The 194647-nt window shown below is 69.7% G+C and carries 208 protein-coding genes, 4 tRNA genes and 4 pseudogenes (1 of these 216 only partly in view); 130 read left to right on the top strand and 86 right to left on the bottom strand.

What is annotated here, in order from left to right:
- Positions 1 to 411 precede the first annotated feature (411 nt).
- The 3 genes and pseudogenes from ACIHAD_RS30305 to ACIHAD_RS30295 all read right to left on the bottom strand — a co-directional run.
- Positions 412 to 1443 (bottom strand): annotated as a pseudogene (locus tag ACIHAD_RS30305) (ATP-binding protein); the annotation flags it as partial.
- A gap of 525 nt (positions 1444 to 1968) precedes the next feature.
- Positions 1969 to 2220, bottom strand: a complete 252-nt coding sequence (locus ACIHAD_RS30300; RefSeq protein WP_397358039.1) for a hypothetical protein — start codon at positions 2218 to 2220, stop codon at positions 1969 to 1971.
- Between the two features lie 504 nt (positions 2221 to 2724).
- Positions 2725 to 3321 carry a hypothetical protein gene (locus ACIHAD_RS30295; protein ID WP_397358038.1) on the bottom strand — a complete coding sequence of 199 codons (597 nt, stop codon included), beginning with the start codon at positions 3319 to 3321 and terminating at the stop codon, positions 2725 to 2727.
- Between the two features lie 870 nt (positions 3322 to 4191).
- On the opposite strand from ACIHAD_RS30295, the gene ACIHAD_RS30290 reads away from it, so the two are divergent.
- Together ACIHAD_RS30290 and ACIHAD_RS30285 are read left to right on the top strand one after the other, a co-directional pair.
- Positions 4192 to 4362, top strand: coding sequence for a hypothetical protein (locus ACIHAD_RS30290; protein ID WP_397358037.1), 171 nt, complete (start codon positions 4192 to 4194; stop codon positions 4360 to 4362).
- 270 nt (positions 4363 to 4632) lie between these two features.
- Entirely contained in the window at positions 4633 to 5208 is a 576-nt protein-coding gene (locus ACIHAD_RS30285; protein ID WP_397358036.1) for a GNAT family N-acetyltransferase, read from the top strand.
- Positions 5209 to 5473: 265 nt separating this feature from the next.
- On the opposite strand, the gene ACIHAD_RS30280 is transcribed toward ACIHAD_RS30285, so the two are convergent.
- A complete protein-coding gene (locus ACIHAD_RS30280; RefSeq protein ID WP_397358035.1) occupies positions 5474 to 5896 on the bottom strand; it encodes a MarR family winged helix-turn-helix transcriptional regulator in 423 nt (140 codons plus the stop codon).
- 70 nt (positions 5897 to 5966) lie between these two features.
- Here ACIHAD_RS30280 and ACIHAD_RS30275 point away from each other — a divergent pair, with 70 nt between their 5' ends.
- Positions 5967 to 6356 (top strand): PPOX class F420-dependent oxidoreductase, encoded by a 390-nt coding sequence (locus ACIHAD_RS30275; protein WP_397358034.1) that lies wholly within the window; start codon positions 5967 to 5969, stop codon positions 6354 to 6356.
- Between the two features lie 10 nt (positions 6357 to 6366).
- Here ACIHAD_RS30275 and ACIHAD_RS30270 read toward each other — a convergent pair whose 3' ends face one another.
- Entirely contained in the window at positions 6367 to 6960 is a 594-nt protein-coding gene (locus tag ACIHAD_RS30270; RefSeq protein ID WP_397358033.1) for a helix-turn-helix domain-containing protein, read from the bottom strand.
- A 92-nt stretch (positions 6961 to 7052) separates the two neighbouring features.
- Here ACIHAD_RS30270 and ACIHAD_RS30265 point away from each other — a divergent pair, with 92 nt between their 5' ends.
- The 3 genes from ACIHAD_RS30265 (at position 7053) to ACIHAD_RS30255 (ending at position 12756) form a co-directional block, all read left to right on the top strand.
- Positions 7053 to 8360 (top strand): MFS transporter, encoded by a 1308-nt coding sequence (locus ACIHAD_RS30265; RefSeq protein WP_397358032.1) that lies wholly within the window; start codon positions 7053 to 7055, stop codon positions 8358 to 8360.
- 171 nt (positions 8361 to 8531) lie between these two features.
- On the top strand, positions 8532 to 8867 hold the full coding sequence (locus ACIHAD_RS30260; RefSeq protein ID WP_397358031.1) for a hypothetical protein: 336 nt from the start codon (positions 8532 to 8534) through the stop codon (positions 8865 to 8867).
- Positions 8868 to 9012: 145 nt separating this feature from the next.
- On the top strand, positions 9013 to 12756 hold the full coding sequence (locus tag ACIHAD_RS30255; RefSeq protein WP_397358030.1) for a S8 family serine peptidase: 3744 nt from the start codon (positions 9013 to 9015) through the stop codon (positions 12754 to 12756).
- A 35-nt stretch (positions 12757 to 12791) separates the two neighbouring features.
- Here the strand turns inward: ACIHAD_RS30255 and ACIHAD_RS30250 are convergent, their stop codons facing one another.
- Genes ACIHAD_RS30250 through ACIHAD_RS30240 form a run of 3 tightly spaced genes read right to left on the bottom strand, consistent with a single transcriptional unit; the run spans position 12792 to position 15059 of the window.
- On the bottom strand, positions 12792 to 13745 hold the full coding sequence (locus ACIHAD_RS30250) for a helix-turn-helix domain-containing protein (protein WP_397358029.1): 954 nt from the start codon (positions 13743 to 13745) through the stop codon (positions 12792 to 12794).
- Positions 13746 to 13775: 30 nt separating this feature from the next.
- Entirely contained in the window at positions 13776 to 14603 is an 828-nt protein-coding gene (locus ACIHAD_RS30245; RefSeq protein WP_397358028.1) for a hypothetical protein, read from the bottom strand.
- A 6-nt stretch (positions 14604 to 14609) separates the two neighbouring features.
- A complete protein-coding gene (locus ACIHAD_RS30240) occupies positions 14610 to 15059 on the bottom strand; it encodes a hypothetical protein (RefSeq protein ID WP_397358027.1) in 450 nt (149 codons plus the stop codon).
- A 155-nt stretch (positions 15060 to 15214) separates the two neighbouring features.
- Here ACIHAD_RS30240 and ACIHAD_RS30235 point away from each other — a divergent pair, with 155 nt between their 5' ends.
- The 15 genes from ACIHAD_RS30235 to ACIHAD_RS30165 all read left to right on the top strand — a co-directional run bounded on the left by ACIHAD_RS30235 (position 15215) and on the right by ACIHAD_RS30165 (position 30301).
- On the top strand, positions 15215 to 15634 hold the full coding sequence (locus tag ACIHAD_RS30235) for a VOC family protein (RefSeq protein WP_397358026.1): 420 nt from the start codon (positions 15215 to 15217) through the stop codon (positions 15632 to 15634).
- Between the two features lie 39 nt (positions 15635 to 15673).
- A complete protein-coding gene (locus tag ACIHAD_RS30230; RefSeq protein WP_397358025.1) occupies positions 15674 to 16033 on the top strand; it encodes an MmcQ/YjbR family DNA-binding protein in 360 nt (119 codons plus the stop codon).
- A gap of 22 nt (positions 16034 to 16055) precedes the next feature.
- Positions 16056 to 16550: a GNAT family N-acetyltransferase gene (locus tag ACIHAD_RS30225; protein WP_397358024.1), complete on the top strand. Its 495-nt coding sequence runs from the start codon at positions 16056 to 16058 to the stop codon at positions 16548 to 16550.
- A gap of 71 nt (positions 16551 to 16621) precedes the next feature.
- Positions 16622 to 16999 carry a hypothetical protein gene (locus tag ACIHAD_RS30220; RefSeq protein ID WP_397358023.1) on the top strand — a complete coding sequence of 126 codons (378 nt, stop codon included), beginning with the start codon at positions 16622 to 16624 and terminating at the stop codon, positions 16997 to 16999.
- 18 nt (positions 17000 to 17017) lie between these two features.
- A complete protein-coding gene (locus tag ACIHAD_RS30215; RefSeq protein ID WP_397358022.1) occupies positions 17018 to 17902 on the top strand; it encodes a DMT family transporter in 885 nt (294 codons plus the stop codon).
- Positions 17902 to 18531: a GntR family transcriptional regulator gene (locus ACIHAD_RS30210; protein ID WP_397358050.1), complete on the top strand. Its 630-nt coding sequence runs from the start codon at positions 17902 to 17904 to the stop codon at positions 18529 to 18531. The genes ACIHAD_RS30215 and ACIHAD_RS30210 overlap by 1 nt, the downstream gene beginning before the upstream one ends.
- A gap of 72 nt (positions 18532 to 18603) precedes the next feature.
- Positions 18604 to 18954 (top strand): hypothetical protein, encoded by a 351-nt coding sequence (locus ACIHAD_RS30205; RefSeq protein ID WP_397358021.1) that lies wholly within the window; start codon positions 18604 to 18606, stop codon positions 18952 to 18954.
- A 270-nt stretch (positions 18955 to 19224) separates the two neighbouring features.
- Positions 19225 to 20679: a sugar transferase gene (locus ACIHAD_RS30200; RefSeq protein WP_397358020.1), complete on the top strand. Its 1455-nt coding sequence runs from the start codon at positions 19225 to 19227 to the stop codon at positions 20677 to 20679.
- A 2-nt stretch (positions 20680 to 20681) separates the two neighbouring features.
- The gene (locus tag ACIHAD_RS30195) at positions 20682 to 21749 is read left to right on the top strand and encodes a glucose-1-phosphate thymidylyltransferase (protein WP_397358019.1); all 1068 of its coding nucleotides are present in this window, start codon (positions 20682 to 20684) and stop codon (positions 21747 to 21749) included.
- Entirely contained in the window at positions 21746 to 22675 is a 930-nt protein-coding gene (gene rfbB / locus ACIHAD_RS30190) for a dTDP-glucose 4,6-dehydratase (RefSeq protein ID WP_397358018.1), read from the top strand. The genes ACIHAD_RS30195 and rfbB overlap by 4 nt, the downstream gene beginning before the upstream one ends.
- 13 nt (positions 22676 to 22688) lie before the next feature.
- Positions 22689 to 23540 (top strand): dTDP-4-dehydrorhamnose reductase, encoded by an 852-nt coding sequence (gene rfbD, locus ACIHAD_RS30185; RefSeq protein ID WP_397358017.1) that lies wholly within the window; start codon positions 22689 to 22691, stop codon positions 23538 to 23540.
- Complete coding sequence (locus ACIHAD_RS30180; RefSeq protein WP_397358016.1) at positions 23525 to 24484, top strand: endonuclease/exonuclease/phosphatase family protein; 960 nt, start codon at positions 23525 to 23527, stop codon at positions 24482 to 24484. Before rfbD ends, ACIHAD_RS30180 begins: the two co-directional genes overlap by 16 nt.
- A 52-nt stretch (positions 24485 to 24536) precedes the next feature.
- The gene (locus ACIHAD_RS30175; RefSeq protein ID WP_397358015.1) at positions 24537 to 25307 is read left to right on the top strand and encodes a WecB/TagA/CpsF family glycosyltransferase; all 771 of its coding nucleotides are present in this window, start codon (positions 24537 to 24539) and stop codon (positions 25305 to 25307) included.
- Entirely contained in the window at positions 25304 to 26419 is a 1116-nt protein-coding gene (locus ACIHAD_RS30170) for a hypothetical protein (protein WP_397358014.1), read from the top strand. The genes ACIHAD_RS30175 and ACIHAD_RS30170 overlap by 4 nt, the downstream gene beginning before the upstream one ends.
- 69 nt (positions 26420 to 26488) lie before the next feature.
- A complete protein-coding gene (locus tag ACIHAD_RS30165) occupies positions 26489 to 30301 on the top strand; it encodes a LamG-like jellyroll fold domain-containing protein (RefSeq protein WP_397358013.1) in 3813 nt (1270 codons plus the stop codon).
- Positions 30302 to 30325: 24 nt separating this feature from the next.
- Here ACIHAD_RS30165 and ACIHAD_RS30160 read toward each other — a convergent pair whose 3' ends face one another.
- Together ACIHAD_RS30160 and rfbC are read right to left on the bottom strand one after the other, a co-directional pair.
- Positions 30326 to 31156: a glycosyltransferase gene (locus ACIHAD_RS30160; protein WP_397358012.1), complete on the bottom strand. Its 831-nt coding sequence runs from the start codon at positions 31154 to 31156 to the stop codon at positions 30326 to 30328.
- Entirely contained in the window at positions 31150 to 31707 is a 558-nt protein-coding gene (rfbC, locus tag ACIHAD_RS30155) for a dTDP-4-dehydrorhamnose 3,5-epimerase (protein WP_397358011.1), read from the bottom strand. Before rfbC ends, ACIHAD_RS30160 begins: the two co-directional genes overlap by 7 nt.
- 96 nt (positions 31708 to 31803) lie before the next feature.
- On the opposite strand from rfbC, the gene ACIHAD_RS30150 reads away from it, so the two are divergent.
- The 10 genes from ACIHAD_RS30150 (at position 31804) to ACIHAD_RS30105 (ending at position 41867) form a co-directional block, all read left to right on the top strand.
- On the top strand, positions 31804 to 33009 hold the full coding sequence (locus ACIHAD_RS30150; protein ID WP_397358049.1) for a class I SAM-dependent methyltransferase: 1206 nt from the start codon (positions 31804 to 31806) through the stop codon (positions 33007 to 33009).
- 35 nt (positions 33010 to 33044) lie between these two features.
- Positions 33045 to 33785, top strand: a complete 741-nt coding sequence (locus ACIHAD_RS30145; protein WP_397358010.1) for a glucose-1-phosphate cytidylyltransferase — start codon at positions 33045 to 33047, stop codon at positions 33783 to 33785.
- 20 nt (positions 33786 to 33805) lie between these two features.
- Complete coding sequence (locus tag ACIHAD_RS30140; RefSeq protein ID WP_397358009.1) at positions 33806 to 34429, top strand: PIG-L deacetylase family protein; 624 nt, start codon at positions 33806 to 33808, stop codon at positions 34427 to 34429.
- Positions 34429 to 35445 carry an NAD-dependent epimerase/dehydratase family protein gene (locus ACIHAD_RS30135; RefSeq protein ID WP_397358008.1) on the top strand — a complete coding sequence of 339 codons (1017 nt, stop codon included), beginning with the start codon at positions 34429 to 34431 and terminating at the stop codon, positions 35443 to 35445. The genes ACIHAD_RS30140 and ACIHAD_RS30135 overlap by 1 nt, the downstream gene beginning before the upstream one ends.
- Positions 35442 to 36716 (top strand): DUF4910 domain-containing protein, encoded by a 1275-nt coding sequence (locus tag ACIHAD_RS30130; protein ID WP_397358007.1) that lies wholly within the window; start codon positions 35442 to 35444, stop codon positions 36714 to 36716. Before ACIHAD_RS30135 ends, ACIHAD_RS30130 begins: the two co-directional genes overlap by 4 nt.
- Positions 36704 to 37693: a hypothetical protein gene (locus ACIHAD_RS30125; RefSeq protein WP_397358006.1), complete on the top strand. Its 990-nt coding sequence runs from the start codon at positions 36704 to 36706 to the stop codon at positions 37691 to 37693. The genes ACIHAD_RS30130 and ACIHAD_RS30125 overlap by 13 nt, the downstream gene beginning before the upstream one ends.
- Before the next feature lie 8 nt (positions 37694 to 37701).
- Positions 37702 to 39177: an oligosaccharide flippase family protein gene (locus tag ACIHAD_RS30120; protein ID WP_397358005.1), complete on the top strand. Its 1476-nt coding sequence runs from the start codon at positions 37702 to 37704 to the stop codon at positions 39175 to 39177.
- Positions 39178 to 39192: 15 nt separating this feature from the next.
- Complete coding sequence (locus tag ACIHAD_RS30115; RefSeq protein ID WP_397358004.1) at positions 39193 to 40071, top strand: glycosyltransferase family 2 protein; 879 nt, start codon at positions 39193 to 39195, stop codon at positions 40069 to 40071.
- A gap of 7 nt (positions 40072 to 40078) precedes the next feature.
- Positions 40079 to 40900 carry a hypothetical protein gene (locus ACIHAD_RS30110; RefSeq protein WP_397358003.1) on the top strand — a complete coding sequence of 274 codons (822 nt, stop codon included), beginning with the start codon at positions 40079 to 40081 and terminating at the stop codon, positions 40898 to 40900.
- A 121-nt stretch (positions 40901 to 41021) separates the two neighbouring features.
- The gene (locus tag ACIHAD_RS30105) at positions 41022 to 41867 is read left to right on the top strand and encodes a hypothetical protein (protein ID WP_397358002.1); all 846 of its coding nucleotides are present in this window, start codon (positions 41022 to 41024) and stop codon (positions 41865 to 41867) included.
- A 6-nt stretch (positions 41868 to 41873) separates the two neighbouring features.
- Here the strand turns inward: ACIHAD_RS30105 and ACIHAD_RS30100 are convergent, their stop codons facing one another.
- Positions 41874 to 43001: an acyltransferase family protein gene (locus ACIHAD_RS30100; protein WP_397358001.1), complete on the bottom strand. Its 1128-nt coding sequence runs from the start codon at positions 42999 to 43001 to the stop codon at positions 41874 to 41876.
- Positions 43002 to 43143: 142 nt separating this feature from the next.
- Here ACIHAD_RS30100 and ACIHAD_RS30095 point away from each other — a divergent pair, with 142 nt between their 5' ends.
- From ACIHAD_RS30095 to ACIHAD_RS30085, 3 genes are read left to right on the top strand one after another with little or no spacing between them, the layout of a single operon-like run.
- The gene (locus tag ACIHAD_RS30095; protein ID WP_397358000.1) at positions 43144 to 44016 is read left to right on the top strand and encodes a hypothetical protein; all 873 of its coding nucleotides are present in this window, start codon (positions 43144 to 43146) and stop codon (positions 44014 to 44016) included.
- A 9-nt stretch (positions 44017 to 44025) separates the two neighbouring features.
- Positions 44026 to 44757: a hypothetical protein gene (locus tag ACIHAD_RS30090; protein ID WP_397357999.1), complete on the top strand. Its 732-nt coding sequence runs from the start codon at positions 44026 to 44028 to the stop codon at positions 44755 to 44757.
- On the top strand, positions 44754 to 46148 hold the full coding sequence (locus tag ACIHAD_RS30085; RefSeq protein WP_397357998.1) for an O-antigen ligase family protein: 1395 nt from the start codon (positions 44754 to 44756) through the stop codon (positions 46146 to 46148). The genes ACIHAD_RS30090 and ACIHAD_RS30085 overlap by 4 nt, the downstream gene beginning before the upstream one ends.
- Here the strand turns inward: ACIHAD_RS30085 and ACIHAD_RS30080 are convergent.
- Both ACIHAD_RS30080 and ACIHAD_RS30075 read right to left on the bottom strand, forming a co-directional pair.
- On the bottom strand, positions 46037 to 46585 hold the full coding sequence (locus ACIHAD_RS30080; RefSeq protein WP_397357997.1) for a dTDP-4-dehydrorhamnose 3,5-epimerase family protein: 549 nt from the start codon (positions 46583 to 46585) through the stop codon (positions 46037 to 46039). The two genes, ACIHAD_RS30085 and ACIHAD_RS30080, sit on opposite strands and share 112 nt — an antisense overlap.
- A 31-nt stretch (positions 46586 to 46616) precedes the next feature.
- Entirely contained in the window at positions 46617 to 47540 is a 924-nt protein-coding gene (locus ACIHAD_RS30075; protein ID WP_397357996.1) for a glycosyltransferase family 2 protein, read from the bottom strand.
- Positions 47541 to 47646: 106 nt separating this feature from the next.
- Between ACIHAD_RS30075 and ACIHAD_RS30070 the strand changes: the two genes are divergently transcribed.
- The 3 genes from ACIHAD_RS30070 to ACIHAD_RS30060 all read left to right on the top strand — a co-directional run bounded on the left by ACIHAD_RS30070 (position 47647) and on the right by ACIHAD_RS30060 (position 50976).
- Positions 47647 to 48462 (top strand): 2OG-Fe(II) oxygenase, encoded by an 816-nt coding sequence (locus ACIHAD_RS30070; protein ID WP_397357995.1) that lies wholly within the window; start codon positions 47647 to 47649, stop codon positions 48460 to 48462.
- The gene (locus tag ACIHAD_RS30065; RefSeq protein ID WP_397357994.1) at positions 48459 to 49379 is read left to right on the top strand and encodes a hypothetical protein; all 921 of its coding nucleotides are present in this window, start codon (positions 48459 to 48461) and stop codon (positions 49377 to 49379) included. The genes ACIHAD_RS30070 and ACIHAD_RS30065 overlap by 4 nt, the downstream gene beginning before the upstream one ends.
- A gap of 202 nt (positions 49380 to 49581) precedes the next feature.
- Positions 49582 to 50976, top strand: coding sequence for a hypothetical protein (locus ACIHAD_RS30060; protein WP_397357993.1), 1395 nt, complete (start codon positions 49582 to 49584; stop codon positions 50974 to 50976).
- A 3-nt stretch (positions 50977 to 50979) separates the two neighbouring features.
- On the opposite strand, the gene ACIHAD_RS30055 is transcribed toward ACIHAD_RS30060, so the two are convergent.
- The 6 genes from ACIHAD_RS30055 to ACIHAD_RS30030 form a co-directional block, all read right to left on the bottom strand.
- The gene (locus ACIHAD_RS30055) at positions 50980 to 51636 is read right to left on the bottom strand and encodes a hypothetical protein (RefSeq protein ID WP_397357992.1); all 657 of its coding nucleotides are present in this window, start codon (positions 51634 to 51636) and stop codon (positions 50980 to 50982) included.
- A gap of 59 nt (positions 51637 to 51695) precedes the next feature.
- Positions 51696 to 52619: an NAD-dependent epimerase/dehydratase family protein gene (locus ACIHAD_RS30050; RefSeq protein WP_397357991.1), complete on the bottom strand. Its 924-nt coding sequence runs from the start codon at positions 52617 to 52619 to the stop codon at positions 51696 to 51698.
- Positions 52620 to 52680: 61 nt separating this feature from the next.
- On the bottom strand, positions 52681 to 53727 hold the full coding sequence (locus ACIHAD_RS30045) for a 2-oxoacid:ferredoxin oxidoreductase subunit beta (RefSeq protein WP_397173030.1): 1047 nt from the start codon (positions 53725 to 53727) through the stop codon (positions 52681 to 52683).
- Positions 53720 to 55564, bottom strand: coding sequence for a 2-oxoacid:acceptor oxidoreductase subunit alpha (locus ACIHAD_RS30040; protein WP_397357990.1), 1845 nt, complete (start codon positions 55562 to 55564; stop codon positions 53720 to 53722). The genes ACIHAD_RS30045 and ACIHAD_RS30040 overlap by 8 nt, the downstream gene beginning before the upstream one ends.
- A 120-nt stretch (positions 55565 to 55684) precedes the next feature.
- Complete coding sequence (locus ACIHAD_RS30035) at positions 55685 to 55774, bottom strand: putative leader peptide (RefSeq protein ID WP_397357989.1); 90 nt, start codon at positions 55772 to 55774, stop codon at positions 55685 to 55687.
- Between the two features lie 33 nt (positions 55775 to 55807).
- The gene (locus tag ACIHAD_RS30030) at positions 55808 to 57262 is read right to left on the bottom strand and encodes a polysaccharide deacetylase family protein (RefSeq protein WP_397357988.1); all 1455 of its coding nucleotides are present in this window, start codon (positions 57260 to 57262) and stop codon (positions 55808 to 55810) included.
- Positions 57263 to 57365: 103 nt separating this feature from the next.
- On the opposite strand from ACIHAD_RS30030, the gene ACIHAD_RS30025 reads away from it, so the two are divergent.
- The 6 genes from ACIHAD_RS30025 to ACIHAD_RS30000 all read left to right on the top strand — a co-directional run bounded on the left by ACIHAD_RS30025 (position 57366) and on the right by ACIHAD_RS30000 (position 62124).
- Positions 57366 to 57737, top strand: coding sequence for an NADH-quinone oxidoreductase subunit A (locus ACIHAD_RS30025; protein WP_397357986.1), 372 nt, complete (start codon positions 57366 to 57368; stop codon positions 57735 to 57737).
- A gap of 44 nt (positions 57738 to 57781) precedes the next feature.
- Entirely contained in the window at positions 57782 to 58927 is a 1146-nt protein-coding gene (locus tag ACIHAD_RS30020) for a M48 family metallopeptidase (protein ID WP_397357984.1), read from the top strand.
- 72 nt (positions 58928 to 58999) lie between these two features.
- Complete coding sequence (locus ACIHAD_RS30015; RefSeq protein ID WP_397358048.1) at positions 59000 to 59515, top strand: NADH-quinone oxidoreductase subunit B; 516 nt, start codon at positions 59000 to 59002, stop codon at positions 59513 to 59515.
- Positions 59512 to 60054 carry an NADH-quinone oxidoreductase subunit C gene (locus ACIHAD_RS30010; protein WP_397357983.1) on the top strand — a complete coding sequence of 181 codons (543 nt, stop codon included), beginning with the start codon at positions 59512 to 59514 and terminating at the stop codon, positions 60052 to 60054. Before ACIHAD_RS30015 ends, ACIHAD_RS30010 begins: the two co-directional genes overlap by 4 nt.
- Positions 60047 to 60988, top strand: coding sequence for an NADH-quinone oxidoreductase subunit NuoH (gene nuoH / locus ACIHAD_RS30005; RefSeq protein WP_397357982.1), 942 nt, complete (start codon positions 60047 to 60049; stop codon positions 60986 to 60988). The genes ACIHAD_RS30010 and nuoH overlap by 8 nt, the downstream gene beginning before the upstream one ends.
- 191 nt (positions 60989 to 61179) lie before the next feature.
- Entirely contained in the window at positions 61180 to 62124 is a 945-nt protein-coding gene (locus ACIHAD_RS30000) for a hypothetical protein (RefSeq protein WP_397357981.1), read from the top strand.
- Between the two features lie 187 nt (positions 62125 to 62311).
- On the opposite strand, the gene ACIHAD_RS29995 is transcribed toward ACIHAD_RS30000, so the two are convergent.
- Positions 62312 to 63505: a serine/threonine-protein kinase gene (locus tag ACIHAD_RS29995; RefSeq protein ID WP_397357980.1), complete on the bottom strand. Its 1194-nt coding sequence runs from the start codon at positions 63503 to 63505 to the stop codon at positions 62312 to 62314.
- 153 nt (positions 63506 to 63658) lie between these two features.
- Between ACIHAD_RS29995 and ACIHAD_RS29990 the strand changes: the two genes are divergently transcribed.
- From ACIHAD_RS29990 to htpX, 7 genes and pseudogenes are all read left to right on the top strand, one after another.
- A complete protein-coding gene (locus tag ACIHAD_RS29990) occupies positions 63659 to 65224 on the top strand; it encodes a 4Fe-4S binding protein (protein WP_397357979.1) in 1566 nt (521 codons plus the stop codon).
- Positions 65221 to 65781, top strand: coding sequence for an NADH-quinone oxidoreductase subunit J (locus tag ACIHAD_RS29985; RefSeq protein WP_397357977.1), 561 nt, complete (start codon positions 65221 to 65223; stop codon positions 65779 to 65781). Before ACIHAD_RS29990 ends, ACIHAD_RS29985 begins: the two co-directional genes overlap by 4 nt.
- A pseudogene (nuoK, locus tag ACIHAD_RS29980) lies at positions 65781 to 66062 on the top strand (NADH-quinone oxidoreductase subunit NuoK); the annotation flags it as partial. The gene ACIHAD_RS29985 and the pseudogene nuoK, both read left to right, overlap by 1 nt.
- Positions 66063 to 66208: 146 nt before the next feature.
- Positions 66209 to 68146: an NADH-quinone oxidoreductase subunit L gene (locus ACIHAD_RS29975; RefSeq protein ID WP_397357976.1), complete on the top strand. Its 1938-nt coding sequence runs from the start codon at positions 66209 to 66211 to the stop codon at positions 68144 to 68146.
- A gap of 88 nt (positions 68147 to 68234) precedes the next feature.
- Positions 68235 to 69878 carry a NuoM family protein gene (locus ACIHAD_RS29970; RefSeq protein ID WP_397357975.1) on the top strand — a complete coding sequence of 548 codons (1644 nt, stop codon included), beginning with the start codon at positions 68235 to 68237 and terminating at the stop codon, positions 69876 to 69878.
- Positions 69875 to 71425 carry an NADH-quinone oxidoreductase subunit N gene (locus ACIHAD_RS29965; protein WP_397357974.1) on the top strand — a complete coding sequence of 517 codons (1551 nt, stop codon included), beginning with the start codon at positions 69875 to 69877 and terminating at the stop codon, positions 71423 to 71425. Before ACIHAD_RS29970 ends, ACIHAD_RS29965 begins: the two co-directional genes overlap by 4 nt.
- Positions 71426 to 71599: 174 nt before the next feature.
- Entirely contained in the window at positions 71600 to 72451 is an 852-nt protein-coding gene (gene htpX, locus ACIHAD_RS29960; RefSeq protein WP_397357973.1) for a zinc metalloprotease HtpX, read from the top strand.
- Positions 72452 to 72730: 279 nt separating this feature from the next.
- On the opposite strand, the gene ACIHAD_RS29955 is transcribed toward htpX, so the two are convergent.
- Entirely contained in the window at positions 72731 to 73201 is a 471-nt protein-coding gene (locus ACIHAD_RS29955; RefSeq protein WP_397357972.1) for an NUDIX hydrolase, read from the bottom strand.
- Positions 73202 to 73303: 102 nt separating this feature from the next.
- Positions 73304 to 73804, bottom strand: a complete 501-nt coding sequence (locus ACIHAD_RS29950; RefSeq protein ID WP_397357971.1) for a YajQ family cyclic di-GMP-binding protein — start codon at positions 73802 to 73804, stop codon at positions 73304 to 73306.
- Positions 73805 to 74023: 219 nt separating this feature from the next.
- Here ACIHAD_RS29950 and ACIHAD_RS29945 point away from each other — a divergent pair, with 219 nt between their 5' ends.
- Together ACIHAD_RS29945 and ACIHAD_RS29940 are read left to right on the top strand one after the other, a co-directional pair.
- Positions 74024 to 74704: a sulfotransferase family protein gene (locus tag ACIHAD_RS29945; RefSeq protein WP_397357970.1), complete on the top strand. Its 681-nt coding sequence runs from the start codon at positions 74024 to 74026 to the stop codon at positions 74702 to 74704.
- Between the two features lie 87 nt (positions 74705 to 74791).
- A tRNA-Tyr gene (locus tag ACIHAD_RS29940) sits at positions 74792 to 74876 on the top strand.
- Between the two features lie 236 nt (positions 74877 to 75112).
- On the opposite strand, the gene ACIHAD_RS29935 is transcribed toward ACIHAD_RS29940, so the two are convergent.
- The 11 genes from ACIHAD_RS29935 to ACIHAD_RS29885 all read right to left on the bottom strand — a co-directional run bounded on the left by ACIHAD_RS29935 (position 75113) and on the right by ACIHAD_RS29885 (position 82651).
- Positions 75113 to 76492 carry a tyrosine-type recombinase/integrase gene (locus tag ACIHAD_RS29935; protein WP_397357969.1) on the bottom strand — a complete coding sequence of 460 codons (1380 nt, stop codon included), beginning with the start codon at positions 76490 to 76492 and terminating at the stop codon, positions 75113 to 75115.
- Positions 76489 to 76680 (bottom strand): helix-turn-helix domain-containing protein, encoded by a 192-nt coding sequence (locus tag ACIHAD_RS29930; protein WP_364326961.1) that lies wholly within the window; start codon positions 76678 to 76680, stop codon positions 76489 to 76491. The genes ACIHAD_RS29935 and ACIHAD_RS29930 overlap by 4 nt, the downstream gene beginning before the upstream one ends.
- Positions 76677 to 78290, bottom strand: a complete 1614-nt coding sequence (locus tag ACIHAD_RS29925) for a replication initiator (RefSeq protein WP_397357968.1) — start codon at positions 78288 to 78290, stop codon at positions 76677 to 76679. The genes ACIHAD_RS29930 and ACIHAD_RS29925 overlap by 4 nt, the downstream gene beginning before the upstream one ends.
- Positions 78287 to 78490 (bottom strand): hypothetical protein, encoded by a 204-nt coding sequence (locus tag ACIHAD_RS29920; protein ID WP_397357967.1) that lies wholly within the window; start codon positions 78488 to 78490, stop codon positions 78287 to 78289. The genes ACIHAD_RS29925 and ACIHAD_RS29920 overlap by 4 nt, the downstream gene beginning before the upstream one ends.
- Positions 78487 to 79914, bottom strand: a complete 1428-nt coding sequence (locus ACIHAD_RS29915; RefSeq protein WP_397357966.1) for an FtsK/SpoIIIE domain-containing protein — start codon at positions 79912 to 79914, stop codon at positions 78487 to 78489. The genes ACIHAD_RS29920 and ACIHAD_RS29915 overlap by 4 nt, the downstream gene beginning before the upstream one ends.
- Before the next feature lie 84 nt (positions 79915 to 79998).
- Positions 79999 to 80328 carry a hypothetical protein gene (locus ACIHAD_RS29910; protein WP_397357965.1) on the bottom strand — a complete coding sequence of 110 codons (330 nt, stop codon included), beginning with the start codon at positions 80326 to 80328 and terminating at the stop codon, positions 79999 to 80001.
- Positions 80325 to 80591 (bottom strand): hypothetical protein, encoded by a 267-nt coding sequence (locus ACIHAD_RS29905; protein ID WP_397357964.1) that lies wholly within the window; start codon positions 80589 to 80591, stop codon positions 80325 to 80327. The genes ACIHAD_RS29910 and ACIHAD_RS29905 overlap by 4 nt, the downstream gene beginning before the upstream one ends.
- Complete coding sequence (locus ACIHAD_RS29900) at positions 80591 to 81016, bottom strand: plasmid replication, integration and excision activator (RefSeq protein WP_397357963.1); 426 nt, start codon at positions 81014 to 81016, stop codon at positions 80591 to 80593. Before ACIHAD_RS29900 ends, ACIHAD_RS29905 begins: the two co-directional genes overlap by 1 nt.
- A 122-nt stretch (positions 81017 to 81138) precedes the next feature.
- On the bottom strand, positions 81139 to 81855 hold the full coding sequence (locus tag ACIHAD_RS29895) for a GntR family transcriptional regulator (RefSeq protein ID WP_397357962.1): 717 nt from the start codon (positions 81853 to 81855) through the stop codon (positions 81139 to 81141).
- Positions 81856 to 82142: 287 nt separating this feature from the next.
- Positions 82143 to 82463 carry a hypothetical protein gene (locus ACIHAD_RS29890; RefSeq protein ID WP_397357961.1) on the bottom strand — a complete coding sequence of 107 codons (321 nt, stop codon included), beginning with the start codon at positions 82461 to 82463 and terminating at the stop codon, positions 82143 to 82145.
- Between the two features lie 8 nt (positions 82464 to 82471).
- Positions 82472 to 82651 carry a hypothetical protein gene (locus tag ACIHAD_RS29885; protein ID WP_397357960.1) on the bottom strand — a complete coding sequence of 60 codons (180 nt, stop codon included), beginning with the start codon at positions 82649 to 82651 and terminating at the stop codon, positions 82472 to 82474.
- Positions 82652 to 83013: 362 nt separating this feature from the next.
- Here ACIHAD_RS29885 and ACIHAD_RS29880 point away from each other — a divergent pair, with 362 nt between their 5' ends.
- Positions 83014 to 84237, top strand: coding sequence for an XRE family transcriptional regulator (locus tag ACIHAD_RS29880; protein ID WP_397357959.1), 1224 nt, complete (start codon positions 83014 to 83016; stop codon positions 84235 to 84237).
- Here ACIHAD_RS29880 and ACIHAD_RS29875 read toward each other — a convergent pair.
- Together ACIHAD_RS29875 and ACIHAD_RS29870 are read right to left on the bottom strand one after the other, a co-directional pair.
- Positions 84215 to 84778 (bottom strand): NUDIX hydrolase, encoded by a 564-nt coding sequence (locus tag ACIHAD_RS29875; protein WP_397357958.1) that lies wholly within the window; start codon positions 84776 to 84778, stop codon positions 84215 to 84217. The two genes, ACIHAD_RS29880 and ACIHAD_RS29875, sit on opposite strands and share 23 nt — an antisense overlap.
- 203 nt (positions 84779 to 84981) lie before the next feature.
- Entirely contained in the window at positions 84982 to 87204 is a 2223-nt protein-coding gene (locus ACIHAD_RS29870) for a caspase family protein (RefSeq protein WP_397357957.1), read from the bottom strand.
- A gap of 413 nt (positions 87205 to 87617) precedes the next feature.
- Between ACIHAD_RS29870 and ACIHAD_RS29865 the strand changes: the two genes are divergently transcribed.
- From ACIHAD_RS29865 to ACIHAD_RS29850, 4 genes are all read left to right on the top strand, one after another.
- Entirely contained in the window at positions 87618 to 87752 is a 135-nt protein-coding gene (locus ACIHAD_RS29865) for a hypothetical protein (RefSeq protein WP_397357956.1), read from the top strand.
- Positions 87753 to 88685: 933 nt separating this feature from the next.
- Positions 88686 to 89150: a hypothetical protein gene (locus ACIHAD_RS29860; RefSeq protein ID WP_397357955.1), complete on the top strand. Its 465-nt coding sequence runs from the start codon at positions 88686 to 88688 to the stop codon at positions 89148 to 89150.
- A 315-nt stretch (positions 89151 to 89465) separates the two neighbouring features.
- The gene (locus ACIHAD_RS29855) at positions 89466 to 89933 is read left to right on the top strand and encodes a hypothetical protein (RefSeq protein ID WP_397357954.1); all 468 of its coding nucleotides are present in this window, start codon (positions 89466 to 89468) and stop codon (positions 89931 to 89933) included.
- 625 nt (positions 89934 to 90558) lie between these two features.
- Positions 90559 to 91152, top strand: coding sequence for a hypothetical protein (locus ACIHAD_RS29850; RefSeq protein WP_397357953.1), 594 nt, complete (start codon positions 90559 to 90561; stop codon positions 91150 to 91152).
- Between the two features lie 176 nt (positions 91153 to 91328).
- Here the strand turns inward: ACIHAD_RS29850 and ACIHAD_RS29845 are convergent, their stop codons facing one another.
- On the bottom strand, positions 91329 to 92180 hold the full coding sequence (locus ACIHAD_RS29845; protein WP_397357952.1) for a HEAT repeat domain-containing protein: 852 nt from the start codon (positions 92178 to 92180) through the stop codon (positions 91329 to 91331).
- Positions 92181 to 92476: 296 nt separating this feature from the next.
- Here ACIHAD_RS29845 and ACIHAD_RS29840 point away from each other — a divergent pair, with 296 nt between their 5' ends.
- Both ACIHAD_RS29840 and ACIHAD_RS29835 read left to right on the top strand, forming a co-directional pair.
- Positions 92477 to 92740, top strand: coding sequence for a hypothetical protein (locus ACIHAD_RS29840; protein WP_397357951.1), 264 nt, complete (start codon positions 92477 to 92479; stop codon positions 92738 to 92740).
- 17 nt (positions 92741 to 92757) lie between these two features.
- A complete protein-coding gene (locus ACIHAD_RS29835) occupies positions 92758 to 93054 on the top strand; it encodes a hypothetical protein (protein WP_397357950.1) in 297 nt (98 codons plus the stop codon).
- 584 nt (positions 93055 to 93638) lie between these two features.
- Here the strand turns inward: ACIHAD_RS29835 and ACIHAD_RS29830 are convergent.
- On the bottom strand, positions 93639 to 94187 hold the full coding sequence (locus ACIHAD_RS29830) for a PASTA domain-containing protein (RefSeq protein WP_397358047.1): 549 nt from the start codon (positions 94185 to 94187) through the stop codon (positions 93639 to 93641).
- Positions 94171 to 94944 (bottom strand): RCC1 domain-containing protein, encoded by a 774-nt coding sequence (locus ACIHAD_RS29825; protein WP_397357949.1) that lies wholly within the window; start codon positions 94942 to 94944, stop codon positions 94171 to 94173. Before ACIHAD_RS29825 ends, ACIHAD_RS29830 begins: the two co-directional genes overlap by 17 nt.
- A gap of 297 nt (positions 94945 to 95241) precedes the next feature.
- Here ACIHAD_RS29825 and ACIHAD_RS29820 point away from each other — a divergent pair, with 297 nt between their 5' ends.
- Together ACIHAD_RS29820 and ACIHAD_RS29815 are read left to right on the top strand one after the other, a co-directional pair.
- Entirely contained in the window at positions 95242 to 96465 is a 1224-nt protein-coding gene (locus ACIHAD_RS29820) for an MFS transporter (RefSeq protein WP_397357947.1), read from the top strand.
- A 325-nt stretch (positions 96466 to 96790) separates the two neighbouring features.
- A complete protein-coding gene (locus ACIHAD_RS29815; protein ID WP_397357946.1) occupies positions 96791 to 97249 on the top strand; it encodes a GNAT family N-acetyltransferase in 459 nt (152 codons plus the stop codon).
- Between the two features lie 376 nt (positions 97250 to 97625).
- Here ACIHAD_RS29815 and ACIHAD_RS29810 read toward each other — a convergent pair whose 3' ends face one another.
- Positions 97626 to 98081, bottom strand: a complete 456-nt coding sequence (locus tag ACIHAD_RS29810; protein ID WP_397357944.1) for a hypothetical protein — start codon at positions 98079 to 98081, stop codon at positions 97626 to 97628.
- A gap of 269 nt (positions 98082 to 98350) precedes the next feature.
- On the opposite strand from ACIHAD_RS29810, the gene ACIHAD_RS29805 reads away from it, so the two are divergent.
- Together ACIHAD_RS29805 and ACIHAD_RS29800 are read left to right on the top strand one after the other, a co-directional pair.
- Complete coding sequence (locus ACIHAD_RS29805; RefSeq protein ID WP_397357943.1) at positions 98351 to 99145, top strand: hypothetical protein; 795 nt, start codon at positions 98351 to 98353, stop codon at positions 99143 to 99145.
- Positions 99146 to 99486: 341 nt separating this feature from the next.
- Entirely contained in the window at positions 99487 to 100149 is a 663-nt protein-coding gene (locus tag ACIHAD_RS29800) for a DUF4097 family beta strand repeat-containing protein (RefSeq protein WP_397358046.1), read from the top strand.
- A gap of 270 nt (positions 100150 to 100419) precedes the next feature.
- Here ACIHAD_RS29800 and ACIHAD_RS29795 read toward each other — a convergent pair whose 3' ends face one another.
- The 3 genes from ACIHAD_RS29795 to ACIHAD_RS29785 form a co-directional block, all read right to left on the bottom strand.
- On the bottom strand, positions 100420 to 100782 hold the full coding sequence (locus tag ACIHAD_RS29795) for a nuclear transport factor 2 family protein (RefSeq protein ID WP_397357941.1): 363 nt from the start codon (positions 100780 to 100782) through the stop codon (positions 100420 to 100422).
- A complete protein-coding gene (locus ACIHAD_RS29790; protein WP_397357940.1) occupies positions 100779 to 101216 on the bottom strand; it encodes a MarR family winged helix-turn-helix transcriptional regulator in 438 nt (145 codons plus the stop codon). Before ACIHAD_RS29790 ends, ACIHAD_RS29795 begins: the two co-directional genes overlap by 4 nt.
- 95 nt (positions 101217 to 101311) lie before the next feature.
- Entirely contained in the window at positions 101312 to 102709 is a 1398-nt protein-coding gene (locus tag ACIHAD_RS29785) for a glutamate decarboxylase (RefSeq protein WP_397357939.1), read from the bottom strand.
- Between the two features lie 359 nt (positions 102710 to 103068).
- Here ACIHAD_RS29785 and ACIHAD_RS29780 point away from each other — a divergent pair, with 359 nt between their 5' ends.
- The 10 genes and pseudogenes from ACIHAD_RS29780 to ACIHAD_RS29735 all read left to right on the top strand — a co-directional run bounded on the left by ACIHAD_RS29780 (position 103069) and on the right by ACIHAD_RS29735 (position 108592).
- Entirely contained in the window at positions 103069 to 103596 is a 528-nt protein-coding gene (locus tag ACIHAD_RS29780; protein WP_397357938.1) for a hypothetical protein, read from the top strand.
- Between the two features lie 5 nt (positions 103597 to 103601).
- The gene (locus ACIHAD_RS29775) at positions 103602 to 104927 is read left to right on the top strand and encodes an SRPBCC family protein (protein ID WP_397357937.1); all 1326 of its coding nucleotides are present in this window, start codon (positions 103602 to 103604) and stop codon (positions 104925 to 104927) included.
- Between the two features lie 56 nt (positions 104928 to 104983).
- Positions 104984 to 105190, top strand: a pseudogene (gvpJ, locus tag ACIHAD_RS29770) (gas vesicle protein GvpJ); the annotation flags it as partial.
- Between the two features lie 238 nt (positions 105191 to 105428).
- Positions 105429 to 106223 (top strand): GvpL/GvpF family gas vesicle protein, encoded by a 795-nt coding sequence (locus ACIHAD_RS29765; RefSeq protein WP_397357936.1) that lies wholly within the window; start codon positions 105429 to 105431, stop codon positions 106221 to 106223.
- Between the two features lie 43 nt (positions 106224 to 106266).
- Complete coding sequence (locus ACIHAD_RS29760; protein WP_397357935.1) at positions 106267 to 106491, top strand: gas vesicle protein GvpG; 225 nt, start codon at positions 106267 to 106269, stop codon at positions 106489 to 106491.
- Positions 106492 to 106535: 44 nt separating this feature from the next.
- Positions 106536 to 106898 carry a gas vesicle protein gene (locus ACIHAD_RS29755; protein WP_397357934.1) on the top strand — a complete coding sequence of 121 codons (363 nt, stop codon included), beginning with the start codon at positions 106536 to 106538 and terminating at the stop codon, positions 106896 to 106898.
- Entirely contained in the window at positions 106895 to 107293 is a 399-nt protein-coding gene (locus ACIHAD_RS29750; RefSeq protein WP_397357933.1) for a gas vesicle protein, read from the top strand. The genes ACIHAD_RS29755 and ACIHAD_RS29750 overlap by 4 nt, the downstream gene beginning before the upstream one ends.
- Entirely contained in the window at positions 107283 to 108077 is a 795-nt protein-coding gene (locus ACIHAD_RS29745) for a GvpL/GvpF family gas vesicle protein (RefSeq protein WP_397357932.1), read from the top strand. Before ACIHAD_RS29750 ends, ACIHAD_RS29745 begins: the two co-directional genes overlap by 11 nt.
- Positions 108064 to 108303 (top strand): gas vesicle protein, encoded by a 240-nt coding sequence (locus ACIHAD_RS29740; protein ID WP_397357931.1) that lies wholly within the window; start codon positions 108064 to 108066, stop codon positions 108301 to 108303. The genes ACIHAD_RS29745 and ACIHAD_RS29740 overlap by 14 nt, the downstream gene beginning before the upstream one ends.
- Positions 108287 to 108592 (top strand): gas vesicle protein K, encoded by a 306-nt coding sequence (locus tag ACIHAD_RS29735; protein ID WP_397357930.1) that lies wholly within the window; start codon positions 108287 to 108289, stop codon positions 108590 to 108592. Before ACIHAD_RS29740 ends, ACIHAD_RS29735 begins: the two co-directional genes overlap by 17 nt.
- Positions 108593 to 108615: 23 nt before the next feature.
- Here ACIHAD_RS29735 and ACIHAD_RS29730 read toward each other — a convergent pair whose 3' ends face one another.
- Both ACIHAD_RS29730 and ACIHAD_RS29725 read right to left on the bottom strand, forming a co-directional pair.
- Complete coding sequence (locus tag ACIHAD_RS29730; RefSeq protein WP_397357929.1) at positions 108616 to 109119, bottom strand: hypothetical protein; 504 nt, start codon at positions 109117 to 109119, stop codon at positions 108616 to 108618.
- Positions 109120 to 109148: 29 nt separating this feature from the next.
- Positions 109149 to 109724: a DinB family protein gene (locus tag ACIHAD_RS29725; protein WP_397357928.1), complete on the bottom strand. Its 576-nt coding sequence runs from the start codon at positions 109722 to 109724 to the stop codon at positions 109149 to 109151.
- Positions 109725 to 109783: 59 nt separating this feature from the next.
- Between ACIHAD_RS29725 and ACIHAD_RS29720 the strand changes: the two genes are divergently transcribed.
- Positions 109784 to 110752 (top strand): helix-turn-helix transcriptional regulator, encoded by a 969-nt coding sequence (locus ACIHAD_RS29720; RefSeq protein WP_397357927.1) that lies wholly within the window; start codon positions 109784 to 109786, stop codon positions 110750 to 110752.
- Here ACIHAD_RS29720 and ACIHAD_RS29715 read toward each other — a convergent pair.
- Entirely contained in the window at positions 110749 to 113241 is a 2493-nt protein-coding gene (locus ACIHAD_RS29715; RefSeq protein WP_397357926.1) for a bifunctional copper resistance protein CopD/cytochrome c oxidase assembly protein, read from the bottom strand. The two genes, ACIHAD_RS29720 and ACIHAD_RS29715, sit on opposite strands and share 4 nt — an antisense overlap.
- A gap of 178 nt (positions 113242 to 113419) precedes the next feature.
- Positions 113420 to 115036: an AMP-binding protein gene (locus tag ACIHAD_RS29710; RefSeq protein ID WP_397357925.1), complete on the bottom strand. Its 1617-nt coding sequence runs from the start codon at positions 115034 to 115036 to the stop codon at positions 113420 to 113422.
- Positions 115037 to 115122: 86 nt separating this feature from the next.
- On the opposite strand from ACIHAD_RS29710, the gene ACIHAD_RS29705 reads away from it, so the two are divergent.
- The 3 genes from ACIHAD_RS29705 (at position 115123) to ACIHAD_RS29695 (ending at position 117182) form a co-directional block, all read left to right on the top strand.
- Positions 115123 to 115998, top strand: coding sequence for a LuxR C-terminal-related transcriptional regulator (locus ACIHAD_RS29705; RefSeq protein WP_397357924.1), 876 nt, complete (start codon positions 115123 to 115125; stop codon positions 115996 to 115998).
- A 72-nt stretch (positions 115999 to 116070) separates the two neighbouring features.
- On the top strand, positions 116071 to 116448 hold the full coding sequence (locus ACIHAD_RS29700) for a DUF2255 family protein (protein ID WP_358289818.1): 378 nt from the start codon (positions 116071 to 116073) through the stop codon (positions 116446 to 116448).
- Between the two features lie 68 nt (positions 116449 to 116516).
- Entirely contained in the window at positions 116517 to 117182 is a 666-nt protein-coding gene (locus tag ACIHAD_RS29695; protein ID WP_397357922.1) for a flavin reductase family protein, read from the top strand.
- Here ACIHAD_RS29695 and ACIHAD_RS29690 read toward each other — a convergent pair.
- Genes ACIHAD_RS29690 through ACIHAD_RS29680 form a run of 3 tightly spaced genes read right to left on the bottom strand, consistent with a single transcriptional unit; the run spans position 117179 to position 119360 of the window.
- Positions 117179 to 117685: an NUDIX hydrolase gene (locus ACIHAD_RS29690; RefSeq protein ID WP_397357920.1), complete on the bottom strand. Its 507-nt coding sequence runs from the start codon at positions 117683 to 117685 to the stop codon at positions 117179 to 117181. The two genes, ACIHAD_RS29695 and ACIHAD_RS29690, sit on opposite strands and share 4 nt — an antisense overlap.
- Before the next feature lie 9 nt (positions 117686 to 117694).
- The gene (locus ACIHAD_RS29685; protein WP_397357919.1) at positions 117695 to 118438 is read right to left on the bottom strand and encodes an ABC transporter permease; all 744 of its coding nucleotides are present in this window, start codon (positions 118436 to 118438) and stop codon (positions 117695 to 117697) included.
- Positions 118419 to 119360, bottom strand: a complete 942-nt coding sequence (locus ACIHAD_RS29680) for an ATP-binding cassette domain-containing protein (RefSeq protein ID WP_397357918.1) — start codon at positions 119358 to 119360, stop codon at positions 118419 to 118421. The genes ACIHAD_RS29685 and ACIHAD_RS29680 overlap by 20 nt, the downstream gene beginning before the upstream one ends.
- Positions 119361 to 119612: 252 nt before the next feature.
- Here ACIHAD_RS29680 and ACIHAD_RS29675 point away from each other — a divergent pair, with 252 nt between their 5' ends.
- Genes ACIHAD_RS29675 through ACIHAD_RS29665 form a run of 3 tightly spaced genes read left to right on the top strand, consistent with a single transcriptional unit; the run spans position 119613 to position 124431 of the window.
- The gene (locus tag ACIHAD_RS29675) at positions 119613 to 120623 is read left to right on the top strand and encodes a lysozyme (protein ID WP_397357917.1); all 1011 of its coding nucleotides are present in this window, start codon (positions 119613 to 119615) and stop codon (positions 120621 to 120623) included.
- A gap of 53 nt (positions 120624 to 120676) precedes the next feature.
- Positions 120677 to 121210, top strand: coding sequence for a C40 family peptidase (locus ACIHAD_RS29670; protein WP_397357916.1), 534 nt, complete (start codon positions 120677 to 120679; stop codon positions 121208 to 121210).
- An 11-nt stretch (positions 121211 to 121221) separates the two neighbouring features.
- The gene (locus tag ACIHAD_RS29665; protein WP_397357915.1) at positions 121222 to 124431 is read left to right on the top strand and encodes a BTAD domain-containing putative transcriptional regulator; all 3210 of its coding nucleotides are present in this window, start codon (positions 121222 to 121224) and stop codon (positions 124429 to 124431) included.
- A 14-nt stretch (positions 124432 to 124445) separates the two neighbouring features.
- Here ACIHAD_RS29665 and ACIHAD_RS29660 read toward each other — a convergent pair whose 3' ends face one another.
- Entirely contained in the window at positions 124446 to 125081 is a 636-nt protein-coding gene (locus ACIHAD_RS29660; RefSeq protein WP_397357914.1) for a hemerythrin domain-containing protein, read from the bottom strand.
- A gap of 144 nt (positions 125082 to 125225) precedes the next feature.
- Here ACIHAD_RS29660 and ACIHAD_RS29655 point away from each other — a divergent pair, with 144 nt between their 5' ends.
- From ACIHAD_RS29655 to ACIHAD_RS29640, 4 genes are all read left to right on the top strand, one after another.
- Entirely contained in the window at positions 125226 to 125456 is a 231-nt protein-coding gene (locus ACIHAD_RS29655; RefSeq protein ID WP_397357913.1) for a transposase, read from the top strand.
- A 40-nt stretch (positions 125457 to 125496) separates the two neighbouring features.
- Positions 125497 to 125569 (top strand) — tRNA-Thr (locus tag ACIHAD_RS29650).
- 146 nt (positions 125570 to 125715) lie between these two features.
- Positions 125716 to 125895, top strand: a complete 180-nt coding sequence (locus tag ACIHAD_RS29645) for a hypothetical protein (RefSeq protein ID WP_397357912.1) — start codon at positions 125716 to 125718, stop codon at positions 125893 to 125895.
- Between the two features lie 90 nt (positions 125896 to 125985).
- Positions 125986 to 126108 carry a hypothetical protein gene (locus ACIHAD_RS29640; RefSeq protein ID WP_397357911.1) on the top strand — a complete coding sequence of 41 codons (123 nt, stop codon included), beginning with the start codon at positions 125986 to 125988 and terminating at the stop codon, positions 126106 to 126108.
- A gap of 374 nt (positions 126109 to 126482) precedes the next feature.
- On the opposite strand, the gene ACIHAD_RS29635 is transcribed toward ACIHAD_RS29640, so the two are convergent.
- Positions 126483 to 127091, bottom strand: coding sequence for a hypothetical protein (locus ACIHAD_RS29635; RefSeq protein ID WP_397357910.1), 609 nt, complete (start codon positions 127089 to 127091; stop codon positions 126483 to 126485).
- Between the two features lie 714 nt (positions 127092 to 127805).
- On the opposite strand from ACIHAD_RS29635, the gene ACIHAD_RS29630 reads away from it, so the two are divergent.
- From ACIHAD_RS29630 to ACIHAD_RS29600, 7 genes are all read left to right on the top strand, one after another.
- A tRNA-Met gene (locus ACIHAD_RS29630) sits at positions 127806 to 127879 on the top strand.
- Between the two features lie 71 nt (positions 127880 to 127950).
- Positions 127951 to 128115, top strand: a complete 165-nt coding sequence (rpmG, locus tag ACIHAD_RS29625) for a 50S ribosomal protein L33 (protein WP_019632658.1) — start codon at positions 127951 to 127953, stop codon at positions 128113 to 128115.
- 200 nt (positions 128116 to 128315) lie between these two features.
- Positions 128316 to 128765 carry a MaoC family dehydratase N-terminal domain-containing protein gene (locus tag ACIHAD_RS29620; protein WP_397357909.1) on the top strand — a complete coding sequence of 150 codons (450 nt, stop codon included), beginning with the start codon at positions 128316 to 128318 and terminating at the stop codon, positions 128763 to 128765.
- Position 128766: 1 nt separating this feature from the next.
- Entirely contained in the window at positions 128767 to 129195 is a 429-nt protein-coding gene (locus tag ACIHAD_RS29615) for a MaoC family dehydratase (protein ID WP_397357908.1), read from the top strand.
- A 150-nt stretch (positions 129196 to 129345) separates the two neighbouring features.
- Positions 129346 to 130200 (top strand): hypothetical protein, encoded by an 855-nt coding sequence (locus tag ACIHAD_RS29610; protein ID WP_397357907.1) that lies wholly within the window; start codon positions 129346 to 129348, stop codon positions 130198 to 130200.
- 226 nt (positions 130201 to 130426) lie between these two features.
- On the top strand, positions 130427 to 131491 hold the full coding sequence (locus ACIHAD_RS29605) for a UDP-N-acetylmuramate dehydrogenase (RefSeq protein WP_397357906.1): 1065 nt from the start codon (positions 130427 to 130429) through the stop codon (positions 131489 to 131491).
- Between the two features lie 225 nt (positions 131492 to 131716).
- Positions 131717 to 132283, top strand: a complete 567-nt coding sequence (locus tag ACIHAD_RS29600) for a TMEM165/GDT1 family protein (RefSeq protein WP_397357905.1) — start codon at positions 131717 to 131719, stop codon at positions 132281 to 132283.
- On the opposite strand, the gene ACIHAD_RS29595 is transcribed toward ACIHAD_RS29600, so the two are convergent.
- Both ACIHAD_RS29595 and deoC read right to left on the bottom strand, forming a co-directional pair.
- Positions 132280 to 132468 (bottom strand): hypothetical protein, encoded by a 189-nt coding sequence (locus ACIHAD_RS29595; protein WP_397357904.1) that lies wholly within the window; start codon positions 132466 to 132468, stop codon positions 132280 to 132282. The two genes, ACIHAD_RS29600 and ACIHAD_RS29595, sit on opposite strands and share 4 nt — an antisense overlap.
- 29 nt (positions 132469 to 132497) lie before the next feature.
- Positions 132498 to 133427 (bottom strand): deoxyribose-phosphate aldolase, encoded by a 930-nt coding sequence (deoC, locus tag ACIHAD_RS29590; RefSeq protein ID WP_397357903.1) that lies wholly within the window; start codon positions 133425 to 133427, stop codon positions 132498 to 132500.
- A 209-nt stretch (positions 133428 to 133636) separates the two neighbouring features.
- On the opposite strand from deoC, the gene ACIHAD_RS29585 reads away from it, so the two are divergent.
- The 4 genes from ACIHAD_RS29585 (at position 133637) to ACIHAD_RS29570 (ending at position 139271) form a co-directional block, all read left to right on the top strand.
- The gene (locus ACIHAD_RS29585; RefSeq protein ID WP_397357902.1) at positions 133637 to 133783 is read left to right on the top strand and encodes a hypothetical protein; all 147 of its coding nucleotides are present in this window, start codon (positions 133637 to 133639) and stop codon (positions 133781 to 133783) included.
- Positions 133784 to 133887: 104 nt separating this feature from the next.
- On the top strand, positions 133888 to 136743 hold the full coding sequence (locus ACIHAD_RS29580; protein WP_397357901.1) for a helix-turn-helix transcriptional regulator: 2856 nt from the start codon (positions 133888 to 133890) through the stop codon (positions 136741 to 136743).
- An 84-nt stretch (positions 136744 to 136827) separates the two neighbouring features.
- Positions 136828 to 138246, top strand: a complete 1419-nt coding sequence (locus ACIHAD_RS29575) for an aldehyde dehydrogenase family protein (RefSeq protein ID WP_397357900.1) — start codon at positions 136828 to 136830, stop codon at positions 138244 to 138246.
- A gap of 179 nt (positions 138247 to 138425) precedes the next feature.
- Positions 138426 to 139271, top strand: a complete 846-nt coding sequence (locus tag ACIHAD_RS29570; RefSeq protein WP_397357899.1) for an aldehyde dehydrogenase family protein — start codon at positions 138426 to 138428, stop codon at positions 139269 to 139271.
- Here ACIHAD_RS29570 and ACIHAD_RS29565 read toward each other — a convergent pair.
- Genes ACIHAD_RS29565 through ACIHAD_RS29555 form a run of 3 tightly spaced genes read right to left on the bottom strand, consistent with a single transcriptional unit; the run spans position 139268 to position 141723 of the window.
- On the bottom strand, positions 139268 to 140707 hold the full coding sequence (locus tag ACIHAD_RS29565; RefSeq protein WP_397357898.1) for an amidase: 1440 nt from the start codon (positions 140705 to 140707) through the stop codon (positions 139268 to 139270). The two genes, ACIHAD_RS29570 and ACIHAD_RS29565, sit on opposite strands and share 4 nt — an antisense overlap.
- Positions 140708 to 140726: 19 nt before the next feature.
- On the bottom strand, positions 140727 to 140900 hold the full coding sequence (locus ACIHAD_RS29560) for a hypothetical protein (protein WP_397357897.1): 174 nt from the start codon (positions 140898 to 140900) through the stop codon (positions 140727 to 140729).
- The gene (locus ACIHAD_RS29555) at positions 140893 to 141723 is read right to left on the bottom strand and encodes an SPFH domain-containing protein (RefSeq protein WP_397357896.1); all 831 of its coding nucleotides are present in this window, start codon (positions 141721 to 141723) and stop codon (positions 140893 to 140895) included. The genes ACIHAD_RS29560 and ACIHAD_RS29555 overlap by 8 nt, the downstream gene beginning before the upstream one ends.
- Before the next feature lie 57 nt (positions 141724 to 141780).
- On the opposite strand from ACIHAD_RS29555, the gene ACIHAD_RS29550 reads away from it, so the two are divergent.
- Entirely contained in the window at positions 141781 to 142959 is a 1179-nt protein-coding gene (locus tag ACIHAD_RS29550) for a pyridoxal-phosphate dependent enzyme (RefSeq protein WP_397357895.1), read from the top strand.
- Positions 142960 to 142991: 32 nt separating this feature from the next.
- On the opposite strand, the gene ACIHAD_RS29545 is transcribed toward ACIHAD_RS29550, so the two are convergent.
- The 3 genes from ACIHAD_RS29545 to ACIHAD_RS29535 are packed head-to-tail and all read right to left on the bottom strand — an operon-like array spanning position 142992 to position 146414.
- Entirely contained in the window at positions 142992 to 143681 is a 690-nt protein-coding gene (locus tag ACIHAD_RS29545; RefSeq protein ID WP_397357894.1) for a hypothetical protein, read from the bottom strand.
- Positions 143678 to 146110 carry an ATP-dependent helicase HrpB gene (gene hrpB / locus ACIHAD_RS29540; RefSeq protein WP_397357893.1) on the bottom strand — a complete coding sequence of 811 codons (2433 nt, stop codon included), beginning with the start codon at positions 146108 to 146110 and terminating at the stop codon, positions 143678 to 143680. The genes ACIHAD_RS29545 and hrpB overlap by 4 nt, the downstream gene beginning before the upstream one ends.
- Positions 146097 to 146414 (bottom strand): ArsR/SmtB family transcription factor, encoded by a 318-nt coding sequence (locus tag ACIHAD_RS29535; RefSeq protein WP_397357892.1) that lies wholly within the window; start codon positions 146412 to 146414, stop codon positions 146097 to 146099. Before ACIHAD_RS29535 ends, hrpB begins: the two co-directional genes overlap by 14 nt.
- Before the next feature lie 119 nt (positions 146415 to 146533).
- On the opposite strand from ACIHAD_RS29535, the gene ACIHAD_RS29530 reads away from it, so the two are divergent.
- Positions 146534 to 146947, top strand: coding sequence for an MFS transporter (locus tag ACIHAD_RS29530; protein WP_397357891.1), 414 nt, complete (start codon positions 146534 to 146536; stop codon positions 146945 to 146947).
- On the opposite strand, the gene ACIHAD_RS29525 is transcribed toward ACIHAD_RS29530, so the two are convergent.
- Complete coding sequence (locus tag ACIHAD_RS29525) at positions 146896 to 147510, bottom strand: TetR family transcriptional regulator (RefSeq protein ID WP_397357890.1); 615 nt, start codon at positions 147508 to 147510, stop codon at positions 146896 to 146898. The genes ACIHAD_RS29530 and ACIHAD_RS29525 overlap by 52 nt on opposite strands.
- A 71-nt stretch (positions 147511 to 147581) precedes the next feature.
- Here ACIHAD_RS29525 and ACIHAD_RS29520 point away from each other — a divergent pair, with 71 nt between their 5' ends.
- Positions 147582 to 148547, top strand: coding sequence for a hypothetical protein (locus tag ACIHAD_RS29520; RefSeq protein ID WP_397357889.1), 966 nt, complete (start codon positions 147582 to 147584; stop codon positions 148545 to 148547).
- An 80-nt stretch (positions 148548 to 148627) separates the two neighbouring features.
- Positions 148628 to 149314 carry a hypothetical protein gene (locus ACIHAD_RS29515; protein ID WP_397357888.1) on the top strand — a complete coding sequence of 229 codons (687 nt, stop codon included), beginning with the start codon at positions 148628 to 148630 and terminating at the stop codon, positions 149312 to 149314.
- On the opposite strand, the gene ACIHAD_RS29510 is transcribed toward ACIHAD_RS29515, so the two are convergent.
- Together ACIHAD_RS29510 and ACIHAD_RS29505 are read right to left on the bottom strand one after the other, a co-directional pair.
- On the bottom strand, positions 149311 to 150135 hold the full coding sequence (locus ACIHAD_RS29510; RefSeq protein WP_357706357.1) for an undecaprenyl-diphosphate phosphatase: 825 nt from the start codon (positions 150133 to 150135) through the stop codon (positions 149311 to 149313). The two genes, ACIHAD_RS29515 and ACIHAD_RS29510, sit on opposite strands and share 4 nt — an antisense overlap.
- 119 nt (positions 150136 to 150254) lie before the next feature.
- Positions 150255 to 151067, bottom strand: a complete 813-nt coding sequence (locus tag ACIHAD_RS29505; protein WP_397357887.1) for an NmrA family NAD(P)-binding protein — start codon at positions 151065 to 151067, stop codon at positions 150255 to 150257.
- A 75-nt stretch (positions 151068 to 151142) separates the two neighbouring features.
- Here ACIHAD_RS29505 and ACIHAD_RS29500 point away from each other — a divergent pair, with 75 nt between their 5' ends.
- From ACIHAD_RS29500 to ACIHAD_RS29490, 3 genes are all read left to right on the top strand, one after another.
- A complete protein-coding gene (locus ACIHAD_RS29500) occupies positions 151143 to 152063 on the top strand; it encodes an AraC family transcriptional regulator (RefSeq protein ID WP_397357886.1) in 921 nt (306 codons plus the stop codon).
- Entirely contained in the window at positions 152060 to 152569 is a 510-nt protein-coding gene (locus ACIHAD_RS29495) for an HAD domain-containing protein (RefSeq protein WP_397357885.1), read from the top strand. The genes ACIHAD_RS29500 and ACIHAD_RS29495 overlap by 4 nt, the downstream gene beginning before the upstream one ends.
- Before the next feature lie 62 nt (positions 152570 to 152631).
- On the top strand, positions 152632 to 152820 hold the full coding sequence (locus tag ACIHAD_RS29490) for a PspC domain-containing protein (RefSeq protein ID WP_352355709.1): 189 nt from the start codon (positions 152632 to 152634) through the stop codon (positions 152818 to 152820).
- Here ACIHAD_RS29490 and ACIHAD_RS29485 read toward each other — a convergent pair.
- Positions 152808 to 153194: pseudogene (locus ACIHAD_RS29485) on the bottom strand (FAD-dependent monooxygenase); the annotation flags it as partial. The gene ACIHAD_RS29490 and the pseudogene ACIHAD_RS29485 overlap by 13 nt on opposite strands.
- Before the next feature lie 118 nt (positions 153195 to 153312).
- Here ACIHAD_RS29485 and lipB point away from each other — a divergent pair.
- Positions 153313 to 153948 (top strand): lipoyl(octanoyl) transferase LipB, encoded by a 636-nt coding sequence (lipB, locus tag ACIHAD_RS29480; protein ID WP_397357884.1) that lies wholly within the window; start codon positions 153313 to 153315, stop codon positions 153946 to 153948.
- Positions 153949 to 153952: 4 nt separating this feature from the next.
- On the opposite strand, the gene ACIHAD_RS29475 is transcribed toward lipB, so the two are convergent.
- From ACIHAD_RS29475 to ACIHAD_RS29460, 4 genes are all read right to left on the bottom strand, one after another.
- Entirely contained in the window at positions 153953 to 154507 is a 555-nt protein-coding gene (locus ACIHAD_RS29475) for a TetR/AcrR family transcriptional regulator (protein ID WP_397357883.1), read from the bottom strand.
- On the bottom strand, positions 154500 to 155336 hold the full coding sequence (locus ACIHAD_RS29470) for an alpha/beta fold hydrolase (protein WP_397357882.1): 837 nt from the start codon (positions 155334 to 155336) through the stop codon (positions 154500 to 154502). The genes ACIHAD_RS29475 and ACIHAD_RS29470 overlap by 8 nt, the downstream gene beginning before the upstream one ends.
- Positions 155337 to 155452: 116 nt before the next feature.
- Positions 155453 to 156982, bottom strand: a complete 1530-nt coding sequence (locus ACIHAD_RS29465) for an amino acid permease (protein ID WP_397357881.1) — start codon at positions 156980 to 156982, stop codon at positions 155453 to 155455.
- Positions 156983 to 157079: 97 nt separating this feature from the next.
- On the bottom strand, positions 157080 to 158000 hold the full coding sequence (locus tag ACIHAD_RS29460; RefSeq protein WP_397357880.1) for a zinc-binding dehydrogenase: 921 nt from the start codon (positions 157998 to 158000) through the stop codon (positions 157080 to 157082).
- A gap of 90 nt (positions 158001 to 158090) precedes the next feature.
- Between ACIHAD_RS29460 and ACIHAD_RS29455 the strand changes: the two genes are divergently transcribed.
- Positions 158091 to 158648 carry a TetR/AcrR family transcriptional regulator gene (locus ACIHAD_RS29455; protein ID WP_397357879.1) on the top strand — a complete coding sequence of 186 codons (558 nt, stop codon included), beginning with the start codon at positions 158091 to 158093 and terminating at the stop codon, positions 158646 to 158648.
- Positions 158649 to 158723: 75 nt separating this feature from the next.
- Here ACIHAD_RS29455 and ACIHAD_RS29450 read toward each other — a convergent pair whose 3' ends face one another.
- Positions 158724 to 159269 (bottom strand): type 1 glutamine amidotransferase domain-containing protein, encoded by a 546-nt coding sequence (locus ACIHAD_RS29450; RefSeq protein WP_397357878.1) that lies wholly within the window; start codon positions 159267 to 159269, stop codon positions 158724 to 158726.
- 111 nt (positions 159270 to 159380) lie between these two features.
- Here ACIHAD_RS29450 and ACIHAD_RS29445 point away from each other — a divergent pair, with 111 nt between their 5' ends.
- Entirely contained in the window at positions 159381 to 159641 is a 261-nt protein-coding gene (locus tag ACIHAD_RS29445; RefSeq protein ID WP_397357877.1) for a heavy-metal-associated domain-containing protein, read from the top strand.
- 25 nt (positions 159642 to 159666) lie between these two features.
- Here the strand turns inward: ACIHAD_RS29445 and ACIHAD_RS29440 are convergent, their stop codons facing one another.
- Complete coding sequence (locus ACIHAD_RS29440) at positions 159667 to 160020, bottom strand: DUF2809 domain-containing protein (protein WP_397357876.1); 354 nt, start codon at positions 160018 to 160020, stop codon at positions 159667 to 159669.
- A gap of 147 nt (positions 160021 to 160167) precedes the next feature.
- On the opposite strand from ACIHAD_RS29440, the gene ACIHAD_RS29435 reads away from it, so the two are divergent.
- The 5 genes from ACIHAD_RS29435 to ACIHAD_RS29415 are packed head-to-tail and all read left to right on the top strand — an operon-like array spanning position 160168 to position 165896.
- Entirely contained in the window at positions 160168 to 161988 is a 1821-nt protein-coding gene (locus tag ACIHAD_RS29435; protein WP_397357875.1) for an ABC transporter substrate-binding protein, read from the top strand.
- Positions 161985 to 163040, top strand: a complete 1056-nt coding sequence (locus tag ACIHAD_RS29430; RefSeq protein ID WP_397357874.1) for an ABC transporter permease — start codon at positions 161985 to 161987, stop codon at positions 163038 to 163040. Before ACIHAD_RS29435 ends, ACIHAD_RS29430 begins: the two co-directional genes overlap by 4 nt.
- The gene (locus tag ACIHAD_RS29425; protein WP_397357873.1) at positions 163037 to 163918 is read left to right on the top strand and encodes an ABC transporter permease; all 882 of its coding nucleotides are present in this window, start codon (positions 163037 to 163039) and stop codon (positions 163916 to 163918) included. The genes ACIHAD_RS29430 and ACIHAD_RS29425 overlap by 4 nt, the downstream gene beginning before the upstream one ends.
- Positions 163915 to 164895 carry an ABC transporter ATP-binding protein gene (locus ACIHAD_RS29420; protein WP_397357872.1) on the top strand — a complete coding sequence of 327 codons (981 nt, stop codon included), beginning with the start codon at positions 163915 to 163917 and terminating at the stop codon, positions 164893 to 164895. Before ACIHAD_RS29425 ends, ACIHAD_RS29420 begins: the two co-directional genes overlap by 4 nt.
- Entirely contained in the window at positions 164892 to 165896 is a 1005-nt protein-coding gene (locus tag ACIHAD_RS29415; RefSeq protein ID WP_397357871.1) for an ABC transporter ATP-binding protein, read from the top strand. Before ACIHAD_RS29420 ends, ACIHAD_RS29415 begins: the two co-directional genes overlap by 4 nt.
- Before the next feature lies 1 nt (position 165897).
- On the opposite strand, the gene ACIHAD_RS29410 is transcribed toward ACIHAD_RS29415, so the two are convergent.
- Entirely contained in the window at positions 165898 to 166722 is an 825-nt protein-coding gene (locus ACIHAD_RS29410) for an NAD(P)H-binding protein (RefSeq protein ID WP_397357870.1), read from the bottom strand.
- Between the two features lie 60 nt (positions 166723 to 166782).
- Complete coding sequence (locus ACIHAD_RS29405) at positions 166783 to 167958, bottom strand: FAD-dependent monooxygenase (protein ID WP_397357869.1); 1176 nt, start codon at positions 167956 to 167958, stop codon at positions 166783 to 166785.
- Between the two features lie 73 nt (positions 167959 to 168031).
- On the opposite strand from ACIHAD_RS29405, the gene ACIHAD_RS29400 reads away from it, so the two are divergent.
- Positions 168032 to 168604 carry a TetR/AcrR family transcriptional regulator gene (locus ACIHAD_RS29400; RefSeq protein ID WP_397357868.1) on the top strand — a complete coding sequence of 191 codons (573 nt, stop codon included), beginning with the start codon at positions 168032 to 168034 and terminating at the stop codon, positions 168602 to 168604.
- A 28-nt stretch (positions 168605 to 168632) separates the two neighbouring features.
- On the opposite strand, the gene ACIHAD_RS29395 is transcribed toward ACIHAD_RS29400, so the two are convergent.
- The 5 genes from ACIHAD_RS29395 to ACIHAD_RS29375 all read right to left on the bottom strand — a co-directional run bounded on the left by ACIHAD_RS29395 (position 168633) and on the right by ACIHAD_RS29375 (position 172241).
- On the bottom strand, positions 168633 to 169271 hold the full coding sequence (locus tag ACIHAD_RS29395) for a maleylpyruvate isomerase N-terminal domain-containing protein (RefSeq protein ID WP_397357866.1): 639 nt from the start codon (positions 169269 to 169271) through the stop codon (positions 168633 to 168635).
- 101 nt (positions 169272 to 169372) lie between these two features.
- Entirely contained in the window at positions 169373 to 170119 is a 747-nt protein-coding gene (locus tag ACIHAD_RS29390; protein ID WP_397357865.1) for a nucleotidyltransferase domain-containing protein, read from the bottom strand.
- 53 nt (positions 170120 to 170172) lie between these two features.
- Complete coding sequence (locus ACIHAD_RS29385; protein ID WP_397357864.1) at positions 170173 to 171111, bottom strand: ribose-phosphate diphosphokinase; 939 nt, start codon at positions 171109 to 171111, stop codon at positions 170173 to 170175.
- A gap of 18 nt (positions 171112 to 171129) precedes the next feature.
- Positions 171130 to 171573, bottom strand: coding sequence for a GNAT family N-acetyltransferase (locus ACIHAD_RS29380; RefSeq protein ID WP_397357863.1), 444 nt, complete (start codon positions 171571 to 171573; stop codon positions 171130 to 171132).
- Positions 171574 to 171602: 29 nt separating this feature from the next.
- Positions 171603 to 172241, bottom strand: a complete 639-nt coding sequence (locus ACIHAD_RS29375) for an HAD family hydrolase (protein WP_397357862.1) — start codon at positions 172239 to 172241, stop codon at positions 171603 to 171605.
- Between the two features lie 147 nt (positions 172242 to 172388).
- Between ACIHAD_RS29375 and ACIHAD_RS29370 the strand changes: the two genes are divergently transcribed.
- A complete protein-coding gene (locus tag ACIHAD_RS29370; RefSeq protein ID WP_397357861.1) occupies positions 172389 to 174188 on the top strand; it encodes an alkyl/aryl-sulfatase in 1800 nt (599 codons plus the stop codon).
- Here ACIHAD_RS29370 and ACIHAD_RS29365 read toward each other — a convergent pair.
- From ACIHAD_RS29365 to ACIHAD_RS29355, 3 genes are read right to left on the bottom strand one after another with little or no spacing between them, the layout of a single operon-like run.
- The gene (locus ACIHAD_RS29365; RefSeq protein WP_397357860.1) at positions 174118 to 174456 is read right to left on the bottom strand and encodes a hypothetical protein; all 339 of its coding nucleotides are present in this window, start codon (positions 174454 to 174456) and stop codon (positions 174118 to 174120) included. The genes ACIHAD_RS29370 and ACIHAD_RS29365 overlap by 71 nt on opposite strands.
- 36 nt (positions 174457 to 174492) lie before the next feature.
- On the bottom strand, positions 174493 to 174720 hold the full coding sequence (locus tag ACIHAD_RS29360) for a hypothetical protein (protein ID WP_397357859.1): 228 nt from the start codon (positions 174718 to 174720) through the stop codon (positions 174493 to 174495).
- 41 nt (positions 174721 to 174761) lie between these two features.
- A complete protein-coding gene (locus ACIHAD_RS29355; RefSeq protein ID WP_397357858.1) occupies positions 174762 to 175649 on the bottom strand; it encodes a maleylpyruvate isomerase N-terminal domain-containing protein in 888 nt (295 codons plus the stop codon).
- 187 nt (positions 175650 to 175836) lie between these two features.
- On the opposite strand from ACIHAD_RS29355, the gene ACIHAD_RS29350 reads away from it, so the two are divergent.
- From ACIHAD_RS29350 to ACIHAD_RS29340, 3 genes are all read left to right on the top strand, one after another.
- Positions 175837 to 176595, top strand: a complete 759-nt coding sequence (locus ACIHAD_RS29350) for an NAD(P)H-binding protein (RefSeq protein ID WP_397357857.1) — start codon at positions 175837 to 175839, stop codon at positions 176593 to 176595.
- Between the two features lie 324 nt (positions 176596 to 176919).
- A complete protein-coding gene (locus ACIHAD_RS29345) occupies positions 176920 to 177966 on the top strand; it encodes a trypsin-like serine peptidase (RefSeq protein WP_397357856.1) in 1047 nt (348 codons plus the stop codon).
- A gap of 104 nt (positions 177967 to 178070) precedes the next feature.
- Positions 178071 to 178574 (top strand): diadenosine tetraphosphate hydrolase, encoded by a 504-nt coding sequence (locus ACIHAD_RS29340; protein WP_397357855.1) that lies wholly within the window; start codon positions 178071 to 178073, stop codon positions 178572 to 178574.
- A gap of 111 nt (positions 178575 to 178685) precedes the next feature.
- Here the strand turns inward: ACIHAD_RS29340 and ACIHAD_RS29335 are convergent, their stop codons facing one another.
- Together ACIHAD_RS29335 and ACIHAD_RS29330 are read right to left on the bottom strand one after the other, a co-directional pair.
- Positions 178686 to 179498 carry an inositol monophosphatase family protein gene (locus ACIHAD_RS29335; protein ID WP_397357854.1) on the bottom strand — a complete coding sequence of 271 codons (813 nt, stop codon included), beginning with the start codon at positions 179496 to 179498 and terminating at the stop codon, positions 178686 to 178688.
- 38 nt (positions 179499 to 179536) lie between these two features.
- Positions 179537 to 179872 (bottom strand): hypothetical protein, encoded by a 336-nt coding sequence (locus ACIHAD_RS29330; protein WP_397357853.1) that lies wholly within the window; start codon positions 179870 to 179872, stop codon positions 179537 to 179539.
- Positions 179873 to 180455: 583 nt separating this feature from the next.
- On the opposite strand from ACIHAD_RS29330, the gene ACIHAD_RS29325 reads away from it, so the two are divergent.
- The 6 genes from ACIHAD_RS29325 to ACIHAD_RS29300 all read left to right on the top strand — a co-directional run bounded on the left by ACIHAD_RS29325 (position 180456) and on the right by ACIHAD_RS29300 (position 184981).
- Positions 180456 to 180764 carry an SCO4225 family membrane protein gene (locus tag ACIHAD_RS29325; RefSeq protein WP_397357852.1) on the top strand — a complete coding sequence of 103 codons (309 nt, stop codon included), beginning with the start codon at positions 180456 to 180458 and terminating at the stop codon, positions 180762 to 180764.
- A 162-nt stretch (positions 180765 to 180926) separates the two neighbouring features.
- On the top strand, positions 180927 to 182012 hold the full coding sequence (locus tag ACIHAD_RS29320) for a hypothetical protein (RefSeq protein WP_397357851.1): 1086 nt from the start codon (positions 180927 to 180929) through the stop codon (positions 182010 to 182012).
- Positions 182013 to 182127: 115 nt separating this feature from the next.
- Positions 182128 to 182589 (top strand): NUDIX hydrolase, encoded by a 462-nt coding sequence (locus tag ACIHAD_RS29315; RefSeq protein ID WP_397357850.1) that lies wholly within the window; start codon positions 182128 to 182130, stop codon positions 182587 to 182589.
- A gap of 90 nt (positions 182590 to 182679) precedes the next feature.
- Positions 182680 to 183159 (top strand): GNAT family N-acetyltransferase, encoded by a 480-nt coding sequence (locus tag ACIHAD_RS29310; protein ID WP_397357849.1) that lies wholly within the window; start codon positions 182680 to 182682, stop codon positions 183157 to 183159.
- Positions 183160 to 183792: 633 nt separating this feature from the next.
- On the top strand, positions 183793 to 184317 hold the full coding sequence (locus tag ACIHAD_RS29305) for a hypothetical protein (protein ID WP_397357848.1): 525 nt from the start codon (positions 183793 to 183795) through the stop codon (positions 184315 to 184317).
- Between the two features lie 367 nt (positions 184318 to 184684).
- Positions 184685 to 184981, top strand: a complete 297-nt coding sequence (locus ACIHAD_RS29300) for a hypothetical protein (RefSeq protein WP_397357847.1) — start codon at positions 184685 to 184687, stop codon at positions 184979 to 184981.
- A 784-nt stretch (positions 184982 to 185765) separates the two neighbouring features.
- Here the strand turns inward: ACIHAD_RS29300 and ACIHAD_RS29295 are convergent.
- The gene (locus ACIHAD_RS29295; protein WP_397357846.1) at positions 185766 to 186602 is read right to left on the bottom strand and encodes a transposase family protein; all 837 of its coding nucleotides are present in this window, start codon (positions 186600 to 186602) and stop codon (positions 185766 to 185768) included.
- A 232-nt stretch (positions 186603 to 186834) separates the two neighbouring features.
- On the opposite strand from ACIHAD_RS29295, the gene ACIHAD_RS29290 reads away from it, so the two are divergent.
- The 4 genes from ACIHAD_RS29290 to ACIHAD_RS29275 all read left to right on the top strand — a co-directional run bounded on the left by ACIHAD_RS29290 (position 186835) and on the right by ACIHAD_RS29275 (position 189133).
- Positions 186835 to 187566: a class I SAM-dependent methyltransferase gene (locus ACIHAD_RS29290; RefSeq protein WP_397357845.1), complete on the top strand. Its 732-nt coding sequence runs from the start codon at positions 186835 to 186837 to the stop codon at positions 187564 to 187566.
- 318 nt (positions 187567 to 187884) lie between these two features.
- Positions 187885 to 188403 carry a tyrosine-type recombinase/integrase gene (locus ACIHAD_RS29285; RefSeq protein ID WP_397357844.1) on the top strand — a complete coding sequence of 173 codons (519 nt, stop codon included), beginning with the start codon at positions 187885 to 187887 and terminating at the stop codon, positions 188401 to 188403.
- Between the two features lie 239 nt (positions 188404 to 188642).
- Positions 188643 to 188804, top strand: coding sequence for a hypothetical protein (locus ACIHAD_RS29280; protein WP_397357843.1), 162 nt, complete (start codon positions 188643 to 188645; stop codon positions 188802 to 188804).
- Complete coding sequence (locus ACIHAD_RS29275; protein ID WP_397357842.1) at positions 188801 to 189133, top strand: helix-turn-helix domain-containing protein; 333 nt, start codon at positions 188801 to 188803, stop codon at positions 189131 to 189133. Before ACIHAD_RS29280 ends, ACIHAD_RS29275 begins: the two co-directional genes overlap by 4 nt.
- A gap of 313 nt (positions 189134 to 189446) precedes the next feature.
- Here ACIHAD_RS29275 and ACIHAD_RS29270 read toward each other — a convergent pair whose 3' ends face one another.
- The gene (locus tag ACIHAD_RS29270) at positions 189447 to 190055 is read right to left on the bottom strand and encodes a chloramphenicol phosphotransferase CPT family protein (protein WP_397357841.1); all 609 of its coding nucleotides are present in this window, start codon (positions 190053 to 190055) and stop codon (positions 189447 to 189449) included.
- Between the two features lie 124 nt (positions 190056 to 190179).
- On the opposite strand from ACIHAD_RS29270, the gene ACIHAD_RS29265 reads away from it, so the two are divergent.
- Entirely contained in the window at positions 190180 to 190641 is a 462-nt protein-coding gene (locus ACIHAD_RS29265) for a tyrosine-type recombinase/integrase (protein ID WP_397357840.1), read from the top strand.
- Positions 190642 to 190846: 205 nt separating this feature from the next.
- Here the strand turns inward: ACIHAD_RS29265 and ACIHAD_RS29260 are convergent, their stop codons facing one another.
- The gene (locus ACIHAD_RS29260) at positions 190847 to 190999 is read right to left on the bottom strand and encodes a GNAT family N-acetyltransferase (RefSeq protein WP_397357839.1); all 153 of its coding nucleotides are present in this window, start codon (positions 190997 to 190999) and stop codon (positions 190847 to 190849) included.
- A 144-nt stretch (positions 191000 to 191143) separates the two neighbouring features.
- On the opposite strand from ACIHAD_RS29260, the gene ACIHAD_RS29255 reads away from it, so the two are divergent.
- Positions 191144 to 191569 carry a spore-associated protein A gene (locus tag ACIHAD_RS29255; protein WP_397357838.1) on the top strand — a complete coding sequence of 142 codons (426 nt, stop codon included), beginning with the start codon at positions 191144 to 191146 and terminating at the stop codon, positions 191567 to 191569.
- Between the two features lie 246 nt (positions 191570 to 191815).
- On the opposite strand, the gene ACIHAD_RS29250 is transcribed toward ACIHAD_RS29255, so the two are convergent.
- Positions 191816 to 191886: transfer RNA gene (locus ACIHAD_RS29250), tRNA-Gly, on the bottom strand.
- Between the two features lie 100 nt (positions 191887 to 191986).
- Here ACIHAD_RS29250 and dcd point away from each other — a divergent pair.
- The 3 genes from dcd (at position 191987) to ACIHAD_RS29235 (ending at position 194426) form a co-directional block, all read left to right on the top strand.
- Positions 191987 to 192562, top strand: a complete 576-nt coding sequence (gene dcd / locus ACIHAD_RS29245; RefSeq protein ID WP_397357837.1) for a dCTP deaminase — start codon at positions 191987 to 191989, stop codon at positions 192560 to 192562.
- Positions 192563 to 192798: 236 nt separating this feature from the next.
- On the top strand, positions 192799 to 193416 hold the full coding sequence (locus ACIHAD_RS29240; RefSeq protein ID WP_106243913.1) for a DUF47 domain-containing protein: 618 nt from the start codon (positions 192799 to 192801) through the stop codon (positions 193414 to 193416).
- A 5-nt stretch (positions 193417 to 193421) separates the two neighbouring features.
- Complete coding sequence (locus ACIHAD_RS29235; protein WP_397357836.1) at positions 193422 to 194426, top strand: anion permease; 1005 nt, start codon at positions 193422 to 193424, stop codon at positions 194424 to 194426.
- A gap of 116 nt (positions 194427 to 194542) precedes the next feature.
- Here the strand turns inward: ACIHAD_RS29235 and mshD are convergent, their stop codons facing one another.
- On the bottom strand, positions 194543 to 194647 hold the 3' end of the coding sequence (gene mshD, locus ACIHAD_RS29230; protein WP_397357835.1) for a mycothiol synthase. 804 nt of this gene lie beyond the right edge of the window; 105 of the gene's 909 nt are visible here — the last part of the coding sequence; the start codon falls outside the window, past its right edge; the stop codon is at positions 194543 to 194545.

Below are 194647 nucleotides of genomic sequence, written 5' to 3'. Positions count from 1 at the left end.
CCCAGCCCGGAACTCCGGATCAAAGCGCCGCCGCGTGACTGCTGCCACGACCAAACCTCTCCCGGTTCGGTCTCCACGCTACGGGGGGATGCACACGGGTGCTGCGGGATCGGTGGCACCGGCGTGTCCTGCCCCGTCGGTCTGACCTCCGGCGAAAGCTTGACCTGCCGGGCGCGGGCCGTGCCGCCGGGGCGGCCCGCGTTCGGGGACACATGAGCCCGTCCATCAGGTCGTGGAAGACGCGGTCCACAATGCGGATAGTGGAAGAGCGCGCATGCGGTCCCCGAAAGGAAGCGTTTCCTGGCCCGCGTACAGGACGTACCCGGCAATGAGTCGGTCGCCCAGTTTGCGGGCCAGATGCTGCAGGCCTCTGAAGTCATCGGCGCGTACGGTTTCGGTGGCCTTGACTTCGATGCCGATGATCTCGCCAGAGGCTCGTTCGAGTATGCCGTCGACTTCGACCCCATCTCGATCTCGGTAGTGATAGAGCTGTACAGGCTCCTCGGACCACGTGAGCTGGCGGGCCAGCTCGCCAAGGGCGAAGTTCTCCATCAGCGGACCCACGGGTGCCGTTATGTCGGACACGCGGGATGGGGTCAGGCCTGCCAGATGGGCGCCAAGTCCGGAGTCGACCAGCAGCAGTTTGGGTGTCGCGATCGCGCGTGTGGTCGCGTTGGACGACCAGGCCGGAATCCGTCTGATGACGTACACCAGGTCGAGCAGGTCGATATAGCGCTTCACGGTGTTGCGAGGCAGCCCGAGATCGCGGCTGATGTTGTCGATCACAGTCAAGCCACCCATCCGTCCGGAGAGGATGTTGAGCAGACGGCGCATCTCGGCGGGTCGCTCGATATCGGACATCTGCTTGACGTCTCGGTTGATCAGATCGGAGATGTAGGACTCGAGGAAACGGGCTCTTCTGCGATGGGACGGGCGGTGGACGGCCTCCGGATAGCCCCCGCGTAGCGCGCGATGCAAGTAGTCAGGACGACGAAGTCCGGCAGCCGCGACCTTGAGATCAGGACCTTTCCCGAATGCCTCGTCCACGAAGCTGTCGTCGCTCCGTTCGATCTCCCCCTGGGAGAGCGGCCAGAGTTCGATTGTCTCGGATCTGCCGGGAAGCGCGTCCGGCAAGTCCCGGAGGCCCAGAAGCCGGGCGGATCCCGTCAGCAGGAAGCGCCCTGGCCGCGGATCGGCGTCTACTTCCCGCTTGATGGAGAGAAGGAGATCCGGTACGCGCTGGATCTCATCGATGAGAAGGAGTCCGTCATGATGCACGACCCCATCGGGATCCTGTCGCGCCGCCGCGCGTACGGCTGCCTGATCCAAGTAGATCTCGCCGGCTCCTGCCGTCTGACGCACGATCGCCTGGGCCAGAGTGCTCTTGCCGACCTGCCGGGCGCCATTGATCACCACTACACGGGTGTCGGTGAGGGCTTCCATCGCCATGGCCTCCGCGCGACGAGGGAAGAGCGTGAGTTCATCCGTGTCCTCGGTGCGGAGAATACTCCGCACCGACATGCAGTGATGGCAGATTTGCCGTACAGGTCTTGGCGGATCTGCCGCATCTGTAGTGGCTGATCTGCCGAGCAGCGGCCCGGCCTCTCGGTCAGGAGTGCGGGGAGGAGACGCCGAACAAGATTGCGAGATGTTCGCCTCAACCTCCAAGAGGCACTGTCAAGGGTGCCGTCCGCTTCAGCCTTACGCCACAGGACATGCCGAAGCCGTCCAGAGGGCGGTCCCCGTCGTGAGTGCCTGAGTGGGAGGCATTTGATGCCTGAACTGAAGCCACCAGCAGTACCTGTACGAAGTCCCCAAAGGCTACTGCGGCATCGGCGGAACGGGCGTGGCCTGTCCGGTGGGTTTGACCTCCGGCGAGGCGTAGACCTGCGGAGATAGCTAGATCCTGGCCCGTGGTCGCCCGGTATGGTCCGGCGTAGATCATGGGCCAGAGCCGTTTGTCAACCTTCAGTTGATGCTTGACGGTTTGGCATCGGCTGATGCTTTACACCATGCCTGGATCTCGTAGTCGATGTGGCCGCCGGCTCGCAGCCGGTTGACCTCCTTGACGACGGTGCGCGGGTGGACCGACAGCAGCTCGCCCTCGAACAGCACCCGTAGTTGCGTCTCCTCCAGGACCTCGGTGACGACCTTGCCCCGGTGCACCTGGCCGACCTGAACCTTGCGGCCGGCCACCTTCAGGCTGCCGTTGCTGGACACCACCCGCTCCACCCGCGGCTGGGAAGAGCTGTGCCGCCACGCCTTGGCCGATACCCGTCGATGCTTCGAGACCCTGCGGTTTGATCCTCGCGCAGGCGCTGGTCCTGATCGACAGCATCGTCTGTGTGGCGATCTCGCCTCCCATCGTCACAACGGCAAGGATCTGGAGCAGTAGGAGTTCGAGATCACCAGCGGTGGACGTGTGCGGTATGTCATCGATGACACCACTCGTCCCGTCTGGGTGATCTACGCATCCCCTCGCCACCCGAAGGAGACGGAGTAGGTGGTCATCACTTCGTGAAGCTGGGTGCTTACCCCCAGATCAGGACGAGTGGACGGCGCGCCGCCGCCCCCCCGTCCTCCGGCCGCGCACCGAAGCCCCGGCTCCTCGAAGGAGGTGAGACCTCCTGGGCGCATGCCAGATCTGTGCGGGACGGGCGGGGGCGGTCACTCACGGCTGGTCGCGAGGGTGATCGTCACCCGGTTGATCGCTTGTGGCGGGGGTCAGAACTTGCCCGACTGTACCTCGATGCGGTGACCCAGTTGCTTGCTCAATTCCGTGTGGAAGCTGACGCTGAGAGGTGGCCATCCCCAGAAGTCGAATGCGAGCGCCCCGAGGTCGAAACCGGACCCGAACTGCCACTCGGTGACCGGGACGGAGGCTCCGCACGAGGAGCAGGTGATACTTCCTTCGCCGGTCTCCTTCCAGGTGTCGATGCCGTCGCTGAACGGCTGCCAGGCCTTCTGGTCCGCTTCCCACGCATTCGGGTAGTCGATGATTACGGTTGTCGTGTCACATCGCGGGCAGGTCGCCGAGTCCGCCTCGCTCATCCCCTGGCCCCCGACGTGGTAATCCCGTCCGACGATGACCGCCACCGGGCCCGGTATCCACGACGGGTCAGAGGAATCAGCCACTGCCCGTTCCCAATTGGGGCCGGCCTCGTACCCGTCGTCCACTTGCAGGCTGTACATCCCGTCGCTGGACCTTTCGCGCGTGATCAGCCCCTCGGCGACCATCCAGTCGACCACACGTTCTGCAAGGGACTCAGCCTTTTCGCCGGTCACCTCGACATCGACGATCCGCTCGAAAAAGTCACCCATAGTCCTTCAACTCCTCCTCGGTCACTGATGCCCACTGTGCCACCCCTCTGGGACAGAGACGCTGTTCCCGCGATCGCCCGCGACCGCTACGTGCCGCGGCACAGGTGGTTGAGTTTGCCTGTTTCTGGAGGAGCAGCGCTGCAGACGACCGGAATGACCTTCATGGGCCTGGACTGGGCCAACCGAGACGCGACCTGCTTCGTCTGTACCACTTGTCGGCGGATTCACTGGTTCCACCTGTAAGGGGTGGAACTGGCTGCCGGTGCGCGAACGTCTTGATGGCGTCCTGCTCCGGAGGTGATCATGGTGCGCATCGCGGTGTCCGGGCACAGGAGCTTGCCGGAAGAAGCTGCTGTGCTGGTCGATCGGGCGATACGTGCGGCTCTTGTGGAGTGCCTTCCCGGCTTCAGTGGGTTGTCTGTCCGGCGGACGGGGCCGATCAGATCTTCGCTCGCGCGGTACTCGACCTCGGCGGTGTGCTGAAGGTCGTGATCCCGGCCGAGCGGTATCGGGACGGGCTGCCGGGCGAGTGCCGTGCTGCGGGCGATCTGGCCCGATGGGGCCCGGCGCGGTTGGGGTGCCTTCGAGGCTTGGTCGGGATGGCGGCACCGCCCTTGATGCCGCAGTGGCGGACTCACTTGCTGTCCGGCCCCCTTACGCCGCTTTCGATTTGGTCGGCTGCGTTTTGTGTGAAGGGGGCTGGTGAGAAACCACATTCCCGGGAGGAAAGACGTCTGGTGGTAGGAGAAAGAACTACACCTCGGGTCTGACCGCGGCTCGGTTTCTTGGCCGTCCACCTGTCACTGTGCTCACGTCAGGGCACGCGCCGGGCCACCGGCGCGGCATCTTCTTCCCGCGGACGACATCACCATGATCAGCATCGTTCTGATGATGACCGAACTCGCTGCCTTCCAGGCCGAGCTGAGACGAGATCACGAGGCCCTGGTCGACGAGATCGCCGGGCTACGGCACCACATCAACGGCCATGGCTGCAACCTCCTGCGCCATCCGGACCTGCGGCAACGACCGGAGAGCAACTAGCGGGCCGGCGCTGATGGGGAGGACCTCCTGTTGTGGTGGAGACGCTGTCTTCACCACAACAGGAGGTCTTCATGTCCCACGGTGCCTGTTCGTCCGGCATTGTGAGGGATGTGGCGCTGTTTGGGATCATTGAGTGTGGTGCGGAATGTGGCGGGGCGGTTGTGGGCGGACCTGGCTCGGGTTCCTGTCGGGTTTCCCGGGCGGGGAGAGGTCGCGGTGGTCGTCTCCTCCGGGTCGGGGTTGTGCCCGCCTGGGTGGGCGGGGATCGTCGTGCTGAACGGCGGGGCGCTGGTCACGGTGCCTGATGCCGGGTTGGCAGAGCCGTTGCGTCAGGCCCTGCGCGGCGGTCTCGGCGAGGATGGCGTCGATCTTTCGCGGCTTTCCGAGCGGCTGGAGGTCCGCGAGGTTCTGGGGCCGGCGACGCTCGCGTACGTCGATGCCGAGGAGTTCGTTCCCTGCCATGTCGGGGCGGATGTCGAACGACTGGCGGCGGGGGATCGGGACGTCGGCGGGCTCGTGGCGGCGGTGAGTGAGCAGGACGCCGACGAGAGCGGGCTGGCGGAGGTCGGTTCGGCGGTCTGGGTGGTTCGTGAAGGCGGTGATGTGGTCGCCGCCGCCGGATATCGGACGTGGTCGGATACGGCGGCGCATCTGTCCGTACTGACTGCCGAGGGGTTTCGGGGGCGGGGGCTGGCTCGGGTGGTGGCGTCGGCGGCGGTGGCCGACGCGCTCGGTGCGGGGCTGCTGCCGCAGTGGAGGGCGCGTCCGGCGGCGTCGCGGCGAGTGGCCCGAGCTCTCGGATTCCGCGAGCTGGGGTCGCAGGTGAGCCTTCGCATAGAGCGCTGACCGTATCTGCGGCGCGTGGGCAAGGTGTCGCCAGAGGTGTTCGACGAAGTGTTGGTGCTTTGGGAAGGGCATCAGGGATGGCCGGCCTGATCCTCGGCAGGGCCGCTGCGGACGAGCGCCACGCTCCGCCGGCTGGATGAGGAGCTTGCCGGGCCTGCGGACGCCTGGCCGGTCAATGCCGCCCTGGCCAGGCTGGGGGCCGCGCTGATCAGGAGAGGGGCGATCTGTTCGCGGCAGGTCGTCGGCGTCAGTCCCCAACGACCAGTCAGATCGCGTTGGTGAAGCGGGTGAGGAGGGTGCGGAGGGTGGTGCGTTCCTCGGGGGTGAAGGCGGTGGAGATGCGGCGTTCGATGATCACGGCTGCCTCGTCCGCCACCCGCAGGGCCTCGCGGCCGGCGTCCGTGAGGTGGGTTTCGAGCATGGTGCGGTGCCACTGGTGCGGGGAACGTTCGATCAGGCCGTGTTCCAGCAGGTTCTTCAGTACGACGTTCATGGCCTGCGGCGTGACCAGGCACTCCCTGGCCAGGGCGGCGGCGGAGATGCCCGGGTTGGCGTCGAGGGCGAGCAGGGCGGCGTACTGGGGCACGGTCAGCCCGGCGGTCTTGACCGCGGCGTGCTTGGCCGCCATGAGTCGCTGCTCGGCGCGCTTGACGTCGAGGCCGAGCCGCTCCTCCGGGGGCATGTCCATGCAGGGAGCCTACAAGTCGGCAGGCACTAAAAGCTCTTATAGATATAAAGGCTTTGATAGTGTTCGAGGCATGTCTGTGATTCCGGAGAGCCACCTCGACCTGCTGACCCGCCCCCTGTACGTCCATCTGGCGACGTTGATGCCCGACGGCACCCCGCAGGTGACGCCCGTGTGGACCGTCTGGGACGGCGAGTTCCTGCGCTTCACCACCACGAGCGACCGGCAGAAGGGGCGCAACGCGAGCGCCCGCCCGCATGTGGCGATCTCGGTCAACGATCCCGAGCAGCCGTACCGCTACCTGGAGGTGCGGGGCACGGTCGAGCGGGTCGAACCCGACCCCCAGGGTGACTTCTTCGACGTGCTGGCCAGGCGGTACGGCCTCGACTACGAACGGCCCGTCGGCGACGCCGAGCGCAGGGTGGTCATCGTCGTGCGGCCCACCCGCTGCACCAGCCAGTGATCGAACACCCCTAGGACGGCTGCCGGGGGCGGGGCTGGGCGCGCATGTGCATGCGTTCCCCCTGCCGTCCGAACAGGTTGAGCACCTCCACCGGGTGATCGCCCGCGGGGCCGAACCAGTGGGGCAGGTGGGTGTCGAACTCGGCGGCCTCGCCGGGCCCCATGACGAGGTCGTGGTCGCCCACGATCAGGCGGACGCGCCCTGAGAGCACGTACATCCACTCATAACCCTCGTGCGTGACCGGCTGCGGCTGGTTCTGGTCGGCGGGGATGACCGATTTCCAGGCTTGCAGAGGGCCGGGCTGGGTGGTCAGGGGCAGCACGGTCCGGCCGTTGCGGACCAGCGGTTTGAGGCGGACGCGCGGGTCGCCGACCTCCGGCGCGCCGACCAACTCGTCCAGCGGTACCTGGTGCGCCCCCGCGATCGGCAGCAGCAGTTCCAGGCTGGGACGGCGCTGCCCCGACTCCAGCCGCGAGAGCGTGCTCTTGGAGATGCCGGTGGCCTCGGCCAGGGCCGACAGGGTCACGCCGCGCTGGGTGCGGAGGTGTCTGAGCCGGGCGCCGACCTGGGCCAGCGTGGCGTCGATCCGGGATTGCTGCTCCATGGGCCCATTCCACCTTCGCCGTCCCGGAAATGGCAACAGAAGTTGTCATCTCCGCGTGCCGGATCGCACCATCGGGGCCGGAGGTGATCGTCATGACCAAGGCGATTAACAGCAAGGACACCGAGCATGACGTGGTGGTGGTCGGCGCGGGGGCGGCCGGACTGAGCGCGGCCCTGCTCCTCGGGCGCGCGCGGCGCAAGGTGGTCGTGGTCGACGCGGGCGCGCCGCGCAACGCCCCCGCCGCGCACATGCACGGCTACCTGTCCCGCGACGGCCTGCCGCCGTCGACCCTGCTGGAGCTCGGACGGGCCGAGATCGCCCGGTACGGCGTGCGGCTCGTCCGGGGGGCGCGTGGAGGAGGTCGAGCCCGGCTTCTCCGTACGGCTGGAGGGCGAGCCGGGGCCCGCGGCAGGCTTCCGCTGGGGATCTACCTGCTGTCCTTCGGCCTGTTCTCGATGGGCAGCGCGGAGTTCCTGCTCGCCGGGGTCCTGCCGGCCGTCGCCGAGGACCTGCGGATCACGCTGTCCTCCGCCGGCGGGCTGATCTCGGCGTTCGCCGCGGGCGTCGTGATCGGCGGGCCGCCGCTGGCCATCATGACCCTCCGCTGGCCGCGCCGGACGACGCTGGTGGTCGCCCAGGCGGCCTTCGCCGCCTGCGTGGCGATCGGCATCCTCACCGACAGCTATCCGGTGCTGCTGGTCACGCGGTTCCTCTGTGGTCTCGCGTACGCGGGGTTCTGGGCGGTGGTTGCCTTCACCGTCGCCGGCGCCGTCCTGACGCTCGTCGCGCTGCCGGCCACCAGCGGGCACGGGCAGGCGGGCGTCCGCAGCGAGCTCCGTACGATGCGGCGGCCCCAGCTCTGGATCGTGTACGCCGTCACCCTGCTGAGCACCGCGGCCTACATGATCTCCTACAACTACCTGGCGGCGTTCCTGACCGAGGTCACGGGTGTGCCGGGGGTCTGGGTGCCGGCGATCCTGACGCTGTTCGGCGTGGGTGCCTTCGCCGGGTTGTCGGTCGGCGGCCGCATCGCCGACCGGTTGCCCACGCACGCGCTCCTGGCCGGGGCGCTCGGGATCGCCGCCTGTTCCGTGCTGCTCGCCGTGCTCGGACGGCACGTCCCGGCCGTCGTACCGCTGGTGCTGCTGCTCGGCGTCGCCGGGTTCGTGCTGAACCCGGCGGTCTACGGGCGCGTGTTCGCCATCGCGTCGGGGGCGCCGACGCTCGCCGGGGCCACCACCGTCTCGGCCTTCCAACTGGGCATCAGCCTCGTGCCGGTGTCGGCCGCCGCCGCGCTGGACGCCGGGGCGGGGCTCACCGCCGTCCCGTGGATCGGCGCGGGCCTGGCCGTGATCACGATCGTCCCCATCCTGCTGGACCGCCTGCTGTCACGCCGGTGACCTTCCAGCAGACGCCCCCGGCGTCGTCCGGGCGCGGGGACAGGGCGAATCGCGAAGATCGAAAGAGGCGTACAGGCCCGGCGGCCGCGCTTCGCGGCGGACCGGACGCGGCAGCGGGACGTCACGCGGCGCTTCCTGGCCGCCGCGACCGGCGGCGACATCAACACGCTCATGGAACTGCTGTCCCCCGATGTCACCCTGTGGACCGACGGCGGCGGCAAGGTGCGCCAGGCGCTGCGTCCGGTCGTGGGGGCGCGGACGGTGGCCTCGTGGTTCGCCGCGATCGGCACGGTCACCTACCAGGGTGTCGAGCCGGGCGACATGAGGGCCGAGCCGGCCGAGATCAACGGCGGCCCCGGCATGGTGTTCAGCGGCCACGGGCGGGTCGTCGCCACCGTGACCTTCGACTTCGACGCCGACGGGCGCATCACCGCCGTGCACAACGTCGCGAACCCGGACAAGCTCCGGGCCGTCGCCGCCGGAACCGCCCGCGACCTCACGCCTTGACAGTCGGCGCTGACCCGGCCGGTGGCGACGATCTGACATGTCGGTTGTCCGCCATGCCCTAGTCATGGCGTATACGTCCCGTTCTGGCAAAACTTTCTTCTGCCGGTTGCGCAACCCCCCAACCGGTAGAAAGCGAGCCACCGCCATGCCATTCAGTCGTAGAGCGGCGCTGCTCAGCGCCGCCCTCGCCGCCACGCTCGTCGCGGCCGGCACCGGAAGCGCGCACGGTGACGCGACGGCCCCCGCCGCCGGCGTCACCGGCGTGCCGGCGTCGTCGGTCACCACCGCGCGGGTCACCCTCATCACCGGGGACGAGGTCACCGTGGCCAGCCAGGCCGGCCGTCCCGTCTCGGTCACCGTCAGCCCCGGCGACCGGTCGGCCGGCGACCTGCGCACCTACACGGTCGGCTCCGACGTGTACGTGCTGCCGACCGAGGCCGCGCCCCTGGTCGCCTCGGGCCAGGTGGACAAGCGGCTGTTCAACGTCACCCAGCTCATCGCCCAGGGGTACGACGACGCGCACAGCGAGTCGACCCCGACCATCGTGCGGTACTCCGGCAAGGGCCTGGCCAAGGCCGGTCCGCCCGACGGCGGCCGGGTCACCCGGTCCCTGCCCGGCATCCGGGGAGCGGCCGTCGCCGCGGGCAAGAAGCGAGGCGGCACGTTCTGGGAGGCCGTCGACGACGACACCGCCAAGGCGGGAACGCCCAAGGCCCGGCTCTCCGGCGGCATCGAGAAGCTCTGGCTGGACGGCAAGGTCAAGACGCTGCTCGACAAGAGCGTGCCGCAGATCGGCGCCCCCGAGGCGTGGGCCGCCGGTTACGACGGAACCGGCGTCAAGGTCGCCGTCCTGGACACCGGCGTGGACGCGGCCCACCCCGACCTGGCCGACAGGATCGCGGAGAGTCGCAGCTTCGTCCCCGGCCAGACGGCGAAGGACGGCCACGGGCACGGCACGCACGTCGCCTCCACGATCGCGGGCAGCGGCGCGGCCTCGGGCGGCAGGTACAAGGGCGTGGCGCCAGGCGCCCGGCTGATCGTGGGCAAGGTGCTGGCCGACGAGGGCGCCGGCATGGAGTCGTGGATCCTCGACGGGATGAGCTGGGCGGCCCACTCGGGCGCGAAGGTCGTCTCGATGAGCCTGGGCGGCCAGGAGGGCGCCGACGGCACCGACCCGCTGGCCGTGGCGGTCAACGAGCTGACCGCCGAGACGGGCGTGCTGTTCACCGTCGCCGCGGGCAACAGCGGCCCGGGGGCGACCACGGTGGGCTCGCCCGGCGCGGCCGAGGCGGCGCTCACCGTCGGCGCGGTCGACTCGGCGGACGCGGTCACCGACTTCTCCAGCCGCGGTCCCCGTGGCGGGGACGGGGCGCTCAAGCCGGAGATCACCGCGCCCGGCTTCAAGATCGTGGCCGCCCGTGCCGCGGGCACCTCGATGGGCACGCCGGTGGACGGCACGTACACCACGGCGAGCGGCACGTCCATGGCCACCCCGCACGTGGCGGGCGCCGCGGCGATCCTCGCGCAGCGGCACCCCGACTGGACCGCCGCGAGGCTGAAGAGCCAGCTCGTCAGCACGGCGAGGACGACGGCCGGCACCCCCGTGCACAGCCAGGGCGCCGGCCGCGTGGACGTGAGCCGCGCCGTACGGCAGCCCGTCTCGGGCTCCGGCGTGCTCGACTTCAGGCTCACCGACTGGGACGCCGGAGAGCCGGCCACCAAGGAGATCGAGTACGTCAACGACGGCGACCAGCCCGTCACCCTCACGCTCAGCGCCAAGGGCGCGGGCGAGGACCTGCCGGCCGCGGCGCTGACCGTGGGCGCGCAGACGGTGACCGTCCCGGCGCACGGCACCGCGTCGGCGGCCGTCACCGTGGACGCCTCGGCCGTGACGGCGGGGGCGCACGGCGCGCACGTCACCGCGACCACCGCCGACGGCCAGACGGTCGTGACCACGGCCGTCGGCTTCGTCCGGGACGTGGAGCGCTTCGACGTCACGCTCAAGGTGCTCGACCGGGACGGCAGGCCGACCACCGGCGTCGCCGTCGTGCACGACATCAATCTCGACAAGCTGACCCTTCCGGACAGCTACCTGATCGGCGCGGACGGCACCGCCAAGGTCCGGCTGCCCCGAGGCGAGCACGCCTTCATGGCGGAGATCTTCCACTACGCCGCCGACGGGAACCGGGTCTGGGAGTACACCTACGGCGCCGAGCCGGGCGCGGTCATCGACTCCGACCGGACCGTCACCTTCGACGGCGCCAAGGCCGGCCCGGTCACCATGGACACCCCGAAGCCGAACCAGACGAACCGGATCCGGCTCGGCCTGGCGATCCAGAGCTCGGCCGGCACCAACGCCTACGGCCTCGAACAGTGGATGAACGGCGAGACGAAGGTGTACTCCGTCCCGTCCCAGGGCACGAGCAGCCGCTTCGAGGCCCGTGTCGGCTGGTCGCTCACCGCGCCGGAGCTGAAGGCGCAGGCCCTCGGCGCCGGGGCCGGGCCGATCGAGCCGGCGTACTTCCGGGGCCGGGCCGGCTCCGCGCGCATCGACGGCACCCAGGTCATGCGGGCCACGGACGCCGGGACCGGACGTCCCGAGGACTACGCGGGGCAGGCGGTCCGGGGACGGCTCGCGCTGGTCGAGCGCAGCGACGAGCTCACGCCGCAGCAGCAGGTCGACAACGCCGCCGCCGCGGGCGCGGGCGCGGTCATCGTCTACAACGACAAGCCCGGCAACCTGGGCGCCGACAACTGGAGCACGACGCCGACCAAGATCCCGGCGATGACGCTGGCGGGCGAGCAGGGCGCCCGGCTGGCCGCGTCGGCGGCCAAGGGCGGGCTTCAGGTCCGGTTCACGGGCACGGCGGTGAGCCCGTACGCCTACGAGCTGGTCAAGTACCGCAACGGCGGCGTCCCGGCGGACCAGCGGTACAAGGTGCGCGACGGCGAGCTGGCCACGGTGCAGTCGTCGTTCCACGCGTCGGCGCCGGCCACGGAGGCCGGGTACGCCCGGGCGCTGGTCTCGCCGATGCAGACCATGGCCTACCAGGTCTTCACCCGGCTGACCATCCCGCGGCCCCTCACCGAGTACGTCACGGCCGACCTGCGGACCTGGGAGTCGATGCAGGTGGGATCGGTCTGGGAGGGCGGCCAGGCGTGGCAGCAGACCGCGCCGTCCGCGCTCAGGGCCGGTCAGCGGGTGTCGCGCGACTGGAACAAGGCGGTGGTCCGCACGGCGCTGCCGAACACGATGGACAAGTCGGCGGTCCGGGACGGCGCGATCGGTGTGGTGTTCGCGGGCGGGCTGTTCGACACCGCGCCCGGCCAGGTGTACCTGTTCCGCGCCCTCACCGACAAGGAGCAGGCGACGGTCTACCGCGACGGCGAGCTGCTGGGCTCCGCGCCGTCGTCGGCCGTCGCCTTCCCGATGGTGCCCGAACGCGCCCAGTACCGGGTGGTGACCGACGTGCAGCGGGACCAGCCCTTCTGGACCACCTCCACCAAGGTGCGCACCGACTGGACGTTCCGCTCGGAGCAGGCCGCCACCCCGGCCCTGCTGCCGGTCCTGTCGATCGACTACGACCTCGACGTGGACGAGGCCAACAGCGCCCGCGCGAACGCCGCCACCCGCGTCGGCCTCGGCCTGCGCTACCCGAAGGGCCTGGCGGGGCCGCGCATCACCAGGGCCGCCCTGTGGACCTCCACCGACGACGGCGCCACCTGGCAGCCGGTACGGCTCGCCGCCGCCGGTGAGCGGGCCTTCACCGGCACGATCAGGAACCCCGCGACCCCCGGCGGGTTCGTGTCGCTGCGCGTGCAGGCCACCGACGCCGACGGCGACACCGTCGAGCAGACCGTGACCCGCGCGTACCGGCTACGCCGATAGTTCCGGGTGAGGGGCGTCCCCGCCGGGGGCGCCCCTCACAGCGGGATCATGCCGGACCGGGCCGCGTACCAGGCGAGCTGCATGCGGCTGTCGGTCCCGGCCAGCTCCATCAGCCGCCGGATCCGGCGCTGGACGGTGCGCTCGCTGGTGCCGAGCCGGCTGGCGACCGTCTTGTCCGGCATCCCGGACAGCAGGTACGTCATCAGCGCGACATCGGTGTCGTCCCAGGCCGCGACCCCCTCGGCCACGCTCGTGGCGGTGAGCCGCAGCGGGGTCGCCGCCTGCCACACCCGCTCGAACAGCGCGACCAGCAGATGGACCAGGGACTGCCCTCTGACCAGGAGGAAGCCCGGCTCCACGCTCGTCTGGTCGGGCAGGATGGGCAGGAGCACGACCTCCCGGTCCACGATGATCATCTTGCTGGGCAGCTCGACGGCGATCCTGATCTCGTAGCCGCCCTTCAGGAACCTGCCGATCTCGGCCGGGGCCCTGGGGTCGTCCAGTGCGGCACGTTCGTACACGTAGCGGTAGGTGGCCAGGGTGTTGGTGGAGTCGTCGAGGTTGACGTCGAGCACGTAGGGGGGCCGGAAGAAGGCCAGCACCTCCCGCCGGGCGCCGCGTTCCAGGTTGCCGAGCCAGGTGGCCAGCTGTTCGGGCGTGGTGAGCGCCTCGATCTCGCCCGCGGGCGAGGCCGCGCCCGTGCGGTACACCTCCACCAGCTCGGCCAGCCTGCCCTGCACCTGTTGCAGCGCGGCCTGGCGCTCGGCGATCAGCGTGCCGAGGCCCACGTCGGGGGGCACGGCCATGTACAACCCGGTGTTGTCGCGGCTGGCCAGGCCGAGCGCGACGAGCCGCGTCACGGCCGCCGTCACGGCCGCCACCGGCAGGTCCAGCGCCTCGCCCACGTCGGGGATCGTCACCCGGCGGCGGCGCAGGAGCTCGATGTAGACGACCTCCTCCTCGTCGCTGAAACCCAGCCTATCCAGCATCTTTCATCACTTTCCGACTGCCTTGCAGCGTCACTGTCGCTCGTACGCGGGCGCGGCCAGTTCCCAGAGGCCGACCGGCCGCAGGGTGTCCGCGGCGGCGAGCAACCGCTTCTCGTGCACGTCCTCGCTGGAGAGCCGCACCAGGGTGTCCTCGTGGGCGGTGAACACGGTGCTGCCGTAGTCACCCCTCAGTATCCAGAGGTCCGGCGCCGCCTCCACGCAGGTCATGTCCTCGCGGGGAATCACTTCGTCATCGCAGGCCTGCTCCGGGGACATGGTCTCCGGCGAGACGTCGACCAGGACGGTGGCGGTGGCGCGCTCGTACCTGAGGGAGAGCTCCGGGCCGAAGACGTCCACCTCGACCAGCCGGAAACCCGGCAGGTCGGGCACGACGTTCGCGGTGTCCCGGCCGGCCATGGCCTGCGACTGGGCGGCGAGTGCGATCACCTCCTGGTTCGACCACGCCGCCAGGAACAGGGACGCGGCCACGCCGACCGCGGAGACGCGTACGGGCGCGGCGACCGGCAGGGCGATCCCGGCTCCCAGCGCGTAGCCGCACGCCCCGGCGGCCATGGCGATCAGGCCGACGCGCCAGCCGCCGAAGCCGACGAGGACGGAGACGGGGACGGTCATGGTCAGGCCGACGTACAGCGCGATGAGGGCGAACTGCCCCAGCAGCGAGGCGAGCCACCAGTTCCGCAACATGCCGTACCAGGACAGCAGCATCCCGAGCGGAAGGGTCGCGAACAGCATCAGCAGCAGGTTGCCCACGGCGTCCCCAGGGCCGTGGAAGGCGATGATCGCCTGTGCCAGGCCCACCACGGTTCCCACGAGCGCCGCCCGGATCAACGCATTCATGCTCGATCATGGACGATCTTCGCCCGCTCCTGTCAAGAGGGGACGGTCCGCCCGCTCCCGCCGGGAGAACCAGCGCCAGGACGGCGGCAGGAGCAGCAGCACGACGACGGGCAGCGGCCCCGCGGCGTTCTCGGGCAGCAATCCCACCAGGTCGAGACGGCCGGAGTCGGTCACGTCGATCACGACGGACCCGCCGACCTGGAGCAGTTCCAGGGCGACGACCGCCCAGAGCACCCACGTCCTGCGGCTGCCGAAGCGTCCCATCAGCCACCCGACCAGCCAGAGGAACGCCGCCTGCCACCCGAACAGCAGGAGTATGGCGGGCGCGAAGACGGACAACGCCGCGCCGCCCAGGAAGACCAGCCCCACGAGGCCGAACGCCACCTGAAGCGTCATGACGAACCTGGCGGCCCGTACGACGAAGGGCATCGGCTCGCCCCCGACCGTGTCCGTCATAGGGCAAATGATGACGGACCGGCCACCCGCCGGGACAGAGGAACCACGCGTGAATCCCACCTTTCGATCAGGAGACGATCGTCCGCGGCAGGGGCCCTCAATTGGACAGCGGCATGCGCGCAACGGATATTGGACGGGAATGGAGGATCTATTACATGGATGCGCGTCTGGACCATCTCGTTCTCTGGGTCTCCGACCAGCTCGCCGCCCTGCGCTTCTACGAGCAGGTGGTGGGCCTGCCGGGGGTCCGGGGGGAGGAGTTCCGCGAAGGCAAGGCGGGGTTCCCGAGCGTACGGATCGCCGATGAGACGATCATCGACCTGATGGCGCAGGACGTGTCGAAGGGTGTGGAGGAGGGCACGGGGGTGACGGGCAGCGCCGGGCACCAGATCAACCACTTCTGCCTGTCGGTGAGCCGGGAGGATTTCGACGCGCTCCAGGTGCGGCTGAAGGACCACGGGGTCGAGGTCACCGGCACCGGCTCCAACTCCTTCGGCGCCCAGGGCATCGCCCCCGAGACCATTTTCTTCCCCGACCCCGACCGCAACGTCATCGAGGTCCGCTACTACCGCTGAGCCGGCGGGGTTGTCGGTGGGGTTTGGTAGACAGCCGGCATGGGTGTGAGCGTCGACGAGTTCCTTGATCTGGTGCGGGGGTTGCCGGAGGTGACCGAGCATCCCAGTGCGGAGTGGGTCGGTTTCAAGGTCAACGGCAAGGGCTTCGGCTACCTGTGGGAGAAGACCGAGACCGTCGGGGTCAAGGCCACGATCGAGGAGCAGCTCGCGCTGGTGGCCGAGCGGCCCGAGGTGTTCGAGGTGCAGTTCACCGCCGGGCGCTTCGGGTGGGTCGTGGTCCACCTCGACAGGATCGACGCCGACGAGCTGTTCGAGCTGATGGCCGAGGCGTGGTGCCTGACCGCGCCCCGGCCGCTGGTCAGCGCGTTCGAGGCGGCGCACCAGATCGGCCCGTCGTGAGCCGGAGGTAGTCTCGGGCAGCGTGACCCCCATCGACATCCGGCTGCGCGAGTGGCGTGCGGACGACGCCCCGGTGGTGCTGAGCGCGTTCGAGACGCCCGATCTGCGCCGCCAGTCGCCCTTCCCCGTCATCACGCTCAAGGACGCGATGGGCTGGATCACGTCCTGGACGGGCGTCGGGCACGCGTTCGCCGTGACCGTCGGGGGCGGCACGGTGGTCGGGAACGTGGCGGTGGCCGGGATCGACGCCCACGACAACGGGTGGGTGTCCTACTGGGTCCTGCCCGCACACCGGGGGTTCGGGATCGCGACGGTCGCCACGCGGGAGCTGGCCCGGTGGGCGTTCGGCGAGCGCGGGCTCTTCCGGCTGGAGCTGGGGCACCGCACCGACAACCCGGCGTCGTGCCGGGTGGCGACCAAGGCGGGGTTCCTGGCCGAGGGCATCGAGCGCGGCAAGCTGCGCCACGAGGGCGTGCGCCACGACGTCGAGCGCCACGCCCGCCTGGCCACCGACTGACCTGGCCACCGACTGACCTGGTCACCGACTGACCTGGCCACGTGGTGGCGGGGTGAACTACCCTTTCCCGGGTGGACAGCGAGAGCCGGGCCGCGGCCGGGCTGCTGGCGGCCCTGAGCAGGGCGGCCGAGATCCTCGCCGACTTACGCCACCCCTTCGTGCGCGGCAGGCCCTTCTCCTGCTTCGTCCCGCCCTCGGGCGTGCGCACCGGCGCCGCGCTCACCCTGCCCGACGGCCGCGAGGTGCGTTTCGAGGTCTCCCTCACCGCCTCCGGCGACGCCTTCCACGTGGAGGGCGGCATCACCGTCGAGGACGAGCCGCTGCTGGAGCTGCCGCGCCGCAGCCTGCCGAACGTGCACGACGCGCTCACCGTCCTGGACGACTACGCGGGCGACGTCGCCGCCCCCGCTGACCGCATGCTGGACGGCCTGCTGGACGAAATTGTCTAATTGTCTGACAATGAGGGCATGAAGAACGGACCTCTCGCCGTCGTGGGCGCCTCCGCGCTCTGGGGCACCGCGGGCACCGCGGGGCTGCTCGTCTCGGCCGACTCGGTGTCCCTGGCCGCCGCCCGGCTGGTCATCGGCGGCGCCGCGCTCGGCCTGCTCGCGAGGGCCGGCGTCAGGCGGGCGCTCCGGCCGGGGCTGCTGCCGGCCGCCCTGGCGGTGGCGGCGTACCAGCTCTGCTTCTTCGCGGCGGTCGGGCGGACCGGGGTGGCCATCGGCACGGTGGTCGCGATCGGCAGCGGGCCGGTGTTCACCGGCCTGCTGTCCTGGGTGCTGCACGGACGGCGGCCGAGCGGCCGGTGGGCGCTGGCGACCACGGCGGCGGTCTGCGGCTGCGCGGCGCTCATCGTCGGCGGTGGTGCGCAGGCGGGCGGGCGGCTGGTGTCGGGCGTGCTGTTCGCGCTGCTCGGCGGCCTGCTCTACGCCTTCTACGCGGTCTCCGCGGCCAGGGCCATCGAGCAGGGGGCCGAGTCGGACGCCGTGATGGGCGTGCTGTTCGGCGGCGCCGCCGTGGTCATGCTGCCGGTGCTGCTGATCAACGGCGTCGGCTGGCTGGGGGAGCCGCGCGGGCTGCTCGCCGTGCTCTACCTGGGCCTCGGCACCACCGCGCTGTCCTACATCCTGTACGGGCGCGGCCTGCGCAGCACGCCGGTCGCCACGGCCTCGACGCTGGCGCTGACCGAGCCGGCCGTCGCCGCGCTGCTGGGCCTGCTGGTGCTGGGCGAGCGCCTGGCCCCGCTCTCGGTCGCCGGGCTGGTGATGCTGGTGCTCGGGCTGGTGGCGGTGGCCGTGCCGGAGCGCGGCAAGGAACGCGTCGCGGAAACGGCACTAGCATCACAGCCGTGATGTTGCCCCTCAAACCCGTCTCCACGGTCGGCGCGCTCGCCGGCGCCCTGCGCAGCCGGGTGCTCTCCGGCGAGATCGCGGCGGGGACGTCGCTGCCCGAGCAGGAGATCGCCGCGTCGTACGGCGTGGCCAGACCGACCGTGCGCGAGGCGCTGGCCGGCCTGGTGCACGAGGGACTGCTCAGGCGCGAGCGCAACCGCAGCGCCTATGTCCCGGAGGTGACGATCGCGGACCTCCAGGACCTCATGTACGTGCGCCGGCCCCTGGAGGACCTCATGGCCCAGGCCGTGGCCGGCCACCGGGTCCCCGACGCCGAGGCCGCGCTGCACAGGTGGGAGGAACTGCCCGCCGACGCACCGTGGTCGGCGACCGTGGCCGAGCACATGGCCCTGCACGAGGCGCTGATCGAGGCGGCCGGCAGCCGGCGGCTCGTACGCCTCTACGCCACGCTCGCCGCCGAGACCAGGCTCGGCATGGTCCGCCTGCGCGAGGTCTACCGCGACCGGGACGTCCTGGTCCGCGAGCACCGCGAACTGCTCGACGCCATCGCGGCGGGTCCGGCGGAGGCGGCGCGGGCGGCCGTCGCGGCGCATCTCAGCCACAACTGGGGCAGTCCCGAGCGTCCCTGAACCGCAACGCCATGTGCGCCATTGAGCGCGAGCCCTTGCGGGACAACCCCGGAACTCGCGAGAATCGCGGCCATGCACGGCAACCCGATGCCGGACTCCTACGTATATGTCACCGAAGAGGGCGTCACCCGTCACTACGCCGACGGCAGCGTCGAGGCCCTTGCGTGGGAGGACGTGGCGGAGGTCCGTGTCGCCACCGAATCCGGGGAAGACGTTCTCTACATCCTGCTCGATCGTGAGGGCGAAGGCTGTGTGGTGCCGCGTTCCGCGACCGATGCCACCTTTCTCGCCCGTCTACGCTACTTGCCCGATTTCGATCTCGACCGGCTGAACCTGGCCGCCGATTCCGCGCGTGACGGAGTTGTGGTCGTGTGGCGCAGCCCTGATCCGCCGTCCGCATTGCCGGACCTGGAGTACGACTAGCGGGTCCATCGGCCGGTCACCTGGCGAAATGTCGCAATAAACCTCATATTTCCTCGCCCGTGCGCTGCACTTTTGGATCGTTCCGTCAACCCCCGAAACCCCTAGATCGACGTCCGATTGTGGACATTTCCCGTTATTCCCCAGGTTGGAATCGATCTTTACTCTTTAGTGGGGGCCGCCGCCCTTGATAACGCATGGGTCATTGACAACCTATGCGGCACAAGGAACGTCCTGTTATCGCGGTGAAAGCAGTTATCACAGGGTGGTGCTATGAGGGTGGGGACTGGGGAGTCCACTGCTGTGCTCCTCGAGGCCGCGCCGCGCCTGGAATCCAGCATCTGGACCCGGGCGTACCTGCGGCTCCTGTTAGGCGGAGACACGGCATGCGCGCTGCTGGCGTGCGTGTGCGTGCTGGGCGTACGCCTAGCCTCCGGCGTGTACGTGCCGATCGCCGAGTACGTGCTCGGGCTCGGCCTGCTCGTCGCCTGGCCCGTCGCGCTCATGATGGGAGGCGCGTACCGCCAGCGCGCCAACGGCGAGGGCACGGAGGAGTTCAAGGCCGTCTTCACCGGCGGCATCGGGCTGATGGCCACCACGGCCATCCTGGCCTACGCCACGCAGACGGCCATCGCGCGCAGCTTCGTCATGGCGATGCTGCCGCTGGTGCTGCTGGCCACGCTCTACTTCCGCTACCGCATGCGCAAGCGGCTGCATCGCAGGCGGGCGATCGGCGAGTACATGCGCCAGGTGATCGCGGTCGGGCACCGGGAGTCGATCCTCGACCTCGTCGTGCAGTTCCGCCGCCAGCCGCACCACGGCATGCAGGTGGTGGGGGCGTGCCTGCCGCACGACACGCTGGACGTCGACCTCGACGGCATCCCGGTGATGGGCGCCTTCGGCGACGTCGCCGAGGTCGTGGCCCACTCGCGGGCCGACGCGGTGGCCGTCCTGGCCTGTCCCGAGCTCGACGGCGCGGCGCTGCGCCGGCTGGCCTGGAGCCTGGAGACGGCGCGTACGGACCTGTTCGTCGCGCCCGCGCTCATGGACGTCGCCGGCCCGCGCATCAGCATCAGGCCCGTGGCCGGGATGCCGCTGCTGCACGTGGAGCACCCGGAGTTCGACGGCACGCGGCAGCTCCTGAAGGCGGCCTTCGACCGGCTGGTGGCCGGCGCGGCCCTGCTGGTGCTCGCGCTGCCGCTGCTGGCGCTCGCCCTGGTGATCCGGCTGACCAGCCGGGGGCCCGCGCTGTTCCACCAGACCAGGGTGGGCAGGGGCGGCAGAGAGTTCCGGGTGGTGAAGTTCCGCACGATGGTGGTCGACGCCGAACGGCTCAAGGACCAGCTTCTGGAGGCGAACGAGTTCGACGGGGTGCTGTTCAAGATAAGGAACGATCCAAGGATCACCCGGGTCGGCGCCTTCCTGCGCCGCTACTCGCTGGACGAGCTGCCGCAGCTCCTCAACGTGATCCGTGGTGAGATGTCGCTCGTCGGCCCCCGTCCGCCGCTGCCGGAGGAGGTCGCCAGGTACGGCGCCGACGTGCGCCGCCGTCTGGTGGTCAAGCCGGGCATGACCGGCCTCTGGCAGGTCAGCGGCCGCTCCGACCTGACGTGGGAGGAGTCCGTACGGCTCGACCTGCGCTACGTGGAGAACTGGTCGCTCCTGCTCGACCTGCAGATCCTGTGGAAGACCTGGTCCGTCGTCACCCGTGGAGAAGGGGCTTACTAGCAGTGAAGGCACTCGTGCTCGCCGGAGGGTCGGGCACACGGCTCCGGCCCATCACGCACACCTCGGCCAAGCAGCTGGTCCCCGTCGCCAACAAACCGGTCCTGTTCTACGGGCTGGAGGCCATCGCGGCGGCCGGGATCCGGGAGCTCGGCCTGGTGGTCGGCGACACGCAGGCGGAGATCGAGTCGGCCGTGGGGGACGGCTCGGCGTTCGGGCTGCAGGTGACCTACCTCCGCCAGGAGGCGCCGCTCGGACTGGCGCACGGCGTGCTGATCGCCCGCGAGTACCTGGGCGACGAGGACTTCGTCATGTACCTGGGCGACAACTTCGTCGTCGGCGGCATCAACGACCTGGTGGACAGGTTCACCAGGGAACGGCCCGCCGCGCAGATCATGCTGACCAGAGTCGGCGACCCCGGCCAGTTCGGGGTCGCCGAGCTGGACGCGAAGGGCCGCGTGGTCGGCCTGGAGGAGAAACCGGCCCGGCCCAAGAGCGACCTGGCGCTGGTCGGCGTGTACCTGTTCAGCCCGGCGATCCACGCCGCCGTCGCCGAGCTCAAGCCGTCGTGGCGGGGCGAGCTGGAGATCACCGACGCGATCCAGTGGCTGATCGAGGCCGGGCTGCGCGTGGAGTCGTCGGTGATCTCGGGATACTGGAAGGACACCGGCAACGTCACCGACATGCTGGAGGTCAACCGGCTGGTCCTGGAGTCGGTCGAACCCGGCGTGCGCGGGCGGGTCGACGAGGCCAGCGAGCTGATCGGCCGGGTCGTGGTCGAGCCGGGCGCGGTGGTCGAGCGCTCCCGCGTGGTCGGCCCGGCGATCATCGGCCGGGGCGCGCGCGTTCAGGACAGCTACGTCGGGCCGTTCACCTCGGTCGGCGCGTCCTGCGTGGTCACCGGCAGCGAGATCGAATACTCGATCCTGCTGCCCCGGGCGTCCATCGACGGCGTGGGCCGGATCGAGGCGTCCTTGATCGGCCACGACGTCGAGGTCACCCGAGCGCCCAACACGCCCAGAGCCCACCGTCTCGTGCTGGGCGATCACAGCAAGGTACAGATCACTACATGACAAGAATTCTGGTGACGGGCGGTGCGGGGTTCATCGGCTCGCACTTCGTCCGGGGGCTGCACGACGCGTACGTGACCGTCCTCGACAAGCTCACCTACGCCGGGAACCGGGCCAACCTCGACGGCGTGCGCCACGAGTTCGTCCACGGCGACATCTGCGACGCGGAGTTGCTGCGCGAGGTCGTGCCCGGTCACGACCTGGTGGTGAACTTCGCCGCCGAGTCCCACGTCGACCGGTCGATCGAGGGCGCCGCCGCCGAGTTCATGCGGACCAACGTGCTCGGCACCCAGACGCTGCTCCAGGCGTGCCTGGAGGCGGGGACGCCGAAGGTCGTCCAGGTCTCGACGGACGAGGTCTACGGGTCGATCGACATCGGCTCCTGGGACGAGTCCGCGCCGGTGCGCCCGCGGTCGCCGTACGCGGCCAGCAAGGCGGGCGGCGACCTGATCGCCCGCTCGTACGCGATCACCTACGGCCTGGACGTGTCGATCACCCGCTGTGGCAACAACTACGGCCCCCGGCAGTACCCGGAGAAGCTGATCCCGCTGTTCGTCACGAACCTGCTGCGCGGCCGCCCGGTCCCGCTGTACGGCGACGGCGGGAACGTGCGCGACTGGATCCACGCCGAGGACCACTGCGCCGGCATCCGCCTGGTCGCGGAGAAGGGCGAGCCCGGCGAGATCTACCACATCGCCGGCACCGCCGAGCTGACGAACAAGGAGCTGACCGCCCGCCTGCTCGAAGCCTGCGGCCGCGATTGGGACTCGGTGCGCTACGTCGAGGACCGCAAGGGCCACGACCGCAGGTACTCCCTGGACGACGGCAAGCTGCGCAAGCTCGGCTACCGCCCGGAGATCCCGTTCGAGCAGGGGCTGAAGGACACCGTCCGCTGGTACGCCGAGCACCGCGACTGGTGGCCCGCGTGACCGGGCGCCTGCCATGAGGTGGCTGATCACGGGCGGCGGCGGCATGCTGGCCGCCGATGTGCTCGAACGGGCGACGCTGACCGGCGAGCCGGTGCTCGCGCTCGGCCGTTCCGAGCTCGACCTGCGCGACCGGCGCTCGGTCCGCGACTTCGTCTCCGCCTACCGGCCGGGAGTGGTGGTCAACTGCGCCGCCTGGACCGCCGTGGACGACGCCGAGACCCACGAGGACGAGGCGCTGGAGATCAACGGGCACGCGGTGGGCTGGCTGGCCGAGAGCTGCGCGCGGGCCGGGGCGCGGCTCGTGCACGTGTCCACCGACTACGTCTTCGACGGCACCGCGCCGGCGCCGTACCCGGAGGATGCGCCGACCGCGCCGGTGAACGCGTACGGCAGGACCAAGCTCGCCGGCGAGCGGGCGGCGCTGGAGCACGGGCACCACGTGGTGCGCAGCGCCTGGCTGTACGGCGCGGCCGGCCCCAACTTCGTGCGGACCATGATCAGGCTGGCGGCCGAGCGCGACACCGTGGACGTGGTCGACGACCAGCACGGCCAGCCGACGTGGACCGCCGACCTGGCCGACTACCTGGTACGGCTGGCGCAGTCCGAGCTGCCGCCGGGCGTCTACCACGGCACCAGCTCCGGGGAGACGACATGGTGCGGCCTGGCCAAGGAGATCTTCACGCTGCTCGGCCTGGACCCGGATCGGGTGCGCCCGGTGAGCTCGGCGGGCTTCCCCCGGCCGGCCCGGCGTCCGGCCAACAGCGTGCTCGCGCACACCAGGGGAGAGCCGATCCGGCAGTGGCACCAGGCGCTGCGCGCGGCGTGGCCGGTGCTGACGCGCGGGCGCCGGTGCGGCGTCGCGTAGGCGGCGCGGTGCTGTGGCTCATGGTGGCGGGCCTCGCGGGGTGGGCGGGGCTGCGGCTGTTCGGGTGGGAGCCGAAGTTCCTGTGGTCGCAGCTCGTGTCGTTCACGCCGTACGCGGCGGCGCTGTCGGTGGTGCCGCTGGGGTTCGCGCTCTACCTGCGCTCCGGGCCGCTGATCGCCGCCGCGCTCACCGTGACGTGCGCGTTCGCGGTGGCCGTCGTGCCGCGCGCGGTGCCCGAGGGCAATCCGCAGGCCGCCGGGCCGGTGCTGCGGGTGATGGCGGTCAACCTGCTGCACTCCTCCGTGTTGCCGCCGGTGCTGGTGGAGACGGTCGAGCGCGAGCGGCCGGACGTGCTGCACCTGCTGGAGTTCACCGGCCTGATGCGGGAGCGGGTGGAGGAGCTGGGGCTGGCGCGGCTGCTGCCGTACCGGATCGTGTTGCCGGGGGAGGACTCGTCGGGGGCGGCGATCTACTCGCGGTACCCGCTGCGGGCCGCGGACGAGCCGATCGCGGCGCCGCCCTTCGAGGAGAGCCCGCGCCACCTGCCCGCCGTCGTCACGCTGCCGGGCGGGCGGGAGGCCGAGATCGTCGCGGTGCACGCGTGCGCGCCCTCGGAGGGCTGGCGGACGGCGTGCTGGGCGTCGAGCATCCGGGCGCTGCCGCCCGCCGGAGGGCCCCTGCGGATCCTGGCCGGGGACTTCAACTCCACCCTCGACCACGCGGTGCTGCGCGACCTGATCGCCACCGGCTACCGGGACGCCGCCGACGTCACCGGGAAGGGCCTCGCCATGACCTGGCCCTACTACGAGCAGCCGCGGCTGTTCCCGAAGGTGGCCATCGACCACGTGCTGGCCGACCGGCGGATCGCGATCCGGAGCTTCACGACCCTGCGGGTGCCGAGGACCGACCACCGGGCGACGCTCACCGAGCTGGTCCTTCCTTGATGTGACGTTTCCGGAGCTGAGACCGATATGTCATGGACACCCAGGGGGACGGATGACGAGGTTGCCGGAGAGGAAGACGGTGTTCGGCACCGTGCTGGACGCCCTCACCATGAGCCAGGTGATCGCCCGCTGCGTGGCGGCCGTCGCGGCGGACGGCAGGCTGACCATCGGTGTGGTGAACGCCGCCAAGGTCGTCAACATGCGCGCGGACGCCGCCCTGCGCCAGTCGGTGCTGGACAGCGATCTCGTGCTGGCCGACGGGCAGGCGGTGGTCTGGGCCGCGCGGGTGCTCGGCCACCGGGTCCCCGAGCGGGTGGCGGGCATCGACCTGTTCACCGAGCTGATGGCCGAGGGCGCCCGGCGCGGCTACCGGGCCTACTTCCTCGGCGCGACCGCCGAGGTGCTGGCCGGGGTGCTGGACGAGGTGCGCGCCCGCTACCCGGGCCTGGCCGTCGCCGGCTCCCGCGACGGCTACTTCGCGCCGGAGGAGTCGGCCGAGGTCGCCGCCGAGATCGCCGCCTCGCGGGCCGACCTGCTGTTCCTGGGCATCACCTCGCCGAAGAAGGAGATCTTCATCCGCGAGTGGGGCGAGCGCACCGGGGCGCGGATCATCCACGGCGTGGGCGGCTCGTTCGACGTGCTGGCCGGGCGTACCCGGCGGGCGCCGCTGGGCTGGCAGCGATCAGGGCTGGAATGGCTCTACCGCATGCTCCAGGAGCCGCTGCGGCTCGGGCCGCGCTACGTGCGCACCAACGGCAGATTCCTGCTCCTGGTGGTCAGGGAGTGGGCCGGTGTCAGACGCAGGATCGAGGAGACGACGTGACGGATCACCGGATCGCTCTGCTGAGCTCCGGCCACCAGGACTTCGTGCGGGGCATGCTGGACCTATCGGTACGCGGCCTGCCCCCCGGATACGGCGACGGCGGCTTCGTCTTCACCCGCCGGGGCCGGCAGCAGTCCGACGGCACCTGGACGGCCGTGCCCGAGGGGCGCAGCATCCGCTACTCCGCGATCGTCGCGCTCGGCGTGGCCACCCTGGAGGAGTCCCGGCAGCGGGCGGCGCTGGCCGGTGACGACGTCCTCGACCTGGTGGGGAACCTGGTCAAGCGGCTGCCCGAGGTGACCGGCGCCGGTGACGCCGCGCTGATCTGCTGGGCGGCGGCCGAGAGCGGGCACGCCGATCTCGACCTGGCCCTGAGCCGCCTCGCCGAGCTGGACGCGGGCGGGCAGATCCACACCGTCGAGGCGGCGTGGGTGCTGGCCGCCCTGGTCGCGGCGGGGGTGCGCGACGGCCGGGCCGAGCGCGCCCGCGAGCGGCTGCTCGGCGGGCTGGCCGGCAACCGGCTCTACCCGCACGCGCTCGGCCAGGGCGGGCTGGTGCCCCGCTACCGCGCCCACGTGGGGTGCTTCGCCGACCAGGTCTACCCGCTCCAGGCGCTGGCCAGGCTGCACGCCGCCACCGGCGACGCCGAGGCGCTGCGGGCCGCCGAGCAGGTGGCCGCGGGCATCTGCCGGGCCCAGGGGCCGCGGGGGGAGTGGTGGTGGCACTACGACGCCCGTACCGGCTCGGTGGTCGAGGGGTATCCCGTCTACAGCGTCCACCAGCTCTCCATGGGGCCGATGGCGCTGCTGGACCTGGCCGACGCGGGTGGCACGGCATACGTGGCGGAGATCTCCAAGGGGCTCGACTGGATGATCGAGCGGCCCTCGTTCGTGCTCGACGACCTGGCGCTGACCTGGCGCAAGGAGGCCAGGGACGACCCCCGCAAGCTGGTGCGCGGGCTGCGGGCGATGGCGACGGGCGTGCACAGGGGGCTGCGGCTCGGCGTGCTGGACCGGGTCTACCCGCCGGTCGCCGTGGACCGGGAGTGCCGGCCGTACGAGCTGGGGTGGCTGCTGTACGCGTGGCTGGCCAGATGCGGACAAAGCGCGTGACTTAGCCCTGAATCGGTGCGATAGATCGATTCAGGGTTCGGGGGATTTTTCCGTTTCAAGGGGGTTCCCGTGTTACGGCGGCTTCGCCATGCGCTCCTTTCCGTCCTGCTGATCACGACCGGCCTGGCGATCGTCGCGTCGCCGGCCGCGCAGGCACTGCCGGGCAGCTTCCAGAGACAGGTGGTCTTCAGCGGCCTGACCAATCCGACCAACATCGAGTTCGCCTCGGACGGCCGGGTGTTCGTCGCCGAGAAGAGCGGCCTGATCAAGGTCTTCGACTCCCTCGCCGACACCACGCCGGCGATCTACGCCGACCTGCGCACGCAGGTGCACAACTTCTGGGACCGCGGGCTCCTCGGCCTGGCCCTGCACCCCGACTTCCCGGCCGACCCACGCATCTACGTGCTGTACTCCTACGACGCGGTGCCCGGCGGCAGCGCGCCGCGCTGGGGCACGGCGGGCGCGAGCGCCGACCCGTGCCCGACCCCGCCCGGCGCGACGGGCGACGGCTGCCTGATCACCGGGCGCCTGTCCTCGCTGGCGCCCTCGGGCGGCTCGGTCGTCGAGACCCCGCTGATCACCGACTGGTGCCAGCAGCACCCCAGCCACTCCGTCGGCGACCTGGCGTTCGGCCCCGACGGCATGCTCTACGCCAGCGGCGGCGACGGCGCCAGCTTCAACTTCGCCGACTACGGCCAGGACAACCTGACCAGCTCGGACATCACCCCGGACAACCCCTGCGGCGACCCGCCCTCGCCCGTCGGCACGGCGCTCGCCCCGCCGGCCGCCGAGGGCGGCGCGCTGCGCTCGCAGGATCTGCGCACCGGCGGCGACCCGGCGGGCCTGAACGGCAGCATCATCAGGATCGACCCGGACACCGGCGCCGCCGCTCCCGGCAACCCGAACGCCGGCAGCGCCGACCCCAACGCGGCCCGGATCATCGCCTACGGCCAGCGCAACCCGTTCCGCATCACCGTACGGCCCGGCACGAACGAGATCTGGGCGGGCGAGGTCGGCTGGAACACCTACGAGGAGATCAACCGCATCACCTCTCCGACCGGCCCGGTCGGCAACTTCGGCTGGCCCTGCTACGAGGGCCCGGCCCGGCAGGGCGGCTACGACAACCTGAACCTGACCCTCTGCGAGAACCTGTACGCGGCGGGCCCGACGGCGGTGACGCAGCCGTACTTCGCCTGGAACCACGCCTCCAAGCCCGCGCCGAACGACCCGTGCCCGTCGGGCGGCTCGTCCTCCAGCGGCGTCGCCTTCTACGAGGGCGGCTCCTACCCGGCCGCCTACGACGGCGCGCTGTTCTTCTCCGACTTCAGCAGGTCGTGCGTCTGGGTCATGACCGAGGGCGCGAACGGCCTGCCCGACCCGGCGACGGTGACCACGTTCGACTCCGGGATGCCCGCCGTGGAGGTGCAGACCGGCCCCGGCGGCGACCTGTTCGCGGTCGACTACACCAACGGGCAGATCATCCGATACCTGTACAACAACACCCCGCCGACCGCCGTCATCGGCGCCGGCGCGACCTCGGGCAACGCGCCGCTCACGGTCAACTTCACCTCCGCCGGATCCACCGACGCCGACGGCGACCCGCTCACCTTCCGCTGGGACCTGGACGGCGACGGCGACCACGACGACTCCACCTCGGCCACGCCGTCCTACACCTACGCGCAACCGGGCTCCTACGTGGTGCGGCTGCGGACCGACGACGGGCGAGGCGGCCAGGGGAACGCGACCGTCACGATCAACGTGAACAACACGGCCCCGACGGCGACCATCAACTCCCCGTCGCCCTCGCTGACGTGGGCCGTCGGTGACACGATCACGTTCTCCGGCACCGGCACCGACGCCCAGGACGGCACGATCCCCGGCTCGCGGATGCAGTGGAAGCTGATCATGCATCACTGCCCCAGCACCTGCCACGAGCACGAGATCACCACCTTCACCGGCACCGGCGGCTCCTTCGCGCCCCCGGACCACGAGTACCCCTCGCACCTGGAGCTCAGGCTGACCGTGACCGACGCGCACGGCCTGACCGACACCAAGAGCGTGCTGCTCCAGCCGAAGACGGTGAACCTGACCTTCCAGACCGTGCCCGCCGGGCTGCAGCTCGGCTTCAACAGCGAGCAGACCGTCGCCCCCTTCACCAGGACGGTGATCGTCGGCTCGCACAACTCGGTCTCCGCGCCCTCGCCGCAGAGCTCCGGCGGGTCCGGCTACACGCTCGCCTCCTGGTCCGACGGCGGCGCGGCCACCCACAACGTCACGGCTCCGGCCACCGCGACGACCTACACCGCGACGTACCAGCAGTCCCAGGTGCCGGACGGCCTGGTGGCGGCGTACGGGATGGACGCGGGCACCGGGACGGCGGTCGCCGACGCCTCGGGCAAGGGCAACAACGGCACGGCCGCGAACACGACCTGGTCCCTGACCGGCAAGTACGGCCAGGCGTTGTCGTTCGACGGCACGTCGAGCTGGGTGACGGTGGCCGACTCCAGCTCTCTGCGCCTGACGAACGGGATGACGTTGGAGGCGTGGGTGCGTCCGTCGAGTGTGACGGGGTGGCGGACGGTGGTGATGAAGGAGTTCGGGGCGGATCTGGCGTACGCGGTCATGGGCAGCGGCGGCAGTGGCCCGGCGGCGTTCGTCTACACCTCTTCGGGGGCGAACGCTCCGGCGGCGGCCAATCTGCCGTTGAACACCTGGAGTCATGTGGCGGCGACCTATGACGGCTCGACGTTGCGGATGTTCGTCAACGGCACGCAGGTGGCGACCAATCCGACGGGCGGCAACCTGCGCGCCGGGACGAGTCCGCTGCGGATCGGCGGGAACAGTGGTTCCGGTGACTACTTCAGCGGTCTGATCGACGAGGTGCGCGTCTACAACAGGGCGCTCACCGCCGCCCAGATCACCACCGACATGAACACCCCCGTCGGGCAGCAGGGACCGCCCGACACCCAGCCGCCCACCGCGCCCGGCTCCCTGGCCGCGACCGGCGGTCAGGGCAGCGCCCAGCTCGCCTGGACGGCCTCGACCGACAACGTGGCCGTCACCGGGTACACCGTCCACCGGTCGGCGACCGCCGGGTTCACGCCGTCCGGGGCCAACCAGGTGGGCTCGACCGCGAGCACGTCGTTCACGGACTCGGGGGTCGCGGCGGGCACGTACTACTACCGTGTCGTGGCCTTCGACGGCTCGGGCAACACCGGCCCGTCGTCCAACGAGGCGTCGGCGGTGGTGACCCAGCCGCCCACGGTCAGCGGCCTGGTGGCGGCGTACGGCATGAACGCGGGCACCGGCACCGCCGTCGCCGACGCCTCCGGCAACGGCAACAACGGCACCGCCACCGCGGTCACCTGGGCGGCCGGCAAGTACGGCCAGGCGTTGTCGTTCGACGGCACGTCGAGCTGGGTGACGGTGGCCGACTCCGCTTCGTTGCGGCTGACGAACGGGATGACGCTGGAGGCGTGGGTGCGTCCGTCGAGTGTGACGGGGTGGCGGACGGTGGTGATGAAGGAGTTCGGGGCGGATCTGGCGTACGCGGTCATGGGCAGCGGCGGCAGTGGCCCGGCGGCGTTCGTCTACACCTCTTCGGGGGCGAACGCTCCGGCGGCGGCCAATTTGCCGTTGAACACCTGGAGTCATGTGGCGGCGACCTATGACGGCTCGACGTTGCGGATGTTCGTCAACGGCACGCAGGTGGCGACCAATCCGACGGGCGGCAACCTGCGCGCCGGGACGAGTCCGCTGCGGATCGGCGGGAACAGTGGTTCCGGTGACTACTTCAGCGGTCTGATCGACGAGGTGCGCGTCTACAACAAGGCGCTCACCGCCGCCCAGATCGCCACCGACATGAACACGCCGGTCAGTTAGCTCCGGCATGAGCACGCCGGTCGGTTAGCTCCGGCTGCTCTCGTCGCGCAGCCAGGTGGTGTAGTCGCCCGCGCGGATCGCGCGGGCGGCCCGCCGCCTGGCCAGCACGGCCATCGCGGCGAAGACCACCGCCGCGCCCACCAGGCGCGGCTCCTTCGCCACGATGGCCGCCAGGTCGCGCGGGCCGGTGCGCTCGCCGGCGGTGGCCGAGGTCCGCTCCAGCTCGGTGACGCTGGTCATGGCCCGGATCCGGCGGCGCAGCAGGTCGGCGACCGTGCGTGGCGGATGGATCACCGCGCGGGCCGTGCCGACGATCACGCGTTCGTCGGGCGCGAACGCCAGCGAGGCGGTCAGGTCGTCGGCCATCACGGGCGGCAGCGCGCGCAGGCGCTCGTTGCCCGCGCCGTTCACCGCGATCACGCCACGGGCGAACAGCCCGGCGCGGACGTGCGGCAGCCGCGTCCAGATCGCGTAGTAGGCGCGCACCGGCCACGGGCGGTCGGCCAGCGTCAGGTCCCGCTCCGGCGCGGCGGCGAGCGGCCCGTCCGGCGCGCTCAGCACGGCCGCCAGCGCGCGGGCGGAGGCGGTGCTGAGCTCGACGTCGGCGTCGACGTACAGGCGGGGGTAGCCGCGGGCCGCCTCGTCGCCCAGGCGCAGCGCCGCGCTCTTGGAGGGGACGGGCGTGGTCAGCACCCGGACGTCGTAGGGCCGCGCGACCTCCGCCGTGTCGTCGGTGCAGCCGTTGGCCACGACCACCACGTCGAACTCGCCGGGCGCCGCCTCGCCGAGCAGGCGGTCCAGCAGGCGGCCGAGCACCTTGGCCTCGTTGTGGGCCGGGATCACGACGCTCACCACGACGGCAGGATCCCCGCGTCGCGGGCCTGCTTGAGCGTGGGGGCGGCGGCGTCCTTCGCCGACAGGACCGGCTCCACGTCGATCGGCCACTCGATGGCGAGGTCGGGGTCCAGCGGGTGGATGCCGTGCTCGTGCGCCGGGTCGTACGGGGAGGAGCAGAGGTAGACGACGGTGGCCGACTCGCTGAGGGCCATGAAGCCATGACCTAACCCCTCGGTCAGGAAGATGCCCTGGCGCGAGACGTCGTCCAGCCGCACCGCCTCCCACCGCCCGTACGTCGGCGAGCCCACGCGGACGTCCACGACGACGTCCAAGGCCTCGCCCGCCACGCACATGACGTATTTGGCCTGGCCGGGCGGCACGTCGGCGAAGTGGATGCCGCGCAGCACGCCGCGGCTGGAGACCGAGCAGTTGACCTGGGCCAGCTCGATCGAGCGCCCTGTCGCCTCCCGCAGGTCGGCGGCGCGGAAGCTTTCCAGGAAAACGCCCCGGGGATCGCCGTGGACGCGGGGGGTGTAGAGCAATGCTCCATCGATGCTCAGGCGTTTCATGAAGACACTTGTAACACTCATTGCCACCCACCCGAAGTATGGCTGTGGGTTTCCAAAGGGGGAAATCTTGTCATTTCTGGGTGGGGCCCTTTGTTGATGACATCGTGCCGGTTGTGCGGCTCGACGGACCTGGTCGGCGTGGTGGATCTCGGGGCTACTCCGCCCTGTGAGCTCTTCCTCACCGCGGAACAACTCGATCAGCCCGAGCTCACCTATCCCCTTCATCTGCGGGTCTGCACGGGCTGCTGGCTGGCCCAGATCCCGCCGTTGATCACGCCGGAAGAGACATTCACCGAATACGCCTACTTCGCGTCATTCTCCGCCTCCTGGGTGGAACACGCGCGACGGTTCGTCGACTCGGCGGTGGAACGGTTGAAGCCGTCCTTCGTGGTCGAGGTGGCCAGCAACGACGGCTACCTGCTGCAGCACGTGGTCGAGCGCGGCGTCCGGTGCCTCGGCATCGAGCCGTCGGCCAACGTGGGGCAGGCCGCCAAGGACAAGGGCGTGCCGACGCTCACGGCGTTCCTGACGCCGGAGACGGGCGCGTCGGTGCGGGACGGGAACGGTCCCGCCGACCTGGTGGTGGCCAACAACGTCTACGCGCACATCCCCGACGTCATCGGCTTCACCCAGGGCCTGCGCGCCCTGGTGGCCGACGACGGATGGGTCTCGATCGAGGTCCAGCACCTGCTCACGCTCGTGGAGCTGAACCAGTACGACACGATCTACCACGAGCACTTCCAGTACTACACGGTGGCCTCCGCACAGCGGGCGCTGGCGAGCGGCGGCCTGACCCTGGTCGACGTCGAGCTGCTGCCCACCCACGGCGGGTCGATCCGGCTGTGGGCGCGGCCCTCGGGGAGCCCGTCCGACCGGGTGCTCGACGTGCTCGCCAGGGAGAAGGCCGCCGGGCTGCACGACCTCTCCGGTTACGCGGGGTTCGCGGAACGGGTCGCCCGGGTCCGTCGTGACCTGCTGCGATTCCTGATCACCGCCGCCGAGGAGGGCAAGACGGTCGCCGGGTACGGCGCGCCGGGCAAGGGCAACACGCTGCTCAACCACTGTGGGATCCGGCCGGACCTGCTGGCCTACACGGTGGATCGCAATCCGTACAAACATGGCAGGTTCACGCCGGGCACCAGGATCCCGATCGCTCCGCCGGAGCGCATCGCCCAGGACCGCCCGGACTATGTGCTGGTCCTGCCGTGGAACCTGCGCGAAGAGCTCACCGCTCAGCTCTCCTATGTGTACGAATGGGGCGGCCGGCTGGTCTTCCCGATCCCACACCTGGAGGTCGTGTGAAGGTTGTTCTGTTTTGCGGAGGATTCGGCACCCGGATGCGGACCGGTGTGCCGGGCGAGGTGCCCAAGCCGATGGCGCTCGTCGGTCCGCGACCGCTGCTCTGGCACGTGATGCGCTACTACGCCCACTTCGGACACAAGGAGTTCATCCTGTGCCTGGGGTACGGCGCCCACCACATCAAGGACTTCTTCCTCGGCTACCAGGAGGCCACGTCCAACGACTTCGTGCTGCGCGGCGGCAAGGTCGAGCTGCTGTCGAGCGACATCTCCGACTGGTCCATCTCGTTCGTGCACACCGGGACGAACTCCCCGATCGGCGAGCGGTTACGCCGGGTCCGCCGCCATCTGGGCGATGACGAGGTGTTCCTCGCCAACTACGCCGACGTGCTCACCGACGCGCCGCTGCCCGAGATCATCGACCGGTTCACCGAGTCCGGCGCCGCCGCCTCGATGATGGTGGTGCCGCCGTCCCAGACCTTCCACTGCGTGGACGTCGGCGAGAACGGGCTGGTCGGCGGCATCTCGCCGGTCAGCGAGATGCCGGTGTGGGTCAACGGCGGTTACTTCGTGCTCACCCAGGAGGTCTTCGAGCACATCCCGGAGAACGGCGACCTGGTCGCCGACGGCTGCGCCGAGCTGGCCAAGCGCGGACGCCTGCTGGCCTACCCCCACCGGGGTTACTGGCGGCCCACCGACACCGTCAACCAGCGCATGGAGCTGGACGAGGCGTACTCCCGTGGTGTGCGCCCGTGGGCTCTGTGGGAACGGTCCCAGTGATCGGACTGCGTCCCGGAGGCGTGACCTCCGTCGTGGCGCTCGCCGCGCACTGCGACGACCTGGCGATCGGAGCCGGCGGCAGCCTGCTGACGATCTGCGCCGCCCGTCCCGGCCTGCGCGTGGACGCGCTGGTGTTGTCCGGCGGCGGGACCGGGCGGGAGGAGGAGGAGCGCGCCGCGCTGGCCGACTTCTGCCCCGGCGCGGACCTGCGGGTGAGCGTGCTCAAGCTGCCCGACGGCTACCTGCCGGCCCGCTGGGAGGAGGCCAAGGCCGCGGTCGAGGAGCTGCGCGCCCGTACCGAGCCCGGACTGATCCTCGCGCCCTGGCGCGGCGACGCCCACCAGGACCACCGGGGGCTGGCCGAGCTGGTGCCCACCGCCTTTCGCGACCACCTGACGCTCGGCTACGAGATCGTCAAATGGGACGGCGACCTGGCCGCGCCCGCCCTCTACCAGCCGCTCGCCCCGGAGGTGGCCGAGCGCAAGGTGGACCTGCTCCAGCGCCACTACGCCTCCCAGCGGCACCGCCCCTGGTACGACCGCGAGGCGTTCCTGGGCCTGGCCCGCATTCGCGGCATCGAGTGCCACGCGCGTTACGCGGAGGCGTTCCACGTGTCCAAGCTGACCATCGATCTGGAGAACTGATGCGGGTACTTCTCACCGGCCACCAGGGCTACCTGGGCAGCGTGATGGCCCCCGTCCTGGCCGAGGCCGGGCACCAGGTCGTCGGCCTGGACTCCGGCCTGTTCGCCGACTGCGTGCTCGGGCCCGAGCCGGAGCCGGTCGAGGCGCACGCCGTGGACCTGCGCGACGCCGGTCCCGAGCACGTCGCCGGGTTCGACGCGGTGATCCACCTGGCCGCGCTGTCCAACGACCCGCTCGGCGCGCTCGCGCCCGACCTGACCTACGACATCAACCACCACGCCTCCGTACGGCTGGCCAGGCTGGCCAAGGAGGCGGGCGTGCGCCGCTTCCTGTACGCCTCCACCTGCTCGGTCTACGGCGCCTCCGGCGGCGCGGACCTGCTGGACGAGGACGCCCCGCTGCGCCCGGTCACGCCGTACGCCGAGTCGAAGGTGCGGGTCGAGGACGACCTGAGCGCGCTGGCCGACGACGACTTCACCCCGGTGTTCCTGCGCAACGCCACCGCCTTCGGGTTCTCGCCGAGGCTGCGCGCCGACATCGTGCTGAACAACCTGGTGGGCCACGCCCACCTGACCGGCGAGGTGCGGGTGTTGTCCGACGGGACCCCCTGGCGTCCGCTGGTGCACGCCAGGGACATCGCCGACGCGTTCGCCGCCGCCCTGACCGCGCCGCGCGAGACCGTGCACGCCACGGCCTTCAACGTGGGCACCGAGGTCAACAACGTGACCGTGGCCGAGATCGCGGCCGAGGTCGTCGCCGCCGTGCCCGGCTCGGCGCTGACCATCACCGGCGAGACGGGGGCCGACCCGCGCTCCTACCGCGTCGACTTCTCCCGGATCAGGTCCGCCCTGGGCCACGAGGCCCGCTGGACGGTCAAGGCGGGCGCCGTCGAGCTCATCGACGCCTACCGCGAGTACGGCCTGACCAGGCACGACTTCGACCGCCGCTTCACCAGGCTGGCCCGGCTCGCCGACCGGCGCGAGTCCGGCACCGTCGACGACACCCTGCGGCCATGACCGGCCCCGAGATGCACGACCTGGTACGGCGGCTCTACCCGCTGTGCCGCAGCATCACCGGCGACGGCCTCCGCCGCACCCTGGAGATCATCGACGGGTCGCTCCCGCTGGAGATCACCGAGGTGCCGACGGGCACGAAGGTGCTCGACTGGACGATCCCCCGCGAGTGGAACATCCGCGACGCCTACGTCAAGGACGCCGCCGGGAACCGGGTCGTCGACTTCCAGGAGAGCAACCTGCACGTCGTCGGCTACAGCGCGCCGGTCGAGGCCACCATGTCGCTGGAGGAGCTGCGCGGGCGCCTGCACACGCTGCCCGGCCAGCCGGACCTGGTGCCGTACCGGACCAGCTACTACGCCGAGACCTGGGGCTTCTGCCTGAGCCAGAACACCCTGGACGGGCTGGCGGACGGCCCGTACGAGGTCCGGATCGACTCCACGCTCGCCGACGGCCACCTGACCTACGGCGAGCACGTGATCCGGGGCCGCAGCCAGGAGGAGGTGCTGATCTCCTGCCACGTCTGCCATCCCTCGCTGGCCAACGACAACCTGGCCGGGGTGGCGGTGGCGGTGTCGCTGGCGGAGCTGGTCAGGCGGCGGGCCGACCCCTGGTACACCTACCGGTTCGTCTTCGCGCCCGGCACCATCGGCGCGATCACCTGGCTCGACCTCAACCGGGAGCGCACGGACCGGATCAGGCACGGCCTCACCCTGGCCTGCGCCGGGGACGCCGGGACGATCACCTACAAGCGCAGCAGGCGCGGCGACGCCGAGATCGACCAGGTCTTCGCGCACGTGCTCAAGGACCGGCCGCACACCCTCCTGGACTTCTCGCCCTACGGCTACGACGAGCGGCAGTACTGCTCGCCGGGGTTCGACCTGCCCGTGGGCTCGCTGACCAGGACGCCCTACGGGAGCTACCCGGAGTACCACACCTCGGCCGACAACCCGGACTTCGTGCGGCCCGAGGCCATGGAGGACACCCTGGAGACGCTGTGGAGCGCCGTACGGGTCCTGGAGGGCAACCGCCGCTACCAGAACCTCAGCCCGTACGGCGAGCCCCAGCTCGGGGCGCGCGGCCTGTACGGCTCGCTGGGCGGCCGCAGTGACACGAAACAGGCCCAGATGGCGATGTTGTGGGTGCTGAACCTCTCCGACGGGCTGCACAGCCTGCTCGACATCGCGGAACGGTCGCACCTGCCGTTCCAGGCATTGGCGGACGCGGCGAACGCCCTGCAGAACGCGGGCCTGCTGAAGGAGTGGGTGGATTGAGCCTGGCGCTGAAAGTCGGCGACGTGGTCGAGGTTCTCAGTGCCGAGGAGATCCTGGCGACCCTCGATGAGCGCGGAGAGCTGGACAGCCTCCCGTTCATGCCGGAGATGCTGCGGTTCTGCGGGCAACGGCTCACCGTCCACAAGGTGGCCAACAAGCTCTGCGACACGATGACCAGGACCGGGATGCGGAAGATGGAGGACGCCGTCCACCTGACCGGCTCCCGCTGCGACGGCACGGCCCACGGCGGCTGCCAGACGGCCTGCCTGCTCTACTGGAAGACGTCCTGGCTGCGGAAGGTCGACGGGCCGCCCACGGCCGGCGGGCAGGTCCGTCCCGAGCGGCCGCTGCTGCCGATCCTGGAGGTCAACACCCGCAGGGAGCCGGGACCGGACGGCGAGGAGCTGTTCCGCTGCCAGGCGACCGAGCTGCTGCGGGCCGCGCCGGAGCTGCTCCCGTTCCGCGACCTGGGCCAGTACGTCACGGACATCCGGGTGGGCAACGCCGGGATCGCCTCGACCGTCCGGACGTTGTTCTTCGGCCTGTTCAACCGCTACCAGCGGCTGTCCAGGAAGTTCCCCCGGGCGCTGCGCTTCAGGGGCGGCCTGGACTGGGGGTTCGTGCAGCCGGGGCCGCACACCGGCCCCGCCCCGACGGGGACGACCGACCTCCAGCCCGGCGAGCTGGTCCGCGTCAAGTCCAAGGACGAGATCGTCGCCACGCTCACCACCAAGGGGTTCAACCGGGGGCTGGGCTTCGAGGAGGACATGGCGCGGTCGTGCGGCAAGGTCGCCCGGGTGACCGCGCGGGTCGAGCGCTGCATCGACGAGAAGACCGGAAAGCTGCTTGAGATGAAAAATCCGTGCATCGCCTTGGACGGAATCATCTGCGACGGTGTGTACAAGTCCAACTGCCCCCGCGCGTTCATCCCGTTCTGGCGGGAGATCTGGCTGGAGCGGGTCAACGAGCAAAAGTAGGGCACAGCATGGTGGAACAGGCGAGCCCGGACATCAGTGACATCGGGCGCAAAGCGGGTCGAGGGGCGGTGTGGAGCCTGCTCGGCACGCTGGTCACCCGTGCGGGCTCGTTCATCCTCGGGCTGATCCTGGCCAGGCTCCTCGCACCCGCGGACTTCGGCACGTACGCCGTCGCGCTCGCGGCCACCCAGTTCGTCATGGTGGTCAAGGACGTCGGCGTCATGTCGGCCGTCGTCCAGTGGCGCGGCCGGCTGGAGGACATCGCGCCCACGGCCACGACCCTCACGATGATCTCCGCGCTGGGCCTGTACGGGATCTTCTGGGCCGGGGCGCCGTACTTCTCGGCGCTGGCCGGCAGCGAGGAGGCCACCTCCGTGGTGCGCATCCTCACCGCGGTCATCCTCGTCGAGGCGGTCACGGCGGTGCGCAGCGCGGCCCTGCTGCGCTGGTTCCGCACCGGCAAGAACGCCAAGGCGGTCCTGGCGGGCTTCCTGGTCAACGCGCCGGTGGCCATCGTGCTCGCGGTCAACGGCGCCGGGGCCTACAGCTTCGCCTGGGGGCAGCTCGCCGGGGCCGTGGTCACCGGCGTCTTCATGCTGATCTACGCGCGGCTGCCGTACCGGTTCGGGTTCGACCGGCAGATCGCGGGCCGGCTGCTGAGGTTCGGGATCCCCTCGGCGGCCGGGATCGCGCTGGAGGTCCTGCTGCTCAACGTGGGCTACATCATCGTCGGCAACATCATGGGGGAGTCGTGGCTCGGCTTCTACCTGATGGCGTTCAACGTGTCGAGCTGGGTGCCCGGCATCATCGGCAGCGCCATCCGCATGGTGTCGATCGCGGGCTTCTCCCGGCTGGCCGAGCGGGACGAGGAGTCGCTGTCGCTCGGCGTCCAGCGGTCCGTGCCGCTGCTCGTCGCCATGGTGCTGCCGCTGGCCGTCTTCATGGCGGTGCTCGCCCACTCGCTGATCATCTTCATCTACGGCCCGGAGTGGGAGCAGTCCGCCGGGGTGCTGCGCTTCCTGGCGGTCCTGATGGTGGTGCGCATGCTCACCGCCTTCGCGCTCGACATCCTGAACGGCCAGGGCGCCACCCGCTCGACCGTCTGGATGAACCTCGGCCACGCCGCGGCGATGATCCCGGCGGTCGTCGTCGGCACGAACCTCGACGGCATCCGCGGCGCCGCGATCGGCCAGGCCGCCGCCGCCGTTCTGGTCGCGCTGCCGCTGGCCATGATCGCCGTGCAGCGGGCGGGGGTCCGGCTCGGACCGGCGCTGCCCGGTCTCGCACGCCCGGCGATCGGGGCGGTGGTCTGCGCCGCCGTCATGCTGGGCCTGGCGAGCCTGACCCACGGCAGCCCGTTCGTCCAGCTCGTCGTGGCCGGCGGCGGCGGTCTGCTGGCGTACGTGCTGGTCGTGGTGACCCGCGACCAGTTCCACCTAGTGAGCGACCGTCTGGTGCGGCTGCTTCCCGCCCGCGCGCGCTGACCCCGAGGAGAAGCGATGCTGGTGTCCATCGGAATCCCGGTCCGCAACGGCGCGGACCGGCTGGAGACGGCCGTGCGCTCCGCGCTCGCCCAGGATCACGCCGAGCTGGAGGTCGTGATCTCGGACAACGCCTCCACCGACGGCACGCAGGAGCTCTGCCGCGAGCTGGCCCGCCAGGACAGCCGCATCTCCTACCACCGCCAGCCCCACGACCTGCACGTGGTCGGGAACTTCGTGGAGGTCCTGCGCCGCGCGCGCGGTGAGTTCTTCCGCTGGATGGGCGACGACGACCTGCTCGAACCCGGCTACGTCTCGCGGACCCTGGAGCCGTTCCTGGCCGACGAGCGGCTCATCCTGGTCACCTCCGACGTCCGGTACACCGGCGCGGACGGCACCGTCCACCAGCCGCGCTACCGCGGCACCCGGATGCTCTCCGACGACCCGGTCGACCGCCTGGACGAGCTGTGGGACGTGGTCACCACCCAGCACCACGGCCTCGACCCCCTCTACGGCCTGATGCGGCGCGAGCGGGTGGCCGCCGTGCCGAGACCGCTGATGATCCGCGAGGACGAGGTCTTCGCCACCATGCTCGCGCTGACCGCGCCCTGGGGGCACGTCCCGGAGGTGCTGGCCCACCGCAACCTGCGCGAACGCCGCCTGTCCGGGATCGCGGCGGCGCTCGGCGTACCGGCCTGGACCGCCCATTTCGCCACCACGCTGCAGTTCCGTGCCATGCACCGGGCCCTCGGCGGCACGGAACTGTCGGCGGAGCAACGCGCCCGCGCGCGGGCCGTGCTGCTGCGCACGTACTGGCGGCGCCAGCAGCAGATGCTGACGCACCGCAGCCGCAAGATCGCCGGGTTGGCCGCCCGACTCGTCTCCTCGAAAGGGTGAAACCCACGTGCTGATTCGCATCGTGCGGCTGCTCATGCAGCCGGGCCGCATCCTGCTGGCCGTCCTGCGGCGCCTGCCGTTCGGCTCGTACGAGCTGCGCTGCGCGCTCGACCTCTACCCGAGACCGCACTACGCGTACGGCGTCCAGCAGGCGGCCGAGCTGGCCAGGCGGCTCGGCGTCGGCCGGATCAGCGTGGTCGAGTTCGGCGTCGCGGGCGGCGCCGGCATGGTCGAGCTCAACCGCATGGCGGCGCTGGCCACGGCGGCGACCGGCGTCAAGATCGACGTGTACGGCTTCGACACCGGCGCCGGCCTGCCCAAGCCCACCGACTACCGCGACCTGCCCTACATCTGGCGCGAGGGCGACTTCGTCATGGACGTGGAGGCCCTGCGCGCCCGCCTCGGAGCGGCGCACCTGATCCTGGGCGACATCGAGGACACCGTGGGGGACTTCCTGGACGGCGAGCGCCCCGCGCCCATCGGGTTCGTCTCGATCGACGTGGACTTCTACTCCTCGACCGCGGCCGCGCTCAGGCTGTTCGCCGGCGATCACCGGTACTTCCTGCCCCGCGTGTTCGTCTACCTCGACGACACCGTGGGCGACGACGACCAGGTCATCCACAACGACTACGTCGGCGAGCTGAGCGCGATCCGCGAGTTCAACGAGGACAACAAGGCGATGAAGCTGGCCCCGATCAACGGCCTGCGGCACAAGCGCCCGGTCCCGGCCCCCTGGAACGACAACATCCAGGCGCTGCACCGGTTCGACCACCCCGACTATTCGACCTACGTCGCCCGTCCGGACACCGAGACACAATTGCCTCTGTAGCCCCTTGTAACGAACGAGCAGGCTTGGCCGAGAGAAGGGAAAAGAACGACGCGAGGGGGTAAATCTCGCTATGTCCGTTATATTAACCAACAGCCGGATTCGGGATGATGTTCGGCGCCAAATGATCTTCAAAGGGGACGTGTTCCTCTACTCCGCCACCCCCGCCTCGACCAAGCTGATCGAGTTCGCCCGTGAGCTGATCGAGGAGGCGTTCGAGGGCCGCGACCCGCAGACCGCCCAGCACGAGATGGCGGTGGAGGACTTCGCCGCGCTGCTCGCCGAGCTCAAGCCCCGCTTCATCCATCATCCCACCAGCAAGAAGCTCCTCACCGCCCTGCTGGAAGAGCTCGGCATGGCGCCCGACAAGACCTACTTCGACGTGCCGAGACTGCGCACCTCGACCGCCGACCACTACCTCGACTCGGGCATCTCCTACGCCTACCACGCGCACAGGGACTGCTGGTACTCCGCGCCGTTCTGCCAGGTCAACTGGTGGATGCCCATCTACGAGGTGGTCCCGGAGAACGTCTTCGCCCTGCACCCGCAGTACTTCGACCGTCCCGTGCTCAACGGCAGCGGACGCTACGACTACGCGGAATGGACCGCCGTGAGCCGGCCCACCGCCGCACAGCACGTCCACAGTGACACCAGGGAGCAGCCCAAGCCGGAGGAGGCGCTCGACCTCGACCCCGAGCTCCGGCTCGTCCCCGAGCCGGGCGGCATGATGCTGTTCTCCGGGGCGCACCTGCACTCCACCGTCGCCAACACCTCCGGCAGGACCCGCTTCAGCATCGACTTCCGCACCGTCCACATCGACGACGTCCGCTCCCGCGCCGCCGCCCCCAACGTGGACGCGGCCTGCCGCGGCACCACCCTGCGCGACTTCCACCGGGCTGACGACCTTTCGCGCATTCCGGAGGAGCTCGCGGCGGCCTACGAGGCCGAGGCGCTGGCCAAGGTCACCTGAACCGGGTCACCCGAACCGCGCTCGCGCGGCCTCGCGCAGGCTCCTCCAGCCCCTGTGCCGCTGGAAGGGCAGCTCGAAGACGGAAGCGAACAACCACGCCACCCCCACGCTCGCCGGCACGGCCAGGGCGAGCGTGAGGAGGAAGGCAGGCATCCCCGGCGGGACGCGCGGGGCGACGACCAGCCGGTTGACCATGACGACCAGCGGCGCGTGGATCAGGTAGAGGCTGTAGGAGAACGATCCCAGCCGCCGTACCGGACGGGTGTCGAGCAGCCGTACGAGCCATCCCGGCCGGCCCGTCGCCACGCCCGCCAGCAGCAGGCCGGCGGCGGGCCCGACCGCGAGGTCCACCCAGAAGAAGTGCCCCACCACCCAGACCGGACCGGCCACCACGACCAGCGCGAGCACCGGGAGCGCGGCCGCCGCGGCCAGCCAGTGCCACGGCAGCCGGCCGGTGCGCTCCGAGGCCCGCACCACCCCGGCGCACACCGCGCCCACGGCGAACAGCGCGGCGAACTGCGGGGTCAGCCGCATCAGCAGCTCCACGGCCGGCACGTACGGCGCCAGCGCCCCCACGGCCGCCACGATCAGCGTCACCGCGCCGAGCATCACCGTCGCGCCCCACCTGCGCAGCACCAGCACCATCAGCGGGAAGACCAGGTAGAGCTGCGCCTCGACCGCGATCGACCACATGGCGCCGTTGGGGCTGGGGGAGCCGAAGACGTCCTGGAGCAGCAGCCCGTAGAACAGGACCGACTGGCCGGTGGGGACCTGCTGCCCCGGCTGCGGGATGACCGTCCACGCGATCACCAGGCTGAACAGCAGCGCGGCCCAGTACGGCGGCAGGATGCGCCAGGCCCGCCGGTTGAAGAACGTGGGGATGCTCCCGAGCCGCCATCCGGACCGGGCGGGCGAGACCGCCAGCGAGAACCCGGACAGGACGATGAACACCACGACCGCGAAGTGCCCGTAGAGCAGCCATCCCGTCCACCAGGGCGCGTCGTTGACCGGGAACCCGGGGAACGACAGGAGCCAGCAGTGGTGCAGGACCACGAACAGCGCGGCCAGACCGCGTAACCCGTCGAGCCCGGCGAGCCTGCTGCGTGTCGCCGGACGCTCGAATGTCAGCCCCACCAGAAGCCCCCGTCGCCGTAGTCGTAGGTCTATCGCGATGACCGCGGCCGATGTAACCGTTCTGGGGGGATGTAACGTCTGCCGGTGATTGTGCGATGGTCCCCTATAGGGCAAGTTCGCTGATGCGGGGGAACGTACCAAAATGGAGTTCTGGAAGGCGATCCTTGGTCTTCTCCGACGAATTCTGATAGGCCCGCCGCTGATCCTCCTGTCGATCCTGATGGGCGTCGCGGTGTACGCCATCCTTCCGGCCCACTACACGACCGACGTCTCCCTCGTCCTCGCGACCCCGGTGAACGGCGGCACGGTCAACACCGACAGGACCAAGCAAGGGCTGACCAACCCCTTCCTCTCCTTCAACGACGCGCTCAAGACCGGCGCCAGCATCGTCATCCTGGCGATGAACACCCAGGACGTCTGGACCGAGCTCGGCGCCCCCAAGGACGGCCCGACCGAGATCACCATCGACGACGGGCGCACCAACCCCAACGTCCTGGACATCAACGGGCCCTACATCTACATCAGGGTGGACAGCGAGTCCCCGCGGCAGGCCACGACCGTCCTCATGGCGGCCCGCGAGCGCGTGGCGAGCGAGCTGTTCAGATGGCAGAAGGCGCTCGGCGCGCCGGCGAACACCTTCATCACCTCCACCGACATCGTGCCGCCGTCCAGGCCGGAGGCCGACCACAGCGTGAACTGGCAGGGCGCGATCGGCGGCGCCCTGCTCACCCTGTTCCTGGGCCTCGGCATCGCCTACGGCATGGTGGTCCGGCGGGAGCCGAGACGGCTCCGGCAGCCCGAGCCGGCCCCCCGGGCCGCGCCCCCGGTTCCGGCACCCGTCCCCACCCCGGCTCCGGCGCCCGAGCCCGTGGAGGCCCAGGGGCCCGAGCCCGCCGAGTTCCAGGCCCTCGACGAGGACAGCTCGGCCACCATGGAGTTCCCTGCCTACCGGGCCGGGCCGCTGTCGCCCGTCCCCGCGCCGAGGAAGGCGAACCAGGACGACGGCGAGGAGTGAGGGCTCGCCATGGACTTCTGGGCGACGGCGAAAATCCTGTTCAAGCGCTGGTACGTGACGGCTCCCGCGTTCCTGCTCACGGTCGTGACGGCCCTCGGCGTCTTCGCCGTCGCGCCCAAGACCTACATCTCCAGCTCGGCGCTCGTCCTGACGCTGCCGGTGACCGGCGGCAGCGTGCCGAGCGACCCCAAGTTCCCCAACCCGCGCACCAACCCGCTGGTCTCCTTCGACCAGGGGCTCAGCATGACCTCCTCGATCCTCATCCAGGCGCTCAACACGCCTCGGACGGCCGCCGCGGTCGGCGCGCCCATCGGCGGCGACGTCACCCTCAAGATCACCAGCGGTGGCACCAACCCCGAGCTGATGCCCGCGACACCGTTCATCGTGATCATCTGTGAGGCGCCGACCGCCGAGCTCGCCCACGGCATCGTCGTGAAGGTCACCGCCCTGGCCCAGAAGGAGCTGCGGGCCCGGCAGCAGCAGGTCAAGGCGCCGCCCACCACGTACGTGACCGCCACCGTCGTGGTGCCGCCGACCGCGCCCGACGAGAAGAAGGGCAGCCGCATGCGCAGCGCGGTGATCACCGGCGCGCTGGCGTTCTTCATGAGCCTGTTCGCCGCCTTCGCGGTCGAGAGCTTCGCCCGGCACCGCCGCGCGCGCCGCCGGCCGGGGGGCGGTGCCGTCCGGTTCGAGCCCGCGTTCACCAACGGCGCCCGGACGCCGGCGGGACGCGAAGGATGAGCGCGACCGTCCTGCCGCGGCGTGCCGACGGCGCCACCCTGGCCTGCCTGTTCGTGCTGTTCCTGCTGATCCTGCCGGCCCGCCTGGCGGTCGCCGGGCTCCCGCTCTCGCTCACCCCCGCCGAGATCATGGCCCTGTTCCTGGGCCTGGTGTGGGTGTGCGCCCAGATGGTCGGCACGACCGGCGTCGCCAAGGGCGGCAACCCGGTCCGCACCTCGATCTTCGTCTACGGCATGCTGCTGCTGGCCGTCTACGGCTACACGACCTACCGCTACCTGCCCTCCGACGAGCTCAACCTCGCCGACCACACGCTGGTGCTCTACCTGGGGTACGCCAGCCTGCTGCTGGTCATGTGCGACGGGATCGGCAACCGCGAGCGCCTCGACTTCGTGCTCAAGGCGGTCGTCATCGGCGGCACGTTCGCCGCGATCGTCGCGTTGCTGCAGTTCCGGCTGGACTTCGACCTCACCGAGTACATGCGCGTCCCCGGTCTGCGCCACTCCTCGGTCGAGGAGGTGCCGACCGTGATCTCCCGGTCCGACCTGCGCAGGGTCGCCGGCACGCTCGGCCACCCGATCGAGTTCGGCGCGCTGTCGGCGATGCTGCTGCCCCTGGCCGCCCACCTCGGCTTCCAGGCGCGCAGCCGGGGCCAGGCCGCCACCCGCTGGTGGATCTGCGCGGCCGTCATCGCGGCCGGCCTGATGTTCTCGGTCTCCAGGACGGCCGTGCTGGGCCTGGCCGGGGCGGGGCTGATCCTGCTGCTCGGCTGGTCCAACCGGCGGCGGATCGTCACCATCGGCGCGTTCGTGGTGTTCCTGGGCTTCATGAAGGTCCTGGCGCCGGGCCTGATCGGCACGTTCTACAACCTGTTCGCCGGCGCGGGCGAGGACAGCAGCGTCATCTACCGCACCCACGACTATCCCTTCGCGATGCGGGAGTTCGCCAAGAGCCCGATCTTCGGCCGCGGCCTCGGCACCTGGTACCCCTTCAAGCACCAGGTGTTCGACAACCAGTACCTGCTGTCGCTGGTCGAGACCGGGGTGATCGGCGTGCTCGGGTTCGTCGGCGTGATCGTGTGCGGGATCGTCGTCGCGCTGCGGGTACGCCGCATGAGCACCGACCCGAACGTGCGCAACCTCGGCCTGACCATCGCCGCCTGCCTGGTGATCCCGCTGCTCGGCGCGGCCACCTTCGACCTGCTGTCCTTCCCCGGCATCACCAGCGTGCTGTTCCTGCTCGTCGGCGCGGCCGGGGCGCTGATGCGGTTCGAACGCCGCGATCAGGCGGACAGGATGGTCCTGAGCTCCTTCCACGAGCCCGCCGACCTGTCGCGCTCGCTGATCGCGGTCACCGGCAACGGCCACGGCAGCGCGAGGTCGGGGTCGTCGTAGCGGACGGCCAGGTCCTCGGCCGGGTCGTGCTCCCTGTCGATGCGGTAGCAGACGTCGGCCTGCTCGGTCAGCGCCTGGTAGCCGTGCAGGATGCCCGGCGGCACGTACAGGTGGGCGAAGGTCACGTCGTCCAGCCGTACGGCGACGTGCGAGCCGAACGTCGGCGAACCCGGCCGCGCGTCCACCAGGACGTCGAGCACCGCGCCGTGGGCGGCGCGCACCAGCTTGGCCTCGCCGCGGCCCGACCGGCCGTGCATGCCCCTGACGGTGCCGAGCCGTGAGCGCGACTGGCTGTCCTGGATGAACGCCGTGTGGTCCAGCCCGTGCTCGGCGGCGATAGCGGCGTCGAAGGTCCTGGTGAACAGGCCGCGGTCGTCGTGGCTCGGCGTCGGCACGAACAGCAGCACGCCTTCGAGCTCCAGTCGCTCGACTCTCATGGTGTTCCTCTCCTGTGGAAGGGCCCGCGGCTCATCCGGGCAGCGCCCGCAACCGGCGGGACGGCCTGAGCAGCGCCACGACCGAGGCCCTGGCCGTACGCCGGCCGGCCGCCGCCCGCATCGCCTCGCCGAGCAGCACGGCCAGGAAGAAGGCCGCGGTCGCGACCCGGCCCCGCCGCCGCCGGAACAGCCGGACGCGGTTGACCGTGAGCAGCGCGGCCAGCATCGGGCTGGTCTTGGCCTCGCCGCCGATGTGCTCGACCACGGCGGCGGGCTCGTACCAGAGGGTCCAGCCGGCGTCCGCGGCGCGCAGCGCGTACTCGGTCTCCTCGCTGTAGAGCAGGAAGGACTCGTCCCAGGGGCCGAGCCGGGCCAGCGCCGTGGCCTTGACGAGCATGGCGGCGCCGGTGGCCCAGTCCGCCGGGCCGGGACGTTCGTAGCGGGCGGGGTCGACGACCATCTCGCCCAGCGTGCCGATCCGGCCCGCCAGCCGGCCGCCGACCAGCGACTCGGCCAGCGCGCGGCGTACGGCGGGCGTGCGGCGCAGCGAGTGGTGGAGCACGCCTTCGGTGCTGACCAGCCGGGGGACCGCGATGCCGGTGCCCGGCCGGTCGAGGGCCGCGCCCAGCACGGCCAGCGCGCCGGGGCGCAGGCGGCAGTCCGGGTTCAGGACGAGGACGGCGTCGAGGTCGTCCAGGTCGAGCGAGGCGACCCCGGCGTTGATCGCCGCGGCGTACCCGGCGTTCCTGCCCACCTGGAGCGGCCGTACGGGCAGGCCGTCGACCTGTTCCGCGAGGCGCAGCGAGTCGTCCTTGGAGGCGTTGTCGGCCACGACGACGTCGGTGAGCCGGACCCCCTTCGCGCCCTCGGGCAGGGAGGCCAGGCAACCGCCGAGGACCGGCGCGCTGTTGTAGGTCACGATCACGATCGCGACTCGGGGAGGGCCGGGCGTCACATGTCGCCATCGCCGGCCGGGAATGGATCGTTACAGGTAACAGAAGGCACTGATGAGGCGATGAGGAGGTAGGGGCCGGGTGTCGTAGAAGACGGAGACACAATCCATGCAGGATCTGCAGGCTTTCACCTTCCGCCGGGACGAGTTGTTCCCGCTCGCGGACAAGTACTCCGAGCAGTTCCGTACCGCCTCGCCGTTCCGTCACGTGGTCATCGACGACTTCCTGCCGCCCGAGGTGCTGGAGCCCGTCCTCGACGAGTTCCCCGAGCCGCGCGACGCCACCTGGCAGCGGTTCGACAGCGCGCGCGAGGTGAAGCTGGCGCTGGCCGACACCGAGCGCATGGGACCGGCGACCCGGCGCCTGCTGGCCGAGTTCAACAGCGGTGTGTTCGTCGAGTTCCTGGAGCGGCTGACCGGCATCACGCAACTGGTCTCCGACCCGCACTTCGAGGGCGGCGGCCTGCACCAGATCCGGCCCGGCGGCTTCCTCAAGGTGCACGCGGACTTCAACCGCAGCCGCAGGCTCAACCTCGACCGCCGGCTCAACGGCCTGCTCTACCTCAACAAGGGGTGGGAGGAGAGCTACGGCGGCCACCTCCAGCTGTGGAACAAGGACATGACCGAGTGCGAGGGCAAGATCCTTCCGGTCTTCAACCGGTTCGTGCTGTTCGCCACGACCGACGACGCCAACCACGGCCACCCCGACCCGCTCACCTGCCCGCAGGACCGGGCCCGCCGTTCGATGGCGCTCTACTACTACTCCAACGGCAGGCCCGAGGCCGAGGTCGCCGACGGCCACACCACGCTGTTCAAGCAGCGGCCGGGCGAGGCGTGGAAGAGCAACCTGCGCCAGGTCGCCAAGCGCTGGACCCCGCCCGCGCTGGCCGACCTCGTCGGCGGCCGGAGGACCAAGGGCGAGTGAGGCCGTACGTCCGAGGCGGCTGGTGCCTCGTCGCGATCCTGGTCGTGCTGCTGGGCGGCTGCACCGGCTCGCCGGACAGGCCCGAGGTCACGAGGTCGCCCGCCGTGGCCACGTCCAGGCCGAGCACGCCGCCGCCGTCCGAGCAGGCCGCGCCGGGCCGGCCCGGCGCGCACAACACGGGCGTGCCCGAGGGCGTGGCGCTGCGCAAGTCGGGCTCGATCCGGGTGACCAGGAACGGCACGGTCATCGACGGCGTCGAGGTGACCGGCTACATCACGGTCGAGGCCGACGACGTGATCATCCGCAACACCCGGGTGCGCGGCACCAAGGGCTGGTGGGGCATCCTCCAGCGCGAGGGACGCACCGGCCTGACGGTCGAGGACACCGAGATCTTCGGCAACGGCCGGCAGCGCACCCAGTTCGGCATACTCAACCAGGGCAAGCTGATCACGATCCGCCGGGTCGACATCCACACGATCTCCAACGGCATCCTGACCCAGCAGGGCCTGGTCGAGGACTCCTACGTGCACGACCCGAAGTACTACGCGGGCGACCACACCGACATGATCATGTCCACCGGGCCGCCCGCCGCCGGGACCGAGCTGGTCATCCGGCGCAACACGGTGATCAACACCCTCGACCAGACCGGCGCCATCGCGCTCTTCCAGGACTTCGGCGTCGTCAAGGACGTGACCGTCGAGGGCAACCTGCTGGCCGGCGGCGGCTGGTCGCTGTACGCCGGTGCCGGGGTGAAGGGCAAGTCGTCCAACATCAAGGTGATCGGGAACGTCTTCAGCCGCCGCGTCTGGCCCAAAGGGGGAGCGGCGGGGCCGGTTTCATATTGGGATAAGGACGGGCCCGGAAATCGGTGGCAGGGCAACACCTGGGAAAGCGGCGAGACGGTAACGCCGGGATAACGACCGTTTGTCGGATTTGCCGTGATGATTGGAAAAGATGAGCTTGTTGGGAATTTGGAGGATAACGAGTTTATTTCGGTAAAAGGCACCACTTCTTCTTTCGGCATGGCTACTCTCTCCCCTTGGGGGACTCGGCCATGATCGGAAGGAGTCGCCTGTGTCGCGGCATCGAAGAGGGAAGAGACGTACCGGCTGGTTATCCTTGGCCGGTGTCTCCGTGGTGGCGGTGCTGGCCGGCGGGTACGGCCTCGTCGTCTCCGACGTACTGGAGCCCCGGGCGATCCTGACGGACGCGAGCGGGGCGAGGAGCGCGGCCACGCCGCACGCCGCCGCCGGCCGGCGGTCCCGGCCGCGTCCCACCACCCACAAGCCCCGGCCCACCAAGGTCCGGAGCCGGGAGCCGTGGTGGTGGCCCAGGCGGCCCACGAGGAAGCCGACCGCGCGCCCGACGCGCCGTCCCACCCACCGGCCGACGCACCGGCCGACCCCGACCCCGACGCCGACCGACACCCTGCCCGGGACGCCCTCGGTGACGCCCACCGCGCCCCCTCCCGCCACGCCGACCGTCGCGGCCACCCGCACCCCGACCCCCACGCCCACCAGGACGCACACCCGCACCCCCACCCCGACGCCCAGCGACCCCCCGCCCGCGACCCCCACGGCGACCTCGACAGCGACCCCCACGGCGACATCCACGGCCACCCCGACGGCGACCCCCACGGGGACGCCCACCAAGACACCGCCTCAGACGCCGACCCAGAGCCCGCCCCACACCCCGACCCAGACGCCCACCAAGGCGCCCACCTCCACCCCGCCCCCCAGCGGCGGCTGGCCCGGCGCGGGCAACACCGGCGTCCCCGGCGGCACCGACCTGATCAAGAAGACCGGCTCGATCGTCATCAAGGAGGACGGCAAGGTCATCGACGGCTGGGACGTCACCGGCGACATCACCGTCGAGGCCGACAACGTGACCATCCGCAACACCCGCGTCCGCGGCCAGAGCGACTACTGGGGCATCCTCCAGCGCGAGGGCTTCTCCGGTTTGAAGGTCGAGGACAGCGAGATCTTCGGCAACGGCAGGGTCCGCACCCAGTTCGGCATACTCAACCAGGGCAAGATGATCACGATCCGCCGCGTGGACATCCACACCATCTCCAACGGCATCCTCACCGACCAGGGCCTGGTCGAGGACTCCTACGTGCACGACCCGAAGTACTACTCCGGCGACCACACCGACATGATCATGTCCACCGGCACCGCCGCCCCCGGCACCGAGCTGGTCATCCGGCACAACACGGTGATCAACACCCTCGACCAGACCGGCGCCATCGCCCTCTTCCAGGACTTCGGCGTCACCAGGAACGTCACCGTCCAGGGCAACTTCCTGGCGGGCGGCGGCTGGTCGCTGTACGCGGGCGCCGGACGGAAGGGCCTGTCGTCCAACATCAAGGTGATCGACAACGTCTTCAGCCGCAAGGTCTGGCCCAAGGGCGGTTACGCCGGCCCGGTGTCGTACTGGGACGCGAACGGGCCGGGCAACGTCTGGCGGGGCAACTCCTGGGAGAGCGGCGGCGCCGCCATCATGGGTTCGGACTAGCCGCTAGCTGCGGATCGCGATGACCGACTTCACCAGCCCGGCCAGCCGCTCGAAGCGGAGCTGCGACTTCGGGAAGTAGTGCCGCATCTCGGTCACGCTCAGCAGCTCGACCTCCATGGCGATCATCCGGGCGGCGTCCCGGTCGGAGGTCGGGGTGTGGACGAGCGGCCAGCGGCGCAGGATCGTCGTACGCGCGGCCAGCGGCAGGAACTGGAAGCCGGGGAACAGGAAGTGCGGCTCGACCGGGAAGTACCGATAGGGCGTCTGCACCCAGTGGCGCTCGGCCATCTCGTGCACGGTGTCGGCGAAGCGCTGCCGGCGCTGGTGGCCGCCGACGTGCTCGATGACGGCGTTGGAGAAGACCAGGTCGTAGCGGGTGCCGCGGATCGCGGTCGGCAGGTCGCAGGCGTCGGCCACGTCGGCCCGCAGCCACGACGGCAGGTCGGCGGGCGGCTGTTCGAGGTTGACGATGTGCACGTGCGCGGGCCTGACCGGCGCGCGCATCCAGGCCCCGGCCGTGCCGCCGAGGTCGAGGACGCTCATCCGGTCGAGGTCGGGGAAGCGGCCGGCGAACCACTGCCACCTTCGCGCCCGCGCCTTCGCGCCCAGTGAGTCGGGGGCGTCCACGAAACGACTGCGCAATGCGTTGAGGCGGCTCATAAAGGGACTCCTCCGGCCGGAATAAGTAGCCCTATGCTCCCAGAATTTCGCCTGCCCGGCTAAGTGCGCGTTTCTTCGTGACATTCTTGGGATGCGTACCAATTGACCGTCCGGCGCAACCCTTCGTCCAATTCCGTGGCAGGACGCCAGCCGAGCCGGTCCGCCGCCGGAACGATGTCGGCGACCTGCGTGATGTCGTGCGGACGGTCGGGCGCCGTGCCGAACTCGGGCCGCGTGCTCGCGCCGGTGACGCGGTAGAGCCGCTCGACGATCTCGTGGGCGGCGGTCCGTATGCCGGTGCCGATGTCGAGGGTGTGCCCGACCGCCTTGCCGGACTCGCCCGCCAGGACGAACGCGTCCACGACGTCGTCCACGTAGATCCAGTCGGCGAGTTTGGCACCCCTGGTCAGCCGGGGACGTTCGCCGCGCAGGAGACAGAGCGTCACGTACGGCACGAGCTTGCTGGTGTCGGGCTGGGCCGGGCCGTAGACCATGCTGGGACGCAGCACGGTGACGGGCAGGTCCCAGAGCCGGTGGTAGAGCCGCGCGTAGCCGGTGGCGGCCCACTTGGACATCGCGTACGCCGACGAGGGCGGCGCGTGGTCGTTGCCCGGCCGCGGCTCCTCGATCGAGCCGGTGAACACGGCCCGGACGTCGTGCTCGCGCGCGGCCGACAACACGTTGACCGCGCCCACGACGTTGCTCTCCAGCGTGGCCCGGACGACCTCGTCGCCGCGCGACCCGGTGACCTCGCCGGCGAGGTGGAACAGCAGGTTCGGGCGTACCGACCGGAACAGCCGCGAGGTGTCGCCGGCGTCGTCGAGCCGGGTCTGGTGCCAGATCTCGCCGTGGCGGGCCTGCTGCGGCCGACGGCTGATCGCGTGCACCTGCGCACCGAGCGCGCGTAAGCGCGTGACCAGGTGCGATCCGATGAACCCGGCCGCACCCGTCACCAGCACCACGGCCTCAGGCCAATGCGACATCGTGGATTGACCTCCGTGGAAGATGGAGCCGTTCGGCCGACGGCTCCATCTAATACACGAACTAGCCGATGCGCCAGGTGTCTCCACCCATGAGCAGCTCGCTCAGGTCGCCGGGGCCCTTCTGCGCCACGGCCTCCTCCAGCTGGTCGGCCATGAGCACGTCGTAGGCCGGGCGGTCGACCTGGCGGAAGATGCCGATCGGCACGTGCTCGAAGGCCGGCTCGTCGAGCCTGCTGAGGGCGAAGGCCACCGACGGGTCGGGGTTGTGGGCGTCGTGCACGAGGATCTGCTCCTCGCTCACGCCGTCCCTGGCGACGACCTCGATGCCGCCGTTCGCGCCGCGCACGACGGCCTTGGACGCGCTCACGATCGGCTCGCCGTGCTCAAGGCGCAGCGTGATGTCGTCGCGGACCGCCGGGTCCTTGAGCTGCTCGAAGGCGTTGTCGTTGAAGATGTTGCAGTTCTGGTAGATCTCCACCAGCGACGTGCCCCGGTGGGCCGTGGCCTCGCGCAGCACCGACTGAAGATGCTTGCGGTCGGAGTCGATCGTGCGGGCCACGAACGACGCCTCGGCGCCGATGGCCAGCGAGATCGGGTTGAACGGCTTGTCCAGCGAGCCCATCGGCGTCGACTTGGTGATCTTGCCGACCTCGGAGGTGGGCGAGTACTGGCCCTTGGTCAGACCGTAGATCCTGTTGTTGAACAGCAGGATGTTCAGGTTGACGTTGCGGCGCAGCGCGTGGATCAGGTGGTTGCCGCCGATCGACAGCGCGTCGCCGTCACCGGTGATCACCCACACCGACAGGTCGGGCCGGGAGGCGGCCAGGCCGGTCGCGATCGCGGGCGCGCGGCCGTGGATCGAGTGGAAGCCGTAGGTGTCGAGGTAGTACGGGAAGCGCGAGGAGCAGCCGATGCCGGAGACGAACACGATGTTCTCGCGCCGCAGCCCCAGCTCCGGCAGGAAGCTCTGCACCGCGGCCAGGATCGCGTAGTCACCGCAACCCGGGCACCAGCGCACCTCCTGGTCGGACTTGAAGTCCTTCAGCCCCTGCTTGACGTCGGTCTTGGGAACCAGGCTCAGGCCCTTCCCGTTCACCAGCTCAGTCACTGTCCATCACGTCCTGAATGACTCCGGCCAGCTCCTCGGCCTTGAACGGGAGCCCGCGCACGCGGTTGTAGCTGATCACGTCGACGAGGTAGCGGGCCCGCAGCAGCAGCGCGAGCTGGCCGAGGTTGACCTCGGGCAGCAGCACCTTGTCGTAGCTCTTGAGCACCTCGCCGGTGTTGGCCGGCAGCGGGTTGAGGTGGCGCAGGTGCGTCTGGGCGACCTTGCCGCCGTTGCGCCGGATGCGCCGTACGGCCGCCGCGATCGGCCCGTACGTCGAGCCCCAGCCGACGACCAGGACCCTGGCGTCGCCGTCGGGGTCGTCGACCTCAAGGTCGGGCACGTCGATCCCGGCGATCTTGGCGGCCCGGGTGCGGACCATCAGGTCGTGGTTGTCCGGGTCGTAGGAGATGTTGCCGGTGCCGTCGGCCTTCTCGATGCCGCCGATGCGGTGTTCGAGGCCGGGCGTGCCGGGGATGGCCCACGGGCGGGCCAGCGTCTCGGCGTCACGCTTGAACGGCAGGAACTCGCCGCCCTCGCCGTTGGGCTCGGTCGTGAATTCCTGCGAAATGTCGGGCAAGTCGGAAACTTCGGGCAGGCGCCACGGCTCCGAGCCGTTGGCCAGGTAGCCGTCCGAGAGCAACATGACCGGGGTGCGGTACTTGACCGCGATCCGCGCCGCCTCGACGGCCGCGTCGAAGCAGTCGCTCGGCGAGAGCGGCGCGACGATCGGCACCGGCGACTCGCCGTTGCGGCCGAACATGGCCATCAGCAGGTCGGTCTGCTCGGTCTTGGTCGGCATGCCCGTGCTGGGACCGGCGCGCTGGACGTCAACGATGATCAACGGCAGCTCGGTGGTGACCGCGAGGCCGACCGTCTCGGCCTTCAGCGCCACGCCGGGACCGGAGGTGGTGGTCACGCCCAGCGCCCCGCCGAACGCCGCCCCCAGCGCCGCGCCGACGCCCGCGATCTCGTCCTCCGCCTGGAAGGTGCGGATGCCGAACCGCTTGTGCTTGGACAGCTCGTGCAGGATGTCGCTGGCCGGCGTGATCGGGTACGAGCCGAGGAACAGCGGCAGCTTCGACTGCACGCTGGCCGCGATCAGCCCGTAGGCGAGGGCCTGGTTCCCGGAGATGTTGCGATAGACGCCGGGAGCCAGCCTGGCGGGCTTGACCTCGTAGGAGACCGAGAACGACTCGGTCGTCTCGCCGTAGTTCCAGCCCGCCTGGAAGGCCGCGATGTTCGCCTTGGCGATGTCGGGCTTCTTGGCGAACTTCTGCTGCAGGAACGAGATCGTCTGCTCGGTCGGCCGGTGGTAGAGCCACGACAGCAGGCCGAGGGCGAACATGTTCTTGGCGCGCTCGGCGTCCTTCTTCGAGATCTCGAAGCCTTCGAGCGCCTTGACCGTCAGCGAGGTCAGCGGCACCGCGTGCACGCGCCACTCGCTCAGGGAGTCGTCCTCCAGCGGGTTGGCCGCGTAGCCGACCTTCTGCAGGTTGCGCTTGGAGAACTCGTCGATGTTGGCGATGATGTCGGCGCCGCGCGGCAGGTCGCCGAGGTTGGCCTTCAGCGCCGCCGGGTTCATCGCCACGAGCACGTTGGGCGCGTCGCCGGGCGTCAGGATGTCGTGGTCGGCGAAGTGGAGCTGGAAGCTCGACACGCCGGGCAGGGTTCCTGCGGGGGCGCGGATCTCGGCGGGGAAGTTGGGGAGCGTCGACAGGTCGTTGCCGAACTCCGCCGTGCCCGCGGTGAAGCGGTCGCCGGTGAGCTGCATGCCGTCGCCGGAGTCGCCGGCGAACCTGATGATAACGCGGTCGAGTTGCTGGACCTGCTTCGTCACAGCTCAGTCCTCCTCGACGCGCCAAGGCGCGGTTGCTTTGGGCGCGTTCTCTGTTTCCATGCTAGATCCTCGGAAGGTCACGCGTTTGCCAGCCGCGAAAGCGGGTAACGCGGTCGGAAGTCAGGGGCAGGCGGGAGAACGACGACACAGCCCTGACGCGAGCCTGCAGAGGTCTACATGCAGGCGTGCGAAGAGGACGGTTCGGGTCACGAGCGCCAATGATACGTCCCCCCAACACGTGTGCTACGTCAGGGGCTGCTTGCGCGACTGCGTGCTCCCCGTCTCGTACAGGCGTCCGGCGCGCATCGCTGCGGAGCCGTACAGCTCTGGAACGGTCACGAAGGTGTAACCCTTCCCGCTGAGTTCTTTGAGGATGCCCGGAATCGCGTCGATCGACTCCGGATTGGTGTCGTGCAGCAGGATGATCGCGCCCGGATGGGCCTTGCGCACGACGCGGTCGGTGATCTCCGACGCCTTGGCGCCGGGCTCGTCCCTGGAGTTCACGTCCCAGCCGACCAGGGACAGCCCGAGCTCGCGGGCGACGTCGCGGACGTCCTTGCTGATCGCGCCGTACGGCGGGCGGGCCAGCGTGGGCTCCTGCCCGATCGCCGCCCTGACGGAGTCGTCGGTACGCCGGAAGGAGTCGGAGATCTTGCTGGTGCCCTGCTTCGACAGGTCCCGGTGGGCCCAGGAGTGGTTGCCGACCAGATGGCCTTCCGCGCTCATCCTGCGCAGCAGGCCCGGCTGCGTGACGGCGTTCGTCCCGACGGTGAAGAACGTGGCCCGCGCCTTGCCGGCGGCCAGCAGGTCGAGCAGCCGCCCGGTCCGCGGCCCCGGCCCGTCGTCGAACGTCAGCGCCACGCACTTGGTCCTGGCGCAGTTCACGCTGCCGGCCCGGTTGCTGGAGGCCTCGGGGCCGGTCGGGGGCGTCGTCTCCGGCCCGGCAGGGGGGGCGCTGCGGGCGGCCTCCCGTACGCTCTCCTGCGCTCGGCGTCCCAGCTCGGACAGCAGCGGCGCCACCCGTCCCGCCTGGACGGCCACGGCGACCCGGCCGAGCGAGCACGGCCCGATCTGGCAGTCGTCGAACTCGACCACCAGGTCACCGCTCTGGTTGAAGGCCATGGAGTCGAACTGGCCGGGGTCGGCGCGCACGCCGTCCCGCTCGACCTGCGGCTCGCGTCCCTTGAGCTGCTCCTTGACCAGCACCGTGAGCCGGTCGAGCGCCTGCTGTCCGCCGAGCAGCGCCATGGACCCGGACGCCGTGCCGGTACGCGGGTCGAACCAGAAGGTACGGGTGGAGTTGCCCCAGCTCGCGCCCAGGAACTCGCCGGTGCGCAGCCGTACCGCGACGGCCTGCGGGGAACGGGCGGCGAGCTGCCAGTCCACGTTCAGCTCAGAGCGCGGGTAGCCGCCGTTGACGCTCTTGGCGGCCCGGAAGGCGCGCAGCTGCCGCTCGGCCTCCGCGCGCAGCGCGCGGTTCAGGCCCGGCGCGTCGGCCAGTTCGGGGTAGCTGATGTGCACATATCTGCTGTGGTCGTCCTTGTTGGTGATGGTCGCTGTGGACAGGCCGACGACTGTCGCGGGGTCGACGAAGTCGATCGCCGTCGGCTCTGCCGGGACCAGCACGTCCCGCTCGGGCGTGGCGGCGGCCAGCCCGCAGCCCCCGGCCGAGAGGGCCAGCAGAGCGATTCCAAGCAAGAATCGCGTTTGGTGCATGTCTGTCAGGGTATGTGGGGGATCTTCCCTTTTGCCCCGTCTTGGGGTTATGGGGTCCGAGGTTTGACTGGGTTACGATCACGTCATGGAGGGCTACTTCGGGTCCTACGTGCTGGTCGCCGTGCTGTTCGCGATCGGTGTCGCCATCGTCACCGGGGCCCTCATGGTCAACCGGCTCCTGCGGCCCACCAGGCCGACCCCCGAGAAGCTGACCACGTACGAGTGCGGCGTCGACCCGGTCGGCGACGGCTGGGCGCAGTCCCAGGTCCGCTACTACGTCTTCACCTACCTCTACGTCGTCTTCGCCGTCGACGCCGTCTTCCTCTTCCCGTGGGCCACGGTCTTCGACGCGCCCGGCTACGGGGTGACGACGCTGGTCGAGATGTTCGTGTTCCTCGGCTTCATCGCCCTCGGCATCCTGTACGCCTGGCGCAAACGCGTCCTCAGCTGGACGTAGATCGCTGTTGACGACCGCTTGGTGTTTCGGCACATTTGTCAGCCATGTCGAGCACCGGGAAGGGATGGGCGGCGCGCCGGCAGGCAGCCGTCGTCCACAGCCTCCACCGTGACGTGATCCGGGCCGCCGTCGCCGGCGGCGCCGACCGGGCGGGCGGATCGGCCGGGATCGCGCGGACGGCCGGTTACGTGCTCGCCGGGCTGGTCCACCTGCTCCCGTTCGCCTTCCTGGCCCTCGGCGTCTATCTGGTGACCAGGTTCACCGTCCTCAGCGTGCCGATCGGGCTGATAGTGCTCGACCTCGCCTGGCTGCTGCGTCCCCGTCCCGTGCGCGTCCCGGGGGGAGCCGAGACGCTCACTCGGGAGAACGCCCCTCGCCTGTACGAGCTGATCGACCGGGTCGGCGCGGAGGTCGGCGCGCCTCGGACCCACCTCGTCGTGCTCAGCGGTGCCGTGAACGCCGGGTTCACCACGTACGGCTGGCGCAGACGCCCGCTGGTGGAGATCGGTTACCCCCTCTGGATGCTCCTGACCCCGGCCGAACGCGTGTCGGTGCTCGCCCACGAGATGGCCCATTCGCGCAACGGAGACGCCAGGCACGGGCTCGCCGTGGGCGGCGCGCTGCATTCGCTGGTCGAACTGCGGGAGGTGACCCGGTTCTGCTGGCGGCCGGGCGACGGCCTGTCCCAGCTGGCCGCCGAATGCCTGCTCGCGGTCGTCGGGCTGCCCGTCCGGGGGCTCATCGTCGTCCTGGAGCTGCTGCTCTACCGGTCGTCGCAGCGGGCCGAGTACCGCGCCGACGCCATCGAGGCCCGTGTAGGCGGGACCGAGGCGGCGCTCTCCTTGATGGATGCTCTGAGCACGCGGGTCGTGCCCGCCGTCCGGTTCCTGAGCACGCAGACCCTCGCGGTGGGCCGGCAGGACCTGTGGGAGGAACTGCGCGTCCACGTCGCCGGCATCTCGGAGGCGGAGATCGAACGGCTGCGCGTGGAGGCCGCGCTGGACGAACTACGGGTGGACAGGACGCATCCGCCCACGCACCTGCGGCGGGAGCACCTGGCGACGCTGCCGTACGCGGAGGCACGGGTGCGGGCGGAGGCCATGGAGGAGATCGAGGAGGAGCTGGCGCTGCCGGCGGAACGCGTGGCGCGCGGCCTCAAGGAGGACGCCCAGGCGGCCCTGTACCGCTGAGCGGGGAGTGCGTCCTTTGCCTGACCTGCGATTCGCGCAAGAATGGGCGACATGGCAGCAACGGATCTCCCGATGCCCACCGTCGGACCTGTCTCCAGGCTCGCGCCCAAACCCATGCGGTTCGTGCTCAACTGGGGTCGGCGCTACTCCTTGTGGGTGTTCAACTTCGGGCTGGCCTGCTGCGCCATCGAGTTCATCGCGACCTCCATGAGCAGGCACGACTTCATCCGGTTCGGGGTCATCCCGTTCGCCAACGGCCCCCGTCAGGCCGACCTGATGATCGTCTCCGGCACGGTCACCGACAAGATGGCCCCCGCCGTGAAGCGTCTCTACGAACAGATGCCCGATCCCAAGTACGTGATCTCGTTCGGCGCCTGCTCCAACACCGGCGGCCCCTACTGGGACTCCTACTGCGTGACCAACGGCGTCGACCAGATCATCCCCGTCGACGTCTACGTGCCCGGCTGCCCGCCCCGCCCCGAGGCCCTGCTCTACGGGATCATGAAGCTCCAGGAGAAGATCGCGGAGGAGAAGCTCAGCGACCGCTACGTCTGGTCCCGCTCGCACGGCTCCGAGGACCAGGCGTGAACGCCGCCGTCGCCGCCCGTTTCGGCGAGCGCGCCGAGATCAGCGAGTCCTACGGCGAGACCACGATCGACGTCGCCCCCGCCGACTGGATCGAGCTGCTGACCTTCGCCCGCGACGACCTCGGCCACGCCTTCTTCGACTGGCTGGCCGGCGTGGACGAGCCGCCCGACGCCCTCGTCGTCGTCGCCCACGTCTACAACCTGGACACCCGCGAGCGGCTGCTGCTGCGCACCCGGGTGCCGCGCGCCGACCCGCGCCTGCCGTCCGCCGTCGGCGTCTACCGGGGGGCGAACTGGTACGAGCGAGAGACGTACGAGATGTTCGGGGTGATCTTCGAGGAGCACCCGTACCTGGTGCCGCTGCTCCTGCCCGACGGCTTCGAGGGCCATCCGCTGCGCAAGGACTTCGTGCTGGCCGCACGCGTGGCCAAGCCGTGGCCGGGCGCCAAGGAGCCGGGCGAGTCCGGGCACGGCGCCCCGAGCCGCCGCAAGACGCTTCCGCCCGGAGTACCGGCCGATTGGGGTCCGCCTGATGCTTGAAGTGGTGCTGAGCTTCGTCGTCATCCTTGTCGTGTTCCTGGTGCTGCCCCTGGTCGTCGGCCAGACCGAGCACAAGGTCATGGCCCACATGCAGTCGAGGCTCGGCCCCATGTACGCGGGCGGCTTCCACGGCTGGGCGCAGCTCATCGCCGACGGGGTGAAGTTCATGCAGAAGGAGGACATCATCCCGGCCGCGGCCGACCGCCGCATCTTCATGATCGCTCCAGGGGTGGCCCTCGTCCCTTACCTGGTCGTGCTGATCGTCATCCCGCTCGACCGCGGCCTGGTCGCCGTCGATCTCGATCTCGGACTGTTCTTCGTGCTCGCCGTCATGGGCATCGGCGTGCTCGGCGCGATCATGGCGGGGTGGGCGTCGGCCAACAAGTATTCGGTGCTCGGCGGGATGCGGGCGGCGGCCCAGCTCATGTCGTACGAGCTGCCGCTGGTGCTGGCGGCCGCGTCCGTGGCGATGGCGGCGGGCACGCTGTCGTTGCCCGGCATCGTCGAGGCGTGGCAGTGGTGGTGGCTGCCGTGGCAGGCGATCGGCGGCGTGGTGTTCTTCGTGGCGGGGCTGGCCGAGCTGCGCCGTCCGCCGTTCGACATGCCGATCGCCGAGTCGGAGATCATCATGGGCCCGATGACCGAGTACACCGGCATGCGTTTCGCCCTGTTCATGCTCTCCGAGTACGTCGGGATCGTCGTCCTGTCCTTCCTGACCACCGTGCTCTTCCTGGGCGGCTGGCACGGGCCGTTCCTGCCGGGCTGGATCTGGACCCTGGTCAAGGTCTTCGCACTGGCGTTCGTGGTGATCTGGTTGCGGGTGACCTATCCGCGGCTGCGTGAGGACCAGCTCCAGAAGCTCGCCTGGGCCGGACTGGTGCCGCTGGCCCTCGTCCAGCTCGCGCTCACCGGCGTGGTGAAGGTCCTCATCTGACTTTCACGGCGGCCGGGGGTTTCGCGGTGGGTCGGTTCGCGACGGCTGGGCTAAACGGCGGCTGGGCTTAACGGCGGCTGGGGTTTCGCGGCGGTCGGGTTTCGCGGTGGCTGAGTTTGCGGTGGTGGAAACTTTATGTCGTCCTTAGCCGTCATATCCGGCATAGGGGGCCCGGATGAAGGGGATGGTTCGTGAACGCACAAATCCTGCCCGTCGCGGGTGCGATGAAAGGCGCCCGCTGCCCGAAAGTCAGCCTGACCTCCGACGGCCGTACCTTGACCGTCACCGACAAGGCCGGGGGCCGTACGACGACCCTGACACCCGCGTCGCTCTACCGTTACGACTACTCGATCGACGGTTCCGGAAAGAAGTCGCAGGTCCTGACGGGCGTCGCCGCCCTCGACCCCGACGGACTGGTCCTGCTGGACCTCCCCGGCGACTGGCACCTGCCCCACCTGCGGGACTTCGCCGCCCAGGCCGGCATCCCGCTCAGAGACGGCAGGGACGACGGTTCCGAGCGCACGCGCCGCATCCTCGCCGCCCGCGCCCCCGGCTGGGAGCGCGTCCGCGGCATCCCGGTGCCGCGGACGGCCAGATGGAACCTGGCGCTGGGTGTGTGCGCGGGCGTCGCCGGGCTGGGGGTGATGGTGTATCTGGGGGCCATCGGAATGTGGGGCGCCTGGCGTGGCTTCTCCACCTTCGGGCGTGTCCTGATGGAGCTGGTCGAGGCCAAATGGCTGGTGGTCGCCTTCAGCCCTGCCCTGTTGGTCGTCCGGCCCCTGCTGGGCGGGGTGCGTCGGTGGCAGGCGGGGCGCGGCTTGATCGTGGGGCCGCCGGGAGGGCCGTACCTGCGGATGAAGTCGTCCCGAAGGTTGTCGGTGTATCGGCGCTCGGGCGTCATCGCCGAACTTCCGGCCGAACGGGGCAGCAGCATCCTTCGGTACCGCCACGACGACCTGTCCGGCATCTTCCTCCTCGACCCCACGGGGAACCCCCTGCTCCACCTTCCCGGCCGCTGGGACCCCGCCGCTCTCCACCGCTTCACCGAACGCCACGGACTGGGCCTGGCAATGCACCGCATCCCCCGCGACGAATACCTGACCCTCACCACCCACTGCCCCCAAGCCTTCCCCTGACCCTCGCGTCCGCCCCTCTGAGCCGGGGTTGACGTACTCGGCTCCTTGGGATGGGGATGGCCCGCTGCTGCTGTCTGCCCTTCGGGCAGGGGCAGCGCGTCTGCTTCATCTCGATCCCTGGGGGCGGGAAATCCGCCGCCACGCCGGGCCGTCCGTTGGGGACGCCGGTCGTACGGAAGCGTCGGCGTTAGTGGACGATCGCCACCATCACGTCCGACGCCGATGGACGTTCCTGAGGGCGCTTGTTCAGGCAAGCCCCCACAACACCCCGCAAGGCAGGCGGTAACGGCGACAGGTCCGGGTGAAACGTGAGCACCCGGTTGAAGACGGCAGGCACGGTGTCCTCCCCGAACGCCGGACGCCCGGTGGCCGCGAACATCATCGTCACCGCCCAGCTGAACACGTCGGACGCGGGCCCCACAGGCTCCCCGGTCAGCTGCTCAGGCGACATGTACGGCGGCGTCCCCACCATCTTCCCGGAGGTCATGGTCATCCTGTCGAGCGCCCGGGCGATCCCGAAGTCGATCACTCGCGGCCCGTCGTGCCCGATCAGCACGTTGCTCGGCTTGAAGTCACGATGCACCACTCCGGCCTTGTGGATGGCCGCCAACGCTCCGGCTGTGGACAACGCGAGCCGGGTCAGGCCGTCCTCGTCGCGGGGCCCGTGGCGCCGTACGAGTTGCTCCAGCGACGGCCCCTCCACGTACTCGGAGACGATGTACGCGTGCTGCCCGTTGATGTTCACATCGAGCACCCGGGCTGTGGAAAACGTGGCGACCCGCCGAGCCGCGTCCACCTCCCGCGCGAACCGGGTACGTGCCGTCTCGTCCACCAGATCGTGCAGCACCTTGACCGCCACCCGCACCCCGTTGGGCGCCATGGCCAGGTAGACGGCGCCCTGCCCGCCGCGCCCGAGCTGGTTCAGCACCCGGTAATGCCCGATCCACTCCGGCTGCCCGGGATGTTGCTGACGGGTGGGGGCCGTGGTGCGCTGATGCAGGTCGGTGGGCCGGTACTGCGGCATGGGCGCCTGCGTCTGCACGGGCGGCCGGTAGCGGGCCCGCGCCATCGCCGGCACCAGCACGGCCGAATGGGTGATCCCGCCGATCCAGCCGATCACGAACCCGAACGAGATCAGGGTGGACATCGGCTCGGGGATGTTGTCGAAGTCGTCGTACAGGATGATGGCGATGACGAACGAGCCGATGAGGACCAGGTAGACGCAGGCGCCGATGGCCTGCCAGGTGCTCCGCAGCCAGTACGCCGCGAACCCGATCGTGAACGGGGTCGCCAGCCCGCACGAGACCAGGGCCAGGGTGGCCCACCCGATGGCGGCCGCCCACGCCCCACTACTGGGACGGACCGGATGGCTGTACGGCATGGCCGAGAGACTATCGCCATGCAGTCGTTCATATCGGACAGTCACCCAGCCTGTGGATAACTTCCACTGAACCTGTGGACGGCTGTGGAAAAACTGGGGACAACGGTCTTGGCTCATTCACCTCCGCCGCCAAGTACGTCATGATGTTGAACCATGGCGCGGATACCGGGAGTCGGACTGGCAAAAGGGCTGTCCATCACTCTTCGCCACATGCTGCGCAAATCCGTCACCCAGCAGTATCCCGAGGTCAAGCCGGTCCTTCCACCCCGCAGTCGAGGCGTTATCGCCCTGGTTGAGGAGAATTGCACCTCTTGCATGCTTTGTGCCCGAGAGTGCCCCGACTGGTGCATCTACATCGACTCCCACAAGGAGACGATCCCGGCCCCGGAAGGCGGACGTCCCCGCCAGCGCAACGTGCTCGACCGGTTCGCCATCGACTTCGCCCTGTGCATGTACTGCGGCATCTGCATCGAGGTCTGCCCCTTCGACGCCCTCTTCTGGTCTCCGGAGTTCGAGTACGCCGAGGGTGACATCCGTAATCTTCTCCACGAGAAGGACAAGCTGGCGTCCTGGACCCAGACCGTCCCGCCGCCGCCCGCCCACGATCCCGGCGCCGAGCCCCCGAAGGAGCTGACGGCCGCCCCTCGCCGTCCCGCGGCCCGTACCGGAACCGCCCGCCCCGGAGCGGCGCCCGGCACGCCCGGCCCCGCCGGAGCGGGCGCCCGGCGCGCCACGCGAGAGGGCGGCGCCGGCGTCACCGGACCGCGCGAGGCCGACACGGGGGCGCCAACAGCCCCCCAGGAAGAGGCCACCTCCCGGCAGGACGCGGGCCCTCAGGACGCGCGCACCCGCAGGCAGGCGACGGCTGCCTCAGCGGCGGTCTCCGGTGAAGACACGGGTGCCAAGCCCGGGGCCGAAGTCGAACCGGCGCTCGGCCCCGACTCCGCCGTAAGCGCAACCCCCGGCACCGAAGCAGCGCCGTCTCCCGAGGCAGGGCCGTCCCTTCAAGGCGGTGAGGACGCCGGGCAGGCCGGCGCGCCCCCGGCTCCTGGGCGTACCGACGATGGCCCGTCGGCCGGAGGCGTCGAAGAGCGGGCTCCCCGTGGCGCTGACCAGAGGGAACGGGCGCGCGGGAAGGCCGGTTCCGCGGAAGCTCCTGAAGCCGCCCCCGGCGAAGGCCCTGCGGCGCCTCCGCCCGCTGGAGACCGCCGCGAGCGTACGCGCAGGCCCATGTCGAACGTGCGAGGCATCCGTCCTCCAGGCGCACTCCCGCCCACCCCGCAGCCGGCGGAGCCGTCAGCGGAGGCAGGCCCATCAGACGGGACGGAGCGGCCGGAAGGGGCAAGGCCGTCGCGCGGGACGAAGCCCTCAACAGGGGCAAAGCCGTCAGAGGTTCCCTCCGAGCCCGAGGGCGACGCGCCTCGCGCCAACGAGGACGACGCCGCTGCCCCCGCAGGCGAGCAGCCGAACCGCACCCCCACCCAAGACCAGGGCCGACGAGCTTCGGAGGAGCACCCGCCGGGAACGGCTTCATCCACAGGCGAGCCGCCCTCGAACAGGTTTTCCACAGGCGCGGGTGAACCGTCACCGGAACCCGGGCCGGAGGAGCAGACTTCTTCCGCGAGCCCCCGCAGGCGCAGGATGGCGGACCCACGGTCCGTCCGACCGCCGGGGCGGCTCGGCCCTGACGACCCAGAGGAGTCCGAGGAGGAGTCGTGACCGAGGCGGTGCCCTCCTACCTGTCACCCACCGGGCAAGAGATCGTCTTCTTGCTGCTGGGAGCGGTAGCGGTTGGATCGGCGCTGCTCGTCGTCACGACCAGGCAACTCGTCCACGCGGCCCTGTGGCTCGTGGTCTCCTTCGGCGCGCTCGCGGGCGGCTATCTGGTGCTGACCGCGGAGTTCGTGGCCTGGGTCCAGGTGTTGATCTACGTGGGCGCGGTGGTGGTCCTGATGCTGTTCGGCATCATGCTCACCCGTGCCCCGATCGGCCGTTCCGCCGACCTCGACAGCGGCAACCGGCCGGTGGCGGCCGTGGTGGCGGTGGCGACGGCGGCGGTCCTGGTCACAGTCGTGATCGACGGTTTCCGCGCGGCGTACACGCCGCTGACGCCGGGTCAGGGGGCGGCGAAGGAACTGGGCGCCAGCGTCTTCGCCACCTGGGTGCTGCCGTTCGAGGCGCTGTCCGTGCTGCTGCTCGCCGCATTGATCGGAGCCATCGTGCTGTCCCGTACGGACATTCCCGGCTCGCCGCCCGATCAGACGGGGGGTCACTAGTGCACATCGTCTACCCGGCGGTCGTCTCCGCGCTCCTGTTCTCCGTAGGTGTCTACGGCGTGCTCGCCAGGCGCAACACGATCCTCGTGCTGATGTCGGTCGAGCTGATGCTCAACGCCGTCAACCTCAACCTGGTCGTGTTCGACGTGTGGCTGCGCGACCGTCTGCACAGCGGCCAGGTGCTCACCCTCTTCGTCATCGTCATCGCCGCCGCCGAGGTCGGCCTCGGCCTGGCGATCGTCCTGGCCCTCTACCGCAACCGCCGCACCGTCGACCTCGACCACCTCCGTGACCTGTCCGAGCCCGCCGACGAACCAGCAGACCTGGTCCCGAGCGGCGCCCACCTTCCCATCCAGGCCGCCTCCACCACCCCGGCCCCGGACGGCGGTCACGCAGACGACCAGAGCGCCGGGCGAGGGGGCAAGCCGTGACGACGTTCCCGCTGCCGGCCGTACTCCTGCCCGTCATCGCCGCCGCCACCGCCCTGCTGCTCTCCCGCTGGCCGCACCCCCGCACACCGGCCCACAAGCAACCACCACCCCACACCCCTGCGGCCGAGAAGACCATCGGTGAACGGGTCAACACCCGAGCCGCCTGGATCGCCGTCGTCCCGACCGCGGCCTCTGCCGTCCTGGCCCTGTGGCTGGCCTGGGGGCCTGGCTTCACGTTCCTGGAAGGCGGCACACCCTCCGAGCCCGTGGGCCGCACGTACGGCACGATCGTCACCGGAGGCGTCCCGATCTCGCTCAGCCTCCAGGCCGACGACCTGTCAGCCGTCCTCGGCGTCCTCGTGACGCTCGTGGCGCTGGCCGTACAGGTCTACTCGGTGGGTTACCTCAAAGACGACCCCCGCTACCCGTCCTACAGCGCGTTCATCAGCCTGTTCACCGGCGCCATGCTCCTGGTGGTCTACGCGGGCGACCTCCTGGTCCTCTACGTGGGCTGGGAGATCATGGGCCTGTGCTCCTACCTCCTCATCGGTCACTGGTGGGAAGACCGGGGCAATTCGCGCGCGGCGGTCAAGGCGTTCCTCGTCACCCGGCTCGGCGACGTCGGCTTCCTGTTCGGCATCTTCGTCCTCGGCACGGCGGCGGGCAGTTTCCGCGTCGCCGACGTGTTGGCGAAGGTGCCCGACATGTCCGCGGCCACCCTGACGACGGCCACCATGCTGCTGCTGTGCGGTGTCGCCGGCAAGAGCGCCCAGGTGCCGCTGCACACCTGGCTCCCCGACGCCATGGCCGGCCCGACCCCGATCAGCGCGCTGATCCACGCCGCCACCATGGTCGCCGCCGGCATCTTCATCGTGGCCAGGCTCTTTCCCGCCTTCCTCGCCGCCCGTCCCACGCTCGACGTCCTGGCCGTCGTCGCGGCGATCGGCATGCTGGGCGCCGCGCTGGCAGCCTTCGCCCAGGACGACCTGAAACGCGTGCTCGCCTACTCCACGGTCAGCCAGCTCGCCTACATGGCCGGCGGCCTGGCCGCGGGCTCCGACCGGGCGGCCGTCTTCCACCTGGTGACGCACGGGGCGTTCAAGGCGCTGTTGTTCCTGTGCGCCGGCGCGGTGATCCACCATGTCGGCTCCAACCTGATGACCCAGATGGGCGGGTTGCGCCGCGAGCTGCCGGTCACGTTCGTGACGATGACGGTGGGGTTCGCCGCGTTGATGGGCCTCCCCCCGGCCAGCGGCTTCTTCAGCAAGGACGCCGTCCTGGCAGCGATGGACGGCGCGCTGGCCGGTGGCGGCCTGACGGACGCCGCCGCACTGCTCCTGTACGGCTGCGCGCTCGCCACCGTCGCCGTCACCGGCGCGTACGCCACCAGAGCCTGGCTCCGCACGTTCTTCGGGCCGCCGCGAGTGGTGGCGCTCCCCGAGCCCGAGCCCGGCACGGCCCACGTCATCGACGTCACCGAGGCGCCCAGGACCATGCTCGTGCCCGTCATGCTCCTCGCTGTCCCCGCCCTGCTGCTGGGCTTCGCGGGAGAGCCGCACGTGGACCTGGCGGTGGCCGCGATCAGCGTCGTGCTCGCCCTGCTCGGCGCCGGTGTCGTCTACGTCGTCTGGCGCGGCGACCCCGTCACCGATCCGGCACGCCTGCTGGGCCCTCTGCGGGTGCCCTGCGAGCGCGCGTTCCACGTGGACGGCCTCTACGCCGCGCTGTTCGTCCGCCCGATCATGGCCCTGGCCCGGCTGGTCGTCAGAACGGACGACGTGGTCGTGGACGGCGCCGTCCGCGGGTCGGGCCGCACCGCCCGCGGCCTGTCCGGATGGCTGCGCCTGGCCCAGAACGGCAACGTCCAGCTCTACGTCAGCGGCGTCCTCGCCGGCGTGCTGCTGATCGCGGTGGGAGCGGTGATGCTCACATGACGGCCCCCAGCCGCGCCAAGGTGGCCCGCACGACGGACCCTCGCCTGGTGGGCACGAGCTCGCATCCGCACGGGACGGTGGTGATCTCATGACGGGCTGGCTGCCGGTCGCACTGCTCGCCGCGCCGCTGTTCGGCGCGCTCCTGCTCCTGCTCGCCCCCGACACGCTCCGCCCGGCCCTGCGCACGTACGGCCTGGTCCTCTCGGGGGTCACGCTGGCCTTGACCCTGGTCATGGCGGCCAGGTTCGACCACGGGCGGCCGACGCGCCTGCAGTTCACGGTCGACCAGCCGTGGATCCCCGGCCTGGGGCTCCGCTTCCACCTGGGCGTCGACGGCATCTCGCTGCCGCTGATCGTCCTGACCGCGCTGCTGACGTTCCTCTGCTTCGGCTACCTCTCCTGGGGGCGGCCCCGCACGCCGAGCCGCTTCCTGGGGAACCGGCCGAGAGCGCTCGTGTTCACGCTGCTGGTGCTCGAAGTCGGCATGATCGGCACGTTCCTCGCCCTCGACCTGCTGCTCTTCTTCGTCTTCTTCGAGATCGTGCTGATCCCGATGTACTTCCTGATCGGCGTCTGGGGCGGAGCCGGGCGCCGGGCGGCGTCGATCAAGTTCATCCTCTACACGCTGCTCGGCTCGGTCGTGATGCTCCTCGGCCTGCTGCTCGTCCGGGCCCGGACCGGCACGCTCGACATCGCCGAACTGGCCGCGGCCCACGGCGCTGGAATGTCCAGATCCGTGCAGATCCTTGCGTTCGTGGCGATCGGTGTGGGCCTGGCGGTCAAGACACCGATGTGGCCCCTGCACACCTGGCTGCCCGACGCCCACACCGAGGCCCCGACCGTGGGCTCGGTGCTGCTGGCCGGCGTGCTGCTGAAGATGGGTACGTACGGTTTCGCCAGGATCGCCATCCCCGTCCTCCCCGAGGGGGCGACCGCGGTGGCGCCGTGGCTGGGGGCGTTCGCCGTGGTCGGCGTCATCTACGGTGCCCTGGCCTGCCTGGCGCAGCGTGACCTCAAACGCATGATCGCCTACTCGTCCGTGGGCCACATGGGTTTCGTGCTGCTCGGCTTCGCCACCCTGACCCCGGTCGGCATCAACGGCGCCCTGTTCGCGAACGTTGCCCACGGCCTGATCACCGGCCTGCTGTTCTTCCTGGCCGGCGCGATCAAGGACCGCTACCACACGGCCGACATGCCCAGCCTCGGCGGCGGCCTGCTGGCCACGATGCCGCGCCTGGGATCGGTGCTCACCTTCGCCGCGATCGCCTCACTCGGGCTGCCCGGCCTGGCCGGGTTCTGGGGGGAGATGCTGGCGCTGTTCGGGGCGTTCCAGCCGGCGAGCGGCCTGCCGCGTCCGCTCTTCGTCGCGTACATGGTGATCGGCGGCCTGGGGGCGGTGCTGACGGCCGCGTACTTCGTGCTCATGCTGTCCCGCGTCACCCACGGCCGCCCGTCGGGGCTCCCGCCGCAGCGGGGGGCTCAGCCGCTCGGTGAGACACCGGACGAACGCCCCGTAGTGCCCCTCGGCTCGGACGCCTCGCTCGCGGGACAGCCGCCGACCGCGGCGCTCGAAGCCGAGAACGTCCCGCGAGTGATCGACGACATCCGGCCCTACGAGCTGGCGGCGTGGACCCCGCTGGTGGTCCTGATCCTGCTCTTCGGGCTCTGGCCCGGCCTCCTGCTCTCACTCACCACGCCGGCCGTGCAGACGCTGCTGGGAGCCCTGTCATGACTCAGCAGATCGACTACTTCGTGATCGCGCCGCCGCTGGCGCTGGCGGTGGTGGCCGGGCTCGTGCTGCTGCTCGACCTGTTCCTGCCTGCCGCGACGCGCACGCGGACCGCGCTCGGCCTGGTGACACTGGCGGGGGTCGTCGTGGCCCTCGGGTTCGTGATCGCGCAGGCCGTGAGCGGTACGTCCCGGGCGACGTTCTGCGTGCCGCCGGAGCTCGCGACCGGCGGGACGGGCACGTTGTGCTCGTTCGTCGCCGACCGGTTCACGACGGCCTTCGCGGGGCTGGTGCTCGTCGCGGCCCTGGTGGTCGTGCTGATGTCGATGACGGAGCTGGCCGGGGGCGGCATCCCGGCCGGCGAGTGGTACTTCCTGCTGCTCGGCACCCTCGTCGGCGCGGTGACCCTGCCCGCCTCCCGCGACCTGGTCATGCTCGTGGTGGCGCTCGAACTGGTCTCGCTCCCGGTGTTCGCCCTCACCGCGCTCAAACGTTACGACGGCCGCGCCTCCGAAGCCGCGGTCAAGCTCTTCGTCGTGTCGGTCGTGTCCACGGCCATCATGCTGTTCGGCGTCTCCCTCCTGTACGGCGTCTCCGGGACGGTCTTCCTCTCCCGGCTGGCGGCCGTCCTGAGCGGCCGGATCCCGGCGCCGGGTGTGGCGGCGGGCACGTACTCCACGGCGTTGGAGACGGCCCACGGGCTGCCCGCGGTCGTCACGGTGGGCGTCGTCCTCGTGGCGGCCGGGTTCGCGTTCAAGATCGCCGCTGTGCCGTTCCACTCCTGGGCGGCGGACGTCTACCAGGGCGCGCCCATCCCGGTGGCGGCCCTGCTCTCGGTCATCTCCAAGGCGGCCGGGTTCGCGGGGCTCATCCTCGTCCTGGTCACCGCGCTGGGCGGCCAGTCGTCCACCTGGGGGCCGGTGATCGCCGTCATCTCGGCGCTGACCATGACCGTGGGCAACCTGCTCGCCATGCGCCAGCGTTCGGCCGTCCGCCTGCTGGCCTGGTCCTCGGTCGCGCAGTCCGGTTACATCCTGGCCCCGCTGGCGATCGCCGCCACGGCGGCCACGTCCCAGGCCGCGACCGGCACGTCCGTCGCGTACCTGGTCATCTACGCGGCCATGAACCTCGGCGCCTTCGCCGTCGTCATGCTCGTCTCCAGAACCGCCCCCCGCAACGAGCTCGACGACTATCGCGGTCTGGTCCTGCGCAGCCCGGCCGCCGGGATCGCGCTGTTGTTCTGCCTGGTCTGCCTGGCAGGGCTGCCGCCGGGGCTGGCCGGCCTCTTCGCCAAGGTCTTCGTGTTCCGGACGATCGTCGAGGGCGGCCTGGGCTGGCTCGCGCTCGTCATGGCCGTCAACACCGTGATCGGCCTCTACTACTACGCCGTCTGGGCGGCCCGCCTCTTCGCACCGTCCGGAGAGAAACGCCTCCGTAGCCCGTCCCCGGCGGCGTGGCTGGCCGTCGGCCTGGCCCTGGCCGTGGCGATCCTCTTCTCGGTCGCTCCCCAGCTGGTCCTGGACGTGACCTCCTTATCGGCCACGAGCTGACCATGGACGGGTCCACCGGCTGTCCCCATGCGGACAGCCGGGCCGCAACCCGCCCTGCTTCCCCGAAAAAACGGGGTAAGTCGCGCTCCGCCCGCAGCTGAGCACGCCGGGGAACGATAGACCGGGTCATCGTCGTTGGACGAGGTGAAACCCGGACCACGAAGGGGGGAGACCTTGCACCACAACGGTCTGCGTACCGCCATCCTCCTGGGAGGTCTGTCCGCGTTCATCATCGTGGTGGGCGCGTGGCTGGGCGGTGGCACCGGCCTGCAGATCGCGCTGGTGCTGGCCCTGCTGAGCAACGGCGTCGCCTACTTCTTCTCCGACCGCATCGCGCTGTCGGCCATGCGCGCCAGGCCGGTCAGCGAGGTCGAGCACCCCACGCTCTACCGGATCGTCCGCGAGCTCTCCACCGAGGCGCGCCAGCCGATGCCGCGCCTGTACATCTCCCCGACGGTGCAGCCCAACGCGTTCGCGACAGGCCGCAGCCCACGCAAGGCCGCCGTGTGCGTCACGTACGGACTGACCCAGTTGCTTGACGAGTCCGAGCTGCGCGGCGTGATCGGGCACGAGCTGTCGCACGTGTACAACCGGGACATCCTCGTCTCCTCGGTGGCCGGGGCGCTGGCCACGATGATCACGTGGCTGAGCTACGTCGCCGTCTTCTTCGGCGGTTCCGACGACGACGAGGGGCCCGGCTTCGTGGGCGCCCTGCTGATGATGGTCCTCGGGCCCGTGGCGGCCGGGATGGTCCAGATGGCGATCTCGCGGACGAGAGAGTTCCAGGCCGACGAATCGGGCGCGAGGCTCACAGGTGACCCGCTGGCCCTGGCCTCGGCACTTCGCAAGATCGAGATGGGTGCCCGCAGGCTGCCGCTCCCCGAGAACAGCCGCCTCACCTCGGCTTCTCACATGATGATCGCGAACCCGTTCAGCGGATCCGGCTTCGGCCGCCTGTTCTCGACGCATCCGCCCACGTCGGAGCGGGTGGCGAGGTTGGAGCGCATGGCCGGCTACCGCCGCTGACCTTCCCGGCCGGTGAAGTCGAGGGGAACGCGTCTGCCTCGAATGCGCCAGGGCCGCTGAAATCGACCGTGAGCCCCCGATTCGGCTCACCGGTCGAGCTTTCGCCGCTTGCTCTCCGCCTGGCCGTGCTACCGCGATCAGGGCCTTCCAGCCCCGCTCCGGAAGAGTGATCAGGTCCTTGTGGTCCCGCCTGGAAGAGCGATCAGGCCGTTCAGTTCCACCTCGGAAGGCCGCAAGGGCTCGTGTACGGCTCGGCGGGCTTCACCGTTCCCTCGGGTGCTACCCGAGCTCTCCGGCCGCCGTGATCTTCCTCAGGATGGCCGGCAGGTCCTCGGGGTAGAAGGTCTCCTCGGTGTTCTCAAGCTCCTCCGCGCTCCACCACCGATGGCCGGTCGTCGTCTCCTTCTCGATCTGCTCCATGTGATCGAACGAGACGGCGGTGTCGTGCGTCCGGATCGCGAAGAAGGTCTGGTCCTGCGTGATCGCGTAATCGGACCAGACGAACTCGATCGTGCTCGTCCCGTACGGACCGGCGAACTCCGCCGCCTCCCGCCGGATCCCGGCCTCCTCGTACAGTTCGCGCGCGGCGGCCTGCTGAAGCTCCTCCCCGGCCTCCGCCGCGCCGCCGATGGTGAACCAGAACGGCTCGTCCGGCTGTTGCGGATCAAAGCCGTGAAGCAGCAGCACCCGGTCTTCTGCGTCAAGGGGCAGGACGCGTGCCGTGAAGCGGCGCAGAGGGATCTTCGTCACGGTTGCCGAGCTTACGATGCCGGATTCACCCGCTCCAAGGAGAACGCAGGCCCGAGGCACAAGAAGGCGCGTACGCCGCCATGTGCCCCGGATGCCGACCTGTTAGCGGTAGTTCACGAATTGCAGGGCGATGTCCAGATCCTTGCCCTTGAGCAGAGAAATGACGTCCTGCAGATCGTCCTTCTTCTTCGAGCTGACCCGCAGCTCCTCGCCCTGGATCTGCGCCTTGATCCCCTTGGGCCCCTCGTCGCGGATCAGCTTGGAGATCTTCTTGGCGTTCTCCTGGTCGATGCCCTCCTTGAGGCTGACCAGCATGCGGTACTCCTTGCCCGACAGCCTGGGCTCGCCCGCCTCGAGAATCTTCAGCGAGAGCCCGCGCTTGACCACCTTCTCCTTGAACACGTCGAGTGCGGCATCCGCGCGCTCCTCGCTGTTCGCCTTGATCTCGATGTTGTCCTGCCCGGACCAGCTGATGCTCGCCCCGGTGCCCTTGAAGTCGAAGCGGTGTCCGATCTCCTTGACCGTCTGGTTCAGCGCGTTGTCGACCTCCTGGCGGTCGATCTTGCTGACGATGTCGAAAGATGAATCGGCCAAAACACCCATCCTCTCGGCTGTGAAAGCGATATTCGAGATCCCGCCTCTCCGCCGTACGCGAAACCGCTCCGTCGTACGACAAATGCGTGGACCCAGCGAACGAGCCTAGCCAGCATCGGCGCGCCGTGCAGTCCACGTTCGCCGGACGCGGCTTGATGCCGGGCCCTTGGCGACGGATCATGCCTGTGAGCCCACATTTCGCAGTTTCCGATCGTATTGGTAGGGATCATGCGAGTCATCGGAGCCGGCTTCGGCCGTACAGGAACGCTGTCCACGAAGACCGCGCTGGAACGTCTGGGCTTCGGCCCATGTCATCACATGACGGAAGTGCTGCAGAATCCCGTCCACATCCGCCGCTGGCTGGACCTCGCCGAAGGCCGCCCCGTCACCTGGGACACCCTCATGTCCGGGTACGACTCCTGCGTCGACTGGCCGGCCGCCGCGTACTGGCGCGAACTCGCCCATCACTACGAGGACGCCAAGGTCATCCTCACCGTCCGCGACCCCGAACGCTGGCTGGCCAGCATGAACGCCACCATCTTCAAACAGTCCGCCCGCGCCCGCACCTGGTCGGGCCGGACGATGGCCACGATCTCCCGCCTCCTCGACACGGACTTCGCGGCATTCATCCGGATGACCCGGTTGGTCGTGAGCGAACGCGTCTTCGGCGGCGGCATCCCCGACACCGAACTGGCCCTGAAGATCTTCAAAGAACACGTGGAGGAGGTCAAAGCCACCATCCCCCAGGACCGCCTGCTGGTGTTCGAGGTGGCCCAGGGCTGGCAGCCGCTCTGCGACTTCCTGGACGTACCCGTCCCGAGCGAACCCTTCCCCAGAACCAACGACGCGGCAGGCTTCGACCAGCACGCACGCGGGATGGGACGCCTGCTGTTCCGGCGCAGCCGGTGACCCCGATCCGGCTGGGGACAAACTGGTGTCACGTACACCTCGGAAGTCCGCTATTCTTCTGTCTGTCGCCGCGAGAGCGGATGGCACGGCAGGTTGCCCGAGTGGCCAAAGGGAGCGGTCTGTAAAACCGTCGGCTCAGCCTACGCAAGTTCGAACCTTGCACCTGCCACCAGCAGTAGCTGCAGGTCAGAGGCCCTTCGGGGCCTCTTCTGCGTTTCAGGGGTATGCAGCCGTAGGCATCTCTGAGCGGTCGTTTGTCGCTGGTCACGGGATATACGCGGGATGGATCTGGGGGCGTTTCCCCAGGTGGGCGCCCATGATTCGGGATGTGTGCGGGATGCTGTCGCTCTCCAACGCCGAAAGGCCCCGGGGGAAGCCGGAGCCCTTCGAGTGGTGCCGTTTGTGATCTCATGCGGTCAGTACGTCCGCTATCCGCTGGTTGACGATGTCCTCCTGGCCGTCGATGCACTTGGCGTAGACACGCAGCAGGACGTCCACCCCATGGCCGGCACGGGCCGCCACTTCTGGAGCCGGTACGCCGCCGTTGAGCCAGAGCGAGACGGCCGCGTGCCGGAGGTCGTACGGTCGGCGGGCGAGTGGTGAGGCGACCTGGGCGGGTGTGAGCGCGAGGGTACGGGCTTCCTGCCAGACCTCTGTGTAGGCCGTCGAAGCGACTACGCCGCCACGCTCACTGCGGAACAGACGTCCGTCAGGGGCTACGCCGAACTCTGCGATGTGCTGCCGAAGGATCTTGACCAGTTCTGGAGGGATCGGGATCCGGCGGACGTCGTCCTCGCCCCGGTGCTTGAGGCCGCGCAGCTCGTGGGCGTCTCCCGTGTCCGTCCAGCGGCGGTTCACCTCCGGACGTGAGCCGTCGAGGGTGAGCCGTCCCCAGCCTTCCGCCGGAAGGTGGCAGTTCTGCTCCAGAAGACTGACCGCCTCGCCGCGCCGGAGAGCGGCGAAGTACATGCAGGCGAACATGGCCATGAGCCGTTGCCCTCGCCCTTTTCCGCCACGTTGGCGCTTGCCCACGTAGGTCAGTGCCACGAGCAGTTCCCTGGCCTGGCGAGGGTTGACCACGACGCGCGGGTCCACCGTTTCGGTCGTCTTCGGAAGCTTCCACTTGATCCGGTGCAGGGGGTTGGAGGGCAGCTCTTCCAGTTCCACCGCGTACTCGAAGACGTGGTGAAGGACGGCACGCTTCCGCCTGATCGTGTTGGCGCCGGCCTTCTGGCCGTCGAGGCGCAGCGCGAGGACATCCAGGGCCGGACGAACGGCCTTGGTGTCGTTGAGTGCTTCCATGCTCCGCGAGGCCGCTTCCAGCCAGCGGACGGCCCGCGCGATGTCGGCGGGCATGATGGGGCGCTTGTCTTCGGGCAGGAGGACGTACTGACGCAGGGCAGTGCGGAGGAGGCCCGAGTCCGGCCGTCCTGGCTTGTCCGTCGTCAGCGCCGGGAGAGCTGTTGCGAGGGCATCAGACATGCTGTCGCGGCTCTTGGCGGCCGCGTACGGCCAACGCGCCTCGACGTACGCCTTAACGAAGTCCAGGACGGTTCGAGCGTCCTTGGCCTTCGTCATCGACTCGGGGAGACCGGTCTCCAGGTCGAACGCCTCGCCCCGTCGTGCGGCCTGCCGTAGGTCGGTCAGGAAGCTCTCGCCGAGGGCCTTGGTCTTGTACGTCTTGGATTTCTCCCGGCCGCCGACCTTCCAGCGCACCTCATAGGAGGGTGACTTGCTGGACTTGTTTCGGCGGATCTCCCAGAACTTCACGTCGTACGAGGTCGTCATGCTGCACTCCGGAGGGATTCGAGCCAGGCGTCGAGATCGCTGCGGTAGATGCGGAGTTCGCCGTTGGGCAGGCGGATGCCCTTCGGTGCCTTGCCGATCTCGCGCCAGCGGTAGAACGTGCGGCGGGAGACTCCGCCGAGTTCGTCGAGGACCTGGGCGACGGTGAGGAGTTCATTTCGCCTGCTCATGCCGCCCTCCCGACCTCCTCAGTTGCCGAAAGATCTGGTCCGCCCGCTCTGGCCTCCAGTTCTCTGAGGTGGGCTCGCCAGCGTTGGCGTTCGGCCACAGTTCGCAGGAGGCGTACGGCCAGCGGCGGCACATTCGCGTCGCCGGCCGGGACGGGACGCCAGACGTAGCGGTGCGGGTCGGTTGGTTCGGCTGCCTGGCCGAGGGCTTCCAGGACCCAGGTACGGCGGTCCTGCTTGTGCTCGGCGAGCGTCTTGTTCGACCACTTACGGGAAACCAGGACCCGGCGGCCGGCGTAGCCGAGGTGTTCGGCCTTGTGTGCCTTGGAGCGGCACCGGCCCGGAGCCATCCCCGCCTTGGCGTTCTTGGGCTGGACGCCGTAGCGCAGCCAGTTCGGGCAAGACGGCGAGCAAGGTTCGTAGCGCAGGGCATCCACCATGCGCGCGGCGTGCTCGCGCCGGGCCTGGCCGCCGTCGAGGCTGTCCCCGATGGACTTGGTCAGGTACTTGGACAGGTACCGGATGCACTGGTCGGCGTCCGAGGTACCGGCGAGAACACCTTGCACGTCCACCTGGTCACCGAAGCGCAGAACGTGGAGGGGTTCGGCGTCCTCGTCCAAGGCGTCAAGGGCCTCGTCCCAGGTGGGCAGAAGCTCGCCAGTGCTCGGGTCGAGGTAGCCGTTCCCGTCCTGCCAGATGGGCAGGTGGTCGCCGTCGAAGCGCACATCGTCGGTTGAGGGCCACCACACCTGGTGATAGGTGGCCGCAGCTATCTGCTTGATCTCGGCGCGCGGGAGCGTTCCGCGAATGGCCATGTGCAGGTGCGGCGCGAGCCGCTTCTGAGGCTCTACAGCCGCGAAGTACTGCACGTCATAGCCCGCGACCCGGCGTAGGTTCTGCACGAACCGATCGACGAGCTTGGGGAAGTGCAGCGCGTCCCGAGCGGCGCGCCGGTAGTCGTAGGTGTCGGGGTCGATCGGGACGCCGTCGCGGACCTTGCCGTAACTGGGCAGGGTGAGCGTGACGAACAGCGACGGCCGGTAGGTCTTGCCGTCGGTGCTGGTGAAGGTGCGTCCAAGGGTTGTGTTGGTCATCTTGCGCTTGGGCAGGTCGGGTGCGTCCTGCCGCCGGCGGGTCGATCGGGTGCGCTTGGGCACCGCGGACCCGGTGACGCTGCCTCTCATGCCAGCGGCGTTTATCTCGTCATCAAGGCCGGACAGGACGGCGTCCAGGTCGGTGGTGTCGTCGCCGACCTGCTCGGCGGCATCCCGTCGGGCCTGCATGTCGGCGCGGAACTCGATCAGCCAGCGCTGCTCTTCGTTCGACTCGTCGGGTGTGATCGTGGGTTCGCTGTCGAGGTGCCAGCCCTCGCGGCATTGGGCCATGCGGAGCTGCCGGTTGCGCTTGGCGCACGGCGGGCACTTGCTGGCGAGAGTGGCCCCGCAGGGGACATCGATGATCTCGGACTTGCCGGTGACGATGTCGAGCCGCCGCAGCGGGATAGGCCGGATGCAGACGCCGTGGAGCTTGGCGACCTCTACGAGTACATCTCGGGCCATCGGCATGGCTTGGCGGATGGCCCGGGGTAGGGCACGGTCGTGCGGATGGGTCATGCGGTCCTCCCTTCGTCGGTGGTCTCGGTCATCACGGCGCAGAGCCGGTAGTGCTCGTGGGAGGGGGAGGCGTGGACGTGAGGCTGGTAGAGCTCGAAGACCCGCATTCGGGGCAGGTCACGGGCAGTCAGCAGGACCAGGAGGGGGCGGCCGGCGACCCGGCTGATTTCGTCGGCGGTGCAGTGGAAGCAGATCTTCACGCTGCCTCCCCACGCGGGGCGTAGGCGTCGACCATGGCGCGGATGTCGTGATCGGAGACGTAGGCGGCGCGGACTCGGACGGGTTCGGGGCTGGCTTCCAGCCGGACGTAGCCGACGCCCGCGCCCAGCTCCGGGACGGGTGAGATGTGGTCGGCCAGGGCGCCTCGGTCGCGGGCGCCGTCGCCGAGGACCATGTCCACTTGTTCGGACTCATCGAGCCGGAGGGCGATCTTGTCCGGGAAGAGGTTGCGGATGTTCATGACCTCTTTGCGTGGGTCCTGAAGCGCGGCCAGGACGCCCACGCCGACCGCGCGTCCTTGAGTGGTCAGGGTGGCCAGTGCTGCGGTGATGCGTTGTCTGAGTTGCCGGTCGGACTGGTAGGCGGTCAGGAACGCCACCTCGTCAACGACGACCAGGACGAACGGATCAACCACGGTGGGGGTGTGGGAGCGCTGGAGTCCGGCGAACCGAGCCGCCCGCTTCTGCATGACGCACACGGCTTCGTCCAGGAGGTCGGCGCACTCTTCGGGAGTGGCCGCGTACCGATCGCCGAACAAGGCGCGGCCGTAGGACAGCTCCATGAGTTTGGGATCCAGCGCCCACAACTCGACCAGGCCTGCGCTGGCGGCAGGGAGTAGGGAACGGATGACGGACCAGATGATCGACCCCTTGCCAGCCCCGGTCGCTCCTGCGACGAGGACGTGGGTGCCGTGCACCTTGAGTCGCCATGGCCGCCCGTCCTCGCCTTTGCCGATCTCGATCGGTCCCACTGTCGGTTCGTTCGGTATGGCGAGCGCCGGCAGGGGAGAGGCGAGTGGATCGCTGCGTGGGAAGGTCAGCGTCAGCCGCCCAGCGTGAGACAGCGCCACGCGGCACGACTTCGTGCCGAAGCCATGGGCCAGGTGGTCGGTGCGATCGGCCCAGTCCTTGACGGCTTGGCCCTTGAGCATGCGCACGGTGACCACGTCGGCCCACGAGGTACAAGTGACTTTGCCCAGCCTGGGCAGGTAGTCACGCCCCCGGATGTGACGGCCAAGACCAGAGACGATCATGACGGGTTGCCAGTGCCGCCGGTAGATCCAGACGAGTCGCCACCAGGCCAGCAGCCGGTAGCCGACGAGACGGGCGAACGAAGGCCGGTTGAGGAACGCCCAGGAGGCCAGGGCCATGACGACTGTCCCGGACATGGACGCCGCCACGGGCCAGCCGTAGACGTACCAGAGAGCGCCGAGGGCGACGAGGATGGCGGTCGCGATGGGGTGACGCCAGATCGTACGGACGAGTCTGGCGACCGTGCGACCGATGAGGATGATGATGGTCAGGATTGCGGGTGTCTTGACCACGGCCGGGCGGAAGACGACGGCCGTGTCGGGCGTGGTGGAGACGAGGTTGCGCGCCTCGTCGCCAGGCAGCCGCTTGAACATAAGCTTGGAACCTCTCGTGATGTGGAGTCAGGGGAGAACCGAGGGGCCGCCGGAAGTTGCCGCTTCCAGCGGCCCCGCCTCATGTCAGGCCGCCGGGCCGGTGGTGTCCGCGATGGCGTCCTGGTCGTTGGCCGTTTGTTCGGCGTGCAACTGCTCGCAGTCGGCCAGGTAGCGAGCGGCGGCGGTGAAGATCTCGCGGGCGGTGCTCAGGTCGGCGTCGGTGACCGGGCCGGCCCCCGTGGTGGAGATGTGCACGTTCGCCTCGTGGGAGTAGAGCTCCAGGTACGGGCGCGGGCCACTGAGCAGGAGACCAGCGCCAACCTTGAGGTCGGATGTGTGGAAGGAGACGCCGACGTGCGGCGTGGACTCCGGTCGCAGGGACAGGGTGACGTAGGTGTACGGGCGCAGACTCATGCCGCGACCCCCTTGCCGTCGGACAGGCCGTAGAAGCTGCGCTCGACGGAGCGGGCGAAGCGGTTGGCTGCGTGGGCGAGCTGGCGGGCGAACTCCAGATCCTGCACCGTGACCGGTCCGCTGGTGGTGACCAGGACGGAGGTGGCGCCGAAGTCGAGCGCCAGGACGGGCTCACGGCGGGCGAACGGGTGGTTGAGGGTGCGGGCGGCGTGTCCGGTGGTCAGCCGGATCACGCTGTTGCGCGGGGTACGGCGACGAGTCATCAGGCGGCGTCCTTTCCGGCCGAAGCCTTGTTCTGAGCGGGCTGGGCAGTCTGGCGAGGCGCGTACATCTCGCGAACCTTGATCGAGTACGCGAGGCGGCCGGCTGCGTTGACGTAAGGCGTGACGGACATGCCGTTGAACTCGACCGGCGTGAACGGCAGCCCCGGCATCGGTTGCGGGGGCACCGGCTGGACCGGCGCGAGGATCTTGACCGCGACGGTCTTCTGGGCGGGCTTGAGGGTCGGGTCACCGTCCATGACCGCGACCTGCCAGACCAGCTCTGCGGTCTGCTTGTCGCGGGCCTGCACGAACCGGCCGTTGGACGAGGCGTCGAAGTCCTTGACGGGCTCGACCTCGCCGACGATGTAGCAGCCGTGCGGGAAGACCATGGTGTAGCTGACGGGAATGGGTCCCTGGATTGCCATGTGGTTCCTCTCGATAGCGGTGGAGAGCCCTTCGTTCGCTTGTCCACTTGTCCGCATGAGTTGAGAGTAGGCTGTGGCCACTCGTCCGCACAAGTGGTTGAGCCGGAGTGGCGCGGTAAGAATTACCTCACCTTGTAGACATCCTCAAGCTCATGCAGGCTGCCAGGCAGCGCCAGACTCATGGCCAGCAGGACGTTCCCCGCAGGGTCGTGCACCGTCGCCGTCACGTCGAGCACCGGATTGGACGAGCCCAGCAGTTCGACCTCGTCCTTCGTGGGCTTACGCGCGGACAGCCGCTCGGTGATGCGATCGAACCGCACATGCTTGACCGCCTGGAGATGCTTTCGGATGCCGCCCCGCAACGGCTCGGCCTTGTCCAGATCGGTCCCCACCGCAATCTCCAGCGGCACCCACACGGTCTCCACCGCCGAGACAAGATCCGCCTGACGAGCCACCCGCTTACGCACGATCACCGGCGTACGCTCAGCGACCCCGAGCAACTTCGCGACATGCCGAGGCGCCGGAACCCGCGCCACCTCAACAAGACTGTCGGCGCTCTCTCCCTGCTCCGCAGCTCCAAGGCCCGGACGGACGGTCTCGGCCTCGCGTTCCGGCCGGCCCTTCACGAACGACCCGCGCCCGTGCTCGCGCTCGATCCACCCCTGCATGGCGAGCGTCTGAAGCGCCCGCACCACCGTGGTGCGCCCCACGCCCAGCTCGCGAACAAGCTGTGTCTCGGACGGCAGCATGTCGCCGGGGGCGTACTCGCCCGACTCGATGCGCTCCTGGATCGCCTGCATGACCTGCGCATATTTCGGCGGGGCGAAGTCCATGCTCATGTTGGCCGTCCGTTCACTCTTGCGCTTGTCCGCATAAGTACAGTACCGGCTGAGCCAAGACTTGTCAGGCCATGATTAGGACTCAGAACGCCCTGCGAGGAGGCGTACACACTCCTCGCAAGCACTCGCGACGGTCGACATGAACGGCACCTGCCAATCACCGATCACCACGAGCTGAATCGTCTCGCCGCACAACGCCTTGGAAGCGCCACGCACAACCGCGTGCTGCACGAGCGAGAAATTACGACGCTCCGCCCCCACCCCGCACGACACCCGCCGGTCGGTCATTACTCGACCCCGTCAACAAGATCGGCGATCAACGCCGAATATGGCTGCGTCCTACGCAGGTCCGAATAATGCATAGAGATACGACGAGCGGCCCGCACCGGATCAATCGCCGGATGCCAGGCATAGATGACACGACGACGGGCGACATTCCAGCCGGTCCGCCACCAGTAGTGACGACCGTCGCACCACACCACCAGCCCTACCCAGACCGACACCAGGGCGAGCCCGTACCCGTCATGGACATCCGCGCTGACGCCGTTCTGCTCCAGCGCTTCCCGGAGCAGTTCGGCGGAACGCCGCGGATCGATCGAGATCACCACGGGGGCCGTCATTCGGCCACCCGCTCGAACCGCACCGAGCCCGCCCCGTCGAGGTAGGCCCGGAAGATCTCGCGCCGGGTGGCCTCGTCCGGCACGGCCCCGAGCCCGTAGACGCTGTGGACGATCCGCCCCAGCACCGCGCCGGCGTCCACCGACATGCCCCGCATGGCCTTGCGCAGCTCATCCATGGCAGTCGCCTGGAACGAGCTCGAACCGCACGTCCCCAGTTCCTCACCGAGGCCGGACTGAACTCGGACCTCCCACTCGAACGCCTCGCCGGTGGCAGGACCGTGCTCGGCCCCTTCGCAGTGAAGGCACTCAGTGGTAGCCGACGAGGCCGCATCCAACCTCGATGCCGCCACATGCCCACGACGGGTGACGATCTTCCATCCCCGCCCCTCGCATTCTTCGCACCTGACTGGAGTTGTCATGCGGCAGAGCATGAATGGACCAACCGTTTATACATATCCCACGGCGATATACCGCCGAGGCATATAGAGTCCGCCGCACAGCAATGCACAATCTCGGAGTACGAGTTCCGGAGGGTCGCATGCGCGCGAGTGGTTTCCAGCCGATCAAGCTCCCGCCGTCGGTATGGGAACGCGACGATATGCGAGAAAGCCTGAAAAACCGCGACGTCGCCGGACTGTTCCGCCTGGTCGCCAAATACGGTGGAATCAGTCAGGTCCGCATCGCATCAGCGACCGAAATCGCCCAGCCCCGCGTCAACAAGATCTTCAACGGAACGGCCGGCCCCATCGAAGAACTGGCCGTCTTCGAACGCATCGCCACCGGACTCGGCCTGCCCGACCACGCCCGCATGCTCCTCGGCCTGGCCCCGCTCGACACCGCGTCCCCGACAGGAGACCTCGACGACGAGCACCAGGAGCAGACCGACGAACTCACCGCCCGCCTGGAGGCCGCCGCAGCCGTCGACGACACCATGGTCATGATCCTGCGTACGGACACCAACAACCTCCGCCTCCAGGACCGCAGACTCGGCAGCCTCGCCATCGCCGACAAGATGCACGCCCAGATGGCCCAGATCGAACGAGCCCACCGCCACGCCGTCCGTCCACGCATCCGTACTCAGCTCGCGCACCTACTTGCCGAAACAGCTTCGCTGGCCGGTTGGCAGGCCATCAACACCGTGGCCCTCAACGACGCCTGGAACCACTACGAACGCGCCAAGGCAGCCGCCCACGAAGCCGAGGACGCCGCCGTCCTGGCCTACGTCTCCGGCGAACAGGCGTACGTCCTCATGGACCTGGGACGCCCCGCCGAAGCAGCCGAACTCCTCCAGCACATCCACACCACCCACCGCGACCGCGTCCCCGCCCGCCTCAGAACATGGCTCGCAGCGGCCGAAGCCGAAGCCGCGGCCATCCTCGGCGACGAAGACGCGTGTCGCCGGGCGCTCGACCAAGCCGCCCTCGTGCTGCCAGAAGGCGACGGAGACCCGGACATGCCCTACCTGTCCATCAACGTCCACCACTTCGCCCGCTGGCGCGGAAGCTGCCTGCTCCGCTTCGGCGACCCCAGCACCGTCGAGGACCTACGCTCCTCACTCGCCGGGATGGACGGCACCTACAACCGCGCCGAAGCAGGTGTCCGCTGCGACCTCGGCCACGCCCTGCTCGCGGCTGGCGAACCTGAAGCAGCACAGCCTCACATCCAGCGCGCCAAGCAGCTGGCCACCATGACCGGCTGCCGCCGCCAACGCCGCCGCATCGAAGAACTCTCGCGAGCGGTCAACCGCGCTCTCGGCCGTTGAGCCGCTGCTGAGCTTGAAGCAACCCGATCAGCGTCCCGGACGTCCAGATGTCCCCGCGGGCGATCATGTCGGGGATCTCGGCCATCGGAACCCACTCGATCCGATCAGCCTCCACCTCACCCTCAGGCTTACCGACCAGCTCGGCACCATGCACCAGGAACAGAATGTGCTCGGAGTCCACCATGCCGGCCATCGGCTGGTAGCTCACCAGGTGCTCGACCCGTTTCGGCCGATACCCGGTCTCCTCCTCCACTTCCCGCACGGCGGTCGCCATCGGATCCTCGCCGGCCTCGACCAGCCCGCCAGGAAGCTCCCACCCCCACCGATCGAACACGAACCGGTGCCGCCACATCAGCAACACCCGCTCCTGCTCATCCACGACGACAGCGATGGCAGCCCGATCCAGATGCACCACATGATGCTCGAACCGCTCCCCACCAGGGATCTCAACATCGGCCAACCCCAACCGGATCCACCGGTTGTCATAGACCAGCCGCTCGCCATGCACTACCCAGCGCGTCAGCTCAGCGTCATCACCCACACAATTACGCTACCGTCCTAGGCATCCGCAGTACATGGTTCTCCTCGAACCGAGGCTGGGGTGGGATGTCGCATGTGCTACCCGCCTCCGCTGATGGCCGACTTCTTTTTGGCCACTCTGAACCATTAGTCTTAGAGACTAAATGGCCGCAAGCGGTCCGGTTGTCCGAATTCGGTATACCTCGTATTGGTTGGCGGCTCGAGTTATCTCTCGATAGCCTCGATCGCACGGCTCAGCACAAGTCGCGCGTATTCGATGCCCTCGCGATTACACTTCACCCCTTGAATGGTGATTAAGGTCTCGAATGTGCCGTGTGTCCCAGCCTTCCGTCTGACGCCAGAATACGCTCGAACGAGCTCGTCGAGACGATTATTTAGCAGGTCCCTTTTCCGTTCGTTTGACATGTGTCCTTCTAGGGGAATCCTGCCTAGCGCTAATTTGGCGACAAGATCAATTTTGCTGCTATTTTCGTCTATGCCGGACTTCTCTGTGCTAAGAGTTATGCTTGTCATCCCGGATGGGCTTACGAAAGTGCCAGTGGCAGTGTCCGTAGCCTCTATCGCACTGAACCCAGAAAGTGCGAAGGCGATCTCGTTAAGTGTTTCAGACACAGGCACGCGCTTGTTGCTCGGCGATCTGTACTCGGACTCTATCTCTGCAAGCACATCCATGGCTGAACGAAAATTCGCATAGCGAGCGTTAGGGTTCGGATCGCTGCACTTCTGATACCAGCTAAGGAAGTGTTGAGCTGCAGATCCCACCGGCCATGAAGCTAGCTTCTCTTGAAGTAGGCGAGCGTTATTAGCTCGGCCCATAGGGACCGGGTCTGAACCTGTGATTGCGAAGTACGCTAGCTGAGCGAAGGCGTAGATATCTACTTGAGGGCCATGTGCTGCCGCTGACCTCGGGTTGATCATCTGTTCCGGTGCGGCATAGGACAAATTGCCCCATGCTTCGCGTGTCACCTGAGTCGCCTGGCCGAACCAGGCGAGGTCGAAGTCACATAGATACGGAAGCCATTTTTCTCGACGCAGATCGTAGGTAGCAAGAATATTTTGCGGTTTGATATCGCGATGAATCACAGTTCTGCTATGCGCGTGAGCGATCGTTTCTGCCGTTAGAAGCAAGAAACGCACAATATCTACTGGATCTTCGATTATATTCGGAAGATCTTTGAAGTTCGGGCCGTCCACGTACTCCATGAAGAACCCTAGAGGGGCCTCTGTGTAACCACGAACCTTGACTACTCGTGGGTGATCCAATTGCTCCATTGCCCGATAGCCACGCGAGAAAAGACTGCGCTTCTCTGTGTTCCCGTACTCGGTCGGGTGGTAAACCTTGTATGCGAGCTTTTCGGCACGTCCTGTGACTTCGTAGACAGTGCCAAAGCCTCCGCCGCCGATAATGCGCGTGACGGTTCCGAATTCCAGCTCTGTGCCTAAGTCGATCTCCGCGAGCTGCTTGGCGCGATTGAAGGCAGAGATGTAGAGCTGAGAGAATTCAGGGTCATTGTATAGATCTCTATGGTCAGCTCGATTGCGTTCGAACCACCTTAGTGTTGGCGCAAGCATCTTACTGGCTGACCGGTGTCCGACCTTCCGCCAGTCATCCGCCCGATTCTGCAACTGGGAGGTGTAGTCCTCGAGGAACTGCCTTCCTTGTGCAATGATGCGGAGGCGCTCACTTTCCGGCAATTCTTCTCGTGAGATTGGACGGAATCTGGAGCCTAAGACAACCTGCCCAGCGGAGTCGCCTTTAGTGACTGCTACTTGTTCTGCTCCTATAGATGTCAGGCCCCGCACAATAAATTCCGACAGGCCTCCGACTGTGACGTTCCCGAAAGGATCCGCTGCGTCGCCATATAGGCCTTCAAGAAGGCTATATGTGAACAGCCCGTGCCCAAATCGACTATCTTCGATTGCGAACTGTTCGGGGCGGCAAGCAGCCAGTAGGGTGCGAGACTCGGTTCGCGCCGGGAGCCCTCGGTCGATGTCGTCTGTCGATATCTGTTGAAGGCCTCTGGAGATATTCCCTCCACCGGAATGGCAGCAGTCGAGAATGGTGAGGCAGTGGGGTGTTTTCGCGGATATGCGCTCCGTGAAACGTGTTAGATCTTCGAAGCTTATTCCCTCTTCGTAGGGCTCGTGGTCGATTGTTACGAGGTAGGTGCCGAGATCCGTAACGGCTCCGTGACCTGAAAAGAAGAACACAAAAAAGTCGAGATTCTCTTTCATGGCAGCACCCAGGGCGCGCTTGATATTTGATCTCGTAGCTTCAGCGTTGATTATGAGCTCGACCTCGAAGCCGTATTGAGGAAGGCCTAGGTATTCAGCTACGGCAGTAGCATCAGCCACGCAGAGATCAAGTCGCGCGTCTCCCGCATATTCATCTATACCTACACATATAGCGCGCCTTGGGTGTCCCATCTCATCCCTCCGTATCCCATCCGTACTCTGGTAGATCGTATGTAAGGACCTGTAAGTTACGGGCGGACCGAAGCGTACATTAAGGTACATAAGCGTCAAATGGTAGTTTCGGGGCTAGAAAGGGCTAGGGGGCCATGGCGCGTGTGCGAATGGAAACGGTCAGCGGTGACCGGAATCGTGCCAGCTGATTGTCAAGAGCTATCGTGAGCTGACAGACAGTTGTCTGGTCTCACTCGGGGCATTGCCGAATAGCTCTTGTAGGTATCAAGGGCGGCGCTCCGCGCCGCCGGCGCGGCCCTGCGCTCGGCCGCACGCTGCGCGTGCGGCCTGGGGGCCGTTCTCGCGCGCGGCCGTGCTCGGGCCACGCTGGGCACGGATATTCCGGCCGACGCTGATGCCGATAGCGTCACAGGGTGGACAACGGTGATCCCGCAATCCGGCTGTGGAGCAACACCGAGCTCGCCGTCGCGACTGGCCTCGTAGTGCTGCTGCTCCTCCTGCCCACCGTCATCTGGCTTGCCATGACGATGCTGCGCCGCCGCAGATAGCGCTTCCAGCGGGGTACTTCAGCTCCCCAGAGGCGCCCCTGGTCAGTCTGTGTTCCACCAGAAGTTCGGGCGTCGCCGCTGCCGCCACCATGGCCAATCAGGCGATGCGAGCGGATCCGGCGACGTTCGGGCGAGAAAGCTCCTATCGATAGGTAACACCAGGCTGTAGAGATACGGTCGCGCCCAGCGAGGCAACGCGATGAGCACCTGTTCCAGTTCCCCCCGCGGATCGTGTTCCCAACACGCGGGGCATGTGCAGGTGGGCAGGAGGCTGGTGGAGGTGCCGGGAATCACTTCCCGCGTCCAAGCCAGCAGCACCGCCGCCACATAACCCGGCCCCATCCGGGTGTGCTCCAGTGCGATCACCGCGGCCATGGGACGCGGCCCGAGACCGGGAACCTGATGAATCGAGGGTCTGTGGGTTACGCACATGGATCTTCGCGTGCGAACCGCCGAAGGGCGCCTACGCGGCATGGCCCTTTCTGATCGAAGTCATGCCCATGATGATCGCATGCCTACAGCGTGACTTCCATGCCCCGATTGCCGAAGCAAATTACGCCTCCGGCGGGGGCCTCCGGCTCCGGGATGCTCGCCATGCTGGGCGTCAGGACCGTTGGTGGTTGAGGTGGAAGCCTGAGCATCCCGTCGCCATCGCCCCAGGACAAGCCAAGCAGACCAAGGGTCTGGGGTGAAGGTCGTTCCTCCGGTTGGGGGCTCCACCTTCACCCCAGACCCTTGGCCCGCTTCCCTGACGGGTGGGACGACGGCGACGGGATGCTCAGGCAGGATGGCTGCTGGCAGCGCCAGGCATCTTTTCGCACGCACGTACGATCCCCTAATCTGTCGCGAGCATAGAAGCCAAGCGATCAAGACCGGAGGGTCCAGATAGGGGTCTTCTACGACTACTACCGGGCTGCGAACAGGCAGGCCGCCATGGAGAAGCCCAATTACCCCCGTGCCGTGGACAAGCCCATGCCCGGCGTACCGACTTTCGACGCGGTGGACGCCAAGTGGATCGATCCTGACGTGATCCTCGGGCGGCTCATAGCCCTCGTCAGGGAGATCCCGTTCAACCTGGACTTGGTGCAGACGATCAGCGTCTATCCGCCGCCCGAGGGCTCACCAGCGACGATCGAGGAGTGGGAGGCTCTCCCGGATGACTCGCCATACAAGGAAGGGCCGGGAATCGAAGAGCTCCCCGCAGACGTGCGCGACACGCTCGCTGACATCCCGGACGACAGGCTGGGCGAGTTCGCTGAGCAGTGGGAACAGATCGAAGAGTTCGCCGACATACCGCCCGCGACGGGATACCTTCTGGAGCTCGTTACAGAGCTGCGAGGTCTTGCTCAGCGGGCACAGAAGGAAGGCCAGATGATCTATTGCTGGATCGCTGTCTAGGATCTCCTCACGCTCGGTTCGAGCCCTCGGAGCCTTGACGTGCAATATACGTGCAATGATCATGCACGTAGTGGCAGCGAGTCACTGCTGCGGTGCAGTTGGAAGGCCATCTGTCCTTCAAAACGGTCACGCGCTGTAAAACCGTCGCCAGTGGGCGCGCGTGCCCGTTGCGTGCCCGATGGGGCGGCGATCAAGGGGGAATCGCGGGGACTCGCGGGCAGGGCCGCACGACCTCTGACCAGAGGCGGAGCACGTCAGTGGATCATGAGCCGAAATCTTCCAAACTGGTGAGCATGCGAGGACATGTGTTCTCTCGTGGAAGATGACTACATGGATCATGCTGAGATCACCATCGGTCGCGGCGGGCAGTTCGACCATGTGCTGATCCGAGTTCTCGGTCGTATGCATCCTGGCTGTACCGACTTCTGGGACGGGAACTGGCTGACCTCTCCGATTCACGTGCAGGTCGGAGGGTTCGTCGCCAAGATTGATGCGGGGCTTCGGGCTGAGGAGTTGCGCAACTTCCGCGTGGCTTTGGAACAGGTCTACGCAGAGGTCAAGGGAAGTGCCACTCTTTCCTCCCTTGAGCATTGGATAGAGCTCACCGTCGAATGTCATCCCACAGGTTCTCTGTCGATCTCCGGGATCGCGGCCGACGACCCAGGGATGTGGAACGCCCTTCGCTTCGTGATCGAAGGCTTGGATCAGACGGACATCCCGGCACTTGTGGATGCGCTCGTTGCGGTGGAGAAGCGATTCCCCATCCTGGGCGCGAGTGATTGATTTTTGGGGGCCAAGTTGGGGAGCCACCGGGCTGTACGACCCCGCACCCGGCTGGACTGATATGAACAGGCAGACACTTCACGACCTGTGCGGCGAACTGGTCTGAACGCCCGTGGACATCGTTTGGGGATCTTGTAAACAGAAGGCCAGGTAACGGTGCCCTGGCTGTACAGCCACGAGTACAGCCAAGAGGGCGAACACCGGCGGAACTCAGCGAACATCCGCGGACACCGAACGTCCAGGTTAGAGCCCCAGACCTTGATCGAAGCGCCTTCTTTTAATCCGCAGGTTGGTGATCCGCCGAGTTCCAAGACACCGTCGCCGCGCCAGCGCCCTGACGCGTTGCCGTACGGCTCACCAAGCAGATGCGGGGGCGGGCTTCCCGAACGGATCACCACGAGGAGTATGGGCAGCTCACGCGGGCGCTGGCAAGTCCATTTCCGGGAGCCAACTTGGGAGCCAAAGGGCCGTACGGCTCCGGATCGAGCTGGACTGATCTGAACAGGCGACTCGGTTGCGACCTGCGCGGCGAACTGGTCTGAACGGCCCTGGACATCGTTTGGGGATCTACGGATCAGGAGGTTCCTGAGCTGAGAGCTACCCCATGGTCGGGCACAATCAGACCGTGGATCTCCAGGATTCCCCGCTTTTGAAGGCTGCTCGGCTCTGTCTGGCCGACATCCGGAATGAGGCTGGCGTCGATGTGACCGATGTGCTGGAGTGCCTGGAGCGCGACGACTGGGGGATGGCCCTTCTCCTTCTCGAAGAGTTCGGCGACGCGCATCCTCAGCCGCCCGAGTTCTGGGATCTGCTGGCCGACGCCGCCCGCCTGCTGTGGCTCCACAAGGACGCCGACTGGTACGGATGGCGAGGCTGTGAGATTCGCAACGGCACCGTTCTCGCCGAGCTTTGCCTCAGAAGCCCCGAGGAGGGAGGCCGGACGAGACCTGTACCTCCTGGCGTAGTGCTCCGGCCCATGTGGGACATCGGTTTTCTCACGCCTGAGGGTGAACCCCTGCTCGGCATCGCCATACTCTGGGTCGAAGGCCATGATCCCTTGGAGCCGGGCGGGTGCGGGTCGGTGAGGCTGCTCCCCTTGACCTTCGAGCACTGGCGGCACCTCAAGCCCGGTGATGTGATCACCATGCACGAGATACGGCCTCCTGTCGGGACGGCGCGCATCACCGAGATCATCCCGCCCGGGGCAACCGGTTCCTAGTTGCAGTTCTAGTTGCAATCCAGCGTCGTACATCACCGTTCCATGCAGACCGTGGAGCCCTGTCGATCCAGGTGGGACTGATCAGGACGGGCAGGATCAGAGCTGCTAATGCGGTTTGGGTATCGGGGCCGTACCCACCGATTGTCCTTGGGAGGGGGGCGATGTAGGCGGAGAGATCAGGTGAGCAGAGGTGGATGTGGCGTGCAGGCTTCTAGGGCTTGGTCAAGGACGCGGGGTCGCGGCTCGTCATTTTGCCAGCCCTCGGCCTTGAGCTTCTGTAACAGCGGCAGGAGTTGCGGATCACTCAGCTCCGCTGCGGCCTCAACATAGAGGTTACCCACGCTTGGGGTGGCGAGCACGCGCTTCAACACGGGCAGGATCCGGGCGTCGTGCCGTATCGCCAGGGCCACCGCGGCCTCGCCCGCTGTATCCTCCTCCGTATCCTCCAGGCGCTCGACGAAGGCGTCTCGGATCTCCGGCGTATCGTTCTCGCTGCGACTGCCCAGCATCATGGTGGCCCAGTCTCGTACCCGGGCGTCCTGATCGCGCATCAGCTTCAGTAGCACATGGACCGCATCCTCGGGAAGCAGCTCGATCCCGGCCGGAATCCCGCGTGCCACCAGCCAGCGGACATCAGAGTCCGGGTCGCCGGCGAATCGCAGAAGCGATGACAGCACACGTTCGTCGCAGACCACGCCGAGTGCGTGGGCGGCGCACCAGCGAACTGCATCGTGGGCTGTGTCCAGTGGTAGGGCGTTCGCCGCTTCGATCAGGGGCGGGACGTGCCAGGAGAAGTCGAGAGCTTGAACCGCCAGCAGATCGAATCCGAGTGCTTGTACGCTTTGGTCCTCGTCAGACCACCAGCTTCGGGCCAGAGCCATGATCTCCTCGGGGGTGGAGAGGGATTCGAACAGCCGGTCCATCGCGTCGAAATGCTCGTGGGAGGAGCTCTCGTCCCAGTCGAGGAGTTCGGCGAGCAGGCCGTCAGGGAGCTGCGGTATCGACATGTCCTCGTTCTCCGTGGCCAACGCCGGAGACGGTAGCCGAGTAAACATCCCAGGCAGGGATACGAGTATGCCGAGGTAGTGCTGGAGAAGTCGATCGCATTTCGGGAAGCCATCTTGGGCGACACCCGGATGGACGGTCATGAACTGAGGCGGATGGATCTGAACGACTGGATGCCCGGTGAGTAGCAGGGCCAACGGTTCTGAACGGTCCTGGAGATCGTGCGGGGATCTTGTAAACAGAAGGTTCAGCATCAAGAGACCAGGCAGGGAGCAACACATGAGGCGTGTTGTCGGTCGTGGGCGCTACGGTCGCTCCCATGACGATGAGCGAGTCCCCCCGGCGCTTGGTGCTGAGCAAGGCTGACGAGCCTGTCCTGGAGCCGGTGACCAAGTTGGGTGGCCAGCCGGTATGGGTCGACGAGCCGCAGTGGCCACTGTCCACCGAGTTGGGAACACCGATGATGTTTCTCGGCCAGTTTCGGCTTCCCGGGGAGGGGATTCGGATGGCCTACCTGTTCATGACCGGTGGTCAGGATCACGTCGATGGTACTTGGGAGGACGAGGGGGCGAGAACGCGCTGATCGTGCAGCCCGGACGCGTGCCGCCCTTCATCGCGGTGACCGACGACGCAGAAGGGCCAACAATGAGCGAGGACCTTGCCGTCGAACTTGTGCCGGCCAGTCCTGCCGAGCTCGGAGCGGGCTGGGACACCCGACTTGGCGGTCCTCCCACCTGGCTCCAAGACGGGCAGTATCCGCCCGGGGATTGGGACTTCCTGTTCCAGCTTGAGGGCAGTGACGAGTTCTATGAAGTCAATTTCGGCGACGCCGGTGTTGGCTACGGATTTCTCAGCGCTGATGGCAAAGAGGGTCGCTTTCTGTGGCAGTGCGCATAGTGTCGGGGCCTGGTGTGCTCGTAGCCCCATGCTGTGGATCGGGCCGTCGGGTATCAGTGGACTGTTCCCTCGCCTGCCACGGTTCGGAGGCGATCATGGCAGGCTTTGCGCTGCGGGATATGTGCGGGATGATCTTCCCGGCAGAGGAAAGGTGAGAGCTATACCGGCAGGTCGGGGGCCTGCGCGGCTAGTAACGTCGGCCCGCTGTAAAACCGTCGGCTCAGCCTACGCAAGTTCGAACCTTGCACCTGCCACCAGCAGTAGCTGCAGGTCAGAGGCCCTTCGGGGCCTCTTCTGCGTTTCAGGGGTGTGCAGCCGTGAGCCGCCCTGAGCGGCCGTTTGTCGGTGGTCGCGCAATATACGCGGGATGGATCTGGAGGCGTTTCCCCAGGTGGGCGCCCGTGATCCGGGATGTGTGCGGGATGCAGCCGCCCTTCAACGCCGAAAGGCCGTGGGGGAAGTCGGAGCCCGTCGAGTGGTGTCGTCGGGAGGTCTGATGTTCTCGCTGTGTGCCGGGAGGGCGGCCCCCATGGGCGCGTGGTCCCTGAGGTGATCGGCACTTTGGGTGGTCGGTCGCGTGCGCGTCAGAAGCAGCCGTTGCCCGGCTGGACCGCGACGACGATGTCGACGCGCGAGCCCGCGGGCACGGTGCTGCCCGGCTGAGAGCTCTGGCTGACGACCTCGCCCACGTGGTTGCACAGACGGTCGTCCGGCGTCGTGCTCTTGGTGCCCGGCAGGAGGCCGACGGCGAGAAGCGGCCGGCTCGCCAGGATCCCCAGCGTTCCGGTCAGGTCGGGCACCACGACGGATCCCGGCGCCGCGACGGCCAGGACCACGACGCCGGCACTCGCGGCCACCACACCGCTGAGGCCGTTGACCACGGCCGGACTGAGGACGGGGTTGTTCTGGCTCGCGACGCCGTTGCCGGCCTGGCCGTAGGTGTTGTCACCCCAGTAGCGCAGCACGCCGGCGGAGTCGACGGCCAGGCTTTCCCCCTGACCCACGCTGACGTGGGTGATGCCGGACAGGCCGAGGTGGACCGGGGTGGCGTGGTCGTTCACCGTGCCGTCGCCGAGCTGGCCGGTCCAGTTCCTGCCCCAGGCCCAGACGGTGCCGTCACCGCCGAGTGCCAGCGTGTGGCCGCTGCCCGCGGAGATCTTGGGTGATGCCGGACACGTGCCGATCCACGCGGACGGGTGTGGGGTGGTCCGTGGTGGTGCCGTCCCCCAGTTCGCCGGAGGAGTTGGTTCCCCAGGACCAGACCGAGCCGTCGTAGCGCAGCGCCATTCCGAACTCACCCGTGGCGGACACCTGCGTGATCCCGTACGGGACCTTCACGCGGACCGGGGTCGCACGCTGGGTGGTCGTTCCGTCGCCCAGTTGCCCGAAACGGTTGAGGCCCCAGGCGTACACCTCACCGTTCGACCTCAGGGCGAGACTGAAACCGGTTCCCGCGGCGGCCTGGACGACGCCGGTGATGGGCACCTTGACGGGAGTCGGGGTGCGGGTGGTGGTGCCGTCGCCCAGCTCGCCGAAGTCATTGGTGCCCCACGCCCAGAGCGAGCCGTCCCGTCCGACGGCGAGGGTGTGGCCGATGCCGCTGCTGACCTGCCGGATCGGGGGCAGACCGGGCACCGGCTCGGGAATCTGCTGGGTTCCGTTGCCCCAGGTCCACAGTGAGCCGTCGGCGTGCAGGCCGTAGCTTTCGAGGTAGACGCCGCTCACCTGGACCACGTCCTGTCCGCCCGCGGAGACCATCGGGATCGGCCGGGTCACAGGGGTGTCGTTCGTGCCGTTGCCCACTTGGCCGAAGAAGTTGTAGCCCCATGCGTGGACGATGGGCGCGGTGTCGGCCACCGCGACGGACGCGTGGAAACCGGTCGCCAGCACCAGGGCAGCCCCGACCAGAACCGATCGAATCCCTCTGAACAGCATCAACCTCGCCCCTCTGCGGTGAGTCGTCTCTACCGGCAGGGCGTTCCATCCCTTTCCATTGGGCCGGGGCAGCAGTGAAGTCGGGCCAGCGGGATTTCACGGACAAATCAGGTTGCACGGGACCGTCGATCTTGGTGGGGTATCTGCATGAACAGTGCCCCTGAGCAGGCGCAACAAGTCGGCACCGCACGAAACCGGACGATTACGCGACCTGCGGCTCCATGGCACAGGCTGGCGGTGCTCGGGGCTCTGATGCTGGCCGCCCTCACCTTCAACACCGCGGAGAACCTGCCGGTCGGCCTCCTGAGGCTCATGTCCGAAGACCTACAGGTGTCCCTGTCCGCGGCCGGTCTCCTGGTCACCGGATACGGCGTCGCAGTGGCCATCACATCGGTACCGATTGCCCACGTCGTGCGGGCCGTGCCCCGGCGTCACGTGCTCACGGGACTGCTGGCCGCGCTCGTGATCTCCAGCCTCGTCGCCGCGCTTGCCCCCTCCTACTGGCTGCTCCTCGTGGCGCGACTGCTGACCGCGCTCGCCCAGGCGCTGTTCTGGGCCGTGATGGGGCCGGTCGCGGTGGGCCTGTTCGCGCCCGAGGTCCGGGGACGCGTGGTCGGGGCGTTGTCCGTGGCCGGTTCGCTCGCCCTGGTGTTCGGTGTTCCCGCCGGGACCTGGCTGGGCCAGCAGAGCACCTGGCAGGTGCCCATCGCCATGCTGGCGGCTCTGGGGCTCGTCTCCATGGTGACGATCGCCGTACTGCTGCCGACGTCGCGCCCGGAGGAAGAGCCAGCCGCCTACGCGACCAGTCCCGATGTGTGGCGGTTCGGGACGGTGCTGGCGGCCGGCACCTTGTCCGCCACCGGGGCGTTCACGGGATACACCTACATCGTGACGTTCCTGGGCGACGTGAGCGGGTTCTCCCCGAGCGCGGTCAGCGTCCTGTTCGTGGTTTTCGGTGTCGCGTGCCTGGCTGGAGTGAGTATCACCGGGGCGGTGCTGGACCGCTTCCCCCGGGCCGCCTTGGCCGTCGCCGTGACCACGCAGGCAGTGGGCATGCTCGGGCTGTACGCGTTCGGCGCCCACCCGGTGGCGGCGATCACGTTCCTCACGCTGATGGGCGGCGCGCTCGGCCCGGTGTTCATGACCACGCAGAACGCGATGCTGCATTGCGCGCCGGGCCGCACGGACATTGCCTTCGCAGCGAACTCCGGCGCCTACAACGCCGGCATCGCGGCAGGTGCCGCGATCGGAGGACTCATCCTGCCGCTCGCCGGCGTACGAACCGCCTTCCTCGCCGGCGGGCTGCTGACGGTGGCGTCCTGTGCGGTCCTGCTCGGCGGCCAGTGGACACCGCCGTCCAGAACACGCAACGGGACGCAGCTCGGATCCGCCGACCATGACAGGACGTCCCTCAGGGCCGGGGCGCGCACTCCGGACGGTCAGATCGGCGGATCACGGGCGAGAGGGCAATCCTGACCCGGCCGCCGGTCGTCTTCCCCGTACTTCAACCCGGGACGGCGGAGAAGTCCGACCACGTCCGAGACGACGAATGATCGGCTGGTGGCTGGAACCGGATGACGATGTGGCGAGAGTCGGTGACGTCATGGTCCGGGGTTGCGAAACCCCATGCGAGACCTCGCACCTGCCGGAATCGGGGTGACCGCCTGCCGACATCAGCACGGCAGGACGCGTTGTTCCCCGCCACGTGGGTCCCAGCCCCCGGCGTGTCGGCCAATGACCTCTCCGCCAGGCACGTCGGCCATGTGAGGGACCGTCGCGTGACCGTGTTCGGCGGGCTGGCATGCTCTGGGTCGTGATGTCTCGTACTGCGACGCGTCGGGATCTCCCCGCGATCATTGCGCTTCTGGCTGATGAGGACACTGTGGTTGATCCCCGGACCGTGGAAGTCGACGAGGCGTACGAGCACGCCTTCCAGGCCGTCGATGCGGATGACCGGAACGAGATGATCGTCCTGGACGAGGGGGACGGTACGGTCCTCGGCTGCCTCCAGCTGACGTACATCCCTGGTCTGGGACGACACGGACAAGAGCGGGCACTGATCGAGGCGGTCCGAGTGCGTGCCGATCGACGCGGGGCGGGGCTTGGGCGCGAGCTGCTCACCTGGGCGATCGAGCGTGCACGTGCCCGTGGATGCACCCTGGTGCAGCTCACCAGCAACAAGCGGCGCACCGAGGCCCATCGCTTCTACGGCTCCCTCGGGTTCGATCGCAGTCATGACGGGTTCAAGCTGTCGTTCTGAAGCTGGGGAACGCCCCTGTGGGTGCCAGGCGAATGCGGCCGACGATCACGTATCTCATCGCGGCGGAACATGACGGTGGCCATGAACGGCGCCTGGCACGCCGTACGACCCGGCTTCGACACCCCGGACGGCTCCCGCACACCGTCCCGATCGGAAACCGGGTCCAGCCGGTCCTGCGCAACGTCCTCGGCAACAGCGCCCCGACCCCTGCCCGTAGCCTGGCAGGCCGCGTATGACCGGCACAAAGCCGGTCATACGACGATCCAGTGTTCGGCGCAGCAGTCGCCCATCGGGAAGTGACCTCTGCCAGGTCCCCGACCACATCCAGCCGCTCTTGTGACGGTCCGCCTTCCCGAGAGGCGCGGCCGGTACGGGCTCAGAGTTCGATGGCTCTGATGATCTTCGGAAGCTCAGGTACGAGCGGCTGGCTGGCCATGACGGTGACCACGACTCCCTTGCGCTCGACCCAGCCCGCGTACCGGCCGTGGCCCAGCGCGCCGTCGCCCTCCTGGGTGAGCACCTGACGGTTGCCGATCTTCACGGTCTTGGTGTTTCCGGAGAACGTCCCGATGTCGAACGGGCCGTTCTTGAGTTGTGCCAGGGTGCTGGCCTTCGGCCAGCACACCACCCTGATCCACAGCGAGCGATGCCGGAGGTCCACGTCGTCGCGGTCGTCCGTCCACTGGTAGCCGTACTCGGTGATGCCGTCGTGCTTGTTGACGACGACCTGTCCGGAGGTGAACCCCTTCGGGACATGGCCGACACGGACTCCCTTGATGGCGGCGGCCCCTCGCGGCGGCGTGTCGGTTCTGGAGTCGGATGACCGCTTCACTTCAGCCTTGGTCGGGACGGGGCAGGCCGGCCGAGCCGTCGCCTGGGCCGGGAGAGGTATGAGAGCCGCGACGACCGGCAGCGCGGACAGGACGACTAACTTCTGGAGCTTGTTCACATCGGGGTTAGAGGTGACGGACGTGAAGAAAGTTCAGTGTCTGTCGCCATGTCCCAACCCTCGTGCCCTCTGTCTGGCACCACTCACCATGATCGCTTGTAGGGTGAGGCGTTCACCTCCGTCCTTCCGAACCCCCTTCTGGGAAGCACCCCGTGTTACGTCGTCACCGTTCAGCCCTGCCCGCCCTGCTCATCGCCGGTCTGTACGGTGCCGCGCTGACGGCAGCCGCCGTCGTCGCCCTGATCTCCGGCGACCTCGGCCCGTTGTGGGGGCTGACGGTGTTCTCGACCGTGACCGAAGGGGTCGCGGCGACAGGGTGGAACCTGCTCCTCCTGATCCTGGCCGGGCTGTCCTGGACATGGGGAATCTGGCAGGTCCTGCGCGGGCCGCTCGCGGGGCCGCCGCCCCAGCAGGACCGCAAAATCCTGCGGCTGCGCGTGGCGCTCTACGTCGCGACGGCCACGACGTGGCTGCTCCACGTCACCGCGTGGATCCCGGTGGATGCGACGGTGATCGACTCCGCTGCGATGTATGGGGTCGTGCTGCTGTTCATGCGGGTGCTGGGCCGCGGCCGGCAGTACATGCGAGGCGCGGGGGTGCTGGGGTACGGCGGATTCACCGTCATCGGTGTGCTCGACCTCGCCGGCCTGCCTGTCCCGGACAGTGTGGAGCTGATCTGTGGCCTGGCCGTCCTGGCCTGGACGGTTCTGATCCTGCGGGCCCAATGGGACGACGACCGGTGGGGAACGGTAACCGCCAAGTACGGCATCGCCGCCCTGGTGGTGCCGATCTTCCTGATGTTGGCGGCGTTGCCGTTCACGGACGAGGGAAGCGCCGTCGAGGCTCTCGGTGCGGTCTCCAGCGTCCTGATCATGGTCTGGCTGGCCCGTTCCGCCCACGACCTTGCCGCCCCGCACCACCAGCCGGCCACCCAGACCGCGTCCTGATCCCGCACCGCACGATTCCCGAAGCCACCAAGGGAGCGAGGCCGTGCGGGGTTCTACCTCGACCGGTTGTGGTTTCGGCGCGCTGATGTCGAGGCTGATGATGCCACCGGCCCACCAACGACAACTTCGACGGGCAGGGGTAGGGGGCCAATTTCGTCCGCCGGGCGACGGTGGGCGCGCGATGTACCGCGTGCCGCCCCATGTCAGCGGCCGCGTCAGGACGGCGACAGTCCCGTATCAGAGCGGACGGACATGCTGAATGCATGAACGGTTCAGCGATGCGGCCTCCGGGCCGCGAACTGGGCCACCTACCCGAGAACCCTGAGTCGCAGGAGATCATCATGCAGAAGTTCGACACCCCCGCCCCGATCCGCGCCATCCTCAACGTCCCCGCCGGACGGGTCCACTTCGTCGCCGCCGACCAGGCCGACACCACGGTCGAGGTCGTGCCCGCGAACGCCTCGAAGAGCCGTGACGTGCAGGCGGCGGAGCAGACCACGATCGACTACGCCGACGGCGTCCTGCGCATCGACACCCCGGTGAAGAACCAGTACCTCGGCCCGTCCGGTTCCATCGAGGTGACGGTCAAGCTGCCCGCCGGCTCCCGGATCGAGGGCAAGGCGGCCAGCGCCGAACTGCGGACCGTCGGCCGCCTCGGCGACGTCACCTTCGACGGCGCGTACAGCCAGATCAAGATCGAAGAGGCCGCGAGCCTCCGCCTCACCGCGGACGACGGCGACGTCGAGGTCGGCCGGCTGGGCGGTCCCGCGGAGATCAGCACCGCACGGGGCGACATCCGGATCGCCGAGGCCGCGGGCGGCAAGGTCGTGCTCCGCACCCAGTCGGGTGACATCTCGATCGCCGCCGCCGGCGGGGTCTCGGCGGCCCTGGACGCCGGCACCAGCCACGGCCGCATCACCAACGCCCTCAAGAACGACGGCACTGTCGAGCTCGACATCCACGCCACCACCTCGAACGGCGACATCAGCGCCCGCAGCCTGTGACCCGCGGCCTCCGAGGGGGAGGTGGACCAAGCTGCCGAGGTCGTCCCGGCGTCGCGGCCGATCGAGAGAGCCCGCAGTTCAGGGCGCTCTCGCGGCGGGACGGCAAGAGCGTCGGCCCAGCCTGCGCGAAGTTGAACGGTAACAGCAGATCAGAGGCCCTTCGGGGCCTCTTCTGCGTTTCACGGGCCCGTCCACGGCGGCGGCATCGCCGAGACCTACCGGCCCGGCGCCTGCGCCGGAACCGCTCCGGCTCTCCGCCGGACCGCCGATTCAGGAGTCGCGTCGCAGCGAGGACAGCCCCCACAGCTCGACGATGCGCCCGTCGCGCACCCGGAAGATCTCCAGCATGGTCGACGGTTCCCCGCCGGGAACGCCGGGAACGCCGGGAACGCCGTGCACGCTCGTGCGGACGGCGGCCGTGTCGCCCTCGACGATCACGTCCTCGACGACCACCTGGACCTCGGGGAACGCCTCATGGAAGCGCCGCCACGCCTGGCTGACGCTCTCGGGGCCGGTCGTGCCCAAGGGGTGGCTGCGGAAGTCCGCCGCGAAGATCTCCGCCGTGGCGGCGTGGTCGCGGGTGTTGAACGCGGCGTACATGCGTTGGGCGGCGGCCCGCACGTCCTCGGTCATCGGCTCTCCTGTTCGATCATGTTCTCGCGGACGCGGCGTAGGGCGCCGAGCACGATGTCCTGCTGGTGCGGCGGGATGCCGTCGAGGAGCCGCTCCTGGTGCGCCTGATGTGATCGCTCCAGATCGGCCGCGGTCCGCTCGCCGGCGGGGGTGAGCGCGGCCAGGGTGTAGCGGTTGTCGGTCGGGTCCAGGCGGCGGCCGAGCAACCCTTCGGCCTCGAATTCCTTGACCAGCCGGGTGACGCTCGCGCCGTCGATGCCCAGTGTCCGGCGCAGCTCGCTGTGGCTGGTCTCGCCGTCGCGCCGCAGCCGGATGAGCAACTGGACCCGGTGAGGGCTCATGCCCACGTGCCGGGCGAACGCCTGCCGAAGCTCGGCGCAGGCGCCGCCGAGCTCACGGAAGAACGTGTCCTCAGACGTCTCTTCATGCACCATCTATTTATAGCTTCAACTCTTGAAGTGATCAAGAGATGAGTGGAAGGCGGCCCCCACGTGTGGGAGCCGCCTTCGGTCTTGGTTGTGGATCGTTCCTATCTCCCGGTCGGTACGCCGGTCCCGTCGGCCGCCGTGCGTGGGCGCGGGACGCGGTTGTTGCGCAGGTACTCGACCTCGGTACGCAGGTTCGCCAGCAGTTTGCCCGCGATGTCCTGGCTGAAGCCGTTGCGGATGACGAAGCGGATGACAGCTATGTGCTCCAGGTTGGGCGGCAGGTAGTACGTCGGGGCCTGCCAGCCGTGGATCTTCAGCCGGTCGGCCAGGTCGAAGACGGTGAAACCGTCGTAACCGGGGGCGGTCCGTACGGCGAGCACCGGCAGTTCCGAGCCGTCGGCGATGAGCGAGAGCTCGGGGAGCTTCGCGATCTCCTCACCGAGGTAGGTCGCCACGTCGCGGCAGGTCTGCTGGACGGCCCGGTAGCCCTCGAAGCCGAGCCGCAGGAAGTTGTAGTACTGCGCGACGACCGGGGCGCCGGAGCGGGAGAAGTTGAGCGTGAAGGTGTCTATGCTGCCGCCGAGCAGGTCGCAGGAGAGCACCAGGTCCTCCGGCAGCGCGTCGGGCTCCTGCCAGACGATCCAGCCGACGCCCGGGTACACCAGGCCGAACTTGTGCCCCGAGGTGTTGATCGACTGCACCCGGGAGAGCCGGAAGTCCCACACCCTGTCGGGCTCCAGGAACGGGGTGATGAAGCCGCCCACGGCGGCGTCGACGTGCAGCGGTATCTTCAGGCCGCGCTCGGCCTCCAGCCGGTCGAGCTCGGCCGACATCTGCTCGATCGGGTCGTACTTGCCGCATTGCGTGGAGCCGAGCACGCCGACGACCCCGATGGTGTTCTCGTCGCAGAATTCCCTGAGCCGGGCGGGGGACAGGGTGTAGGCCGGCTCCTCGATCGGGATCCAGCGCGGCTCCACGTCCCAGTACTGGCAGAACTTAGGCCAGCAGGTGTGGACGGCTGTGCCCATCACGAGGTTGGGCCTGTCGATGGGCAGCCCGGCGGCCCGGCGCCGCGCGCGCCACTGGAACTTCATCGCCAGCGCGCCGAGCATGGCCGCCTCGCTGGAGCCGCCGGTGGAACAGCCGACGCTGGCGCCGTTGGGGTCGCTCCACAGGTGGTCGAGCATGTTGACGCAGCGCGACTCGATGTCGGCCGTCTGCGGGTACTGGTCGTGGTCGACGATGTTGCGGTCGAGGGTTTCGGCGATGAGCTCGCGGGCCTGGGGCTCCATCCAGGTGGTGCAGAACGTGGCCAGGTTGAGCCGGGCGTTGCCGTCGAGAAGGAGTTCGTCGCGGATGAGCGCCTGGGCCGCGCTGGGGTTCATCGGGTTGGTCGGCATCTTGAAGCGGGGCACTCCCCCTTCAGGCACCAGGCCGTTGTAGAGGGGGTTGACATCTAGCGCTTCCTGCCACCGGTCGGATTCGACTCGTCTGAGCATGAGCTTCACCTCTCGATGAGTTGAGTGATGTCGAGCACTCACAGTAGGCAAGTTTTTACTGTCCGTCAACGATTTCCATGCCTAGGGCCGATGGGCCGCCGCCGTGCCGCCGGTGGGCCCGTCCGGCTCGTCGATCCGCTTCCTGAGGTGGGGCTAAACGGGCGCTGATGGGGTGGCTTGGATTCGCCGTCCCTCGCCAACTCCGTGTCCCTTTTTTCGGCCAAAGTGGTCCTTTGTCGGATTTGCGGGTAGGTCATGCCGCGCGCGGCCAGGCAGACGCCGGCACGTCCGGGGTCTGTCCGCGCGGACCGGACCCGGTGCGGGTCGAAGTGGTGAGTGAGCGGGAAGGAGCGCTGATCATGTCGAACAGGTTGCAGGTGGCCTTTGCCGTACTCGCCGGGTATTACCTCGGACGGCGCCACAAGTTGCGCATGGCGGCGGCACTGGCGGCTGCGGGGCTGGCCGGACGTGCCAGCTGCGGCGAGGGTGGCCTGCTGGCGCAAGGCGTCAAGGCCCTCAGCTCCAATCCGGAGCTTCAGCGGATGACCGGCCGTCTTCGGGGTGAGCTCGTGGAGGTCGGCAAGGCGGCGGCCGTGTCGGCGGCCAGCAGGCAGATCGACTCCCTGACCCACAAGCTCCAGGAGCACGGGGGGAAGTCCCAGCCCACGCAGGGTGAGCAGGACGAAGCCAAGCCCACGAAGCGGCAGGCCCCCGTGGACGAGGAAGCGGACTACGACGAAGAGGACTACGAGGAAGAAGATCGTTACCAGGACGACGGCGACGAAGAGGCAACCGAGGAACCGGAGCAGGCCAGGCAGAGGCCCGAGGGTCACCGAGGGCAGCGGCGAACGCGTCCTGTCCGGCGGGTCGGCCAGTCACGGAGGTGAGTGCGGTGACTGAGGCAGAGACAGCGAGGAAGGCGACAGGAGCCGGCGGGGAAGCCGTGGGCAAGGTCGCCGGAACGGCCCGTCGAGCCGGCCGGGCCGCGACGGGCGAGGTCGAGGAGCAGGCAGGGAAAGCCGCCGGGAAGGCCGGAGAGGCCGCGGGCAAGGCCGGGGAGGCCGGTCAGGGAATCGCCGACAGCCTGCCGATGGACCGGCTCGTGCAGTCCGCGCAGGGGCTTTTGCAGGCCGCGGGCACGCGGGTGCTGTCCTCCGCGGGAGACAAGCTCGAAGGACTGACCGGCCGGCTCTCCGAGTACGTGGAACACGGCGGAAAGGGCTTGATGAGCGCGGTCACCGGCTCGGACAAGCCGGGCGGCTTCATGAGCGGAGCCCTGAAGGGCGGCCTCACGGGCGGCTTGAAGGGCGGCCTCAAGGGAGGTCTGAAGGGCATATTCCAGCGGCTCACCGGCGGTGGCGGCGGAAAGGCGGGCCACGAGAAGATCACCAACATCGTGGAGACGATCGACGTCGGTGCGCCGCGGCGTCTGGTGTACGACCAGTGGACCCAGTTCCAGGACTTCCCGACGTTCATGAAGAAGGTCGAGACCGTCAAGCAGGACTCCGACGAGGAGCTTTCCTGGAAGGCCCAGGTCTTCCTGTCGCACAGGAGTTGGAAGGCGCACATCGTCGAGCAGATCCCGGATCAGCGGATCATCTGGCGGTCAGAGGGACAGAAGGGGCATGTCGACGGAGCCGTGACCTTCCACGAGGTCACTCCCGACCTGACCCGGGTCCTGGTCGTGCTGGAGTACCACCCGCAGGGCCTGTTCGAGCGGACCGGCAACCTGTGGCGCGCGCAGGGGCGCCGCGTACGGCTGGAGCTCAAGCACTTCAGGCGGCACGTGATGGCCCACCTGCTGCTGAAGCCCGACGAGTTGCAGGGCTGGCGCGGTGAGATCCACGACAGCGAGGTCGTCAAGGATCACCAGACCGCCGTCCAGGAGGAACAGGACCGGCAGGGCGCCGAGGAAGAGGCGCCCGAGGAAGGCGAACGGGCGGAAGAGGAGGAGCACGAGGACGAGGGCGAACTGAGGGAGGGCGAGCCCGAGGAGGAGCCCGAGGAGGAGGAGCCCGAGGAGGAGCCCGAGGAGGAGTACGAGGAAGAGGAGGAGGAGCCGGAAGAGGAGGAGCCGGAAGAGGAGGAGGAAGAAGAAGAGGAGGAGGAGCCCGAGGAGGAGCGTCCCGCGGCTCCGGCAGGTGCGCGGCGTCGGGCCGGAGCGCCCACCCGCGAGCACGAGCGGCCGGTACGCCGGCGTCGGAGCCGAGTCGAGTAGCCACTCGTCAGGGCCTGTCGCCGAAGGCCGGGCCAGCCATTACCAGGGGGGACGACATGACCGTTCAGCCTGCCGGGCGCGGCACGCCGGCCAGCAGCGGCACCGCGGGGACAAGCCTGGCGGACGTCATCGACACCATTCTCGACAAGGGCCTCGTCATCGACGCCTTCGTCCGGGTCTCCCTCGTCGGCATCGAGGTGCTGACGATCGACAGCCGGATCGTCGTGGCGAGCGTGGACACGTACCTGCGCTTCGCGGAGGCGGCCAACCGCCTTGACCTGTCGGCCACGGAGAAGGGACTGCCGGAGGTCGTCGAGGGCGTGACGCAGGCGAAGGCCGTCGGCCAGGCGAACGAGCCTGCCGGGGGAGCGCTGGAAGCCGCGTCCGACGAGGCCGACCCGCTGCAGGAGCTCTCGGGTGAGGTCGTGGACAGCGACCGTGAAGTGGACAGCGACCGTGAAGAAGAACCGCGCCGGGCACGTCGTGGAGGGGATGACTGAGATGTCGCCACGTGACAGGGCTGCCGGGGCCGAGGAGACCTCGCCGGCGAGCGTGAACGGCAGCGCATCCTACGTGTACGGGATCGTACCGACGGATGTCGAGGTGGAGCCCGGGACCGAGGGGGTGGGGGAGCCCGCCGGGCAGGTGCGATTGGTGTCGTTCGGGCAGATCGCCGCTCTGGTGAGCGACGTCGAGGCGGACCGCCCGCTGGGCCGGCCGCGAGATCTCAAGGCGCACCAGCGGCTGCTCGACCTGACCGCGGCGGAGGTGCCGGTGCTGCCGTTCCGGTTCGGAGCGGTGCTGACGGACGCCGACGCCGTGGTGGAGGAGCTGCTGAAGCCGTACCACGACCAGTTCGCCGACGCCCTCCAGGAGGTGGAGGGCCGGACGCAGTACGTCGTCAACGGCAGGTACGACGAGCACGCGATCCTGCGCGAGATCCTGCGGGAGAACGGAGAGGCCGCGGACCTGCGGCAGCAGATCGTCGGCCGTTCCGAGGACGCGACGCGCAACGAGCGCATGCGGCTGGGGGAGATCATCGAGGGCACGATCGCGGACAAACGCGAGGCGGACACGGCAGCGGTCGTGGACGAGCTCTCGGACGTCTGCGAACAGCTGGTCGTGCGCGAGCCCGCCCACGAACGGGACGCCGCGCACGTGGCCGCGCTGGTGGAGCGGGGCAGGAAGGACGAGTTCGAGCAGGCGGTGGACGAGCTGGCCCGCCGGTGGTCGGGCCGGGTCGAGGTACGCCTGCTGGGGCCGATGGCGCCGTACGACTTCGTCGGCACGAGCTGACGGCGCCGACACGGACAGCGAGGTCAGGGAGGAGTGAACACCATTGGGACTGGGGACGTTGCTTTTTGGCTGGCCACTCATGCCGGTCTACGCGGTCGTCAAGCTCGGTGAGCTGCTCAGGGACCAGGTCGAGCGGGAGCTGCACGATCCGGCCGTGGTCCGGCGCCGCCTGGAGGAGGTGGAGCAGGCCAGGGCCGCCGGCCGGATCTCCGAGGAGGAGGAGGAGCGGGCGGTCGAGGAGATCTTGCAGGGGATGGTCGGTTGGTGAGGCGCTAGCGGGGGGCCGCACCGGGGAAGTACGGGGGTGATTTCGTGCCTGCCAGGCAGGGAACCGAGAGCAAGCACGCGTCAGGAGCGGGGAGTGCGGACACCGGCGGCGAGGGGCCGCCGCGAACGAGCTCCGCGGACCTCCCGGCCGCTGCGGTGGCCGGGGTGGGGCTGCGCCTGATGACCGAGCTGACCGGCAAGGAAGCCGAGTCGGTCACGCTGGTCGAGCCGGCGGAGGACGGATGGCTGGTCGGCGTGGAGATGGTGGAGGACCGCCGGATCCCGTCGTCCGGTGACACCCTGGCGCTGTACGAGATCGAGCTCGACATGGCAGGCGGCCTGCTGTCCTACCGCCGGGTGCGCCGCTACAAGCGCGGCAGCGGCGACCTCGCCGAGGGCTCGCGGTGAGCGCCGGCGTGCGGCAGAGTCCGTACGTCCCCGGGTCCTCGTTGCAGTCGTCGCACGGCGGTCGCGAGTCGGCCAACCTCGGCGACATCCTGGAACGGGTGCTCGACCGGGGCGTGGTGATCGCCGGCGACATCCAGGTGAACCTCCTCGACATCGAGCTGCTGACGATCAAGCTGCGGCTGCTCATCGCCTCGGTCGACACCGCCCGCGAGATGGGCATCGACTGGTGGGAGCACGACCCGTGGCTCACCGGCGGCACCCAGGAGCTGGCGAAGGAGAACCGCAAGCTGCGCCGCCGGCTCGCGGCGCTGGAGGAGATGGTGTCCGCGCGGGTGGTGCAGAGCGGCGGGGCCGCCGCCGGTCACGGTCCCGAGGCGGTCGAGCGTGGCCACTGATCAGGGCGTCTACCTGTACGCGGTCACGCGTGACGAGGGCGCGGGGCCCGACGCTCTGACGGGCGTGGCAGGCGCGCCCGTGCGCCGCCTCGCGCATCGGGGTCTTGCCGCCTTCCTCAGTACGGTCTCGCTGGCGGAGTTCGGCGAGGAGGCGCTGCGGCGCTCGATGGAGGACCTGGCCTGGCTGGAGGAGACCGCGCGCACCCATCACCGGGTGGTGGAGGCCATCGCCCGCCTGCGGCCCACGGCCCCGGTGCGGCTGGTCACCGTCTACACCGGAGAGGCGCAGGTACGGGAGCTTCTCGACGAGCGGCACGAGCAGTTCACCTCGGTGTTGTCGCGGGTGACGGGCCGGCAGGAGTGGGGCGTCAAGGCGTACGCCGTCCCGGGCGCCGCCGAGCCGGCGGCCGATCCGGTGGACGGCCCGCAGGGGGCGTCGCCGGGGGCGGCGTACCTGAACCGCCGCCGGGCGGCCCTGCGCGGACGCGAGGCCGACTGGCGCCGGGCCGCCGAGCACGCCCAGGCCGTGCACGAGGCGCTGATGGACGTCGCCGTCGTCGGCCGACGCCACCGCGCCCAGGACCCGCAGCTGTCCGGGCGGCGGGAGCAGATGGTCCTCAACGGCGCCTACCTGGTGGACGAGGACCGCGCCGCCGAGTTCACCCGGCTGATCGAGGACATCGTCGAGCAGGGCGTCGCCGTGGAACTCGTCGGCCCCTGGGCGCCCTACTCCTTCGCCGCGCTCGACCAGGAGGGTGAGGCGGCGTACGGTGACGGCTCCTGAGCCGAGAGGAGGCCGGCTCGCCGCCGAGGGCCGCCTGCCCCAGCAGCGGGTGGCGCTCGTCGACCTGCTGGACCGCCTGCTGGCGGGTGGGGCGGTGGTGACGGGTGACCTCGTGCTGTCCATCTCCGGCATCGACCTCGTACGGATCTCCCTGAGGGCCTTGCTGGTGAGCGTCAGGGAGGGCGACGCGGTCGAAGGAGGGATGCGACATGACGGGCCGGACTGACGGGCGGACACGTGGCGAATGGCGGCTGGAAACGGACGCCGACTCGGTGCAGCGTGACCTGAGCCGCCTGGTGCTGACGCTGGTCGAGCTGATCCGCCAGCTCGTGGAGCGCCAGTGCGTGCGCCGGATGGACAACGGCGACCTGTCCGAGGAGCAGCTTGAGGCGGTGGGGCTGACCCTGATGCGGCTGGAGGAGGCCATGGCCGAGCTGTGCGACCGGTTCGGCCTGTCCCCCGCCGACCTCAACCTCGACCTCGGCCCCCTGGGCACCCTGCTCCCCTCGGACTGACCCCGCGTTCACCGGGGATGCTCTCAGGGGCGGGAGGGCGGTGTTCGGTGAGTCGTGCACCCCGCAGAACAGCGCGACGGCGCGGCGTCCAGGGGCGGCATCGGGTAGCGCCGCACGAGCTCTTCGGGCCACCGGTCGTCGATGCGGTAGAGGTGGATCGAGGAGCTCTGTCTCGGTCGGAGCCGAAGCATGCCCCGGGCGGCTGGACGTACCGTCATGTCCACGTCACGGAGCTCCGCCCAGGAGATCCACGTGCACCCGTGCACGGCGGCATCCAGGCGCGCGGCGTCCTCGTAGTCGGCGCGGACCGGTTCCGACACGTCGTCCGGCAGGCCGCGACCCGCCGCGACCGGCACCCAGCCGAGCCGGTCGCGGACGCCGAAGAGGCAGGCGAACGACTCGTAATCCTGGTCGTCGTAGAGCGGGTGGAGGGGGATGGAGACGGCCGTACACGGGTCGCCTTCGTACCGGTTCTCGTGGGCGGGTGGGTGACGGGCCTCGATGAAGCCGTAGATGTCGGTGCTCATGCGGAGAGGGTAAAGAACGACGCCTCCGGTCAGGGAAGGGGACGGTTCGTGTGCAGGTGGAGGTCGCGCAGGAGGCAGACCTCGGACAGGTGGTGGATGAGCTCGCGGTGGATGTGCAGGACCAGGTCGGCCATGGGGGCCTCCGGGTAGGGCTCCTTGTCGCCGACGGGCACGCGGAGCCCGTCCTCGCCGAGGGCGCGCACGCCCGTCAGCCACCGCTCGACCTGCGTGTCGAGCTGGTCGAGCGCTGTGGCCGCGCTGCCGGCGTACTCCCAGGTCTCGTACGAGGCCGGCGGCGCCCCGAAGTGCGCGGCGTTGCGGACGGCCAGGACGCCGACGATGACGTGGCCGAGCCGCCAGGCGATCGTGGTGAAGGCGGCTGGCACCGGCTGGGGGAAGGCGAAGTCGATCGTGAAGTCCCCCGCCCCGGCCTGTACGGGCGCGGCCGAGGCGCCGCGCGGCCGTACGCTCCAGGCGTCCGGCACCGGTGACCAGAAGTACTCCTCGTCGGTCAGGCCGTCGAGCCGGGCCCTGAGCTGGTGGTTCCAGTGGAACTCCCACTGCTCGCGCAGCGTGCGGTTCCAGTCGAGCGGGTGTGCGTCCATGAGCCCACGGTGACACCTCTGGCGGACAGGATCGGTCCGCTTTCTGGCAAGGTGGCGGCATGGACCAGGCGGGCTTGGAGGAGCGGGGCACGACCGAGCGGGTGCTGACCCTGCTCGGCCTGTTGCAGCAGCGCCAGGTGTGGACCGGCCCCGAGCTGGCCGAACGGCTCGGCGTCACGCCGCGCACGGTACGCCGTGACGTGGAGCGGCTGCGCGCGCTCGGCTACCAGGTGCACGCCGGCCAGGGCATCGGCGGCGGCTACCGGCTCGGGGCCGGCCAGGACCTGCCGCCGCTGCTGCTCGACGACGAGGAGGCGATCGCCACCGCCGTCTCGCTGCTCGCCGGGGCGGACGGCGCGGTCGCGGGCGCCGGTGACGCGGCGATCCGGGCGCTGGCCAAGCTCGACACGGTGCTGTCCGCCCGGCTCCGGCACGAGGTGGGCGCGCTGTCGGGGGCGGTGGAGTCGTTCGGCGGGGGGCGTACGCCGGTCGATCCGGAGGTGCTCATGACGCTGGCCAGGGCGTGCCGGGACGAGGTCGAGGCCGGTTTCGACTACCCGTCAGGAGGGCGGGTGGGGCGGCGGCGGGTCGAGCCGTACCGGCTGGTGGCCTCCGACCGGCGCTGGTACCTGCTCGCCTACGACCTCGACCGGGACGACTGGCGCAGCTTCCGGGTGGACCGGATGGCGGGGGTGTCCGCGCGTACCTGGCGGTTCCGGCCGCGCCCGGCGCCGGACGCGGCGGCGTACGTGCAGGAGGGCGTGGCCAGCCGGGTCTACCGGCACCAGGCGCGCTTCCTCGTGCACGCCCCGGCCGCCACGGTACGCGCCCAGATCCCGGCGTCGGCGGCGGTCGTACGGGAGCGGGGCAGCGACCGGTGCGAGGTGGTCAGCGGCGGTGACAGCCTCGACTTCGTGCTGCTGCACGTGCTCCTGCTGGGCCACGACTTCGAGGCGCTCGACCCGCCGGAGCTGGGGGAACGCTGCCGGGAGCTGGCGCGCAGGCTGCTGTCGGCGGGGGGCGGCTAAGCGGTCGGGGTGACGGGGGCGGTGTCGAGGGTGAAGGTCTCGACGATCTCGGTGCAGGTGCCGTGCTCGCCCATCACGCACAGCGCCAGGGCCGGGTAGGTGGCGGTGAAGGCCGACGGCTCGGCAAGGAGGCCCAGGTCGAGCGAGTGGTCCGGCTGCTGGAGCCGGGTGAGGGTGATGTGCGGGCGGAACAGGTCGCCGATCTCGTCGTAGCCGTAGAGGTCGAGGTTGGCGCGGGCCGTGGGCGGCGCGGTGAGCCGGTGGTCGGCCAGGACGCGGCCGACCGGGTCGCGGCGGCGCAGGCCCGTGCGCAACGGGTTGAGCGCGGTGACGACGTCCTGCTGGAGCCGGGTGATCGCGTCCGTCTTCCGGAAGAACAGCTCGACCATGCCGTGGTCGTTGGCGGCGAAGGACTCGCCTTCCAGGGACATCGCCGAGGTGCGCCGGCTGAGGTCGTGCAGCAGCGCCACGGCCTCTTTGAGGCGGTCGGGGGTGAAGTTGGCCATGTAGAGCGAGATGTGCGGGTAGAGGTCGTCCTCTCGCAGGACGAACTCGGTCGCGGTGGCCTCCGCGCAGCGCCGGCTCAGGCGTACGGCCTGGGCGTTGACGTCGTGCGGCGGCAGCAGGACAACGTCGTAGACCGGGAGATCGCCCATAGGGGACGAGTGTAGGACGCCCCGGGGGTTCCACGCGCGAGCGGCCTGCCGCCGCAGGGCCAGCCGCACGGCCGGGAACGCGAAGGCGGCCAGCGGCACCAGCAGGAACACCGCCCCGGCCACGCGCTGGTCGGCCAGGGGGTCGGGCACCCCGGGCGGGGCCGCCAGGGAGAACCAGTCCGCCGCGACCGCCGGTCCCACCAGCAGGTACGTCCCCAGCCCCAGGTACGCGACGCCGGCCACCGCCAGCAGCCGGACCCGCGCGGCCCACGGGAACGGCCTGGGCAGCGGGTCGAGGTCGAGCACCGCCCAGGCGACCAGCAGGCCGACACCGGCGGAGACGGCCATGGTGACCAGGTGGGGCGCGTACCCGGCGAGCGACCAGGGCAGCCACGCCGTCCCGTACAGCAGCAGGAGCAGCAGCGGGACGGCGGCCGTCAGGAACGCGGGACGGGTGAGACGCCGCCCCAAGGCGCGCTCGCCGAGCGGCCCGTACTGGGAGCCGGGGCCGGTGGCCCGCGCGGCCAGGGTGAGCGGCGCGCCCGCGCACAGCAGGAGCGGCGCGACGACGGCGAGGACGACGTGCTGCACGGCCTGGGCCGACGACATCGCCCGCGCGTAGCCGCCCACCCCGCCGACCAGCGCGACCGCGGCCAGGGCCAGCCCGGCGTGCCAGGAGAGCGTGCGGAGGACCGGCCAGCCGGGCACCCGGCGCAGGCCGGTCAGATAGCCGGCGGCGGGCAGCGCCAGCAGCAGCAGGACGAGCGGGTCGAGCCGCACCTCGCTGAGCAGCGCGCCGGGCGAGAAGGGCGCGAGGGCGTATTCCAGGACGGGATGGTCGTGCCCGCCACCCGCGCCGGGCGGCGGCGGGGTTCGCGAGAGGCCGACGGCCAGCCCGGTCGCCGCCACCATCACGGTCACCTCGCCCGCGGCCAGCCGGACGAACGTGCGGCGCACCCTGCGATCGGCCACGCCCTCGACCGTACGGAGACGATGCCGCCGGCCGAACCAGGCCAGCACCGCCAGGGCCGCGACCTTGGCCAGCAGGAGCAGGCCGTACCGGCTCAGCCACAGGTCGGAGAGGGTGTCGAGGCGTACCCAGGCGCTGACCAGGCCGGAGAGGGCGACCGCGGCGAAGCAGCACAGCGCGATCGTGCTGAACCGGGGCAGGACGACCCGCAGGTCCGCCGAGCGCCGGAAGTGCAGCAGCACCGCGCCCAGGCCGCCCACCCACACCGACACGCCCAGCAGGTGGGCCATCAGCGCGGACACGGCGATGTCATGGTCGGCCGCCGAGGCGGCATGGCCCACGTAGGCGGGCGGCAGCAGCCCGAACGCCGCCACGGCGAGCGGCACCCAGGCGGGCAGCCGGCGGACGAGCGTGGCCACCGCCACGGCGAACGTGGTGACCAGCACCACCAGGAGCGCCTGGGTCTGCGGGAGGGACGTGCCGAAGTCGAGCATGCCGGGCTCGGCGAGCAGGCTCGCCACCGGCATCGGGATGAAGCTTGACAGCGTGAACACGTAACCGGCCAGGGCGGCGACCGCCCACCCCAGCGCCCACCAGCCCGCCGCGCGCAGGCACCGCGCCGACTCCGGCGAGCCGCCCGGGGCCAGCACGGACGCCGCCAGCAACGTCCCCACGCAGGCCACCGCGCACAGGTCGAGGGCGAGGCGGGCCAGCGGCAGCCCCCAGTCGGTGACCGGCCCGGCGGTGGGCAGCCCGAAGACCTCCACCGTGCCGGCGCCGCCGCCGAAGCGCAGCACCGCGACCAGCACCAGGACGCCCACGCCGACCGCGAACACGGCGTACGTCCGTGCGGAAGCTCTCATAGCCGACCCGCCACGTCGCCCGAGGCCAGGAACCCGGCCGCGCCGCCCGGGGCGGGCGCGGTCCCCACATGCTCCCACAGGGTCCCTGCCCGGACCAGGCGCGGCGATCGTCTGCTTCAGGCGCATAGGCGAAGGTACGCAGCCCGACCGGCCCCGGTTCAGCCGCCCGGGGCGCGGATCAGTCGTGCAGGCGCAGGAGCGTGACCGCCTGTTCGCGCATCTCGACCTTGCGGATCTTGCCCGTGACCGTCATCGGGAACCCGTTGACCAGGTGGACGTACCGGGGGACCTTGTAGTGGGCCAGGCGGCCGGAGCAGAAGCGCCTGACCGCCTCGGCGGTCAGCGGCTCGGTGTCCGCGCGCATGACGATCCAGGCCATCAGCTCCTCGCCGTACTTCTCGTCCGGCACGCCGATCACCTGGACGTCGGCGATGTCGGGATGTGTGTACAGGTACTCCTCGACCTCGCGCGGATAGACGTTCTCGCCGCCGCGGATGACCATGTCCTTGATCCGGCCCACGATGTTGACGTAGCCCTCGGCGTCCATGGTGGCCAGGTCGCCGGTGTGCATCCAGCGGGCCTCGTCGATCGACTCGGCCGTCTTGTCCGGCTCGTTCCAGTAGCCGAGCATCACCGAGTAGCCGCGGGTGCACAGCTCGCCCGGCTCGCCCCGGGGCACCGCGAGCCCGGTCTCCGGGTGCACGATCTTCACCTCCAGGTGCGGCATCACCTGGCCGACCGTCTCGGTACGCCGTACCAGCCCGTCGTCGCGGCGGGTCATCGTGGAGACGGGCGAGGTCTCGGTCATGCCGTAACAGATCGCGACTTCGCTCATGTGCATCTCCCCGATCACCCGCTTCATCACCTCGACCGGGCACGGCGAGCCCGCCATGATGCCGGTGCGCAGCGACGACAGGTCGAACTCGGCGAAACGCGGATGGCCCAGCTCGGCGATGAACATGGTCGGCACGCCGTACAGGGACGTGCACCGCTCGGCCTCCACGGCCCGCAGCGTGGCCTCGGCGTCGAAGCCGGGCGCGGGCAGCACCACGCACGCGCCGTGCGAGGTCGCGCCCAGGTTGCCCATGACCATGCCGAAGCAGTGGTAGAGCGGCACCGGCAGGCAGACGCGGTCGGCCTCGGTGTAGCCGACGCCCTCGCCGACGAAGTAGCCGTTGTTGAGGATGTTGTGGTGCGACAGCGTCGCGCCCTTGGGGAAGCCGGTCGTGCCCGAGGTGTACTGGATGTTGATCGGGTCGTCGAAGGACAGCGTGGCCGCCCGTGCGCGCAGCTCGGCGGGGTCGGCGCGGCGGCCGGTCTCGACCAGTTCGTCCCAGCCGGGTTCGCCGATGAACACCACCTGGGTGAAGCCGATCTCGGCGAGCATCGCGCGGTAGTCGCTCGTCTTGTGCTCGACGGCGCTGACCAGCAGCCGCATGCCCGACTGGCGGACGACGTAGTCCAGCTCGTGGGCGCGGTAGGCCGGGTTGATGTTGACCAGGATCGCGCCGATCTTGGCGGTGGCGTACTGCGTCAGCACCCATTCGGCGCAGTTGGGGGCCCAGATGCCGACCCGGTCGCCCTTGGCGAGGCCCCTGGCCAGCAGGCCGAGTGCCACCTCGTCCACCGCGGCGTCGAACTCCGCGTACGTCCAGCGCCGCCCGCTCGCCATCTCGACCAGCGCCTCGCGGTCGGCGTACCGGGCCGCGGCGCGTTCCAGGTTCTCCCCGATCGTCTCGCCCAGCAGGGGGAGCGTGGAGACGCCGGACGCGTAGGAGAGCAGTGAGTCACCCATGCCGGAAGCATCCGCCAGGGCGGTGAGGCACGCTACCCCCGTTCAGGGGTAGCCGCGGGTGGCCGGCCGCGTGCCATGCTGGTGACATGGCGGTGACACATCGTCCGTCGAGTGCCCTGGCCCCGCAGGCCGCCGTGCTCCTGCGGGCCGCCCTCACCCGGATGCGGCACGTGGTCGGGCTGCCCGTCCTGTTCGGCGGCGCGGCCGCGGTCCCGGGCGGCGCCGTGCGGCTCACCGAGCTGACGGGCGTCCGTACGGACGTGCTGCGCGGGCTGGCCATCCACACCGGCAACGGCCTGGGCGGCCGGGTGCTGGTCACCGCCCGGCCGGGCAGCGTCGAGGACTACGTCACCGACTCCCGGATCAGCCACGAATACGACAAACCGGTGGCGGTGGAGGGCCTGCGCGCGATCGCGGCCGTCCCCGTCGTGGTGGGGGAGACGGTCTACGGCCTGCTCTACGGCGGTGTCCGTGAGCCGCTTCCGCTCGGCACCCGCGTCCTCGACGGCATGAACCAGATCGCCGCCCGGCTCGGCGTCGAGCTGGCCGTACGCGCCGAGGTGGAGCGGCGGGTCGTGGCGCTGGAGACGGCCGCCATCACCGGCGCCGCCCGCGAACGGCCCGCCGGCCCCGAATGGGAGCAACTGCGCGAGGCGCACGCCGAGCTGCGCTCGATCGCCCAGGAGGTCGCCGACCCGGTGCTGCGCGAGCGGCTGCAGGGCGTCTGCGACCGGCTGAGCTCGCCGAACGTCGGGCCCGTCCCGGCCAACCCGCTGTCGCCCCGGGAGCTCGACGTGCTCTCCCTGGTCGCGGTCGGCTGCGGCAACGCCGAGGTCGGCCTGCGGCTCGACCTGAAGCCGGAGACGGTCAAGAGCTACCTGCGCAGCGCGATGCGCAAGCTCGGCACCCACACCCGGATGGAGAGCGTGGTCTCGGCCAGGCGCGCCGGCTACCTCCCCTGACACCCCGGCGGGTTTACCAACAACGGACGATGACCGACAGCGCCATCGACCGGTTCCGGGTAGTCCCCCACCATGACTGCTTGGACGAACGACGAACTCGACCGGATCGCCGCCGCCGAGGAACTGCAGATCGCGTCCCTGCGCGGCGACGGCGAGCTGCGCCGCCCGGTGACGATCTGGGTCGTCCGCCTGGGTGACGACCTGTACGTCCGGGCCGTGAACGGGCGCGACGGCACCTGGTTCCGCGGCGCCCAGGAGCGGGGCAGGGGCCGGATCCAGGCCGGGGGCGTCGACAAGGGCGTCACGTTCGCCGACGCCGACCAGGAGCTCAACGACCGGATCGACGCCGCGTACCGGGCCAAGTACCGCCACTACCCGGAGAGCATCGTGGACTCGGTGGTCAGCGGGCAGGCCCGCGCCGCCACGATCAGGCTCGTGCCGCGCTCCTGACCCACCCGGCAACGAGAAGTCCGAAGGCCGCCAGCGCCCGGCCGCCACCGGCGGCGACAGTGGAACGCATGAACACTGTCGTGGATCAGCACGTCCGCATTGAACCCAACATCCTCTACTTCGGCACTCCCGTCGTCCTGATCTCCACCCTGAACGAGGACGGCACCCCCAACCTCGCCCCCATGTCGTCGGCCTTCTGGCTCGGGTGGCGCGGCATGCTGGGGCTCGGGGCCAGGTCGAAGACGTCCCAGAACCTGTCGCGGACCGGCGAAGGCGTGCTCAACCTGCCGTCCGACGCCCTCGCCCCGCAGGTGGACCGGCTGGCGCTGACCACCGGGAGCGACCCGGTGCCCGAGCGCAAGTACCAGCGCGGCTACCGGTTCGTGCCGGACAAGTTCCGGCGGGCCGGGCTGACCGCCGTCCCGTCGGAGACGGTGGCCGCGCCCAGGGTGGCCGAGTGCCCGGTCGCCATGGAGGTCGTGGTGGAGGAGAGGCATCCGATCGGCGACGGCGGGGTGCTCGCGTTCGAGGTTCGGGTGCAGCGCGTCTGGGTGCACGAGGACATCCGACTGAAGGGGACCGACGACCACATCGACCCCGACGCCTGGCGCCCGCTCATCATGAGCTTCCAGAAGCTCTACGGACTGGGCCCGCAGGTGCACCCGTCCACGCTGGCCAGCATCCCGGAGCGGCACTACCGCAGCGCCGACCTCGAACGGGCCCGTACCCTCTAGAGGCTCTCCAGCAGCGGCAGCCAGGTGCGGCCGGCGCACAGCTCCATGATCCGCGCCCGGGGCAGCCACTCCGCGCCCGTGCTCTCCGACCCCGCCGGCGGCGCGGTCGCGGCGCCGGGCGTGGCCAGCCGGGCCCGGAACATCACCATGTACGTCAGCGCCGCGTAGCGGTAGCCGGCGGGAGCCGGGGCCAGAAGCTCGACGCGCTGCCAGGCGAACACCGACAGGGCCGACGGCTCCAGGAGAAGGCCGGTCTCCTCCCGGAGCTCACGGGCCGCGGCCTCGGTGGCGCTCTCTCCGGCCTCCAGGTGGCCGCCCGGCACGTCCCAGCCGCGTCCCACCCGGTCGACGCACGTCAGCAGCGTCCTGCCGGTGCTGTCGGAGACGAACGCGAAGGCCGAGGTCGTGCCGTCGGCGGGCGGGAGGGCGGAGGAGAGGATCACGTCGAGGCGGTGCTCGACGGGGATCCACGGCACGGCGCAGGAGGCCACCACTTGTGTCATGCCCCCATTTCACACGCCCTTCCGCATGGCCCGGTTGCCCAGGTACAGCCCGATCGCGGCGACCGCGCAGGCCGACGCGGTGCCGTACAGGACGGAGGGGTTCGCGAGGTCGCCGGAGAACAGCGCGCGCTGCGCCTCAACGATGTACGTGACCGGGTTCGCCGTGCCGACGGCCCGCAGCCACCCCGGCGCGGTGTCCAGGGGGAGCAGCACGCCCGACAGCAGCAGCAGGGGGAACAGGATCGACTGGCTGACGATGTAGAACAGCGTCCCGCTCGGCGCCGACCGGATGGCCAGGACGAACGAGAACGCCCCCAGCCCCACCCCGAAGACGGTGAGCTGCGCCAGCCCCGCCAGCACGCCCGCCGGATACAGCTCGAACCCCAGCGGGACGGCCAGCACGATGATCAGCACGGCCTGGGCCAGCAGGACGACCATCGCCTTCATCGCCCGGCCCACCAGCATCGCCGTCCGGTTCAGCGGCGTGACCAGCATGCGTTCCAGCGAGCCGCCGATCAGCTCCACCAGCAGCGTGTAACCGGCCGACATCGGCCCGGTCAGGCACATCATGACCAGGATGCCCGGCACGAACCACTGCCACGACGAGCCCACCGCGCCGTCCAGCAGCGCGCCGAACAGGAACAGGAACAGCAGCGGCTGGCCCATCTCGAACAGCAGCGCGACCGGCGCGCGCAGGGCCGGCCGGAACTCGCGGGCGAAGACGGTGGCGGTGTCACGCAGGAAGGTCGTCATCGGTGAGGCTTCTCCCGGTGAGAGTGAGGAACACGTCGTCAAGGGTGGGGCGGGCGGTCTCGGCGGCGGTCACCTTGATCCCGGCGGCGTCCAGCGCGCGCAGGCATCCGGGGAGCGCGGCGGGCGCGTTCGCCACCCGCAGGCGCATGGTGAGGCCGTCGGCGAGGCCGCCGGTCAGCTCGGCGGCCCTGGCGGCGTCCTGAACGGTGTCCGTGGTGACCGTGACGGTGTCGCCCGCCAGGTCGTTCTTGAGCTGTTCTGCCGTGCCGTCGGCGATGATGGTGCCGTTGTCGATGATCACCACCCGTTCGGCCATGTCGTCGGCCTCCTCCAGGTAGTGGGTGGTGAGGAAGAGCGTGGTCCCGTACGCCTCGCGCAGGCGCAGGATGTGCCGCCAGATGTCGGCGCGGCTCTTCGGGTCGAGGCCGGTCGAGGGCTCGTCGAGGAAGAGCAGGTCGGGGCGGTGGATGAGGCCGAGCGCGATGTCCAGGCGGCGGCGCTGGCCGCCGGAGAGCGTGCCCGGCGTGCGGTTGGCCAGGTCTTCGAGGTCGAGCAGGCGCATCAGCTCGCCGGCCCGCGCGACGGCCTCGGGGACGTTCAGGCCGTAGCAGCGGCCCTGGGTGACGAGCTCGTCCCGGACGCGGAAGTTCTCGCCCGCGCTGTTCTTCTGGCCGACGTAGCCGATGCGGGAGCGCACAGCGGCCGGGTCGCGGGTCACGTCGTGGCCGGCGACGACGGCGGTGCCGGAGGTGGGCGGGAGCAGGGTCGTGAGCAGGCGCAGGGTGGTGGACTTGCCGGCGCCGTTGGGGCCTAGGAAGGCGACGAGCCGGCCGGGTTCGACGTCGAGGTCGATGCCGCGTACGGCTTCGACGGTCTCCTTCTTCATCGTGAACACTCGGGTGAGGCCCCGGGTGTGGATCATGAGTGGTCGCCTCCTGGGCATGGCGAAGAAGCCCCTGGTCAGGGGTCCTTTCGGGGATCGGTTCAGTCTGAGCCGGGCGGTAGCGATTTGGCAAACGCGAATGTGACGTTCATATAAGGCGCTGACCTGCGGAAACGCCGTCGCCGGAGGTGGGTTCGGGAGGCTGATTTCCGGGCCGCGACATGGGGTTTCACGCTTTTTCGCGGAGAGACGTGATATTTCCGTGCTTGCGGTGTATGTGGTGGCTCCGCAATGATCTCCGGCGTGAAAAGTCTGTGGTTAATTGCGGTAATTGCCGCGGTCGGCATGACAGGGGTCGCGGAGGCGGCCGACGGTGTTCCCGGTGTCGACGTCAGCAACTGGACGGGCGACGTGGACTGGGAGAGCGTGGCCTCCGGTGGCGGCAAGTTCGCGTTCGTGCAGGCCACCGAGGGTACGAACTACCGCAATCCACGATTCGACGCACAGTTCGGCGGAGCCGCGACCGCCGGTCTTCTGCGCGGCGCTTATCACTTTGCGCAACCGCATGAATCCGATGGGACAGCGCAGGCCGAGTATTTCCTGCAGAACGGCGGGAACTGGACCAGCGACGGTCAAACGCTGCCCGGTGTGCTCGATATCGAGGACAACCCGTACAAGGACAAGAACGGCAAGAACAACTGTTACGACCTGTCCGCCGAGGACATGGTCACCTGGATCAAGGACTTCACCAAGAAGTACCGGCAGCGGACCGGCCGCGACGCGATCATCTACACCACCACGAGCTGGTGGCAGACCTGCACGGGCAACTCCGCGGCGTTCAAGGCCGGCCCGCTCTGGCTGGCCCGCTGGGGGAGCGACCCCGGCGAGCTGCCGAAGGGCTGGAAGAGGCACACGTTCTGGCAGTCGGCGGAGAAGGGCTCGCTGGCCGGCGGCCAGAACTCCTTCAACGGCACGGAGTCCCAGCTCAGGTCGCTGGCCAACCCGCCCGCCCGGGTGTCGGTCTCCGGCCTGGTCAAGGGCAGGAAGCTCTACCGGGTCACCGTCGCGAACACCGGCCCGCACCCCGTCGAGGACATCGTGATCTCCGGGCGCGCGTACGGCGGGCAGAAGGTGGTCAAGGCCCCCGGCTGCAAGTTCAGCGGTACGGCGGTGCGCTGCGTGATCGAGAAGCTGGACCGCGGTCAGAAGGCCGCCTTCACCTTCACCACCAAGCCGAAGCCGACGGGCCAGGTCGGAGTGGTCGTCAAGGTAGGAACGGTCACGCTTGACCTCAAAAGCTAATAAATCGCGCTAGGTAGGATAAATCCCGGGATCTCGGCCTGAGGGAGAAACGGGTGGCGCGGCGGCGGTTGGGCATGGCGGTGGCCGCCCTGCTCGTCGTCCTGCTGGCCGGTACGGCGTCCATGCCGTTGTCGACGTTCGTGCCGTCCAGGATCGTCCGCATCGCGTACGAGATCGAGCGGTACGACATCACGTACTCGTGGGGCGGCGGCCATGGCGCGCGGCCCGGCCCCACGAAGGGCACCTGCCAGGGCTACAGCGGCCGGATCAAGCCCTGTCCGGCCGCCCGGACCCGCGGCCTCGACTGCTCCGGCCTGGCCCGATGGGTGTACGCCCTGGCCCACGGCACGGACGTGCTCGGCCCCGGAAACACCGACGACCACGTACGCAGGATGCGGCCGGTGGAGCGGGCGCTGCCCGGCGACTTAGTCTTCTTCGGAAAAATCACGAAAAATAAGATCAAGACGCATCATGTGGGCATCTATCTGGGCCGTGGGAAGATGATGAACGCACCTGAGACGGGGGCTCCGGTGCGTATTGACGATATCGGGCGAAGGTCGGACTTCGCGGGCTTCTACCGGTACTGAAAAAGGGTGCCATGCTCCAGTTACACCTCCTTGGACCGCTCCACGCCACCCTGGACGGCCGCCGGCTCGACCTCGGTTCGGCCAGGCAGCGCGCCGTGCTCGCCCGCCTGGTCGCCGCCGACGGCCAGGTCGTCTCCACCGACCGGTTCATCGAGGACCTGTGGCAGGGGCAACCCCCGCCCAAGGCCCTGGCCGCGCTCCAGGTCTACGTCTCGAACCTGCGCCGCGTCCTCGAACCCGACCGGCCGCCGCGCGCCCCCGCCGGCGTGATCGTCAGCGCCCCGCCCGGCTACCGGCTCTGCCTGCCCGACGAGGCCGTGGACGCCTGGCGGCTGCCCGGCCTCATCGACGCGGCCGGGGCCTCCCTGAAGCGGGGCGCGGGAGCCGTCGCGCACGACCTGCTCGACCAGGCGCTCGGCCTGTGGACGGGCCCCGCCTACGCCGAGTACGCCGAGGAGTGGGCCGCGCCCGAGGCGGCCAGGCTGGCCGAGCTCAGGCTCATCGCCGTCGAGTACCGGGCCGAGGCCGCGCTGCTGATGGGCCGCCACGCCGAGGCCGTGCCCGAGCTGCGCGTCCACGCCGACGCCCACCCGCTGCGCGAGAACGCCGTCCGCCTGCTGGCTCTGGCCCACTACCGCTCGGGCAGCCAGGCCGAGGCGCTGGCCGTGCTGCGCCAGGCCCGCGAGAGCCTGGCCGAGGAGCTGGGCGTCGATCCCGGCCCGGCCCTGCGCGCGCTCGAACAGGACATCCTCCGCCAATCCGACTCCCTGCACGCGCCCGAGGTCGTCGAACGCGTCCAGGAACGGCCCGTGGTCACGCCGGAGCCTGCGATCGTGGGCCGGGTCCGCGAGCTGGCCGCGCTGCGGGAGGAGGCCGCGCGGCCCGTCCGGAGCACCGTCTGGCTGGGTGGCGAGCCGGGCGCGGGCAAGAGCGCGCTGGCCGAGGCGTTCGCGGCCGAGCTGACCGAGCGCGGGTGGCGGGTCGCGTTCGGACGCTGCCCGGAGATCGACGGCGACGCGCCGCCCGCCTGGGCGTGGAGCGAGATCGTCCGGCAGCTCGCCGCCGTACGGCCGCCCTCCGCCGCCGACGCGGCCCGCCTGGCGCCCCTGCTGAACGACGGCGTCGCCATCCAGAACCAGTTCCAGCTCGCCAGGGCCGTGGCCGGTTACCTGGCGGGCTGCGCGCCCCTGCTCGTGGTGCTCGAAGACGTCCACCGGGCCGACGGCGAGACCCTGCACCTGCTGCGGCACCTGGACCCCGCCGCGCGGATCCTCGTCGTCGCCACCTACCGCCCGGCCGAGACCACCGAGGACCTGACCGCCACCCTGGCCGCGCTCGCCACCGGCAGCAGGCACGTGGAGCTCGCCGGGCTCGACGAGGCAGCCGTCGCCACGCTGCTCGAACGCCACTCCCAGCGCACCGGCCTCGACGCCGCCACCGTCCGCACGGTCCTGGAGCGCACGCTCGGCAACCCGCTGTTCGTCTGCGAGATCGCCCGCCTCCTGGCCTCGGAGGGGCCGCAGGCCGCCGAGGCGCTGCCGCCCGGCGTGCGCGACCTCATCCGCCGCCGCATCACCCGCCTGCCCGCGACCGCCCAGACCGTGCTGCGCAACGCCGCCGTCGTCGGCAGGGACGCGGACGTGGACGTGCTGATCGCGCTGCACGACGGCGACGAGGACACCGTCTTCGACGGCCTGGAGGCGGGCGTCATGACGGGCCTGCTGGCCGAGCCGGGACCCGGCCGCGTCAGGTTCACGCACGTCCTGGTCAGGCAGGCCCTGTACGAGGACACCGCGCGGATCCGGCGTACCAGGCTGCACGGGCGCGTGGTGTCGGTGCTGGAGCGGCTGCGGCCGAACGACGTGGCGGCCCTGGCGCACCACGCGCTGGAGGCGGCCGCGCCGAGCGCGGTGCGGTACGCCAGGGCGGCGGCCGTACAGGCGTCGGGCCTGCACGCGCACCGCGAGGCGGCGGCGCTGTGGCGCGCCGCGCTGGAGTTCGCCACCGACGACGGCACCCGGCTCGACCTGCTGTGCGGACTGGTTTCGGCGCTGGGACACGCGGGCGACGTGCTGGGCGCGCTGGCCGCCAGGGCGCAGGCCATCGAGCTCGCCGCCGCCCGCGGCGCGCTCGCCCGCGCGCTGACCTCGTACGAAGCCCCCGTGGTCTGGACGATCCAGGTGGACTCCCTCTACAACAGGGAGTTCATGGAGGCCGTCGAGCGCGAGCTGGCCGCCGGGCCCGACGACGAGACGCGCTGCCGGCTGCTGGCCGCGCTCGTGTTCGAGCTGGAGGGGCACGACGACGACCGCGTGGACGCCGCCGGCGCCGAGGCCGTGGCCCTGGCCCGCCACCTGGGCCGTCCCGACCTGCTCTGCCTGGCGCTCAACGCCCGCTACTTCGCGCTGCTCAGCCCCGAACGGCGGGACGAGCTGGAGGCCGTCGGCGCCGAGCTGCTGGAGCTGGGCCGCACCCACCGGCTCGTCGGCTACCTCACGCTGGGCCACTGCGCGCTGCTCATGGCCGCCCTCGGACGCACCGACCTGGAGGCGGCCAGGCGGCACGCCGACAGCGGCGTGGCGGTGTCCACCAGCGGCCAGCTCGGCATGTCGCTGGCGATCCTGGCGCTGTTCGGCGCGCTGCGGAAGCTGGTCGAGGGCGAGTTCGACGAGGCGGAGGCCGTCTACACCGGGCTCACCGAGCAGATGGCCGAGCGCGGCGGCGTCAACGCGCGGGCCATGGGCGCTCTGAGCAGGTTCGCCGTCCGGATGGCCCGCGGGAACGTCCGCGACTCCCTCGACGAGCTGGCCGCCATCCGGGAACGCGTGAACAGCGACACCATGCACGAGATCTACGCCGGGGCGCTGGCGGCCGCGGGCGAGCTCGACGCGGCCCGGCGGGTGTGGCGGCCCGAGGCGTGGCTGCCGCGCAACTACTACTGGCTGATGTGGCAGGCGATGCGCGGTCAGACCGCCGTCGCCCTGGAGGACCGCGAGGTGGCCGCACGGTCCTACCGCGTCCTGCTGCCGTGGGCGGGCGAGCTGGCCGGGATGAGCAGCGGGTCGATCACGCTCGGGCCGGTCGCGCTGGTGCTCGGGGACCTGGCCGAGCTGCTCGGGCTGCCCGCCGACGACCACTACGCGCAGGCACTGAAGGTGGCCGAGCGCGTCGGCTCACCCCACTGGGCGGAGGCGGCCCGCCGCCGCCGGTCGGCCCGCTGACCGTCCCGGAGGGCTCACGGTGTGCCGAAGATGAGGGCCTGGCGACGCTGGTGACCGCGCCGCATGAGCGCGAGCAGCACCACGAGCACCGGCCCGGCCAGGCGCCGCAGCTCGGCCAGCTCCTCCGGTTGGGCGTACTGGGCGATCCTGGGCAGGTCGAAGCGGGCGTCCCCGCCCTTCCGGACCTCCGTCTCGACCTTCTCCCAGTCGGCCTCCGAGACGTACTTGGCGACGACCGGGAAGATCAGCCGCTCCTCCTCCTCGATGTGCTCGTCCAGGAGGTCGGCCAGCGCGGTCAGGGACTTGGCCATGCGCCGGGCCGCCTGCCCGTCGGCGCCGAGCTGCGCCGACGCCGTCGTGATCTCCTCCAGCAGCGGGTCGAGCGCCGCGTGGTCGTCGGTCAGGTCGCTCAGGTCCACCTCGGCGCCCGCCGAGCGCACGATGACCGGCCAGAGCACGTTGTCCTCGGCCTGGTGATGGTGGTGGATGCCCGCGCAGAGCTTCGCGGTGAACGTCGCGATCGCCCGCAGCCGTTCCTGACCGGCCCGCTGCTCGCCGGCGGCGATCGCGCTCATCACCGCCGCCAGCCGGCGGGTGTCCCCGCGCATGGCCCGGTGCGTGATGCGGAAGCCGAGCATGTTGGGTGCCATTTAGGTGCTCCTCTTGTCGTGTGGGCACCAGCGTCCGCAATGGCTCTTAGACAGTTCTTGGTGCTGACTTGTGCCGACTTGGCATGGCGGTAACGCGTGTGGCCGGACGGAAATTGAGAGACCCGGCGGCTAGGGTGTGCCGCTATGGACAGGCGATGGGTCGGCCTCGACGGTGTCGAGGTCGTGCCGGTGGTGCGGGCGGGCCGGCAGGTGCTGCGGGTGCTCAGGAACGGGTGGCTGGTCGCCGACTGTCGTTCGGTCGAGGAGGTGGCCGGGCACGTCGACCTGGCCGATCTGTGCGAGGTGGTCGATCTTGCCGCGCGCCGCCGATCCGCCGACGCGATGGAGGTCCGTACGAGTTCGCATCATGGCTGAGTGCCGTGTATGGTTACACCTGTCCGCAGCGAGCGGACAGGCCCCTATAGCTCAGTCGGCAGAGCGTCTCCATGGTAAGGAGAAGGTCAACGGTTCGATTCCGTTTGGGGGCTCTTGTAAAGAGCAGGTGTGACGCCCGGACCAAGATGACTTGGGGCCGGGCGTTTTTCGTTGTCCAGGCCGAAGCGCGCTGACGCCTGTTCCGGACCTTCAGCCGGCGCCAAGAAGGCGCCAAGCGCGGGCGTGTTCCATGACGGTCATGAGAAACATGTTCGCGGCCCGGGGCGTACGCCGGGCGCTGGCTCTGACCCTTCTGTCCGTCTCGACCGTGCTGACGATCAGCATGGCGAGCAGTCCCGCCTACGCGTGGAACCCGGCGAACGACGGCTGGTACAAATGCCAGATCGACGGCAAATGGATGTGGTGCAAGGACCTGTAGGTCCTCACGTCCTGCTCTTCCGGCGGCCGTCGACGGCGCCGCGCATGATGTGATCATCAAGGCGAACTCGTCCCACGGGATCATGTGGAGGTGACATTGAAGCCATGGAAGGGCAGATTGGCGGTTACCGCCATCATGCTGGCGATTTTCGCTGTCCTTGGCCTGGCGGCACTCCTGTGCGTGTTCATCGTCTTCAGCGTCGATTTCGAGTGATCAGGGACATGGCGTTGGCGCAAGCCCTGCCGTGCCCGCCCGGAGGGGGCAGCCGCGCACGAACCCGGTGGGCCTTCCCGGTCACAGCACTCTACGCAAAACGGACAAAAGCATAGATTGCGGGCTGGCGGGCAGTGGGCCGGTGAGGGTTGGTTGCCCATCCACGAAAGCTCCGGACGTGGGGAAGCGTCCGGAGCTTTCGCGTGTCCGGCGTTCCGTCGGCAGGCGGTCTCGTCCAGGGGCGGGTAGGCGAAGTGACGCCTGTCGGAACGCCCGGCCCCCCGCCGACCGGGGAAGCGTCGGCGGGGAGAGCGTCGGGCGGGAAAGCGGCGGAACGGAGCCTCCGGTGGGGTAGGTCGAGAACCCCTCAGGAGCTAGGGCAGCGCTTCCAGGCAGGAGGTCAGTGTCTCGCCTCCGGGTAGGGCGGGGCCGTCGGTTGGCTGCGCGGTGGGCCGGCCGGATCCACCGGGAGGCGTGGCGCTTTGATCGGGCCGTCCAAGAGGTGCGGTGCTCCGGCCAGGCCCTCCGGGAGGCGCGGTGCCGGGTTCGGTGAGGTCCTCGAGGAGGGCGGTGTACGGCTGGCTGGGGTGGCCGAGGGGAGCGGGGGCCGGTAGGCGGGGGTCTTCGAGAGGTGGGATGGTCGGCGAGAGGGCCGTTCTGGTGAGTTGGAAGCCGGTCGGGGGCATGCGGGCGATCCGTACGCGTTCCCAGGCCCGCTCCCATTCGGGCACCTGACGCTCGGGCACCCCGCAAGCCCGCAGGAACGTCACCATCACCGCCTTCCTCGGAAACCGGCATCCGGCCAGCATGTCCGCGCAGGTCGCCCGGGGAAGCCGGGGCCCGCCCGTCCTGTCCGCCCGCGCCTGGAGCTCCAGCAGCGACACGTCGGCCCGCGCGAACTGCTCGGCCAGGAGCCTCACGAGGCCCTCATGACAGTTCACCGACTCGACGCCGGGTTCCGCGCCTTCCTGGTCCTCGCCCATCGCCCCTCTCCCTGACCGGCCTTGTCCTGCCCGACAGTGTACGAACGATGACCGTACGTGTCCGGCGGGATTTCGGTGGCGTCCGAGTCAGGCTCGCATGTGGACGACTGCGGACGAGCCTGTCCGCCCTGCTGCTGGACACCGGCGTCTGGTCGCTTTCCTGGCATTCGAGCGCAGAGCAGCGACGAAACCCCTAGCAGAACGGGCAGAAGAGTAAGACGACATGAACAGGAAGCCGGCCCTCGCCGCCGGTATTGCCGCCGCCCTTTCCGGCCTTGTCATCCCGTCCGCTCCCGCCTCGGCCGGCAGCCTGCAGCCTGCAGTGCAACAGCGGCCGGGCCCCGGAGGACGGCTACGTCGGCCGTGCCGACTGCCACAACCGCACCGGACAGACCTGGGTGTACCGCGCCGTGATCACCTGCGACTGGAGCCCGGACGTCGTCGGCCCCTGGGTCACGCTCGGCCCCGGCGCCTCCGCCGCCGGGCGCGGTTTCTTACTGCGTGCCTGGTCCAGGCGTTCGCGTGGGCAAGGGGCGGCTGCTAGTGTGGCGATGGCCTCCGCAGGTGATTCCCCAGGCGATACCTGGGTGGCATGATCGGATTTCGATTGTCGGAGGTACCTGGGGCATACTGGTAGCACCCCACCCGATCAGGTGAGTTACTAATGTGCTCCCAGCTTCGGGTATCCTCTACGGGCCGGGAGTTTCCGGCCAAGGCGGAGTAGCTCAGTCAGGCAGAGCAAACGGCTCATAATCGTTGTGTCGCCGGTTCAAGTCCGGCCTCCGCTACTACCCAATCCCAGGTCGGTCGGCCTGGGTACGGGTGTGTCCATGTCCCGAACGTAGAAAGGCACTCCCAAGTGGCTGCCACCGACGTTAGGCCGAAGATCACGCTGGCCTGCCAGGAGTGCAAGCACCGCAACTACATCACGCGGAAGAACCGGCGCAACGACCCGGATCGGCTTGAGCTGAAGAAGTACTGCCCGAACTGCCGCTGCCACCGCGCGCACCGCGAAACCCGCTAGCGGTACTTCTGCCTCCACATCGCACAACCGGCGTCCCCGTACGGGGCGCCGGTTTGTCGTGTTTTCGGCACCTTTGAGCGCCCTTCTTAGGCGCTGACCCGGGCCCCGGCAAAAAGCACGTCATGAGCGGCGACAGCCGAACCTTGTTCTGTTACCGTCTGCCTCAGCAGCGCTCGTTGAAGACGTACGAGGGAGCACTGATGGCCTTGAACCGTGACTTCGTGGGCAGGACCTATCCATCCGGCGCCCCGTACGAGGTCAGCCGGGTGAAGATCAAGGAGTTCGCGGCCGCGATCGGCGACCACAACCCGGTCTACCGCGACAGGGAGGCCGCCAGGGCCGCCGGATACCCCGACGTGATCGCGCCGCCCACGTTCCCCATCGTGTTCAGCCTGCAGGCGGGCGGCGAGGCGCTGGTCGACCCCGAGCTGGGCCTGAACCTCGCGATGGTGGTCCACGGCGAGCAGCGGTTCGAGTACGTCAGGCCCATCTGCGCGGGCGACGAGCTGGTCACCACCGCGACGATCACCGACATCCGGAGCGCGGGACGCAACGAGCTGCTGACGATCAGGAGCGACGTGTCGACGGCCGCCGGAGAGCCGGTCTGCACGACCTACAACACGATCGTCGAGCGCGGAGGGGCGGGCTGAGATGGCGGCCACGGTGAGGTACGACGAGGTCGAGGTCGGGCAGGAGCTCCCGGCCGTGGACTACAATGTCCGGCGGCTGAACCTCGTCATGTACGCCGGCGCCTCCGGCGACTTCAACCAGATCCACTGGAACGAGCGCTTCGCCAGGACGGTCGGGCTGCCCGACGTGATCGCGCACGGCATGTTCACGATGGCGCAGGCGGGCAGGTTCGTCACGGACTGGGCGGGCGATCCGGGCGCCGTGGTGGACTTCGGGGTGCGGTTCTCGTCGATGGTGATCGTGCCCGACGACGACCAGGGGGCGACGATCGCGGTCAGCGGGGTCGTGGAGGAGAAGCTTGAGGACAAGCGGGTGGTCGTCGGGCTGACGGCCAAGGCGGGCGACGCGAAGGTCCTGTCGAAGGCACGTGCGGTGATACAGCTCTCCTGATGCCGTGATATGTCGGGCGGGTCGCGGGTAGCCCGTGTTGTTATGAGTGAAGTTGCGCGACAGGTCTGGCCCACCGTCCGTTCCATCCCCGTGTCGTCCGTGACCGATGGCAAGCCTCCCGCTCACCTGCGTCCCGCGTCCCCTGAACAGGTGGGGGGCAGCACCGGCAGCGGACGGGACACCACGGGCGGTTCCGCCACCGGGGTCGGCACCGGACGGGCCCGGCCCAGGGGCGTCGGCGCGCACGGGAACCCCGCCGCCGCGCTGGGCTTCTCGGGCGACCCCGGCCAGCACGGCGATCCCGACGACACGATGCTGCACGCCCAGCGCGTCTGGGACGCCACGCTCGCCACGAACCGCATGGACGACCTGGGCGTCAACACCGAGCGCCAGCGCGTCGAGACCAGGGACGTGACGGTCTGCGCCGGACTGCTCGTGGACGGCCGGCCCGGGGACGTGCTGGCGTGCGTCCAGTCGGTGATCGACCACACGCACACCCGGATCCTGGCCCTCGACCTGGGGAACGTCGACGGCGCGGGAGACGTTCTGGACGAGCTGGCCGAGCGGTATCCGGAGCGGATCGCGGTGTGGCACGTCGCCGAGACCTCGCGGGCATGCGGGGGCACGGCGGGGTGGGGCGAGGGCCGTACCAAGCTGTTGCGGCTGGACGAGTCCGAGGTGCACGTGCTGATGGAGCCTTCGCTCGCGCTGACCGGCGACGCGTTGACGCCGCTGGTGGCGGCCATCGTGGAAGGGGCGGTGGCGGCGGGGTGGCAGGCGGCCGAGGGCGAGGAGCCCGGCAGGGTGCGGGCGTTGCGCTGCGACCTGATGGCGGTGCGCAGGGCGGCGGCGCTGGGGGCGTTCCCCGAGGGCGCGGAGCGCGGCGAGGACGCCGACCTGGAGTTCTCGCACGCGCTGGAGGGCAGCCTGGTGGTGCCAGAGGGCCCGCTCCCGGTCCTCCGGCTCGACTCCGAGCACCACGGCGAGCAGGCCCTCCGCAGCTGAGCCCACCCCGGCAAGCCGGCCGTCGGGAGCCCGTGCCCCGAACGAGCGGATGTGCCCACGAATGGGACGCAGGTGCCCCCGAACGGCCGAATGTGCTCCCGGCAAGGAGGTCGCCGCCCGGATGGGGCGCCGCCCGGATGGGCGCCCCCCAGGTGGGCGCTGCCCGGGTTGGGGGCCGCCCGGGTGGGGTGTCGGGTGGGCTGGGGGGCTCATAAGCTTGGGGGCCATGGAGATGCTCGCGTCGCACACCACCCTGGGCCTGGGCGGCCCCGCCCGCGACTTCGCTGAGGCGGCCACGGCGGAGCAGCTCGTGTCCCTCGTCGCCGAGGCCGACATGAAGGGCGTGCCGACCCTGATCCTCGGCGGCGGCAGCAACGTGGTGATCGGTGACGCCGGGTTCGACGGGCTGGTCGTCAAGGTGGCCACCGAGGGCGTGGCGGTCTCCAGGGACGGCGAGCAGGTGCTGCTCACGGTCGAGGCGGGCCAGGACTGGGATCCGCTGGTCGCGCGGGCCGTGGCCGAGGGATGGTCCGGCGTCGAGTGCATGTCCGGCATTCCGGGCCTGGTGGGATCGACCCCGATCCAGAACGTCGGCGCGTACGGCCAGGAGGTCGCGCAGACCATCAGGTGCGTACGGGCCTACGACCGGCGCACCCGGCAGGTGGTCGACCTGGAGGCGCGCCAGTGCGGGTTCTCCTACCGCGACAGCGCCTTCAAGCGGGACCTGTCGCGGCACGTGGTGCTCGCCGTGACGTACGCGCTGGACGTGTCGGACCTGTCCGGGCCGGTGGCCTACCAGGAGCTGGCCGGGCGGCTCGGGGTGGAGCTCGGCGGACGCGTGCCCCTCGGCCTGGCCCGTGACGCGGTCCTGGGGTTGCGGCGGGGCAAGGGCATGGTCTTCGACCCGGCGGCCGACCCCGACAGCCGCAGCGCGGGCTCGTTCTTCACCAACCCGATCCTGACCGCCGAGGACGCCGACGAGCTGGCCGGACGCGCTCCCGGCCACCCGCGCTGGGACATGCCCGACGGCCGCGTCAAAGTGCCGGCCGCCTGGCTGATCGAGCAGGCGGGCTTCCCCAAGGGCTACGAGCGCGGCCCGGTGCGCATCTCCGCCAAGCACACGCTGGCCCTGGCCAACCCCGAGGGCGCCGCCACCACGGCCGACCTGCTGGCGCTGGCCGCGGAGGTGCGCGACGGGGTGCGGGAGAAGTTCGGCGTCACGCTGGTCAACGAGCCGGTGCTGGTCGGCTGCACGCTGGCGGACGAGCTGGGGGAACAGCCGGCGGAATGACGGCTCTGCGTGGGCTGTTATGGTGTGTTGGTAATTCCGAAGGGGAGTAGTCCCAATCGTGTGATCGACATACTGGCGCGTGATCGCGCCCGGTCACACGGGCCTTGACGGGCGGACGAGACCTTCGGCCTGGCAGTCATGGACAAAGACGCTGCCGGGCCGAAAGTCGTGCCCGAAGATCCCCCGGGTGCCCGCTTCCGGTCTGGTCGCGGGAAAGAGGACCGGTTGGAAGCGTTCTGGATCAGTCTCGCGGTCATTTTCGTGGCCGAGCTCGGTGACAAGAGCCAGCTCATGGCGATGACGTTCGCCACCCGTTTCAAGCCCTGGCCCGTGCTCGCGGGCATCACCATCGCCACCACGGTCGTGCACCTGTTGAGCGTGGCCGTGGGCGAGCTGGTCGGGAAGGCGCTGCCGACGACGGCCATCTCGATCGTGGCCGGCGTGGCCTTCCTCGGGTTCGCCCTCTGGACGTTGCGGGGCGACGAGCTGACCAAGGAGGAGGAGGACAAGGCCCGCCGTACGACCAGGAACGTCCTGATCGCGGTGACCGTGGCGTTCTTCCTGAGCGAGCTGGGCGACAAGACGATGCTCGCCACGATCACCCTGGCCACGCAGCACGGCTGGGTCGGCACCTGGATCGGCTCGACCGTGGGCATGGTCGCCGCCGACGCCCTGGCCATCGTCGTCGGCCGCATGCTCGGCAAGCACCTCCCCGAGAAGGCCATCAGGTACGGCGCCGCCGCCGCGTTCGCGGTGTTCGGCATCGTGCTGCTGGTCGACGCGATCCTCTAGGGGCGCGGCGGCAGCGCCTGGTGGACGCCGGCGTCGCTTTCCGGGCTGCCCCAGGCGTCGAGGAAGGGCGCGAGGTCCACGCCGGTGGCGGCGACGGCGCACACCACGGTGCCGGCCGCCGCGCCCGGCGTCACGCCGTGGGGGCGGCCGGACACGCTCGCGGGCCGGCCGACGGCTCCGAACACCTCGTGGAGCCGCCCGAGGGCCGTCGCCGTCAGTCGAGCGTGAAGTGGTCGGGGCCCGCGTAGCGGCCGGTGGCGAGCTTCTCGCGCTGCATGAGCAGGTCGTTGAGCAGCGAGGACGCGCCCAGCCTGAACCACTCGGGGGAGAGCCAGTCGCCGCCCGCCGTCTCGTTGACCAGCACCAGGTTCTTGATGGCGTCCTTGGTCGTGCGGATGCCGCCGGCCGGCTTCACGCCCACCTGGCGGCCGGTCGCGTCGCGGAAGTCGCGCACCGCCTCCAGCATGATCAGGGTCACCGGCAACGTGGCCGCCGGGGACACCTTGCCGGTCGAGGTCTTGATGAAGTCGGCGCCCGCGATCATGGCCAGCCAGGACGCCCGGCGCACGTTGTCGTAGGTCGCCAGCTCGCCCGTCTCCAGGATCACCTTCAGGTGCGCCGGACCGCAGGCGGCCTTGATCGCGACGATCTCGTCGTAGACCTTCATGTGGTCGCCGGACAGGAACGCGCCGCGGTCGATCACCATGTCGATCTCGTCGGCGCCCGCGGCCACGGCCAGCGCCGTGTCGCTCACCTTGACCTCCAGCGAGGAGCGCCCGCTGGGGAACGCGGTGGCGACCGAGGCCACCTTGACCCCCGACCCGGCCACCGCCCGGACGGCCACCGGCACCATGTCGGGATAGACGCACACCGCCGCCACCCTGGGGGCGCCGCCGCCCGGGTGCACGGCCTTGGTGCACATGGCCCGCACCTTGCCCGCCGTGTCGGCGCCTTCGAGCGTCGTCAGGTCGACCATGGAAATGGCCAGGTCGATGGCCTGGGCCTTGGCCGTGGTCTTGATGGAACGGGTGCCGAGCATGGCCGCCCGCTGGTCGGCGCCCACCCGGTCGACTCCGGGAAGGCCGTGCAGGAAGGCGCGCAGCGTCGCGTGGGACGAGGCGACGTCCGCGAGCGAGGTAGTCACAGTTGACACCTTCACAGCATCGCCGACCAGGGCCACTACCTCCAAACCGGACGGACGGGAACGCCGCCTAAGGCGGGGTGGGCCCTGTCCTAGGTATGTCCGGCCCCGCGTACGCCCGCAGATAGGGCATCCACCCGATGTGCCGGGGTGGGCCTTAGCCCGAACATTGAAGATGTCAGGGAAAAGCAGCAAATGTTCAGGAGAACACGATGAACCCCGAACTCGAGTACGAGCTCATGAAGTCCCACGCCAGCGAGCTCCGGCAGGCCGCTGCCGAGCACCGCCGAGTACGCGAGGCCATGAAGGGAAACAAGACCGAGCGTCGCTCGGTCTTCGGCAAGCGCCGTTCGTCATGACCGCCCCAAGAGAGCCCGGCCGCGTCGTCCATCGTGGCGGCCGGGCCTCTGCACCCCCCTAAAGCCGTCGAATGTGATTGATAGGGCATGGCATGCTGAACGACATGCTGGGACGTTCGGTGAGTCCCGTCTTCGTCGGGCGGGCGGAGGAGCTCGCCACGCTCGCCGAGAGCTTCGACGAGGCGCGTAAGGGCACGGTGACGGCCGTGCTGATGGGTGGAGAGGCAGGGGTCGGCAAGAGCCGGCTCGTGCAGCGCTTCGCCGAGACCTGCGTCGCCGACGGCGCGCAGGTGCTGGTCGGTGGCTGCGTGGAGCTGTCCACCGAGGGTCTGGCCTACGCGCCCTTCACGGCCGCGCTCAGGCAGCTCGTCAGGGAGCACGGCCCCGCCGCGGTGGCCGCGCTGTTGCCCGAAGGGGGCCAGCGCGATCTGGCCAGGCTGCTGCCGGAGTTCGGCGAGCCCAGCGGCGACGGGGAGACCGACACGGGCCGCGCCCGGCTCTTCGAGCAGTTCCTCACCCTTCTCGAACGCCTCGCGGACAGCCGCCCCACGGTCCTCGTCATCGAGGACATCCATTGGGCCGACCGGTCCAGCCGCGACCTGATCGCCTTCCTCAGCCGCAACCTGCACGCCCCGCAGGTGCTCATCGTCATGACCTACCGCTCCGACGACCTGCACCGGCAGCATCCGCTCCGCCCGGTGCTGGCCGAGCTCGGCCGGGTCAACGGCGTGCACCGCCTGGACCTGCCCCGCCTGTCGCGCGACGAGGTGGCCGCCCAGATGGCCGGCATCCTCGGCACCGCCCCCGCCTACGTGAAGGTCCAGAAGGTCTACGAACGCAGCGAGGGCATTCCGCTGTTCGTGGAGGCCCTGCTCGACGGCGGCGAGGACTGCACGTTCCCCGAGTCCATGCAGGACCTCATTCTCAGCGCCGTCGAACGGCTGCCCGAGGAGACCCAGCGCGTCCTGCGCATGGCCGCCGCGGGCGGCAACCGGGTCGGTCACGCCCTGCTGGCCGCCGTCTGCGGGCTGTCCGAGATCGAGCTGGAGGCGGCCCTGCGTCCCGCCATCGCCGGGAACGTGCTGCAGATCGCCGACAACCGCGCCTACGTCTTCAGGCACGCGCTGATCCGGGAGGCCGTGCACGAGGAGCTGCTGCCGGGCGAGCACCAGCGCCTGCACTCCAGGTACGCCGAGGAGATCTCCAAGGACCGCGGGCTCGTGCCGCCCGGCCGGGCCGCCGTCGAGCTGGCCCACCACTGGTACGGCGCCCGCAACGACCTCTGGGCCCTGGTCTCGGCCTGGGAGGCCGCGCAGAAGTCGTTCAAGGCGTACGCCTACACCGAGGCCGTGCCGCTGCTGGAACGCGTGCTCATGCTCTGGGACCGGGTCCCCGACGCCGCCGCGCGCATCGGCGCCGACCACACCGCCGTGCTCGAACGCGCCTCCGAGGCCGCGAACGCCGGTGGCGAGGTGGACAAGGGTGTGAAGTTCGTCAAGGCCGCCCTCGCCGAGCTGGACGAGACCGAGGAACCGGGCCGGGTGGCCGCGCTCATCGTGCGTCAGGCGTCGTTCAAGGTGTCGAAGGGCCAGATGGGCGTCATCGAGCTGCTCCGGCACGCCCTGCGGCTCGTGCCCGATCCGTGCCCGGTGCGCGCGGAGGTCGTCATGACGCTGAGCAGGCAGCTCATGCTCCGCGGCCACGTCGCCGAGGCCGACGAGCTGATCGTCGAGGGCCTCGACCTGGTCCGGCGGTCCGGCGACAGGTGCCTCGAAGCCGACCTGCTGATGAACATGGCGCTCGGCCACTCCCTGCGAGGCGAGCTGGAGCGGGTCATCGCCGTCAACGACCAGGCGATCGGCCTCGGCAAGGACGAGGGATCTGGCCGGATCATCATCAGGGCGCTCGGCAACAACATCGACTCGCTGATCGACATGGGCCGCGCCGAGGAGGCCCTGCGCCTGTCGGAGGAGGCCTGGCGCTACGCCAAGAAGTACGGCAGGCTGCGCGGCAGCGGGCTGTTCATCCTCAACAACTGGGCCGAGGCGCTGGAGTCGCTCGGCCGCTGGGACGAGGCGCTCGACCGCGTGGAGAGCGCGCTCAACTACGGGCCGGTGCTGCGCACCCGGTACGCCGTGCTGCGCGTCCGGGCCGACATCGGGCTGGCCAGGGGCGAGGTGCAGCTCGTCGAGGGCATCCTGTCGGAGATCGGCGTGCTCAAGGACCGCCCTGAGGACTTCGTCCAGGACGTCATCAGCAACGCGCGCCTGCACATCGGCTGGCACCTGCTCAAGGGCGAGCCGTGGGCGGCGCTGGCCGTGGCCGAGCGGGCGCTGTCGCATCCGAAGCTGCCGAGCAAGGCCATGCTGGGCTGGCGGCTGCTGTCCCTGCTGCGCACGGTCTGCGACGCGGCGGAAGACCTCGAACCCGGCCGGACCGCCGCGGTCCGGGCACATGCCGCCGAGCTGGCGGCCGAGCTGACGATCAGCGGGCCGGTGGCGGAGGCGTACCGGCTGTCCTACAGCGGCGACTTCGACGCCTCGGCGGCGGCGTGGGAGCGGCTGATGCGTCCGCACAACCAGGCCAAGGCCCTGCTGCGGGCGGCCACCGCCGCGGCCAGGTGCGGCGACAGGGACGGCGCGGCGGCCCGGCTCCGGCAGGCGCGCCCGCTCGCCGCCGCGCTGCGCGCCACCCCGCTGATCGAGGAGATCGAGGCGCTGTCGCGCCGCGTGGGCGGCGGCCAGCAGGCCCAGGAGGCGACGTCGGACGTGCTGACGCCGCGCGAGCTGGAGGTGCTGCGCCTGGTGACCCAGGGCCGCACGAATAGAGACATCGCCGCCGAACTGTTCATCTCGGCGAAGACGGTCAGCGTGCACGTGTCAAACATCCTGGCCAAGCTGGGCGTCACCACGCGCGGGGAGGCCGCCGCGGCGGCGCATCGCCTGTCACTCCTGTCCTAGGAGCTCCGGGCCCCTCTGAGCACTCGGACCGACCGTCTACGCTGGCAAGGTGATGTCCCTATACCTCACCCTGGGCTGACGGCGATGTTCGACTACGCACCCGCGCCAGAGTCGCGCGACATTGTCGATCTCAAGCCGTCGTACGGGTTGTTCATCAACGGTGAGTTCGTGGACGGCTCCGGCTCCCCCTTCAAGACGGTCAACCCGGCGACGGAGGAGAAGCTGGCGGAAGTCGCCTCGGCCTCCTCCGACGACGTCGACCGGGCCGTGCAGGCGGCGCGCAAGGCGTTCGGCGTGTGGAGCGCCCTGCCGGGCGCCGAGCGGGCCAAGTACCTGTTCCGCATCGCGCGCCTGATCCAGGAGCGGGCCCGCGAGCTGGCCGTCCTGGAGTCCCTCGACAACGGCAAGCCGATCCGCGAGTCGCGCGACGTCGACCTGCCGCTGGTCGCGGCCCACTTCTTCTACTACGCCGGCTGGGCCGACAAGCTGGCCCACGCCGGGTTCGGCACCAAGCCGCTCGGTGTGGCCGGCCAGGTCATCCCGTGGAACTTCCCGCTGCTCATGCTGGCCTGGAAGATCGCTCCCGCGCTGGCCTGCGGCAACACGGTGGTGCTCAAGCCCGCCGAGACCACGCCGCTGACCGCGCTGCTGTTCGCGGAGATCTGTCAGCAGGCCGAGCTGCCGCCCGGCGTGGTCAACATCGTGACCGGCGCGGGCGACACCGGCGCCGCCCTGGTGGCCCACCCCGACGTCAACAAGGTGGCCTTCACCGGCTCGACCGAGGTCGGCCGGATCATCGCCCGCACGGTCGCGGGCACCGACAAGAAGCTCACGCTGGAGCTCGGCGGCAAGGCCGCGAACATCGTGTTCGACGACGCCGCCATCGACCAGGCGGTCGAGGGCATCGTCAACGGCATCTTCTTCAACCAGGGCCACGTCTGCTGCGCGGGCTCCCGGCTGCTGGTGCAGGAGTCCGTCCACGACGAGCTGCTGGAGTCGCTGAAGCGGCGGCTCGGCACGCTGCGGCTCGGCGACCCGCTCGACAAGAACACCGACATCGGCGCGATCAACTCGGCCGAGCAGCTCGCCAAGATCCGCGAGCTGTCCGAGGCCGGGGCCGACGAGGGCGCCGAGCGCTGGTCGCCCGCGTGCGAGCTGCCCGACCGGGGCTACTGGTTCCCGCCGACCCTGTTCACCGGGGTCGCCCAGTCCCACAGGATCGCCCGGGAGGAGATCTTCGGGCCGGTGCTGTCCGTGCTGACCTTCCGCACCCCCGCGGAGGCGGTGGAGAAGGCCAACAACACCCCGTACGGGCTGTCGGCCGGGGTCTGGACCGAGAAGGGCTCGCGCATCCTGTGGATGGCCGACCGGCTGCGGGCCGGGGTCGTCTGGGCCAACACGTTCAACAAGTTCGACCCCACCTCGCCGTTCGGCGGCTACAAGGAGTCGGGGTACGGCCGTGAAGGCGGGCTCGCGGGGCTGGAGGCCTACCTTGACGTGTGATCATCGCCGTGCCGGGCGGTCCGGGCGGCGTGCCCAGGCCACCCGCGGCCACGCCTTCGCCCGCGCCGGCCGGCCCGTACGCGTCGGCTGGTACGCCCACCGCTGCGGCGTCAGCAGGTGCGGCCAGGTGTTCGCCCCGGTTCAGACGTCACAGGAGTCCACGTGGAGAGGTCGGGGCGATGAGTAGGTTGTCCGTCAGAAAGACCTACAAGCTGTACATCGGCGGGGCCTTCCCGCGCTCGGAGAGTGGGAGGTCCTATCCCGTGACCTCGCCGAAGGGCGACTTCCTCGCCAACGCCTCGCGCGCCTCGCGCAAGGACGCGCGTGACGCCGTGGTGGCCGCGCGCAAGGCGTTCCCCGGCTGGTCCGGCGCGACCCCCTACAACAGGGGGCAGATCCTCTACCGCGTCGCCGAGATGCTGGAGGGGCGGCGCGGGCAGTTCGCCGAAGAGCTGGGCATGGGCAAGAAGGCCGCCCTGGAGTCGGTGGACGCGGCGGTCGACCGGCTGGTCTGGTACGCGGGCTGGTCCGACAAGATCACGTCGGTGCGCGGGTCGGCCAACCCGGTGGCGGGGCCGTACTTCAACCTGTCCTCGCCGGAGCCGACCGGGGTCGTGGCCGTGGTCGCGCCCGCCGATCCGCTGCTCGGGCTGGTGTCCGTGGTCGCGCCCGTGATCGTCACCGGCAACACGTGCGTCGTGGTCGCCTCCGAGCCCGCGCCGCTCGCCTCGATCACGCTGGCCGAGGTGCTGGCCACGTCCGACCTGCCCGGCGGGGTGGTCAACATCCTGACCGGGCGGCAGGCCGAGCTGGCGCCCTGGCTGGCCGCGCACATGGACGTCAACGGCCTCGACCTGACCGGGGTCGAGGACGCCGACCTGGCGCTGCGCTGCGAGCAGGAGGCGGCCGAGAACCTCAAGCGCGTGCTGCGTCCCGTGCGCGAGGACTGGACGGCCGATCCGGGGCTCGGGCGGATGACGCGGTTCCTGGAGACCAAGACCGTCTGGCATCCGGCCGGCGTCTAGGAGAAACCGGGCGGCCGCAGCGGCGGGTGGGCCGCCTGGAGCTGGGCGGCCAGGGCCAGCAGGTGCGGCTCGCCGCCCGGCGGCGCCACGAGCTGCACGCCGATCGGCAGCGCGCTGGAGTGCGTGGCGACCGGCACGGTCATCGCGGGCCAGCCGCACAGGTTCCAGGGGCCGGTGGTGGGCGCGTACCTGACGTTGACCAGCAGGTTGGGCAGGAGGCCGCGCCCGCCCCAGCGGTCGGCGCGCGGCGGGAGCGCGGCGAGCGCCGGCGTGATCATCACGTCGGCGTCGCCGAACCAGGTGTCGGCGCCGTAGCCGCTCCAGCGCTCACGGCCACGCCGGCCGTCCAGGCCGAGCCTGGTGAGCACGCGTCCGGCGCGGGCGAGCGCGCGGGTGCGGCGCTCCAGGCCGCGCGGGTCGAGGCCGTCGGCGGCTGCGGCGGCCCGGCCGAGCCAGGTGGCCACGCCGGCGGGGCCGAGCCAGGCGGGCAGGCGGTGCGGGTGCTCGACCACGGTGTGCCCGGCCTGCCGCAACGTCTCGGCCGCCGCTCGCACCGCCCCCTGGAACTCCCGGTCGACGGGCAGGCCCGGCGGCAGCGGCCGGGGGGCGTAGGCCACCCGCAGGTCGAACGGCTCCGGGCTGTCCTGGGGCGGTTGCGGCTCCCACACCTCGTCGTCGTCGGCCCAGACCGAGCGCAGCATGCGCGGCTTCGGCTCGATCCGGTGGCCCGTACGCCACGCCTCGGCCAGCGCCGGGTCGGCGGCCAGGACGGACAGCGCGAGCGACAGGTCGGCCGCGGTCGTGGCGAGCGGGCCGTTCTCGGTGAGCCCGTCCCAGTCGTCGGCGGGCGGGGGCACCAGGCCGGTCCCCGGCTTGACGGCCAGCACGCCGCAGCAGGCGCCCGGGATGCGCAGCGACCCCATGCCGTCGTTGCCGAGCGCGATCGGGACCATCCCGGCCGCCACCGCCGCCGCGCTGCCCGAGGAGGAGCCGCCGGCGGTGCGGGCGAGGTTCCAGGGGTTGCGGACGACGCCGTACGGGCTGTCGCCGAAGCCGACCAGCCCCAGCTCCGGCAGGTTCGTCAGCCCGACCACCACCGCGCCCGCCGCGCGCAGGCGGGCCACGGCCGGATGGTCCTCGCGGGCGGGTGTGTCCGGGGTGCCGGCCGAGCCGCCGCGGGTGGGCTCGCCGGCCACCTCCAGGTTGTCCTTGACCGCCACCGGGACCCCGGCGAGCGGCAGGTCGGCCAGGTCACGGCGTTTCCCCACGGCCCGCGCCTCGTCCACCGCCCGCTCCCTGACCAGCCGGAACGCGCCCACCTGGGAATCCCGCTCGGAGATGCGGTGAAGGTGCTCCTCCACCACGGTCGTGGCCGTGACGTCGCCGCGCCGGACGGCCGTCGCGATCTCGATGGCGGTCCTGCCTGCCCACAACATGTCTAGAGTGTGCAGGTTTTCACTCTTCCTTGCGAGAGTTCCTGCCCGGCTCCCGCCCGGCCTGCTTCAACGCCAGCCGCAGCGCGAACTCGATCTGCGCGTTGATGCTGCGCAGGTCGTCGGCCGCCCACTTGGCGATGGCGTCGTAGACGGCCGGGTCGAGGCGGAGCAGGAGCTTCTTGCGCTCAGGCATACAGACTGCCGGCGTTCACCACCGGCTGGATCGCCCGGTCGCCGCACAGGACGACCAGGAGGTTGGAGACCATCTGGGCCTTGCGCTCCTCGTCGAGCTCCACGACCCCTTCCGCGGCCAGCCGGTCGAGCGCGAGCTGGACCATGCCGACCGCGCCCTCGACGATCCTGGTGCGGGCGGCGACCACCTGGCTGGCCTGCTGGCGCACGAGCATGGCCTGGGCGATCTCGGGCGCGTAGGCCAGGTGGGTGATGCGGGCCTCCAGGATCTCGATCCCGGCCAGCTCGGTGCGCTCGCGCAGCTCGGCGGTCAGCTCGCCGGCGACCTCGGCGCCGTCGCGCAGGCTGGTGCGCTCGGGCTCGTGCGAGTCGTACGGGTGGGTGGTCGCGAGGTGCCGGACGGCGGCCTCGGACTGGATCGCGATGTACTCCTCGTAGTCGTCGACGGAGAAGGCGGCCTTGGCCGTGTCGGTGACCTTGTAGACCACCACCGCGGCGATCTCGACCGGGTTGCCGTCGGCGTCGTTGACCTTGAGCTTGGCGGTCTCGAAGTTGCGGACCCGGAGGCTGATCCGGCGCTTGGTGGTGAACGGCGTCACCCACTGCAGCCCCGCCACGTTGACCGTGCCGACGTAGCGGCCGAGGAACTGCACGACCTTCGCCTCGTTGGGGTTGACCACGGTGAAGCCGGAGGACACGAGCACGAAGAGCACGATCCAGGCTATGCCGAGCGTCTCGATCGAGACCAGCGCCGCGCCGCCCGCCAGCAGGAGGAGGACGAGCAGGACCAGGAATCCGTTGATCCGGAAAGCACGACGTTCCATCGCGACTCCTTGCTATCGAAGTGATATCACCATGATAGCCATATAAACTCCATGCACGTGAACGGATCTTCACTTGCCGTCGGTCAGCGCTCGCTGGGCGACCCCTCGATCGAGTTCCCGTTGTCCCCGCCCCTGACGAAGGGCTGTCCGCGGACCAGCACCGACGAGATCGCCTATCCGGTCGAGGTCGTCTACGACTACGGCCGCGTCGACAAGGGCCTGTTCGACCAGGAGCCGGGGCCGGACATCGGGCGCTGGTCGCCGCTGCTGCCGTCCCTGGAGGCGCCCACGCTGGGCGAGGGCGGCACGCCGCTGCTGGAGTTCGACGGGATCTACCTCAAGGACGAGTCCCAGAACCCGACCTGGTCCCACAAGGACCGGCTGAACCGGGTGGCGGTCAGCGCGGCCGTGGCGGAGGGGGCGCCCGGCGTGGTGGTGGCCTCGTCGGGCAACCACGGCGCCTCGGCCGCCGCGTACGCCGCCCGCGCCGGGCTGCCCGCCATCGTGCTGGCCTCGGCGGAGTCGCCGGCCGCGGTGCAGTCGTTCGTGCGGGCGTACGGGGCCAAGGTGTTCTCCGTGCCGGCCGAGGAGCGGTGGCCGCTGCTGCGGGAGGTCGTGGACCGGCTCGGGTACCACCCGGTCAGCAACCGGACCGTGACCCACACCGGCCATCCGTACGGGCCCGAGGGCTACAAGACGATCGCGTACGAGCTGTTCCGCCAGCTCGGAGGCGTGCCCGCGGCGGTCTTCGCGCCCACGGGGTACGCCGAGCTGCTGTTCGGGATGTGGAAGGGCTTCACCGAGCTGCGGCTGCTCGGGCTGGCCGGCGCCGTGCCGCGGATGTTCTCCTGCGAGCCGGCCGCCGGCGGGCCCAACGCGCGGGCCCTGGCCGAGGGCGTGCCCGCGGCGATCGTCGAGCTGGGGGCCAGCGAGGCGTACGGGATCGCGGGGTCGGTCGGCGGGCACCGGGGCGTGCTGGCGGTGCGCGACAGCGGCGGCCAGGCGGTGCTCGTGACGGACGAGGAGATGCGCGCGGCCCAGCGGGACCTGGCGCGGCAGGGCGTGTGGCAGGAGCTGTCGGGTGCCGCGGGCCTGGCGGCCTACCGGAAGCTGCGCCGCGACTTCGACGGGCCGGTGGTGTGCGTGGGCACGTCGAGCGGGTTCAAGGACCTCGGGGTGGGCGAGGAGGTCCACCCGGTCCGCGCGGGCCTGACACTGGCCGACCTGACCGGCTGACGGCGCCCGGCCGCCCGCGCGGACCCGGGCTTTCAGGGTTTGAGCAGGATGCGGAGGGGGCCGAGGGTGGTGAAACCGTGGGCGAGGGCGGCCGCCGGGTCGCTCTCGTAGCCGACCAGCGGGCGGCCGGGGAACAGCTCGGCCGCCATCGCCACCGTGCCCTCCCAGGCGGCGGACTCGTCGCAGCCGGAGGCGAAGACGTTCGAGACGCCCGTCACCGTGCCGCTCGCGTTGAGCGCCGCGCCGCAGACCACGTCGCCCCCGATCCGGCCGTGCACCAGCCGCACGTCCGGCTCGTCGAGCAGTGCGGGCGGGAACAGGCCGGGCGCGTTGCCGGAGAAGCAGGCCGCCGCCCATTCGCCCAGCGCCTCGGGGTCGGCGGCCACCTCCCACACGATCGGGTCGCCGGTGGCCGCCCGGAGGGGACGCCGCGGCGCGTCCGGGGCGGGCCGGCCGATCCACTGGGCCGAGAACAGCACGTCGAAGCCCGGCAGGTCGAGCGTGCCGAAGCTGTCCTTGACCGAGGCGCCCGAGCCCGCGTCGATGCCGTCGAGCACGTCGGCCGCCCCCGCGCCGGGGGAGAGCGTGACGGCGTCGGGATACAGGACGGGGGTCCTGGCCGGGTTGGTCCAGGCGAGCGGGCCGAAGACGCCGGGACGGCCGTGCGCCCGGCACATCGTGTCGCACCAGGCGGCGTTGTCGCGGACGGCTTCGTCGATCAAGGTCGGCTCCGGTTGACGCGGCGGGTGGGCGGCGCGGTGAGCGGATCCTCCGGCCATGGGTGCTTAGGGTAGCGTCCCCTCATCTCCGCCCGTACGGACCGGTAGGCGTCGCGCCAGAACGAGGCCAGATCGGCGGTCACCGCCAATGGACGGCCCGCCGGGGAGAGCAGGTGGACCAGCAGGGGCACGCCGGCGATCCGCGGCGTCTCCTCCCAGCCGAACAGCTCCTGGAGCTTCACCGCCAGCACCGGCTGCTCGCCCGAGTAGTCGACCCTGATCTGCGAGCCGCTGGGGACCTCGACGCGTTCGGGGGCCACGTTCTCCAGGCGTTCGCTCCACGGGATCAGGCGGCGCAGGGCGGCGGCCACGTCGATGCGCTCGACGTCGGCCCGGCGGCGGGCTCTGGACAGCTCCGGCTCCAGCCACTGGTCGGCCAGCGCGATCAGGTCGTCGGTGGCGGGCCACGGAGGGCCGATCGCGCGGTGGGCGAAGGTCAGGCGGTCCTTGAGCTCTTTGGCCTGTTTCGTCCAGGTCAGGAGGTCTTCGGTGCGGAGTCCGTGCAGGATGGCGGGGCGTACGTCGGCGTCCTTGAGCGGCGTGGAGGACAGCTCGATCGCGCCCAGGCGTTCGACCATGCGGGCCGAGACGTCGCCGCGCCGCTCGCCCGGCGGGACGCGCCAGGTGACCTCCTCCTCGACCACCGCGGGCAGGGCCAGCCTGGCGATCTCCTCGTCGATCACCACGGCCTGGCGGACCCGGGCCGAGGCCGAGCCCGTGGGCCTGTCGGCGACGGCGATCGCCAGCCACGGCGCGGTGGACAGCCTGGAGCCCTCGGCGAGCTGGGCCTGCGTGCCCGACGCCATGAGGTACCCGCCGCCGCGCCGCCGCGCCACCCGCTCCGGGAACGCCAGCGCCACGGCCATCCCGGCCAGCACGTCGTCACTCGCGTCCCGCACACCGGGCCCCTCACCGGCGGAGCGGGGCCCCGAGGGGGCCGGGCCGGCCGGGCGCTGGGCGGCGGCCCGGGTGAGGCGGCCGGTCTCCTGGCGCCAGCGGGCGGCGAAGCCCGTGCCGCCCCTGCGGGCCGTACGCCACACCTCGGCGAGGTCGTCGCCCGCGTCCCTGGGCAGCTGCTCCGACAGCAGCGCCACCACCTCGGCGGCCCGCGGACCGAGGTCCAGCAGGGCCCTGGCCAGGCGGGGGTGCACGCCCGCCAGCGCCATGCGCCGCCCGCGACCGGTCACCCGTCCGGCCTCCAGCGCGCCCAGGGCCTCCAGGGTGCGGACGGCGGCCGCCATCGCGGCGGGCGGCGGCCGGTCGAGCAGGGCCAGGCCGACCGCGTCCGCGTCGCCCCAGCAGGCCGCCTGGAGCGCGAACCCGGTCAGGTCGGCGAGCGCGATCTCCGGCCGCGCGTGGTCGGCCAGGCGCTCGTGCTCGGCCGCCGGCCAGCAGCGGTACACGGCGCCCGGAGCCTCCCGCCCGGCGCGGCCGGCCCGCTGGTCGGCGGACGCCTTCGAGACCCTGACCGTGGTGAGCGACCCGAGCCCCCTGGCGTGGTCGGTACGGGGCTCGCGGGCCAGCCCCGAGTCCACCACCACGCGGACGCCCGGCACCGTCAGGCTCGACTCGGCCACCGACGTGGCCAGCACGACCCGGCGGCCGGCCCCGGGCGACAGGACGGCGTCCTGCACGCGGGCGGGCGCCTGGCCGTGCACCTGGAGCACGTCGAGGTCGCCCAGCATCCCCGCGACCCTGCCGATCTCGCCCACCCCCGGCAGGAAGCACAAAACGTCGCCGTCGCGCTCGGCGTACGCCCGCCGGACGACCGAGGCCACGTGCGACAGCAGCGCCGGATCGACGCGCAGGCCGTGGGGCGGCGCGACCGGACGCTCCGGCGGCGCCCACACGATCTCCACCGGGTGGGCCGTCCCCGAGGCGGCCACCACCGGCCCGCCGAGCAGCAGGGACCAGGGGGCCGCGTCGGCGGTGGCCGAGGTGGCCAGCAGGCGCAGGTCGGGACGGAGGGTCTCGCGCACGTCGAGCAGGAACGCGAGCGCGGTGTCGGCGTCGAGATGGCGCTCGTGGCACTCGTCGAGCACGACCGCGTCGACCCCGGCGAGCTCCTGGTCGCGCTGGAGCCGCTGGAGCAGCACGCCGGTGGTGACGACCTCGACCATGGGGTTCGCCCCGGTGTGCCGCTCGCCGCGGATCGTGTAGCTGACGCCCATGCGCCGGGCCGCCGCGCGCACGGCCAGCCGCCGGGGCTCGGCGACCAGCACCCGCAGCCCGGTCGCGGCCAGCGCCAGGGGCACGACCGTGGTCTTGCCCGTGCCGGGCGGCGCGGTGAGCACCGCCGTGCCGTGCCGCTCCAGCGTGGCGAGCAGTTCGGGGAGCGCGTCGTGGATGGGCAGCCGGTCAGGTCGTGACATGCGAGGCAGACAGTACGGAGTCGAGCAGGCCGGGGAAACGTTCGTCGAGGTCGCCGCGGCGCAGGCTGATGAACTTGAGCCGGCCCGCCTGCTTGGAGACGATCACGCCCGCCTCGCGCAGCGACCGGTAATGGTGGGAGGCCGTCGACTTGTGGACGCCGAGATGGTCGCCCGCGGCGGTGCACGTCATCTCGCCGAGGGTGGCCAGGCGCACCACGATCTCCAGCCGGACGGGGTCGGCGAGCGCACGCAGGACCTCCGTGAGCTGGATGTCCTCCTTCGCGGGATGCGGTAGCAGGCGCATGGTGGCACCCTACCTCCCTCTTATTGTTTGACAACTATCCAACTATAGTGACAGTTTGACGGGCGTCCAACTATTGGCTGGAGGTTCCATGAGTTCCCGGCTCTATCCCCTTGCTGGTCATGGCCACGCGCGTGGTGGTCTCGGGCTGGCGGGCGACGTTGTGGCTGGTCGTCGGCCTGGGCGTGATCGGGTTCGCCGGGGTGGCGGCGCTCGTGCCCGACGTCAGGGTCACCGTGTCGGGGCGGCTCGGCGAGCGGTTCGCGCCGCTGGCCGACCGGCGGGTGCTGGTGGTGCTGGTCACCCAGCTGCTGATGTTCGGCGCCGGGTTCACCGCCTACACCTACATCGGGTCGCTGTTCGACCTGCCGCTGCCGGCCGTGTTGTGGGCGTGGGGGCTCGGCGGCATCGTGGGCAACCAGCTCGGCGGGCGCCTCACCGACTCCTACGGGCCGCGCCGGATGGTGCTGTTCACCCTGCTCACCTACCCCCGGGCGGTGGCGATCTCGTCGAGCGGGAGCGTGCCCGTCAGGTAGCGCTGGACGTTGGGCGCGGTCAGGGCCGCGACCTGGCGGGCGGGCAGCGAGGCCAGCGGGTCGAGCCTGAGCATGTAGCGGATCATGGCCAGGCCGAGGAGCTGCGAGGCCGCCAGCAGCGCGCGGACCTCGGGATGCGCGCCGGGCAGCAGGCGGGCGATCGGGGCGAGCAGCTCCCGGCCCAGCAGCTCCTTCAGCAGCGCGGCCGTCGCCGGGGTGGCGGCGGCCGCGTGCAGCACGGCCGAGAGCCGGGGGCCGTGCTCCGGGTGCTCCCACAGCTCCAGGTAGCGGGTCACCAGCCGCTCGCCGATGCCCGACGTGTCGCCGTCGAGGGCGCCGACCAGCAGCGCGACCGGCATGCTTGCCTTGATCGCGGCCTCGAACAGGCCGTCCTTGTTGCCGAAGAAGTGCATCACCAGCGCCGGATCGACGCCCGCGGCCCGCGCCACGGCCCTGATCGTGGTGCCGCCGTAGCCGTGGGCGCCGAAGGACTCGATCGCCGCCTCCAGGATCTCGTGCCTGGTCTGCGGGTTCCCCGGTCGCCTTCCGCGTTCCTCGGCCATGGGGCTATTCAACCACGTGGAATTCATCTACCCTCAAATTCAACATCGATGAACTCATCAGGTGGTGAAAAATGCGCAGGATCATTGGCGTCGTCATCGGGGTCGCCCTGCTGGGGATGCTCTTCGCCGGGTCGTTCCTCGGGGCCTTCCACGCGCCAGAACCGCACGGCGTCCCCGTCGCCGTCGTCGCGCCGGCCGAGCAGGTCGGGCAGCTCCAGAGCGGCATCGACGGGCGGCGGGCGGGGGCGTTCGAGCTGAGGGCGTACGGCTCGGCCGGCGCCGCGCGGGCCGCGCTGCTGGACAGGGAGGTCGACGCCGTGCTCGTCCCGAGGGAGGGCAGGCTGGTGGTGGCGAGCGCGGGCGGCCGCACCGGGGCCACGGTGATCACCGCGGCCTTCCAGGGATCCGCGCAGGCGCAGGGCCGCACCCTGAAGGTCGAGGACGCCGTGCCGCTGCCGCCCGGTGACGCCGGCGGCATCTCCGGCATGTTCTACGTGCTCAGCGTGATCCTGCCGGGGATCGCGCTGCCCGTCCTGCTCGCCCGGGTCGCGCCGGGGCTCGGGCTGGCGGCACGGGCCGGCGTCCTGGCGGCGGGCTCGGTGGTGGCGGGCACGGCGAACGCGTGGCTGGCCGACGTCGTGTTCGGCGCGTTGCCGGGCAGGTTCGGCCCGCTGGTGGCGGTCTCGGCGGGCATCGCGCTGGCGGTCGGCCTGGTGGTCGCCGGGCTGGTCAAGGTCATCGGCACGCCGGGCGTCGGGGTGGCGGCGCTGCTGTTCATCCCGATCGGGCTGCCGGCGAGCGGCGGGCCGCTCGGCGCCCGCTACATCCCCGAGTGGTACGCCGCCGTCGGCCGCGTCCTGCCCGTCGGCCCGGCGGCCGAGGCGGTGCGCAACACCGTGTTCTTCGGCGGCGCCGCCCTGTGGACGCCGATCGGGGTGCTGACCCTGTGGGCGCTGCTCGGCCTGGTCCTGCTCGCCCTGCCGGGACGCCGGGCGCAGGCGGTCCCCGCCGTCCCGCGCACGCCGGTGGCGGCCTGATCTTCTCCGCCTCGGAGGTGACCTCCGGTCGCCCAGCAGGCGGACGACGGGTGGCGGCGGCGGCACGTACCGTCGCCGGCATGTTCAGGAATCAGGTGACCTTCCGCCGCGTCGCGGCGGGCACGCTGCTCATCGTGGCCCCGCTCCTCCAGACCGTGGCCGTCGTCCTCGACCCCGGCACGTGGGGCGACTCCCGCGAGGCGGTCAGCTACGGCGACAACCCCGCGCTCGCCCAGGCCGAGTCGGCGCTCTACCACTGGAGCTGGCTGCTGATGGCCCTGGCGGCCCTCGGCCTGGTGCACCTCACCAGACGCCGGGCCACGGTGCTCGGGCACATCGCGGGCGCGGCGACGGTCGTCGGCTACATCTCGATGTCCGCCCTGCTGATGATGGACCCCGTCGAGTGGTGGCTGGGCCGGCACAACCCGCCGGACCAGGCGCAGAAGATCCTCGACGAGATGCTGAACCTGCCCGGAGTGATCTTCGGCTTCCAGATCCCGTGGATGTTCTTCGGGCTGCTCGGCCTGCCGCTGCTGGTGACCGCCGTGTGGCGGACCGGGTTCGTCGGCTGGTGGGTGCCGCTGCTGGTCTTCGTCGGGTACGTCGTCTCCTTCCCCGTCGAGTACGGCCCCCTGACCGTGCTGTTCTGGGCGCTGCCCGTCGCCGGCCTCGGCTGGACCGGCCTGAAGATCCTGCGCATGGGCGACGAGGCGTGGGCGGCCCACTACCCCTCGCCCGCCCTCGACCGGACGGCCGTCCCGGCCTAGGCCGGGATCCAGTTCAGGGTGACCGCCAGGATGACGAAGAAGCCCAGAAGGATGCGGTAGATCACGAACGCGGTGAAGCGGTGGGTGCTGATGTACTTCAGGAACCAGGCCACCGCCGCGTAGCCGACGGCGAACGAGATCAGCGTCGCCAGGATGGTGGGCCCCCAGGCGGGGGCCTGGTGCTCGCCGATGTCCTTCAGCTCGAACGCGCCGGAGGCCAGGACGGCGGGGACGGCCAGCAGGAACGAGTATTTGGCGGCGTCCTCGCGGCGGTAGTCGAGCAGCAGGCCCGCCGTGATCGTGCCGCCCGAGCGGGAGACGCCCGGGATGAGGGCCAGCGCCTGCGCGAAGCCGTAGACGACGGCGTGGGTGAAGCTGAGGTGCTTCTCCAGCGTGAGCTTGTTGCGCGCGGTGCGGTCGGCGAACCACAGGATGCAGCCGAAGACGATCAGCGTCGTGCCGACCACCCGCAGGTCGCGGAAGACGGTCTCGATCTGGTCCTTGAACGCCAGGCCGAGCACGCCGATCGGGAGCGTGCCGACGATGACGTACCAGCCCATGCGCGCGGCCCAGTGGCCGCGCAGTTCCCTGTCCCACAGGGAGCGGACCCAGGTGGAGACGATCTCCCACAGCTCCTTGCGGAAGTAGATGAGCACCGCGGCCTCGGTGCCGAGCTGGATGACCGCCGTGAAGGCCGCCCCCGGGTCCTGCCAGCCGAAGAAGGCCGAGACCACACGGATGTGGGCGCTGGAGGAGATCGGCAGGAACTCCGTGAGCCCCTGGACGAGCCCCAGCACCACCGCTTCGAGCCAGCCGATCACGACTACACCTTCCGGTTACGGGAGTGACCAGGGTGAGGTTAGCGGAAACGGAGGCCGCGCAGTTGCCCGCCCAGCAGGTTGAGCAGGCCGGGTGAGGGCCGGCCGGAGCCGGCCCGCTCTCAGCGTCCGGCCCACACCGTCGCGTTGGCCGCGGCGTAGTCGGCGAAGTCGCGGGCCGGACGGCCGAGCGCCTCCCGGACGCCGTCCGCCAGGTGGGCGTTGCGGCCGTCCAGCACCTCGGTGAACAGCCCGGTCAGGCCCTCGGCCTCCCCGATCGGCACGCCCGCCGCCACCGCCCCGGCCACGTACTCCTGCGGCGTGACCTGGATCGAGGTGATCGTGCGGCCCGTGGCCCGCGACAGCTCGGCCGCCGCGTCGGCGAACGTCAGCAGCCTCGGGCCGGTCAGCTCGTACAGGCGGCCCGCGTGCCCGTCCTGGGTGAGGGCGGCCACGGCCACGTCGGCGATGTCGTCGGCGTCCACGAACGGCTCGGGCACGTCGGCCACCGGGATCGCCAGCACGCCGTCGAGGACCTGGTCGAAGAGGAAGCCCTCGCTGAAGTTCTGCATGAACCAGCCGCAGCGGACGATCGTCCAGTCGAGGCCGGAGTCCCGCACGGTCCGCTCGCTCGCCTCGGCGCCCGGCTCGCCCCGGCCCGACAGCAGCACCAGCCGCCGCACCCCGGCCTCCGCGGCGAGCCGGGTGAGCTCCCGGACGTCCTCGTACGCGCCGGGCAGCGCCAGGTCGGGGTAGTAGGACACGTACACGGCCTCGACGCCGTCGAGCGCGGCCGCCCAGGTGGAGCGGTCCGCCCAGTCGAAGGACGGGCCGGCCGAACGGGAGCCGATCCGCACGGGAAGGCCGAGAGAGGTGAGCCGGTCGGCGACACGGCGGCCGGTCTTACCGGTTCCGCCCAGAACCAAAATCGTCATGCATCTAGTAAGCCGTCATACCGATAAGACTCTCCATGGTTGAGAAGCGCGTTGCCATATGCGATCGTCTAGCCCATGGATCAGCTCGCGGCATTGCTCGACGGACCGAGAGCGCGGAGCGCCTTCCTGCTCCGGTCGATCCTCGACCCGCCGTGGTCGATGCGCATCCAGGACGAGGCCCCGCTCACGCTCGTGGCGCTGGTGTCCGGTGAGGCGTGGGTGCTGCCGGACAAGGGCGAGCCGGCCCGCCTCGACCCCGGCCGGGTGGCCATCCTGCGGGGGCCGGAGCCGTACGTGGTGGCCGACGCCCCCGGCACCGCGCCGCAGATCGTCATCCACCCCGGCCAGCGCTGCACCACCGTCGACGGCGAGTCGCTGTACCAGTCGATGGACCTCGGCGTGCGCACCTGGGGTAACGACGCCGAGGGCGGCACCGTGCTGATCACCGGCACGTACACGATGGAGGGCGAGGTCAGCAGGCGGCTGCTGGACGCGCTGCCCCCGCTGCTCGTGCAGCCCGGCGGCCCGATCATCTCGCTGCTCGGCGCCGAGATCGTCAAGGACGACCCCGGCCAGTCCGCGGTGCTCGACCGGCTGCTCGACCTGCTGCTGATCGCGGTGCTGCGGTCGTGGTTCGCCACCCACGAGGCGCCCGCCTGGTACCGCGCGATGGGCGACCCGATCGTGGGCAGGGCCATGCGGATGTTGCACAACAACCCCGCCCATCCCTGGACGGTCGCCGCGCTCGCCGCCGAGGTGGGGGTCTCCAGGGCGGCGCTGGCCAGGCGGTTCACCGACCTGGTCGGAGAGCCGCCGATGTCCTTCCTCACCGACTGGCGCCTGGCGCTCGCCGCCGACCTGCTGCGCGAGCCCGACGCCACGATCGGCTCGGTGGCCAGGAGGGTCGGCTACGGCAGCCCGTTCGCGCTCAGCGCGGCCTTCAAGCGCGTACGCGGGGTCAGCCCCCAGGAACACCGGACCGGAGCGGTGAGGTGAAACCGCTCCTGCTGCTCGACGTCGACGGCGTGCTCAACCCGATGGGCATCCCCACGTCCGACTACCGGCGTTACCGCTGCACGATCGGCACCGAGGTCTACACCGTGCACCTCGACCCCCGGCACGGCCGCAGGCTCCTCGACCTGGCCCTGTCCACGGGCGCCGAGCTGGTCTGGGCCACCACCTGGGAGCACCACGCCAACGAGTGGATCGCCCCCAGGATCGGCCTGCCCGCGCTCCCGGTCATCACCATGGACCACGACCGGCCCCGGACCGAGCACGGCGAGATGTTCAAGACGCCGCACGTCGCCGCGTACGCCGGGCGGCGGCCGTTCGTGTGGTTCGACGACCAGGTGTGGGCGCAGGACGAGGAGTACCTCAGGGTGCATCAGGGTCTGGAGAATTTCCTCTTGATCCACGTCGACCCCAGACATGGACTGACCAGGGAACATCTGGGCATGGCACATGAGTGGCTGACCCTTACAGGGTTTTCTCAGGGTCCCTAGCGGGATATCGGCGGCACTGCTGTCCGTTTTACCGGTAGGTCATCACGACACGGAGGAACAGCATGTACCGCTCAAGGGAGCACAGGATTCTGGCCGGCGTCTGCGGCGGGCTCGCCGACAAGATGGGCCTGCCCCCCACTCTCGTCCGGATCCTCTGGTTGCTGCTCTCGCTCATCCCGGGGCCGCTCTGGGTGGTCTACGTCGCCATGTGGATCCTCATCCCGGAGGAGCCGAGGGGCTACTCCCACTGACGCGTCCGCCGAACCACCGCGTGAGCGCGGCCGGCCCGGTAGCGCTCGGCCTGCCTGGCCGCGTCGGAGAAGCGGGACAACCAGGTCGCCCCGGTGATCCCGGGCGCGGCGTCCCCGAGGTGCCGGCGCACGCTCGCCGAGAACTCCTCGATCGTCACGGGCGCGTCCCTGTCCTTGTGCACCCGGCCGTAGTCGACGGTCAGGATCCTGGTCGAGCCGTCGGGCCGGACGAACGGCCACTGGAACAGGCCGTGGCCGGTGCGGACCCAGCCGGTCGGCGTGCCGCCGGTGACCGTGACGTCCCCGACGTAGGCGGCCAGGGTGGCGGGGGTGCCGGGGAAGGCGATCCCGGCCAGCCTGCGCACCGCGCTCCGGCCGCCGTCGCAGCGGCCCCGCCGTGCCGCTCGACGCGCGGCCGGAGGAGGACCCCGACGGCGACTTCGAGTTCGGGCTGCGTGCGCTGGTGTCCGGGATGCGTCTTATCCTCGAAGGATGAGGGCAAGGCCGCTGACACTCGTCCAGGACGATCTCGTCGACTACGACACGGCGATGGAGCGCATGACCGACCTCGTCGGGCAGCGCCAGCGGGACGAACGGCCGGACACGCTCTGGCTGCTCAGCCACCCGCCGGTCTACACCGTCGGCCGGCGCACCCCGGCCGAGCACCTGCCCGACCCCTCGCGCGGCATCCCCGTGCTGGAGACCGGGCGCGGCGGGCAGCTCACCTACCACGGTCCCGGCCAGCTCGTCGGCTATCTCATCGTCAAGCTCGGCGACGACCAGGGCATCGTCGACTACGTGCGCGAGGTGGAGCTGCGCCTGGTCGAGGCGCTGGGCAAGCTCGGCCTGCCCGCCGAGCGGCGCGACACCCCGCCGGGCTCGGAGCTGCTGACCGGCGTCTGGACGTCCGCGACCGGCCGCAAGATCATCTCGATCGGCATGCGCCAGAGCAGAGGCGTCACCAGCCACGGGTTCGCGCTCAACGTCGACGGCGACCTCACGCCCTGGAACTGGGCGGTGGCCTGCGGCATGCCCGACGTGGACATGACCTCGCTCAAGCGCGAGCTGGGCGACATCACCATGGACAACGTGCGGGCGGCCGTCGCCGCCGCCTTCGAGGCGTCCTGACCCGTCAGCGGGGGGTGGTCAGCCCGGCCACGACCATGTGCTTGAGCAGGTCGTAGCTCTCGTCGAGCAGCTCGGGCAGGCCGAACGCGCCCGACGCCTCCAGCACCGCGAACCCGTGTGCCGCCGCGCGCAGGCAGCGGGCCGCGTGGATCGCGTCGGAGCCGGCCCGCCCGTAGCCGCGCAGTGCCGCGAGCATGATGCCCATCAGGCGCTCGCCCGCCGCCCGCATGCCGGGGTGCGGCTGCTGGATGACCATCGCGTAGCGGTGCGGGTGGCGGGTGACGTAGGCGCGCCAGGCGTCCATGAGCGCGCCGACGGCCTCCTCGCGCGAAAGGCCCAGCACCGCCTGGCCCAGTTCGTCGGAGATCTCGTCGGCGATCCGCACCGACAGCAGCTCGCGCAGCTCGGCCAGGTTGCGCACGTGCTTGTACAGCGAGGGCGTCGCGACCCCGGCCCGGGCCGCCAGGGCCGAGAGCGTCAGGGCCTCGGGGCCGTTCTCGTCCACCAGGCTCACCGCCAGGCCGATCACGGCGTCCTGGGACAGCGCCGCCCTAGCCACGCACGGGCTCCTTGACGAACGACAGCACCGCGGCGGCCACCTGCGCCGGGAACTGGGCGTGCGGGTAGTGGCCCGCGCCCTCGATCATGGCGACCCGGCCGCGCCCGGCGGGCATGGCGGCCACGATGCCCTCCGCCTCGGCGCGCGGGTCGGCCCAGTCGGGGTCGAGCGTGCCCATCACGACCAGCACGTCACGGGTCAGGTCGGGAAGCCTGGCCCCGGCGTCGGTGGGGGCGGACTGGCCCATCTTGGAGACCACGGCCATCCGGCCGGGCCGGCGCAGGTCTGCTTCGAGCGCCGCGATGTACTCGGCGTGGTCGGCGGGCTTGACGCCGGGCATGGCGTGGTCGAGGTACTTCTTCCACAGCCCGAGGCTGCGCAGGAGCGCCGTGCCGAGCAGCAGCATGACCCCCTTGCGGTGGCGGGCGTTGCGCAGCAGGCCACCGCCGTCGATCTTCTGGGCCCGGGTGAACGGGCCGATCTCCACCACGGAGCTGACCAGCTCGGGCGCCTGCGCGGCGGCGATCGTGACGGCCCCGCCCGCGAACGAGTGGCCCACCAGGATCGCGGGGCCGCCCAGGTGGCGGACCAGCGCGAGGATGTCGCCCGCGACGTCGGTGCGGGTGTAGGAGGGCCAGTCGCGGCTGGACTCGCCGTGACCGCGCAGGTCGGTGGTCGCCACCCGGAAACCCGCCGCCACCAGCTCCGGCACCAGGAATCTGAACGCCCGCCGCCCGTTGCCCATGCCGGGCGTCAGCACCACCAGCGGCCCTTCGCCGGTCACGTCGTAGGCGAGCTGTCCGTCTTCGACCTTCAGGAACTCAGTCATGCCCAACCCCTTCGGCTAACTCTTATAGCCCTAAAGCTAAACTCTTTAGCCAATGGCTGTCAACACCGAAAGGCGGGCACGGCTGGACCAGCCGTGCCCGCCCGCCGAGGGGAGAGTCAGGGGGTCGGGACCTCGTCGATCGTGCGGCGCGGGCCGGTGAACCAGTGCCTGGCCGACAGGGCCCACCACAACCAGATGCCGATCAGCACGACCCCGACCGCGATCGGCGCGTAGTTGACCGACGTCCACGTGAAGTCCTTGTTGCCCGGCACGCCGGCCGGTGAGAACGGCATGATGAAGTAGATCGACACGATGACGATCTCGACGCAGGCGATCCAGCCCAGCACCCGGTACTTGCGGCCCAGCGTCCACGGGCCGGGCCTGAAGGCGTCGCCCATGCGCAGGCGCAGCCAGATCGGGATGAGGAAGGCCAGGTAGAGGCCGATGACCGCGATCGACACGACGGCGTAGAAGGCGACCGGGGTCGTCGAGCCGGCCGGGGCGTACAGGGCGGGCAGGGTGATCAGGGCGGCGATGAGGCAGCCGGCGAGGATCGCGTTGACCGGGGTGCGGTTGCGGTCCACCTTCGACCACAGCCGCCATCCGGGCACCGCGCCGTCGCGCGAGAACGCGTACGTCATGCGCGACATCGAGGTCACGCAGCTCATCCCGCAGAAGAACTGGCCGATCGTGGAGATCGCGAAGATCGCCGTGGCCAGCGGGGAGGAGAGCGCGGTCTCGAAGATGGCGCCGACGAAGCCGGACTGCTTGTTGATCTCGTCCACGTTCGTCGCGGCGAACAGGAAGGCCAGCAGCAGGATCCAGCCGCCGATCGCCGAGTAGAAGATCGACTGCCACAGGCCGCGGGCGGCCGTCCTGGCGGCGCCCTGCGTCTCCTCCGACACGTGGGCGCAGGCGTCGAACCCGGTGATCGTGTACTGGGTGAGCAGGAAGCCGAGCGGGAGCACGTACAGCCAGAAGGGCAGGCCGCCGTCGCCGTCGCCGAAGCCGGAGTTGTTGATCGTGCCGCCGAACACGAAGCCGAGCGACTGGTGGTCGGACGGCGCGAAGACCAGGATCGCGACGATGACGACCGCGCCCGCGACGTGCCACCACACGCTGATGTTCTGCAGCAGCGAGATGAGCCGGTGGCTGAAGATGTTGATGAGCGCGTGCAGGATGAGGATGATCACGAACAGCAGGAACGCCTGGGGGAGCGTGCCCTCCCAGGCGCCGCCGGTCAGGCGGCTGATCGTGATGTTGAGGAACGTGGCGCAGCCGTAGTCGACCGACGCGGTGACCGCGATGAGGCCGATCAGGTTGAGCCAGCCGGTGAACCAGCCGTGGATCGGCTTGCCCATGGTGGCGGCCCACCAGTAGATGCCGCCCGCCGTCGGGAACGCCGAGACCAGCTCCGACATGCAGAAACCGATGATCAGGATGAACGCGGAGATCAGCGGCCAGCCCCACGAGATGGCGATGGGGCCGCCGTTGTTCCAGGCCTGCCCGAAGGTCGTGAAGCAGCCGGCGAGGATCGAGATGATGGAGAAGGAGATCGCGAAGTTGGAGAAGCCGCTCCAGGTCCGGGCCAGCTCCTGCTTGTAGCCGAGCTCGGCGAGTCGCCTGGAATCCTCTTCGAGTGACATGAGGTCTCCCTGGGGGGCGCGGAGGACGCTCTGTTTGGTCTAGGTCTAGACCATTTCTCCCCGTGGGACAAGGCGTGACAGATGAGTTTCGATGTGGTCAGGAATGAACGTGTCCCGCCGGGCCGACGTCCAGCACGACCTTGCCGGTGAGCGTGCGGTCGAGCTGGGCCGCGGCGGCCTCCTCCAGGCGTTCCCACGGCACGCGCCGGCCGATCTCGACGGACAGATTCCCCGCCGCGACCAGGCCGAGCAGGAAGGCCAGGTCGGGGCCGGGGGAGTCGGCGTCGCCGAACGAGCTCATGGATCGGGCCGGGCCGAGGGAGAAGGTCGAGCCGGGCGGGAAGACGGCCGGCTGCCCGCAGGCCCAGCCGACGCTCTGGAGGTCGCCGCCCGGCTTGAGCAGGCCCCATGCCGCCACCAGGGTCGGGCCGCCGACCACCTCGATGACGACGTCCACAGGGGCCACGCCGTCCAGGCCGGTCACGACCTCCACGCCCGCGCCGAGGGCCAGGTCGCGGGCGCGGTCCGGGCTGCTCACCGAGGCGACGACGTGCGCCCCGGCCAGCCGGGCGAGCTGCGCGGCGAGCCTGCCCACCGACCCCGACGCCCCCGTCACGAGCACGCGCGAACCGAGGGAGACGCCGGCGGCGCGCACTGAGCGCAGCGCGGTCAGGCCGGACATCGGCAGGGCCCCGGCCACCGCCAGGTCCACCCCGTCGGGCACCACGGCGAGCGCATCGGTGTCGAACGCCGCCCGCTCCGCCCACGCCCCCGCCCCGAACGCCGCCACCCGCGTGCCCTCGGCCGGGCCCGTGCCGTCCGCGGCGGGGCGCAGCACCACCCCGGCGGCGTCGTAGCCGAGGACCGTGCCCTCCGGCAGGCGGTCCATGTGCCGCAGCTCGCTGAAGTTGACCGACGTCCGGTGCACCTCGACGAGCGCCTGCCCGGCCCCCGGAACGGGCCCGGGAACGTCGGCGAGCCGCCCCACGGCCCCGGGGCCGACCACCAATGCGCGCATGAAGAGTCCTCTCGCAACCATGCGGACCGACGGTCCGCTTCGTTGCCGGGATACTATGGGGACCGACAGTCCGCTTGCAAGGGAGGGGCCGTGGTGCGATCAGACGCGACCCGCAACAGGGAGGCGATCCTGCGGGCCGCCGAAGAGCTCCTGGCCGCCCACGGCGCCGAGCACATCTCGCTCGACCGGGTGGCCGCGGCGGCGGGGGTGGGCAAGGGCACGCTGTTCCGCCGCTTCGGCAGCAGGACCGGCCTGTTCCAGGAGCTGCTGGCCGAGCGGGCCGCCGCCCTGGCCGAGGCCATCGAGTCGCCCGGTTCGCCGCTCGGCCCGGGTGCGCCGCCCCGGGATCGGCTGCTGGCGTTCCTGGACGAGCTGGCCGGGCTGGCCGAGCGCAACCTGGCGCTGTTCGCCGCGCACGAACGGGCCTGCGCGGCCGACAAATACCACGACCCCACCTATCTGCGCTGGCACGCCCACGTGACGGCGCTGGTCGCGGCGGCGGCGCCGGGGCTCGACGCCGGGTTCGCCGCGCACACCCTCCTGGCCTCCTTCGACGCCGACCTCGCCCGGCACGTCATGGCCGAGGGCGGGGCCGACCGGCTCAGGGCCTCGGTGCGCGGCGTCGCCGAGGCCCTGCTGCGCGGCTGAGGGGCCACCGAGGGGCTGAGGTCGCCGAGAAGGCCCGACGAAAGGTTGACGTGGTCGCGGGGCAGCTTCGGGTCGCTAGGCCGAGAAGGCGTCCGTCGCGGCCTGGCAGAAGGCCTTGAGGTCGTCCGGCTTGCGGCTGGTGACCAGGGTGTTCGGGCCGTCCGTGCAGACCACGACCTCCTGGTCCTTCCAGGTCGCGCCCGCGTTGCGCAGGTCGGTCCGGAGGCTCGGCCAGGACGTGAGCGTACGCCCGCGGACGACGTCCGCCTCGACCAGCGTCCAGGGGGCGTGGCAGATGGCGGCCACCGGCTTGCCGGCGTCGAAGAAGGCGCGCGCGAACCGGACGGCCTCCGGCGCCGTACGCAGGAAGTCGGGGTTGGCGACACCGCCGGGGAGCAGCAGGGCGTCGAAGTCGCCGGGGTCGGCGTCGTCCACCGTGGCGTCCACGGCGAAGGTGTCGGCCTTGTCCAGATGGTTGAACGCCTGGATCCGCCCCGAGGACGTGGAGACCAGCCGGGGCGTGCCGCCGGCCTGCTTGACCGCCTTCCACGGCTCGGTGAGCTCCACCTGCTCGACCCCTTCCGGAGCGACCAGGAACGCGATGGTCTTGCCGTTCAACATGACGGTCCCCTTCGTTTTCCTCCCCCCTATCCGGACGATCAGGAAGTATGCGTACTTACCCCCACGGGGTATAGAGTGGCCGCGAAGCCGGGAGAAGTGAGGAGTTCGGACATGGTGATCACCGCGTACCAGGTCGAGGGCATGACCTGTGGCCACTGCGTCGGCTCGGTGCGGGCCGAGGTCGGCAAGGTCGAGGGCGTCCAGGTCGTCGAGGTGGACCTCGCGGCCAAGGAGATGGTCGTGACCAGCAGCGCGCCGATCGACCCGGCCGTCATCGAGTCGGCCGTGGTCGAGGCCGGCTACGAGCTGGGCGGCGGCAGGGAGTTGCTGCCGCAGGCCGGGTCGTGCTGCGGCTCGGGCGGCTGCCACTGACCCTTCAGGGCGATCGGCTGACCCCTCAGGGTGATCGGCGCCGGGAGCTCAACAGGGTGTGCGCGGCACAGGCGGTGGCCGCGCCGACGGCGTACCAGAGCAGGTCGGGCGGGTTGAAGGTGCTGCCCAGCAGTGGCCGCAGGACTGCCGGCATCTCGCCGAGCTGGGCGAACTCGATCGCCCAGCTCAGCCCGCCCGACCCCACCGCGGCCACCCAGGGCCGCACGCGCGGCAGGGCCAGGACGACGAGCGCGTAGATCAGTACGGTGTAGAGCGCGTCACCCGCGTATTTGGGCACGGGCCCGTCCCACAGCAGCCGGACGCCGAGACCGGCCACGACGGTCGCGACGGCGGCGAGGAGAACGGGCAGGCGGGGCACCCGATCACGGTAGTACCAAGGCTACTGAAAATTTACACCGCAAAAGGAAACGAGAATGAAACAATTTTCCGCCACTCGTTGACACGCGGTCTCCGTATGGTGTGCCTTCGTCTACACAGGAAATCCCCCGCCTGAAGGTGAGGCATCATGAGGAAATGGTTCGCACGCCTGGCTGTGCTGGGCGTCGCGCTGTTAGTGGCCGGCCAAGGAGCCACGGCGGCCCAGGCCCAGGAACCTGCGGCGGGGAAGAAGATCCTTCGCGTCGGCGCCACCCAGGCGATGGACTCCATGAACCCGTTCCTGGCGGTCCGGCTGGTCTCCACCGCGATCCAGCGCACGATGTACGGCTTCCTCACCGTCCCTGACTCCAAGACGCTCCAGCCCAGCCCCGACCTGGCCGAGTCGTGGACGACGTCCGACGACGGGCTCACGTGGACGTTCAAGATCCGTAACACCAAGTGGTCCGACGGCCAGCCGGTGACGGCCGAGGACGCCGCCTGGACGTTCAACAAGATGATGACGGACGAGGCGGCCAAGACGGCCAACGGGCCCGCCGTGGAGAACTTCGAGACCGTCACCGCCAACGGCCAGGACCTGGTCATCAAGACCAAGGCCCCGCAGGCGTCCATGCTGGAGAACCCGGTCCCGATCATGCCCAAGCATGTGTGGGAGAAGGTCACCGACATGGCCAACTACGAGGCGGAGACGTACCCGACCGTCGGCAGCGGCCCGTACATCGCGGTCGAGCACAAGAAGGACCAGTACGTCAAGCTTCAGGCCAACCCCAACTACTGGCGGGGCAAGCCGAAGGTCGACGAACTCCAGTTCATCTTCTACGACAACCCGCAGGCCGCCATCGCCGGGCTCAAGAAGGGCGACATCGACCTGCTCGGCCGTATGACGCCGCCGGAGTTCCAGGCCATCGAGAACGACGCGAACATCGAGGCGTGGAACACCCAGGGCCGCCGGGCCGCTTACCTGCAGATCAACCACGGCGCCACCACCACCGACAACAAGCCCATCGGCGACGGCCACCCGGCGCTGAAGGACCCGAAGGTGCGCCAGGCGATCCACTACGCCATCGACAAGCAGAAGCTGGTCGACGAGGTGCAGGGCGGTCTGGCCAAGCCGGCCGACGGCTCGATCATCCCGCCCATGTTCAAGGACTTCTTCTGGGAGGCCACGGGCGAGGAGAAGGTCACCTACGACGTGGCCAAGGCGAACAAGATCCTCGACGACGCCGGCTACAAGAAGGGCGCCGACGGCGTCCGCACGATGCCCGACGGCAAGCGCAAGCTGGAGTTCCGCTTCAGCATCCACACCGACACGCCGGTCGAGGACAAGCTCGCCGAGTACCTGACCGGCTTCTTCAAGGAGGTCGGCATCACGCTGACCACCCAGAAGCTCGACTCCAGCAAGTTCACCGAGGAGACCGGCGTCACGGCGCTGTTCGACATCGCGATCAGCGGCTGGTCGGTCAACCCCGACCCCGAGGAGATCCTGGCCACCCACCTGTGCAGCCGCAGGCCGGCGCCGGGCGGCGAGGGCGGCGGCACCGAGTCGTTCTACTGCGACCCGACCTTCGAGAAGCTCTACCAGGAGCAGCTCAAGGAGCTCGACCGCCCCAAGCGCGCCGAGCTCATCAAGCAGATGGAGCAGCGGCTCTACACCGACGCCCCCGTGATCGCGATCTACTACCCCAACGACCTTGAGGGTTACCGCAAGGACCGGATCACCAGCATCACCCCGATCCCCGAGGACAAGGGCCTGCTGTACGGCGGCAGCGGCTACTGGCCGTTCTACACGGCCGACGTCAAGGCGAGCGCGGCGGGCGGCTCCGGCGCGGGCGGCGACTCCGGCTCCAACACCGGTCTCATCGTCGGCGTGGTCGGCGGCGTGGTCGTCATCGGCCTCGTGGCCTTCTTCCTGACCAGGCGGCGCAAGAGCGTCGCGGACGAGCGCGAATGACAACACCGCTCGAAGCAGCAGAGCCCGCCGCCGTCCAGGCGGCGGGCCCTGGTGAGGACCGCCCCGCTCGCCACGGCACGCTGAAGTACGCGTTGTCGAAGGCAGGCGGGGCGCTGTTCAGCATCGCCGCGGTGATCGTCGGGACGTTCTTCGTCTTCCGCCTGCTGCCCGGAGATCCGGTGCGGAACCTGGCGCAGGGCCGCAACATGACCCCGGCGCAGCTCGACATGGAACGTCACCGGCTCGGGCTCGACAAGCCGGTGCTCGACCAGTTCTTCGACTTCGTCGGCAAGACGCTCAGGCTCGACCTGGGCACGTCGTACGAGTACAAGCGGCCGGTGCTCGACCTCATCGGCGAGCGCATCGGCCCGACGCTGCTGCTGGCCGGGACCGGTCTGGTCATCGCGGTCAGCCTGGGCCTCTGGCAGGGCACCAGGGCGGGCTGGCAGCGGGGGAGCCGGTTCGACCGCTTCTCCACCGGTTTGTCGCTGGTGCTGTGGTCGGTGCCGACGTTCTGGCTCGGCCTGCTGCTGATGATGGTGCTCGGCGTCGGCATCGGCCCGATCCCCGGCATCTTGCCCTTCCGCGGCATCGAGAGCGTCGACGCGCCCGACGGGTTCGCGTACGTGCTCGACGTGGCCTCGCACATGGTGCTGCCGTGCCTGACCCTCGTGGCCGTGATCTACGCCCAGTACCTCCTGGTCATGAGGTCGTCGCTGCTGGAGGAGGTCAGCCAGGACTACATCACCGTGGCCCGCGCCAAGGGCCTGCGCGACGACGAGGTACGCCGCCGCCACGCGGTGCCCAACGCCCTGCTGCCCACGGTGACGCTGGTCTTCATGCGCATCGGCTTCGTGGTCGGCGGCGCGGTCACCGTGGAGACGATCTACACCTGGCCCGGCCTCGGGCAGCTGTTCTACCGGGCCGTCCGGGTCCCCGACTTCACGCTCATGCAGGGCACGTTCATGCTCATCACCGTGGCCGTGATCCTCATGAACACGCTGGCCGACGTGCTCTACCACGTTCTCGACCCGAGGGTGAGGTCGGCATGACGAGTGTCGCTGCCACGCGCAGGCGGCAGGCGCTGAGCAACTTCTGGACCGACTTCCGCCGGCATCGCGCGGGGGTGACCGGGACGGTCATCCTGCTGGTCGCGGTGGTGCTCGCGCTGATCGCGCCGCTGTTCATCGACGAGGGCGTGACGAGCGTCATCGACGCGCCGGGCAAGGAGTTCGACGCCCCCAGCCTGGCCTTCCCCTTCGGCACCGACGAGTCGGGCCGGTCGATCCTGCTGATGATCTGGTGGGGGTCGCGCGCCTCGCTGCTCATCGGCTTCCTCGCCGCGCTGCTCAGCATCGTGATCGGCATGGTCATCGGCATCGCCGCCGGGCACTTCGGCGGCTGGGTCGGCGGCGCGCTGATGCGGGTCACCGACTGGTTCCTGGTGCTGCCCTCGCTGGTGACCGCGCTGGTGCTGGCGGCGATCCTCGGCGGCAGCACGTTCACCATCATCATGGCGATCGGGGTCACCACCTGGCCGTCCACGGCCCGGCTGATCAGGGCCCAGACCTTCGCCGTCGAGGCCCGGCCCTACATCGAACGTTCCAAGGCGCTCGGCGGCGGCCACTGGCACATCACCACCCGGCACGTGCTGCCCAACGTGGCGCCGCTGCTGCTGGCCAGCACGACGCTGGAGGTGGCCAGCGCGATCGTCACCGAGTCCACGCTGGCCTTCCTCGGCGCCAGCGCGAACAAGACCTCGTGGGGCACCATGCTGCGCGGCTCCTACGACTACGGCGCGGCCAACGAGGGCGCGTGGTGGTACATCATCCTCCCCGGTCTGGCCATCCTCGTGGTCGTCATGGCGTTCACCCTGGTGGGCCGGGCGCTGGAGGCCGTGCTGAACCCAAGGCTCAGGAGGGCGGCATGAGTCTCCTCGAACTGGACGACCTGTCGGTGACCTACCGCATCGCGTCGGGCGAGGTGCCCGCGGTGCGCGGCGTGTCGCTGACCCTCGACTCCGGAGCGGCACTCGGAGTCGCCGGCGAGTCGGGGTCCGGCAAGTCGACGCTGGCCATGGCGCTGCTCAGGCTCCTGCCCAAGAGCACGCGCGTCGGCGGCCGGATCCTGCTCGACGGCGACGACGTCCTCGCCATGAAGTGGGGGCGCATGCGGGCCGTGCGCTGGGCCGAGGCCTCGATCGTGTTCCAGGGCGCGCAGCACGGACTCAACCCCGTGCGCAGGATCGGCGAGCAGATCGCCGAGCCGCTGCTCGTTCACGGCCTGGCCAAGCCGGACGGCGCCCGCAAGCGCGTCGGCGAGCTGCTCGAACAGGTCGGCCTGCCCGCCTGGCGGGCCCGCAGCTACCCGCACGAGCTGTCCGGCGGTCAGCGTCAGCGCGTGATGATCGCGATGGCGCTGGCCTGCTCGCCGCGCCTGATCATCGCCGACGAGCCGACCACCGCGCTCGACGTGATGGTCCAGGCGCAGGTCCTGACGCTGATCAAGGAGCTGATCGCCGAGCACGGCATCTCCCTGATCATGATCTCGCACGACCTGTCGGTCCTGGCCGACGTCTGCGACCAGCTCGCGGTCATGTACGCCGGCCGCGTGGTCGAGCACGGCCCCTCCCGCGAGGTGTTCCACGACGCCCGGCACCCCTACAGCCGGGCCCTGGCGGCCGCGTTCCCGACCGTGGGCGACCCGGTCTCGCGGCTGGCCCCCAAGGGGCTCGGCGGCGACCCGCCGGACCCGATGCAGCTCCCGACCGGCTGCGCGTTCCACCCGCGCTGCCCGGTCGCGCTGGAGGAATGCGCGGCTCTCGACGTCGAGCTGTGGCCCGCCGGTCCCCGCCACGCCGCCGCCTGCGTGCACGTACGTTCCAAGGAGGAGGTCGAGGCTTCATGACCGAGACGCAGACCGCCGCCGAGACCGTCTCGACGGGCAAGGGCGCGCTGCTGGAGGCCCGTGACCTGCACGTCGCGTTCTCCTCCCGGGGCCGCAGCGCCCGCGCCGTCGACGGCGTCAACCTGGCGATCGGCCAGGGCGAGATCGTGGCCCTGGTCGGCGAGTCGGGCTGCGGCAAGACCACCCTGGCCCGCACGCTGCTCGGCCTCGAACGCCCCACGTCCGGCGAGGTCCGCTTCGACGGTTCCCCGCTGCACTACGGCTCCAGGGCGCTCAAGTCCTACCGCCGACAGGTCCAGCTCGTCCTCCAGGACCCGATGGGGTCGCTCAACCCCCGCCAGACCGTCTACGAGGCGGTCGCCGAGGGGCCGCGCATCCACGGCCTGCCCGACGAGGAGGAGATCGTGGCCTCGGCCCTGTCCAGGGCCGGGCTGCGACCGCCCGAGCGCTTCTTCCTGCGTTACCCGCACGAGCTGTCCGGCGGGCAGCGGCAGCGGGTCGTGATCGCCGGCGCGCTCGCGCTGAACCCGAAGGTGCTGATCGCCGACGAGCCCGTGGCCTCGCTCGACGCCTCCGTACGCGGCGAGATCCTGGCGCTGATGCTCAAGCTGAAGGCCGATCTCGGCCTGTCGGCCCTGGTCGTCACCCATGACCTCGGCCTGGCCTGGAACATCGCCGACCGGGTCGCGGTCATGTACCTGGGCCGGATCGTCGAGTCCGGGCCGGTCGAGCAGGTGCTGACGGCGCCGCGGCATCCGTACACGCAGGCGCTGATGTCGGTGCTGCCGGAGTCGCCCGAGCGGATCGTGCTGACCGGCGAGCCGCCGGACCCGACCAGGGTGCCGGGTGGCTGCCGGTTCCATCCCCGCTGCCACGTGCTCGCCTCCGGCGGGGCGGCGGAGGCGGGCGTGGACGCGGCCTGCCGGTCGCAGGCGCTGAGCATCCTGCCCGCGGTTCCCGATGCCCAGGCCGCCTGCCACTACGCGGCGGTCACCGGGTAGGTCACCCGCGGAACGCCTCGGCGTGCTCGCGCGCCCACTCGGCGAAGTCACGCGCGTCCCGGCCGGTGATCTCCCGGACGGTCGGGACGACCGTGTAGCCGACCTCCGGCGTGTCGCCCAGCGCGCCGACCAGGAACTCGACGGTCTGCTCGCCCATGCCGTCGGCGCGCCACTTGGCCCGCGCCTCGTCCACGGTGAGCTCGACGAACTCGACGTCCTTGCCGATGGCCTCGCCCAGGATGGCGACCTTCTCCTTGAGGGTGATCGCGCGGGGGCCGGTCAGCACGTACGTCCTGCCGCCGTGCCCGCCCTCGGCCAGGACCTCGACGGCCACCGCGGCGATGTCGCGCTCGTGCACCAGAGCGCTCAGCCGGTCGCCGAACGGCTCCTTGATGACGCCTTCGGTCCTGATCGTGTGCGCCCACCACTGGAGCGTGTTGGCCATGAACTCGACCGGGTGGAGCAGCGTCCATTCCAAGTCGGTGGCGGCGAGCGCCTGCTCCAGCTCGCCGTCCTCGCGCCCGCCGAGCACGGTGACCCGGCGCGCGCCCGCCTTGACGGCCAGCTCGGCGAGCCCGGCGCCGTCGGGGAGCGGCGCGTAGTCATCGCCGGCGAAGTTGATGAAGTGCACCGCGGTGACGCCCTCGAATGCGGCGGCCAGGGAGGCGGGCTCGGCGAGGTCCCCGCCGACGACCTCGACGCCCTCGGGGAGTGCGGCCTTGGCGGGGTTCCTGGTCAGGGCGCGGACCTGCTGCCCGGCCAGGAGGAGCTCCTCGACGACGAGACGGCCGACGGTTCCGGTGGCACCGGTGACGAGGATGGTCATCTTGAACCCCACTTCTGCGGAACGGAATGTTCTGCTCTTAATATAGCAGAACGGAACACTTCATTCCGTGTAGTTCTTGAGCCGGATCGCCACGGCCGCGCGGTGGATCGCCCCGGCGACGCGCTCGATGACCTTGTCCTTGCCCGGCAGGTGCGGCAGCAGCTTGAGCATCCTGAGCTGGAACCACAGCGCCAGGCGTGAGCCGATCACCATGCCCCTGACGTTCGCCGGGCCGAGCTCCTGGTTGACCCGGACGAACTCGCGCATCTCCCGCTCGTAGCCCGCCGCGCCGTCGCCCCGGGCCAGCTCGCCCGCCAGCACGTACGCGCCCACGATCGCCAGGCTCGTGCCCTGCCCCGAGGCCGGCGAGGCGCAGTACGCGGCGTCCCCGAGCAGCACGACCCGGCCCTTCGACCAGTGGTCCATGTGTACCTGGCTGACCGAGTCGAAGTAGAAGTCGTCGGCCTCGCGCACCGCGCCGAGCAGCGCGGGCACCTCCCATTCGACCCCCGCCATGGCCTCGGTCAGCAGGTCCTTCTGGCGGCCGACGTCGCGGTGGTCGTAGGGCAGCGGCTGCGACGCCCACATGAACAGGGCCTTGGCGGCGCCGTTCCGCCCCGTGCTGTAGACGTTGGCGGTCCGGCCGGGGGCGGCGTGGACGGCCTCCTCGCGGTCCAGGCCGAGGGTGTTGGGGACGGTGGAGATCGAGACGTAGTAGCCCAGGTCGCGGACGAACCGGTCGTCCTGCCCGAAGGCGATCCTGCGGATGTTGGAGCGCATGCCGTCCGCGCCCACGATCAGGTCGAACCGGCGCGGCGCGGCGTGCTCGAAGGTGACCAGGCCGTCGTCGGAGACGTCGGTGACGGAGTCGCCGAAGAGGTATTCGGCGTCGTCGCGGGTCAGGTCGTACAGGAGTTCGTTGAGCTCGCCGCGCATGATCTCGACGTCGTCGCCCTCGCGCCCGCCGAACAGGGCGGCGTCCATGGTGGCCAGCGGCCGGCCCTTGCGGTCGTAGTGGGTGGCGACGCGCATGCCGGTGGCGCGGGCGGTGACCGCGTCCAGCATGCCCATGCGCTTGATCACGTCGAGGGCGGCGCCGCGGATGTCGACCTTGTAGCCGCCCGTACGGATGGCGGGGGCGCGCTCGACGACGGTGACGGTGAAGCCGTGGCGGCGCAGCCAGTAGGCCAGCGAGGTGCCGGCGATGCTCGCGCCGGAGATCAGGACGTTCTTCATGCCCTGAACGGTACACATGTCTCAGACGCTTGTCTAGGACAGATTTTTCAGACGCTTGTGTTACGGTCTGGGCATGGGAAACAGGGAAGACCTGCTGGCCGGGGCGAAGCGTTGCCTGATCGAGAAGGGCTACACGCGTACCACCGCGCGCGACATCGCCAACGCGTCGGGCGTGAGCCTCGCGGGCATCGGCTACCACTTCAAGTCCAAGGACGCGCTGATGAACGAGGTGCTGTTCGAGGTGATGAAGGAATGGGGCGACGACCTGGCGCGGACGCTCACCGCCGACGTCGAGGACGGCGCGTCACCGCTGGAGCGGTTCGAGGCGGCGTGGGACCGGGTGGTGGAGTCGTTCGACCGGCTGCGCCCGCTCTGGATCACCCAGCTTGAGCTGCTCGGGCAGATCGATCACCTGCCCGAGGTGCGTGAACAGCTCGTCCTGGGGATCAAGGACGCGCGCGAGGGGCTCGCCGAGCTGTTCCAGGGCGTGCGGGCCGAGACCGACCCGGAACGGGCCCGGCTGGTGGGCTCGCTGTACCAGGCCATGTTGACGGGCTTCCTGGCACAGTGGCTGCTCGACCCGGACAGCGCGCTGTCGGGGCGCGAGGTGGCCGAGGCGCTGCGGCTGGTGGGCGGCGGGTCGTAGGACGGCCCGCCGCGCCCGGGGGAGAGGGTCAGAAGGCGCTTATCGTGGCAGGGGCGCGCTCGGCCCTGCTGAGGGTGCGGATGACGGCCGTCGCGCCGTGCCGGTGCACCGCCAGGCGGGCCAGCAGCTCCACGACGGGCTCGATGACCGCCGGCGGCAGCTCCGGCGTCTCGACGCCCACGCTCGCGGCCAGGTCGTCGGAGTGCACGACCAGCTCCATCACCCGGGTGAGCAGGAAGTCGTCCAGCCGCAGCGACCAGCCCGCCCACGGCAGCCGCACGACCCGGTCCTCCGGCTCGGCGGGCAGCTCGGCGAGCAGCCGGTCCAGCAGCGCCTGCGTGCGCTCGACCAGTGCGGCGTGCCCGTCGGCGGAGGCCGCCTGGCCGCCCCGCCGGACGCTGACGTTGCTCTCGTGGTCGAGGCCGGCCTGCACCCACGGCGACCTCGTGTAGTGCTCGATGAGCGGGATCGGCTCCCCGGGCTGCTCGCCGGTGTCGAGCACGTCGACGACCCTGACGATCTGGTGGGCCAGGTGCCCGGCCAGGCCCGCGACGCTGAACTCGGTCAGCGCGCTCGGCTTGTCCCACGCCGCCCGTACGGCCGGGTCGTGCAGCAGCGACATCGCCGACGCCGCGGCCACCAGATAGGACTGCCTGATCTCCCCCATATGCCGCCCTTTCCCCGGTTCAGGTGGTAACTCGGGGCCAAGACTATCCCCCGGCGATCCGCCGGGGGGCGGCCGTCCTGCCCACTGAGACGGGGGCGTCCTCAGCTCTGGTCGTGGCCTTCCGCCAGCACCTTTGCGATGGCCGTCCTGACGAAGGCCCTGGTCAGCCTGCCCCTTCTGAAGCGGCTCAGCACGGGAGGCGGTGTGTCGTACCGGCGGGCGCGCACGTCGGCCAGCACGAGCTCCGGCGCGCCCATCCCGGCCAGCACGTCCAGAGCCTCCCGCTTGGTGATCAACCGGCCCTCCCGCAGCGTGACCGAGGCCCTGGCGACGGTCAGCAGGCCGAGGTCCACCCAGACGTCCCGCAGCCAGCGCCGGCGCCCTCGGGTCTTGTCCAGCCAGAACTCGCGCAGGTCCGTACGGACGAAGTCGGCCAGGACGGCGTCGGAGACGGACGGCAGCAACTCGGCGGGCGGCGGCCCGTGCAGCACGAGGGGGGCCGTGTGCAGCTCGCGGCGGGTCACCGCCGTCACCGGACGCCGGAAGATCTGCTCGTGGGCCCACGTCACGTGCTCGACCCGCAGGTCGGCCAGCTCCTCCAGCGGCAGGTAGGAACAGTGGAGCCGGTCGGCGAGCGGCAGGTCGAGCCCCCGGTGCAGTCCCTTGATCCGGCGCCACTGCTCCATCGTGACCGGTGTCTCGACGACCGCGATCAGGTCGAGGTCGCTGCGGCCCGGCTGGTAGTCACCGGCGCCGAGCGAGCCGTGCGCCCACAGTGACACCAGGGGCACGACCTCCCCCACGCCGTCACGGAACCGCCGGAGCAGGACGTCTGTGGCCGCATGCATGATGTCCACTATGATCCATTCCCGGCCGTCCCGGAAGATCACCGGGCCGGTCGTCAGGGCGTGCTGAACAGGGCGCTCACCGACTCGCCGTCGTGGATCCGGCGCATGGCCTCGGCCAGGGCGGGGGCGATCGACAGCACGGTCAGCTTGTCACTCGGCTTGGGCGGCGGCACGGTGTTCGTGCAGACGATCTCCATGACCTCGGGGAACGCGCTCAGCCGCTCGATCGCCCCGCCCGCGAACAGCCCGTGCGTGCACGCCAGGCGGACGGAGTTGACGCCCTGCTCGCGCAGCCGGTCCAGCAGCTCGATGACGGTGCTGCCCTTGGCGATCTCGTCGTCCAGGATGATCACGTCCTTGCCCGCGACCTCGCCGATGACCGAGCTGATCACCACGCGGTCGTCGGGGAAGCGCTGCTTGGCGCCCATCGCGACGCCGGTGCCGAGCAGCCGGGCGAAGTGCGCGGCCTCCTTGGCGTTGCCCAGGTCGGGGGAGACGACGACGGTGTTCGACAGGTCGTAGCGGCGGAAGTGCGCGGCCAGCTCGCGCAGCGCGTGCAGGTGGTCGACGGGCACGCTGAAGAAGCCGTGCACCTGCGGCGAGTGCAGCGTCATGGCCAGCACCCGGTTCGCGCCCGCGGCCACCATCAGGTCGGCGACCAGCCGCCCGCCGATGGAGATGCGCGGCGCGTCCTTCTTGTCCGACCGCGCGTAGGCGTAGTGCGGCAGGACGACGGTCGTCCTGGCCGCGGACGCGCCGCGGGCCGCGTCGATCATGAGCAGCAGCTCGACCAGGTTCTCCTGCGTCGGCGGCACGAGGGGTTGGATGAGGAACACGTCGCGCTCGCGGCAGTTGGCCTGGAGCTGCACCTCAAGCGCGTCGTTGGCGAAGCGGGCGACCCTGACGGGGTGGAGCGGAGTGCCGAGGTGGGAGCAGATCTCCTCGGCCAGTTCGGGGTGGGCGCTGCCACTGAAAACCGTGATGTCTCGCACGATTTCCAAAGGATAGCTTCACGGGCTCACGTAGTGGTGGAGCAGGGCGGGTTCGCCCGCCGCGTTGAGCCATCGCGCGCGGGTGCTGCCGACGCGGCGCCAGCCCAGCCGCTCGTACAGCGCGACGGCCGCCCGGCCCTCGTCGGAGACCTCCAGGAGGACGGGCGCGCCGGCGGCCTTCCGTACGGTCTCCAGCAGCAGGGCGGCCAGCCCGCGGCCCCGGGCGGCGGGCGCGACGAAGAGCCGGGTGACCTCCGGGCCCTCGGTGGTGTCGGCCAGGCCCACGTGGCCGAGCACCTGGCCCTCCTCGACCGCCACCCAGGCGCGCAGGAGGCCGTGCGGGGTCAGCCAGCCGTGGGGGTCGGGCGGCCAGTCGACGGGGTAGCGGTCGGCGGTGTGCACCAGGGCCAGGGCCCCGGCGCAGGCATCGAGATCGGCCGGCGTCCGGGGGCGGATGTCCATGCGGGTCTCCTGAGTGTCTTGGCGGGGGGTCACGTCAGTGCCTCGACGGTGAGGGCGTCGAGGTCGGGGAGGACCTGCCAGGCGAGGGCGAGGGCGTCGTCGTCGGGCGGGTAGCCGGGATGCGGCACGGCGATCACCCGCATGCCGGCCGCGTGCGCCGAACGCAGCCCGTTGCTGGAGTCCTCGACCGCCACGCAGTCCTTCGGGTAGATCTCCAGCCGCCTGGCCGCCTCCAGGTAGCCGTCGGGGGCGGGCTTGCCGCGCGCGACCTCCTCCGTGGAGACCGTGGTGACGAAGTACTCGCGCAGCTCGGACGCGTCCAGCACCACGTCGATCAGCCGCCGCGGCGACGAGCTGGCCAGGCCGAGCGTGAACTGCCCGGCCAGCCGCCGTACGGCCTCGCGGGCGCCCGGCAGCAGCGGCACGCCGTCCTGGTAGCGCTCGGCCATCTGGTCCACCACGCCCTCGGCGATCTCGTCGGGCGTCAGGCGCACCCCGAGCTCGTGCAGGTAGGCCGACCACTCGCCGGTGCTCATGCCCATCAGCCTGGACTGCGTGTCGGGCTGCCAGGTGCCGCCGTGGTCGGCGACGAACGCGCGCCGCACCTGCTCCCAGACGGGTTCGGAGTCGACGAGTACGCCGTCGAGGTCGAACACGCACGCTTCCATGACCACCCCCACCAGATCAGACTGGAACCACCCAATCACACCCCCCGAGCCGCTACGCCGCCCCACCCTGTCCTTATTGCCCGAGTTTCATGCTATTGGGGCTGGTTGTTGAGCTACGAGCGTCCATTCAGGGGCATGCGAGCAGACATGGCAGACCTTCCATTTCATGACACGGGCGACTTCGAGGACGCGGACCGCGGCTTCATCGCGAAGCTGACCCCCGCCGTGGTCAGGTCGAGGAACGGCGAGGTCGTCTGGGACAACGACTCCTACGCCTTCCTCAATGCCGAATGCCCCGAAACCGCCCATCCCAGCCTGTGGCGGCAGAGCCAGCTCTGCGCCAAACAGGGCCTGTACGAGGTCGCCGAGGGCATCTACCAGGTACGCGGCCTGGACCTGTCGAACATGACCCTGGTCGAGGGCGACACCGGCGTCATCGTCATCGACCCGCTGGTCTCCACCGAGTGCGCCGCCATCGCGCTCGCGCTCTACCGCCGCCACCGCGGCGACCGCCCGGTCACCGGGATCGTCTACACCCACAGCCACGTCGACCACTTCGGCGGCGTACGCGGCGTCACGGACGGCAACGTGCCGATCCTGGCCCCCGCCGGCTTCATGGACCACGCGGTCTCCGAGAACGTCTACGCCGGCCCCGCCATGAACCGCCGCGCCGGCTACATGTTCGGCCTCGCCCTGCCCCACACCCCGGACGGCCAGATCGGCTGCGGCCTCGGCATGACCTCCTCGACCGGCACCACGTCCCTCATCCCGCCCACCCTGGACGTCAGCCGCACCGGCCAGGAGGAGATCGTCGACGGGGTGCGGTTCGTCTTCCAGCTCACCCCCGGCACCGAGGCCCCCGCCGAGATGAACTTCCTGTTCCCCGACCGCGGCGCCCTCTGCCTGGCCGAGAACGCCACCCACAACCTGCACAACATCCTCACGCTGCGCGGCGCCCAGGTGCGCGACGCCCGCGTCTGGGCCCGCTACCTGTCGGAGACCCTCACGCTGCTCGCCGACCGGGCCGACGTCGCCTTCGCCTCCCACCACTGGCCCACCTGGGGAAAGGGGAACATCGTCCGGTTCCTCCAGGAACAGCGGGACCTGTATGCCTACCTGCACGACCAGACCCTCCGCCTGCTCAACAAGGGCCTGACCGGCGCCGAGATCGCCGAGCAGATGCGGGTGCCGCCCGCGCTGGAGCAGGTCTGGCACACCCACGGCTACTACGGCTCGGTCAGCCACAACGTCAAGGCCATCTACCAGCGCTACCTCGGCTGGTACGACGGCAACCCCGCCCACCTCTGGGAGCACCCGCCCAGGGAGAGCGCGATCCGGTACGTCGAGTGCATGGGCGGCGGCGCGGCCGTCGTCGCCTTCGCCCGCCGGTACATCGAGGAGAACGACCTGCGCTTCGCGGTCCAGCTCCTGAACCACGCCGTCTTCGCCGACGAGGGCAACAAGGCGGCCAGGGACCTGCTGGCCGAGGTCTACACCCGGCTCGGGCAGGGCGCGGAGAACGGGACCTGGCGCAACTCGTACCTGACGGGGGCCAAGGAACTGGCCGACGGCATCGCGCACACGTCGGTCACCACCACCTCGCCCGACCTGCTCGCGGCCCTGACCGTGGAGCAGATCTTCGACTCCCTCGCCATCCGCGTGGACGGCCCCAAGGCGTGGCACGAGAGCCTGGCGATCGACTGGCACCTGACGGACCTGGGGGAGCTGTACCGCACCACCCTGTCGAACGGCGTGCTCGTCCAGCGGCTGAACCCGCCCGAGGAGCCCGTGGACCTGACGCTCCGCCTGACCAGGACGCAGCTCCTCGGCCTGCTGGCGGGGAAGGGCGTGGAGGGGGTGGAGCGGGAGGGGGACATCACGGCGCTCCAACGGCTGGTCGCCGTGCTCGACTCACCGGGACGCGACTTCGCCATAGTGACCCCTTGAGCCGCGCCCCGACAAGCCGCGGCGGCCTCAGGCCGCGGTGGACGCGCTCGAAGGTCAGGCCGCCGACCGTGCGGTCGCCGAGGTCGGCGCCCTCGGCCACCGTCAGGGCGACCGCCTCCATGCTCGGGGACGCGGCCGACAGCCGTTCATCCTCGGACGGGGACATGACGACGACCGCGGCCACGACCAGCGTCGCGACCACGAGCACGGCCGCGAGACCCGCGGCCCTGCGCAGTGTGGATGTTCCGACCACGACCGTTCCGCCCATGCGGCCATCGTGGCACACGGGCGTCCGGACCGGTCGTCAGAGTTTGTACAGCTTGTTGAACGGCGTAGTGATCCTCTCCTGCCGGGATCCGAAGTCGACCAGAACGGCGACATCGTCCTCCACACCGATGACGACACCGAGGCCGTATCGGTCATGGCTCACCCGGTCGTTCATGTCGAACTGTTCCGCGGGTGGGGCCGGAGGCGGCGGTTTGAAGGGACTTGTGGGCAGGTGACGACGAGAATCGCCGCTGGCTCGCTTCATCTCTTCCAGTATGCGCCCACTGTGTGAATACTTTGTGGCGTTCACACCTGTATGGACTCGGCGCGTGTGCGCGACACCGTTGTCGTGGGCAGGCGTACGAACCGCAGAAAGGCCGGAAGCAGCCACGGACGCCGCCCCCAGACCACCACCTTGCCCGTGAGCGCGGCCCGCGCCCTGGACATCCGGCCGAACAGTAAAAGATTCAGCGCCGCCGGGTCGAACCCCACGTGCGCGTCCACCGGCGCCCCCACCTCCGCCACCGACACCCGCCCGCGATCGAGCACCAGCGCCGCCGGCGCGGTGTGCGCGGAGTGGAACCCGACGGTGATCCGGCGGCGCGGGGCGGGCGCCCCGGTGTCCATCAGGCGTCCGTAGTCGTTCCTGATCATCCCGATGAGGAACAGGTCGAAGAACAGGCCGGCGTCCCGCGCGGGCAACGACCATGGGGTACGGGTCGCGCGGGCGACGTCCCAGCCGTGGAGCAGCAACTCGTTCACGAGGTGGGCCAGCACGCCCGCGACGGGCACCCGCGCGTCGCCCAGCCACGGGACCGGCGTCGCCGGATCGACCTCCGCGACGGCGCTCAGGATCTCCCGGACGTCGGCGCGCAGCCGCTCGGCCAGGACGAGCGGGTCACGCTCGGCGAAGTGCCCGAACGCCAGCTCGTTCAACGCGCTGACCGTGTCGACGTTGGCTTCGAGTATCGCCTCGGCCAGCTCCGGGAACGGCGAGGCCACGTCGCCGCGCACCACGGAGGTGTAGAGCGAGGCGATCGCGGTGACGTGGGCCGCGGTCTCGGCGACGGTCCACTCCCTCGTCGCCATGGTGTGGGGATCGACGATGGAGATCAGCTTCGCGAACCGGTCGGCGGTCGCCTTGAGCGAGCCGCGTACCGACGCCCATGTGCCGTACGTGATGAGCTCGTCCATGTTCTCTCCAGAGGTTCACGATCACGCTAACCCGTGCCGACCTGGGGGTCTTCTCCGGAAATGCTCCCTTGGGGCCTGCCGTCCGCCCGCTCCGAAACCGTCGTCGGCCCGCCGGCTGAAAACCGGTGGCGTCACGTCGCGTCCCGGCAGTTCACTTTGATCATCCATCCTGCTAAGAGGGAGCTCCATGATCGTGATCTCGGCCGCATCGGGCGCGCTCGGCCGTCTCGTCATCGACCGGCTGCGTACCAGGGCGGACGTCGTCGCCGCCGTACGCGATCCCGCCCGTGCGCCCGAAGGCGTACCGGTGCGGCGCGGCGACTACGACGACCCGGCCGGCCTGCGTACGGCCTTCGAGGGCGCCGGGCGCCTGCTCCTGATCTCCTCGCCGGAGCTCGACCCCGGCCGCAGGGTCGGCCACCACCTGGCCGCCATCGCCGCCGCCGTGGACGTGGGCGTCGGCGCCGTCGTCTACACCAGCTTCCTGAACGCCGACACCGTCGCCACCGGCATGACCGAGGCCCACCACGCCACCGAGCAGGCCCTCATGCGCAGCGGCCTGCCGTACACGATCCTGCGTCACCCGTTCTACAGCGACGCGTTCGTCCCCCGGGTCACGGACGGCGAGCTGACGGGGAGCGCCGGAGGGGGCGGCCTGAACACGGCGTTCCGGTCCGACCTGGCCGAGGCGGCGGCCAACGTCCTGACCGGCGAAGGCCACGAGGGCCGTGCCTACGACCTCACCGGACCGCTGTGGACCCATCCTGAGGTCGCCGAAGCGCTGGGCGTGCCCTACCGCGAGGTCCCGGACGCCGCCCCCGGCCCGATGGCCTGGCTGAACGCCCAGATCCGCGCCGGCGCCCTGGAACGACAGACCCGCGACCTGGAGAACATCCTCGGCCACCCCGCCCGCACGATGCTCTCCCACCTCCACGCCACCCTCTGACCGTCCCCGGCCGGGTGGCCCTGCTTCCGGCCGCGCAACATCACCACGGCGATCCAGACGATGGTGGGCAGCAGAATCAGGAACACCAGGACGCCGGCCACGACGGCCATGGTCGCGTCGGAGATGTGCTGAGACGGCAGATCATCCTCCATCCGGCGATGCCATCGATCACCCCCGGCCCGCCAAGCGCTCGTGCGTGGGGGGCCGTGTTGACAGCCGGCTGTTGAAAGTGTTGATCATCAGGAGTTCGGCGGGTAGCGTCAGCCCTCGGCGGCGATCGTATGTTCGAAAAGCCGTACCCCCGAGCAGAGTGGAGAGAGCTAGATGAAGACAACGCTGGGCGTGTTAGCCGTAGGCCTCCTGGTTTCCGGCCTCATGGCCACGCCCGCGGCCGGAGCAGCCGGCACGGCGAGCTACCCGCTGGCCACGAAGACGTCCGCCGTCGAGGTGGCGGCGTTCTGGCTGGGCAACGGCGGCGCCAACCTGACGAACGCCACTCCCTACGCCGTCCAGACCGCCATCGACGAGGTCATTCTCAGCGGCCCGGCCGCCCCCGACGGCAAGCCCGGCAACATCCCGCCCGTGCTCCCGCCCGACGGCGCCGGAAGCGCCGGCAAGGGGCCCGTCAGCTCGGGCAAGGTGTTCTTCGTCGGCGCCGACGGCCTGCCGCACTGGTGCACCGGCACCGCCATGCAGTCGCAGTACCGCAACCTCGTGGCCACCGCCGGGCACTGCGCGTACAACACACAAGGATCCGGCGCAGGTCTCGACAAGTGGGTCTTCATCCCCGGATACTCCGCCGGCACCGCTCCGTCCGGCCTCTACGTCGGAAAGCAGCTCTTCACCCACTTCGACTTCCCCACGTACGGCGACTACGACGGCGACTACGCCTTCGTCACCGTCTACAACGGCGTCACCTCCTCTCCCGCGGGCGAGCTGACCGACACCGGAAGGCTGGTCGACCAGGTCGGCGGACAGGGCCTGGCCTGGAACCAGCCACTCGACTCCTCGGTCGACGTCTTCGGCTTCCCGGCCGGCGTCCACCCGGACGGCTCCCACCCGCAACCGGGCGACACCCTCGAAACCTTCTCGGGGCGCACCTCCGCCGCCCAGGCGCCCGGCCTGAAGGCGGAGGAACTCACCGCCGTCGATTCCCCGTTCGCCGGTGAAGGCTCCCTCGGCTCCTCCTGGCTGCTGCGCTACGACAAGAGCAGGCGCGTGGGCTACCTCAACGCGCTCACCATCAGCGTCGCCGACACCGACGGCGACCTGCGCTACGACAAGAGGTTCTCGCCGTACTTCGACGGCGAACTGGCCGCCGTCTACTCCGACGCCGGCACCCAGTGGAGCGGCTCCATCGTCCTGCCGTAGGACAAGCCCCGGGTCCCGCTTCTCCCGCCCATCTGTGGACGACGCTGAAGCAGGTGCGGCGGGCGACGGCGGCTCTTGACCGTCCACCTGTAGGGTCGGGCGCCATGAGTGGTGACTGGCGGCAGGACAGGATCGGCAGCGCCTTGGCGGGCGGAAATCCCACGGTCCTCAGGCGGCTGGACGCCGGCTTCGCCGTGATCGGCGACACCCAGTTCCTGCCGGGATACTCGGTTCTCCTGACGGACGAGCCCGGCGCGGAACGACTGTCCGACCTCCCCCGGGCCAGGCGGACGGCCTTCCTGTCGGACATGGAGTCGCTCGGCGAGGCGGTCGAGCGGGCCTGCGGCGCGCTGGACCCGGCGTTCCGGCGGGTGAATCTGGAGATCCTCGGCAACACCGACCCTTTCCTGCACGCTCATGTCTGGCCGCGGTACGAGTGGGAACCGGTCCACCTGGTCGGCCGGCCGGTGTGGCTGTATCCGCCCGGCCACTGGACCGACCAGCGATTCGCCCTCGGCCCGCGACACGACCCGGTGCGTGAGGAGATCGGCCGGCACCTCGGCGTCCTGTACGCGGCGCACGGAGCTCGGGCCCGCGCCGGCGGCTGAAGCGGGTCTCCGGGAAGCAAGTTTCCGGGAAGCGGGTTTACAGGAAGCGGGTTTCCGGGATCGGGCGGACGCCGGGGCGATCGGCCGGTTCGCCTTCGATGCCGGGCGGGCCTATTCGGAAGCCCCTCCGTGGGACAGGGCGGTGGTGAGGAGTCTCAGGAGGTCGGTGGCGAGGGCGGGGCTCGCCGCGATCGTCGCCCGGGAGCTCATGCTGTGGGGGCTGCCGTCCAGGTCGACCACCAAGGCTCCGGCCTCGCGCGCGATGACGACGCCCGCCGCGGTGTCCCACGGGTTGTTGCTGAGCATGACGTTGGCGTCGACCTTGCCGTCGGCCACCCAGGCGAGGTCGATCGCGGCTGAGCCGAGCATCCTGACGCGCTGGACGCGGGCGGCGAGTTCCTGGGTGAGAGCGAATCGGGGCCGGTTGCGTGCCGGTGCGTCCTCGCCCACCGCGTAGTCGCCCATGGCGATGACGGCGTCCTGGAGCTTCTGGGCGCCGCTCACCTGGATGGGCGATCCGTCGGCCGTCGCGCCGGCGCCTGTGGCGGCCGCGTAACGGACGTTCAGGAACGGCAGGCCGATCACCCCGAGCACGGGCAGGTCCCCGTCGACCAGGCCCAGGGAGACTCCGCACAGCGGGATGCCGTGGAGGAAGTTCGCCGTGCCGTCCACAGGGTCCAGCACCCACGTCAAGCCCTCGCCCGGCCGGCTCGCGCCCTCCTCCTCGCCGAGGAAGCCCAGCTCGGGCGTCTCGTACGACAGGAACTCCCGTACGGCGTGCTCGACGGCGAAATCGACCTCGGTGGCCATGTCGCGGTCGCCCTTGGCGGTGACGACGCCGGGGGCCCTGGTCGTGATGATCTCGCCGGCGATCGACGCGGCTCGCTCGGCCAGAGGAAGCAGCGCACGGACGTCGATGGTCATCCAGATGTCTCCGCTCTCCGTACCGGGACGACGCCGTCCTACGGCAGTTCGTAGCGCGTCAGGGCCTTGGCGAACGGCTCCCCGGTGGCCCGTGCGTGCGCCATCCGCGCGCGAGCCTCGCCGAGCGTGCGCGGCCGGTAGCCGGGCCCGCCGCAGCAACTCTTGTGGAACCGGACACCAGCGTGCAGCAAGAGCGAGAGCACCCGCCAGCCCGCGGTGTCGCGCCGGCGGGGAGCCGCGAAGGCGGAACCCACATGGATCAGCGACTCGCCGCACCGCGGGCACGACCGGCCCTTGTCGCCAGGAAGCGGATAAGGCTGCTTGTACGAGGCCCGGCACGGCAGGCAGACGAACGACGTCTTCGCATGACCCATGCGCCCAGGGTAGCCCCGTGCCCGAGCCGGGCAGCGGCCCGGCTCGGGCACGGACACCCCGGCTTCTGATGTCAGGAGCCGGGGCCGGCCTGAGGTCCCGCCGACCCTCCCCCGTCCCCGCAGAGGGCAAGGCATGGCCCGGCGGGAGCGCGTGGGTGGCTAGTTCTCCTCGTCCTTGCTGACGGGCTGCCAGACGCCGTCCTGGCGCAGACAGTGGGCGGTTCAGCCTCCCCAGCTACCGATTCCGAGAAGGCGCCGACCCGGATCGCCTGCTCGACGATGTGCGCGATCTCGACCTGTACGACACCCGCGCCTTGGCCCTGGCCTCACGCGCAACCGACGTACACCCGTCCAGAAGCCAGTACGCCCGCCCTACCCAGACCGGCTCGACCGACCACCTGTACACCCACTCCTGAACCCGACCGACCGGAAACGCCCTGCTCCGCTGTTGGGCGGCCACGCAACGGGCACGCGCCGATGTGCCCGACCGGCATGTCGCAGGACAGTCGCGCGATCGAGGAACCGAGCGGGTTACCCGTGAGTACACTCGGCGCTCCCACCTGGATCAGCACATGGAGCCGGAATGATGACCCCCCGCAACCCTCCCGGGTGCCTTGCTCTCGCCTACTGCGGCCTTGTGCTGGCCCTGGGCATCTACTCGATCGTGGTGCTTCTGACGGTCCGGGATCCCATCCTGTTGTCCGGGGTGGCGCTCATCTATCTCACGTTTCCTCTCGGCTGGTTGACATGGCAGGCATGGGACCTGCTGCCGAGCGAGATGACGAACCCGATCGTGCTCACCCTGCTCCTCGTGGGCGCGGGCTGGTTCCAGGCTTGGGCGCTCTCTCGCGTCGGGCGGTATCTGCAACGCCGGAGCGGTGAATCCGACTGATCGCCCGCCAGGCACCTTCTTGATCGGTCGCCGAAGGTCGCGGCCGTGAAGGGGACGGGATGGATCGTACTCACGGGTCGTGGTCAAGCTGGGCGGCGAGGCAGTGGCACACCGAGCTCACCCAAGATGATCGAATTGCCGACCTTGGGGGGAGCGGCTTCGATGAACTTCGTGTTCCGCCCATTTGCTGCGCCCGTATGCCGACACCGGCCGGTTCGTCGAGTGCTCGCCATCGTCTTGATGATCATGTGCCTCGGCTCGCTCGCGCTGACGGGCTGCACCGGATCGGGCGAGTTGCTGTCGTTGCCGCCCGCCACCGTCTACGGGCATGACGCGGCGAGTGAGAACTCGCAGGCCGAACCGGTCCCGGCCGACGGTACGGCGGGGGCTCTCACTCAGCCGTTGAGGGAGGCCGGCTGGTTCTGTGCGCAGGTCCGCGCCAATGCGGACGGCCGTGCCGTGTGGTGCCGGATCGGGCACCGCGACGAGGCGGACACGGTCGATCCGCAGGTGGCGCACTTCCTGCTCGACCGCCGTGATCAGCTCGCCTGGGCGTGGTTCCCGCCCACTCAGGCGAACCGTGAGGGCGATCCGGTCACCGCGGCCGCTGCACCGGCGCTGACCGCGATCTGGCCCGACACCGATGTGCAGGAGGAGATGGACGACTTCGATCGCGATCTCCGCAGCCGTACGCCGCGGCTGGAGGATGACACCCCCCGTACGGGGTGGCGGGACGCGTACGCGGACTACAGCTACGACGAGCTCAACGGACTGGTCGTCACCTCCCGGGACACCTCCGTGCGGCGCTGGCCGTTCGGGTCCGAGCACTACGCGGTCCCGATGAGCTCGGCTGTCGATGATCTGCTGGCTGGTGGTTACGACTGCTTCTATCCACCTCAGACGAACTGCAACCGCTCCCGATCGAACGGCTACTTCCGCGTCACCCTCCATGGTGATCAGATCGTCTCGGCCCAGTTCGGCATCGGCAGTCTGATCGAGTCGGGGCGTCAACGACACCTGCTCAGCGAGGAGTTTCCGCATGGCCTCACCTTTCTCGCCGAGGAGGTCCGCCGTCCGGTCACGGAACGCATCGAGCAGTCCCGGCGATCCGGCACCGGCTTCGTGGGCATCGTGGCCGGAACGGTCGTGATCATCGAGGCTCGCCGGGGTGCTGTCGACAGAGATGATCTGGTGGCGTACCTGGACGTCCAGATCGGCGCACCGCTGGCCGCGACCATGCCCATCTGATCGAGGGGCCTCGGGTGTTGAGTCAGGGGGAGTGCAGGCTCCTCGGCGGCAGCCGTCGAGTGACGCCCGGCGGAACTCGTCCAACTCCATTGGGCCGAATCGTATGATCCGTCTCATGCCGATCCCCCGAGCGGTTGCCGTGGTCCTCGACGGCACCCGGGTCCTGGTCATCAAGCGGTTCCTCCGGCGCACGCCGGGCGTCACCTGCGGCATCTGCGATGCCGAAGGTCGGCGAGGGACGCAGTGTCCCGGGCACCACTACGCGCTTCTTCCAGGGGGCCATGTGGAGGACGGCGAGTCGCCGGAGAGCGCGGCAGTGCGTGAACTCCACGAGGAGACGACCCTCACCGGGGAGATCGACCGGCTGCTCTTCACCGGCTCACACAATGGCCGGCCCGCCTTCTACTTCCTCATGCGGGACGTCAACGGCGTCCCGTCGCTATCCGGTGAGGAGTCGTTGGATCACGGGCCGGACAACACCTTCGAGCTCAGATGGGCGAGGGCCGCCGAGTTCGAGCAGCTGAACCTGCACCCCGCCGACGTGCGCGGGCCGCTCACGCAACTGCTCCACAGCTGACCCCGCGCCCCGAGCCCTTCTCGACAGGCTCCCAGCCCAGGGCATGTCCGAGACATCCGACATGACGGTCTCGGTCTCTATGGTGTTCTCATGAATGAGTCGCTACGGCTGGCCCCGATCACCCCTGCCAATGTTGAGACGGCCATTGCTGTGAAAGTCCGTCCCGATCAGGAAGGTTTCGTCTCCTCCGTGGCGAAGTCTCTCGCGGAGGCCTACGTGCAGCCCCAGGTGGCCTGGCCTCGCCTCATCCTGGACGATGATCGTCCCGTCGGATTCCTCATGGCCTTTCTCGACATCGACTGGAACGGCAAGGGCGTCGACTTCCGGTCAGGCTTGTGGCGCCTCAACGTGGCCGCCGAGGCACAGGGACAGGGCGTCGGCCGATTCGCCGTCAGAGCCGTGGCGGCCGAGGTCAAGCGTCGCGGCGGCGCGCAGGTGTTCGTCACGTGGCAGCCGGGAGAGGGCGGCCCCGAGAACTTCTACCGGAAGCTTGGATTCCAGCTCACGGGCGAGGAAAGCGGTGGCGAGACGGTCGGAGTGCTCGACCTGACCGAACTGGACCTGCACTGAGAGACCCCAGATACCTGCCGCACGAGTTCAGCGGGCGACACATGGAGGCTCGCGGCGGCGCGCCGCTCATCCGGCGGGCTCGGTAGGGGCGGCGCGCCAGCGCGCGGCGTGGCGGCGCCGCGTCACGCCGCGCCGTCACGTCCGGGAACGTTCATGGGGGCTCGTTCATTGAGGGCTGCTCCTCGGACCACCCAAGCCCAAGGCGGGCAGGCGGACCGCGGGATCCCCGAGAGCATCCCTCTCATCCTCAGGACGCACGTGGACACCTGCGTCGAGGACGAGCCGGGAGCGTTTGTCCCCAGCCGACCAAGGGCGGCCCGATGCGGCACAGCTGCTTCGACTCCCGTACGCGCACGCGCCTCACCGGACGGATGAACGTGGCCCCGTGGCCATGCCTGCTTGGCTTGTCCGGGGCGCCTGAGGGCCGACCTGGCTTTTCGTTCGCAAGCGGGTGACGAGAATCGCGCCCGCGCTGTCAGCTTGGGAACAGGGTACTGATCTTGCTCTGCAGAGCTGGGACAGCAGTGGTGCAGGCTGGCACGCGTCCGGCACGGACGCCGGCTCTCCTTGTCGGTGGCCCAGCGTCTCGTATGCGCTTGACGTCCTCACGCCGACCACCGGCATGATCGTCAGATGTTCGACTTTGGAATCAGTGGATACCGGCCCGCATGGTTGAGCGGGAGTTCAGCAGTCGCCGCCGCACATGGTCCGAGACTGGCCATGCTGGAAGGGCGAAGGCTGACGCGCGCTCTGCTGGTGTGGGACCTCGACGAGGATGTCTGGTTCCCCGATGGCCTGGTCCTGTTGGACTTCGAGGGAGAGCAGGTCGAGATCGTCCACCAGAAGTTCGATGAAGGCTCGATCACGTGGAACACGGTCGATCCGGCTCGGCCGCTGGATTGGGCGGGGGAGGGATTCCGGCTGGCATGGCGAGAGGGCGTGCCTGGCGAACTGGCGCGATTGCAGGGGCAGAGGCTGCAGGCCGTGGAGCTTCTGACGTGGACGGGGAAGGACATGGCGCGCGGGATGGCGGCTGTCGCGTTCTTCTTCCCGCAGGGCCGAGTAACGATCTACAACGCTCTCGACGAGAACGGCATGGAGTTCAGCGACCCTGATCAGCGGTACGCGCGCCAGAGGCTCCGCATGAAGCGTTCGTGATCCGCTGGCGAGGTTCATCGCCTCTGGAGATGGGAGCGGGTGACGGGAATCGAACCCGCGCTGTCAGCTCGGGAAGCCTTTCCGGATCATGGCCTCTGAGCAGAGGGAACGCTGACCTGGGCGTATGCCGGTCGAGTGACCGTGAGTACCCGTGCCTCCCCGCTGATCGCCATCCGAACGGGCACGCAACAGGCACGATGCGCTTGCAACGGAGACAGCTTGGCATCGAAGCAGGACTTGCCTGCGCCGCAGTACTCCAACAGGCGGGTGCTTAGTCCTCCAGCGACACTCCGAGATCGCGGGCATGGTCTGCGGGGGTAGCCTGATTCGTCTCAACGGCAGGATGGGCTTGGATGGGGCTGTATTCATGGCGCGATGGCAGTCAGTGTTGCTCGGGTTGCTCGGGTTGCTCGGGTTCGGGCTGGCTGGACTAATGCTGGGAATCTTCGTGAGTCGGGGATATGGTTTCGTCCGCGGGCCAGCCCCCGTCCCTCGTCTGGTGGGCGGATACGCCATTGGTGTGGCTCTCATCGCAGGAGTCCTCATCGTCCGGATCAGGCCGGGTGTGATGAAGTCGATCATCCTCTTGGCCGGTATCGGATCATTCGCCGTGCTCCTGGCCTTTGGTGGCTTCATAGCCTCCGCCGCCATTCATTTCGAGTGACGCCAACCTCTCGCTGGGCGCAGTACGGCTTCGGGCGCCGGCACCAGGTTCGCGAAGTGTCACTGGAGTACTAGTCGGGAAGCTCCGGACGTCCGATCAGCCCGCCAAAGGTGCGCGTCGGCCATAGGCGAGCCTCCCGCTACACCAATACTCAAACATCTTCGCTGCATCTCGATTTCGCGCTTCTACGGAAGTGATCCTGCGAGGCACCTGTATGCGCAAAGTCAAGAGATGCGGAAATCGTCACTCAGTTGATCACCATTGCCGCTGTGCTTGTAGGTGCTGCGCCTTCTTATCTTCTGGCACGAGCATCCGAAAGAGGGCGCTTCAATCGGAAGATGAAAGTAAGATGGGATCGTCCGCGACTAGTCACTTACGTGGCTTACATTCCTGTCTTAAATTAGAATACGCAACTGCTCGGAGGACTTTCTGTATCCTCAAAAAGAGATCCGATCTCTGCGGAGTCGCAATCACTCCTCGATGCGCTCTAGCAAGCCGACCTGTGGCGGAGATTCGAGAGGGTCATGCTTCTAGCTAACGCTCCGACGATACACGCCGCCCATGAGCTGAGATCTAAATATGGCGCCTCGGGAGAGTGGCATGAAATCGCGAAGATGACTTTGGTGTCAATTCGCCGGCGGATGGATAGTTGCTCTCAATGATTTTCCCGAGCCGGCTCGGGCGAGCTTGGGTGTTAACGGCAGTATCAGTCGTTGGGGCGTTGCCCTGTTACTGCCGTCTCCTCGTGCCGACCAATATACTCAGGGTGTTCAATGAGGTGATCTCAACGAATTGCGAGCAGGTAGTCGTGCTCGAAATGGGTGAGGACAAGTGCCGCGCGAGCGATGTGGCCGATTCGGTTTGGGCTGACGGTGATGTGCTGGAGGGTTCGCCAGCGGCCTTTGAGCAGGGCGAAGCCACGTTCGCCCGGGCAGCGTAGGGCGCGTAGAAGGCGGTTGTAGGTGCGGTTGTCCGAGCTGAGGACTTGGTTGCCTCCCGGCTGCTTGATCGGTGTGTGGATGCCGATTCCGGCGCCGTCGTAGCCGCTGTCGGCGAGGGTGGGCAGGCCGCGTGTGGCTGCGGCGTAGAGCGCGCCCAGCACCTGTGCACGGGCGGCGGTCAGATCGTGGGTGGAGCCGGGTTCGACGTCGGCGATCCACAAGGGCAGCCCGTTCGGTGCGGAGACTGCCTGGAGGTTGCCGGCGTGCTGGTGGGCCTTGCCGGAGTGCCACGCGTCGATGGGTTCGCCCTTGACGCTGAGGGTCTGCTCGGCGCAGCGATCGATGGGGATGAGGGTGCCGTCAAGGATCATGTATGGCAGTCCTTCGATGGGGGCCCGGTCGAGGGCTTGGTGCTGATCAGGGGCTTGAGCTGCGAGAATTTCGATGCCCTCGTGCATGTTGCGGTAGGCGGTGGCCCGGGAGACGCGGTGGTCACGGCCGAGTTTCGGGACGTCGTGCTCGCCGCGGAACCAGCGCACCACCATGACCGCCTGCCGGAACGGGCTCAACGCCCGGCTTCCCTTCGGGGTGCCGCGCAGTCGGCGTTCCTCGTGCAGGAGTCGCGCGACGTACTGAACGAGTGCGCGGGAGACGTCGAGCGTGGCACGATGAGCAATCACGTGGAGCCTTTCGGCCTTGAGTGTTCTTGTGGTGAGACCTCTTCTACCGGGGGCTCCACGTCTGTTTCCGGCCTTCGGCGACTCCTCCCGAAAGGCCCGGAACGCCACCGGCGGCGTCCAAGAAATCCCAATCGCCCGCCTTATTTCGCTGAGATCACCTCAGTGTCTCACCCATGCCCGCAGCTTCAGATATTCGGTTGGCAGCGCCTGCGGGCGTAGCGATACTGCGGTGATGTTCACAGATGCTGACGCTGCCGCCTTGTATGACCAACTCAACCCGTGGGACGCGACGCGCTATCCCAGCGACGCGTTCTTCAACGGCCTGGTGATGGATGCGGATGCCGTGCTGGACGTGGGTTGCGGTACCGGCAGCATGTTGCACCAAGCCCGTCGCCTCGGTCATCGTGGACGGCTTGTCGGACTCGACCCCGATCTGGCTGCGCTTGATCGGGCACGGCGACGCACGGACATCGAGTGGGTTGCCGGCGTGGCGGCGGACGCATCCTGGGATCGCGAGTTCGACCTGGCGACCATGGCCAGCAATGCCTTCCAGTGCTTCGTGAGCGATGGAGAGCTGTCCGCGTCGTTGGCCGCGATCAGGAGGGCACTACGTGACGGTGGCCGGTTTGCGTTCGACACCCGTAACCCCCAGGTGCGCGAGTGGGAGGAGTGGAAGCCGTCGAATGCCAGCGAGGTCGTGGATGGAAGCGGTCGCACGCTTCACGTGTCACACCAGGTCGAGTCGGTGGTCGACGATGTGGTGACGTTCACCGAAACCACCAGCGCTCATGACGGCACCGTCCTCCGCTTGGATCGGGCGAGTCTGCGATTCCTGGATGTGTCAAAGCTTGGCGCGTTCCTGCACGAGGCAGGGTTCGAGATCGAGGCGCAGTACGGCGGCTGGCAGCATGAGACCGTCTCCGATGTCAGCCGATCGATCGTCACGATCGCGCGTGGGGCCTGATGCCCGCTCCTGGAACGACGGTCAGCATCGTCGATCGGCCCCCAAGCACGTACGGCGTCCAGCCACGCCGTGGCGATCGTAGGGCTGCATCTGCGCGGCGGCGGGCAACCCCGGCCGGTGCGTTCGGTTGGTACGGCGGTGCCGGCGTGCGGTGGCCGGCCCGGTGTCCCGCCGTCGTCCGGGACCGGCCCCCGGGCCGCACGCCCGGACGGCGGGCGGGCGGAGGGCCGGGGGTACGGCGGCGCGCCGCGCCACCGCTCGATCACCATCGGGCCGCCCAAGTCGGAGGCGGGCAAGCGCGTGGTCAGCGTGCCGGCCATGCTCCTGCCGGACCTTCGCGCACACATGGAGACCTACGCCGAGCGGTCCGACGACGGGCACGTCTTCGTCGGCCCCAAGGGTGCCAGGCTCCGGCGCGCGAACTTCACCCGTGTCTGGGCGGCGGCATTGAAGAATGCCAAGTTCAGTGGCTTTCACTTCCATGATCTTCGTCACACCGGGAACACCCTCGCGGCCCAGTCCGGCGCGATCCTGCGAGACCTGATGACCCGTATGGGGCACTCCTCCACGAGGGCGGCGCTGATCTACCAGCACACTGCTGTTCCTCGCGCGACGCGTACCCTTGCCCGTCTGATCACCTTGTCTGCTGTCGTCCCGCCAGAGGAGGAACCGGCCAGGGCCACGGGGACATCCTTGATGGGAGACACACAACGAGCACCCCGCTTGGGGCAGTCCCTGAACCTGCGAGTACGCATCCATCGGCCCAACGCGGGGCTTGCCAAGCGCGACCCTCGGCAGAGAGGTGGGGTGCATCGGATGTGGGCGTGGAGAATATGACTAGATGGTTATAATCGCTGTATGAGCTGGGAGGTCAGTCTTCATCCGGAGGTCGAGGCGTGGTATCTGACCATGTGTGTTACCGATCCGGAGACTGCAGACCTGGTCAAGGACGCGATCGATCAGCTCGCGGAGGAAGGCCCGACGGCGCGCCGTCCTCTGGTAGACCGGGTACAGGGCAGCCAGTACTACAACATGAAGGAACTACGCCCCCCTCATCGGGAACGAGTGAGATCCGGATGCTGTTCTGCTTCGATCCGGTAAGGGAAGCGATCTTTCTGGTAGCCGGCGATAAAGCCGGCAACTGGAACCGCCGGTATCGGGAAGCAATACCGCTGGCTGATGAACGATTCACCCAGCACCTGATCACGCTCAAGCAAGAAGAGCAGGAGGAGCGATGAGCACTCGGTACAGCAAGTGGTCGGATGTCAAGGCCAAGGCGGCAGCGCTCGACCCGCGAGACGAGACGGAACGCGCTGCTGGGGAAGCCGTCGCACGTGAACGCCGCGAAGCGTACGTCCGCGGGTTCCAACTCGCCGAGATCCGTCAGGCCGCCGGTGTCACCCAGGCCGAACTCGCCGACGTCTTGGGAGTCAGCCAAGCTCGCATCTCCAAGATCGAACATGGCGAGGCATCCGGCATCGACGTCGTACGACAGTACATCGCCGCGCTCGGGGGGCACTTGGATCTCGTCGCTACACTCGGCGACCGAACCTGGAAAGTCGCCTGAGGAAGGCGAGCCGATCTGCGACCAGGTAGTTCAGAGCCTCTACCACTTCAGCCCAGATGCAAGTCCTCGCCTGGGTTTCGTGCTTGGAGCGGGTGACGGGAATCGAACCCGCGCTGTCAGCTTGGGAATTACTGTGATCGTGGGGAACGGACCTCGGGTTGCCTGGTCAGCGGGGTCGCCGGAGTGGTCGTGAGTGACCGTGGCTAGCTGGTGTCCGTGGCCCTGGTCTGCTCGGCTTGTCCCGGGTCGATGGCGGGCGGGATGATCAGGCTTCCACCTCAGCCACTTACGGCCCACACGCCCGGCGCGGAGATCATCCCGGAGCCGGAGCGCCCCCGCCGGAGGCATCAAATGGCTTCAGCGCGCGTCGCGGGCCCCTTGAACGCCAGGCGGTTACCACGGATTGCGCAAGGGTGGGGGAAACTCCGTCACTGGTGTCCACCTCGTAGTCGTACGGACCGAACGTGTGTATGCCGTCGGTCTCGACGTGACAGCGGCCCTCCCCGATGCGGCGGTCTCCTCGCTCGCGTTCTCTTCGGTCGATCTCCGTAAGGTCGCAATGCACTCCGACGAGGAACACGTCGAGGTCTGCCAACAGGCGGGAGAGATATTCGCGCCAGTGCTGGAATTCGATGATGTGCTCCACGATCAGGTCGTTGCCTGCGCCGGCCAGAGCGGGCAGGCATCGGTGAAAACCCTTGAAGAAGCGTGGGCGCATCTCGTTCCACCAAGAGAAGGAGCCTTCGTCGTCTCGTCGCTCGGGGAGCATTCCGCTTGCTACGAACTGGTCGGAGGAGACGTGCAGGAACGGCTCGTCGAGTGTGCGCTGTAGTGCCTTAGCCAGGGTTGATTTTCCGGAGCTCGACGCTCCGTTGAGGATGATGATGCGTCCAGGACCTCGATTCGGAGGGGTAGGTTCCATGCCCACACGATGACAGACTCCCGAGGCCAGGGGGTGTTTCGGTGCTGGGGCGAGGCCGGCGGGTTGCTGAACGCGCTTGTAGGGCAGGCACGACAGGGATTGATTCCGAGGCAGCGGGTTGGTTATGTGCGGCGGCGCGTCGCTGGTGTCGGCGAGTTCGCTTGGTACGGCGGTCGCGGCGGTCGGCGTGGCGGCGCGGTGCTGCTGCCGGCCGGGACCGGCCCCCAGGCCGCATGCCCGGGCGTCGGGCAAGCGACGGGCCGCTGTACGGCGGCGTGGCGCGCCGCCGCTTGACAAGCTCTCCGGATGGGTGGAGGCGGTAAGAACGATCGGCGTTCCTGGCCTGCATTTCCATGATCTCCGTCACACAGGAAACATGATCGCGGCGGACTCGGGTGCGGGCCTCAAGGACCTCATGGCGCGGATGGGACACGACGACGTCCGCGCCGCGATGATCTACCAACACGCCGTCCGTGGTGCCGACAAGCTGATCACCGAAGCCATCGACAAGCACCTGATCGGGCACGAACGGGCACTCGACACGGACGACGACAACCCGCCTGGCGTACTGGTTCCCGCCGGATGACCGCAGGCCCTAATGGCACGCTAATGGCACGCAGAGATCAACAACCCTAGGGAAGATCAAAGCCCAGGTGCCGACTGTCCGGAATCTGCTGGGCACCTCATGGGAACTGCATCGATCACGGCCCGCTGGGGCACTGAGTTGGGCGGAAGGCTGGTCCTGAGTGACCGTGGTTGACCCCTCGTCACCCCTCTTAATGGCCCGGTGATCAGTCTGCGGCCTGGTGTTTCTCGCGCGACGCGTGCATCCCGGGCCGGTCGGTGTAGCGGGTCACCTCTGGGTCGCTGGCGAACGCGTGCACGGCTGCGTGATCACTGGCACGGAAGTCACGCAGCAGCAGCCGAAGCGTGGTCAGTTCCATGATCTTAAGTATGGGCGCACCCAGAATGAGAGCCGCAGCCCGGAGTGCGGCTCTATGAAATGTCTAGCTTCGTCACGATGCATGGTGACGATCCGTTACGCTGCCCAGCGTCAAAGTATGATCTTGAGGAGAGTGAGCCAGACAATGCGTAGATTCAAGCAGGCAGCGGTGTTCACGGTCGCCACGGCAGTCGCACTTGCCAGTTCCGTGGTCATGAGCAGCCCGGCAATGGCCGCGTCATCGCCGACCGCGGTGTGCGGCGGCGGCAGCTACCGCGTCATCGACAGCCACGCCATCAGCGGGCTCGCCACGATTTACCTGCTCTACAACGGCAGCACCAACTGTGTGGTGACGTGGAAGAGCAGCAAGTACCAGGGCGGTTACACCCTTACGGGGGCCACCATTCAAAGGAAGGGCGGCAGCGAGATTAGTGACACCGGCTCCTACAAGATCTACGCCGGTCCCGTGAAGGTCAACGCTGCCGGCACCTGTGTCTCGTGGGGAGGCCATGCTTCGAACAGCACCGGTGTTGGTGAGGGCTGGCAATCGAGCTGGACTCACTGCGGCTGATCACCGAGACAGGTCGTCATTTCAACGTCGGGGTGACTCGGCCCCGGGTTCACCGGGGCGCGAGTCCCCTTCCGTACGCGGGCGAACGACTGGTGTCGAGAATGACTGCCCGCACGCTTGCGTTCCACCTCGGCCGGGCGCGCAGTAACCGTACTGCGCACCGACAGAGACCTTCTGCCTAGGGTCGGCGGTATGAGCCAAGGCCCGGACCGGGGATCGTGTCCCCACCTGGGTCTTCACAGTGAGAGCGGGTGACGGGAATCGAACCCGCGCTGTCAGCTTGGGAAGCTGATGTTCTGCCATTGAACTACACCCGCACGAACCGGAGTACGCGTCCCCCACTGTAGCGGAAACTTGCCCCCCAACAGCAAACCCAACGCCCCACCTTTTCCGGCCGGGACGGTAAGTTGGCTCACCGTGTTGCTATCTGACCGTGACATCCTTGCTGAGATCGACTCCGGCCGGCTCGCTCTAGACCCCTTCCAGCAGGACATGATCCAGCCGTCCAGCATCGACGTACGGCTCGACCGCTTCTTCCGTGTCTTCGAGAACCACAAGTACCCCCATATCGACCCCTCCATCGAGCAGTCGGATCTCACGCGGATGGTCGAGCCGTCCGGTGACGAGCCGTTCATCCTGCATCCGGGGGAGTTCGTGCTGGCCTCCACCTATGAGGTGATCACGCTTCCCGACGACCTGGCCTCGCGACTGGAGGGGAAGAGTTCGCTCGGACGGCTCGGCCTGCTGACCCATTCCACCGCAGGCTTCATCGATCCGGGGTTCAGCGGGCATGTCACGCTTGAGCTGTCCAACGTGGCGACGTTGCCCATCAAGCTGTGGCCCGGGATGAAGATCGGGCAGTTGTGCGTGTTCCGGCTCAGTTCGCCCGCCGAGCATCCGTACGGATCGGCCAAGTACGAGTCCCGGTATCAGGGCCAGCGGGGCCCCACTCCGTCCCGGTCGTTCAGGAACTTCCACCGGACGAAGATTTGAGTGAACAACAGGTGAACATTTAGGGAACGTAGCGGTGGGATCAGCCCTTCGCGCACCCGTCAACAGGCCATGTCAGCGGCCGGATTTCCCTGCAAAAAGCGGCCAAACTACTCCGAACCCCGGTGTCGCACAACATACGCAGGGTAGCCAGAAGGCGAAGGGGACATGAAGTTCGCATTTCGCCTGGTAACCCGTACCCTCTTCCACGGACCATCCCCGCACATCTGGAGAACGACGTGCGCCTGCGTCTCACGCCACGTGAGGACAGCTACTACGACCTGTTCGCCGACTCCGCGAACAACCTGGTCACGGCATCCCGTCTGCTGGTCGAGATCATCAGTGACGGGTCGGACAGGGAAGCCCTGGCCGAGAAGATGCGCGCCTGCGAGCACGCCGGTGACGAGCGCACCCATGCGATCATGAACCGGCTCAACGAGAGCTTCATCACTCCGTTCGACCGTGAGGACATCTACCGCCTCGCCTCCAACCTCGACGACGTGATGGACGCCATGGAGGCCGCCTCCGACCTCATCGTCCTCTACCAGATCGACCATCTCCCCAAAGACGTGGTCCGGCAGGTCGAGGTTCTGGAACGCGCCGCCGAGCTGACCGCCGAGGCGATGCCCCGGCTGCGTTCCATGAAGAACCTCAACGAGTACTGGATCGAGGTCAACCGCCTGGAGAACCAGGGTGACCAGGTCTACCGCAGGCTGCTGGCCAAGCTGTTCAGCGGTGAGTACGACGCGCTCACCGTCATGAAGATGAAGGAGGTCGTCGACGCCCTGGAGGAGGCCGCCGACGCCTTCGAGCACGTGGCCAACACCGTCGAGTCGATCGCGGTCAAGGAAAGCTAGGCCCAGTGGACCTCACGCTCGCCCTCGTCATCGGCGTGGTCGTCATCTCCCTGGCCTTCGACTACACCAACGGGTTCCACGACGCGGCGAACGCCATCGCGACCTCCGTCTCGACCCGGGCGCTCACCCCCAGGGCCGCGCTGTTCATGGCCGCGGCGATGAACTTCATCGGCGCACACCTGGGTACTCAGGTCGCCCAGACAGTCGGAAAAGGGATCATCGACGCGCCCAACGGTCCACACGGCCTGGTCGTCGTGGCCGCGGCGCTCATCGGCGCGATCGCCTGGAACCTGATCACCTGGTACTTCGGGCTGCCCTCCTCCTCCAGCCACGCGCTCATCGGCGGCCTGGTGGGCTCCGCGCTGGCCTCGGCCAGCATCGTGCACTGGGACGGCGTCGTCGAGAAGGTCGTCATCCCGATGATCCTGTCGCCGCTGATCGGGTTCAGCCTCGCCGCGTTGATCATGATCGCAATTTACTGGATCTTCCGCAACAGCCAGCCGGGCAGGACCAACCGCGGCTTCCGCTACGCGCAGACCGTCTCGGCCGCCGCCATGGCGCTCGGGCACGGCCTGCAGGACGCGCAGAAGACGATGGGCGTCATCTTCCTCGCGCTGACGGTCGGCGGGTACGCCAGCCCCGGCGAGGGGATCCCGCAGTGGGTCATCCTGAGCGCCGCCGGTGCGATCTCGCTCGGCACGTACGCCGGTGGGTGGCGCATCATGCGCACGCTCGGCCGGCGGATCATCGCGCTCGATCCACCTCAGGGGTTCGCCGCCGAGTCGGCCGCGGCCACCGTCCTGTACGGTGCCGCGATCGGGTTCGGCGCGCCGATCTCCACGACCCACACCATCACCACGGCGATCATGGGCGTCGGCGCGACCAAGCGGCTGAGCGCCGTGCGGTGGGGCGTGGCCGGCAACATCGTGACCGCCTGGGTGCTCACCATCCCGGCGGCGGCCCTGGTGGCGGCGCTGGCCTACGCCGTCCTCCACCTCATGGTCGAGTAGGGGCGGCCCGCCTGTCCGCGTGCGAGGAGGGGCGGCCCGCCTGTCCGTGTGCGAGGAGGGGCGGCCCGCCTGTCCGTGTGCGAGGAGGGGCGGGCCGCCTGTCCGCGTGCGCGGGGTCAGCCGCCCGCGTACATCACGTCCACGTCCCAGCGGGCGAAGCCCAGGGACTCGTACAGCCTGATCGCCGCCGTGTTGGCCTCGTCCACGTAGAGCATCGCCTG

It is taken from the genome of Nonomuraea sp. NPDC052265 (assembly GCF_044547985.1).
Lineage (GTDB): Bacteria > Actinomycetota > Actinomycetes > Streptosporangiales > Streptosporangiaceae > Nonomuraea.
This window is presented reverse-complemented; position numbering and strand designations above follow the sequence as displayed.

What these genes read in the sequence shown, in the direction of transcription:
- ACIHAD_RS30295 (WP_397358038.1), bottom strand. Translation starts at nt 3,321, where the DNA reads ATGGGTGACTTTTTCGAGCGGATCGTCGATGTCGAGGTGACCGGCGAA.
- ACIHAD_RS30290 (WP_397358037.1), top strand. Translation starts at nt 4,192, where the DNA reads ATGATCAGCATCGTTCTGATGATGACCGAACTCGCTGCCTTCCAGGCC.
- ACIHAD_RS30280 (WP_397358035.1), bottom strand. Translation starts at nt 5,896, where the DNA reads ATGGACATGCCCCCGGAGGAGCGGCTCGGCCTCGACGTCAAGCGCGCC.
- ACIHAD_RS30275 (WP_397358034.1), top strand. Translation starts at nt 5,967, where the DNA reads ATGTCTGTGATTCCGGAGAGCCACCTCGACCTGCTGACCCGCCCCCTG.
- ACIHAD_RS30270 (WP_397358033.1), bottom strand. Translation starts at nt 6,960, where the DNA reads ATGGAGCAGCAATCCCGGATCGACGCCACGCTGGCCCAGGTCGGCGCC.
- ACIHAD_RS30265 (WP_397358032.1), top strand. Translation starts at nt 7,053, where the DNA reads ATGACCAAGGCGATTAACAGCAAGGACACCGAGCATGACGTGGTGGTG.
- ACIHAD_RS30260 (WP_397358031.1), top strand. Translation starts at nt 8,532, where the DNA reads ATGGAACTGCTGTCCCCCGATGTCACCCTGTGGACCGACGGCGGCGGC.
- ACIHAD_RS30255 (WP_397358030.1), top strand. Translation starts at nt 9,013, where the DNA reads ATGCCATTCAGTCGTAGAGCGGCGCTGCTCAGCGCCGCCCTCGCCGCC.
- ACIHAD_RS30250 (WP_397358029.1), bottom strand. Translation starts at nt 13,745, where the DNA reads ATGCTGGATAGGCTGGGTTTCAGCGACGAGGAGGAGGTCGTCTACATC.
- ACIHAD_RS30245 (WP_397358028.1), bottom strand. Translation starts at nt 14,603, where the DNA reads ATGAATGCGTTGATCCGGGCGGCGCTCGTGGGAACCGTGGTGGGCCTG.
- ACIHAD_RS30240 (WP_397358027.1), bottom strand. Translation starts at nt 15,059, where the DNA reads ATGACGGACACGGTCGGGGGCGAGCCGATGCCCTTCGTCGTACGGGCC.
- ACIHAD_RS30235 (WP_397358026.1), top strand. Translation starts at nt 15,215, where the DNA reads ATGGATGCGCGTCTGGACCATCTCGTTCTCTGGGTCTCCGACCAGCTC.
- ACIHAD_RS30230 (WP_397358025.1), top strand. Translation starts at nt 15,674, where the DNA reads ATGGGTGTGAGCGTCGACGAGTTCCTTGATCTGGTGCGGGGGTTGCCG.
- ACIHAD_RS30215 (WP_397358022.1), top strand. Translation starts at nt 17,018, where the DNA reads ATGAAGAACGGACCTCTCGCCGTCGTGGGCGCCTCCGCGCTCTGGGGC.
- ACIHAD_RS30210 (WP_397358050.1), top strand. Translation starts at nt 17,902, where the DNA reads ATGTTGCCCCTCAAACCCGTCTCCACGGTCGGCGCGCTCGCCGGCGCC.
- ACIHAD_RS30205 (WP_397358021.1), top strand. Translation starts at nt 18,604, where the DNA reads ATGCACGGCAACCCGATGCCGGACTCCTACGTATATGTCACCGAAGAG.
- ACIHAD_RS30200 (WP_397358020.1), top strand. Translation starts at nt 19,225, where the DNA reads ATGAGGGTGGGGACTGGGGAGTCCACTGCTGTGCTCCTCGAGGCCGCG.
- rfbB (WP_397358018.1), top strand. Translation starts at nt 21,746, where the DNA reads ATGACAAGAATTCTGGTGACGGGCGGTGCGGGGTTCATCGGCTCGCAC.
- rfbD (WP_397358017.1), top strand. Translation starts at nt 22,689, where the DNA reads ATGAGGTGGCTGATCACGGGCGGCGGCGGCATGCTGGCCGCCGATGTG.
- ACIHAD_RS30175 (WP_397358015.1), top strand. Translation starts at nt 24,537, where the DNA reads ATGACGAGGTTGCCGGAGAGGAAGACGGTGTTCGGCACCGTGCTGGAC.
- rfbC (WP_397358011.1), bottom strand. Translation starts at nt 31,707, where the DNA reads ATGAAACGCCTGAGCATCGATGGAGCATTGCTCTACACCCCCCGCGTC.
- ACIHAD_RS30150 (WP_397358049.1), top strand. Translation starts at nt 31,804, where the DNA reads ATGACATCGTGCCGGTTGTGCGGCTCGACGGACCTGGTCGGCGTGGTG.
- ACIHAD_RS30145 (WP_397358010.1), top strand. Translation starts at nt 33,045, where the DNA reads ATGCGGACCGGTGTGCCGGGCGAGGTGCCCAAGCCGATGGCGCTCGTC.
- ACIHAD_RS30135 (WP_397358008.1), top strand. Translation starts at nt 34,429, where the DNA reads ATGCGGGTACTTCTCACCGGCCACCAGGGCTACCTGGGCAGCGTGATG.
- ACIHAD_RS30130 (WP_397358007.1), top strand. Translation starts at nt 35,442, where the DNA reads ATGACCGGCCCCGAGATGCACGACCTGGTACGGCGGCTCTACCCGCTG.
- ACIHAD_RS30120 (WP_397358005.1), top strand. Translation starts at nt 37,702, where the DNA reads ATGGTGGAACAGGCGAGCCCGGACATCAGTGACATCGGGCGCAAAGCG.
- ACIHAD_RS30115 (WP_397358004.1), top strand. Translation starts at nt 39,193, where the DNA reads ATGCTGGTGTCCATCGGAATCCCGGTCCGCAACGGCGCGGACCGGCTG.
- ACIHAD_RS30105 (WP_397358002.1), top strand. Translation starts at nt 41,022, where the DNA reads ATGATCTTCAAAGGGGACGTGTTCCTCTACTCCGCCACCCCCGCCTCG.
- ACIHAD_RS30095 (WP_397358000.1), top strand. Translation starts at nt 43,144, where the DNA reads ATGGAGTTCTGGAAGGCGATCCTTGGTCTTCTCCGACGAATTCTGATA.
- ACIHAD_RS30090 (WP_397357999.1), top strand. Translation starts at nt 44,026, where the DNA reads ATGGACTTCTGGGCGACGGCGAAAATCCTGTTCAAGCGCTGGTACGTG.
- ACIHAD_RS30085 (WP_397357998.1), top strand. Translation starts at nt 44,754, where the DNA reads ATGAGCGCGACCGTCCTGCCGCGGCGTGCCGACGGCGCCACCCTGGCC.
- ACIHAD_RS30080 (WP_397357997.1), bottom strand. Translation starts at nt 46,585, where the DNA reads ATGAGAGTCGAGCGACTGGAGCTCGAAGGCGTGCTGCTGTTCGTGCCG.
- ACIHAD_RS30070 (WP_397357995.1), top strand. Translation starts at nt 47,647, where the DNA reads ATGCAGGATCTGCAGGCTTTCACCTTCCGCCGGGACGAGTTGTTCCCG.
- ACIHAD_RS30055 (WP_397357992.1), bottom strand. Translation starts at nt 51,636, where the DNA reads ATGAGCCGCCTCAACGCATTGCGCAGTCGTTTCGTGGACGCCCCCGAC.
- ACIHAD_RS30050 (WP_397357991.1), bottom strand. Translation starts at nt 52,619, where the DNA reads ATGTCGCATTGGCCTGAGGCCGTGGTGCTGGTGACGGGTGCGGCCGGG.
- ACIHAD_RS30025 (WP_397357986.1), top strand. Translation starts at nt 57,366, where the DNA reads ATGGAGGGCTACTTCGGGTCCTACGTGCTGGTCGCCGTGCTGTTCGCG.
- ACIHAD_RS30020 (WP_397357984.1), top strand. Translation starts at nt 57,782, where the DNA reads ATGTCGAGCACCGGGAAGGGATGGGCGGCGCGCCGGCAGGCAGCCGTC.
- ACIHAD_RS30015 (WP_397358048.1), top strand. Translation starts at nt 59,000, where the DNA reads ATGCCCACCGTCGGACCTGTCTCCAGGCTCGCGCCCAAACCCATGCGG.
- nuoH (WP_397357982.1), top strand. Translation starts at nt 60,047, where the DNA reads ATGCTTGAAGTGGTGCTGAGCTTCGTCGTCATCCTTGTCGTGTTCCTG.
- ACIHAD_RS29995 (WP_397357980.1), bottom strand. Translation starts at nt 63,505, where the DNA reads ATGCCGTACAGCCATCCGGTCCGTCCCAGTAGTGGGGCGTGGGCGGCC.
- ACIHAD_RS29990 (WP_397357979.1), top strand. Translation starts at nt 63,659, where the DNA reads ATGGCGCGGATACCGGGAGTCGGACTGGCAAAAGGGCTGTCCATCACT.
- ACIHAD_RS29970 (WP_397357975.1), top strand. Translation starts at nt 68,235, where the DNA reads ATGACGGGCTGGCTGCCGGTCGCACTGCTCGCCGCGCCGCTGTTCGGC.
- ACIHAD_RS29965 (WP_397357974.1), top strand. Translation starts at nt 69,875, where the DNA reads ATGACTCAGCAGATCGACTACTTCGTGATCGCGCCGCCGCTGGCGCTG.
- ACIHAD_RS29950 (WP_397357971.1), bottom strand. Translation starts at nt 73,804, where the DNA reads ATGGGTGTTTTGGCCGATTCATCTTTCGACATCGTCAGCAAGATCGAC.
- ACIHAD_RS29945 (WP_397357970.1), top strand. Translation starts at nt 74,024, where the DNA reads ATGCGAGTCATCGGAGCCGGCTTCGGCCGTACAGGAACGCTGTCCACG.
- ACIHAD_RS29935 (WP_397357969.1), bottom strand. Translation starts at nt 76,492, where the DNA reads ATGACGACCTCGTACGACGTGAAGTTCTGGGAGATCCGCCGAAACAAG.
- ACIHAD_RS29930 (WP_364326961.1), bottom strand. Translation starts at nt 76,680, where the DNA reads ATGAGCAGGCGAAATGAACTCCTCACCGTCGCCCAGGTCCTCGACGAA.
- ACIHAD_RS29925 (WP_397357968.1), bottom strand. Translation starts at nt 78,290, where the DNA reads ATGACCCATCCGCACGACCGTGCCCTACCCCGGGCCATCCGCCAAGCC.
- ACIHAD_RS29915 (WP_397357966.1), bottom strand. Translation starts at nt 79,914, where the DNA reads ATGTTCAAGCGGCTGCCTGGCGACGAGGCGCGCAACCTCGTCTCCACC.
- ACIHAD_RS29910 (WP_397357965.1), bottom strand. Translation starts at nt 80,328, where the DNA reads ATGAGTCTGCGCCCGTACACCTACGTCACCCTGTCCCTGCGACCGGAG.
- ACIHAD_RS29905 (WP_397357964.1), bottom strand. Translation starts at nt 80,591, where the DNA reads ATGACTCGTCGCCGTACCCCGCGCAACAGCGTGATCCGGCTGACCACC.
- ACIHAD_RS29900 (WP_397357963.1), bottom strand. Translation starts at nt 81,016, where the DNA reads ATGGCAATCCAGGGACCCATTCCCGTCAGCTACACCATGGTCTTCCCG.
- ACIHAD_RS29895 (WP_397357962.1), bottom strand. Translation starts at nt 81,855, where the DNA reads ATGAGCATGGACTTCGCCCCGCCGAAATATGCGCAGGTCATGCAGGCG.
- ACIHAD_RS29885 (WP_397357960.1), bottom strand. Translation starts at nt 82,651, where the DNA reads ATGGATGAGCTGCGCAAGGCCATGCGGGGCATGTCGGTGGACGCCGGC.
- ACIHAD_RS29880 (WP_397357959.1), top strand. Translation starts at nt 83,014, where the DNA reads ATGCGCGCGAGTGGTTTCCAGCCGATCAAGCTCCCGCCGTCGGTATGG.
- ACIHAD_RS29870 (WP_397357957.1), bottom strand. Translation starts at nt 87,204, where the DNA reads ATGGGACACCCAAGGCGCGCTATATGTGTAGGTATAGATGAATATGCG.
- ACIHAD_RS29860 (WP_397357955.1), top strand. Translation starts at nt 88,686, where the DNA reads ATGGAGAAGCCCAATTACCCCCGTGCCGTGGACAAGCCCATGCCCGGC.
- ACIHAD_RS29840 (WP_397357951.1), top strand. Translation starts at nt 92,477, where the DNA reads ATGACGATGAGCGAGTCCCCCCGGCGCTTGGTGCTGAGCAAGGCTGAC.
- ACIHAD_RS29820 (WP_397357947.1), top strand. Translation starts at nt 95,242, where the DNA reads ATGCTGGCCGCCCTCACCTTCAACACCGCGGAGAACCTGCCGGTCGGC.
- ACIHAD_RS29815 (WP_397357946.1), top strand. Translation starts at nt 96,791, where the DNA reads ATGCTCTGGGTCGTGATGTCTCGTACTGCGACGCGTCGGGATCTCCCC.
- ACIHAD_RS29800 (WP_397358046.1), top strand. Translation starts at nt 99,487, where the DNA reads ATGCAGAAGTTCGACACCCCCGCCCCGATCCGCGCCATCCTCAACGTC.
- ACIHAD_RS29795 (WP_397357941.1), bottom strand. Translation starts at nt 100,782, where the DNA reads ATGACCGAGGACGTGCGGGCCGCCGCCCAACGCATGTACGCCGCGTTC.
- ACIHAD_RS29790 (WP_397357940.1), bottom strand. Translation starts at nt 101,216, where the DNA reads ATGGTGCATGAAGAGACGTCTGAGGACACGTTCTTCCGTGAGCTCGGC.
- ACIHAD_RS29785 (WP_397357939.1), bottom strand. Translation starts at nt 102,709, where the DNA reads ATGCTCAGACGAGTCGAATCCGACCGGTGGCAGGAAGCGCTAGATGTC.
- ACIHAD_RS29780 (WP_397357938.1), top strand. Translation starts at nt 103,069, where the DNA reads ATGTCGAACAGGTTGCAGGTGGCCTTTGCCGTACTCGCCGGGTATTAC.
- ACIHAD_RS29765 (WP_397357936.1), top strand. Translation starts at nt 105,429, where the DNA reads ATGTCGCCACGTGACAGGGCTGCCGGGGCCGAGGAGACCTCGCCGGCG.
- ACIHAD_RS29735 (WP_397357930.1), top strand. Translation starts at nt 108,287, where the DNA reads ATGACGGGCCGGACTGACGGGCGGACACGTGGCGAATGGCGGCTGGAA.
- ACIHAD_RS29730 (WP_397357929.1), bottom strand. Translation starts at nt 109,119, where the DNA reads ATGAGCACCGACATCTACGGCTTCATCGAGGCCCGTCACCCACCCGCC.
- ACIHAD_RS29725 (WP_397357928.1), bottom strand. Translation starts at nt 109,724, where the DNA reads ATGGACGCACACCCGCTCGACTGGAACCGCACGCTGCGCGAGCAGTGG.
- ACIHAD_RS29720 (WP_397357927.1), top strand. Translation starts at nt 109,784, where the DNA reads ATGGACCAGGCGGGCTTGGAGGAGCGGGGCACGACCGAGCGGGTGCTG.
- ACIHAD_RS29715 (WP_397357926.1), bottom strand. Translation starts at nt 113,241, where the DNA reads ATGAGAGCTTCCGCACGGACGTACGCCGTGTTCGCGGTCGGCGTGGGC.
- ACIHAD_RS29710 (WP_397357925.1), bottom strand. Translation starts at nt 115,036, where the DNA reads ATGGGTGACTCACTGCTCTCCTACGCGTCCGGCGTCTCCACGCTCCCC.
- ACIHAD_RS29705 (WP_397357924.1), top strand. Translation starts at nt 115,123, where the DNA reads ATGGCGGTGACACATCGTCCGTCGAGTGCCCTGGCCCCGCAGGCCGCC.
- ACIHAD_RS29700 (WP_358289818.1), top strand. Translation starts at nt 116,071, where the DNA reads ATGACTGCTTGGACGAACGACGAACTCGACCGGATCGCCGCCGCCGAG.
- ACIHAD_RS29695 (WP_397357922.1), top strand. Translation starts at nt 116,517, where the DNA reads ATGAACACTGTCGTGGATCAGCACGTCCGCATTGAACCCAACATCCTC.
- ACIHAD_RS29690 (WP_397357920.1), bottom strand. Translation starts at nt 117,685, where the DNA reads ATGACACAAGTGGTGGCCTCCTGCGCCGTGCCGTGGATCCCCGTCGAG.
- ACIHAD_RS29685 (WP_397357919.1), bottom strand. Translation starts at nt 118,438, where the DNA reads ATGACGACCTTCCTGCGTGACACCGCCACCGTCTTCGCCCGCGAGTTC.
- ACIHAD_RS29680 (WP_397357918.1), bottom strand. Translation starts at nt 119,360, where the DNA reads ATGATCCACACCCGGGGCCTCACCCGAGTGTTCACGATGAAGAAGGAG.
- ACIHAD_RS29675 (WP_397357917.1), top strand. Translation starts at nt 119,613, where the DNA reads ATGATCTCCGGCGTGAAAAGTCTGTGGTTAATTGCGGTAATTGCCGCG.
- ACIHAD_RS29665 (WP_397357915.1), top strand. Translation starts at nt 121,222, where the DNA reads ATGCTCCAGTTACACCTCCTTGGACCGCTCCACGCCACCCTGGACGGC.
- ACIHAD_RS29660 (WP_397357914.1), bottom strand. Translation starts at nt 125,081, where the DNA reads ATGGCACCCAACATGCTCGGCTTCCGCATCACGCACCGGGCCATGCGC.
- ACIHAD_RS29655 (WP_397357913.1), top strand. Translation starts at nt 125,226, where the DNA reads ATGGACAGGCGATGGGTCGGCCTCGACGGTGTCGAGGTCGTGCCGGTG.
- ACIHAD_RS29645 (WP_397357912.1), top strand. Translation starts at nt 125,716, where the DNA reads ATGAGAAACATGTTCGCGGCCCGGGGCGTACGCCGGGCGCTGGCTCTG.
- ACIHAD_RS29635 (WP_397357910.1), bottom strand. Translation starts at nt 127,091, where the DNA reads ATGGGCGAGGACCAGGAAGGCGCGGAACCCGGCGTCGAGTCGGTGAAC.
- ACIHAD_RS29620 (WP_397357909.1), top strand. Translation starts at nt 128,316, where the DNA reads ATGGCCTTGAACCGTGACTTCGTGGGCAGGACCTATCCATCCGGCGCC.
- ACIHAD_RS29615 (WP_397357908.1), top strand. Translation starts at nt 128,767, where the DNA reads ATGGCGGCCACGGTGAGGTACGACGAGGTCGAGGTCGGGCAGGAGCTC.
- ACIHAD_RS29605 (WP_397357906.1), top strand. Translation starts at nt 130,427, where the DNA reads ATGGAGATGCTCGCGTCGCACACCACCCTGGGCCTGGGCGGCCCCGCC.
- ACIHAD_RS29585 (WP_397357902.1), top strand. Translation starts at nt 133,637, where the DNA reads ATGAACCCCGAACTCGAGTACGAGCTCATGAAGTCCCACGCCAGCGAG.
- ACIHAD_RS29580 (WP_397357901.1), top strand. Translation starts at nt 133,888, where the DNA reads ATGCTGGGACGTTCGGTGAGTCCCGTCTTCGTCGGGCGGGCGGAGGAG.
- ACIHAD_RS29575 (WP_397357900.1), top strand. Translation starts at nt 136,828, where the DNA reads ATGTTCGACTACGCACCCGCGCCAGAGTCGCGCGACATTGTCGATCTC.
- ACIHAD_RS29570 (WP_397357899.1), top strand. Translation starts at nt 138,426, where the DNA reads ATGAGTAGGTTGTCCGTCAGAAAGACCTACAAGCTGTACATCGGCGGG.
- ACIHAD_RS29565 (WP_397357898.1), bottom strand. Translation starts at nt 140,707, where the DNA reads ATGTTGTGGGCAGGCAGGACCGCCATCGAGATCGCGACGGCCGTCCGG.
- ACIHAD_RS29560 (WP_397357897.1), bottom strand. Translation starts at nt 140,900, where the DNA reads ATGCCTGAGCGCAAGAAGCTCCTGCTCCGCCTCGACCCGGCCGTCTAC.
- ACIHAD_RS29555 (WP_397357896.1), bottom strand. Translation starts at nt 141,723, where the DNA reads ATGGAACGTCGTGCTTTCCGGATCAACGGATTCCTGGTCCTGCTCGTC.
- hrpB (WP_397357893.1), bottom strand. Translation starts at nt 146,110, where the DNA reads ATGTCACGACCTGACCGGCTGCCCATCCACGACGCGCTCCCCGAACTG.
- ACIHAD_RS29535 (WP_397357892.1), bottom strand. Translation starts at nt 146,414, where the DNA reads ATGCGCCTGCTACCGCATCCCGCGAAGGAGGACATCCAGCTCACGGAG.
- ACIHAD_RS29530 (WP_397357891.1), top strand. Translation starts at nt 146,534, where the DNA reads ATGGCCACGCGCGTGGTGGTCTCGGGCTGGCGGGCGACGTTGTGGCTG.
- ACIHAD_RS29525 (WP_397357890.1), bottom strand. Translation starts at nt 147,510, where the DNA reads ATGGCCGAGGAACGCGGAAGGCGACCGGGGAACCCGCAGACCAGGCAC.
- ACIHAD_RS29520 (WP_397357889.1), top strand. Translation starts at nt 147,582, where the DNA reads ATGCGCAGGATCATTGGCGTCGTCATCGGGGTCGCCCTGCTGGGGATG.
- ACIHAD_RS29515 (WP_397357888.1), top strand. Translation starts at nt 148,628, where the DNA reads ATGTTCAGGAATCAGGTGACCTTCCGCCGCGTCGCGGCGGGCACGCTG.
- ACIHAD_RS29505 (WP_397357887.1), bottom strand. Translation starts at nt 151,067, where the DNA reads ATGACGATTTTGGTTCTGGGCGGAACCGGTAAGACCGGCCGCCGTGTC.
- ACIHAD_RS29500 (WP_397357886.1), top strand. Translation starts at nt 151,143, where the DNA reads ATGGATCAGCTCGCGGCATTGCTCGACGGACCGAGAGCGCGGAGCGCC.
- ACIHAD_RS29490 (WP_352355709.1), top strand. Translation starts at nt 152,632, where the DNA reads ATGTACCGCTCAAGGGAGCACAGGATTCTGGCCGGCGTCTGCGGCGGG.
- lipB (WP_397357884.1), top strand. Translation starts at nt 153,313, where the DNA reads ATGAGGGCAAGGCCGCTGACACTCGTCCAGGACGATCTCGTCGACTAC.
- ACIHAD_RS29470 (WP_397357882.1), bottom strand. Translation starts at nt 155,336, where the DNA reads ATGACTGAGTTCCTGAAGGTCGAAGACGGACAGCTCGCCTACGACGTG.
- ACIHAD_RS29465 (WP_397357881.1), bottom strand. Translation starts at nt 156,982, where the DNA reads ATGTCACTCGAAGAGGATTCCAGGCGACTCGCCGAGCTCGGCTACAAG.
- ACIHAD_RS29460 (WP_397357880.1), bottom strand. Translation starts at nt 158,000, where the DNA reads ATGCGCGCATTGGTGGTCGGCCCCGGGGCCGTGGGGCGGCTCGCCGAC.
- ACIHAD_RS29450 (WP_397357878.1), bottom strand. Translation starts at nt 159,269, where the DNA reads ATGTTGAACGGCAAGACCATCGCGTTCCTGGTCGCTCCGGAAGGGGTC.
- ACIHAD_RS29445 (WP_397357877.1), top strand. Translation starts at nt 159,381, where the DNA reads ATGGTGATCACCGCGTACCAGGTCGAGGGCATGACCTGTGGCCACTGC.
- ACIHAD_RS29435 (WP_397357875.1), top strand. Translation starts at nt 160,168, where the DNA reads ATGAGGAAATGGTTCGCACGCCTGGCTGTGCTGGGCGTCGCGCTGTTA.
- ACIHAD_RS29430 (WP_397357874.1), top strand. Translation starts at nt 161,985, where the DNA reads ATGACAACACCGCTCGAAGCAGCAGAGCCCGCCGCCGTCCAGGCGGCG.
- ACIHAD_RS29425 (WP_397357873.1), top strand. Translation starts at nt 163,037, where the DNA reads ATGACGAGTGTCGCTGCCACGCGCAGGCGGCAGGCGCTGAGCAACTTC.
- ACIHAD_RS29420 (WP_397357872.1), top strand. Translation starts at nt 163,915, where the DNA reads ATGAGTCTCCTCGAACTGGACGACCTGTCGGTGACCTACCGCATCGCG.
- ACIHAD_RS29415 (WP_397357871.1), top strand. Translation starts at nt 164,892, where the DNA reads ATGACCGAGACGCAGACCGCCGCCGAGACCGTCTCGACGGGCAAGGGC.
- ACIHAD_RS29410 (WP_397357870.1), bottom strand. Translation starts at nt 166,722, where the DNA reads ATGACCATCCTCGTCACCGGTGCCACCGGAACCGTCGGCCGTCTCGTC.
- ACIHAD_RS29405 (WP_397357869.1), bottom strand. Translation starts at nt 167,958, where the DNA reads ATGAAGAACGTCCTGATCTCCGGCGCGAGCATCGCCGGCACCTCGCTG.
- ACIHAD_RS29400 (WP_397357868.1), top strand. Translation starts at nt 168,032, where the DNA reads ATGGGAAACAGGGAAGACCTGCTGGCCGGGGCGAAGCGTTGCCTGATC.
- ACIHAD_RS29395 (WP_397357866.1), bottom strand. Translation starts at nt 169,271, where the DNA reads ATGGGGGAGATCAGGCAGTCCTATCTGGTGGCCGCGGCGTCGGCGATG.
- ACIHAD_RS29390 (WP_397357865.1), bottom strand. Translation starts at nt 170,119, where the DNA reads ATGCATGCGGCCACAGACGTCCTGCTCCGGCGGTTCCGTGACGGCGTG.
- ACIHAD_RS29380 (WP_397357863.1), bottom strand. Translation starts at nt 171,573, where the DNA reads ATGGACATCCGCCCCCGGACGCCGGCCGATCTCGATGCCTGCGCCGGG.
- ACIHAD_RS29375 (WP_397357862.1), bottom strand. Translation starts at nt 172,241, where the DNA reads ATGGAAGCGTGCGTGTTCGACCTCGACGGCGTACTCGTCGACTCCGAA.
- ACIHAD_RS29370 (WP_397357861.1), top strand. Translation starts at nt 172,389, where the DNA reads ATGGCAGACCTTCCATTTCATGACACGGGCGACTTCGAGGACGCGGAC.
- ACIHAD_RS29365 (WP_397357860.1), bottom strand. Translation starts at nt 174,456, where the DNA reads ATGGGCGGAACGGTCGTGGTCGGAACATCCACACTGCGCAGGGCCGCG.
- ACIHAD_RS29360 (WP_397357859.1), bottom strand. Translation starts at nt 174,720, where the DNA reads ATGAAGCGAGCCAGCGGCGATTCTCGTCGTCACCTGCCCACAAGTCCC.
- ACIHAD_RS29355 (WP_397357858.1), bottom strand. Translation starts at nt 175,649, where the DNA reads ATGGACGAGCTCATCACGTACGGCACATGGGCGTCGGTACGCGGCTCG.
- ACIHAD_RS29350 (WP_397357857.1), top strand. Translation starts at nt 175,837, where the DNA reads ATGATCGTGATCTCGGCCGCATCGGGCGCGCTCGGCCGTCTCGTCATC.
- ACIHAD_RS29345 (WP_397357856.1), top strand. Translation starts at nt 176,920, where the DNA reads ATGAAGACAACGCTGGGCGTGTTAGCCGTAGGCCTCCTGGTTTCCGGC.
- ACIHAD_RS29340 (WP_397357855.1), top strand. Translation starts at nt 178,071, where the DNA reads ATGAGTGGTGACTGGCGGCAGGACAGGATCGGCAGCGCCTTGGCGGGC.
- ACIHAD_RS29335 (WP_397357854.1), bottom strand. Translation starts at nt 179,498, where the DNA reads ATGACCATCGACGTCCGTGCGCTGCTTCCTCTGGCCGAGCGAGCCGCG.
- ACIHAD_RS29330 (WP_397357853.1), bottom strand. Translation starts at nt 179,872, where the DNA reads ATGGGTCATGCGAAGACGTCGTTCGTCTGCCTGCCGTGCCGGGCCTCG.
- ACIHAD_RS29325 (WP_397357852.1), top strand. Translation starts at nt 180,456, where the DNA reads ATGATGACCCCCCGCAACCCTCCCGGGTGCCTTGCTCTCGCCTACTGC.
- ACIHAD_RS29320 (WP_397357851.1), top strand. Translation starts at nt 180,927, where the DNA reads ATGAACTTCGTGTTCCGCCCATTTGCTGCGCCCGTATGCCGACACCGG.
- ACIHAD_RS29315 (WP_397357850.1), top strand. Translation starts at nt 182,128, where the DNA reads ATGCCGATCCCCCGAGCGGTTGCCGTGGTCCTCGACGGCACCCGGGTC.
- ACIHAD_RS29310 (WP_397357849.1), top strand. Translation starts at nt 182,680, where the DNA reads ATGAATGAGTCGCTACGGCTGGCCCCGATCACCCCTGCCAATGTTGAG.
- ACIHAD_RS29305 (WP_397357848.1), top strand. Translation starts at nt 183,793, where the DNA reads ATGTTCGACTTTGGAATCAGTGGATACCGGCCCGCATGGTTGAGCGGG.
- ACIHAD_RS29300 (WP_397357847.1), top strand. Translation starts at nt 184,685, where the DNA reads ATGGCGCGATGGCAGTCAGTGTTGCTCGGGTTGCTCGGGTTGCTCGGG.
- ACIHAD_RS29290 (WP_397357845.1), top strand. Translation starts at nt 186,835, where the DNA reads ATGTTCACAGATGCTGACGCTGCCGCCTTGTATGACCAACTCAACCCG.
- ACIHAD_RS29285 (WP_397357844.1), top strand. Translation starts at nt 187,885, where the DNA reads ATGCTCCTGCCGGACCTTCGCGCACACATGGAGACCTACGCCGAGCGG.
- ACIHAD_RS29280 (WP_397357843.1), top strand. Translation starts at nt 188,643, where the DNA reads ATGCTGTTCTGCTTCGATCCGGTAAGGGAAGCGATCTTTCTGGTAGCC.
- ACIHAD_RS29275 (WP_397357842.1), top strand. Translation starts at nt 188,801, where the DNA reads ATGAGCACTCGGTACAGCAAGTGGTCGGATGTCAAGGCCAAGGCGGCA.
- ACIHAD_RS29270 (WP_397357841.1), bottom strand. Translation starts at nt 190,055, where the DNA reads ATGGAACCTACCCCTCCGAATCGAGGTCCTGGACGCATCATCATCCTC.
- ACIHAD_RS29265 (WP_397357840.1), top strand. Translation starts at nt 190,180, where the DNA reads ATGTGCGGCGGCGCGTCGCTGGTGTCGGCGAGTTCGCTTGGTACGGCG.
- ACIHAD_RS29260 (WP_397357839.1), bottom strand. Translation starts at nt 190,999, where the DNA reads ATGGAACTGACCACGCTTCGGCTGCTGCTGCGTGACTTCCGTGCCAGT.
- ACIHAD_RS29255 (WP_397357838.1), top strand. Translation starts at nt 191,144, where the DNA reads ATGCGTAGATTCAAGCAGGCAGCGGTGTTCACGGTCGCCACGGCAGTC.